The sequence below is a fragment of the Citrobacter braakii genome, from assembly GCF_009648935.1.
GTDB classification, from domain to species: domain Bacteria; phylum Pseudomonadota; class Gammaproteobacteria; order Enterobacterales; family Enterobacteriaceae; genus Citrobacter; species Citrobacter braakii.
Window position 1 is genome coordinate 3,570,079 of sequence record NZ_CP045771.1, and the last position, 230,686, is coordinate 3,800,764.

Consider the following 230,686-nt stretch of genomic DNA (forward strand, 5'->3'; position numbering starts at 1 on the left):
AAAACAATCGAAATGGCAGAGAAAAATAACGATGCTGTGACTGTGATGTTGTTTGATTTAGATCGATTCAAAGAGGTCAATGATACGTATGGTCATGATGCCGGTGATATGTTACTGCGCCAGATATCCGATCGTCTGATTTCGACAAGCCTTACGTCGGATACGCTGTATCGCTTAGGCGGGGATGAGTTTGCGTTTCTCTCAAGTGGCCTGACAGAAGGTCGGGCCGTGTCGCGAGCCCAGAAAATATGTGAGTTTATCAGCCAGCCCTACACCATTTACAACACAATTATCAACATAACTACCTGTGTTGGCATTGTTATCTCAGAAAATGAGCGTCGCTCCGACTATCTTTATAAATTTGCCGATCTGGCCCTTTATGAAGCCAAAAATGAAGGCTCTGGCAAAATAAAAGTCTTCCGGCAACGAATGTTAGAAAAATTGCAGGAAAGCAGAACGCTTGAGCATGATATGGCATTAGCAATAGTGAACAAAGAGTTCGTGGTGTATTACCAGCCTATTGTCGATTCTTTCAGTCAGAAAATATACAGCTATGAGGCGCTTATTCGTTGGGTCCATCCTCTCAAGGGCCTCCTGTCGCCGGATAGCTTTATTCCTGTTGCTGAAAAAACAGGGATGATTAATGAGATGGGGAAAGCGGTGCTGGAAATTGCCTGCAGGGAAGCCGCGGGTTGGGCGGTTCCGGCTAAAATTTCAGTCAATGTCTCCCCTGTCCAGCTAAGCAGCAAGGCCTTTGCAGGAATCGTGTTAACCATTCTGAAAGAAACTGGACTTCCACCTGACCGCCTCGAACTGGAAGTGACTGAATCCTCTCTCTTTACCGAGAGTGCTACACCGATAAATACGCTTAATAAGCTCCGGGCCCTGGGGGTAAAAATCTCCATCGATGATTTTGGTACCGGATACTCTTCTCTTTCGCGCCTCAGCAGACTGGCCTTCGATAAAATCAAAATAGACAAGTCCTTTGTGCATTCGATATCTACGCAGGAAGACGCCCTGACTATCATCAAACTGATCACGGGTATGGCGAAATCTCTCAATATGAAGGCTGTTGCAGAAGGTGTTGAAACGCAGGAGCAACTGGCAAGACTTCAGGCTCTGGGCTGCGATTTCGCGCAAGGATATCTGTTTGGCAAACCTCAGCCTTGTATCGATGAAGAAATCAGAAACGGTTAAATCGCGGCCGGCACATTTGCCCGTGGGTGCAGGGCCGCATTTTTATCATCGATTACACACCGTGAAAATTATCCCTGCTTAAACGCATCAGAAAACGGCAGGGATAACCTTCGCGAACAACGGATATTTCTGCCCCAGATTTACTCGCTATCAGGCTAATTAATCATTAACCGTAGGGCTAAATCCTTCGGATAAGGATCAAAATAGTTCTGGGTAAGCAAATAGCTGTCTGGGTATTCAGCAAGGTAGTGCTTGAGCAGAGTCAGTGGCGCCAATATTGGCAGCAGTCCGCCGCTATAGTTGAGGATAACGTCACGCAACTCTCCGCGCTGGCGGGTGTTCAACCGATCGCGGAAGTAGCCCTGAATATGCATCAGTACGTTGGTGTGATTTTTCCGTGAGGCGGGCTTTTTGAGGATCGCCATTAGCTTTTCGCGATATACCACGAAAAAAGCGTCCAAATCATCCCACTGATGGAGCGAGGCGACAAAAGGGCCAATATCCCGGTAACCCGCCTGGTGATGAGCCAAAAGCTGGAGCTTATAGCGGCTGTGGAAGTTGAGTAAACCGTGGCGAGTAAGACCAGAGGCTCGCAGCATATTAAGCTCATGTAACGCGAACACTCGCTCGACAAAGTTCTCCCTCAGCACCGGATCGTGCAAGCGGCCATCTTCTTCGACCGGCAACCACGGGTAGGTTTCCATTAAGGTGCCGGTAAACAGACCGGTTCCCTCTTTTCGCCCGCGATTTCCCTTTTCGTCATACAGCCTCACTCTATCCATTCCGCAGCTCGGTGATTTAGCACAGACGATAAAACCCGACAGACCGCCAAGCCCATTGATATATGAAGCGGTGAAATCGGACATTTTATCGGTTACATCCTCACCAGGCGCATGGCTAAAACACATGCGGATATTCCCCTGGGCGGTTTGAACCAAACGCAACGCGGGGCGTGGTACAGGCAAACCGATGGACATCTCCGGGCAGACAGGTTTAAAAGTCACCCACTGAGCCAGCTCGTCCATCACAAATCCCATCCGTTTATGCCCGCCGTCAAATCGCACGGCTGAGCCGGTTAAACATCCACTAATCCCGATGACAGGTTGAGTGTTCATAACGCCCCCTCTTTTTTGACGCCCATTTTCGGGAAGAAAAGTATGACTGTTTCACTAATAAATCATAGCGTACGTTATTTATCTGTCGCAGGCTCCCTACGAAAAACAGGTTAACCAATTTAAGTAAATATGCGCAGCGAAAGTTGGTAATTCCCCTGAACGGTTCTATAGTCGGGACTGCTTCTCATTACAGGGTTCACTAATGCGATTTAACGGACTGACTAAAGGTTTCTTCATTTTCATACTTGCCCTTGTGACCTGGGCGTTCTTCGATGTGTTGTCTCCCTATTTCTCTGCCATTTTGTGGGCCGCAATCTTAACCACCATCTTTAACCCGGTGAAAAACAGACTGCGCAGCGCGCTTGGCGAACGTAACGGGCTGGCGTCACTGCTCACCATCGGCATCATCTGTCTGATTGTTTTTATCCCACTGATGGTGATCTTCTCCTCGTTGGCTATTGAGCTGAACGTGGTGTATGCCAAATTACAACAAAACGACACTCAGTTCCCGGAAGTGGTCACCGCCATTATTTCGTATCTTCCTGACTGGGCCAGAGGATTCCTCGCAGAACATAATCTGGATAACGTCGCGCAGATCCAGAAAAAACTGTCCGACGTTGTACTGCAGGGTGGACAGTACCTCGCCGGCAGCGCGTTCCTGATTGGTAAGGGGACATTCGGCTTTGCTATTAGCTTTGGCATCATGTTGTATCTGCTGTTTTTCTTACTGAAGGACGGGCCGTACCTGGTGCGCCAGATTCTGGACTCATTACCGCTTTCTGATTTTGCCAAACAGCACCTGTTTGCCAAATTCGTCGGCGTGACGCGGGCAACGGTCAAGGGCACAGCGGTCGTGGCGTTGGTTCAGGGTATTCTTGGCGGCATCGCGTTTGCAATTGTCGACATCGACGGCAGCGTTCTGTGGGGCGCGCTGATGGCGTTTCTCTCCCTCGTGCCCGCGGTCGGCTCAGCGATCGTCTGGGTACCTGCGGCAATATTCCTCTTCGCCACGCACCAGCTTTGGCAAGGGCTGTTTATCGTTGGCTTCTTCGTGATTATCGTCGGGCTGGTGGACAATATCCTGCGCCCGCTGCTGGTGGGTAAAGACACCAAAATGCCGGATTATCTGATTCTGATTTCCACTCTCGGCGGAATGGAGATCTACGGCATTAACGGCTTTGTGATTGGCCCCCTGATTGCCGCACTGTTCATTACCTGCTGGAACCTGTTTTCCGGGCGCGATCATGAAGGTAACGTGGAAGGAATCGACGAAGCCTTTATGGAAGAAGGAAAAAATCCTCCAGATTTATGATGGCAGGACGATAACAGAAGGCGGTCCTGAGACCGCCTTTTTTATTTTCACGCAAAATCATACGTTTCCTATAATTTCAATCATGCTTATTCATTAATCGTCGCAGAAGGAACTAATCAGTGCGAATTGCCACAATCACCAACTGGGCCTACAGCGCGACGGTGTGTCTGACCATTGCCTCCGGCGTTGTCATGTTGATGGCCTCCAGCGCCGATAACATCGAACGCCAGGTGGTGGAGCAGCGTTATCAATTCGATCAACTGACCGAAGAAGTCGAGCTCGATGCCTGGTCGCTGTCCAGTCTGGCACGCGAATATGTTATTGCAAAAGACCCGGAAGCGCTTAACGCCTACCGCCAGAAAGAAGCGTCGCTGAAAGCCGTTGAACAGCGGCTGTCGAAACTAAAAGACATTGGGGCGACGGATGAAGAGCTGGCGCTATTGCATGAAGGGCTGCAGATTGTTGATACCCTGCAGGATGAGCAAGCTGCGGCGCTTGCCAGCGTCGCGCGCGGAGAAGAGTCGCAGGCCATCGCCCTGCTGTATGGCAAATCCTATGAACAGGAACTGGAGCGAGCCCAGGACCGGATAGATCATTTCCGTCAGTTACTCGACAGCCGCGTACGCAACACCATTGAAGATGCCACTCAGACATCGCGCACGCTACGTACGGCTTCGGAAGTGATGGTCGGGCTGACGGCGCTGCTATTTTTGTTCGTTCTCGGCTTTATTTTAAAACGCCGCGTACTGCGTCCCGTGGTGCGTTTGAGCGATGTAGTTAACCGTCTGGCGTCGCAGGATTACGCCGTTGAGACACCCAGCTTTAATCAGATCGATGAAATCGGCGATATGGCGCAGGCGATCCGCATTTTTCGCGAGAACGGCCTGGCACGTCAGCGACTGGAGAAAGAACGAGACGCCGACTGGGCAATCCGCGAGCTGCTCGCACGTATGACTCAACGTTTGCAAGGCTGCGAGAATTTTGCCGATGTCATTAATGTGGCAGAGCTGTTTGCGCCGAATGTTGCTCCCGGTATTGCCGGGCGGCTTTACATACTGGATCGAGAGCCCTGGCAAATGCGCTGCGTTGCGCAATGGCTTTCACCGCAGGGCAAAGCGGATGCTTTCCACCCGGACGAATGCTGGGCAGTGCGCCGTGGTCAGAGTCATCCACCGGTGCAAGGCGAACCCGATATCGCCTGCTACCATCTACCGGAATCATGCCAGCAGCATACCCTATGCGTGCCACTGATTGCCCAGGGTGAAGCCATCGGCCTGCTCTCATTCCAGAACCTCAGCAATGATTCCGCTCCCTCTCGCGCGTATCTGGAACTGATGGCGGAAGCACTCGGTCTGGCGTTAGCCAACCAGCGCCTGCGTGATGCGCTGCTGGAGAAAGCACTCTACGACCCGCTAACCGGCCTGCGCAACCGTCATCATCTGGAAGATACGCTGCGCACCCAGATGAGCCAGGCAGTGCGTAACAAAGAGCCAATCAGTTGCCTGATGATCGATATCGATCATTTCAAAAATATTAACGACCGCTTTGGCCATGAGGCGGGCGATAGCGTGATAAAAAGTATCGCCACCACTATTCAGCGCGTTGTCCATGACAGCGGCATGGCCTTCCGCTACGGCGGTGAAGAGTTTCTGGTGTTGCTGGCCAATACGGATGAGCAGGCCGCCAACCGCTTTGCGACAGATATTTATAATGGTGTACGCGAACTGTCGCTGCGCTTTGGACTCTCAGAGATTGGTCACGTTGATGTATCTATCGGCGTTGCCAGCTATCCGCAGCACGCCCAGAGCGACAATCTTCTGCGCGCCGCAGACGTGGCGCTGTATCGCGCGAAAGAGTTAGGCCGTTCGCGCATCGTGAGCTTTGGCATGCTGGAAGCGAGCTAAGATACGTCAGTACGCCGCGCATTGCTTTACCTCTGCGCCAGGCGGTGATATGTTGACTGGATGAACACAAAATACGATATCACCGCGTTTAATCACAACCTGTGGTGGCTGCCTTCTTAAAGGCGGTCAGAATGTGTTTTCCCCATTTTAAATAACCGCCGAAAGGCGGTTATTTGCATTTAAAGACCCCTTTCGGTTTTTTGATTAAGGAGTCTTACATGAACAACAAAACTATCATCCTCACTGGCGATCGTCCCACTGGCCCGCTGCATCTCGGCCACTATGTTGGCTCTCTGCGCCAGCGCGCCACGCTGCAACATGATTATCAGCAGTTTATATTGGTTGCTGACCTACAAGGGCTAACCGATAACGGCAGCACACCACAAAAGATCCGCAACAATATTCCCGAAGTGCTGGCTGATTACCTCGCCGCAGGAATCGACCCGTCACTCACCACCATTTGTCTGCAGTCGGCCCTGCCTGCCCTCGCTGAGCTGACCGCGCTTTATATGAACATCGTTACCGTGGCTCGCGTGGAGCGAAATCCTACGGTCAAAAACGAAATTGCGCAGAAAGGATTTGCCCGCTCGTTACCGGTTGGCTTTCTGGTTTATCCCATCAGCCAGGCTGCAGATATTACCGCCTTCAAAGCCGAGGTGGTTCCCGTCGGCGACGATCAGTTGCCCATGATCGAACAGACCAATGAGATCGTGCATAAGATGAATAGTCTGTTACCGACCTCTGTCTTGTCGCATTGTAACGCGCTACTGAGTGAGACCAGCCGTCTTCCAGGGATCGACGGTAATGCCAAAATGTCAAAATCGCTCGGCAATACACTACTCCTGTCCGCCAGCGAAGAGGCTATTCATCATGCGGTCAGCGCAATGTACACCGATCCCAATCATCTAAAAGTGTCCGATCCGGGGCAGATTGATGGCAATATGGTATTTACTTACCTCGATGCCTTTCATCCGGATAAAGCAAAAGTGGCGGAGATGAAAGCACATTATCAGCGCGGCGGGCTGGGTGACCGGACATGCAAAAACGAGCTGGAGATGTGCTTGCAGGAGCTTATCGCCCCGATGCGCGAGCGGCGGGCAACCTACATCCAGGATAAAGGTATGCTGATGGCGATGCTCAAAAAAGGAAGCGAAGAGGCGCACGAGGTCACGCAGCAGACATTAAAAGAAGTAAAGCAAGGACTGGGTTTGCCGGTGTTCTGAACTCGAAGCACTACAGGTTCGATAATTAAAGATAGCTCCCGACGAATGACAATCGCCGGGAGTGGCGCAGCCATGCGTTGACGCGTAAAGGTAACCACTGTCACAGAGGCTAATTAATTCGCTGTTTAATAATCTGCTCAATACGATATGTCGTTTTTTATGCAGTGTTATTTCTATCCTGCACCTTCAATTATTTCAACTAATCATTATGAATTACCCATTACATGTACGGGCTCGAAATCCTCACCTTGCCTGAGATATGATTATTTGTTAAATTAACCGCATTAGCGTTAAATATACTGAGCATTACACAGACGCTATTTATACAATAATGAATGATGGAGTTAAAATGAAGTATGCGTTTGCATTAATGTTGAGTATGGTATTATCAGGTTGTACCGCAAATGATTGGGTGGATGCTGCAAGTGGGATAATGCAGGCAAAAGACCAACAAGATAAAGACGCAAGAAACAATCGCATCAAAGAAGCCAACAGGGCTGCAGGCTACTGATATAAAAATGATTAGCACATCCCTCTTCTTGTCTTTATAAACAGAAGAGGAATGGTATTCTAAACAAATTTACTGACTAAATAGCACAATTAAAATTGGTGTATAGCGCATACATATCCTTGCAGAGAATATAATAACCTAACGCTCAGTCCGCTCCGCGCCAGATGCTGGCTTTGCAAGTCCCCTGTCCCTATTCCTCATGTAAAAATGGCACTAATTGAAAGATGCCAATCCACCTCCTCATGTATATCTATATCCACATAAAGTCATAAAGAAAAGGATGGATGAAGATGCTAAGAGGTAAAAGAGCTGTAATTACGGGTGGAGGTGGAGGATTTGGTCAGGCGCTGTGCGTGTGGCTGGCGCGAGAAGGCGTTGAGGTGGATTTTTGCGCGCGGCGTGCTGATGATATTCAAAAAACCTGCAGTATCATCGCGGCTGAAGGCGGGATTGCAAAAGGATATATCTGTGATTTAACCCAGCCTGAATCCCTTTCGCAGTTTTCTTCACAGTTGTTAACTTCAGACAAGCCCATCGATATTTTAATCCTCAATGCCGCCCAGTGGCTGTCAGGAACGTTAGACGATCAACCAGACGCAGAAATTATCAATACCATCAGTTCAGGCCTGACAGGTGCGATTCTACTGACTCATGCATTGTTGCCTGGATTAAGACGTTCAGAAAGCGCGGATGTCGTCTCAATAATATCTTCATGTGGGATTCCGAATTTTACGGATTCAATTGCGCATCCCGCTTTTTTTGCCAGCAAACACGGGCTTAGCGGATTCACAACTAAACTGTCACACCAGTTGTCCGAAGAAAATATACGTGTGACCGGGTTGTATCCACCGGATTTCGAACTTACAGGGTTAGATACGTTTGTTGATAGTCAATCCAGAATGGGGGAACGTTTATTAAATGGACGCTCAGTCTGGGAAACTATTCGTTTTGTACTCGCTCAACCGCGTAGTTGCCATATAGGTAGTATCTACTTTCAAGGTCCAACTCGCGAGAAACTGAGTGCCAGGGACGGCTCCTCGTAAAAACATTAACATCAGTAAGAAAAGGTTTGTCTCGCTCCATTTAGGTTAGAAAAGCGATCTCATCTTCTAAAATTTTCGCTCGATATGATGTGGTCAACTAAAACTGACCACCGCTTTAGAGTTTTTCCACTATCGGCTTTCCGATTCGTTTGGGGGTAACCCTCCGTTATAGTCATGCGCCCTTAGCGAGCTGTAATACCCGACGATATAGTCTGTGATCGCATGAGCAGCTTCGCTAAAGTTTACATAACTTGTCGCTGGCACCCACTCGTTTTTCAGACTCCGGAAGAAGCATTTCATCGGGCTGTTGTCCCAACCGTTTCCACATCGGCTGATACTCTGCCTGATCCGGCAACGCCACAGTAACTGCCGGAACTGCCTGCTTGTAGAGTGGCTACTCTGGTCACTGTAGAACATCGCTCCGACTGGTTTACCCATCGCGTCATGGTAGAAAAACCCACATCCATAGCACCGGCCAGCAGCATCCCGGCGACCCTGGCCGAAATGGTGGAGCAGATAACACCGTTGAACATGCCGGATGAGGTTTACCAATACACCGGTGTGCCAGATGCCGTCCTTTCCCCTGCTGCGAGAAGCCGGTTTTCAAGCTCAGCGTGGTGCTAGACTGGGGTTAATCAATACCCCGCGCCGTCGACGCGGGGATTACGCATTACGGGACGTTCACTGTAAAAGAGGAAAACAGACAGCTGCCCTCGCTTGCCTGGCCGTGCAGGTTTAGGGCCGCCAGCCCCAGTTTAGCACCCACCCATTTGCCTTTTCCGGCGGCAAAGGTGCGGGGACAACTCTGCCATTCTTCGCCGTCGCTCCGCCAGCTAAAACGGCAAATGCCGCCTGTACCCACTTCGACGCGCAACTGGCACTGTGAACCGGCAAGCAGGGTTATACACTCAGTCTCTTCCCGTACCTGACCGCTGTCGCTCATCCAGCCGCACACCCACAGCAAACGGCAGGCATTATCGCCGTGTTCAAGCAATAATGCCGCGTAGCGCTCGCCATACACGATCAGGCCGCCGGCATCTCCCGACCGTGCGGTATCAAGCTGCAATGCCGTTTGTGCGCTGAAGGTCCTGGCGGGGAATTTTTGCAGCAGCAGATTGGGCGACCAGTAAAGCGCCTCGCGCCGCACGGGCTGGAAGGTGAGATGAAGTCCACCACTACCCGCTTTACGCCACTGTGGCTGCGGGTTGGCCTGCCATTGCCACTGTAAACCGGGTACACCGTGGTGAAAGTCATCGCTGGTTTGTGGGCCACCGTGCTCAGCAGCGAGCAATCCCGAAGGAGACGGGCACTGAGATACTGGCTGTCCGACACCCGTCTCCCCGATCTGCTCGCCGATGCGCGGCCAGTCATCATCTCCCCAGAACATCGGTTGCAGATGAACGATGCGGCCATAGATATGGGCATCCTGGAAATGGACAAACCAGCATTCCCCCTGCTCGCCCTCTACCCAGCCCCCTTGATGCGGCCCGTTAACCGGCGTATCGCCCTGAAAAAGCACATTACGCGTCTGCCATGGGCCCTGCATGTTCCGGGCGCGCAACACGGTTTGCCAGCCTGACTCCACGCCTCCGGCTGGGGCGAAGATGTAATACCAGTCGTTGCGCTTATAGACCTTCGGGCCTTCCAGAGTCGGTAAATCGCAGGTTCCGTCATAGAGAATTTGCCCTTCGCCGGTGACCGATTTGCCGTCTGGCGTCATCGGCAGCAACTGTAACTTATGCTTGATGCCGCTGCGGCTGTGGGCGAAGGCATGCACCAGCCAGGCCTTGCCATCGTCGTCCCAGAATGGGCAGGGATCGATCCAGCCTTTGGCCGCTTTGACGCAATGCGGAGGCTGCCACTCCCCCCAGGGATCCTGCGTCCAGGACATAAAAATCCCTTCATCTGGGGTGCTGAAAAAGACCCACAGCTTCTCATCATGCCAGCGAATCGACGGCGCCCAGGCCCCCTTACCCGGCTGGACCTCCTCATAGCCAGGCAGCGGCAGCGTTTGCAGAACATGGTTGATGATTGTCCAGTTCACCAGATCCGTCGAGTGCAACAGCGGCAAGCCCGGCATGTGATTAAAGCTGGAGGCGACCATAAAAAAATCATTACCAACGCGAACGACGTCCGGGTCGGAATAATCGGCGCAGATAATCGGGTTGTGATACATCGTCATCCTCCTCAGGCTTTGTTCAGCGACACACACGTCACTTCTGGCGTGGCGTTATCAACAGGTGCTGCAGCCGTTTGTCGGGCCGACAGGTCGCGCTGGATAGTGGCCATGGTCTGGTCATCAAGTTTATAGAAGCGCGACAACCACCACAGAACCAGGTAGGACAGCGATGGCCCGAGTGTCAGCAGGCCAATAATGCCCATGGTCGCCATCGGCGTCTGTTCCGCCACGCCGGACTGATAACCGAAGATTCCCAGGGAGAAACCGACCAGCGCTCCGGCGACAGCCATTCCCATTTTGAGGGCAAACAGGTTGCCAGAATAGGACAGCCCGGTTATCCGGCGGCCAAATTTCCATTCACCGTAATCGGCGGCGTTGGCCATCATGTTCCACTTAAAGGGCTGGTACATCTGATGGAAGAAGCCGACCAGGAAATAGAGTGGGAACACCACCGCAAGCCAGGTTGGTGGAATAAAGAACATCACCACACCAACAGCAACCAGCAGCAGGTTGATATTTTTAAACAGCGACACGGCCCGGTAGCGTTTTGCCAGATACCCTGCTGCGATACTGCCAATAATGGTGCCGACGACGCTTGTGGAGACAAACGCGGATTTCATTGCCGTACCTGCAGCAGACGACACGCCATCCATCATCAGATAAGTGGCGTAGTAGAGCGTTGCGGCGCTGCGCATCACCCCAGCCATACTGGAAAAGAAGGTGATAATGGCGACAATCCGCCACTGATCGTTTGCCAGCAGCTGGCGAATATCTCCTTTCACATCTCCCTGATTTTCAACAATGGGGGCCACGCGCTCTTTGGTAGTGAAGAAACAGAACGCTAGCATTGCGATGGCGATAGCCCCCATGATGCCCATTGTCGCCTGGAAGCCAAATTGTTTATCGTCTTTGCCCAAATAATCGACCAGAAACAGCGTTGCGACCGAGACCATCAGCCCGGCCAGCGAGGAGATCGTAAAACGATAAGATTGCGCGGAGAGACGGTCTTTCTCGTCACGGGTAATCACCCCGCCGAGGGCGCAATACGGAATGTTGATAAAGGTATAACACAGCATCAGCAGAGTGTAGGTGATGTAGGCATACACAAGCTTGCCGGACGCACCAAATTCCGGAGTGGTGAAGGTCATCACCGCCAGCACCGCGTAAGGCACGGCGAACCAGATCAGCCACGGACGAAAATGTCCCCAGCGGGTTTTAACCCGGTCGGCCACAATCCCGGTCAGCGGGTCGGTAATGGCATCAAGCACACGCGTCACCAGAAACATTACGCCAACCGCAGCGGCAGAAAGTCCATAGATATCAGTGTAAAACCAGGTCAAAAACATGGTTACGGATGAATAAACAATCCCGCAGGCCGCATCCCCCATACCGTATCCTAACTTCTCGGCCACCGATAACTTATTGTCATGATTCACGATCAGTCCCCCCTGTATTAATGTGGATTTAACTGTATAAGCCCTTCCTTTTTGCGCGTATTGCTTTTTTTTGTTATGCGATTATGTAATTTGATAACTGAGAAAGTTGTCACACATCTTTCTAACTGGTATTACAGGTATAACTTTCATATGAAGCATTTAGCGGCCTCACAGCCACAAAACGCAGGCTAACCGCACCGGTTCAAGGTAGAGTCTTAGGACGTGGTGTAAATGGCCGAGCCTGATTTTTATTGGCATATGTGCCTGGTTACATCCGATTGGTGACCTCACGACCGCCACAACCGCGTATCAAACTCGCGCATTCGATACAGGGTTCGTCAACGGTTATCAGACCCTGGATGTACAGCCCGGTGCGGGGCGCAACGAACGGTATGCAGGTGATGAGCGCCTATGTCGAGACTGTTTTTGGCGTTTATGGCCGGGTGTTGTTGGCGGGGATCTATAGTGCTTAAACGCGGTTCAGAGCATGTCCCATCCCGTCAACAAAGTATCTGTCGATGCTCTGTTAGTGGAGAGACATGAAAGCCACGAAATCAACAAATGTTTAAAATAATAATTTTGTTTAATTTAAAATTAAGTCATGCTACCGTGCTACTACACTTTCTTTAGGGCAAATCTGACACATGTCTATCGTACGCTACCCCACGACCAAGCCTTTTCCCTTTTCAGACGCCGTGCAGGTGAACGGGTTTGTTTTTCTTTCAGGCCATGTCGCCATGAGCCCCGAAGGTGAACCGTTGTATGGATCTGTCACCCAGCAGACCCGGCATATCATGCACGCCATCCGGGAAACTCTGGCGCGGGCGCATACGACGCTGAACCACATTGTGAAAGTCCAGGTTTGGTTAAGCAGCATGGAGCACTTTAGCGAATTCAATGTTGCTTACAGCGCGTTCTTCCCGGAAGGTTTCCCCGCAAGGAGCGTCGTCACCAGCCACCTTGCATTTGATTTAGACGTCGAAATAGAAGTCCAGGCCGTTGTCTGATGGAGAGAGCAAAATGAAAGACGAACGTGAACGTTTAATCACTATTTTGACGGCTTCGCTTGAGGCATTGAGAACCACGCTTCCCTTAAACACAGAAGCAGTTCTGCATGACCTTACCCGCCCCGAATCGTCCGTGATAAGCATCATAAATGGACACGTCAGCGGCAGGAAAGCCGGTGATGCGCTGTTGTCCGGCCCGGAAAATGACACGGGATTTTTAGGTTTACTGGATGCTTCGCAGCGTGTTTCCAGTCAGGTATTCAGTGGATATACCACCACCACTCTCTCTGGCACCACGTTGAATAGCGCATCGACGATTTATTACAGCAAGGACGGCGTGCCGTTAGTAGCTTTTTGCATTAACGTCGATATGGATGTGGTATCAAAACTCAAACGCGACCTGGACTATTTACTCCATCCGGCCGCCGCGGCTGAAACGCCGGAAAATCCGCTAGCTGATATTCAGGATAAATCTCTGGATGACGTTATTTCGAAATTCAGACCCACGGGTTCAGAAAATAAAATTGATTTCAGAAAACGGGTTATTTCTGAAATACATGCTCAGGGCTTTTTCAAGATTAAAGGCAGCGTTAATCATGTCGCTAAAGCGCTGGGCGTCACCCGATACACCGTTTACAACTATCTGGATAAATTAAATGACAAAGTCTGACACCACAGTAATTCCTTTTTATCAGGTTGATGCTTTCACCTCTCAACCTTTTGGCGGCAACCCGGCGGGCGTTTGTCCGTTAACTGCGTGGCTGCCTGACGCTGTTCTGCAAGCCATCGCCACGGAGAATAATCTTTCTGAAACCGCGTTTTTTGTGCCGTTCGAGGAGGGTTATCAACTGCGCTGGTGTACGCCTGCGGTTGAAGTGGATTTGTGCGGTCATGCCACTCTCGCTGCATCCTGGGTGCTGTTCAACAAGCTTGGCTACCAACAAGAAACTATCAGCTTCCACACCCGCAGCGGCCTGTTGACGGTGAGTAAGAACGGGGACGAACTCTGCATGGACTTCCCGGCTAAATCGGCCATGAAGATTGATACTCCTGATGGACTGCCGGCAGCCCTCGGCATTACCGCCGGTGTTATCGGGGTGTGGAAATCGGACGATCTGATTGTACTGGTCGATGACAAAAATATCATCGACGGGCTTAATCCTGACTTCAACAAGCTGGCGGTATTCGACACCCGCGGCGTGATCGTGACCGCCGCTGATAACCAGTTTGATTTTGTGTCCCGTTGGTTCGGCCCGCAGGTCGGCGTGAACGAAGATCCAGTCACCGGGTCGGCACACACTTTCCTCGCCCCGTTCTGGGCGGCGCGTACGGGTAAAAATGTCCTGACCGCTCAACAAGGCGGGAAGCGTAAAGGGGCGTTGCGCTGCGTGGTTCGGGATGACGGGCGCGTGGAATTGCATGGCTTCGCTCGTATGACCATCGAAGGAATATTCCAGTTGTAATAACGATGTATGACCGGAACGGTGACTGAGCAGATAATGACCACGCCTTCCAAAGCATGATGTTTATATAAAATAAGAGTTAATAATGACAGCAAACACCAGACTTTCATTGCCAGAGACAATGGCTCTTGGCGGGATGACACTTGCGCTTTTTTTGGGCGCAGGCAATATTATATTCCCGCCGCTGGTCGGCATGCAGGCGGGCGCAAACGCCTTTAATGCAGGCTTTGGCTTTATCATCACAGCGGTTCTGTTCCCGGCACTGGCGATTATTTCCCTTGCCATTAATGGCGGTGATATCGCGGAATTAACGAAACCCTTAGGCAAATGGCCGAGCCTGATTTTTATTGGCATTTGCTTTTTAACGCTGGGGGTTTTATTTGGTACGCCACGCACCGCGACGATTAGCTACGAAGTCATCACCGATGGCGCAGCTAGTTCCCTGATGCATAAGATTATATTTTCCGCCGCGTTCTTTGGCCTTGCTGGCGCGACGCTGGCTAAGCCGGGGAAAATGCTGGAAATCGTCGGTTTCTTCCTTTCGCCCATTAAAATTAGTGCCCTGATTTTTATCGGCATATGTGCCTGGTTACATCCGATTGGTGACCTCACGACCGCCACAACCGCATATCAAACTCGCGCGTTCGATACAGGGTTCGTCAACGGTTATCAGACCCTGGATGTGATCAGTGCGCTGTGCTTTGGCGCCATTATCACCCACACGCTTAAACAGCGCGGGATCCACCATCCGCGGGGCATCTTTACCCATTCCATCGCCGCAGCCTTTATCGCCGCGGCAGGTCTGGCCGTGATTTATATCTGCTATCTGTCGATGGGGTCCCACAGCCCGGTGCGGGGCGCAACGAACGGTATGCAGGTGATGAGCGCCTATGTCGAGACTGTTTTTGGCGTTTATGGCCGGGTGTTGTTGGCGGCGATCATTACCCTCGCCTGTCTGGTCACGGCCATTGGTCTGACGACCGGAACAGCGCGCTATTTCAACCAGACGACCGGTGCGTCTTATGGGCTACTGGTGACGCTCTCCCTGATGGTGTCAGCAGCACTTGCCGTGCTGGGACTGAATTCCCTCACCGCAATGGCGGTTCCCGTGCTGTGCGCCATTTACCCGGCTGCGCTGGTCGTGGTCGCGCTGGGCATCGTTAGAAAATGGACAGACGTGCCGACGAATCTGTATCAGTTGCTTTTCTATAGCGCCCTGGCAGTGGGAATAATGAGCTTGTTTGTAAAATCCTGAATGAACAGCCGCAAGTTCGGAAGATGTCTTTTCATTTTCGCTCAAAGCAGACCAGGCAATCAGTTGGCCTGCCTGCTTCGAGCCAGAAGCTAACATCGATAAAAAATAACTTAATGGTCGAGCTCCACCAACTTCAGACCTTAGATTGCGTATTCAAAGTTTGAGGGTAAGACAGTCACAACGGACATATAGACTTAACAGGCCGTATATATTACAAATTTAAGATCATTTTTCTCTCATAAAGTAAGGGCCTCTCCCATGTCTTTAATCATACGACAAGCAACATTAGCCGATTCGGGATTACTAAATGAGCTTGGCTACCGCTTCTATACTGCGCACTTTAAGCATATGTGGAAGTCAGAATCAGAATTTGATAATTATTTGGAGGGTGAATATTCACTTCCTGTTATTGAGCAGAGTATTAATGATAAAAACATTAGCTGGTATATAGTTGAAATCGAGCAGCCGATTGGTTTTGTGAAGCTGACATGGCAAGCAACTATCCCGAATACAGACATCAGCGGTGTTTTACTTAATAAACTCTACCTTGCCCCAACCAAAACGAATCAGCATTACGGTCACCTAATGTTTAATAAAGTCATAGATCTTGCCCGAAGTCAGGGGAAAAAATATTTATGGCTGGAGGTTCTTGAACAAAATGAACGTGCTCAAAAATTCTATAAAAAGCAGGGAATGAAACACATCAGCGACATCATTTTCGAAACAAAGTCACAGAGGAGCATACTCAAGTTAATGGGGATGTGTATATAAGGCCCGCTCCTCGCTCAGACCCGTTACCCTGACACGTGTGCAGCCTGGCCTTCATTCATAAATTCTCAGTGTATCGATAACTGCTCGCAGAGCGGGAGACACATTGCGGTGCGGATAATAGAGAAATGAGCCTTCCAGGCGTTGACTGTAGCGTTGTAAAACTCTGATGAGCGAACCCTCTTCTAAATCATCGGACACCAGTTCTTCCGGAACATAAGCCAGCCCCAGCCCCAGTCTGGCGGCTTTGGCTTCCATATAACTGTCAGCAAAAGCCCATTGTCCCTGCGGCTGATGCGTTATTTTTTTACCATCCTGTTGAAGCTCCCATGTATAGAGGCTTCCATCGCCAAATTGATAAGCGATGCAGGGATGAACCGCCAAATCTGCCGGGACTTGTGGAAAGCCATAGCGGCGAAAGTGTTCTGGCGTACCAACAATGGCCATCTCCATGTCGGGGGAAATACGGACCGCTATCATGCCACCGCCAACTTCCGGTCCGAGACGTACACCGGCATCGAATCTTTCCGCAATAATATCGACAAACCGACTTTCGCTAATGAGTTCCAGCCGGATGTCAGGATAGCGTTGCTTAAACACCGCAAGCTTTGGCAGGAGCAGTTTATCAATAGCGTGCTGACTGGCATTAATCCGTACCGTACCTGACGGGGACTGGCGATAATGGGCCAGCGTGGCAAGCCCCATATCTAAAGCGTCGAATCCTGACTCAATGGTCCGGTAGAGCTGTTCGCCGGCATGGGTGAGCGATAGCCTACGCGTAGTGCGAGCCAGAAGCTGAACGCCCAGTCTTTCTTCAAGTTCGCGTACAGAACGGCTTATACCTGATTGTGCCAGGCCGAGTCGTTGCGCCGCAGCGGTAAAACTCCCTTCCCGCACCACCTGCATGAACAGGTATAAATCATTATAGTTTTCCCGTTTCGCCATCACGTTTCCCTCGCTATCGCATCACCATTTAGAACAATATGGTATTAATTCTAGCAATTTTACCCCTCTAATAAGCACTATTACTGCTCACTATAATGCTCGCATTGCAACAAAGCACAGCAGTGTTGTCCGTATGAAACCTGTATCTATCACGTTTTATGAGGGGATTTTGATGACTGCCTTCACCAAAAAACTGACAGCCGCGATACCAGCCATGCTGCTCTGCGCATCATTAAGTGGAGTTACAACGATGAGTTATGCCAATACAACCAATCCGAACGCGCCAGTTTCACTGGTCGAGACATGGGATAAAACCTTCGCTAAAAGTACGAAAATCAATCACCGTAAAGTGACCTTTCAGAACCGCTTCGGGATCACCCTGGTCGGTGATCTCTACATTCCAAAGGATCGCGGCGAGCGCAAACTGGCGGCCATTGCCATCAGCGGGCCTTTCGGCGCGGTGAAAGAGCAGTCCAGCGGTCTGTATGCGCAGACGTTGGCTGAGCAGGGATTTGTTACCCTGGCTTTTGACCCTTCATATACGGGGGAAAGCGGTGGCTATCCGCGTAACGTTGCCTCTCCGGATATCAACACCGAGGATTTCAGCGCGGCTGTTGATTTCCTTGGCCTGCAAAATGAGGTTGATCGAAATCGTATAGGATTACTGGGTATCTGCGGATGGGGCGGGATGGCCTTAAACGACGCCGCGATGGATACCCGCGTGAAAGCGGTGGCGACCAGTGTGATGTATGACATGAGCCGTGCGATGGGGCATGGCGTAGGTGATGGTAAAGACCGTTATACCACTGCGGATCGTCGCGCCGTATTACAGTATCTGAACGCACAGCGCTGGGAAGATGCGAAGAACGGAGCTTTCGCGCCCGGCGGGCATGACATTTATGTTGATGAAAAGGGGAACGTCAGTACGTCGAAACGTATTCTGCCAGAAACGTTACCCGCAAATCCCAATCCGGTTCTGAAAGAATTCTTTGATTATTATCGCATGCCGCGTGGTTTCCATGCGCGTTCGGTCAACTCAACTGGGGCCTGGAATGCGACGATGCCGCTGTCATTTATGAATATGCCGCTGCTGAGCTACGCCAATGAAGTCACTATCCCCACGCTTATCGTGACCGGCGAAAAAGCCCATTCACGCTATTTTGCTGAAGATGCCTTTAGGGCGATCGGCAGCAATGAGAAAGAGCTGGTGATTGTCCCGGGGGCAAATCATGTTGATCTGTACGACAACGTTGCGGGTAAGATTCCGTTTGCTAAATTTGAGCAGTTTTTCAATACCAACCTAAGATAACCGCTCCAAGCCGCCTGATATTTACAGGCGGCTGTAAAACGCCTGTAGATCATTTTCATCCATGTTTTGACGTGATTTCCTGAATGACGTCTGTCCGGACTGCGCCTGAACCAGGCCGATTCGATATTAAGAGATCTGATAATGTCCACAGTAAGACTAAAACCACATTACGAAAAAAAGCATGCGCATTGGGGGGGCGTGTTTGCCATGACGCTGTGCGTGTTTGTGCTGATCGCTTCCGAGTTTATGCCGGTCAGCCTGCTTACGCTTATTGCCAGTGATTTACACATTACCGAAGGGCTGGCTGGCCAGGGAATTGCAATCTCTGGCGCGCTGGCGGTCATTACCAGCCTGACTATCTCCCATATTGCCGGAGATCTGAACCGAAAACATCTCCTGCAGGGGCTGACGGTTTTAATGGCCATATCGGGGATAGTCGTCGCCCTGGCACCCAGCTATCCGGTTTATATGCTGGGGAGGGCCCTGCTTGGGGTGGTCATTGGTGGATTCTGGTCCATGTCTGCTGCAACCGCCATTCGGCTCGTTCCGCAGCATCAGGTTCCCCGCGCGCTGGCGATTTTTAACGGTGGGAATGCGCTGGCTACCGTTGTAGCGGCACCGCTTGGCAGCTATCTGGGGACGACCGTGGGCTGGCGAGGGGCTTTTTTATGCCTCGTTCCCCTGGCTATAGCCGCGTTCATCTGGCAGTGGGTCAGCCTGCCATCGATGAAAAACGATAAAAAACAAAAATCCCAGAGATCTATGCTTCGTCTGTTCCGCATCACCATTGTCCCTGCGGGACTTCTGGCCTGCGGATTCTTCTTCATGGGGCAATTTGCCTTATTTACCTACGTGCGCCCCTTTCTTGAGACCGTAACCCGCGTAGGCCCTTCTGGTCTCTCTCTGATTTTGCTCGCAATAGGCGTGGCGGGTTTTGTCGGCACACTGGCCGTATCAATATTCCTGAACACAAGTTTTTATCAGACTTTAATCATGATCCCCCTGCTTATGGCTGCGACTGCCGGGGCGTTACTGCTGGTTGGACACAGCATCTGGGCTGTTGCCGTATTGCTCAGCCTGTGGGGACTACTAGCAACGGCTGCGCCAACGGGATGGTGGACATGGATAGCGCGGGCACTACCCGAAGATGCAGAGGTGGGTGGTGGCTTAATGGTTGCGGTGATCCAGCTATCGATTGCACTGGGTTCAACGGCAGGTGGGTTGGTATTCGACACTCTGGGATGGCGCAGTACTTTTGGCTTGAGTGGTTTCTTACTTCTGGCGGCGGCAGCAATGACGATTGTCACATCCCGTCAAAACAGCAAAGCAAACTAGAACTATCCATTCATTTCTGGCGTGCTCTCTGTCATGGCATACGGCAGAGAGCCGAGTGTCCGCCCTCGCTGATCGCGGACCATTAGCCCAGTTATCTTCTATTTTTTCACCAAATATTTTCGCATCAGTGCATTTTGTAATGTCACTCCGCGACAGGCAGGAAACCCACGTTCCACAACATGAAAGCCGTGTCGTAGAAAGAACGCCTCCGCAGCCTTACTGACATTTGAAGTCAGTTCGCCAATTCCACGTTGTCTGGCTTCTTCATGAATGCGATTCATCAGTAGTGTCCCTACTCCCTGTCTCGGGTAGGTTCCCGAGACAAAGAAATGGTCAATGTACCCATTTGGCTGAAGATCTGCATATCCAGCTATTTCACCATCCACTTCAACAACAAAGGGGCGTAATTCCTTCATGTGATTGGCCCATTGTTCCGGGTCGATATCCGTTGGGGCCCACGCATCTATTTGTTCCTGTGTGTAATAGTGTGATGCGAGGGTATGTACAGAAGATAAAAAGACGCTGAACAACGAACTTTCATCTCCATTACTAAACCTTCTGATTTTCATAAGACCTCGTCAGGAGAGTGACTTGTAGAACAATACCATTTTTGGTGCAGCGGAGCGTCAGCCCCTCGTGGTGAGTTTAATGGGTCAATGCAACGCTATTCTTAATCAAGGGAGATGCTCAGGCAACGCCGTTGAGTCAACATCAAACCATCGGCCTGTGGCGGTAATGTCGCTGCGCCACGGGTAAGGCTTTTTCCAGTTGAGTATGTAATATTGACTTATTGTGTAAAAAGATTACTTTTCAGGACATGAAGAAGATACTCATTATTGTTCCCGATGGCGGTATGCTGTTTGAGTCCGCCGGTATTGCCGACATTCTGATGCAGGCCAACCGCCTGCATCCCAAAGGCGCTACGAAGACGTGTTACCAGGTTCAGTTAGCGACAACGCAACCGCATCAGGTGATCCATGGTCAGTCCGGCCTAAATCTACTGGCAGATCATCGCCTGCATGAGATAGACCCTCGCGAACCTCTCGATACCATCATCATCACTGGCAGAGGTCAAAACCCGCAGGAAGGAATTGCGGTGGTTGACTGGCTACGCCTTGCCGCTCCCCACGCCCGCCGCATTGCATCCATTTGCGGCGGCGCGATGCTGCTGGCAGAAACCGGGCTGCTGGACGGCAGACGAGCCACCACCCACTGGAAGCTACTGGAAACTATGCAGGCAGAATTCCCTAAGGTGCGCGTCGAAAGCGGTCCGCTCTATATTCAGGACGAACATATCTGGACATCAGGTGGCGTCAGTTCCGGCTTTGACCTGACGTTAGCGTTAGTTGAAGAGGATTACGGCTTCAGTCTGGCGCGCGACGTCGCTCAGGATTTCGTCATGTACTTGCGCCGTCCCGGGGGACAACTCCAGTTTAGCCGCTACAACCTTCAGCAGACCAGCACCCTGGGCCCGATTAACGATCTGCTCGCCTGGCTGCTTGAGAACCTCACCGCCGATCTCAGTGTGGATAAACTGGCGGAAAAAGTCGCCATGAGCCCACGTAATTTCACCCGCGTGTTTACCCGAGAAACGGGCGCATCACCGGCACGCTACGTGGCCGAAGCTCGTCTGGCCGCTGCACGACAGCGTCTGGAGCAGACCAACGAGACGCTGGAGCGTATCGCCGAACAAACAGGATTTGGTAGCAGCATTAACCTGCGACGGCTGTTTGAAAAACAGCTTCACCTGACGCCTGGTGAATATCGTCAGCGCTTTCACTGTCGTAAAATGGCGTAAAGTGATCCTTATTTGTCATTTACGCCAACTCGTGACCGGCCTAAATTGACTCCAGAGACAACAGATAAGGAGTTCATCATGGTAAAGGTCGGTATTAACGGTTTTGGCCGTATCGGACGTAACGTACTGCGTGCTGCACTGGGTAACCCGGAGATTCAGATCGTGGCAATCAACGATCTGACAGACAGTAAAACACTGGCGCATCTGCTGAAATACGACTCGCTGCTCGGTAAACTCGACGCCGACGTCACCGCCGGTGAGGGGCAGTTGGTGGTTAACGGTAAATCCATTACCGTGTTCAGCGAACGCGACCCAGCCAACATCCCATGGCGTCAGCGTGAAGTCGATATTGTCATTGAAGCAACCGGCTTCTTCACTGAACGTGACAAGGCGGCGGTGCATATCCACAGCGGTGGCGCAAAACGAGTGATTATCTCCGCCCCCGGTAAGAACGATGATTTAACCATCGTGATGGGCGTTAACGATCACCTCTACTCCGCGGATAAACACTTTGTCGTCAGCAACGGTAGCTGCACCACTAACGGTCTGGCACCTGCCGCACAGGTTTTGCACCAACATTTCGGCATTAAGCATGGTTTGATGAATACCACCCACGCCTATACCAACAGCCAGGCGCTGCACGACCAGCCGGAAAAAGATCTTCGTGGTGCCCGCGCCGCTGCATTGTCGATTGTCCCCTACTCCAGCGGTGCCGCGAAGGCGCTTGGCAAAGTCATCCCGGAGCTGGATGGTCGCTTAACCGGTTACTCGCTGCGCGTACCGGTTCCGGTGGTGTCCATTGTCGACCTGACCGTAACGCTTGAGCGGGATGTTACAGCAGAGGAGGTCAATAATGCGTTTCGTGACGCCGCCGCGACAGGGCCACTGAAAGGGATCCTCGGCTACAGCGATGAACCGCTAGTCTCAAGCGATTACCAGGGTGACCCGCGCTCATCCATCATCGACGGCCTGTCAACGCTGGTGATTGGCGGCAATATGGTCAAAATTCTGGCGTGGTACGACAACGAATGGGGATTCTCTAATCGCCTCGTCGACCTGGCACTGCTAATGGCAAGGCACGAACGTTAATCCCCTGCTCTCACACTCTCTCTAAATCCACGCCAGGCGTGGATTTTTTTATATCTGTTACGTGTTTGTCGCAGTGACAATCGCGCACAACGTCACGCCCCCCATTTTTAGTCGTCACCTAACGATGCTGCTGGGGTGACGCGTTTAAAAGCGTTAGCGATAACCCGACAAAATAATAAATCGCCAGCACTTCAACGGTCAGTTTATTAATCAGACAGTTGCGACCATAATAAAATGCGTAACGCGATCTTATTTGAGGATTCCGGCATGATCACCTTTTATCAACTTACAGCCACCCGTCTGCATGGTGAGCCCGTCTCTATGGCCGACTACGCTGGCAAACTGGTTCTGGTGGTCAATACTGCCAGCCATTGTGGCTTCACGCCGCAATATGCAGGCCTCGAAGCGCTTTACAAGAAGTACGCCGCGCAGGGTCTGGTGGTGCTTGGTTTCCCCTGCAACCAGTTCGGTAATCAGGAGCCCGGCGAGGCCGACGAAATCTCGCAAACCTGTCACATCAACTACGGTGTGAGCTTCCCGATATTTGAGAAAGTGGAAGTCAACGGTGCGGCTACGCATCCGGTGTTTCGTTACCTGAAAAACGAATTACCCGGCGTGCTGGGTGGGCGTATCAAGTGGAATTTCACTAAGTTCCTGATCGGGCGTGACGGCAAACCGCTCAAGCGTTTTGCGCCGTTCACTACCCCTGAGAAAATAGAAACCGCGATCCTTGCTGCGCTTAAAGTCTGAGCGCACCTGTCATTCAAACCGTCCCCATTATGCCCCAGCTCACTGTCTGAATAAAAAACACGCTGCAAAATCAACAAAATATAATCAACTTGCTTAATTACTCTGCAATCGCGTGAGTTCAGGAAGAAAAATGCTATTTCCCTCTTGCCTCATTCGGTCTGTGCCGCTAATATTCGTCCCCGTTGTCACCTACAACGTTGCGTTCATAGCTCAGTTGGTTAGAGCACCACCTTGACATGGTGGGGGTCGTTGGTTCGAGTCCAATTGAACGCACCATCTTGCGTCCGTAGCTCAGTTGGTTAGAGCACCACCTTGACATGGTGGGGGTCGGTGGTTCGAGTCCACTCGGACGCACCAAATTATTTCTATGATTTGGTGCTATTTCCCTTCGTTACACCTCATAATTTCTTTTTATTGCCTCCTGTTCGTAACCTTAAGCTTAATCATTACTCCGTATGATGCTGGCACAAAGCGATAGGCCAAAGCCTTCTAAACTCTATGCTCAGCGCGTATCATTTATCCTCTTCGCAAACCTTTTTCGCCAGAGATCGGATACCATGCCCTCTTCCATTATTCTGTTTGCCGCGGGCAGTTTACGCCTGGCATTTGCCCCTTTAATAAGCCAGTTCTCGCGCCATAGCGGAATAGACGTGAAGGTGGAATATGGTCCGGCAGGTTTATTACGCGAGCGTATTGAAGCCGGTGAACCGTGTGCGCTCTTTGCCTCAGCCAATCGGGAGCACCCGCAACGCCTGCTGGCTTTGCAAAAAGCTGTCCTCACGCAGACCTTTAGCTGGAATCAACTGAGTCTGGTCAGCAACCGAAACGGCGCCTGGCTGGATTTGCTCCGCGACCCAACGCTAAGAATAGGTACATCCACGCCCGGCTGCGACCCTTCCGGAGACTATACCTGGGCATTTTTCGACAATATGGATGTACTGGAGCCAGGACTCGGACAACAGCTTCGGGCGCGCGCCATCCCGCTGGTTGGTGGGCGTGATACGGTGAAAATCCCGTCTGGTGAACTGGCGAGCGCCTGGATCCTTCGCCAGGGACTGGCCGATCTGTTTATCGGCTACGCGCATTACGCGAATACGCTGCGCGCCCAACCCGACGTGCATTATGTAGCTATCCCTGATGAGCACAATATTCGCTGCGAATACCAACTGGCGGTGCTCGATGCATCCAACGAGGTGATGGCGCTGGTTAAATTCATGCTCTCCAACGGCGGTCAGGCGTTTCTTACCGCCGCCGGGTTCTTACCTCTTAACGACGAACAGAAAACAGCGGTGCGATAAACGGCGTCGGGTGGTTCTCTACACTGAGTTTTCGCAGCGGTAAGCCATAGGCCAGGAACAGATTCTCTTCCGTCACAATGCTGTCCGTTGGCCCTGCCCGCCATTTTCCTTCGGGGAGCAGCAGCAAAGTATGGGTGGCTATTTGTAACGCATGCAGCGGATCGTGGGTCGAAAAAAGAATGCTGCATCCCTGTAGATGGGCCAGATCGCTGATGAGCTGAAGCACCACCTGCTGATTGGCGAGATCCAGCGCGGAGCACGGCTCATCAAGCAGCAGCGTCTGACACTCCGTCACCAGCGCCCGGGCTATCATCACCAGTTGCTGTTGACCCCCGGAAAGTGAGCTAAACGAGTGGGAAGCAAGCTGGGCAATATTTAACTGCTCCAGCGCCTGGGTCGCTCTTTGTTGATCCTGCTGGCTGGGTTGCGCAAAAAGCTTCACGTGCTGTGCCCGCCCCATCAGCACCACGTCGCTCACCGTATAAGGAAATGGCAGGTGGCAATGCTGCGCCACAATCCCGATCCCGCCGTCAATTTCAATGCTGCCGTCCAAAGCTGGTAGCGTGCCGGTTAGCGTATCGAGCAGCGTACTTTTACCCAGGCCGTTACGTCCCAGCACAGCCCAGATCTCACCTTTCTGGCAACTGAATGTAAGCGGCTCAAATAGCGGCGCGCGATACCCATAGGTAAGCGTATTTACACGCAATGCGGCAGGTTTCATGATGTCCCCCGGCGGCTGGAGCGGATGAGTAAAAAAGCAAACAGCGGCGCGCCGAATAATGCGGTGATGATCCCAAGCGGTATCTCCGCGTGCATCAGGGTACGCGCAATATCATCCACCACAATCATAAAACCGCCTCCCATCCAGAAGGCGCACGGCAGTAGACGACGATGATCAACCCCCACCAGCAAACGCGCCAGATGCGGAATAACCAACCCAACCCAGGCGATACTGCCGCTGACCGCTACCTGAGCGGCAACTAAAAAAGCGCAGCACAGCAAAACGCTGCGTCGCAGAGGAACCACCGCGACGCCTAGCGATCGGGCATCTTTATCATTGAGTGATAACAGGTTTATCCGCCAGCGTAGCTGATACAAAACTGTCGCAGCGATACCGACTGGAATCGCCAACAGCAGAACTTTATGCCAGTTAGCCGTCGCAAAGCTGCCGAGCAGCCAGAACACGATATTGGGTAACGTTTCTTCGGTATCAGCCTGATACTGAATCAGGCTCACCAGCGCGGCAAAAAAACCACTCAAAATGATACCCGACAGGATCAGCACCAGCGTATTCTCCAGCCCCTGCAGCGCAGCAATGGCATACACCAGGACCAGCGCCGTCAGACCGAAGAAAAACGTTGAACCCATCATCAACCACGGCGACAGGCCGAGCAGAATAGCCAGCGTTCCGCCAAAAGCGGCCCCGGACGTCACGCCAATAATATGCGGGTCGACCAGCGGATTATGAAATACCCCTTGCAGCGTCGCGCCACATAACCCCAACGCCCCACCCGCTAGCAGCGCCATCAGAATTCGCGGTAGCCTGACCGTCCAGATAACCTGACCGGCAATCCCTTCAGCGTCGCTATAGTGCATCAGGTGATAAAAGACTTCTCTTAACGACAGCGGATATTGTCCGAGGCACAACGAACCAAGGCCCAGCAACAGGACCGTCGCGATTAAGAGTGGTTGCTGGAGTAAAATGCGCTTACTTAACTGCATCAGGCTGCCAGTTCACACGATAAAAACGCTGATAGTAGTCTTGCGCCTGCGCATCAACATCCACGTCTTTGTAGGCGTCCGGGTACAGTTTTTTGGCCATCCACAGCTCACCAATCGCCAACGCTTCAGGCATCGGATAACCCCAGGCTTTGGCGTACTCAGGCATCAACCAGACGCGATGATTTTTCACCGCATCAATCCCCTGCCAGTTAGGATCGTTTTGGATCTCCGTTACCACCTGCGGGTAGCGATCCTGAACAAAAATTACCTGCGGGTTCCACGCCAATACCTGTTCCATCGCAACCTGACGGGCGCCTTTTACACTGGCAGCCGCCACGTTTAGCCCACCCGCGTGCTGCATCATGAGTCCCGTGTACTTCCCGGAGCCGTAAGTCATCAGGTCGGGGTTAGCCATATAAATACGGACTTTTTGAGCATCCGGGATTTTTGCGACCGGCGCATTGAATTTTGCCCGCGCCGCAAAAACGTAGTCGATCAACGTCTCAGCTTGCGGTTTGCGCCCCACGACGTCCGCAATCAGGCGAATCCCCTGCTTTAACCCTTCGTTGTAGACCTGCTCTTCATCGGCCATGGTCGGGTTCATTTTATTCTGTTGCCCGGCTGCATCCTTGCGCAATGAGATTGCCACGACCGGAATACCGGCGTTCTGAATCTGCTGGATCATCTCCGCTGGCGCATAGTTGGCGACAAAAACCACCTGTGGATGAATCGCCAGTAGGCTTTCAATATTCACGCTGGTGAGATCGCCCGGCGTCGGCAATGTGGCAATTGTCGGCATAAAGCGCGCAAACTCAGGCCCGAGCTGTTTTTTCCAACTCGACATCACGCCAATAATGTCCTGCTGAGCATTAAGCTGGACCAGAATATTCAGCGTCTGGTGTTGCAGCACGACCACTTTGTCGACGTGGTCCGGAATCGTGACCTGACGACCAAGCTGGTCGGTGATCGTACGGTCGGCCTGGGCAGAAAACGCAAACAACATGCTGGCGCATACCAGCACAAAAGAGCGGAAAGTTAACATGGGATACCATCTGGATAGCGGAGTAAAAACGATGTGTATTAAATTATATAACGATATAACAGGCAACCCATTCGCGATAAATACCGCACGACACACGAGGAAGATCAATTTATGCCGACAAAAAAGCCGACGGTGATGACCACCGTCGGCTGTGGGTAACACCAGGACTAACGGATTATTTGGTTGCCGCTTTAATGATATCGAGCGCTTTGGCGAACTGATCCTGCGGGATCGTCAGCGGATAAAGGAAGCGAATAACGTTGCCATACTGACCGCAGGTCAGCAGCAGTAATCCTTGCTCAAGGGCTTTCTTCTGCACGCGTTGTGCGGCGGCTGCGTTGGGTTCTCCCGTCGCTGCATCACAGAATTCAGCGGCGATCATAGAGCCTAAGCCGCGCACTTCGGCCAGTTCAGGACACCCGGTTTTCGCATCAGTTAGAGTGGCGCGCAGTTGTTCGCCAAGAGCTGCCGCACGCTGGCACAGCTGTTCATCACGAATAATATCCAGCACCGCATGAGCTGCCGCAATTGACAGCGGGTTTCCGGCGTAGGTTCCGCCCAGACCACCCGGCGCAGGCGCATCCATAATTTCAGCTTTGCCCACGACGCCAGACAGCGGCATGCCGCCTGCAAGGCTTTTTGCCATAGTCATCAGGTCAGCTTTGTCAGCGTAGTGGTCCATCGCAAACAACTGGCCCGTACGGGCAAACCCGCTTTGCACCTCATCGGCGATCATCACGATGCCATGCTCGTCGCAAATACGGCGGATGGCAGCCACAAACTCCGGCGGCGCCACCACGAAGCCCCCTTCACCCTGGACGGGTTCGAAAATAATCGCCGCGACCTGGGTGGGATCGATATCGGCTTTAAACAGGCGCTCAATCGCTTTGATGGAGTCCGCCGTAGAAATCCCCTGCAACTCGCAAGGATACGGTGCGTGGTAAACGGAGCCAGGGAACGGGCCGAACCCTTTTTTATACGGTGCCACCTTGCCGGTTAACGCCATCGTCATGTAGGTACGCCCATGAAAACCGCCGCCAAAAGCAATAACGCCAGGACGGCCGGTATGTGCGCGCGCAATTTTCACCGCATTTTCGACCGCTTCAGCCCCGGTGGTGAAGAATGTGGTTTTGCGCTTGCCGTCGATTGGCGCAACGGCGTTGATTTTCTCCGCCAAAGACACATAGCTTTCGTACGGGACAATCTGATAAGCCGTATGGGTAAAAGCCTGCAGTTGCGCTTCGACTGCCTGCACCAGGCGAGGATGACGGTGTCCGGTGTTCAGCACGGCAATCCCGGCGGCAAAATCGATGTACTGATTGCCTTCGATATCGGTAATTGTGCTGTTTTCTGCTGACTGGGCATAAAAATCACACATTACACCCACGCCACGCGGGGTGGCATCCAGACGACGTTGTTGCAGGTTTTTATTGTTCATTCTCTACACCTTGTCCATTAATACATTTAGGTTGAATTACCCTTTAAATTTAGACGCCATCTGGTACTTTAATCGAGAGCCAAATCGTTTTATTTTAAGGATCCAAATGCGTTCACTTGCCGGAGATGTGATCAAGCAGGCATTTAGCCAGCAGACCGATGAAAAGCTGCATCGTCGCCTGTATGCCGCCATCTGCAGCTGCATCCTCGAAGGTAGCCTGAAACCGGCTACCCGAATGCCTCCGTCGCGTGACCTGGCAGGCGAACTGACGCTATCGCGCAATACCGTCCTGCGGGTTTACGAGCAATTGCAGGCCGAAGGTTATATTTCCGCGCGCACCAGCAGCGGCACATTTGTCACCGACAGCGTGCTGGACAATCTTGACCTGCGTCCCCACAAAGAGCCCGTTGCCGCCACACTGGAGGATCACACCCGCTTATCTGCCCGCTGCCTTGAGCTGCTGGGCCATGCCAGCGCCAGCCCTCGTCAATGGGGCGCATTTATTCCAGGCGTGCCTGATGTGGAGCATTTCCCTCACCGGGTGCTCAAAAAAATTCAGGATCGGCTGGCGAGGCGCTTGCGCCCGGAGTTTCTCACGTACGATGCCGCAGGCGGCGTGACTGAGCTGAAAGAAGCGCTGGCAGACTATCTGCGCACCGCACGCGGGGTGCGGTGTTCACCGGAGCAAATTCTGATTACTGAAGGTATTCACCAGGCGCTGGATCTGGTGACCCGGACGCTATGCAACCCGGGGGATAACGCATGGATTGAGGAGCCGGGCTACTGGGGAATCAAAAATATTCTGCGCATCAATGCGGTTAACTTTTCGGCGATCCCGGTTGATGAACAAGGTATGGTGCCGCCAGAGGCTGGCGAATCTGCGCCAAAGCTGATTTTTGTGACACCGTCACATCAATATCCGCTCGGTTCGGTAATGAGCCTCAACCGCCGTCGGGCACTTCTCTTTCGCGCACGTGAAACGCGAAGCTGGATAGTGGAAGATGACTACGACAGCGAATTTCGCTTTTCCGGCCAGCCAATTCCATCATTGCAGGGACTGGAAGAAGAGACGCCGGTCATCTATATCGGGACATTCAGTAAAACACTCTATCCCGCACTGCGGCTCGGTTATGTGGTACTGCCCAAACCGCTCGCCGCGCCGCTGAAGAAGGTTCATAACGACCTCTATCGTGGTGGACATTTGCTGATTCAGGCAGCGCTGGCGGAGTTTATCCGCGAGGGTTACTACGCGGCGCACATTCGTAAAATGCGCCAGTTATACAGTCGTCGCCGCCAAACCTTGGTGGAGCTTATCAGCCGCCAGTTGGGCGAGCAGTATCTTGGCTCCTTCAGCAGCAACGCCGGGTTGCATATGATTCTACAGTTGCCCGTCGGGAGCGATGACGTTCTCATTGCCCAACAGGCAAATGCGCAAGGGCTGCTGGTGCGCCCGCTGTCTCGCTATTACGTGAATGAAGAGAAACGCAGCGGCCTGCTGCTGGGATTTGCCAGTATCGAAGAGAATGAAATGGCGTCGGCGTTTACCCGACTGGTGGGTATTATCAGAGTAAACGCCGTTTAAGCACTGCCGGATGGCGCTGCAAGCACCTTGTCCATCCGACATGCTGTTTAATGTGACGCTTTTTTAATTCCTGCCAGGTCCTTCTGGCTTACTTCGCCGTTCCCTTCTCCCCAACTTTTACGCACGTAATTAATCACGTCGCGCATTTCGTTGTCGCTTAACATGCCACCGTAAGCCGGCATCTTAAAGGAGACGCTGCCACGCGTTGTCGGTGTTTCTGCGCCGTGGGCAATCACTCTGAATAGCGGCGTCGGGTCATCAACCATCACCAACGGATTGTTGATCAAAGAAGGTGCGTTATCATCCGTACCTTTCCCCTCCAGACCGTGACAGGTGGAGCAGTAGCGGTTATAGGTCACTTTGCCCGCCTCGGGTGAATTCGACCAGGACACCGTAGTTGCCGCTGCGCGCACCGTTTCAGGCTTCTCGCTTTTCAGGCTCAGCAGATATTGCGCGATCGCCGTGGCATCGTCATCGGTCAGATACTGTGTACTCTGCGTGACGACTTCTGCCATCGAACCTGAAACCGCGGCATGCTTGCTTTTACCGGTCAGCAACAGCGATTTTAATTCCTGCTCAGACATTCCCGTGCCGCGCAGCGAAGGCGCATACCAGCCGTCGATCATCGCGCCGCTCAGGTACTCGGCATCAGCATTGGTATACGCTTTTTCGTTCATCGCCATGCCTCTCGGGGTATGGCAAGAACCGCAGTGTCCGGGACCTTCCACCAGATAAGCGCCCCGTTTTACCAACGCAGTGTTGTCATCCGTTTTCGCACGTTCTACAGCCGTCGCTGGCGCGTCGGTAAACAGCCAGTTCCAGATATGCAGCGGCCAGCGGGCGGAGAGTAGCCACGGAATGGCATTCTCTTTATTGGGCTGCCCAGAGGGGGTGACATCATGCATAAAATAGCGATACAACGCCTGTACATCGTCATCAGAAAGTTTTGCGTAAGAGGGATAAGGCATGGCCGGATATAACGGATGACCATCTTTAGCAATTCCCTGACGTACGGCCTTGTCAAAATCCTCGTATGAGTAATTACCAATACCCTGGGTCTTGTCTGGGGTAATGTTGGTCGAATAAATATCCCCTACCGGAGTAGGAAACTTTTTGCCACCCGCCATCGCCGCCCCCCCTTCGGTGGTATGACAGGCCACACAGTCAGAGATACGGGCGATATATTCGCCATTAGATTCCGCTGCACTCACAGAGGCGGTAAACAAACAGGCGGCAAGAACGGTTACATTACGCATAGATCACCCCATATCCTTGAGTTCATTAACCGCACGCCATGCCTGGTCGATGGCCGTATGGGCATAAGCGCCCCAGTCAGAATCGGAATTAGCGATGGCAATGCGACCAACTGGCTGACGCGCCCGCTCGATAATTTCTGGCATTTTATCCATATCATCGAACAACGCGTTGGCGTAATACGCATAGCCATGCGCCCAGCGGTTAACCGTAATGGCGGAGATATCGCGTTGATTATCAAAGCCCGTTGAGCCAAACATTTCCTGTAACTGGGAGCGAATCATCTCCTCATGCGTCGCAAATGTGGTCCCCAGTAAATACGCTCGCCCCAGACGGAATTGCTCTCTGGCCGACAGATTACTGCCCGGATAAGTAGGCACATAGACCATGTGAATGACCATCGGATCGTCCGGTGAGGCCGGGTGTTGATACCCGCCGATGCTGACCGGATAGTCGAGCTTAATCCGGCTGTATGGTGCCGCCGGAGAGTAAAATTCATGCACGCCAAGCTGTTTGAACGCCTGCCAGTTTTTGACCACCACGTTGGTGTACACCAGCGGTGCCTTCACGTTCAGTTTGAGATCCGCCTGCTGCTGTTCCGGCATCTCAGGCACCAGATACGGGATCATCATGTTATAGCCCGCCATGATGGTGTTTTTACCGCGCACGCGATGCATTTTGCCGTCACGCAGATAGGTCACCACCACGCCATCCTTTGTGTTGGCCGCATTAATCACCGTGCTATTCAGACGCAAGCGCGTGGTGTTTTCCGGCAGATCCAGCTTTTCGTAATGCAGTCTGGCAAGGACAGAGTCTTCCATCGTGTTACCCGGTAGCGCATCCGGCAGCATATACCTGACTAACAGTCGGGCCAGCCCGGCGTTACCGTCAGGGAAATGGTAAACATACGGCTCTTCGAGGTCGGCCAGCGACTCGCCGTCCAACGGCGGTATTCCCAGCGCCTCCATGCCGGGTAATGCGCACGCCCTGGCATCGCTACAGGAAATGCCTTCAATGCCGATGGCGAAGAAGTCATTAGAACGCTGCTGAAAATAGAGCAGCGCCATTTTGCTCAAACCAACTTTTGTGGCCAAAAATTCACTGTAGCTGTGGGTATCCAGCCATTCCATTTTCTCATCGACCGTCATGCCCGGAAGATAATCGCCAGGATGGACGTGCAGGTCGATCAACGCCTTTCGGTCGTGCTCACTTAGCGGAAAATCATTGATAAAGTCTTCAATTTTACGGCCATTGAGCCTGTTCGGCGGGATATCATCAGATACCGCGCGCCCCGGATCGCCGCTGACGATTTTTGTCTCGCCAAAATTCTTTTTGTCGAAGAAAACACCGCGACTGAGCTGCCAGTCGGGGTAGAAGTTTACGTCAAAACTCTCTTTTAACCGCGTGACGCTGACGCCCACGGTTTCCATCAGTTTTTGCACCTCAGGGCTGAAATTGTGCGCGGGCGACTGGAATGCTTCGCTGCCGCCATAGCCGAGTAATTTCTTACCTGAGCTCGTAAATTCGTTACGTTTGGCGTGTCCGCCAAAATCGTCATGGTTATCGAGGATCAGGATCCGGCTATTTTGCCCGGCAAGCTGGCGCCAGAAACAACCGGCAGCCAGCCCGCTAATACCGCCGCCCACAATCACCAGATCATACTCTTCCTCAACGGGCAGAGCGTTTAAATCAAAATGTTTATGCTCGCGGCCTACTGCATGCGCCATTTCAAACGATCCAGGATGATTACCCCGCAGCCCCGTCAGCCCTGGCGGATAATAATTTCCATCTATAAATGCGTTTCCCTTTCCTGCCGCCCTGACCCATTCCAGCGGGGTAAGCCCCGCCGCAATAGTCACCGCGACGCCGTTGAGAAAATCACGTCTGGTAATTGCCATTAACTTTTTTCCTTATTGCTACACACTGCCCTAAATACGACACAAATAAGAGATGTCCCCCTTCATAGTAATAAAGGGGTACAGCCGACTATTTCCCTGGCTTTAACTCTTCATCCAGTTTTTTAGAATCATAATAATCACCCTGCCAGGTGATTTTACCTGCTTTAACATGAATATAGCTGACACCTTCAAATTTTATCGGATTATTTGTCGGCGGACTCCCTGCCCATTCGCCACTATTTTTGCCTGAAAATTCCCAACGAAACGCCACGGTATCTTCGTCGTACACGGGTTTGCCGACCATTTTCCAGCTCAGATCTGGCACCGCCTTAATAAAGGCACCGATAACGTCTTTTTCAGCTTTTTCTCTGCCATTTATCGGTTCGCCAGCGGCGGCATCATAATAGACTGCGTCATCAGCAAGATATTGCGCGGCTCGCGAAGCATCGTGTGCATTCCAGGCCGCCATATACTCTTTAACGGTATTCAGCGATGTGCTTTCTGCCAGGCTATAGCCCGAGAACATCACGAATGAAAGCACCGCTATGTTTAATGTTTTCATCGAAATCCTCTCTATTCAGAAATGTCACACATGATATGTTTCACCCGAGTATATTCTTCGAGCGAATAGGATGAGAGATCTTTGCCATAACCCGATTTTTTGAACCCGCCGTGCGGCATTTCGGCGCACAGAGGAATGTGATTGTTGATCCACACGGTGCCAAAATCGAGGTCAATGCTGAAGCGCTGTGCGCGACCATGGTTACTGGTCCAGACGCTGGCGGCCAGACCATATTCCACATCATTCGCTTTGTGTAGACCCTCTTCATCAGTCGAAAACGGCTGAATAGTCATTACCGGTCCAAATACTTCATGCTGAATAGCTTCGTCATGTTGATGCAATCCGGAGACGATCGTCGGCTCAAAATAGAAGCCCGGACCTGGCCCGGCACGCCCACCCGTTTCAATTTTTGCATGTGCCGGTAAACGCGCAATAAAGCCTTTCACCTGCTCCAGTTGGTTTTTACTGTTCAATGCGCCATATAGCGCAGCCTGATCCGCTGGCGGTCCAAATTTAATACTCTTCGTTTTCTGAACCAGCTTTTCCAGGAATTCAGCGTAGATGGATTGTTCGACCAGAATACGCGTAGCCGCCGTGCAATCCTGGCCAGCATTGAAGAAACCTGCCGTGGTGATCGTCGCGATCGCCTTGTCCATATCTGCATCAGCAAACACCACCGCAGGCGCTTTCCCGCCCAATTCCAGATGCGCCTTGGTCAGGTTCGCCGCTGCCGAAGCCGCAACCTGTAGGCCCGCGCGGACCGAACCGGTAATCGAAACCAGTGAGGCCTTCTGGTTTGAAACCACCAGCGAACCGGTGCTGGCTTTACCTAATACGACGTTAAACGCCCCTCTTGGGAACAACGGCGCGGCCAGTTCAGCCAACAGCAGCGTGCTGACCGGCGTGGTGTCGCTGGGTTTTAATACGACCGTATTGCCTGCTGCCAGCGCTGGCGCAATCTTCCATACCGCCATCATGAACGGGTAGTTCCATGGCGTGACTTGGCCAACGATACCCAGCGGTTCACGGCGGATAGTCGAGGTAAACCCAGCGGAATATTCCCCTGCCGCTTTCCCTTCAAGACAGCGCGCCGCACCGGCAAAAAAACGGATGGCATCGCAGGATGCCGCGATCTCTTCCTTCTCAATAAAATGGCGAAGCTGACCAGTCTCCTGACTCTGCGCGTTCACCAGCCGCTCAACGTTTCGTTCAATCTCATCTGCCAGCTGCAATAACGCCTTTTGCCGCTGTGCCGGTGTCGATTTTCGCCAGATGCTAAACGCCGCCTCCGCCGCCGAGTAGGCCTGCTCCACCTCTTCCGCATTGGCGTTGGGTGATAATGCGTACGTTTCGCCGTCGACCGGACTCACCAGTTCGAAGGTATCTTCGCTACGACCTGCTACATATTGCCCATTAATAAAATGCTTCAGGGTTTTCATGTCTGTCTCCTGTCTGTTAATACATAAAGAATCTTATGTAATATATATATTGTAAAATATTTTCAAATGCGCAACATTGACACTATGATAAGCCTCGCATTTTTAACTTAATTTTTACATTTTCGAGATAAGGCTTTTCATCGTGAGCCAACGCGTTTGCTCAGCTCATCATGAGGTTATCGGGACACACATCCGCTTGTGCAGTGACATTGCGCATAGGCATGTAAAATAACTCGGCCATTCTTACCTTCCTTGCCTGACGGGCATGTGTTAAAAATGGTCGTTGTTTCAGGGAATTGAGTGCAGAAAAGATTATGATTACTCACGCGGTCATATTTGCGCCTATCGGGCAGGTCAGTCGTTCAGACCAGATAGTGCAGCGCCTGTCAAACGCCATTATCACGGGGTTGCTGGAGCCAAAAGAACAGCTCCCCAACGAAACTGATTTGGCAAAGATGATGGGTGTCTCACATATCACTATCAGAGAAGCGCTAAACACGCTTCGGGCTAATAATCTTATCCATACGGTTCGTGGTCGTAATGGCGGGAGCTTCGTTTGCGAAAATATTGATGGCAAAAACAGCGCCCTGCATCCGTTCAAAGCGATCAGTACGGATTATCTTTCTGACCTGGGCGAAATGCATTGCGCCATTATCAGCCATAGCGCAAGGCTGGCTTCCAGACGGATGACCGGCGCGGATATCGCCAAATTTCGCGAGTTTGTTGAGGTGCTCAGCAAGGCAAACTCACCAGAGCTTATGACCCAGGCCGATATGCGCTGTCTACTGGCGATAGCTGCCAGTTCACATTCCGCGCGACTGGCCAATCAGGAGCTGCAGGTCCAGGCTGAATGGGCATCGCTGGTGGCGATACTTTATCGCGCAGACAACATTCATGCCGAAATTATTGCGCTTTACTCGGCACTGGCCGATGCGCTGGCGGCTCACAACGAGGCAGAATCCGTGCAGCTTGCCACACGGATCATCGACACGTTTACCTATTACCTTATTGAAAAAAAGCTGAAATATAACTCGAACTGACAATCAGTGAAGGCAGGACAGACAATGAGCTCTTCGACATCCTTAAGCGCATTAATTCGTAAGATTGATGATATTACCGCCTCTACCGTAGATTCTACCGTTGCGCTGGCGAGGAGCATCCATGAGGCGATTTCCGGGGTGCAAAAGGCCTCAGCAGAAGTTGTCCTCGATCCATCGGTGAGATCTACCGTTCAGCAACACATCAAGCGCACCCTCAGTAACAATCATTACTGTTCAGGGGCCGGGTTCGCCAGCCATATTGAGAGCACTGCCACCACAAAAGAGTATTGGCTGCTGGAATGGTGGTATAAGAAAGATAATGGTTTGAGTCAGGCGCACCTCGATTTAGATCAGGCCACCCAGCAACGTCTGGATTTCAGAACCTTCGAGTGGTTTAAGCACTCACCTCCGGCAGGAAAAGCCTATATCCACGGTCCCTACGTCGACTATATCTGCAATATTTCCTACACCCTGACCTCGGCAGTGCCGATCTACTACAACGATCAGTTTCTTGGCGTTGCCGCCGTCGATCTGCTGGTCAGTCAGATAGAGGCCGAACTGCTCTCCTGCGCTCATCCTGACTATGTCATTCTGACCAATCTGGAAAACAGAATTATCTTTTCCAGTTGGCCACGTTTTCGCGTGGGTGAATTACTCTCTCCCGCAAACAGTACCGTTGTTTATCAGAGCGACTACTTTATCCTTTATCACTATCAAAACTAAGGGCCCGAAGGCCCTTAGTTTTTAGTTATCCTGCCCCATATTCAGCTTGTTAGCGTAGGCAATGGCGTCGTTTTCCGGTGCCGCAGAGCGACCAAACGGTCGGGTCAGGAACATATAGATAAGCCCGGAGCCAACGACAATCGCCAGGCCGAACAGTACCGTCCAACGATCGATGAAATCGCTGCTGTCTGCCGGTTGCGCCAACAACCAGATCCCACACAATCCATAGGCTAGCGCCAGCACGTTCACAATCACGCCCCAACCGCCAATGGTCCACTCCCCGGCCGGTTTCCAGCCTTTCAGGCGCTGGCGCAGTGCGGCAAGCACAACCATCTGGAACGAGATATAAATACCGATGACGGCAAACGCGGTAATACGCGACAGATTGTCTGGCTGGAAATAGACCCAAACGCAGATGATGACTGGCAGCAGACAGCTAACAACCATGGCATTATCCGGAACACCATTTTTAGAGATCTTTGACATCCACTCACTTCCCGGCAGCATTCTGTCGCGGGAGAAAGAAAAGATAAGACGGCTTAACGCAGCCTGCAGAGACAAAATGCACGACAGCATCGCCACAATCGCGACGATGATAAAGATAGTTGCGCCAGTTTCACCAAGTGCTTCATTAAGGATGGCCGGAATGGGATCAGACGTTTTGCCATTCACGATACTGACCAGATTTGGTGAAGCCAGGAGATATCCCATGACGGAAATAATCGCCGAAATCGCACCAAATACGATGCTCAAAATCATCGCAACCGGGATCTTTTTACTTGGATTCTGTACCTCTTCCGCAACGTTACCGCAGGCCTCAAAGCCAAAGAACATAAACAGTCCCATCAGCGCGGCAGACATAAATGCGGTGGAATAGCTGCCGTCATGCGCCAGCACGCCCATCGAATCAAAAATTACGGAGAATGGCTGCGAACGGTGGAATATCAGCAGATAAATTCCCAGCGCAATCACGCTAACGATTTCACACCAGAAGCCAATTTTTGCGACCCGAGCCAGATTTTTAGTCCCGGACATATTAACAGCCATCATCAAAAGCAGCAGCAGGACGGAAGTCGCCAACATAGTGGCTGGCGTCTGACCATAGTGGAAGAGCGACTCAACAAATGTTGAAGTATATTCCGCGATTGACGTAATGGTGACCACCAGTGCCCACAGGTAAATCCAGGCAGCGATCCACGCATATTTCTTGCCCCATAACCTTCTGGCCCAGGGATAAAGCCCGCCGGTTATCGGATACTGGGAAGCCACCTCACCAAACACCAACGCCACTAAAAATTGTCCACATGCGACGATTAAAATCCACCAGACTGCGGGCGGCCCCGCCAGCGTTACGGCCAGTGCAAACAGCGAATAGACGGCGGTAAGCGGCGAAAGGTAGGTAAAACCCAACGCAAAGTTTGAAATAAGACCGATCGAGCGATTGAACTGTTCTTTGCCATCTTTTTGAAAATTATCGTTTTTCTTATCAGGTGTCTGTTCCATATAGCTTTCTCTTTTGTGGAATAGTCGCAGGGTTGAACAATTAATGTATAAAAGATATTAAGTTATATGTATAGTGATTTTGTCGCTAATTTGTTAAAAATGATCGCGCATCACGTTAATGAAAAAGTGGAAGTAGAACAGTCGAGGGCACAAGTATTTTTCGGTATTTCCGCTTCACGGTTCTTTAGCAATTGCGAACTGTTGGCCAATTGGCGGATAAACAGGCACCCCGAATTGAGTTCGACGCTAAGTAGCAAGAATCGCTGCTGTTAAGCAACATTTTTGCAATATAATAATGTGATGTTAAACGCTGAACCTGAGCAGGTGAATGATGGAAATTGATCTCGATAATCTGGTCTTTGATGGACTGGAAGAAGCGCAAGAGCGTAATGCTGAACGTCTGGAAGATGCTGACAAGAAAGCGCAGGACATTATTGCTGATAATGACTGCGGCGACGCCTGTAAAATCTGATTTCCAAACCGGCGCAATGCCGGTTTTTTTACCGCCAGACTATGCCCCTCCTCTTATCTACATTTCCCATTGCGTTTACCCATTGTTAACACCGCTTTCACTAATAACATTTTGTAAATAGATAAGAATTTTTTCTTATTTTGTCCTGAACGTAAGTTATGGGAGCGTAAAAAGCACAAACCAAAAACGACAGGGATTTACATCATGATGGCAACGAAAACTTATCGCGCTAAAAAAACACTGCTGGCACTCGGCGTGCTGCTGGCCACCGGCATTGCCGCCTCGCAGGCTCAGGCTGACCAACTGGCCGATATCAAAGCCGCAGGCATAGTAAAAGTTGCGACATTCGACGCGAATCCACCGTTTGGCTCCGTCGATGCCAAAACGCATAAGATTGTCGGCTATGACGTTGATTTTGCTGAAGCGCTGGCAAAATCCCTCGGCGTAAAACTGGAACTGGTAGCGACTAATCCGGCAAACCGCATTCCGTTATTACAATCCGGTAAAGCCGATTTAATCGTGGCGGATATCACGATTACGCCTGAGCGGGCGCAGGTCATTGACTTCTCCGTCCCCTATTTTGTTACCGGGCAGCAGTTCCTGGTACCGGCCAAATCCCCGGACCAGCTCGATGCATACAGCAAAGCGCGAATCGGTGCGGTGAAAGGCACTACCGGTGAGCAGGCGCTACATCAGCGCTTCCCGCAGTCACGTGTGCTGGCCTACGACGATATTCCACTGGCGTTAACCGCGCTACGCAATGGCAATGTTCAGGCCATCACCCAGGACAGTACGATTCTGGCCGGTCTATTAAGCGGTGCGCCGGATAAAGCAGATTTCAAAATTCTGCCTGACCTGTTGAGCAAAGAAGAGATTGGCGTGGGAGTGAAAAAAGGTGAGCCAGCGCTGTTAAAAGCCGTCAATGATGAGCTTTTGAGGCTGGAATCTACCGGGCAGGCGGCAAAAATTTATGATGTCTGGTTTGGCCCTGAAACCAAAAATCCGCAACCCCGCGCCTTTAAAATAGAAGCGAAGTAATATGCTCTCAGCCCTGTTTCATCGTTGTGCAGTTTCCGCGGCGGATTTTACCCATTTGCGCCAGGCAAGCGTCGAACTGCGCAATGTCATCAAACAGTTTGACACTCATACCGTACTTAACGGCGTCAGCCTGTCAGTTGAACCCGGTGAAGTGGTGACTATTCTGGGCCCTTCTGGCTCGGGAAAATCCACGCTTATACGCCTTATCAACCAGCTTGAGTCGCTCAGCGGTGGCGAGATTTTCATTGATGACAAACCAATTAGTCAGTTGCGCGGGGCAGCATTACGCCAGTTACGCAGCCGTATCGGTTTCGTTTTTCAGCAATTCAATCTCTATTCGCATCTGACAGCGCATCAGAACATCTCGCTGGCGCTGGAATATGTTCACGGCTGGAACAAGGCGGCAGCCGCGCGTCGGGCACTCGAATTGCTGGATCAGGTGGGACTGGCAGAAAAAGCGAGCGCTTATGCCGCACAGTTGTCCGGAGGGCAGCAACAGCGCGTGGCCATCGCCCGCGCGCTGGCCTCATCGCCACAAATCCTTCTGTTTGATGAACCCACCTCCGCGCTGGATCCAGAAATGATCGGCGAAGTATTACAGGTGATGAAAAACCTGGCCCACAGCGGTATCACCATGCTCGTTGTGACCCATGAAATGCATTTTGCCCGTGAGATTGCCGATCGCGTGGTATTCATCGATGGCGGAGAAATTCTTGAAGTGGCCGCGCCGGAGGATTTTTTCACCCGGCCACAGCACCCGAGAACCCGGCGTTTCCTGAAAAAAGTGCTCGACCCGTTACACCAGGAGTCATCGCTATAATGCTTGCAATGGACTGGCAGGGAGTGCTGAGCGGGCAACCTCTGCAATGGATAATTTCCGGTTTTCTCACCACGCTCTGGGTGACACTGGCAGGTGTCGTACTCGCCACGCTCATTGCCATCTTCCTACTCGGCCTGCGTCTGACGGGCCATCGCTTCAACAAAGCGGTGGTCAGTGTATGGGTTTCGGTGTTTCGCAACACGCCTTTACTGGTGCAACTGATGTTCTGGTATTTTGCCGCATGGAACTGGCTGCCCCGCAACGTCATTACCTTCATCAATGCAGAGCATCCCTGGTCTATTCTGCCAGGCGATGTCTGGTGGTTAACACCAGAGTTTATCTGTTCAGCATGGGGGCTGGGCGTATTTACCTCGGCATTTTTGGTCGAGGAGATCGCCTCTGGTTTACAGGCGGTTTCTGCCGGACAACGTGAGGCTGCCGTGGCGCAGGGTTTTTCATCCTGGGCGACGTTTCGTCACATTCTGCTTCCTCAGGGACTGGCGAACGCCTGGCAACCCATTGTTGGGCAATACCTTAACCTGATGAAACTTTCCTCGCTTGCCAGCGGTATTGGATTTGCTGAGCTCACCTACCAGGTGCGGCAAATTGAGAGCTACAACGCGCACGCGCTGGAAGCCTTTGCTGTTGGCACTGCGCTCTATCTGCTCACCGGCATCGTTCTGGGTATGCTGCTTACGCGTCTTGGCCCACGGCCTGCATCGGGTAAATCGTCAAAGGTTAAAACGCGTATCTTCAGCGTCAGGAGCATACTGCATGATCGCTAATATTTCGATCATTACCGACAATCTTGATTATCTCATGTGGGGACGGGTGGCCCAGGGACAACCCGGCGGCGTTCTGCTCACGTTGTTGATGGCTCTCGGCGCGGCGCTGCTGGCCTTGCCTGGTGGGATAGTTCTTGCCTGCTGCGCCTGGCGTTTTCCAGGCACGGTTCGCAACGGGTTGTTTATCTGGGCGGAGTTTATTCGCGGCATTCCGCTAATCTTTGTGATTTTCTGGATGTGGTATTTGCTACCCATGCTGACCGGAAGCGATCTCCCCGGAGCCGTTACCGTGACGCTGGCGCTGGCATGGTTCACCGCCGCCTCGGTCATGCACTCAGTGTATGCAGGAATTAGCGTGCTGCCTGGCGGGCAATATGATGCTGCCGTGGTTCAGGGTTTTCGCCCGTATCAGGCCCTGTGGCTTATCTTATTGCCGCAGGTGCTGCGTAACGTACTGCCATCGCTGACGGGGATTTTTATTGGATTACTGAAGGACACGTCGCTGGCGTTTATCGTTAACGTGCCGGAACTCACAACGGTTGCGGGTCAGGTTAACAGCCGGGTACAAATCTATCCGGCAGCCATTTTTATCTTTACCGGACTGGTCTATTACCTGCTGTGCCTGAGCCTGGAGAAAATCACCCAACGCCGCTTCGCGTTAAAATGAGATCACGGCTCAACATTCCACAAACTGGTGGTCTTCGTTGAGCCGATATTTCACGCCCGCCCGGATGTTATTTTCCCCCTCAACGGCAAGCGCAAAACGCATTCTCTCGCCATCGTGATAGGCCAGCGCCGCGCAGCCGCCGGGACCGAGTATTATCGAATCGACAACACCGGTACTGGCAACAACGGCGTTCTCTCCGCTGGCAATAATGTGGATGTTGTCGGCGCAGTTGGCGATTTTAGACTCTGCGCCAAAACAGGCCAACTGGGTTAAATCACCACCGCAGGCAATCCGATTTCTGTCGCCGAGCGAACTGATGCGTACGCGCATGCCGGTACTGGCGATACGCGTCCCGTCACCCACGCTACTGATACGTGCCGAATTTCCCGCAACCGCAATTCGCCCGCGATCGCCTGAACTGCCGATATGCGCGTTATAGCCTACGCTACCAATACGTGCGCTGTAACCTGCGCTGGCGATCTGTGCGGCATACCCGGCGCTGGTGATTTTAACGTTATCGCCTGCACAACTGAATCGGGCATTATCTTCCGCACTCGCCAGCGGAGGGCTGATTTCCCCCGCCGTTTGCACACGGGAAATATTCCCCATCGCGCGAATATCCTGCTGGGCAAAACTCGCCTCTTCCCGCCATTTTGACCAGCCGTATTCCACCAGACTATTTGCCCAGTCTGTATACCCTTCCCGCTGGAGCGCACGATGGACATCAGCATAGCTTCCGCCAGTTGGAAACGCGCGTAGAAACCAGCGATACATTACGGGCCCAACGCGCCAGGCCCGTAAGTCACTTCGCGTAATCATCATCGCTTAATGCCGGTGATAGCCATCCACCATACACTTGAAAGTTTCGCCCGGCGTACGACCTGTCGTGCAGAGATAAAGATGCCCAAAAATGAAAAACAGACTGATTATTGCCAGCGCGAAGTGCGCCTGGAGCAACCAGTAACGCACGCCGGGGAACAGGTCACCGACAACCGTCGGATAGAGCGATAACAACCCTGAAATCAGCAGCAGTGGCAGTAAGCCATACATCACGCCAACATAGGCCGCCTGCTGTAGCGGGTTGAATTTAGAACGCTTTGATGCCGGGAATGGGTGTGACTCGCCCTGCATAATGCCAAACAGGTAAAAACGCGTTTGTCTTTGCGCTCGTCCGATCCAGCCCTGACGTTGAATAATATAGTGATGCCCGTTGCCGCCAATCAGATTGATCAGGACAAAGCCAATCCAGCAGGCGAGCAGCAAAAAGCCGCAGACCTCATGCACGGTAAGCAGGCTTTTCATCACCGACGCACTGACGACGGAGAAGTGATTGACCAGGCCACTGACCAGAAGTAGCAGAAATAGCAGCGCATTCGACCAGTGCCACAAACGAACGGCCTTCGAGTATAAATAGACTTTCTCACCATGCCCTGCCGACGCTTTATGCGCGGCCCGAAAGCGCAGCATGGCGTGTAGCGCCAGCACCAGCCACATCCCCACCAGCATTAACCCGGCGATGACCAACCACACAGGCCAGTAGTCCGGTGAAAACAGGGGAACATACTGCGCAAGCTGGGCGTGAAACTGTTCGGCATTCTGCGACGCGTTCATACATTTTCCTTTTTAATCAAATGTTGACCGAACCGACGATACAGATGGGGTTTCCCGGCGCCTGCAAGTTGATGCTCGTAATACTTATTTTCTCTCAACCAGGTCTGAATTTCCGGGCTATCTTCGCGACCAAAAATCAGCGCATGTTCCGGGCAGGCGTTAACACAGATCGGCGGGAAACCTTTCGCCAGACGAGATTCAGCGCAGAAGTCGCATTTATCCGCCACTTTGGTCTGCGGGTTGAGATAACGCACCTGATAAGGACACGCGCCAATACAGTAACTGCAGCCGATACAGGAAGACGTGTCTACCCGCACAATGCCGTTGTCATCTCGCCATGAGGCGCCGGTCGGACACACCTCAATACAGGGGGCATCATCACAGTGCTGGCAGGACTGACGGAAGTAGTGATACAGCGTTTCGTTGTCGTTGTCCGAAACCGGAATATGAGCTATCGACAAACGGCTACCCTGCGCAGGAACATGATTGGTTTTCCTGCATGCGCGGGCGCAGATATTACATCCGTTACACAGTGATTCATCGTGAATCATGACGTAATGTACGTCTTTAGAACTCCTGGTACTCGCTAACAGATTTTGACCTGGGCCAGTGAAAAAAATCACCGTCCCCATGCCAATGACAAATTTTCGTCGGGTGAAGGACATCGGGTTATCCTCTAATACTGTGACAGTGGTCGTCCACACGTTCCATGACATCAACCTGAATAATTCAGGGGTTCTGATACTGCTCAACCTCAAGCCATTCGCACAGGCCGTACGCTTTGCCATAACTCATAAAACGTTCGCTGAACAAATAAGGCTCCGCATTTGACGATTCCACAGTCCGTATATCTGCATAATCGGGATGCGTTTCCATGGCCGTGAGCGCAGCGGCAATCTGTTGAGACTCAAAGCGATACGGCGGTTGCGTCAACATGGCGACCTTATAAGGGCGAGGATACGTTCGACAGTCGAAGCGTACCGCCTCGGCAATAGCACGGCAGATGTCGTTTTCCACCACCTGCACACACATGTCGGCGTAATTTGCCGTCATGGTTTGCGTCGAATAGAAATATGCTTCTTCCGCACCCTGCACACAGGTGATATCCGCACCATTCGCGTCCTGGCCCAGCACATCCAGCAGCGCGGAAAGATCGGTTTCAGGAACCGAATAAGGCGGCAGCAAAAAGACACTGCGCGCCACCAGTTGCCCCGATGCTGAATGCTGACGGATAAAATCTGCCACAATCAACTCCGGGCTGGCTGGTTCCTGAACCTGGGGCACATTCATCTGTTCTACAGGCGGGTGAAACGCCTGCAGCCACTGTCTCTTTCGGCTATCCACTTCGTCAGGAAACGCCTCAACGGGGGTCAGAACGTCGCTCACGTTAGTCATCTCGCATTCCTTACGCCGGCAACAGATCTTGTGCAGCCAAATCAGCGGCTACATCTTCAAGTCCGAGTCGGTTCAGGGTTTCACGCGTTGGGCAACCCAGCTCTGGATCCCAGCCCATTTCCTGATAGAACATCGTCAGCGACTGACGCATATCCTCCCGGTCCATCTTGTCGGTCCCTTCAGTGAAGACCGGGATCTTCGGATCTTTATCAAACACCCAGGAGCAGATGAGATCGTGCTCATTGCGCATATCTTTGGTTTGCATCAATTTGACCGTATAGGCACGGTGCAGAGTAAAGATGCGTTCAGCGGCCAGGTCCAGACTCGCCTGCGTGGTTTCATCGCCGGTGACCGCCTGGAAGAATTTTGCTTCCAGATCCAAATCGCCGCGATAGTTACGGCTCTTGAGTGGTGAAACCGTCATCGGCCACACCCAGTTGCACAGCGTAACCGCGTTATGCAGACAGACTTTCAGCAGCGTCCATTTGGCATATTTGATCTTGGCGGCATTGATCGGGGTGTAGTTTTTGGTTTCGTCGTATGCATCCTGCGAACCAAATAGCTCGCCCGCCACTTCGCGCTGTAATTTCAGCGGTAAACCGGAACCGATGAAGTTGATATGGGTGTGCGCCATACAGTCACGGTTAAACATACAGTTAGTGATAGCCCCCACCTGTGCAGAGGCCTCGTTTGCATGGTGGACAGGGAAACCAAACGGCGACCACAGTTTATTTTTGGCATAACCCCAGTACTCCTCGCCCAAATTCCAGCGTTCAGCAATGGCATACGATCCGTCCGCAAGATGGCTGAGTTCCCCCACGCGATGCGCCAACCGGTAGTAAAAATCCTTAATAAAATGAGGATCGCCCGCTTCCAGCTGATCCCAGCGGATCTCCGCATACTCTTCAGCTGGCAGTACGCGCTTAAAGACGCCTTTCGAATAGCAGTAAGTAAAATCACGGTGCAACTGCCCGTAGTTACACCAGATGCCATAATCGTCAAACAGGTTCAGACCAATCAGATTTCCCACCACGCGCCCATCGTCTTTATCGTCGAAATCTTTCGGGCCATTGGGGAAAATGGTGGTGTGGACAAAGTTCGCCACGCAGGTGTTACCGCCGGTACTTGGCACGCCAAAATCTTTCACCCGCGGGACATTGAGCTGCGACATACAGCGAATGGGGCATGAATGGCAGCCGCTCATTTTGACCGTGTATTTCTCAGCAGCTGGCCCCAGATCGAATACGGATTTATAGGTACGGAAACCCACGGTATTCTGGTTACCCGGCGGGATTTCCCCGGTTTCGATTGGTCCCCCTTCTGCCGCGCCCCAGAACAGTCCCTTACGGGCCGTCCAGCGCGAGTTTGGCGAAGAGTATTCTGCCCAAGCCTGCGGGGTGCTTGGCACAACGTGGTTGTTGTTGGCACCGATGAGCTCGGTCATCATGTAATCATTGAGCCGCTTCATCTCTTTGCGATCGGCAATATTGACCCCTTTGGTCCCTTCTACCGCAATAGCCTTCAGGTTTTTCGACCCCATTACCGCGCCAGTACCGGCGCCTCCGCTGTGGTTGCGACTGTTGATCATGCAGGAGAGCGGCACCAGATTTTCACCCGCCTGACCAATAGCGGCGACGCAGGTTTCCGGGCTGGTAATGCGGCAAATCTCTTCGGTTGTGGCGCGCGTTCCCTTACCCCACAGGAAATCGGCTTTTTCGATGCTGACCTTTTCATCTTTGATGTTGACCCAGACAGGCGTCGCGGACTTGCCTTCGATAATAATGGCGTCGTAACCGGCGAATTTCATTTGCGCAGCGAAGAAGCCGCCCATATGAGCATCCACCACTAAATTGCCTTTGGTAAAAGTCGATAAGGAGGTGATATTGACGCGGGAGCTACAAGGGGCACCAGAGCCCGTTAATGGCCCGGTGGCGAAAACCAGTTTATTCCCTTCATCAAAAGGCATGGTGCCTGGCGGGACTTCGTCGTACATAATTTTATAACCAAAGCCCATCCCGCCGACAAATTTTTTAAATTTACTGGAATCTTCAAGGGTGATATTCCCCGTGGTGAGATTGACCCGTAAAATATTACCTGTCCAACCATTAGCCATCATGTTTTCCTTTGCAAGAAGGTTTAATAGATATACCCGCCATCCTTCAGGCAGTTTTTTTTGCAAAACTGCGATATTTTTGGCAATTAATGACGCGTATCAGGTATGCCTGCTATCTATCAAACAGTAATATCTTTCCACTCGATAATTTTTAATGCCCCAGTCGGACAAGCATTGGCGCACTCCCCACATAACACACATTTTGAGGATTTTTTTGTTTCGGTATTCACGGTCGCCATCATCCACGGGCAGGCGGTGGTACAAGCGCTGCAGCCAATACAACGTTTATGATCCACCGCAATACAGCCGTCTTCCTGTTTCCAGGTAATAGCACCAATGGGGCAGACCTTCATGCATTGCGGATCTTTGCACTGACGACAGGTATCAGCGGTATAGTTTAAATCGCCATACAGTCCGCCACCGGACCCGACGCCATCATCGCCAAAGAAGTAGTTGCGATGGATTTTTATACGGGAAAAGAAAGTCCCCACGGCACCATCGTTATAGTTGGTACAGGAAATTTCACAGCGGTGGCAGCCAGTACAGCGCGCTCGCTGGGTCACCAGCACCCCTTTCGGCGTATTGATAAGCCCCACGGTACCGCTGTCGATATCTTCCTGCTTACAGCCAAAAAGTGATAACAGTGCAGGGGCGATGGTTAATCCCGCCAAACCTTTTCCTGATATCCGCAGAAATTCAAGCCGCGTTAAACCACAATCTAAAAATGGACGATCAACCTGATTCATTTATTTCGCATCCTCTTCGCAAACGCTGTGTTAGCAACACCTCCAGGCTAAATTAAACCCGTGCAGCTCAAGCCATTTCGGGCGGTTAATGTTGCCAACAACACGTAAATTTTTGCCCTAACCTGATCGCGTAAAATGACGGTGGTTAAACTGAATGAATCTAATCCTTTAGGGTTAGGCGTAAAGATAATGTGGTTATTCAGCGCTCATAGTTTTGATCGTCATCAATTAAAAAACGGAAGGGAAATAATTAATGTGGAGTGAGATTTATTATCATTAAGATAAGTTGAAATAATATTTCACATGCTTTGCAAATATTTGTGACTCTACTCGCATGTATATTTTAATATATCATTCGGAATATAATTCAATATACAGCGAAGGTTACTCTTCTAATTGCAGCACTAAATTATTTATATTGATAGATTAACGTGACGAGAATAAAAGGACGGCGAACGAGACCACCATCCTCTTTTTGTGGATTAACCGGCTAATGCTTTAATGACGGTCTCAATAGCCTGTTTTTCTAACTCGCTACGCTTCACGCGCTGGTTGGCAAGGGTGGTTCTCAGTACTCCCGCAATGACGATATGCTTAGGCTCTTGTCCCAGATCGCGCATTTCCAGCACTACTTTACCGACAACTCTGCACATTTCACGGTACAACTCATCGTCTTTGGTCTGATTTCCCATTTTTTCCCGCTCGTCATTAACTCAAACCAACAGCATATATCAGTCTGACGGATTAGACAAAATTCAATGAAAATCAAATAAATGTCATAAATTTACTGAATCCTCTGCAGTCGATTAACCAGTTCAGCAAGACTCCCCGCCTGCATTTTTTCCATCACCCGCGCCCGATGAACCTCAACCGTACGCACGGCAATATTCATGGCATCAGCAATTTCCCGATTCATTAACCCTTTTGCTACCAGTTGCGCCAGCTCTCGCTCCTTTGGCGTAAGCTGCTGATAGCAAACCACGATCTCTTGTCGCGAAAAGGCGGCGTGAGAAATCTGCACTGCATGCTCTAACGCCGCTTGCAGAGGCGCGGCGGAAACCGGCTTTTGCAAAAAATCGACCGCACCGCGTTTCATTTGCTCAACCGCCATCGGCACATCGCCATGCCCGGTGAGGAATACCACCGCCAGCGTACTCTCACGCTGGCGCATGGCTTCATGCACAGCATGCCCATCCAGTACAGGCATACGCATATCCAGCAAAAGTACGCCCACCTGGTGCAGATTTGCCTCAGCGAGGAATGTTTCGCCTTGCTCCCAGCAACACACCTCATATCCCAGACTTTCCAGTAAAAACGCGCAAGCCTGGGTGACGGCAATATCGTCATCCAGCAGATGAATGATTGCCACGACGGCCTCCCTCCGGGTTTTGCTTAAAATGTAATGTCACTACAACGCCCGCTTTTTCATCTGGAGCCTGATGATTTTTGATCTCAATGTCTCCGTTTGCGTAGCGCACCAGCCGCTGGCAAATGGCTAGCCCCAGCCCCATGCCCTCTTTACGGGTGGTCATAAACGGCTGAAAAGCCTGGTACAGCTGCACCTCATCAATACCTCCGGCGTTATCCTGCACCTGAATACTCACATCACCATCCTCACGCTGAGCGCTAAACCACACGGTGGTTGCCCCCGCCTGGGCGGCGTTGAGAACCACATTGGCCAGTACCTGTTCGAGGAGAACACTCGGCAACGTTAATGTTAACGCCTTACCGATCTGCGTTTGCAGCGCTACCGCCGGAAATTGCTGGGGCATGCGTAATAATTGCCAGACGTGATGGATAGCATCATGAACGTTGACGACCTGCCAGTCATCGGTCATCACCGGATTGCCCTGTGCCTGGCTGACCCACTGGCGAAGATTGTGCAGCGTATCAGCCCCCCGCTGCGCCTGGGTATCAATGTGCTCCAGCGCGGGCAGCAGCGGATGCTGTTGATCCTGATTACGCAGGCGGATCAGACAGCCCTGCGCATAATGACGGATAGCCGATAGCGGCTGATTGAGCTCGTGGGCAAAACCCGACGTCATCTCGCCAAGCACGCTCATTTGGCGAGCGGTTTCCAGCTCCTGTTCCTGTTTGCGCAACAATACGTTGTTTCGCTCCAATTGCCTGCCGCGTCGGCGGACCAGCAGCATCACCCAGATGTAATTGAGCGTCAGCAACAACAGTACGAGAGCCGCGGCCCCCATCGCCAGCCGATGTTGAATAAACCAGCTTTTGACATCCAGCCACAGCTGGCGCTGCTGCGGATGCTGGCGGACATCGCGCAGCAACGCTTCCACTTCGCGGGTCGAGGCGGGCGCCCCCCAGCGAAACGTCGCGTTTTGCGGCGCGTTGAACAGAGCCCGCGTGACGCGATCGGCCAGCTCGTCGCTTACCGCAGGCAGTGCCGCAAATGACCAGTCAGGATAGAGCGGCGTACTGGTTAAACAGGGAATCGACGTCGGATGGTTAAGCACGGCCGTAAAATCTGTTTTACGAATAAGCCCTTCTTCGTCCATTTTTTCCAGTAGGCACACCGGCACAATCACCGCCTGCACGGCTTTTTCGCGTAATAAATAGAGTAAGGCATCGGCGGGAAATCCGGTAAACGTCAGGCGCAAATCGCGCTCCGGGCGCAGGCCGGCATCGCTGAGCGCTTTATATCCCAGCAAATAGCCGCCAAATGCCTGAGCGTCAATGGCACCCACCGTTTTGCCGATCAGATCGTGTGCGGAGGTTATCCCGCTATCGCGCCTGACGAGGATCGCGCTGCCAATCACATTACTGGTGGCTTTCCCCCCGCGAGTAGAACGGAGTGACGCCAGCCAGCGTAGCGCAGCACGGTTGTTTAGTTGAACAAATTGCGCCGGATTAGTGACCACAAATTGTACCGTTCCACGATTCACCGCCTCCTGCATCTGCCGCAGGTCCAGCGGTTGAATATGAAACTGTTCGCCGGGAATTTGCTGATTCAACAGGGTTTCCAGCGGCTGCCAGTGATTACGCGTGGAGACCTCCCCACGCATCGCCAAAACGCCAATGTTCCATGTCTGAGCCCTGACCACACCGCTTAGCATCCATAGCGATACCAGCACCGTCAGACATTTTGCTACGTTGCGTCCCACTCAATTATCCCTGTCAATTATGTTGTTTTAGATCAACAACAAGCCGGGTATGTGGTTAACCACAATAGAGTACCCCCCGTCACGATTTTTACACTGTAAATCATCAAGATTCTTTATTCATCACACGCAAACCAACGGCGTGACCAATGTTTCGTTGTTGCATCGTGACGGGAGAAAATATGGACAGCAGTAAACGGCAGTTTCTCCAGCAACTGGGCGTCCTGACCGCTGGCGCATCACTGGTACCCTTGGCTCAGGCGCAATTTCCCTTCTCGCCTGAACGCCATGAAGGCTCACTTCAGCATCGCTACGCCATGCTGGTTGACCTGCGACGCTGTATCGGCTGCCAGGCCTGTACTGTCAGTTGCGCCATTGAAAACCAGACGCCGCAGGGTGAATTTCGCACCCTCGTTAACCAGTACCAGGTGCAGATTGAAGGTCAGCAGAGCGTCACCAACGTCCTGCTGCCGCGGCTGTGCAACCATTGTGATAATCCTCCCTGCGTGCCCGTTTGCCCGGTACAGGCTACTTTCCAACGCGAAGACGGCATTGTGGTGGTCGACAACACGCGCTGCGTGGGCTGCGCCTACTGCGTGCAGGCCTGCCCTTATGATGCGCGATTCATCAACCATGAAACACAAACCGCCGATAAATGTACCTTTTGCGTTCACCGCCTCGAAGCAGGCCTGCTCCCGGCCTGCGTGGAATCCTGCGTCGGCGGCGCGCGCATCATAGGCGATATCAAAGATCCGCACAGCCGGATTTCTCAAATGCTGCGTGAACACCATGACGCCATCAAAGTCCTGAAACCGGAAAACGGGACATCACCGCACGTGTTCTATCTGGGTCTGGACGAAGCGTTTGTAACCCCGTTGATGGGACGTGCTCAACCCGCTCTCTGGCAGGAGGTTTAAATGAACCATTCACTGGTTATTGAAGAGGTTCTGGCCCATCCCCAGGACGTAAGTTGGTTACCCTGGGCCGTACAATATTTCTTTTTCATCGGCATTGCCGCCTGCGCCGCGCTGTTCGCCTGCGTGCTTCACTGGCGTAAACAAGAGATGCCGGAACTGGAAAACCTGACGCTGTTAATCGCCCTGACCTGCGCGATTACCGCGCCGCTGGCGCTGACCGCTGACTTACACCAAACCGCCCGCGTCTGGCATTTCTACGCCTGGCCGACGCCGTGGTCCTGGATGCCCTGGGGCGCGCTGTTTTTACCGCTATTTACCGGCTTCTTAGGTCTGTGGTTTCTAGCGCAGCATGTTAAACGGTTAACGCTTAAAAGTTACAGCGTCACTAAGTGGCTGGCGATAGGTAGCGCCTTGTCAGCCATCGGGTTGCTGGTATACACCGGCCGCGAAGTGTCGGTAGTGCAGGCGCGTCCTGTCTGGTTCAGCTACGCCTTTCCGGTTGCGATGTTCCTCAGCGCGCTGCAAACGTTTCTCGCCCTGCTCATCGCCGCGACAAAAAGCGAGGGAACATTGGCCCGCAAACTGGCGTGGGGGCAGACAGTCACCCTGATGGTACTGGCTTTGGTCGTGGTGATATGGGTGAGCGGCAATACGCTTTCCGGTTCGGCTATTCGCCAATGGCTGAACGTTGCCCCGTTAGCACGACACTACGCTATCGGTTGGGTTGCGCTATGGCTTGTTTCGCTTGTCCTGTGCGGGCTGGTGCTCCGTAACCCCTTATCGCTGCCGCTGCGCATATTACTTGCATTTAGCGCGATGGCGCTGTGCTGGCTGATGCGCTGGACGTTACTTATCCAGGTGCAGACCGTACCGAAATTTAACGCGCTGTTTAATCCTTATACCCTGCCCGGTGGTACCGATGGCTGGCTGGCCATTGTGGGCACCTTCGGCCTGTGGATAGCACTGATCATTATTGTTCGTGAAGCCCTGAACGCGATCGCAAGGAGAATGCAACATGGCTAATTTAACCCGTCGTCAGTGGCTTAAAGTAGGCCTTGCCGTAGGTGGCATGGTGACTTTTGGCCTGAGTTATCGGGATGTGGCAAAGCGCGCGATAGACGGTTTGCTGGACGGCTCCTCGGGCAAAATTACCCGAGACCGCATCTTTGGTAACGCCCTCATCCCCGAAGCCAATGCCCAGCCGCGCTGGCAGCAGAACCCGCAGCAGGTTATCTCAATGACGCAGTGCTTCGGCTGCTGGACGCAGTGTGGCGTGCGGGTGCGCGTTGACAGCGAACAAGGCAAGGTGTTGCGCATTGCGGGCAACCCCTATCACCCATTGTCTCACGAGCACCATATTGACGCCTCCGTCCCCTTTGCCACCGCAATGGAACAACTGGCGGGCGAAACGGGTCTTGACGCGCGTTCCACGGCCTGTGCCCGTGGCGCAACCTTACTTGAAGGTTTATACAGCCCGTTACGCATTCTCCAGCCCATGAAACGTGTCGGCAAACGCGGTGAGGGAAAATGGCAGCGCATCAGCTTCGAACAGCTGATCAAAGAGGTGGTGGAAGGCGGCGACTTGTTTGGTGAAGGCCACGTTGACGGCTTGCGGGCAATCCATGACACCAACACGCCGCTTGATGCCAGGCATCCCGGCTATGGCCCTAAATCCAATCAACTGCTGGTCACCAATACCAGCGATGAAGGACGTGATTCATTTTTGCGCCGCTTTGCATTAAATAGTTTTGGCAGTAAAAACTTCGGCGCTCATGGCGCTTACTGTGGTCTGGCATACCGGGCCGGTTCCGGTGCGTTAATGGGCGATCTGGATAAAAATACCCACGTGAAGCCCGACTGGGACAATGTCAAATTCGCGCTATTTATGGGAACGTCTCCGGCGCAATCCGGTAACCCGTTTAAGCGCCAGGCTCGCCAACTGGCCAGCGCCCGTTTACGCGACGACTTCCGTTATGTGGTGGTGGCACCGGCCCTGCCATTGACCACGGTGCAGGCTGACAATCGCGGCCACTGGCAGCCTGTACGTCCGGGAAGTGACTCCGCGCTGGCGATGGGGATGATCCGTTGGATTATCGAAAAACAGCGTTATAACGCCGATTATCTCACCATTCCCGGCGTACAGGCCATGCAGCAGGCCGGAGAAAAAAGTTGGACTAACGCCACGCATCTGGTGATTACCGATGAGCTTCCAACCCTTGCCGGACAGCATTTAACCCTCGCGCACCTGAGCGCAAACGCCGCCCAGGAGCCGGTGGTCATTAACGAGGCCGGCGAAATTGTCGCCGCCAGCAGTTGCCCACGCGCGCAGCTGTTCGTCACCCGCCAGGTCACGCTGGCAGACGGTCAGACGGTGACGGTAAAAAGCAGCTTCCAGTGTCTGAAAGAGTCCGCCGGGAAACTAACGCTGACGCAGTACAGCCAACAATGCGGCGTGTCTGAAGCTGACATTGGCGCCCTGGCCGACGCGTTTACCCGCCATGGCCGCCAGGCAGCGGTGATTACGCACGGTGGAATGATGGCAGGCAATGGATTTTATAACGCCTGGGCGGTGATGATGCTCAATGCGCTGATTGGCAATCTCAGTCTTGAAGGCGGCGTGTTTGTCGGCGGCGGCAAGTTCAATGGCGCCACCGACGGTCCGCGCTACAACATGGACAGCTTCGCCGGGAAGGTAAAACCAAAAGGATTAAGCATCGCGCGCAGTAAAACTGCTTATGAGTCTTCCGAAGAGTATCGCAATAAGGTGGCCGCCGGACAATCGCCTTTCCCGGCCAAAGCCCCGTGGTATCCGTTTGTCGCAGGCCAGCTTACCGAACTCCTCGTCTCGGCGCTGGAAGGCTACCCTTATCCGCTGAAAGCCTGGATCTCCAACATGACCAACCCGTTCTACGGCATCGCAGGGTTGCGCGGCGTGGCGGAAGAAAAGCTCAAGGATCCTGCGCGTCTGCCGCTGTTTATCGCTATTGACGCCTTTATGAACGAAACCACGGCGCTGGCCGATTACATCGTGCCAGATACCCACAACTTCGAAAGTTGGGGATTCAGCGCCCCGTGGGCCGGCGTTGCCAGTAAAGCCACCACCGCGCGTTGGCCGGTAGTGACAGCGGCAACCAGCAGTACCGCTGATGGTCAACCCGCCTCGATGGAATCTTTCTGTATCGCAGTGGCAAAACGTATCGGGCTCCCCGGATTTGGTGACAATGCGATTACCGATCTGCAGGGCAATCACTATCCGTTGAATCGTGCGGAAGATTACTACCTGCGACTCGCCGCCAATATTGCGTTTATGGGCAAAGCGCCGGTCGCTGAAGCGCAACCGGAAGACATAGCGCTGACTGGGGTACAGCGGATCGTGCCGGTGATGACCCAAACGCTGAAAGCCGATGAAATCAGCCGGGTGGCGTTTATCTACTCCCGCGGTGGGCGTTTTGCGCCGGACAACAGCGGGCGGGTTGAGAATCGGATAGGCAATGCGTGGGAAAAACCGCTACAAATCTGGAATGCGGACGTCGCCGCGCACCGCCATGCAATTACCGGCGAGCGCTACAGCGGCTGCCCGGCCTGGTATCCTTCACGCCTGTCAGATGGGCGTGCGGTCGAGGAGTTGTTCCCGGAACAAGAGTGGCCGCTGAAACTGATTTCTTTTAAATCCAATACCATGTCCAGCGCCACGGCGGTGATCCCCCGTTTGCATCATCTGAAGCCGGTTAATCTGGTGGCGCTTAATCCGCAGGATGGTCAACGATATGGTTTAGCGCACGGCGATATGGTGCGTATCACCACGCCTGGCGGTCAGGCGCAGGCGCAGATAAGCCTGCTTAATGGCGTGATGCCGGGCGTGATCGCCATTGAACACGGTTATGGGCATAAAGAAATGGGCGCGGCGCAGCATACGCTCGACGGCAAGCCGATGGCGTTTGACGCACAAATAAGGTCGGGGATTAATCTCAACGATTTGGGCTTTGCGGATCCTACCCGGCAGGTAGCCAATACCTGGCTTGACTGGGTGTCAGGTGCAGCGGTGCGCCAGGGGTTGCCAGCGAGGATTGAGCAAGTGAAACTCTAGCGCCGGATGGCCACACCAACGCGTTTTATCCGGCCTACAGAACATCGTAGGCCGGATAAGGTAACGCCAGCGGATCAGTTATTTACCGGGATCACCGCACCTTTATATTTGGTGCGGATCCAGTCCTGGATCTCTTTTGAGTGCAGGACATCAACCAGCGCCACGATATCTTTTTTCTTCTCGTCGCCACGATGCACGGTAATGATGTTGGCATACGGGTTGTTTTCACCACTTTCGACAGCGATAGGATCTTTCACCGGATCCAGCCCGGCGTCGATGGCGTAGTTGGCGTTAATCACCACCGCATCGCCTTCGTCGTTGTTATACATCTGCGGTAACAGCGCGGCTTCCACGTTAGGCAGGAACTTCAGTTTTTTCGGGTTCTCGACGATATCGCTAATGCGCGCGGTGACTTTATCCACGCCCGGCTTCAGCTTGATTACGCCCTCTTTTTCGAAAATCGACAGAATACGGCCTTCCTCAGATACCGCATCGCGCATGATGACCTTGCCGCCTTCCGGCAGATCTTTAAGCGATTTCACTTTTTTCGAATAGATCCCAATTGGCTCGATGTGAATCGCTCCGGCACTGACGAAATCGTAGGTTTTATCGCCCGCATGATCTTTAATCACGCTGTTCAGGTACGGAATATGCTGGAAGTAGTTAGCGTCAATCTCACGGCCAGCCAGCGCGGTGTTGGGCAGAATGTAATCCTGGAACGGTTTAATCTCTAAATCGATCCCCTGCTTCGCCAGAATAGGCTTAGCCTGCTCAAGGATCTCCGCGTGCGGCACGTTTGAGGCGCCAACGGTCAGAGTATCAGCCCAGGAGGCAAAGCTCAGGGCGCTTAAGGTTGCTGCGGCGAGTAACGTCAGTGATTTTTTCATGATAATGGTTTCCGTATTTTATTAGCGTTTATCTAACAGAGAGGTGATCACATCGCCGCAAAGCTGGATGATGAAGACAATGAGCAAAATCGTCACCGTCGCCACCAGCGTGACGTCGCTGTGGTTGCGCTGGAATCCTTCCAGATAGGCCAAATTCCCTAAACCACCGGCACCAATCACCCCTGCCATCGCGCTGTAGCTGACCAGCGCAATCAGCGTCACGGTGATCCCGGACACCAGAGCAGGAGAGGATTCCGGCAGTAAAACCCGAAAAATAAGCGTGCTTAGCCGTGCGCCCATCGAACGCGTCGCTTCAATAACGCCTTTGTCGACTTCACGCAGGGCTATTTCGACCAGACGCGCATAAAACGGTGCGGCCCCTACGATCAGCGCAGGCAACGCGGCATTAGCGCCGAGAATGGTGCCAACCATCGCTTTGGTAAACGGGATCAGCAGCACGATCAAAATGATGAACGGGATGGAACGAAAGATATTCACCACCAGCGAAATAACGCTATACACCGCGCGATTGTGAAACAGTCCGCCGCGTGCGGTCAGGAACAGCGCCAGACCAAGTGCAACGCCCAGGACAAAGGTCGCCGCGCCAGAAAGGACCGTCATGTAGAGCGTTTCCTGGGTTGCTGCCAGCAGTTGCTCCCACTTCAGATGAGGAAACAGTTCTTCAGCCATGGTTGATCACCTCGCCTTCAATGTCGCTCTGGCGCAGATCGGCCAAAATATTGTTCAATTGTTCCTCAGAGGCCACAACGTGCACCCAAAGCTGACCAAACACACCGTGCGCGGTTTGCGTCATCTTGCCGTGTAAAATGTTAAACGGCAGGCCATAGCGCAGGGTCAATTCGCCAACCACAGGCCGATGCGTACGTTGCCCGGTAAACGTTAGCTTGATCACCACACCGCCCAGCTCGCGGGCCAACTGTGGGTTAAACTCGTCTTCTTCGGTGTACTGACTCACCTGACGAACGAACTGTCGGGTGATCGGCTGCTGCGGATGGGTAAAGACGTTGAGCACGTCGCCTTCCTCAACGACCCTGCCGTTTTCCATTACCGCGACGCGATCGCAAATTTTGCGTACCACGTGCATTTCATGCGTGATCAGCACAATGGTTAATTTGAAGCGGCGATTAATATCGAGCAGCAAATCGAGGATCTGATCGGTAGTTTGCGGATCCAGCGCCGAAGTGGCTTCGTCACACAGCAGAACGTCAGGATTGTTCGCCAGCGCACGGGCAATTCCTACCCGCTGTTTTTGCCCACCGCTAAGCTGGGACGGATACGCATTTTCACGACCGCTCAGCCCCACCAGCGAAATCAGTTCAGCAACTCGCGCTTTAATTGATGCTTTTGGTGCTCCAGCAATTTGCATAGAGAACGCAATATTTTCACTAACCGTTCGTGACCACAGCAAATTGAAGTGTTGAAACACCATGCTGATTTTCAGTCGCGCCTGACGTAAAGATTCCCCACGGGCGGCAGAGATATCGTGGCCGTTAATCGTTACGCTGCCTGAAGTCGGTTTTTCCAGACCATTAAGTAAGCGTATTAAGGTGCTTTTCCCCGCCCCGCTGTAACCAATAATTCCGTAAATCTGTCCCTGTTCAACCGTCAGGTTGACGTTATCGACAGCGGTAATGGCAAGCCTGCCTGGCGTAAACACTTTCGAAATATTTTTCAGGACAATCATGTCGTTTAGGTATCCGCTGCTGCTTATTGTTCTGCTGCTAGCGCTTTTGGCTGTTTAGCAGTATGGATGTCCAAACGAGTGTAATCAGTGAGATTAGCTTTTAAAATGAATTAAAACGCATTTGATATAACTTTTAGAAATATGTCGGTTTGGTCGGCGTTATACACAAAAAGTCAGGGATTGGGATGGCAATTACACCTTGTTGCGCAACAAATGCTGCTGCGAATAACCTCTTTATCCATACCTGGAAACAAATTAATGAATATTTTCTGTAAAACTGCACAGAAGTGTTTTGAAACGCTGTTTCCATTTTCCTTTTTGATAATTTTCAGCGTATAATGCGCGCCAATTGTCTCTTGAATGGTTTCAGCACATTGACCTGTAAAACTCAACGACTACAAAACTCACCATCCCGTTGGGCTGAAACACAAGCACACATTCCTCTGCACGCTCTTTCGATGTCACCTATCCTTAGAGCGAGGCATCACAACTTTCGTAACTCAGGTTTAGCTTCCCGTCCGTGCGCGGCGGGAGCCAGATTTCCATATCCTTCTCAACTTAAAGACTAAGACTGTCATGAAAAAGACGAAAATTGTTTGCACCATCGGTCCGAAAACCGAATCCGAAGAGATGTTAACCAAAATGCTGGACGCGGGCATGAACGTCATGCGTCTGAACTTCTCCCATGGGGACTATGAAGAACACGGTCAGCGCATCAAGAATTTGCGCAACGTCATGAGCAAAACTGGCAAGAAAGCCGCAATCCTGCTCGACACCAAAGGTCCGGAAATCCGTACCATCAAACTGGAAGGCGGTAACGACGTTTCCCTGAAAGCGGGCCAAACCTTCACCTTCACCACCGACAAATCTGTGGTCGGCAACAACGAAATCGTTGCTGTTACTTATGAAGGCTTCACTAAAGATCTGTCCGTCGGCAATACCGTTCTGGTTGACGATGGTCTGATCGGCATGGAAGTTACCGCTATCGAAGGTAACAAAGTTATCTGTAAAGTGCTGAACAACGGCGACCTGGGCGAAAACAAAGGCGTTAACCTGCCGGGCGTTTCCATCGCGCTGCCAGCACTGGCTGAAAAAGACAAACAGGACCTGATCTTCGGTTGCGAGCAAGGCGTTGACTTCGTTGCAGCATCCTTTATCCGTAAACGTTCTGACGTCGTTGAAATCCGTGAGCACCTGAAAGCGCACGGCGGCGAAAACATCCAGATCATCTCCAAAATCGAAAACCAGGAAGGCCTGAACAACTTCGACGAAATCCTCGAAGCATCTGACGGCATCATGGTTGCTCGTGGCGACATGGGCGTTGAGATCCCGGTTGAAGAAGTTATCTTCGCGCAGAAGATGATCATCGAAAAATGTATCCGTGCACGTAAAGTCGTTATCACTGCGACCCAGATGCTGGACTCCATGATCAAAAACCCGCGTCCGACCCGCGCTGAAGCCGGTGACGTAGCGAACGCCATCCTCGACGGTACCGATGCAGTAATGCTGTCTGGCGAGTCTGCAAAAGGTAAATACCCGCTGGAAGCCGTCACCATCATGGCAACCATCTGTGAGCGTACCGACCGCGTGATGACCAGCCGTCTGGACTTCAACAACGACAGCCGTAAACTGCGCATCACCGAAGCCGTTTGCCGTGGCGCGGTTGAAACTGCAGAAAAACTGGATGCTCCGCTGATCGTTGTAGCAACCCAGGGCGGTAAATCTGCTCGCGCAGTACGTAAATATTTCCCGGATGCCACTATCCTGGCGCTGACCACCAACGAAACTACCGCGCGTCAGCTGGTGCTGAGCAAAGGCGTAGTTGCACAGGTGGTTAAAGAAATCAGCTCTACCGATGATTTCTATCGTCTGGGTAAAGAAGTCGCTCTGGAAAGCGGTCTGGCTCAGAAAGGTGACGTTGTGGTGATGGTTTCCGGTGCACTGGTTCCGAGCGGCACGACCAACACGGCATCCGTTCACGTGCTGTAATAATTCCAACGCGAATTAATTTGCTTAAAAAAGCGCCCTGGTGGCGCTTTTTTTATTTTATCGATAGCTACAATTAATAAAAAATCAAATCGGATTTCACTATCTAATCCGTGATTATCTAAGATGAATCCGATGGAAGCTTTCTGTTTTCACTCGGGTTTTTAGCCGTTTTTGCACAATTCGATGCTTCTTTGAGCGAACGATCAAAAATAAGTGCATTCCCATCAAAAAAATATTCTCAACATAAAAAACTTTGTGTAATACTTGTAACGCTACATGGAGATTAACTCAATCTAGAGGGTATTAATAATGAATCGTACTAAACTGGTACTGGGCGCGGTAATCCTGGGTTCTACTCTGCTGGCAGGTTGCTCCAGCAACGCTAAAATCGATCAGCTGTCTTCTGACGTTCAGACTCTGAACGCTAAAGTTGACCAGCTGAGCAACGACGTGAACGCAATGCGTTCCGACGTTCAGGCTGCTAAAGATGACGCAGCTCGCGCTAACCAGCGTCTGGACAACGCAGCTACTAAATACCGCAAGTAATAGTATCTGTGTAATAAAAATGGCGCACATTGTGCGCCATTTTTTTTGCTCTGAATTTCCCTTCCCTGTTATTGCGTAGCGCGCACCTCTGCATCCTCTCCCGGCACGCCATTCTGTGCAGACTTCACTTCCGTGCCATTGCTTACGACCGACGCTTGCCCGGCCGTTACGGTGACCGGATAGCCCGCACGACGATACAAGGCTCTTTCCACCAAACTGTTATCCACGGCTTTATTGTCTTTAAACTGGGTAAAACCGGCTGGCAGCACATACGGCATGGTCTGGACGTTTTGCTCCTCTTCCGGCGACAGCGGTCGATGCACCTCGACATAGCGCATTCCGTTCGGCTCTATCGAATATTTTATCGGCTCATTAATCACCCGAACCGGCGTTCCTGTCCGGACCTGAGCAAACAGTGCTTTGATGTCCGGCGCGTTCATGCGAATACACCCAGAACTTACGCGCAGTCCCACGCTGTCAGGCGCACTGGTGCCATGGATCAGATATTCACCGTTTCCATGCGCCAGACGCAGTGCAAAGCGTCCTAACGGGTTATTTGGCCCGGCAGGTACTACCGGCGGTAATGTTATGCCGCGCTCCAAAGAGCGTTTACGGATGCCTGCTGTAGGGGTCCAGGTCGGATTCGGGATTTTCTGCCCAACCCGGGTTTCCATTACCGGCGTTTCCAGCCCCTGCAAACCGATACCAATTGGGAAAACCTGAACAATATTCTCTCCCGGCGGGAAGTAATACAGACGCAGTTCCGCCAGATTCACAATAATGCCTTCTCGTGGTGCATCCGGTAGCAGTAATTGCGAGGGAATAGTAATCAGCGTTCCGGGTTTAGGTACGGGGGCAATCGTATTATTGGCTTCAAGGATCAGCATTGCGGCGGTATCAAACTTACGGGCAATCGCCTGTAGGTTTTTATCGCCTTCCTGCACGGTGTAAGTTTGATTTTGCCCAACAAGACGGCTGTTCGCCTGAGGCAAAGGATAATCGACCGCCCATGCGGCCTGAATAGCGCTGTAAGCGCCGATTAGCATTAACGTAATAACAGACGCGCGTTTCATACTCACCCCCCTGGCGTTCCTGCCGGACGGCGTCGAGCGCCCGATCCGGCCTACGAGTCACTGCGTTGCACTACCTCACTCTTTCACGTCGAGCTGAAATTGACGTGTTTTATCAGTTTAGCTAAGAGTTGCGGCTTTGGTGCGAATAGCCCGAATCATCGCCTCCAGCCCTTGTGAACGAGACGGTGTGAGATGCTGTGCGAGCGCCATTTTTTCAAACCACGGACGCACATCAAAATTCACAATATCCTGGGCGGTCATGCGGTCATATAAAATGAATACGACAGCGATAAGCCCTTTCACAATTGCCGCATCGCTGTCGCCCTGTAATTCAATAATTCCTTCAGCATTCTGACGCATGACAATCCATACCTGACTTTGACAGCCCTGGATGCTATTTTCCGTATTACGATCGTCGTCGTTTAATTCCGGCAAACGCTGACCCAGTTCAATAATGTACAGGTATTTCTCTTCCCAATTAGCGCAACGCAGAAAATTACGCAACAACTTTTCTTTATCCGGTAGCGCAGCCATAACGCCTCCCTGTTATCCCAGTAAGTGATGAATACGCTTGAGGCCCGTTACCAGGCGATCCACTTCTTCGTGGGTGTTGTACATGGCAATCGACGCCCGGCACATCGCAGGAACGTTATAGTAGGCCATCAGCGGCATGGCGCAGTGATGCCCTGTCCGCACGGCAATGCCATAGTTATCAAGAAAACTCCCGACGTCATAGGCGTGATGTTTGCCGAGGTTAAACGCAATCACCCCCAGACGATTATCCGGCCCGTAGAGCGTTAAATCCGGCACATCCGACAACTGTTCCAGCGCATAGCGCATCAGGAATTGTTCATATTCGCTGATTTCAGTAAGCCCCAGCGCGGAAACATATTCAATAGCCGCGCCGAGTCCAATAATCCCCCCGGTGTTTGGCGTTCCGGCTTCAAACCGCCAGGGGGCTTTGGCCCACGTCGTCCCCTGGCTCAGGCTCACCGTCGCAATCATCGACCCACCGCCTTCCCACGGCGGCATCTCTTGCAGCAACGACTCTCTAGCATACAGAACGCCAATACCGGTTGGCCCGTAGAGCTTGTGCCCAGAGAAAACATAGAAGTCGCAATCCAGCGCCTGCACATCCACCTGATGATGCATAACTGCCTGTGCGCCATCCACCAGCACTTTCGCGCCGTATTGATGCGCCAGCTCAATCATCTCAACCAATGGGTTTTCCGTGCCCAGCACGTTAGACACATGGGTAATCGCCAGCAGTTTCGTGCGATCGTCAAACAGCGTCGGCAACGTTTCCAGTTGCAACGTCCCCTCTGTATTGAGCGGAATAACGCGCAGTTCTGCACCTACGCGGGCGCACAACATCTGCCAGGGCACAATATTGGCGTGGTGCTCCATTTCGCTGATGATAATGTTATCGCCCGCCCGCACATTGCTGCCGCCCCAGCTGTTAGCCACCAGGTTGATACCTTCCGTTGTGCCGCGAACAAACACCAGTTCTTCAGCTGAACGGGCATTGATAAACAGCGAGGCGAGCTTGCGCACATTCTCCATTTTTTCCGTGGCCTGCGCGCTCAGCGTATGGATCCCGCGGTGGACCGCGGCATAGCCGTGACGGTAAAACTCGGCTTCGGCATCAATCACCTGGTTAGGCTTTTGCGCGCTGGCGGCGCTATCCAGATACGCCAACGGTAAACCGTTCACTTCGCGCGTCAGGACCGGAAAATCAGCCCGCACTTTTTCAATGGGAAATGTCATGCTACGCCTCCCGGCAAGCGTTGGGCGATCCGTGCCAGGACCTGTTGTTTCAGCGTTTCCTCGCCCAGGGCTTCCGTCAGCTCAGCGGCAAACGCATAGAGAATCATTTGTTGGGCATCCTGCTGGCCGATCCCGCGCGAACGTAGATAGAACATCTGCTCGTCGTCGATCCGCCCTACCGTCGCCCCGTGGCTGCATTTCACGTCGTCGGCGTAAATTTCAAGCTGCGGCTTGGTATCCACTTCCGCCAGTTTTCCGAGCAGCAAATTATTGTTGGTCATCTGACCGTCGGTTTTAATGGCGTGCTGAGCGACGTTGATCAGGCCATTGAATACCGCGCGCCCCTTATCGCTGACAATCGTTTTATGCAGTTGTCGACTGTTGCAATATCCCTTGTTGTGCGCAAGCCAGGTGCGGGTATCGCAGACTTCATTTTTCACCGGCATCGCCAGGCTGTTAAGCCGAAGCGTGGTGTTTTCGCCGTTAAGCTGGGTGCTGGTGTTATGGCGCAACACCGCATCACCGAGTAAAAAGCTGTGGCTGGCGGCCGTGGCATCAGCGCCCAACTGAATATCATTATGCGCGAAGTGGTGGCTGAGCGGATTCTCAAACGCCAGTTTGATGTGGCGCAAGTGTGCGTTTGCCGCGACGTTCATCGTTAATCGTGCACCGGTAAAATGGCGATATTCGCTGAGGCTGACATAGTGTTCAATGACGGTGGCTTCTGCGCCTTCTGCCAGATCCAGATGGTGGCGATAGTGCGCCGTGTTCACCTCATCACCCGCCAGCCCCTGGGTAATGTGCAGCAGCAGCAATGGTTTTGCCGGTCGCTGGTTACGCTTCACCTGAATGTGCGTTACGCTGCGGGAGAGGCTTTCGGTCAGGTGCAGAAAGACTTCCGGTTGGATAGCCGCCGGTAGCGACTGGCGCACATCATCAACGGTAATGTTAAACCCGCTACCTTCTGCGCTGTCGCTGAGCGTTGGACAGAATTGCCCGTCAACAAACACCAGGCGGACAGCATCAATAGCCGGCGCTAACGCTTCACACTGGGCGGACGTTATCTCAGTGACATGACTGACAAACTGGCTGTTGGTTAATCCTTCCAACGGCGTGTATTTCCAGTCCTCATGCTTACGCGTTGGCAGTCCCAGACGCAGCATCTGCTGCAGGTGCTGCTGGGCATGGTGCGAGCGCGTCTCCCCTTGCGTTTCAAACAGATGATGCCACTGTTGCAGCACGTTACTGCTGTTCGCTAAGCCAGCCATAACCTTGCTCCTCCAGTTGTTTGACCAGCGTGAAATCGCCGGATTTCACAATTCGCCCCTGGTAGAGAACGTGCACATAATCGGGTTTGATGTAATCCAGGATGCGCTGATAGTGGGTGACGATAATGAATGAACGTTGCCCGTCGCGCAGCGAGTTCACGCCATCCGCAACGACTTTCAGCGCGTCGATATCCAGCCCGGAGTCCGACTCATCAAGAATGCACAGCTGAGGTTCCAGCACCGCCATTTGCAAAATGTCATTACGCTTTTTCTCGCCACCGGAGAAACCAACGTTGACCGAACGCGTTAGCAAATCTTCCGGCATCTTCAATAACGCGATTTTCTCTTCCATCAGATCCTGGAAGTCAAACCTGTCCAGCGACTCTTCACCACGGTAGCTGCGCACCGCATTCAGTGCCGTTTGCAGGAAAAACTGATTACTGACGCCGGGGATTTCTACCGGATACTGAAATGCCATAAAGATCCCTTCACCGGCCCGGTCTTCGGGTGACAGTTCCAGTAAATCCTTACCGTTGAATTCTACCGTCCCGCCGGTGACTTCGTAGTCATCTCGCCCGGCGAGCGTTGCGGAAAGCGTACTTTTCCCGGAGCCGTTCGGCCCCATAATGGCGTGTACCTCTCCGGGGCCAATATCCAGGCTCAGCCCACGCAGGATCGCCTTATCTTCCACACTGACCTGTAAATTTTTAATGCTTAACATGTGCTTTCCTTAAATTTTAACCGACGCTGTGTTCAAGACTTATGGCGAGAAGTTTTTGCGCTTCAACGGCAAATTCCAGCGGCAGTTCAGAGAACACGTCTTTACAGAAACCATTGACGATCATCGAAATGGCATCCTCTTCGCTGATGCCGCGCTGCAAACAGTAAAACAGCTGGTCTTCACCAATGCGCGAGGTCGTAGCTTCATGCTCAAGCTGGGCGCTGTTGTTACGACACTCCACATACGGGAAGGTGTGCGCTCCACAATCCGCGCCAATCAGCATCGAGTCGCATTGGGTATAGTTGCGGGCGTTGGTTGCGGTCGGCATGATCTTCACTAAGCCGCGATAGCTGTTTTGACTGTGTCCCGCAGAGATCCCTTTCGAGATAATGGTCGATTTGGTGTTCTTGCCGATGTGGATCATCTTGGTGCCGGTATCGGCCTGCTGGTAACCACTGGTCAACGCGACGGAGTAGAATTCGCCGATAGAGTTGTCGCCGCGCAGAATACAGCTTGGGTATTTCCAGGTAATGGCCGAGCCGGTTTCCGACTGCGTCCACGACATTTTGCTGTTTTCGCCTTCGCACAGAGCGCGCTTGGTGACGAAGTTCAAAATGCCGCCGGTGTTACCGTCACCAGGGAACCAGTTTTGTACCGTCGAGTATTTCACTTCGGCATCTTTGTGGATGATGACTTCCACCACCGCGGCATGCAGTTGGTAGCTATCGCGTACCGGGGCTGAACAGCCTTCGATATAGCTGACGTAACTGCCCTCATCCGCAACCAGAATGGTGCGTTCAAACTGACCGGTTTTTTCCGCATTTATACGGAAATAGGTCGACAGTTCCATTGGGCAACGCACACCTTTCGGGACATAAATAAACGTGCCGTCGGAGGCCACCGCCGCATTCAGCGCCGCAAAGAAATTGTCATTACCCGGGACAACCGTACCCAGATATTGTTTTACCAGCTCAGGGTGATCGTGAATCGCCTCACCAAACGAACAGAAAATAATGCCCTGTTCCGCCAGTTTATCGCGATAAGTTGTCGCCACCGACACCGAGTCAAAAATGGCATCAACCGCCACCTCTTTGCCTTCGCGGACCGGCACGCCAAGCTGCTCGAATGCGTCCTCAACTTCTTTACTTAAAAACGCATTCGCCCCCGTTTGCTGCACCGCGCCCGGCTCAGACGCGCAGGTTTCATCGCAATTACCGCAGGACGGCGCGGAGTAATAACTGTACTCCTGATAGTTCAGCTTATCGTAATGCGCTTTTAGCCAGTGCGGCTCTTCCATGTTTAGCCACGCTTTAAAGGCATTCAGGCGAAATTCCAGCATCCAGTCGGGTTCATTACGTTTTGCCGAAATCGCGCGCACGACATCTTCGTTAATCCCTTTCGCCAGCTCATCGGTTTGTAGATGGGTGAAGAAGCCCTCTTTGTAATTAAGGTGCCCGCCAGCCCAGGTGTTGACATCGTCAGTTGCTTCAGTATTACGAGACATAGTACCGCCTATACCCCAAAACTTTCGCCACAGCCGCATTCGTTCTGGGCTTTCGGGTTATGAAATTTAAATAGCTGATTTAATCCTTCGCGCACGAAATCGACTTCTGTGCCGTCGATGAACGGCATCGCCTGTAACGGTACATAAAGTCTGGCCCCCTCCGTTTCAAACAGCAGATCGTCTTTTTCCACCTGGCGAACGGTGTCCAGCACGTAGCCAAATCCCGCGCATCCCGTTTGCTTCACGCCTAAACGCACGCCTAACATATCGGGTTGCTTTGCCACCAGCTCGCGGATGTGCGCCGCAGCCGCTGGCGTTAACGTCAGACCACGCCAGGCAAAATCGTCCGGGTTAAATGTTCCTGAATGCAATTCCATAGGGTTACCTCGAGTCACTAGCTTTCAAGCTATAACAATATGTTAGTGATAATGATTATCACTTCAACCCCTCAACAGCAGGGGCATTCGGGTTAATCGCCCTTTTTGACCCCTTTTACTAAGCATAGACCCTGCTGCGTGGGTTAACAGGGATGGATTTTTTTGTTCAATGCATTGATTAATAATGGATTAAGTAATTTCAATCGGCGAGACAGGTCGATAATCAAAAGATGTATAGAAAATGACTATTTCTGTGATAGAAGGGGTAACTTCCTCTGTCAGGCTATACCTAACCAGGGAGTTATCAGAGATGAGATTCGCAGAGCGGTGAACGGACAAAAGTTAACGGCTGGCTAACCACCCATTGCCATTTTTCACTCGCCCGTAGGCAGGGGTTATATTATTTTCAAGCTGATACGGTGACCAGAACAGCACACACAGTAATGATTTACCAAAGCGTCTGTTCTGCATTCTCTGTGCGATATAAAGCGGTTATGATTCTTTAAACTTAAATGTCACCACGGGTATTTTTTGACAACACCGGTCTGCAGACTCACGGCAAGTAGGTACAATCCCGTTCGGGCACTACGTGAAGACAACAAAAAACCCTTAAGGCTGCTTGCTGGCAGGCTTAAGGGTTCCGGCCCCATCCGGCGCTTATCTCCGGCACTCACGATGGCTTAGCTCTTGAAGGGGCGATAAGAATAATCTCACTTCCGGATATGTTTTGTTTAACACAAATTGCGATTTGACTATTTTATAAGCGTATTCAATCAATTATTAGGCGCTGTTTTTCACTGAGCGCGTCCAGCAACAGGCGCAGTCCTGCAGGCTGATGCTCCCGCGAAAGATATAAACCATAAATTGGCAGGCTTTTAGGTTGAAGCTCGGGCAAGAGTCTAACCAGCTTTCCCTGTGCCAGCCCTTCCCGCGCCTCCAGTTCCGGCACCTGCGCAATGCCCGTTCCCGCCAACGCCGACTCACAGAGCAACGAAGAGATCCCGGCGCTCAAATTGCCTTTAATCGCAACAGCGGCAGCCCGCCCCTGGGCATCCAGAAAGTGCCAGGATTTTCCGGCAAACCCGCTGTAGTACAGACAATTATGCCGCGTAAGGTCGTCGATAGTCTCAGGAGTGCCATGTTGATGCAGGTACTCTACTGACGCGCACAGTACCGATTTACAGTCGCCAAGGCGACGGGCGATAGTTCCAGGTTCAGGGTTTTCCGTTATACGGATCGCCACATCAATGCGTTCTCCCACGAGGCTTACCGGTTGATTATTGATCTCCACCTCGATACGCAGTTGCGGATACTTCGTCAGAAACGCGGGCAGTACCGGCGCTAAAATATGCATAGCTGTAAAATGCGCACAGGCCACACGTAGCGTGCCAGAGGGAGTTTGCGCGGCGCTGGCGGCACCAATATCCAGCGAAAGCTGCGCCAGAGAACGCGTTTTCACTAATGCCTCTTCACCCGCTGGCGTGATCGTCAGACGGCGCGACGAGCGATGGATAAGCCTTGCACCCGCCCATTTCTCCATCTCGTCGAGGTAACGACTGACCATCGGACGGGAAAGCCCCAGCGCACGCGCGGCGGCGCTCAGACTGCCCAAATCACAGATATGGTTGAATACCGTTGCCGCCATCACTCTGTCCATTACATCCCATCCGATCGTTTTATGAAACTCAGCATGTCCTAATAAGGGAATTCTAACAGATCCGAATTTCCTTAAAATACAGGAACTATCAAAAGACAATTTCCTGCACAAGGATACCTGGCATGAAAGTTAAAACGCTGGCCCTGCTGTTACCTCTGTTCGCCTCTTCAGCCTTTGCCGCGACGCTACAGCTGGACGTCTACAATCCACAGGACAAGGCTATTTTCCCGGTCTCTTCAACGCTGGTTTCAGGACCGAAAGAAGCAATATTGTTTGACGCACAGTTCAGTACTAAAGATGGTGAACAGCTGGTGCAGATGATTCGCGCCAGCGGTAAAACGCTGAAGGCCATCGTGATCACCTCCGGCGATCCGGATTTCTATTTCGGACTGCAGCCTATCGTCAAAGCCTTCCCACAGGTAAAAGTCCTGGCAACACCGCACGTAGTAGACCATATCCGTGCCACCAAAGAGGCCAAACTGCAATTCTGGGGTCCGCAAATGAAGGATGGCGCACCAACATCGCTCACCGTTCCGCAAGCAACAACGCAAACGCATTTCACGGTTGATGGTGAAACGCTGGAGCTGCGCCACCCTAATGATTATGCAGCCTATGTCTGGATCCCGGCGAACCGTGCCATTATTGGCGGTACCGGCGTGGCGTCTGGTATACACGTCTGGACGGCGGATACGCAATCTGCAGAACAGCGTAGCGCGTGGCGTAGCGTACTGGGCGAAATGCAGAAGTTACAACCCACCCAGGTGGTCCCGGGGCATTACATCGGCGAACGCCCTGCGAGCGATAAAGCGATTCGCTTCACACAGGGCTATCTGCAATCGTTTGAGCAGGCGTTAGGGGCGAAGAAAGGTTCGGATTATGTGATTAAAACCATCACCGCGGCATGGCCAGGTCTTGCAGACGCAAGTTCTCTGGAGCTAAGTGCGAAGGTTAATACTGGTGAGATGAAGTGGTGATTGAGATTTAACGCAAAAAATAACCCCGAACGCGTGTCGGGGTTTCATTACGATAAGCATACCGGAATCAATGAACGCCCATGCGCCAGGCAAAATAGATCTCTTCTTTTAGTTCAGTCGAAGAAAGCGTCAATAAATCCGCGAACTCCAGCTCTAACTGTTTCAGTCTTTTCAGGTACTGAGCTGGTGAAAGATCGGTTTTATCACGACGTAAAAACTCTATTGCCAGTTGGGCCGGGTCTAATTGGGTAGACATATCATCCTCGCTTGTGTTCAAAACCTGCACAGTATAACACCATTCCCTGTGCAGATAATGACCAAAAGCAATATGCATCACAAAATTGCTGTTGTCAGACGCGACGTGCAGCACAATCGTCCCTGCTCATCGAAGATTTCGATTTGCCATACCTGATGACGAGAGCCGGTATGCACCGCGCGACATACCCCTCTGACGCGCCCTTCCCGCGCCGAGCGAATATGGTTGGCGTTGACCTCCAGGCCCACCACTTTCTGCTCACCCTGAGTACACAGATAACCAGCCACCGAACCAATGCTCTCAGCCAGCACTACGGACGCGCCGCCGTGCAGCAAACCAAAAGGTTGTTTAGTACGGTGGTCTACCGGCATTGTGGCTTCCAGCGTGTCATCGCCAATGTGCACAAAACGAATATCGAGCAGCCCAACCATATTTCCTTCACCCATGGCGTTGAGCGCTTCGAGTGTGACTTCACGTTTCCAGATCATCCTATAATCTCCAGCAGTGCCTGTAATGGATGGCGAACGCCCGTGCCTTCAACGCGTTTAACCTGACTGCGACAGGAGTATCCGGTAGCCAGACAACGGTTACGCGGCAATCGTTGCATTGCCTGGTGCCATGATAGCTCATAGATCCCCAGTGAGTTCTGATGATTCTTCACTTCGTGGCCATAGGTGCCCGCCATACCACAGCACCCTACGCTGATGTTCTCCAGCTTTGCGCCAAAGCGGGCAAAAATAGCCGCCCACTGAGCAGGCGCGCCCGGCAGGGCCGTCACTTCGGTACAGTGTCCAAAGAAGTACCACGGTTCACCGCCCACAGCGACTGGCGGCTGTGACTCCACAACTGTCGATAACCATTCGTTGGCGAGTAACACATGGAAATCGCCCCGCTGTTCCCCGAGCGCCAGTTTGTATTCATCGCGATAGCAAAGCACCAGCGCCGGATCGACACCCACCATCGGAATATTCAGCTTCGCCACCCGATTGAGAAACTCAGATGTTTTCTTTGCGGTTTTAGCAAAACGGTTTAAAAAGCCCTTAATATGCTGGGCCTTGCCGTTTGGCGAGAACGGCAGCAGTACCGGCTGCAAACCCAGCTTTTCAACCAGACGTATAAAATCAGCCACCACCTGTGCATCGTAATAGCTGGTGAACGGATCCTGCACCACCAGCACCGTACGGGCTTTTTGCTCAAGGCTGAGTAATTCGAGCTGTTCCAGCGTCATATTGGCGGAACGATGACCAACCAGCTGACGTTGAAGCGACGGCGCAGACAGCAGCGGTAAGTCGACCATGCCGATGTGCTTTTTAGCCAGATTACGCACCAGCGGCTGGTTGATGAAGAAGTTAAACGTGTTGGGCGCCCGCGCCATTAACGGCGCATAACTCTCAACGGTCGCCACCATGTGATCGCGCAACGGCCGCAGATAACGCGTGTGATACAACTGCAGGAAGCGTGAGCGGAACTCCGGCACATCGATTTTAATCGGACACTGTGTAGAGCAGGCTTTACACGCCAGACAACCCGACATTGCCTCTTTCACTTCATGCGAGAAATCGTATTCGCCTTTGCGCGCATGCCAGCTGTTGCGGGTACGGGCAATCAGCGTACGTAAACTGGCACGTTTTTCCGGTAGCTCTTTTTCCAGCTGTAGCGGGTCAATCCCGCGATCTGCCAACAGACGCAGCCATTCACGCACCAGCGTAGCTCGCCCTTTCGGTGAATGGATGCGGTTGAGGCTGATTTTCATCGACGGACACATCGGGCTTTTCGCATCAAAGTTAAAGCATAACCCGTTGCCGTTACACTCCATCGCCCCACGCCACTCCTGGCGTACGGCCAGCGGGATCTGACGGTCATACGTTCCGCGCTTCACCGCGTCCACTTTCATCATCGGCGCATCAACATCCTCCGGTGGACAGATTTTGCCCGGATTGAGCCGGTTTTGCGGATCAAACACCGATTTCACTTTACGCAGTTCGCGATACAATTCCTCACCGAAGAACGCCGGGCTATATTCTGCACGAAAACCTTTCCCGTGCTCGCCCCACAGCAGACCGCCATATTTTGCCGTCAGCGCGACAACATCGTCAGAAATGCGTTTCATCAGCACTTCCTGCTGCGGGTCACACATATCCAGCGCCGGTCTGACGTGCAGCACGCCTGCATCCACGTGACCAAACATGCCGTAACTCAGGCCGTGGCTATCGAGCAGCGCACGGAACTCGGCAATATAGTCAGCCAGATGTTCCGGCGGAACGCAGGTATCCTCAGCAAACGGAATCGGCTTCGCGGCCCCTTTCGCATTCCCCAGCAGACCGACGGCTTTTTTACGCATAGCGTAAATGCGCTCGACGCCTGCCAGCTCAGTACATAGCTGCCAGCCTATAACGCCCGCTTCCTGACGCGCGATTAAGCCATCCAGCCGTTCGCACAGTGCGCTGACCTGCGAATCAATCAATGCTTCATCGTCACCGGCAAACTCCACAATATTCAGACCCAGCATCTCTTTATCCGCCACATCGGTAATCAATTCACTTACCGAGTGCCAGACAATATCTTCCCGTGCCAGGTTAAGCACTTTGGAGTCGACGGTTTCTACCGACAGCGCGCGCGCTTCCACCATCACCGGGGCATTACGCAATGCCGAGTCGAAAGAGTCGTACTTAACGTTAACCAGTTGTCTGACTTTGGGTAGCGGCGTGATATCCAGACGGGCTTCGGTGATAAACGCCAGCGTACCTTCAGAGCCAGTAAGAATGCGGGTTAAATCAAATTCGGTCATCTCATCGTTAAAGACGTGCCGCAGATCGTAACCGGTCAGGAAGCGATTAAGTTTCGGGAATTTATCAATGATCAGCTGTCGGTTGTCGCGGCAACGCCCATAAACCGTCTTGTAGATGCGGCCAATAGTGGTGTTGCTATTACCCAGCGTTTGGGCAAGTTCGACCGGCATTGGCTGGGTATCAAGAATATCGCCGCCCATCAGCACCGCGCGGATACCCAGCACGTGATCGGAGGTTTTACCGTAAACCAACGAGCCTTGTCCGGATGCGTCGGTATTGATCATCCCACCCAGCGTTGCCCGGTTACTGGTGGATAACTCGGGGGCAAAGAAATAGCCGTAAGGCTTCAGAAACTGGTTGAGCTGGTCTTTTATCACCCCGGCTTCAACCCGCACCCAACCTTCCTGCACATTGATTTCAATGATGCGGCTCATATAGCGGGACATATCAACAATAATGCCCTGATTCAGCGCCTGACCGTTGGTCCCGGTGCCGCCGCCGCGTGGGGTAAAAATCAACGAAGAGAAAAGAGGTTCCGCCGCCAGACGAGCGATGAGCGCCACATCTGCGGTTGAACGAGGGAATACGACAGCATCAGGAAGCAGCTGATAAATACTGTTATCCGTCGACATTGTCAGACGATCGGCATAGCTCGTTGCCGTATCGCCCGTAAATCCTTGCTGCTCCAGTGCCTGCAAAAAATTGAGCACCAGTTGAACGACACCTGGCGCCTGAGAAATTTGTGGAATCATTATAGTGACCCTTTCCTGCGGTCTGTGTTGTGAATTTAATCGTTTGCGTGTTGCTTTGTTTGTTGTATCACATTTTTTTCTAATACGCTCAGCAGATTTACAGGCAGAATCCGCCTGTTAAAAACCGCTGAAATTGCTCATCATTACAGGGTGTCATTTAAGTGTTCACGTCGCGTCAACGTTCTGGCGCAAAGACAAAGGTGAAAAGTATTTATGGTAAATTTCCGCCAGCCCAAAGATATTGCACAAGTGCTGCTATCGGCGCTGTTTTTAGCCGTCATGATTGTGGCCTGTCTTTGGATTGTTCAGCCCTTTATCCTCGGTTTTGCATGGGCGGGGACGGTGGTCATTGCGACCTGGCCGATCCTGCTACGCTTACAAAAATTGCTCTGGGGCCGTCGCTCGCTGGCCGTGCTGGTGATGACCCTGCTGCTGGTGCTGTTGTTCATCATTCCTATCGCGCTACTGGTCAATAGCATTGTTGATGGCAGCGGGCCATTGATCCATGCCGTAACCGCAGGCGATATGACCCTGCCGGATCTGGCGTGGCTGAACAGTATTCCGTTGGTCGGCGCCAAATTGTATGCCGCGTGGCACAGTCTGCTGGATATGGGCGGCGCGGCCATCATGGCCAAGGTTCGTCCTTATATCGGCACGACGACGACCTGGTTTGTTGGCCAGGCTGCTCACCTTGGCCGCTTTATGATGCACTGTGGTCTGATGCTGCTGTTCAGCGCCCTGCTGTACTGGCGCGGTGAACAGGTGGCGTTAGGTATTCGCCACTTCGCTTGTCGCCTGGCATCCAAACGTGGCGATGCCGCCATTCTGCTGGCAGCACAAGCCATTCGCGCCGTCGCATTAGGCGTTGTGGTCACCGCGCTGGTGCAGGCAGTGCTCGGTGGCATTGGTCTGGCGGTAACCGGCGTGCCGTACGCCACGCTGCTGGCGGTATTGATGATCCTGTCTTGTCTGGTGCAACTGGGGCCATTGCCGGTGCTGGTCCCGGCCATTATCTGGCTGTACTGGACGGGCGATTCTACCTGGGGCACGGTGCTGCTGGTGTGGAGCGGCGTGGTCGGAACGCTGGATAACGTTATTCGCCCGATGCTGATTCGCATGGGGGCCGATTTGCCGCTGATCCTGATTCTCTCTGGGGTCATCGGCGGACTGATTGCCTTCGGCATGATTGGTCTGTTTATCGGCCCGGTGGTACTGGCCGTGTCCTGGCGTCTGTTCTCCGCCTGGGTAAACGAAGCCCCTGCGCCAGGTAGCGATCCCGACGAAATCCTCGAAGAAATTGCTGAAATCGAACGCAATAAGTAATCCCACGTCAGGCGGCACCGCCGCCTGATTGTTTAACATTACTAATCAATTCCACCCACTTACTGAATAAGACCCAACGTTATCCTTCTTTAAATACTCATTTGCTTCGCAAATTATTTACAGTTTTTAAACTATTGAGATGAATCTGATCGACGTAAAAAATCAGTATGCCTACTATTAGCCCATGGCTTTAGATCAACACATTGATTTATAAGCATGGAAATCCCCTGAGTGAAACAACGAATTGCTGTGTGTAGTCTTTGCCCATCTCCCACGATGGGCTTTTTTTTGTCCTTCGCGCGCCTCGCCACCAGCCTTACCGCACCACAGCTCCGCTCTTCCCCGTTGATAAACAAATAATATTGCACAAGATACTGTGACTCTCTTCAAGCCGAAATATCCACAGCAATGTTATTACTATTCCACCGTCTTTTATGAGGTGATCAAATAATGAACGCATTAGAACTCCAGGCTATCCGCCATATTTTTGCTATGACGGTAGAAGAAAGCGCTATGTATATCTCGCGGGATCACAATGTTGCCGCCTGGCAACAATGGGAGAATGGCGAAAGGGAAATCCCGGAAGACATCACGCGCATTTGTGCAGAAATGAAAGCCAGACGAAAGTTAAGAATTAACGCCATTATCGAAAAAATAAATAACCGTATCGGTAATAACACCATGCGTTTCTTTCCCGATCTGAACTCTTTTCAGGCGGTTTATCAGCACGATGATTTTCTCGACTGGAAAATCTATCAATCGGCCGCTGTTGAACTGTATGCCCACGATCTTGAGCGTTTGTGTTAAGAGACCGCAGCGCCACACTCATTTAGCCTCTTCGCTGAGTAACATATTATGAAAAACACCTATTTCTCCACTGCGATAGGGCTGTACTTTAATTACCTGGTACACGGCATGGGGGTCATTCTGATGAGCCTCAATATGTCTTCACTGGAACAACAGTGGCACACCGATGCCGCAGGCGTCTCAATTGTTATTTCCTCACTCGGCATTGGCCGTTTAAGCGTGTTATTGGTGGCGGGCATGCTTTCCGATCGCTATGGCCGCAGACCGTTTATTATTTTCGGCATGGTCTGCTACCTGCTGTTCTTTGTAGGCATCATCAATACTCACAGCATTTATATTGCCTATGCTTTTGGATTTTTAGCCGGAATGGCAAACAGTTTTCTTGACGCCGGAACCTACCCCAGCCTGATGGAGGCGTTTCCCCGCTCTCCCGGCACGGCTAATATCTTAATTAAAGCGTTTGTTTCCATCGGTCAGTTTCTGCTGCCGATGATTATCAGTCTGCTGGTGTGGGCAGAACTTTGGTTTGGCTGGTCCTTCCTTGTGGCGGCCGCGGTGATGCTAATCAATGGCGTATTTTTGTTTCGCTGTCGATTCCCGGCCCATCCTGGGCATCAAGCCCACCTCAAGGCATTACCCGTTGAACAGCAAAGCATACAATCTGAACATCGTTGTTCTCTTCTTGATCTCGCCAGTTACACTCTGTACGGCTACATCGCCATGGCGACATTTTATCTGATAAGCCAGTGGTTGGCACAGTACGGACAGTTTGTCGCCGGGATGTCCTACACCTTATCGATCAAGCTGTTAAGCATTTACACCTGCGGTTCTCTACTGTGTGTGTTGATCACCGCGCCACTGGCACGAAAGACGGGGCGCGCAACCTCTCTGTTAATGCTGTACACCTTTATCTCATTTATCGCATTGCTGATGGTCTGCCTGCATCCGTCGATCTACATGGTGATCGTCTTCGCATTTGTCATCGGTTTCTCTTCAGCCGGAGGCGTTGTACAAATCGGTTTAACGCTGATGGCCGCACGCTTTCCCGATGCGAAGGGCAAAGCCACCGGGATTTACTACAGTGCGGGCAGCATTGCGACCTTCACCATCCCACTGATAACGGCAAGACTCTCGCAGACCAGCATTGCTCACATCATGTGGTTTGATACCGGCATAGCCGCGGTAGGCTTCCTGTTAGCATTGTTTATTGGCTATCGCAGCCGTATCACGACAAAGCAGCAACTAAACATGGCGACGGTCGTAAAATAACGCGGATGCAATATTGTTCTCCCCCGTTGCAAAATAATTGGTCGCGGTTTTAAAACTTCAGCAAAATGTTGGTTGAAAGAATTAAGTTTCACAGTTGAGCATGCAACATACCTGGTAACTTAAACGCCATGCTATGTAGGCACAATATCAGCACCCCGGTATATTAATCACAAGGTCGCCGCAATTTAAACAAAATCGACGAGCACAGAACAATTTTAAAATCCGCAAGGAGTTGTGAACATGTCTCAAAATAAGACCTTTAATACGCCATTTCTTTTGGCGATAATCTGTATTTATTTAAGTTATTTTTTACACGGCATTAGCGTCATTACACTGGCGCAAAACATGAGTTCTCTTGCAGAAAAATTCTCCACCGACAATGCTGGGATAGCCTATTTAATTTCCGGCATTGGTCTTGGTCGCCTAGTGAGTATTTTATTCTTTGGTGTGCTCTCAGATAAATTTGGTAGACGGGCTATCATTCTGTTAGGGGCAATTCTGTACATGCTGTTTTTCTTCGGCATTCCCGCCAGCCCGAATCTGATGATTGCCTTTATTCTCGCTGTTTGTGTGGGCGTCGCTAACTCGGCCCTGGATACAGGTGGCTATCCGGCTTTGATGGAATGCTTCCCTAAGGCGTCTGGGTCAGCGGTTATCCTGGTTAAAGCGATGGTCTCATTCGGGCAGATGATCTACCCCATCGTCGTCAGCACCATGCTGCTCAACCATATCTGGTATGGCTATGCGGTCATTATCCCGGGGGTACTGTTCGTCGTCATAACGTTGATGCTGCTCAAAAGCCGCTTCCCCAGCCAGATGGTGGATGCGGGCATTGCAAAAGAGCTACCACAGATGAACAGTAAACCGCTGGTCTGGCTGGAAGGCGTAGCCTCCGTTATGTTTGGGGTGGCCGCATTTTCGACCTTTTACGTCATCGTAGTCTGGATGCCGAAATACGCGATGGCATTTGCCGGCATGGCAGAAGCCGACGCGCTGAAAACCATCTCTTACTACAGTATGGGCTCGCTGGTCTGCGTGTTTATTTTTGCTGCACTGCTCAAGAAAATGGTTCGACCCATTTGGGCGAATGTGTTTAACGCCGGGCTGGCAACCCTCACCGCAGCGGTTATCTATTTATATCCATCCCCATTGGTGTGTAACGCCGGTTCATTTCTTATCGGGTTTTCTGCCGCAGGCGGTATTTTACAGCTCGGCGTTTCGGTGATGTCAGAGTTTTTCCCCAGGAGCAAAGCCAAGGTCACCAGTATTTATATGATGATGGGGGGCGTAGCCAACTTTATTATCCCATTAATCACCGGATACCTTTCAAACATTGGCCTGCAGTACATCATTTTGCTGGACCTCGCATTTGCTTTGCTGGCCTTCATCACCGCCATCATCGTCTTTATTCGTTACTACCGCGTATTTGATATTCCCAAAAATGATGTGCGGTTGGGCGAACGTTATTTTCAATAAATTGCTTAGAAGGAGTATCAAATGGACGTAACTGCAAAATATGAACTGATTGGTCTGATGGCCTACCCTATCAGACACAGCTTGTCGCCTGAAATGCAAAATAAGGCATTAGAAAAAGCGGGATTACCTTTTACCTACATGGCATTTGAAGTCGATAACTCCACGTTTGCTAATGCGATTGCCGGGCTGAAGGCCTTAAAAATGCGCGGTACCGGAGTCTCAATGCCCAACAAGCAACTGGCATGTGAATATGTTGATGAATTAACGCCTGCAGCCAAACTGGTCGGCGCGATTAATACTATCGTCAATGATGATGGTTACCTGCGCGGCTACAATACTGATGGCACGGGGCATATTCGCGCCATCAAGGAAAGCGGTTTCGATATCAGGGGTAAAACCATGGTACTGTTGGGCGCAGGCGGCGCGTCAACGGCCATTGGCGCCCAGGCGGCGATTGAAGGCATCAAAGAAATCAAACTCTTTAACCGTCAAGATGAGTTCTTTGCCAAAGCGCAGGAATTCGCCAAACGTGTTAATGAAAATACCGACTGCGTGGTCACCGTTATCGATCTCGACGATCGACAGGCTTTTGCGGACGCACTGGCAAGCGCGGATATTCTGACCAACGGTACGAAAGTGGGAATGAAGCCGCTGGAGAACGAATCTCTGGTGACCGACGTTTCCCTGCTACGCCCGGATCTGCTGGTGACTGAATGCGTCTACAACCCGCATATGACCAAATTATTGCAACAGGCACAACTTGCCGGTTGCAAAACGATTGATGGTTACGGCATGTTGTTATGGCAAGGGGCTGAACAGTTCAAACTCTGGACCGGGAAAGATTTCCCTCTTGAGTATGTGAAACAGGTTATGGGTTTTGCAGCCTGATGAGCAAGCATTTGTAAAATATTTAAAGGGTAATCGATGAAAACCGTAACCGTAAAAAACCTCGTCATTGGCGAGGGTGCGCCGAAGATCATTGTCTCACTGATGGGTAAAGACATCGCAACGGTAAAAAGCGAAGCGCTGGCCTATCGCGAGGCGGATTTCGACATTCTGGAATGGCGCGTTGACCATTTCACTGAGGTGTCCTCCGTTGATGCCGTACTGGAAGCTGCACGCGCCATCCGCGATGTGATGGCTGACAAACCGCTGCTGTTCACCTTCCGTAGTGCCAAAGAAGGTGGTGAACAGGCGCTGGCTGTCGAAAACTATATTGCGCTAAACCGTGCGGCGGTTGATAGCGGTCTGGTCGATATGATTGACCTGGAGCTTTTCACCGGTGACGAACTGATTAAAGCCACCGTCGAATATGCACATGCAAAAAATGTCGCCGTCATTATGTCGAATCATGATTTCCATAAGACGCCAGCGGCACAAGAGATTGTCCTGCGCCTGCGTAAAATGCAGGAGCTTGGCGCTGATATCCCGAAAATCGCCCTGATGCCGCAAAACAAGACGGATGTATTGACCCTGCTTGGCGCCACGCTGGAAATGCAGGAACGCTATGCCGATCGCCCGATCATTACCATGTCGATGGCCAAAACAGGGGTGATTTCACGTCTGTCCGGTGAGGTTTTCGGTTCAGCGGCAACCTTTGGTGCGGTGAAAAAAGCCTCTGCCCCTGGGCAAATTTCGGTCACCGACCTACGTACCGTTTTGACCATATTGCATCAGGCATAATAGTACCGTTTATCCATATTAATATCAGTAATGCCCTGCCCCAGATATTCGCTTAATCACGAATATCGGGCAGATGGCCGGACATTATTAAATAACTCACATTATTATTGTCGAATATAGCGACAGGTAGTCGCACGCATATAATCTGGAGTTCATATGAAATTATCAAGACCAAAACGCATTGATGGTCGGGTCCCCGTATTATCCGCAGCGGATGCCATTAATTATATTCCTGATGAGGCAACGCTCTGTGTATTAGGCGCAGGTGGCGGTATTCTCGAAGCAACAACATTAATTAATGCGCTGGCTGAAAAATATAAAAACGCACATTCACCCCGAAACTTATCATTGATTAGCCCAACGGGATTAGGTGACCGTGCTGACCGTGGAATTAGCCCGTTAGCTCAGGAAGGTTTAGTCAAATGGGCATTATGCGGCCACTGGGGACAATCACCACGAATTTCCGACCTCGCTGAGCAGAATAAAATTGCCGCCTATAACTATCCTCAGGGCGTATTAACCCAGACTCTGCGTGCCTCGGCAGCCCACCAGCCGGGTATTCTGAGTGAGATCGGTATCGGAACATTTGTCGATCCCCGCCAACAGGGCGGAAAGCTGAATGAAGTGACCACCGAAGATCTGATCAAGCTGGTGGAAATTGATAACAAAGAGTACCTCTACTACAAAGCCATTGCGCCAAACATCGCCTTTATTCGCGCCACCACCTGCGACAGCGAAGGTTACGCCACGTTTGAAGATGAAGTTATGTATCTCGACGCGCTGGTGATTGCTCAGGCCGTTCACAACAACGGCGGTATCGTCATGATGCAGGTGCAAAAAATGGTGAAGAAAGCCACACTGCACCCAAAAGCCGTGCGTATTCCGGGCTATCTGGTCGATATTGTGGTCATCGATCCCGATCAAACTCAATTGTACGGCGGCGCGCCGGTTAACCGCTTTATCTCGGGCGATTTTGTCCTTGATGACAGCCAGCAGACTGCCCTGCCGCTCAATCAGCGTAAACTGGTGGCCCGACGCGCCCTGTTCGAAATGCGTAAAGGCGCGGTCGGCAACGTTGGCGTGGGTATCGCCGATGGTATTGGTCTCGTTGCACGCGAAGAAGGCTGCGCTGACGACTTTATTCTGACGGTCGAGACCGGCCCGATTGGCGGAATTACCTCCCAGGGCATCGCTTTTGGCGCCAACGTCAACACCCGCGCGATTCTGGATATGACCTCCCAGTTTGACTTCTACCACGGCGGTGGGCTGGATGTATGCTATTTAAGCTTCGCCGAAGTGGATCGCCACGGCAACGTCGGCGTACATAAATTCAATGGCAAAATTATGGGGACCGGCGGTTTTATCGATATTAGCGCCACCTCGAAGAAAATAATATTTTGCGGCACCTTAACTGCCGGAAGCCTGAAAACGGAAGTTGCCAATGGCAAATTAAATATCGTGCAGGAAGGCCGGGTGAAAAAATTCGTCAACGAATTACCTGAAGTCACTTTCAGCGGAAAAATTGCACTCGAGCGCGGACTGGATGTGCGTTACATCACCGAGCGTGCTGTATTTACGTTAAAAGAAGATGGTCTTCATTTAGTCGAAATTGCGCCAGGAGTCTCTTTACAGGAAGACATTCTGGACAAAATGGATTTCCCTCCGGTTATTTCTCCGGAACTGAAACTGATGGACGAAAGATTATTTATCGATGCTTCGATGGGTTTTATATTGCCCGATGCCGCCAATTAAAAGGAGTACCCTGATGGATTTTTCATTAACTGAAGAACAAGAGCTGCTGCTTGCCAGCATTCGCGAACTGATTACCAGCAATTTCCCGGAGGAATATTTCCGTACCTGCGATCAGACGGCGACCTATCCGAAAGAGTTTATGCGCGCCCTTGCGGACAACGGTATTTCAATGCTGGGCGTTCCGGAAGAATTTGGCGGCATCCCGGCAGATTACGTCACACAGATGCTGGCACTGATGGAAGTTTCCAAATGCGGCGCACCCGCTTTTTTAATCACGAACGGTCAGTGCATTCACAGTATGCGTCGTTTTGGCTCCGCCGAGCAGTTACGTAAAACAGCAGAAAGCACCATGGAAACGGGCGATCCGGCTTATGCGCTGGCATTAACCGAACCGGGAGCAGGTTCAGACAATAACAGCGCCACCACCAGCTACACCCGCAAAAACGGCAAGGTATATCTCAACGGGCAAAAAACCTTTATCACTGGCGCTAAAGAGTATCCTTATATGCTGGTACTGGCTCGCGACCCGGAGCCGAAAGATCCGAAGAAAGCCTTTACACTGTGGTGGGTGGATTCGAAGAAACCCGGCATTAAGGTGAACCCGTTGCATAAAATCGGCTGGCACATGCTCAGCACCTGCGAAGTTTATCTTGATGATGTTGAAGTAGACGAAAGCGATATGGTCGGCGAAGAAGGCATGGGCTTCCTCAACGTCATGTACAACTTTGAGATGGAACGGTTGATCAACGCCGCGCGTAGTACCGGTTTCGCCGAGTGCGCCTTCGAAGATGCCGCCCGTTACGCTAACCAGCGCATCGCATTTGGTAAACCGATTGGCCATAACCAGATGATCCAGGAAAAACTGGCGCTGATGGCGATTAAAATTGAAAACATGCGCAATATGGTGTTGAAAGTGGCCTGGCAGGCCGATCAGGAACAGTCGCTGCGGACCAGCGCGGCGTTGGCAAAACTGTATTGCGCCCGCACGGCAATGGAAGTGATTGATGACGCCATTCAGATCATGGGCGGGCTGGGTTACACCGATGAAGCGCGCGTTTCCCGATTCTGGCGCGATGTTCGCTGCGAGCGCATTGGCGGCGGCACCGACGAAATTATGATTTACGTCGCCGGACGCCAAATCCTGAAAGATTATCAGAATAAGTAAGCGGTAATTCGTGCCGGATAGCGCACAAGCGTTTTCCGGCACGAGCCAGGATAATCAGACCTCTGGCATTAAGCATTCCTGCTCAACCAGATTATTTTTAAACTGCTTGCGATAATCACTGGGGGTACAACCCACATGCCGCTGAAAGAGTTTGGCAAAGTGATCGACATTTTCATACCCTACCCGCCAGGATATTTCCGCTAACGAAGCTTCCGTATTCGTCAGGGCAAATTTCGCCTCGGTCATTCGTCGCTGAATCACATAATTGATCGGCGAAATTCGATACTCCTTAGTAAATTCATGGCAGATATAACTCACGCTGGCCCGGAATTTTTTGGATAACTGATCGAGAGTAATTTTTTCACGGAAGTTATTATTTAAATAAACCAGCACATCTTTAATTAAGACATCTTTTTTAATATAACCTTGCTCAGAACGATAGGCATTTTTAAAGTTTTCGTAAAATAAAACGGTTAGAGCATATGCAAAAGCGTCGTAGGCTGAAGATGTCAGGTTATTTTTGCTCTGGGGGAGCATAACCCCCAACTCATTAAAGATACTCTTAATAACCTCCTTCCCCTGAGTAACGCTAATCACGGGACACGAGTGCATCTGCAATAGCTGATTATCCTGCCAGCCGTTGAAACGAAAACCGTAGAGCGCGCAGGTGTAAGTCGTTGCAGGCGCGCTACTATCCGAAGCAACCGCATGGAGTCGCCCTTGCTCTATCACCACGATATCCCCGGCATGCGCGACATACAGCGACGAATCGATAATTAATCTTGCGACCCCTTTTTTGACATAAATAAGCTCTGTTTCATTATCGTGAACGTGATGACCCGACTCCCAGTTAGGGTCATCACTGATGACGAATCGCGAGAATCTCGGGGTTTTTCCCTGTTCAAAAAGGGTCTCCACGGCATTATCAAAGCAGCGTTGATACATGACAACCTCCACCTAAAGGCAGCAATTTTGGGATTATTAATATCAGAAAATAAAAATGATAATGACGTTATACAACGTTATTCCTTCCCGGCGAAACAAAATTATTTGCGCCGTCTGCAAGATGACACCTTTTGCTTTGGTACATTGCTGCAATTGATTATTTGCGTTTAATAATAATCAAAAAGAATAAATGTTATTAAGTCTGCATTAATAATTTACATATAAGAAACAAATTCAGCGCAGAGGCGATTAAAAACATGACGCATTTCGCAATTATTTTCACTGTCTTTGTGTTCCCGTTTTTTCCTCTGGTACGCACCGTCTGATTATTGCTGATAAACCAGGCATTCCCGGGACGTTTTTTTTGCAAGATTGTTGGCAATGAAAACAGATTTCCCCGTCGAAAACAGCCCTCCCTCTGTCGCACACTATTTTCAGTCAATTTTCCCTACTGTCGATAATGACGCACCACGTCATCATCCACACGAGAATCACTGGAGATGCCATGAAAATAATAACCTGCTTTAAGTTGGTGCCTGAAGAACAGGACATTGTTGTTACCCCACAGCGCTCGCTTAACTTTGACCGGGCCGATGCCAAAATCAGCCAGTTTGACTTAAATGCGATAGAGGCCGCAGCGCAACTTAGCGCGGAGGGTGATGAAATCGTCGCCTTAACGGTGGGCGGGTCGCTACTACAAAACTCCAAAGTGCGTAAAGACGTGCTGTCCCGCGGGCCGGACAGTTTGTATATGGTGCAGGATCCACAACTGGAGCATTCATTACCCCGGGATACCGCTCAGGCGCTGGCCTGTGCGGCCAACAATATGGATTTCGACCTGATGCTGTTCGGTGAAGGATCGGGGGATATCTACGCGCAGCAGGTCGGCTTACTGGTTGGCGAACTATTACAGCTCCCGGTGATTAATGCCGTCAGCAGCATCCAACGTAACGGCGATCGCCTTGTGGTTGAGCGCACGCTTGAAGATGAAGTCGAAGTAATTGATCTGCCGCTCCCCGCCGTACTGTGCGTGACGTCGGATATCAACACACCGCGTATTCCCTCGATGAAGGCGATTCTGGGCGCGGGTAAAAAACCGGTCACCCCGTGGCAAGCCAGCGATATTGGTTGGATACCTGCATCACCGTTAGCGGAACTGGTGAGCCTTACCGTGCCGCCGCAAACAGAACGTCAGCACATCATTCTGGAAAATGACTCAGCAGAAGCCATTGCCGAACTGGCTGAACACCTGAAAAAAGCCCTGAACTAAGCCCAACGGAGAGAAATCATCATGAGTAAATTAGCCAACGTCTGGGTGTTCAGCGATAACGTAGAACGCTATGCAGAATTAATGGCCGGCGCTCGCCTGTGGGGTGAGCAGGTACACCTTATCGTACAAGGCAGCGACCAGGCCAATCAGTTGCAAGCCCTGGGCGCCGATAAGATAGTCGTGCTCGACGCAACCTCCGGTTTACAGCGTGTTGAAAATTACGCTGAGACCATCGCCGCCCTGATGCAGGAACACGCCGGGCTGCTGCTGATGTCCGCGACTAAACGAGCCAAATCCCTTGGCGCACGCTTAAGCATTCAGCTCAACGCAGCGATGGTGAACGACGCCACATCGGTAACGCTGGATGCAGGCATTTTGTTCGCCGAACACCGCATGTATGGTGGTCTGGCATTTGGCAAAGAAAAAATCAAAAGTACGCTGGCGATTATCACGCTTGCTCCAGGCCAGCTTGAACCTGTCGCGGAAAACGCCTCACACAACTGCCCGGTTGTCTCAGCAACGTACATCGCACCGCACCATGAAGTGATGTGCCTGGAGCGTCGTGCCAAATCCGTGAGCAGCGTGGATCTCAGCAAAGCCAGGCGCGTGGTGGGTGTAGGTCGCGGCCTGGTGGCGCAAAACGATCTGGAAATGGTGCGCCAACTGGCATCGGTGCTGGGTGCTGAAGTGGGTTGTTCACGACCGATTGCCGAAGGCGAAAACTGGATGGAACGCGAACGCTACATTGGCGTTTCTGGCGTGTTATTGAAATCAGACCTGTATCTCACGCTGGGCATCTCAGGACAAATTCAGCATATGGTCGGCGGTAACGGCGCGAAAGTCATTGTCGCCATCAACAAAGATAAAAAAGCCCCTATTTTCAATTACGCCGATTACGGTCTGGTGGGCGACATCTACAAAGTGGTTCCGGCCCTTATCGACCATCTCAGCCGCTAATCACGTTAACGCACATCTCCCGCTGCCCTCGCGGCGGGAAAGGAGCATAAAGCATGTCAGATGAAAAATTTGATGCCATTGTGGTCGGGGCTGGTGTAGCGGGTACAATGGCAGGTTACGTTATGGCCCGGGCCGGACTGGACGTACTGGTCATCGAGCGCGGCAACAGTGCGGGCAGTAAAAATATGACCGGCGGGAGACTCTACGCGCACAGCCTTGAGCGCATCATGCCCGGATTCGCGCAGGAAGCGCCTCTCGAACGTAAAGTCACCCGCGAAAAAATCTCCTTCCTGACCGAAGAGAGCGCCGTTACCCTCGACTTCCATCGTGAAAAAGACAACGCGCCAGCGCAGGACTCTTATACCGTTTTGCGCAACCGGCTTGACCCATGGCTAATGGAAAAAGCGGAACAGGCTGGCGTGCAGTTCATCCCCGGCGTGCGCGTCGACGCGCTAATTCGCGAAGGCAATAAGGTCACCGGAGTGCAAGCCGGGGACGATATCCTTGAAGCCAATATTGTCATCCTAGCCGATGGCGTTAATTCTATGCTGGGACGGTCGCTGGGAATGGTTCCCCCCTCTTCTGCGCAGCACTATGCCGTTGGCGTAAAAGAGCTGATCGGCTTACCGTCGGCGGTGATTGCGGATCGGTTCAATCTGTCAGGCAACGAAGGTGCAGCCTGGCTGTTCGCAGGCTCACCGTCTGATGGACTGATGGGAGGCGGATTTCTGTATACCAACCAGGATTCCATCTCTCTGGGCCTGGTGTGTGGTCTGGGGGATATTGCCCATGCCACGAAAAGCATTCCGCAAATGCTGGAAGACTTTAAGCGACACCCGACTATTCGTCCGCTGATTGCCGGCGGGGAACTGCTGGAGTATTCCGCACATATGGTACCGGAAGGCGGTCTGGCAATGGTTCCGAAACTGGTTGATGACGGGGTAATGATCGTCGGCGATGCCGCTGGTTTCTGTCTGAATCTGGGTTATACCGTGCGCGGCATGGATTTGGCGATAGCTTCCGCAGAAGCCGCCGCCCAAACAGCCATTGCAGCAAAAGAGCGCCAGGATTACTCGGCCAGTAGCCTGATGGATTACAAACGCGCCCTCGAACAGGGCTGTGTGATGCGTGATTTACAGCATTTTCGCAAGATCCCGGCGCTGATGGAAAACCCGCGCCTGTTCACCCAGTATCCCCGCATGGTGGCCGATATCATGAACGATATGTTTACCGTCGACGGAAGCCCAAATCAGCCCGTTCGCAAGATGATCATGTCCCATGCCAGGCAGATTGGGCTGATGAACTTACTGAAAGACGGCATCAAGGGGGCCACCGCACTATGAATCAGAACACTAACGTTAACGTCGACGTCAAACTGGGCGTCAATAAATTTAATGTTGATGAAGGCCACCCGCACATCATTCTGGCTGAACATCCCGACCTTAATGAATTTCGCAAGTTGCTGAAAGCCTGCCCCGCCGGACTGTATAAACAGGATGAGAGTGGAAATATTCATTTTGATTCCGCAGGCTGCCTGGAGTGCGGCACCTGCCGGGTGCTGTGCGGTGACACGATCCTCACACAATGGGAATACCCGCTCGGAACATTTGGCGTTGATTTCCGCTACGGCTAACGGATTTTGCATGTTGTACGCCGGATTGGCCCCGCCTGGCCATCCGGTCAGATGTATGCCGAAATAATCCTGGGAATAACTTCATGAGTATCACACTTACGTTTAACGCCGAACGTCGCCAGGCCTGGCGACAACTGGGTTTATGGGGAGATGCTTCGCTTGGCGATTACTGGCACCAAACCGCCAGAGCCATGCCGGATAAAATCGCCGTGGTTGATAATCATGGCGCTTCATATACCTACTCTGCACTCGACGATGCTGCCAGCAGTCTGGCAACCTGGTTTGTAGCCTGCGGGATCCAACCCGGCGATCGCATTGCCTTTCAGTTGCCTGGCTGGTGCGAGTTCACCATTATCTATCTGGCCTGCCTGAAAACCGGGGCCGTTTCCGTACCACTGCTGCCTGCCTGGCGCGAAGCGGAACTGGTGTGGGTACTGAACAAATGCAAAGCGAAGATTTTTTTCGCACCGACGTTGTTTAAACAGACCCGACCGGTTGATCTGATCCTCCCCTTGCAAAACCAGTTGCCGCATCTGCAACAGATTGTTGCCGTAGATAAACTGGCACCGGCCACCGCCTCGCTGGCGTTCAGCCAACTGCTTCTGGCTCCGCCATTAACCCAGGTTATTAACGTTCACGCCGATGAACTGGCTGCCGTGCTGTTTACCTCCGGGACCGAGGGAATGCCGAAAGGCGTAATGTTAACCCACAACAATATCCTTGCCAGCGAACGCGCCTACTGTGCCCGACTCAATCTCACCTGGCAGGATGTGTTTTTGATGCCTGCCCCACTGGGACACGCTACCGGTTTTTTGCATGGCGTTACCGCGCCGTTTTTAATCGGCGCACGCAGCGTATTGTTGGATATATTCACCCCAACCGCCTGTCTTGAACTGCTCGAGCAACAACGCTGTACCTGCGTGCTCGGTGCAACCCCCTTCGTCTACGACATGTTGTGTAGTCTGGAAAAACGGCCCTGTGATCTCACATCACTACGTTTTTTCTTATGCGGTGGCACCACTATTCCGCAAAAGATTGCCCGTGACTGCCAACAGCGCGGCATTAAATTGTTAAGCATCTATGGTTCGACGGAGAGCTCGCCGCATGCGCTGGTCAATCTCGACGATTCACTTTCACGCATGATGAACACCGATGGATATGCCGCCGCAGGCGTTGAAATTAAAGTCGTCGATGAAGCGCGCAATACGTTGCCTGCAGGGATCGAAGGTGAAGAGGCCTCGCGTGGTCCCAATGTTTTTATGGGCTACCTCGATGAGCCTGAACTGACCGCCCGCGCGCTGGACAAAGATGGCTGGTATTACAGTGGCGACTTATGCCGCATGGACGAAGCGGGATACATCAAAATTACCGGGCGTAAAAAAGATATTATTGTGCGCGGTGGGGAAAACATCAGCAGCCGCGAAGTGGAGGATATTTTATTGCAGCATCCGCGCATTCATGATGCCTGCGTTGTCGCGATGCCAGACGATCGGTTAGGTGAACGATCGTGCGCTTATGTGGTGCTGAAACCGCCGCATCATTCGCTGTCGCTGGAATCAGTGGTGGCCTTTTTTAGTCGCAAACGGGTGGCAAAGTATAAATATCCGGAACACATCGTCATTGTCGAAACGTTACCGCGCACGGCGTCAGGCAAGGTACAAAAATACCTGCTGCGTCAGGATATCATTCAGCGTTTAAGCGTGGAGAGTGTGGAGAGTGTGGAAAGCGTTGAAGGGTAAAGTACCGGATGGCAATGCTAACACCTCTAATCCGGCCTACGTTGCATACTAACCGTAGGCCGGATAAGGCATTTACACCACCATCCGGCATGATGTTACTTCTTCAGTTCAGCCAGGCTCAGCCAGGTCTGCACGACCGTGTCCGGGTTCAGCGACAGACTGTCGATCCCCTCTTCCATCAGCCAGGCGGCGAAGTCTTCGTGATCGGATGGACCCTGACCGCAAATACCCACGTATTTGCCCTGCTTCTTGGCTGCACGAATCGCCATCGACAGCAGCGCTTTCACCGCGTCGTTACGCTCGTCAAACAGTTCAGAAACCACACCAGAGTCACGGTCCAGTCCCAGCGCCAGCTGCGTCATGTCGTTTGAACCGATGGAGAAGCCGTCAAAGTACTCAAGGAACTGTTCGGCCAGCAAAGCGTTGGACGGGATCTCACACATCATGATGATCTTCAGTCCGTTCTCACCGCGTTTCAGCCCCTGACGCGCCAGCTCTTCCACTACCGCTTTCGCCTGGGCAACGGTACGTACAAACGGTACCATCACTTCTACGTTAGTCAGGCCCATATCGTTACGGACACGTTTCACTGCGTCACATTCCAGCGCGAAACAGTCGCGGAAGCTATCAGCAATGTAACGGCCCGCCCCGCGGAAGCCCAGCATCGGGTTCTCTTCATGCGGCTCATAACGCTCACCGCCGACGAGGTTGGCATATTCGTTGGACTTAAAGTCTGACATACGCACGATAACGCGTTTTGGATAGAACGCCGCACCCAGCGTAGCGATCCCTTCCGTCAGACGACCAACGTAGAATTCACGCGGGGAATCAAAACCTTTCATCATGCCGCGGATTTCGTTTTGCAGCTCAGGCGTCTGGTCATCGAACTCCAGCAACGCACGCGGGTGTACGCCAATCATGCGGTTGATGATAAATTCCAGACGCGCCAGGCCGACACCTTCGTTTGGCAGACAGGCGAAGTCGAAAGCCCGGTCCGGGTTACCCACGTTCATCATCACCTTCAACGGCAGATCCGGCATGGTTTCCACGCTGGAACTCTTCACGCTGAAGTCGAGCATCTCAGCATAAACATAACCGGTATCGCCCTCGGCACAGGAGACAGTGACTTTCTCACCGTCCTTCATACGCTCGGTGGCATCACCACAGCCAACCACGGCCGGGATCCCCAGTTCACGGGCAATGATCGCCGCGTGGCAGGTACGACCGCCACGGTTGGTGACAATCGCCGCCGCTTTCTTCATGATCGGTTCCCAGTCCGGGTCGGTCATGTCGGTAACCAGGACGTCGCCAGGTTCGATACGGTTCATTTCGCTGATGTCCTGAATGACTTTGACCGGACCCGCGCCAATGCGGTGACCGATAGCACGACCTTCAGCAATAATTTTACCCTGAGCATGCAGCGTATAACGCTCCATCACCTGGCCGCGCGAGCGCACGGTTTCCGGACGCGCCTGCACAATGAACAGCTTGCCGGTATGACCGTCTTTCGCCCATTCGATGTCCATCGGACGACCGTAGTGCTTCTCGATCTGTACCGCCTGCTTCGCCAGCTCCTGCACTTCTTCGTTGGTCAGGGAGAAAATGTCGCGCTGCTCCTGCGGTACATCTTCAATCGTCACCTGCTTGCCATGTTCCTGGGTTGGCGCGTAGACCATACGGATTTTTTTCGAACCCATTGTGCGACGGACGATCGCCGGACGGTTTGCCGCCAGAGTCGGTTTGTGCACGTAGAACTCATCCGGGTTAACGGCACCCTGCACGACCATCTCGCCGAGACCCCATGCGGAAGTGATGAACACCACCTGATCGAAACCGGATTCGGTATCGATGGAGAACATTACGCCGGAAGACGCGAGGTCTGAGCGCACCATCCGCTGAACGCCAGCAGAGAGCGCCACGCCACGATGGTCATAACCCTGGTGAACGCGATAAGAGATTGCACGGTCGTTAAACAGCGAGGCAAAGACGTGTTTGATAGCAACCAGTACGGCATCAAATCCCTGGACGTTGAGGAAGGTTTCCTGCTGACCGGCAAATGACGCATCTGGCATATCTTCTGCGGTGGCGGAAGAGCGCACGGCAAAAGAGGCATGGGCATCGTCTGCTGACAGCTGCGCGTAGGCATCGCGGACGGCATTTTCCAGCTCCGGCTGGAAAGGAGTGTCGATAATCCACTGGCGGATCTGTGCGCCGGCTTTCGCAAGCTCGGTGACATCGTCAATATCCGTTTTATCCAGCAGCTCATAAATGCGCTGGTTTACACCGCTCTGGTCCAGAAACTGGTTAAACGCATCGGCGGTCGTTGCAAAACCATTCGGTACGGAAACACCCATACCGGAAAGGTTAGTAATCATTTCACCCAGGGAGGCATTTTTGCCCCCAACTCTGTCTACATCATTCATGCCGAGTTGGTTATACCAAAGCACCAGCGGTGACGAGCCATTGTTGGACATCGAACAATCCTTATATATGAACGAGGTTAGGAAACTCAATTTTGCGTAATTATCTTTGCATATTTACTTCAGCGAAAAAAACGGTGAATCGTTCAAGCAACTTTATTTTTTATTTTTTCAGATTGTTTCCGCATTTGCGCAAACCCGCGAGCCACAGGGGATCACCACAAAAACTACCGGTATAAACATTTGTTCCGAAAAATGAAATGCACTTTTCAGTAAATATAAAAATACCGTTTCATTTTACAAAATAGATGCAGCAATATTCGCTTCTGGCGAATTTTAATTTATGCTTTCAGAGAATTATGTCAGCCCCAGGATGAGCAAAATGGATAATGCTGTTGATCGTCACGTATTTTATATTTCTGATGGTACGGCCATCACCGCCGAGGTATTGGGCCACGCGGTAATGTCGCAATTTCCGGTTACGATCAGCAGCATTACGCTGCCGTTTGTGGAAAATGAGAGTCGTGCGCGAGCGGTTAAAGACCAGATTGACGCGATCTATCAACAAACTGGCGTGCGCCCTTTGGTGTTTTACTCTATCGTTTTGCCGGAAATTCGCTCGATCATTTTGCAAAGCGAAGGATTTTGTCAGGATATCGTGCAGGCGTTGGTTGCCCCACTGCAGCAAGAGATGAAGCTCGATCCTACGCCGATCGCCCATCGTACCCACGGCCTGAACCCCGGCAACCTTAACAAGTACGACGCGCGCATTGCCGCCATTGATTATACCCTCGCCCATGACGACGGCATTTCGTTGCGCAACCTCGATCAGGCGCAGGTGATCCTGCTTGGCGTTTCCCGTTGCGGTAAAACCCCGACCAGTTTGTATCTGGCCATGCAGTTTGGCATTCGCGCGGCCAACTACCCCTTTATTGCCGATGATATGGATAATCTGGTGCTGCCAGCGTCCCTGAAGCCGTTACAGCATAAATTGTTCGGCCTGACCATTGACCCTGAGCGCCTGGCGGCCATCCGCGAAGAGCGCCGGGAAAACAGCCGTTACGCCTCGATGCGCCAGTGCCGGATGGAGGTTGCTGAGGTGGAAGCGCTATACCGGAAAAACCAGATCCCATGGCTGAACAGTACCAATTATTCGGTAGAAGAGATTGCTACCAAGATCCTCGACATCATGGGGCTGAATCGCCGCATGTACTAGAGTGCTAGTGCATTGGTTCGATTTTTTGTTATTATGCTCGCCACCAGGCAGGATGAGTATGATATTGTGATATACATCACTTCCCGGTAGTCCTGCCGTTGAAGCAACAAATTTCTGAGACAAGTAATGAACAGAACCGATGAACTCCGTACTGCGCGTATTGACAACCTGGTCACTCCAGCAGAGCTTGCGCAACGGCATCCTGTTTCGTCCTCCGTCGCCCGTCATGTTACGGACTCCCGACGCCGGATAGAAAAAATATTAAATGGTGAAGACGCTCGTTTACTGGTGATCGTAGGTCCCTGCTCGATTCACGATCTTGATGCCGCCATGGAATACGCGACGCGTTTACAGGCGCTGCGCGAAAAACATCAGGCGCGTCTGGAAATCGTGATGCGCACTTATTTTGAAAAACCGCGCACCGTAGTGGGCTGGAAAGGCTTAATTTCCGACCCGGATTTAAACGGCAGCTACCGCGTGAATCACGGCATTGAACTGGCGCGCAAACTGCTGTTGCAGGTCAATGAACTGGGCGTACCCACGGCAACAGAATTCCTCGACATGGTGACCGGTCAGTTTATTGCCGATTTAATCAGTTGGGGAGCCATTGGCGCACGCACCACCGAAAGCCAGATCCACCGTGAAATGGCCTCTGCGCTTTCCTGCCCGGTCGGCTTTAAAAACGGTACGGATGGCAATACGCGTATTGCCGTCGATGCGATTCGCGCCTCCCGTGCCAGCCATATGTTCCTCTCTCCGGATAAAACCGGCCAGATGACCATTTATCAGACCAGCGGTAATCCTTACGGGCATATCATCATGCGCGGCGGTAAAAAGCCGAATTATTATGCTGAAGATATTGCCGCCGCCTGCGATACCCTGCACGAATTTTCCCTGCCTGAACATCTGGTGGTCGATTTTAGCCATGGCAATTGCCAGAAGCAGCATCGTCGTCAGTTGGACGTTTGTGATGATGTGTGCCAGCAAATTCGCAATGGTTCGACGGCGATTGCCGGGATTATGGCGGAGAGTTTCCTGCGTGAAGGTACGCAAAAAATCGTTAGCGGCCAGCCGCTGGTTTACGGCCAGTCCATTACCGACCCGTGCCTGAACTGGGAAGATACTGAACTGCTGGTTGAAAAACTCGCCTCTGCGGTTGATAGCCGTTTTTAATGCTGTTCGCCGGGTAACATCACGTTGCCCGGTGCTAATCCTTTGTTTCCCCCCTCCTTATTGTACAAAATCTATTCTCGTCACAATTATTTCACAAAAAGGCTTGCCGCAATTTTGCAGTTTGATGATAATGATTATCATTGTTAAATTGATTGTTATTTTTAAACACTATTCACGTATGGATAACACAACAACGCCCGCAAAAGAAAAAACACCGCCTGCCGTCGCGCCAAACGAGCGCCGAATTGACAGTAAAAGTCTGCTGGGCAAAGAGGGGCGCGTGATCATAGAACACGATGGTCAGCTCTATCTGCTGCGCCAGACACAAGCCGGAAAACTCATTCTGACCAAATAAACACCACTTTTCGCCAGCCACCCAGGTAGTACCCAGGCAGCCAGCGCTTTTCGATTTCCTAATGGAGAGTTGCTATGCCACACCTGCACACTGCATCCCTGCGCCCTTCGCTCTTGGCGCTGGCGATTATCAGTAACCTGCCCGCCGTCGCGTATGCGGCGGTAGAAGATATGACCGTCACCGCTACCGGCAATGCCCGTAGTGCTTTTGAAGCGCCGATGATGGTCAGCGTGATTGATGCCACCGCGCCGGAAAACCAGACCGCCAGCTCAGCAGCCGACCTGTTGCGTACGGTTCCGGGCCTGACCCTTGACGGCACCGGTCGCACTAACGGCCAGGACGTGAATCTGCGCGGCTACGATCGACGTGGCGTTCTGGTGCTGGTTGATGGCGTTCGTCAGGGAACCGACACCGGACACCTGAACAGTACCTTCCTCGATCCGGCGCTGATCAAACGCATCGAGGTCGTCCGTGGCCCTTCTGCACTGCTGTACGGTAGCGGCGCGTTAGGTGGAGTGATCGCCTATGACACTGCGGATGCCAAAGATCTGCTGGAAGCCGGACAAAACAGCGGTTATCGCGTGTTCGGTACCGCGGCAACTGGCGATCACAGCCTCGGTATGGGCGCCAGCGCGTTTGGTCGCAGCGATACGCTGGACGGACTGCTTGCCTGGTCCAGTCGCGATCGCGGTGATTTGCGCCAGAGCAACGGTACTACGGCACCAAACGACGAAGCGATTAACAATATGCTGGCGAAAGGCAGCTGGAAAATTGACAGCGCCCAGACGCTGGCCGGCTCGCTGCGTTACTACAACAATGACGCCCGTGAGCCTAAAAACCCGCAAACCAGCGCGGCGGATGCCACCAGCAACCCGATGACCGATCGCTCAACCATCCAGCGCGACGCGCAACTGACCTACTCGATTGCTCCAGCCGACAATGACTGGTTGAACGCGGATGCCCGCGTCTACTGGTCCGAAGCACGCATTAATGCGCAAAACACGGATAACACCGGCGAGTTTCGCAAACAAACCACCAAAGGCGGCAAAATCGACAACCGCAGCCGCCTGTTTACCGACTCTTTTGCATCTCATTTGCTGACCTACGGCGGGGAATACTATCGTCAGGAACAACAGCCAGGCGGCGCAACCACCGGTTTCCCGGAGGCAAAAATCGATTTCAGCTCCGGTTGGTTACAAGATGAAATCACCCTGCGCGACCTGCCGGTTACGCTGCTGGGCGGTACCCGTTATGACTCTTATCGCGGCAGCAGCGACGGCTATGAAGATGTCGATGCCGATAAATGGTCGTCCCGCGCCGGGCTCACCGTTGCGCCAACCGACTGGCTGATGCTGTTCGGTTCATACGCTCAGGCCTTCCGTGCGCCGACCATGGGCGAGATGTATAACGATGCGAAACACTTCTCGATTGGCCGTTTTTACACCAACTACTGGGTGCCGAACCCTAACCTACGCCCTGAAACCAACGAAACCCAGGAATACGGATTTGGCCTGCGCTTTGACGATCTGTTGATGGCGAGCGATGCGCTCGAATTTAAAGCCAGCTATTTCGACACCAAAGCGAAAGATTACATCTCCACCAGCGTCGACTTTGCCGCCGCGACAACCATGTCCTATAACGTCCCCAACGCCAAAATCTGGGGCTGGGACGTGATGGCGAAATATTCCGCCGATCTGTTCAGCCTCGACATGGCCTATAACCGTACGCGCGGCAAAGATACAGACACCGGCGAATACATTTCCAGCATTAACCCGGATACCGTCACCAGCAAACTGAACGTGCCGGTTGCGCACAGCGGTTTCTCCGTTGGCTGGATAGGTACCTTTGCTGACCGTTCAACGCATATCAGCAGCAGCTACACGAAACAGCCGGGTTATGCGGTAAACGATTTCTACGTGAGCTATCAGGGCCAACAAGCGCTGAAAGGCATGACCACCACGCTGGTACTGGGCAACGCCTTCGACAAAGAGTACTGGTCGCCGCAGGGCATTCCGCAGGATGGTCGTAATGGAAAAATTTTCGTGAGTTATCAGTGGTAATCACTTTTCCCCGGTTCGCCGGGGCAGCAATCTGGAAGGAAGAGACAATGAATCATTACACACGCTGGCTGGAACTGAAGAAAGAAAATCCTCGCAAATACGCACGTGATATTGCGGGATTGATGAATATTAGCGAAGCCGAACTGACCTTCGCGCGCGTCGGTCATGACGCCTGGCGCTTACGGGGCGAAGTGCGTGAAATCCTCGGCGCACTGGAAGCCGTCGGCGAAACCAAATGTATATGCCGCAACGAATATGCGGTGCATGAGCAGGTTGGTGCGTTTACCAATCAGCACCTGAACGGTCATGCCGGACTGGTACTCAATCCGCGCGCTCTCGACCTGCGCCTGTTCCTCAATCAGTGGGCAAGCGTGTTCCATATCAGCGAAACAACCGCCCACGGCGAGCGTCAGAGCATTCAGTTCTTTGACCATCAGGGGGATGCGCTACTGAAGGTCTATGCCACACAGAATACCCTCATTGAGGAATGGGCTGCGTTGCTGACCCGTTTCATCTTCGCTGAAAACCCGCCTCTGGCGCTGCAATCCGCCCCCCCTTCTGCTCCAGCCACCGTCACGGTCGATGCGCAGACCGTTGATCAAGAGTGGCGAGCCATGACCGATGTACACCAGTTCTTCGGTCTGCTGAAACGCCACGACCTCACCCGCCAACAGGCGTTTAACCTGGTGGGCGACGATCTGGCCTGTAAAGTCGCAAATAGCGCATTGGCGCAGTTACTCGACACCGCGCGCCAGGATGGCAATGAAATTATGGTCTTTGTGGGTAATCGTGGCTGCGTACAGATTTTCACCGGTGTGATAGAAAAACTGGTGCCGATGAAAGGCTGGCTGAATATATTCAACCCGACATTTACCTTACACCTGCTGGAAGAGAGCGTGGCAGAAACATGGGTGACGCGCAAACCGACCGCCGATGGCCACGTTACCAGCCTGGAACTGTTTGCTGCCGACGGCACGCAAATCGCCCAGTTGTATGGTCAACGAACGGAAGGCGAACCGGAGCAGACGCAATGGCGCGCGCAAATTGACGCACTGACGCCGAAAGGGCTGGCCGCATGAAAAAACTGCTGGTCCTGATTGCGCTACTGCCCATCGTCGCGATGGCTGCGTCCAGGGAACGGGTTGTTGCTCTCGGTGGCGATGTCACCGAGATTGTATACGCACTGGGAGCACAGTCTTCCCTTGTGGCGCGAGACAGCACCAGCCAGTGGCCTGAAGCAGCAAACGCCCTACCTGATGTCGGTTATTTGCGCCAACTCAACGCCGAAGGGATCCTTGCCACCCGCCCTACGCTGGTCCTTGCCAGCGCGCAGGCGCAGCCCTCTCTGGCGCTAAAACAGCTCGAACAGAGCAACGTCAGGGTTGTGACGATCCCGGCAAGCAACGCGCTTAATGTGATTGATGAAAAAATTCGCGTCATCGCCGAAGCCACCCATAGGGAGGCCGATGGCGAAACGCTGCGCACCCGCTTACGTCAGGAACTGGCGGCGTTGCCGTCATCTGAACTTAACAAACGAGTGTTGTTTATTCTCAATCATGGCGGGATGACCGCGATGGCAGCGGGCCAGCAAACCGCAGCCGATGCGGCTATTCGTGCCGCCGGTTTGCGCAACGCAATGCAGGGTGTTAACCGCTATCAGCCGCTGTCGCAGGAAGGTGTCATTGCCAGCCAGCCCGATCTGGTGGTGATTTCACAGGACGGCGTTAAGGCGATGGGTGGCGAAGATAACCTGTGGGCGCTGCCGGGCCTGGCGCAGACGCCTGCCGGACGAAATAAACAGGTATTGCAGGTTGACGATATGGCGCTGCTCGGCTTTAGCGTACGCACCCCGCAGGCCATTTTGCAGCTTCGCGCTAAAGCTGAGCAATTGCCCTGATGTCGCGACGTATCCGTTGTTCTTTGTGGACACTCGCACTCATGTTGGTCGTGATGACAATTATGGCTACCGGTTTTGGCGCGTTGCGCCTGCCGGTAAGTTTGCTGTGGCGTGATGGCGATGAGGCACTGCGTCAAATCTGGCTCACCATTCGCCTGCCCCGCGTCCTGCTGGCGCTGGTGATTGGCGGTTCTCTGGCGCTCGCGGGCTGCGTGATGCAGGGCCTGTTTCGCAATCCGCTTGCCGATCCGGGATTACTGGGGATAAGCAGCGGTGCCGCCTGCGCCGTCGCCCTGTGGGTAGTGCTGCCGGTCTCTTTGCCCGCGCTGTTGATGCTGTACGCCCCCATGCTGGCCGCTTTTCTCGGTGCGCTGGCGGCAACGGTGGTTATTTTTATCCTTAGCCAACAGCGCGACGCTTCACTCTCACGTCTGCTGTTGGTCGGTATTGCCATCAACGCGCTGTGCGGGGCGGCGGTTGGCGTTCTGTCGTGGGTCAGTAATGACGCGCAACTGCGCCAGCTGTCGCTATGGGGGATGGGCAGTCTGGGGGCCGCGCAATGGTCCACGCTGCTGGCTGTCACTTCATTGACTGTCCCGACGGTGCTGATCATCTGGCGTCTGGCACCGGCGCTGAACCTGCTGCAGTTAGGTGAGGAAGAGGCGCATTACCTCGGCGTAGATGTGCGTACCGTTCAGCGTGTTTTGCTACTTTGTAGCGCATTGCTGGTTGCCGCAGCCGTGGCGGTAAGCGGCGTAATAGGCTTCATCGGGCTGGTTATCCCGCATCTGATGCGCATGTGGCTCGGCTCAGACCATCGGGCCGTTATCCCAGGTTCCGTGCTGGCGGGCGCATTTTTATTGCTGATAGCCGACACGCTGGCCCGTACGGCGGTTGCGCCTGCGGAAATGCCGGTCGGTTTGCTAACCAGTCTTCTGGGCGCACCGTGGTTTTTATGGCTTATTTTTCGTCAACGAGGACCGCATGGCTGAACATTTCATCGCTGAAGGGCTTCACTATCGCGTCGCGGGCAGAGCGGTGATTGACGACGTCTCTCTTGCTCTCGAAAAAGGTGAACTGGTGGCGCTCATCGGCCCAAATGGTGCGGGGAAATCCACCCTGCTGCGCCTACTGACCGGTTTTCTGAAACCGGCTAAAGGGCGCTGCGTGCTGGCGGGTAAACCGCTGGATGAATGGCATACCCAAACACTGTCGCGGCATCGGGCGGTGATGCGCCAGCAAACACAACTGGGATTTGACTGGCCGGTAGAGGCCGTCATCGCGATGGGACGTGCGCCCTGGACCTCGCGGTCGGAACCTCGACTTATCGCTCAGGTGATGGAAATGACCGGATGTATACCGCTGGCGGGCCGGCAATACGCCGCGCTTTCCGGCGGCGAGCAACAGCGAGTACAGTTAGCCCGTGCATTGGCGCAACTTTGGTGCGACGGCGCGCCTCGCGGCTGGTTATTCCTTGATGAGCCGACCTCTGCGCTGGATCTTTACCACCAGCAGCATCTGTTGCGCTTGCTGAAGACGCTTACCGCTTCACAAGAGCTGCATGTGTGCATTGTGCTTCACGATCTGAATCTCGCCGCACTGTGGGCAGACAGAATAGTGTTGCTGCACAACGGCAGGCTGGTGTCGCAGGGAACGCCTGAAGCCGTGTTACAGGCCGATGACCTGAAGCGCTGGTATGGCGCGCAGGTACACGTTGGCCAGCATCCGGCCAACGGATCCCCGCAGGTGTTTCTGGCCCCTTAGCTTGAACAGCTCACTTCCAGCCGTTTGCCCCAGTCAGGTGGACGGCTGACATAGTCATCATCACGATCGACAAATGGGGTACGCAACGCTTCGTGTAACCGATGCAGCTCGGCGTAATCCCCCTGCTCTGCCTGATTAATCGCCCGTTGCGCCAACCAGTTACGTAATACCATCGCCGGATTAGCCGCCTTCATCTGCGTTTGTCTGACTGCGTCGGCAATGTTGTCTTGCTGCAGGCGTGAGCGATACCGTGTGAACCAGTCATCAAACGCTGCGCGGTCGATAAACTCATCGCGCAGCGGGGATTGCGCGCGGTGTTGTTCCGTCTGACTGAGCATGCGAAACGTTCGCGTATAGTCGCTTCTTTCCCGCACCATCAGGTTAAACAGTTCACTAAGCAGTTCGTTATCGTTTTTTTGCTCGCTAAAGAAGCCAAGCTTTTGTCGCATCCGCTGACCGTAGCGTGTTAACAGCGCCAGTTGATAACTGTCCAGCGCATCATTAAGCGCCTCGACCGGGATAAATGGCGACAGAGTTTGCGCCAGACGTTGCAGGTTCCAAAGCGCCGCGGCCGGTTGATTATCGAAACTGTATCGCCCCTGATTGTCTGAGTGGTTGCAGATAAAATCGGGCACGTAGTCATCAAGGAAACCGAATGGACCGTAATCCATCGTCAGTCCCAGAATCGACATGTTGTCGGTGTTCATGACACCATGCGCAAATCCCACCGCCTGCCAGTCCGCGATTAACGTCGCAGTACGCGTGACAACATCGTTAAACCACAGCTGATACTTATCGGCTTCTTCCTGCCATTGCGGCCAATAATAGCGAATCGCAAAGTCAGCCAACTGGCGCACTTTTTCCGGCTCGCGGCGATAGTAAAAATGCTCAAAATGGCCAAAGCGCATATGGCTTTGCGCCACGCGAATGAGCATCGCCCCTGATTCTACCGTTTCGCGATACACCGGCGTGTCGCTGGTAACAATCGACAATGCCCGCGTGGTCGGTATTCCCAGGTAATGCATCGCTTCGCTGGCCAGGCTTTCGCGAATTGTCGAGCGCAGTACGGCGCGACCATCCCCCATACGGGAATAAGGCGTAAGTCCGGCGCCTTTCAGGTGCCAGTCACACGTTGAGCCGTCAGCGAGCTGTTGTTCGCCCAACAGGATCCCGCGTCCATCGCCAAGCTGGCCCGCCCAGACGCCAAATTGATGTCCGCTATAAACTTGCGCTAAAGGCGACATCCCGGGAAGCAACGATTCACCGCCCCAAACACCGGCTCCGGTTGGAATATCAAATAGTGTCTCTGGAATAGCTAATTGCTCCGCCAGCGCATCGTTATGCCAGATCAGGCGCGCGTTTTTCAGGGGAGTGGGTGAAAGTGCTGTATAGGTTGCTGGTAATTCATCACGCCAGCGGGTGGTAAAAGACAGGGTCATAGGGCCTCCTGTCTCTAGTGTAGACTGTTAAAAGCCTGTTAAACACCAGCAAATATGAGGGTTATATCTTCGCGAGCGAAATTATCTGCGCGGGGGGCACAGCAGGCCACAGCGCGCCCTGCATGGCGCTGAATCCCAGAGGCAGTACGCGCGCTAACATCTCGGGTGTATCAATACCGCTAATGATAATTGACTCACTGCTGGGAAATAGCTGTGCCAGGATAGCCCGCATAAACGGCTCAAACGAAATATGTGTAATCCTTTGTTGAACAAAGTTTTTATCGAGCACGACGCGTTTGAACAGCCCATCAAAAATTGCCCGGTTTGATATGCCGCCAGCACCATAGTTTGTCAGTACTAATGGAAATCGCGCCGCCAGTGCAGCCAGCGTTGGATTCGCTTTTCCATTATTTAACTCTGGATAGTTTTCATTAATAGCCAGTTCCAGAAATGACAATCGTTCAACTTGTGAAGCAAATTTAGCATCTGATAATAAAGTATTAGCAATTGCCGGCGTTAAATTAATCCAGGCAGAAACCTTTCGTTGAATAAAAAAATGTTGGCACGTTTCGATTAATTCAAGCTTTTCGGTAAATAAGCGACATTGCTCTTCGTCCGACATCCGAGGTAGGACCAGCTCGGTGGGTATACGCACATCCCCCTGCGCACTGGCAAAACTGGTAATGATATCTACGTATTCAAGATCGCCTTTTTCGTTTCTCGCAGGGAGAAAAGAGAACTCTGAATGGTAAAGAGTATCCATTGAAACAATCATCGTGCCAGCCCCTCTGCATAGGTGTTATCCGGCATCCTGTAGCAAAGGATGGAGAAATACGTTATTGCTGATGCAAGTAGAGGCCCTTTCATTTTTCCCTTTATAGCCAGTAAATCGAATCCCTTTTTTTTAGCTTATCCTGATTATAAGCGAATATCCAGCTTTGCACTTTTTAATATCTCGGAATAAATCATATTTTTAGCAAGATACGCTCTTAATGTTCAGGGGTATTGTCCGGCTGGCGGCAGAAATAAGAAGTTACTATCAAATGGAAATGTCGAGGCTGCTCAGCCGTAGGCAGCCTCGTGACTGATGAGGATTAAATACGTCGCGCCTGCCAAAAGTTTTTGCGCCAGTAAACGTTGTCCAGTGATGAGCGCATCACACCACGGCTGGTTGAGGCATGAATAAATTGATTATTGGTATCGTAAATTCCGACATGCAGACCGCTTTCCCCAGACCCGGTTTTAAAGAACACCAGATCGCCGGGCAGCAAATCATCTTTATCAATTTCGGTACCAATCTTTGATTGCGTGCGCGTATCACGCGGGAGTTGCAGATCGAATTTATCGCGCATTGTCATCAATACAAATCCAGAACAATCCACTCCGCTACGGCTCATGCCGCCATAACGATAGGGTGTGCCATGCCAGGTTTGTAGCTGGTCATTAAGCCCGGCGATAACGGCGATAGAATCCGACAAGCGGGCATTTGGCGCAGGAGCACGATGGCTGCTGCAGCCCGCCAAAAACAATGCTGTGATGAAAAGAAGCCAAAAGCGCATTCAGGACGAATCCTCTGAATTATATTTTTATGCCAATTTAGCGTGGAAATTATATGATTTTCAAGAACCCATTTAACTTAAGTGGTTGATATGAGCATTCTGTGGCCTTCAATATCCAAACGACGGAAGTTCACGCCATAAGCCGCAGCCAGATTGGCTGGCGTTAGTACCGTATCACGAGCACCACTGGCTAGCAGCTTCCCGCGTTTGAGGAGCCAGGCCTTGTGCGCATGACGTAAGGTATGATTAAGGTCATGGCTGCTCATTACAATCGCGATGCCCTGTAAACACAGCTGACCCAGCATCCGGTCCAGCGCATTTTGTTGCGCCACGTCCAGGCTGTTCATCGGCTCATCCAGCAGCAAAAGCTGGCCGAATGGATTCGCTTGTGGGCAAATCTGCAGGATAACCGCAGCCAGGCGCACGCGCTGCCACTCACCGCCGGAGAGCTGATTCACGCTGCGTCCCAGCTTATCTCCAAGCCCAAGCGCATCGGCGACTTCTTGTAACAGATCGGTGCGTGTTTTATCGGGTTGATGCAGCGTCAGAAAATGCCAGACCGGCATCGCAAACGGCGGGTTTTGCTGCTGCGCAAGATAAGCGCGATATTGCGCCAGCTTTGCTGCCGGCCATTCATCCAATGACACATCACCAAAGGTGATGCTGCCCTTGCCGGTCGTCAGCCCCGCCATTCGCGCCAACAGCGTGCTCTTTCCTGCGCCGTTAGGTCCCACTAAATGCAAGATCTCCCCTGCTTTTATCTCACCAGAAAGCGGGCCAAGTCGGGTCGATTCTGCTACGTCCTGTAGCTGCATCAATCGAGACATTAGTTTGCCAGCGCCATCTTGATGGATTGCACCAGAACAGGATCCTCAGGCGTCATATCGGGTGAAAATCGTTGCAGTACCTGACCATCCCGACCCACTAAAAACTTCTCGAAATTCCACAGAATATCGTCCGGGTAGAGCGGCGCCCGACCTTTACTCGCCATACGCTCATAGAATCCACTATCCGCAGGCGCGACGGCGGTTGGCGCGGCATCAATCAGTTTCTGATACAGCGGATGGCGTCCCTCGCCGTTGACCTCAATTTTGCTGAACATCGGGAAGGTAACGCCCCAGGTGGTACTGCAGTACGTTTTTATTTCCTCTTCACTGCCCGGCTCCTGGCCCAGAAACTGGTTGCAGGGGAACCCAAGAACGGTAAAGCCCTGCTGATGCCAGGCTTTCTGCAGATTCTCCAGTTGCTCATATTGCGGCGTTAGCCCACATTTTGAAGCAACGTTGACGATTAACAGCACATTTCCGGCATACGGCTGCAGTGAGGTCACCTCGCCGTCGATGGTCGTCACGTCTGTATCGAGGATAGTGTTTTGCATAGCATCTCCAGAACAACAGGTGGATTTTCAGTTTTTAATCATAGACCGAATCAACGCGGTCTAGCGCGCGGCTTTTAACAATAGCCAGATAAATACCGGTGCGCCCATGGTGGCCGTCACCACGCCAATTGGCAGCTCAGCCGAGGCCAGCACCAGACGCGCGACAACATCAGCCAACAGTAATACGATAGCGCCAGCCAATGCGCAGCCCGGCAGTAACACGCGATGATCGGTTAAGCCGCACAGCCGCAGAATATGTGGGATCACAAGCCCAATAAAGCCAATCGCTCCCGCCAGAGCCACGCTTACGCCAACCATCCAGCCTGTGGCGACCACCAGCAGGTTGCGCCAGAACCATAATGGCAATCCCAACTGACGTGCAGAAGTCTCCCCCAGCGCCAGCATATTCATCGGCTGCGACTGACAGCATATCCACACCAGCACCGGAATCAACGCCACCATGAGCCAGGCCTGATGCCAGTCAACGCCGCCAAAGCCCCCCATCATCCAGTACATTAGCTGTCGCAAATCAAAAGAAGTGGAGAAGTAGATGGCCCATGTCATCAGCGCGCTACAGATAATGCCCAGCGCCACCCCCGCCAACAGCAGACGGCTGGTAGACAAATGACGGCGGGCAAAACGGAGCAGAATAAGCGTGATAATCAGCGCCCCAGCGATGGCGCATAAACCCAACGCCCAGCCGGGGAGCTGACCCTGCCCCAGCAACACCGCCGCAATGAGCCCGACTCCCGCGCCATTAGACACGCCCAGTAATCCAGGCTCTGCGAGCGGGTTTTCAAAGAGAGCTTGCATCACTGCGCCAGATAAGGCCAACGCAGCACCTACCAGCAAAACGGCGAGGGTACGGGGAAATCGGATTTGCCAGACGAACAGATCGCCGCGGGCGCTGAACCAGTCGCCGGGGGCGATCCACTGTTCTCCTGCGCATAAGCTAATCACGAGCATGACCAATAGCAACAGCGATAAAGTGCCTAACCAGTATCGGTCTCGCCGACGTTGTAATTGTGCAAAAGGTTGCATGTTTATACTTTTTTTATGGGTTATCTCATTAATTTTACGATGAAAGCAAAAAACATGGAAGGAAGCTCTACCGCAAATGAGGCAATGGCCCAAAACAGCATGAACCTTAGTCTTTTGCATAATGCAATGCTGGCAGCAATACCAGGTAGTAGCAGTCATTATTAATATCGTTCCTGAGATTAAATAAATAACCACAACCGGACAGAATGTCCGGTTGCAGAAGTTTTGTGTGATTATCTTCTCATCAATACGTAAATATATTGTGTAGTCTTTGCATCATCATAACACCCTCAGGAATTATCTTATGGATATAATTCTTTCGCTTATTGCCGGTGCAATTATTGGTTTCATATTTACATTAATAAAACTACCCATTCCAGCCCCTACTGCCTGGCCTGGTGTATTTGGTATCATCGGTGTACTTAGTGGTAATCAGATCTTTAACTATTTATTCAACAAATAAACTCATTCACCAAAAAAAATTAACGTATAGACAAAATAAACTTATTACATGGACCTCTCATCACATTCATGAAAAGTGAGGATTAGATGCCCTGTCGTTACAAAAAACAGCGTCTTCGCTATATTTTAACACTACTCAAAAAACAAGGAAGTGTAAAAATATCATCTCTTGTTAAGGTACTTGATGTTACGGAAAGAACACTCCGCCGCGACATCAATGACCTTGTAAAAACAGGACATGTCCGCTCATGCTATGGAGGTGCTGTATATAATCACGACAATGCATTCCCATTATATGAGAACAACTCTCTTTATTTGCACCAAAACATCATCATTAACCAATCAAAGATCGAACGAGAAATATCAATGAACGAAAACAATGGTAAAGTTTACATTCTGGGTTCATTTAACACCGACTTAGTCTATCGGCTTCACCGTTTTCCTATTTCAGGGGAAACCACGCGCGCGCTTTTTTCCTGTTGTTTACCCGGAGGGAAAGGCAGCAACCAGGCGATAGCATCAGCACAAGCCAATGCTCGCACTTATTTTACAGTCAAATTAGGTGAAGATGAGTTTTCAACTAAAGCCCAGCATTTTTTAAATGGCGTAGGATTAGAAAAGCTAACCATCTTTACCAAAAATGATGCACCAACCGGCAGTGCCGTAGTGATGATATCCGAAGAGGCTGGCGATAATGTAATCGTTATTAATCCAGGGGCTAATCAGGAAATAACGAGTGAAGAAATTATATCCTGTTATGACGAGATAGGCACCGCCAATGTTTTTTTGACGCAGATGGAAAACAATCCTGATGCTACAGCTCAAGCTATTAAGTTCGCACATGCCGCCGGGGTGATGACAATCCTGAATCCAGCACCATGGCGCAAGGAAGTGACAGACCTTCTCCGCTGGACACACATCCTGACCCCAAACCTCACAGAAGCAGAGGCGATAATTGGCAAGGCTATTCGTACGCCAGACGATATTCGTCTGGCCGCCGAAACCATGCACCAAATGGGACCACAATATATTCTAATTACGTTAGGCAAAGATGGGTGCTGGTTATTTGATGGATCTACACACCAACAGTTCCCGGCATATCCCGCCGTTAATATTGATACATCCGGCGCCGGTGATGCATTTAATGGTGCACTCGCGGCACGACTTGCCTGTGGAGAAAATATTGCCAGCGCAATTCATTACGCCTGTGTATTTGCAGCACTGGCCGTAGAGCGTGAAGGTGCAGCCAATATGCCATCCCATGAACTCGTATTAAAACGATTAGCTTGTACTAAATACTGATATTTATCTACCACCAAAATAGGGATATAAAATGAAAACAATCGCCTTCGGGGCTTTATTATCGTGCGTAGCTTTTTCCTCATTAGCTGAACAACAATACGGCTGGGGAAATATACATTTTGACTATCAATCTTGGGATGCCGGTGTTAAAGACCTCGAATATGAACAAGCCTTAATTGGTATTGAGGGAGGTATTGGTTTTGATTGGGGTGAAATGTACGGTTTTTATGATTTTGAAAATATTCTAGACGACGAGGGAAATCAGGGGCAGACTGCGAATGGTGAAATCCATACCTACCTCTGGAAAACGGGTGCCAGCCTATTTACAAAAGTCTATAATTCGCAAAGTCCCAATTTTAAAGAGACGAATCAATTTATTGGGCTTGGCTATACCGACCTGAAAGGCGATGGATGGTGGTTTAAACCCTGGATTGCTCGTCAGTACATTACCGCACACAGTAATTTTGGCCCAGCTTATGATATTAATGGACTCAATGGTTTCTCAATTGGATGGAACGCTGGTTATGCTTTCAATCTTCTCAACCAGGACTTCTTACTGTCCAATTGGAATGAAATAGAACTTGACCGTAATGATGACTATACCGCTAACAATCATGGTAGCAATGGTTTAAACGGCGGTCTGAATATTACCTGGAAAATCATGCCTCATATATCCACCACATTAATGTATCGATACTTTTATAACAAACTTGGTGCGGATGGATATGGCGATATTCTCATTTATCGACTGGCCTACGACTTCTAACTTAAGGAACATTAACGATGTTAAGTATCCACTGGCCTGAATTAACTTCAGCGCAGCGTATTACCTTAATTACGCCACCTAAGTATGGCAAAGTACCTATCGTTATTGACAGCGATACCTACAATGAAATTGACGATCAGATGGCCATTGCCTGGGCATTCTTACACCCGGAGCGCCTCGATTTGCAAGCTGTTTACGCCGCTCCGTTTACCAACCACTATTTTGGTAAAGAGGGCTCGCACACATATGTTGACGATCCCGCAGTAGGCATGCAACTGAGCGTCGATGAGATCTATCGCGTATTTAACAAACTCCCCCGCCGCGAAAACATACCGCAAATATTCCAGGGTTCAACACGCTATCTGAAAGATAGCAACCAGCCGGAGATGTCAGCAGCAGTACAGGATTTGATTAACCGGGCAAGAACGGCTGAGCAAACATTACATGTACTCGCAATCGCCGCGCCGACCAATATCGCTAACGCACTGCTCCTCGCGCCGGACATCGTCACAAAGATTCATGTCATCTGGCTTGGGGGTAACAGTTATGCCTGGAAAGATAATCATGAATTCAACCTGATGCAGGACATTGCGGCGAGTCGGGTACTTTTTGATAGCGGCGTAGCGCTCACCCAAATCCCCTGCTTTGGCGTGGCTAACACTATGGCCTCATCGGTCCCAGAGATGCAGCACTATTTTGCAGAGACCAGCCGCATTGGTAGCTACTTTGCTGAAATTGCCCCGCGATGCCCCTGGATTGGTTTTGCATCCCGCAAAGTCATTTGGGATATCACTACGGTTGGCTATGTCCTGAATCCTGACTGGTTCACCTGTGAATACCGTACATCCCCTTTGATCAATGACAATCTGAGCTGGAGTTTTGATAACCGCCGTCACGTCATTCAGGTCGCAAAATTTATTGAGCGGGATGCTCTCTTTAAAGATCTTTTCCGTAGCATCATTGATGCCGATGAGGGATAAACCATGCAGATACTCATCGTCATACTTGGCATTGTTGTCCTGTTACTCGTTGCCTGGCTATGTTCAGAAAATCGCAAAGCTATCCGGTTTCGCACCGTTGGCGGCGCCTTTGCAATCCAGGCTCTTTTTGCTGCATTTATCCTGTATGTCCCCTTAGGGGAAAAAATCTTACTCGCCATATCAAACAGTCTGTCAGGCATGCTGAACTATTCGTCGGAAGGGATTAACTTTCTCTTCGGTAATCTCGGACAGTTCAAAATGGGGTTTGTATTTGCCGTGCATGTTCTGCCGATTATCATTTTTATGTCAGCATTGTTCTCCGTGCTGTACTACCTGGGCATCATGCAGTGGATTATCCGTCTCATCGGTACGGGTATCCATAAACTGCTGCGCACCAGCCCGGCAGAATCCATGGCTGCAACGGCCAATATTTTTGCGGGCAATACTGACGTCTTCGTCCTGATGAAGCCTTATGCGCCACGCATGACGCGCTCAGAACTGTTTGCCCTCATGACAGGTGGTGTGGCCTCTATCGCAGGCTCAGTGCTGGTTGGCTATGCCAGTATGGGGATCGAAATTCGCTATCTGGTAGCCGCCTCTTTTATGTCAGCACCAGGCGGTCTGTTAATGGCGAAAATGCTGTTTCCAGAAACGGAACCCGAAAACACTGCCGACGTGTCAGGCGATATGCTTGGTCAAGATGAAAAGCCTATCAACATCGTTGAAGCGGCGACAAATGGCGCGACTATCGGGCTGAAGCTCGCCGCTAACGTGGGGGCAATGCTTCTGGCACTGATTGCATTAATTGCTATGGTGAACGGCTTGTTGGGCTGGTTTTGTAGCTTTTTCGGCTATGGTAACGTCACGCTACAATTTATCTTTAGTTACCTCTTTGCTCCGGTTGCCTGGCTGTTGGGCATTCCCGCTAACGAAGTCTTGCAAATTGGCAGCCTGTTAGGTCAAAAATTGGTGTTGAATGAGTTCGTCGCGTATACCAGCTTTATTCCAATGAAAGACCAACTGTCGGAATATTCGCAGATAATAACGATCATGGCGCTGGCTGGGTTTGCCAATTTGTCCTCTCCTGCTGCATTGATTGGCGTACTGGGGGGGATTGTGCCGGGGAAAAAAAGTTTCATTGCTAAAATGGGGCTTAAAGTGATCCTGGCGGGCACGTTGTCTAACCTGCTGAGCGCAGCACTGACCGGGCTGTTTTTCCTTCTGGCCCACTAAGAAAAAAGGCCGCATTCGCGGCCTTTTTAGTTAGTTCAGATTACTCTTCTTTCGGCGTTGCGTTTTCAACCCGGCTTTTTAACTTCTGTCCGGGTCTGAAGGTCACCACGCGCCGTGCTGTAATGGGAATATCTTCGCCCGTTTTCGGATTACGGCCCGGACGTTGATTCTTATCACGCAGATCGAAGTTACCAAAACCAGAGAGTTTTACCTGCTCACCATTTTCCAGAGCACGACGGATCTCTTCGAAAAACAGCTCGACCAGTTCTTTGGCATCCCGCTTGCTAAGCCCAAGCTTATCAAACAGATATTCTGACATTTCAGCTTTTGTAAGCGCCATAGGTTCAATCCCTCAATGATGCCTGGAATCGCTCTTTTAATGCCTCTACACATTTGGCGACGGTAGCGGCAATCTCCTCTTCTTCAAGTGTACGGCTGGTATCCTGAAGGATCAGGCTGATAGCGAGGCTCTTATAACCCTCCGCAACACCCTTACCGCGGTACACGTCAAACAAGTTTACGCCAACTACCTGATTTACGCCAACTTTCTTACATTCGGATAAAATATCCGCAGCGGGAACGTTTTCTGCCACAACGACTGCGATGTCGCGACGGTTCGCCGGGAAGCGAGAAACTTCACGCGCCTGAGGCACCACGCGGTCTGCGAGCTTGTTCCACTCCAGTTCAAACACCAGAGTGCGACCGTTCAGATCCAGTTTACGTTCAAGTTCAGGATGAACAACCCCAATGAAACCAATGCGTTCACCTTTCAGATAAATCGCCGCAGACTGCCCCGGATGCAGTGCTGGATTCGCTTCAGCTTTGAATTGAATATCCGCCAGCTTGCCGGTCAGGTCGAGAACCGCTTCCAGATCGCCTTTCAGATCATAGAAATCAACGGTCTCTTTTGCCAGATTCCAGTGTTCATCATGACGGTTACCGCAGATCGCACCCGCCAGCATCAGATCCTGACGGATCCCGAGATTGGCCTGCGTGTCCGGTACGAAACGTAAACCCGTTTCGAAAATACGCACGCGGTTTTGCTGACGATTCTGGTTGTACACTACCGTAGACAGCAAGCCGGTCCACAGGGATAAACGCATTGCCGACATATCAATCGAGATTGGGCTTGGCAGCAACAGCGCTTCTTCACCCGGGTGCAGCAGCGCCTGGACTTTCGGGTCGACAAAGCTGTAGGTAATAACTTCCTGGTAGCCTTTGTCATTCAGCATGGTTTTTACGCGTTTCAGCGACAAATCCGCTTCACGATGCGTACCCATGATAAGACCCGCCTGAATTGGCGTATTCGGGATATTGTCATAACCGTATACGCGGGCGACTTCTTCGACCAGGTCTTCTTCGATCTCCATATCGAAACGCCAGCTCGGCGCTACCGCTTTCCACTCATCTTGCCCTTCCGTGACATCACAACCCAGACGGCGCAGAATATCGCTCACCTGCTCATCTGCAATATGGTGTCCGATCAGACGATCCAGTTTGCTACGGCGAAGCGTAATGGTTGCGCGTTTTGGCAGCGAGGCTTCGTTCGTCACGTCAATGATTGGACCCGCTTCGCCGCCGCAGATATCAATCAGCAGGCGCGTAGCACGTTCCATGGCTTTATGTTGCAGCGCCGGATCGACACCACGCTCATAGCGGTGAGAGGCATCGGTGTGCAGACCGTGACGACGTGCGCGACCGGTAATAGACAGCGGGCTGAAGAACGCGCATTCCAGCAGGACGTTTTGCGTTTCATCATTCACACCGGAGTGCTCGCCACCAAAGATGCCGCCCATTGCCAGCGCTTTGTTATGGTCCGCAATCACCAGCGTATCCGCATTCAGCTTCGCTTCACTGCCGTCCAGCAATACCAGGGTTTCACCTTCTTTTGCCATGCGGACAACAATCCCGCCTTCAATGCGGTCTTTGTCGAATGCGTGCATCGGCTGGCCCAATTCGAGCAGCACATAGTTAGTCACGTCAACCACGGCATCGATCGAGCGGATGCCGCAACGACGCAGTTTTTCTTTCATCCACAGCGGGGTCGGCGCTTTAACGTTAATGCCTTTCACCACGCGGCCCAGATAGCGTGGGCAGGCTTCCACCGCGTCGACCTGAATCGGCAGGACGTCGCTAATGGTTGCGGCTACTGGCGCTATTTCCGGCTCAACCAGAGGGGCTTTGTTCAGTACAGCAACGTCACGTGCCACACCGATAATGCCTAAGCAGTCGGCGCGGTTCGGAGTGACGCTGATTTCGATAGTATTATCGTCAAGCTTCAGGTATTCACGGATATCGGTACCAATTGGTGCATCGACAGGCAGTTCGATAATACCGTTGTGATCGTCGGAAATGCCCAGCTCGGAGAACGAGCACAGCATGCCTTCAGACGGCTCACCGCGCAGTTTTGCGGCTTTGATTTTGAAATCGCCCGGCAGAACGGCACCAACGGTTGCTACAGCCACTTTCAGCCCTTGACGGCAGTTTGGCGCACCGCAGACGATATCCAGCAGGCGGTCGCCGCCGACATTCACCTTGGTGACGCGCAGTTTGTCAGCGTTCGGATGCTGAGCGCACTCAACCACTTCGCCCACCACAACGCCGTTGAACGCGCCAGAAACAGGATCCACACCGTCAACTTCCAGACCCGCCATCGTGATTTGGTTTGACAACGCATCGCTATCAATCGCCGGGTTTACCCATTCGCGTAACCACAGTTCACTGAATTTCATTGTTTTATCCTGCCTTTATTTAAACTGTTTGAGGAAACGCAGATCGTTTTCGAAGAAAGAACGCAGATCGGTTACGCCGTAACGCAGCATGGTCAGACGCTCCATACCCATACCGAATGCAAAGCCAGAGTAGATTTCCGGATCGATACCGACGTTACGCAGCACGTTCGGGTGAACCATTCCGCAACCCAATACTTCCAGCCATTTGCCATTTTTACCCATCACATCGACTTCCGCAGAAGGTTCGGTGAACGGGAAGTAGGAAGGACGGAAACGAACCTGCAGGTCTTCTTCAAAGAAGTTGCGCAGGAAATCATGCAGCGTGCCTTTCAGGTTGGTGAAGTTGATGTTGGTATCAACAATCAGCCCTTCCATCTGATGGAACATTGGGGTGTGCGTCTGATCGTAGTCGTTACGATATACGCGGCCCGGAGCGATAATACGGATCGGCGGCTGTTTTTCTTTCATGGTACGGATCTGCACGCCGGAAGTCTGCGTGCGCAGCAGACGCGTCGCATCAAACCAGAAAGTGTCGTGGTCAGCGCGCGCCGGGTGATGGCCAGGAATGTTCAGCGCATCGAAGTTATGATAGTCATCTTCGATTTCCGGACCGGTCGCCACGGTAAAGCCCAGCTCACCAAAGAAACTTTCAATGCGATCGATAGTCCGCGTTACCGGATGCAAACCGCCGTTTTCGATACGACGCCCAGGCAAGGAGATATCGATCGTTTCTTCAGCCAGACGAGCATTCAGCGCGGCATTTTCTAATTCGGCTTTACGCGCGTTCAGCGCTTGCTGAACCTGCTCTTTGGCTTCGTTTATCACCGCACCTGCTGCCGGGCGCTCTTCTGCCGGCAGTTCACGCAGGGTAGTCATCTGAAGGGTCAGGTGCCCTTTCTTGCCCAAATATTCGACGCGGACATTGTCTAACGCGGCAACATCTGAAGCCTGGTTAATGGCGGCCGTTGCACTGGCAACCAGCTCTGCGAGATGTGACATGGTTTTCCTCGTTATGTTGCGATATTCACTAGTCGCTCGTATATACACAAAATCATTCTGGCTGAGTCAAGGCAGCAGTAGAGCGCTAATCCTCAGGAGCGTACACAAGTACGAGACTGGGGGAAGCGACTGCAGCCAATGCAGAGGCAGCCTGAAGGATAACGTGTATAAAAAAAGCCTCCACCAGGGAGGCTTTTAGGCGCTGTTTTCCGTTTCTTCTTTCACGCGCAAGCCTCCTGAGTTCAGGTGCTAAAGTAAAAGAAGAAGCGGAAAATAGCAGCATTCATGCTTGCGTTACCTTGTGTGGTAAAAACCGGACAACCTTTATTGAAAAGGCTTACGGATAAATTGTCAACCAATTGATTGCACTACAAATAAAAGAGAGGGAGCCAGGCTCCCTCTTTTCACCGGCTTATGCCAGAGCTGCTTTCGCTTTTTCGACCAGAGCGGTGAACGCTACTTTGTCGAATACTGCGATGTCAGCCAGGATCTTACGGTCGATTTCAACAGAGGCTTTTTTCAGGCCGTTGATGAATTTGCTGTAAGAAATACCGTTCTGACGTGCTGCTGCGTTGATACGCGCAATCCACAGTTGACGGAACTGACGCTTTTTCTGACGACGGTCACGATAAGCGTACTGACCAGCTTTGATAACAGCCTGGAAGGCAACGCGGTATACGCGAGAACGCGCACCGTAGTAGCCTTTAGCTTGTTTCAAAATTTTCTTGTGACGTGCACGGGCAACTACACCACGTTTTACGCGAGCCATATGTGCTCTCCTGTATCTATATTCTTAGTAAAAAAATTAATTAAACGTTAACGGCTTATGCGTACGGCAGGCACGCGATAACCAGACCCAGATCGCCTTTAGAAACGAGGCCTTTTGGACGCAGGTGACGTTTACGCTTAGTAGATTTTTTGGTCAGAATATGACGCAGGTTTGCGTGCTTACGCTTAAATCCACCACCACCGGTTTTTTTGAAGCGCTTAGCAGCACCGCGTACGGTCTTAATTTTTGGCATTTTAATAACTTCCACTTCGCATTGTTAATAAACGAAACGTAGGCGAACAACGGCTGTGGAACCCGCAGGCTCCACAGACATTGCTACTTGAAGGCCTTACTGTTTCTTCTTAGGAGCGAGCACCATGATCATCTGGCGGCCTTCGATCTTCGTAGGGAAGGATTCGACTACTGCCAGTTCACTCAGATCGTCACGGACGCGGTTGAGCACTTCCATACCGATCTGTTGGTGGGCCATCTCACGACCGCGAAAACGCAGCGTGATCTTAGCCTTATCGCCATCTTCCAGAAAGCGTACCAGGCTGCGGAGTTTTACCTGGTAATCGCCATCGTCGGTGCCAGGACGGAATTTAATTTCCTTAACCTGGATAACTTTTTGCTTTTTCTTCTGTTCCTTAGAAGACTTACTCTTTTCATAAAGGAACTTGCCGTAGTCCATAATACGACAAACTGGCGGTTCGGCGTTAGGGCTGATTTCAACTAAATCTACTCCAGCTTCTTCAGCTTTTTCGATCGCTTCTCTCAGACTCACAATACCCAAAGCTTCGCCTTCCAGACCTGTTAAGCGAACTTCCAGGGCGCGAATCTCGCCATTGATACGATTCGGACGTGCCGTTTGAACTCGTTTTCCGCCTTTAATACCTTATTCCTCCAGTTGTTGAAGACTGCGGCTGCGAATCTCTTGTTGCAGCTTCTCAATCACTTCATTTACGTCCAGGCTGCCCAAGTCTTTGCCACGACGGGTGCGCACGGCAACTTTGCCTGCTTCTACCTCTTTGTCGCCACAGACCAACATATAAGGGACACGACGTAAAGTGTGCTCGCGGATTTTAAAGCCAATCTTCTCATTTCTCAAGTCTGCTTTTACACGAATACCCGCATTTTGTAGTTTCTGCGTTAATTCGTTGACGTATTCAGACTGTGAATCGGTGATGTTCATGACGACAACCTGAACTGGCGCAAGCCAGGTCGGGAAGAAGCCAGCGAACTCTTCGGTCAGGATACCGATGAAACGTTCCATCGACCCAAGAATTGCGCGGTGAATCATAACCGGCACCTGACGCTCGTTGTTTTCGCCAACATAAGAGGCGCTTAAACGGGACGGCAGAGAGAAGTCCAGCTGTACAGTACCGCACTGCCATGCACGATCGAGGCAGTCATACAGGGTAAATTCAATTTTCGGACCGTAGAATGCGCCCTCACCCAGTTGGTACTCAAACGGGATGTTGTTTTCTTCCAGCGCAACGGCCAGGTCAGCTTCAGCACGGTCCCACATTTCATCGCTACCGATACGTTTTTCGGGGCGAGTGGACAGTTTGACGACGATTTTTTCGAAGCCAAAGGTGCTATACATATCGTAGACCATACGAATGCAAGCGTTAACTTCATCACGGATCTGCTCTTCTGTACAGAAGATATGTGCATCATCCTGAGTGAAGCCACGAACACGCATCAGGCCATGCAGCGCGCCTGACGGCTCATTACGGTGGCAGCTACCAAACTCGGCCATACGCAACGGCAGATCACGATAGGATTTCAGACCCTGATTGAAGATCTGCACGTGGCCCGGGCAGTTCATGGGCTTAATGCAGTATTCACGGTTCTCAGAAGAGGTCGTGAACATCGCATCTTTGTAGTTATCCCAGTGACCTGTTTTTTCCCACAGCACGCGGTCCATCATGAACGGACCTTTAACTTCCTGATACTGGTATTCTTTCAGTTTTGAGCGAACAAAGACTTCCAGTTCACGGAAGATTGTCCAGCCATCATTGTGCCAGAACACCATACCCGGCGCTTCTTCCTGCATATGATACAGGTCAAGCTGCTTACCGATTTTACGGTGGTCGCGTTTGGCCGCTTCTTCCAGACGTTGCAGGTAGGCATTCAGGGCTTTTTTATCGGCCCATGCAGTACCATAAATACGCTGCAGCATCTTATTATTGCTGTCGCCACGCCAGTATGCCCCAGCGGTCTTCATCAGTTTGAAGTGATGACAGAAACGCATGTTCGGCACGTGCGGGCCACGGCACATATCGACATATTCTTCATGATGGTACAAGCCAGGCTTGTCATCATGGGCAATGTTTTCATCAAGAATGGAGACTTTATAGGTCTCGCCACGCTTCACGAAGGTTTCACGCGCTTCGTACCAGCTGACTTTCTTCTTGATGACATCGTAGTTTTTCTCAGCGAGCTCGTGCATCCGCTTCTCGAGCGCGTCGACATCTTCCTGGGTTAGCGTACGGTCAAGATCGATATCGTAGTAAAAACCGTTATCAACAACCGGTCCGATCGCCATTTTGGTGTGCGGCCAGAGTTGTTTGATCGCGTGCCCTAACAGGTGCGCACAGGAGTGACGAATGATCTCCAGACCTTCTTCATCCTTCGCGGTGATGATGGAGAGCTTCGCATCATGCTCAATCAGATCGGAAGCATCTACCAGCTCACCGTCAACACGGCCAGCAATAGTGGCTTTCGCCAGACCTGGACCGATGTCCAGCGCAACATCCATGGGGCTTACAGCGTGGTCGTAATGGCGTTGGCTGCCATCAGGAAGAGTAATAACAGGCATGTTATATCCTTATTTGCAGTGGTGACCCACACGTAAGATCACATACAAAGATTCAATATTTAAAATCATCAAAAAGGTGTGGGCTGATTCCCGCTTCACTCTGCGAAATATGTCACTGGTCGCCTTAATGGCTACACTGGACCTACACCCGCTTTTTGATAACACCGTTTGACAGTGTACACGGCATTACGAGCCGATCAAAGCAACAATCAACGCGCACTCTATGATGTAAATCAATTCACTGACACCCTGACGTTTTTGTTACACTTGTATAAAGTTATCTAACCTGAGCAGGAAAAGGACAATGCCAACAAATCGCTTTGCGAAGAAACACTGGAAGATGGTTGTGATACTGCTCGTTATTTGTGCGGCAATGCTGATGCTACGTTGGGCTGCGATGATCTGGGGTTAAAATACTGGCACACGCAGTTCCGGTTCCGTTGTATTTATCAATTAAATCGAATTCGTCTGAAAATAGCGCGTTATTGATAAGTATTAAAAATAAAACACAGATTTAATATTAAATAAATTTAACGTTAATTGAGAAAAGCCGGGCCAATTATTTGACCCGGCTTGTCATTACATACGATAGCCGAGTGACACAGTAGTACGACGATCGGTATGCTCCGGCGCTGTTGCCGGTGGTTCAGAGTTCCAGGTAACGTTGTAAGCCACCTTTAACCCAAAGTGTTCGTTGATAGCAACGTTCAAGGCCGTTTCAGAATTGAGCGTTGTATCGTCAGCACCAAATACCGACACACCTTGCGTAAACTTAGTATTGTCCGTCATCTGCCACGCATAGGCCCCGGACGCATAGCCCAGAGGCTGTGTTTCGGTGGTGCCATCCGTGTGCTCGTCATAGCGCACACCAGGACCGAATTCAAAACGGAAGCTGTGCACCGGTCCGTTGAGGAACTGACGACCATAACCTGCGGTTAGCACGTCACGCTCGCGATAGCCGTTGTAACGGTCGGTCAGCCAGCTTGCCTGACCAAAGAGATAATCATAGTCGGTCATGTTATAACGACTACGGCCACCTACGGCATATTTCTCCGATGAACGCTCATCATTTGAGGAGGTATTGCTGGCATTTCCCCACAAAGACCACGCCGTAGTTTGACCGTACCAGGTCATGGTGGTGTCTGCAGTTAAAGAAGAACTTTTTGTGTTGCCTGACTGGGCGAGATATCCCGCGTTCAGGTTACCCTCAAAGGGTTTTTTCGCGCTGGAAGGGTCATCCATGACAGTAAAAACGGAATCATCGGCGGCAGCCTGCATTGACGCAAGCAGGCCACCCGTCAGCAGTAACGCTGCGGGCACTGTCTTCAAAAGCTTCATTTATTAAGAGTCCGTACAACAAAAAAAGAGACCATAACGGTCTCGGAAACTTTCATATGGATCAATGACAAAAGACCCTTGAAAGGTAACAAATTATAAAAAGACTCGAATAACATAGCAATAAATTCTTATTTCATTTTTTGAATAAGAGCGTTCCTAAACCGTTTTTTTATTTATATATCTTTAACGCGATTATTTTAAATAAAGATATGAAAAATCATGTTGTTAATTACTTCACTTTCGGGGGGTTAAGTGCCAGACTGAGGACAGCCTAACAGGAGGTAAAGATGGTACGTATCTATACGTTAACACTTGCGCCCTCTCTCGATAGCGCAACAATCACGCCGCAAATCTACCCGGAAGGTAAGCTTCGCTGTACCTCGCCGGTTTTTGAACCCGGCGGCGGCGGTATCAACGTCGCTCGCGCGATTGCCCATCTTGGCGGCACCGCTACGGCCATCTTCCCTGCGGGTGGCGCCACCGGAGAGCATCTTGTTGCTTTGCTCGCCGACGAAAATGTTCCCGTGTCCACCGTCGAAGCTAAAGACTGGACCCGACAAAATCTCCATGTCCACGTTGAGTCCAGCGGCGAACAGTATCGCTTCGTCATGCCAGGCGCTGCGCTCACCGATGATGAGTTTTACCAACTTCAGGATCAGGTGCTGGAAATTGAGTCTGGCGCACTGCTGGTTATTAGCGGCAGTTTGCCGCCTGGCGTACAGCTTGAGAAGCTGACCCGGCTCATTACCACAGCACAAAAACAAGGGATTCGCTGTATCGTCGATAGTTCTGGCGAAGCGCTGGCGGCAGCATTAACCATCGGCAATATCGAACTGGTCAAACCCAACCTCAAAGAACTGAGCGCGCTGGTGAATCGCGAACTCACGCAGCCCGATGATGTGCGCAACGCCGCGCAGGAAATCGTACAAAGCGGAAAAGCGCATCGCGTAGTGGTCTCGCTTGGACCACAAGGAGCGCTGGGCGTTGATCGTGAAACCTGTGTCCAGGTGGTTCCGCCACCGGTGAAGAGTCAAAGTACCGTAGGCGCGGGCGACAGTATGGTCGGGGCCATGACGCTTAAACTGGCTGAGAGCGCACCTTTTGCAGATATTGTTCGTTACGGTGTCGCCGCAGGTAGCGCCGCCACCCTGAATCAGGGTACGCGTCTGTGCGCTTTAGACGATACGCAAAAAATATACGCGTATCTGGCTCAGTAATAACGGTTTCCCCTTGTTTAGCTACAAGGGGATTTCCCCGTAAAACTGTCGGCATAGGTGTTATACGTCTATGATAAAAAATCACGTGATTACAAAGCAGTGAATCATGTGCGACCAGGCGTCTTCACAACTATGCGAGGTGAAGAAGAACGACACACATTAAGTGCCTTTCCAGCGATGACGCGTCCGTGGTGTGCGTCAGTTCGTGTTTTTTAACCGCATTCTTGCGCTAACCTTATGATCTGGCAGACAACATGGGGAGAGACATCATGTGGCAGGCTATCAGTCGTCTTTTAAGCGAGCAATTAGGTGAAGGCGAAATCGAACTGCGTAACGAACTGCCCGGCGGAGAGATCCACGCCGCATGGCATTTACGCTATGCGGGGCGCGATTTTTTCGTTAAATGCGATGAAAGAGAGCTGTTAACCGGCTTTACGGCGGAAGCCGATCAGCTGGAGCTACTTTCTCGCAGTCAAACCGTGTCTGTACCGAAAGTCTGGGCGGTAGGCGCAGACAGAGATTACAGCTTTCTGGTGATGGATTTCCTCCCTCCCCGTCCGCTTGATGCGCACAACGCGTTTATCCTCGGCCAACAGTTGGCGCATTTGCATGAATGGAGCGATCAGCCGCAGTTTGGGCTCGACTTCGATAATGCGCTCTCTACCACGCCGCAGCCCAACACCTGGCAACGTCGCTGGTCAACCTTTTTTGCCGAGCAGCGTATTGGCTGGCAGCTGGAACTCGCCGCTGAAAAAGGCATTGCGTTTGGCAATATCGACGCCATCGTCGAGCATGTTCAGCAGCGTCTCTCTTCTCATCAGCCGCAGCCGTCTCTTCTGCATGGTGATTTGTGGTCCGGGAACTGCGCTCTCGGCCCGAACGGCCCGTACATCTTTGACCCTGCCTGCTACTGGGGGGACAGAGAGTGTGACCTGGCAATGCTGCCGTTACATACCGATCAGCCGCCGCAACTCTATGACGGTTATCAGTCTGTTTCTCCGCTACCATTGGATTTTCTCGACAGACAGCCTGTCTACCAGCTCTATACGCTGCTGAACAGGGCTATTCTGTTCGGGGGACAGCATCTGGTCGTGGCGCAGAAAGCGCTGGACAGGTTACTGGCGGCTTAGCAAAGTCGCACGTTGCTTATCTGGCCTGGCGTTTCGCAACGCGTCAGGCCTGATAGTGCAGCAGTTACAAAAAGCCCAGTAATGAAAAGAAGAAATAGCCAATCACGATAACGATCACCGGCAAAATATAGAGCGGGAAAATTTGTAAAAAGATCGTATGGTGCGGTACCACAATACGCGACTCAAGTTGCTCGCGTGATAACCCTTCACTGCCCTTTGCCTGTTCCAGAATCAACTGATCCTCAACGCCCTCGCGTAAATAACGCGCCTGACGGCTCATTCTGGCGCCTGAATCCTGCAATGCCAGACCGATAAAAATCAGAATGAAAATCAGCCAAAAAACGAGATTCAGTCCACTTTGAAAATCGGGCGTCGGCGAGTTATACCAAAACACGTTAAGAAAAGGTGTGTTCACACGCATCATGTCGATCATCACGTGTGCAAAATCGAGCATGACCGCGTTAATCCCTTCCTGCTTTTCGCTGTGCGCATACATAAACTTCAGTACTGAAACCAGGGTTGAAATCAGCGCGGGAATGAAAATCACCCATCCCACCAGCCTTTTCAAGATGGCAATGCGTCCAGCTTGTTGATACGTCATGAGTTCCCCTTGATTAAGACGTGTCATTTTGGCCTAAGTTTACCCGTTGATTATCGTTTTCGCCTGATCTTTAAAGGCGGTATACTGCTGAATTAGCCATAATGAACGCTCAGAGCCCGTCCAGGCTGGCTCTTAATCCCTTTTATCACCCGTAAAGGAGAGGTTGTGATGTCAACCCCGCGTCAAATTCTTGCTGCAATTTTCGATATGGATGGATTACTGGTCGATTCTGAACCGCTTTGGGATCAGGCCGAACTGGATGTGATAGCAAGTTTAGGCGTTGATATCTCCCGCCGCCATGAACTTCCCGATACACTTGGCTTACGCATCGACATGGTGGTTGATTTGTGGTTTGCACAGCAACCGTGGAACGGTCCCTCACGTCAGGAAGTAACCGAGCGCATCATTACCCGCGCAATTGCGTTAGTTGAAGAAACAAAACCACTGCTGCCGGGCGTGCGTGAGGCCGTGGCATTGTGTAAATCTCAGGGGTTGAAAGTAGGACTGGCATCCGCCTCGCCGCTGCATATGCTGGAAAAAGTGCTAACCATGTTTGATCTGCGCAGCAGCTTCGATGCACTGGCTTCTGCGGAAAAACTGCCCTACAGCAAACCGCACCCGCAGGTTTATCTCGATTGCGCGGCGAAACTGGGCATTGACCCTATAAACTGCGTAGCACTGGAAGACTCGGTGAACGGCATGATTGCTTCGAAAGCCGCCCGTATGCGTTCCATCGTAGTACCTGCGCATGAAAATCAGGACGATCCTCGCTTCGTTCTGGCCGACGTCAAACTGGCCTCGCTCACCGAACTCACTGCCGCTCACCTGCGCGGCTAATCCTGCGACGGGCAATGATCGCATTGCCCGCCTGCCGGACGCTGGGGCACGCCTGATGACCTGAAAGGCCCGGTCGTGTTCCTCGCAAGTCCTGCCTCGGACTATATACATGGCTATACGCTGGTCGTGGATGGCGGTTGGCTGGCGCGGTAAAGGCGCACTTGTGACAAAGGGTTACAACGTCACCTCTTCCGCCTACTGTATAAAACCCCTATACTGTATGAATCGACAGTTTATTGGGTTTTATCATGACGGCGGAAGGCCACCTTCTTTTTTCTATTGCCTGTGCGGTATTTGCCAAGAATGCCGAGCTAACGCCCGTTCTTGCGCAGGGTGACTGGTGGCATATTGTTCCTTCAGCCATTTTGACGTGCTTACTGCCGGATATCGATCATCCCAAATCCCTGCTGGGGCAGCGTCTGAAGTGGGTATCAAAGCCCATTGCCCGGGCATTTGGTCATCGCGGGTTTACGCATAGCCTGCTGGCGGTTTTTGCCCTGCTGGCCACGTTTTACCTGAAAGTCCCTGATACCTGGATAATTCCAGCGGATGCCTTACAAGGTATGGTTCTCGGTTATCTCAGCCACATTCTGGCCGACATGTTGACCCCGGCGGGCGTCCCCCTGCTTTGGCCCTGCCGCTGGCGTTTTCGTCTGCCTATCCTCGTGCCGCAAAAAGGCAACCAACTGGAGCGGTTTCTGTGCATGGCGCTGTTCGCGTGGGCAATCTGGATGCCGCAGACCGTACAAGAGAACAGTGCGGTGCGCTGGTCATCACAGATGATAAATACGCTGCAAATGCAGTTTAATCGTTTTATAACGCACCAGGTTGACTAATAAATCAGCCAAAAAGTTATTTTTGGTATAAACAATTCCATTTGAATATAAGAGGCAAGTCACAGTTCTGCTAATCTTGCGCCAACAGAATCACCGTCACACGGTGATACGCATAATAAGATCAGGAGAACGGGGATGAACTATCCATTAATCGCGAACATTATCGTGTTCGTAGTGCTGCTGTTCGTGCTGGCGCAAGCCCGTCACAAGCAGTGGAGTCTGGCAAAAAAAGTACTGGTCGGTCTGGTCATGGGTGTGGTGTTTGGCCTCGCCCTGCACACCATTTATGGTTCCGACAGCCAGGTTCTTAAAGATTCCGTACAGTGGTTCAACATTGTCGGCAACGGTTACGTCCAACTGCTGCAGATGATTGTCATGCCGCTGGTGTTTGCGTCTATTCTCAGTGCCGTTGCGCGTCTGCACAACGCCTCTCAGTTAGGTAAAATCAGCTTCCTGACCATCGGTACACTGCTGTTTACTACGCTGATTGCCGCGCTGGTAGGGGTTCTGGTGACCAACCTGTTCGGCCTGACCGCAGAAGGTCTGGTGCAAGGTGGGGCCGAAACCGCTCGTCTGAACGCGATTGAAACCAACTATGTTGGCAAAGTAGCTGACCTCAGCGTTCCACAACTGGTGTTGTCGTTTATCCCGAAAAACCCGTTTGCCGATCTGACCGGAGCTAACCCGACGTCAATTATCAGCGTGGTTATCTTCGCTGCATTCCTCGGTGTTGCCGCACTGAAGCTGCTGAAAGATGATGCGCCGAAAGGCGAGCGTGTGCTGGTTGCTATCGATACCCTGCAAAGCTGGGTGATGAAGCTGGTTCGTTTGGTGATGCAGTTGACACCATACGGTGTTCTGGCGCTGATGACCAAAGTGGTTGCAGGCTCCAACCTGCAGGACATCATCAAGCTGGGTAGCTTCGTCGTGGCCTCTTATCTCGGTCTGGGCATTATGTTCGTGGTACACGGGATCCTGTTGGGTGTTAACGGCGTTAGCCCGCTGAAATACTTCCGCAAGGTGTGGCCGGTGCTGACTTTCGCCTTCACCAGCCGTTCCAGCGCAGCCTCAATTCCGCTGAACGTTGAAGCGCAAACCCGTCGTCTGGGCGTGCCTGAATCCATCGCCTCTTTTGCCGCCTCCTTTGGCGCCACCATTGGCCAGAACGGTTGTGCAGGGCTGTACCCGGCAATGCTGGCAGTAATGGTCGCCCCGACCGTCGGGATCAACCCGCTGGACCCGATGTGGATTGCCACGCTGGTCGGTATCGTCACCGTCAGTTCCGCAGGGGTTGCGGGTGTGGGTGGCGGTGCAACGTTTGCCGCGCTGATCGTCCTGCCAGCTATGGGTCTGCCGGTCACGCTGGTTGCGCTGCTGATTTCCGTTGAGCCGCTGATCGATATGGGCCGTACCGCGCTGAACGTGAGCGGTTCTATGACAGCCGGTACGCTGACCAGCCAATGGCTGAAACAGACCGATAAAACAATTCTGGACAGCGACGATAACGCCGAACTGGCGCATCGCTAAGTCTGTTCGACTGAAAAACAAAAAAACCGCCGGAGTGTCATGCTCCGGCGGTTTTTTTATATCCATTAATCGCTCAGTTCATTTTCCTGGCGAACCTGATTAGCCCAGCGTTGCGCTGATTCCGGGACCGTAAATGCAGGTGAACGCTGAAACGCCTCCCCTATTAAGACAAAAGCGACATATTTTCCGCGCAGTATCCATACGTCACGAAACGCATCCATTTTAACTGCATGCTCTGGTGGGGCTGGCTCCACGCGAGGAACATAGCTAATTACCGGACGATTTTGTTGGCGAAGAGGTTTCATAATCAGTTGCTTCACTAAAGACTAATTCTAAAAATCAGAAAACGGCTATCTTAGCCGATTTTGCCTCCTGACGTCCTGCCTTGCGTGCGCTGTTTGCCTGGTTCATCGCGCTTTACGCCCTCGGTCAGTTCCTGCACCACTGAGCAAGTGGTCTATAGTTAAAGCTTTTGACGGCAACAACGACCTTTAAGCGATGAAAACAGGAGACGAGTTTAATGTCACAGAATGATAAGCACCCACTCCATCACTCAGCGCCGGTTCATGATGCCAGCGAATCCCAGCCAGGACTTGACTCACTGGCGCCAGCAGACGGTTCACATCGGCCAACACCTGAACCCACGCCACCAGGCATGCAGCCCACTACGTCCGGCAGCTTAAAAGCGCCTGACACCAAAAGTGACAAACTCAACGCGCTGGATAGTTTTCGTAAAGGCAGCGAAGATTTTGCTCTGACAACCAATCAGGGAGTGCGCATCGCAGACGATCAGAACTCTCTGCGCGCAGGAAACCGTGGGCCAACTCTACTGGAAGACTTTATCCTGCGGGAAAAAATCACCCATTTTGATCACGAACGCATCCCGGAGCGGATCGTACATGCCCGAGGTTCGGCCGCTCATGGTTACTTTCAGCCCTATGCCAGCCTCAGCGCGACAACGAAAGCGGACTTTCTGAGTGATGAAAATAAAATCACCCCAGTTTTTGTCCGTTTCTCTACGGTTCAGGGCGGCGCAGGCTCAGCGGATACGGTCAGAGATATTCGAGGATTTGCGACCAAATTTTATACTGAGGAGGGCATTTTCGATCTGGTGGGAAACAACACACCAGTCTTCTTCATTCAGGATGCCCATAAATTCCCGGATTTCGTTCATGCGGTAAAACCGGAACCGCATTGGGCTATCCCACAGGGTCAAAGCGCCCACGATACCTTTTGGGATTATGTTTCATTACAGCCAGAAACGTTGCACAACGTTATATGGGCGATGTCCGACCGGGGTATTCCACGCAGCTATCGCACGATGGAAGGCTTTGGCATTCACACGTTCCGGTTGATAAATGCGCAAGGGAAAGCCACCTTTGTCCGTTTTCACTGGAAACCGCTGGCGGGCAAAGCTTCGCTGGTATGGGATGAAGCGCAAAAACTTACCGGTCGTGATCCCGATTTTCATCGCCGCGATCTGTGGGAAGCTATCGAAGCAGGCGATTATCCGGAATACGAACTGGGGCTGCAGCTCATTCCTGAAGAAGACGAATTCAAGTTCGATTTTGACCTGCTCGACCCGACCAAGCTGATCCCGGAAGAGCTGGTTCCGGTGCAACGCGTTGGTAAAATGGTGCTGAACCGTAATCCGGATAATTTCTTCGCCGAAAATGAACAAGTCGCTTTTCATCCCGGACACATCGTCCCTGGTATTGATTTTACCAACGATCCCTTGCTGCAAGGCCGCTTGTTTTCTTATACCGATACCCAAATCAGCCGCCTGGGCGGGCCCAACTTCCATGAAATACCGATTAATCGCCCGACCTGCCCGTACCATAATTTCCAGCGTGACGGCATGCATCGTATGGACATCGATACCAACCCTGCCAACTATGAACCTAATTCCATCAATGATAACTGGCCGCGTGAAACGCCGCCGGGGCCAAAACGCGGTGGATTTGAGTCATATCAGGAACGGATTGAAGGAAACAAAATCCGCGAACGTAGTCCCTCTTTTGGCGAATACTATGCGCACCCTCGCCTGTTCTGGCTAAGTCAGACGCCAATTGAACAGCAGCATATTATCGGCGGATTCAGCTTCGAACTCAGCAAAGTTACGCGCCCCTATATTCGGGAAAGAGTGGTCGAACAGTTAGCCCATATTGATACAGCCCTCGCCGAGGCGGTTGCCGATAATCTCGGTTTTGAGCTAACCGAGGAACAGGCCAAAATCGCCCCACCGGCTAACGTCAATGGTTTGAAAAGTGCGCCGTCACTCAGTTTATATGCGGGTGCGCAAGGTGAGATTAAGGGCCGCGTGGTCGCCATTCTACTTAATGACCAGGTGAAATCGGGCGACCTGCTTGCCATCATGCAAGCCTTACAGGCCAAAGGCGTTCACGCCAAACTGCTCTATTCCCGAATGGGTAATGTGGTTGCCGATGATGGTTCCGTCCTGACAATCGCCGGTACCTTTGCGGGTTCACCATCGCTGACCGTCGATGCGGTTATCGTTCCGTGTGGCAATATCGCAGATATCGCTATGAACGGTGATGCCCGATATTACTTACTCGAAGCGTATAAGCACTTAAAACCTATCGCACTGGCTGGCGATGCGCGTCAGTTTAAAGCAACGTTGGATATCAAAACTGAAGGAGAAGAAGGCGTGGTGGAGGCAGACAGTGCAGACGCACAGTTTATGGATACCCTGCTGACGCTAATGACTGCGCACCGCGTCTGGTCACGCGCCGGAAAAATCGACACGATCCCTGCCTAAAAAAATGCGGCGCATTATGCGCCGCAAACTCAGGAGTTAGACGTTCAGAAAACTGCCAAGACGATAACCGCGTTCCGCAATAGCATATTTCAGTGACGGAGACGTCAGCACGTCGAGCTCAGTTAAGCGGGGGTAACAGTAGGCACTTTGACGAATAATGTCATCGATAAAGGCCGGATGACACATCACTTCCAGCGAGGACTCTCCCCGGTCTGCTGACGCGTCAAGCGTTTGCAAAAACAGGGCTTCAGAAATCTTTTCGCCATAAAACTCGCTGCTGAATCCCTGGGAAGTCCGTAACGTCTGCGGAAAGTCAGACGCCTGGAATACCGCCTGACGATCGATCCGTAACGCAATCCCCCGTTGGGCAGCAAACCCGGCCACGATAGGGAAAATCTGCGGGAACATATGCACATGGTGATGGCTATCCAGATGCGTTGGCTCCCGCCCGAACAGGTCAATAAAACGCTGATACTGCGCGGCCAGTTCCTGAGAAATTTCATCCAACGGCAAGGTGTCTTCTTCAGCCATCTGCCAGATCCATTTTCCCAGTAACCCGTCACGAGTAAGGCCTGGCATTGCCGTCAACGGCCTGCCCAGCGTCAGAACAAAATGCATCCCAACGGCAAGTTCAGGAATATCGCGACTCAGCTGTACCGCATGGTCAATGGCTGCGCCATTAACCAGTGCGGTTGTCGAGGTGACCACGCCATTGCGACAGGCTTCAACAATGCCGTAGTTTTGTCCTTTACTCAGGCCAAAATCATCCGCATTTACAATCAGTACGCGTTCCATAGCCGACCTCAGTTAGTGTTGTTCGCTTTTGAGTTTCTCGATACACCCGGCGAAGTTTGGCAGCCATTTTTCATGCGCCAGAATCAGCTCACGCGCCAGAATCTCGGCATCGCTGTCAGAATGCAGCAGCGGACTCAGGTTCAACGCCAGCAGCACATCATTCAGCTCACCGCTCAGTGCCGCATTGCTCGCCGCGACTTCAAAGCCTTTAATGGTATAGATAAGGCCGAGCACTTTCTCATCAAAATGGGTAATACGTGGGTGCGGCGTGGCGCCGTTGCGTCCCAGTGTACAGGTCATCTCAACCGCCCAGTCAGCCGGGATATTGTCAACATGCCCATGGTGCGGAACGTTGACATAGTGCTCGGTCTGTTTGTCGTTGTAGATGGCGTTGATCACTTCACAGGCCGCATCGGAGTAATAGGCTCCACCGCGCTGTTCCAGCTCTTTCGGTTTCACGTTCAAATCCGGGTTTTTGTAGAGATCAAACAGTTGTTTCTCCACTTTCTGTACCACCTGAGCGCGAGCGCCGCCCTTATAGTATTCACCCATTTCAATCGCCAGCATCTCTTTTGGCTTGAAGTAATAGAGCAAATATGAGCACGGCAGCAGTTTCAGCGAGCGAATCAACCCTTCACTGAACGGCAGATCGAAGATGTTCTTCACGGTGGAGGCTTTCAGTTGACCTGAAGCCACGCCATCCAACAGTTCATCAAAGCGTGATTTACCATTCACCAGTACGTCTTTAATAAAGACCATATGGTTCAGACCGAACAGATCGATGGATAAGTCATCGCTCTCTTTCAGCGCCAGCACATCGCTAATGAACATTTTCATGCCGACAGGAATATTACATACACCGATGAATTTCTTAAAATTCGTATGGCGATAGACCGCTTCCGTCACCATCCCGGCCGGGTTAGTAAAGTTAATCACCCACGCATTCGGGCACAGTTCTTCCACATCTTTGACAATATCAAAGATAACCGGAATAGTACGCAGACCTTTGAACAGCCCACCAGCGCCGTTGGTTTCCTGCCCCAGATACCCGTGACTCAGCGGAATGCGTTCATCCTTTTCGCGGGCTTTCAGTTGCCCTACGCGCAGCTGGGTAGTAACGAAATCAGCATCTTTCAGCGCTTCACGGCGGTCCAGCGTTTTAAACAACTTCATCGGCACGCCAGCTTTATCGATCATGCGCTGGCAAAGGTCAAAAATAATGTCCAGCTTCTCTTTTCCATCGTCGACATCAACCAGCCACAATTCAGAAACCGGTAATTCATGATAGCGCTTAATAAAGCCTTCAAGTAACTCAGGGGTGTAGCTGCTCCCGCCACCGATAGTGACGACTTTTAATTTCTGGCTCATACTTTCTCCCTTCAGTGTCAAAACACTGACGTGTATTATGCTCAACCCGTTTGTCAGATATAGCGTGGCTGTCCCGACGCTATTTTGGGCAAGCTATAAAAAATGGGTTATTGGCAAATAATATCTACTGATTAAATTCAGTTAATTTCTTACGATAGCTATTAGGTGTAAATGACGTCAGCTTTTTAAACGTTTTAATAAACAGACTTGGACTACTGTAGCCAGATTCGTAAGCAATATCCGTTACAGAATAGTTAGTCATTTCCAGCTGTTTTTTAGCAAAGTTAATGCGGATTTCATTAATGATCTGCATCGGCGTCTTGCTGTAATAACGCTGGGTTGCACGGGTCAGATACTCCTGGGATTTCGCGGACAGGTGTACCATGTTTTCCAGCGCATTCTCGCTAAACTGCCGTTTGTCATGCATGGTCTCCACGGTGGTTTTAAGCCACTGCGGAATATCATCCAGCACCTGCTCTTCGCGATGATGGCGCAACCGGTTAATAATATAGAAGGTGACCACTTCTACAAATTCATCCAGTCCACTCTCGCGAAAGTTCAATGATGCAATAACCGTTTCAATGTAAGTGAGAAACGAATTATTCGCCCGATAGACCTGTGATGCAACGAAACAAAATGGCAGCAGCGGGTGGTAGTGCTGTTCAAAAAAGCGTTTACTGATACCGACGTTCAGGATCCTTGTCGCCCCAAAATCATAAAAACTCTGGTGGTGCGATCCCAATGGAATAAAAACAAAGTCCCCGCGTTCGAGCAATACGCGTTTACCGTTGATTTCCTGATAATAGCGCCCGGTTAAAACCAGGGTAAATTCGTAGTAGTCATGCTGATGCAGCCCGCTGATGCTCTCAGTTTTGTTGTAGATGAACACATGGAAATTTTTGCCATTAAACAGCTGCTGCTCATAGACGGTTTTAATTTCCGGTGCGTTAATCTGTAGCTGCATTATGCACTCCTCGCTATTTCAGCTTTTCGTGAAGCTCAATCAGTTCAGTCACCAGCTCACGCGCCAGCATTGATGTCATCAGGTGGTCTTGAGCATGAACCAGCACCAGGCTAACTTTCATTTTACCTTCGCCCTGATCGCCTTCAATCAGTTTCGTTTGCACGAGATGCGCTTCATTCAGCGCCAGACGGGACTGGTCCATCATAGCCTTAGCTGACTCGAAATCGCCTTGCTTGGCCATTTTGAGCGCGCCGTACGCCAGGCTACGCGCCTGACCGGAGTTGATGATGAGGCCCATCACCACTTCTTCAAGTTCTTCTGCTTCTGACTGCGTGTCGACGATGTTCTCGATATCCAACATACTTTTTCCCTCTGGTTCAGTCCGGCATGACCGTGAAGCCATGCCGGATTAAATTTAGAATTTCAATGCGTTAGCGATATCTTCTTCGCTTTCTTCTTGATCAATAACGTTCTGCGCTTTGTTGGCTACCACCACGAACGGCAGGTAAACCAGCGTGGCGATACCGAGGTTGAACAGCGCAACCAGCAGAGCAGCAACGCTACCGTTGGTGTTAAAGAACGCGCCCAAACCGGTTGGCATGGTCCACGGTGCGATGTTGGTAATCGGTGGAATAATGCCGGAGTAATAAGCTGCCAGCGTAATCGCCGCCAGAATCGGCTGCACCAGAATGAACGGGATAAACATCACCGGGTTCATGATGATCGGCAGACCGAACAGGATAGGTTCGTTAATCTGGAACAGGCCTGATGGCAGTGCCAGTTTAGCAACCTGACGATAATCCGGACGACGCGATGCCAGGAAGATAGCGATGATCAGACCCAGCGTAGCCCCGCTACCCCCGAGGAAAATATAGGAGTCGAGCATCGGTTTCGCCCAGACGTGGAAGGTCTTTCCGGCTTCCAGCGCGGCGTCTACGGAACCAAACTGTTGGTAGATGGAAATGTTTTCCAGCGCCCATGGCGTCATGATACCGCTGTCCAGCGCGGTCAGCGCCAGTGAACCGTGAATACCGAAGAACCACAGCAGCGGAACAAAAATCACGTAGGCCCAGCCCACCACGCTGCCCAGCGATGCCAGCGGAGTTGAAATGGAATCCATGATGATCTGGTGGAAGTTCGTACCCCAGGTGTTCAATGCCCAGGCGATGATCCCCATAATGGAGAGGATAAGGAAGCCAGGAATCAGCGCAGAGAAAGAGCGCGACACGGATGTCGGTACGCTATCAGGTAATTTAATTACCCAATTGCGACGGACCACAAAGGTGAACATTTCCGCGACCGCGAGGCCGATAATAATACCGGAAATAATATTGGCACCGCCGAGCCAGTTCGCGCCAACGGCATAGGCTTCACCCACGCTATATGGCGTTACGGTCATAAACGCGGCGACGGATAACAGCCCGGCAGCCAGAGAGTCGACTTTGCGTTCTTCTGCCAGCGCCATACCGATAAAGAACGGCGCCATCAATGACATGATACCCAGCGTACCGTTATAGACGTTTCCACCAATGCCTTTCAAACTATTCAGCGTTTCAATAGTTGAAGCATCAAGTCGAATGCCCATTGAATAAAAAAACGACCCCTCCCCAAAGCTCAGGAAAACGTTATTGATTAATACAAACATGGCCCCTGCGAGGGTTAACGGCATTAAACGAATAAAACCGTTTTTGATTGCATTAACGTGTGGCTGCTTTCCAATTTTTACAGCAAAAGGAAGGAGTACCTTTTCAAGTGAAGCAATAGCGTTACTCATAGAAAAATACCCTTAAATACCGCAATTAATAATTGCGGTGAATGTTAATGAAATAACTCTTTGACGGGAAAAATTAAAATAAAATAATTAATTTGCTGCGGCTTTTTTAATTGCTGCAACCGCAGCCTTAAGCACGCCTAAACCATCGACTTTGCCATACAGCAGCGAGTCAATCACTTCCACAGGCTTGTTGGGTAACAAACGCTGAATTTCGGGCAACATATAAGCAATTTGTGGACCTAATAATACAACATCGGCCACTGGACCTTTTTCTCCGGCCAGCGTTTCAGGAAACGCTTCAATAATAACCGGTACTTCGTATTTTTCGGCCTGAGCACGCATCTTCGAAACCAACAATGAAGTCGACATGCCCGCAGAACAAAACAGATAAATGTGTTTCTTTTCCATTAAAACGATCCTCATGTGCGATTATCTGTCACCAGACACTCCGCAAGCCCTAACCTGCATCCATGCTCTGGGTAACTTGCGTCAGCTAAATTACTTTTTTAGGTGGCTGAAATGAGTATACGGGATTGCACCGGCGGATGGTATTTCCTTGACCAACTAAATTGTCTCTCCTTGACCTGGCGTTATGACCACCCTCACACTTCAGGCAAATAATTCGCGTCAATAATTAAGATCGTGTGACATAAAAAAACCGGCGCAGTGGCCGGTTTTCCCGAGTGCTCAGGCAATAAACAGTTGTTACTTCTTCGCTGCCTGCGGGTCGGTGTCGTACTCTGCGCAGGTCTGGTAGCCAGAGTTAATCACGTGTCCGGTGTCATCTAAAGCAACAAAATAGGTCTCAGCTTTACCATCTCGTTGACCCAGGATGTAGGTCTGACACGTCCCACGCGCATGGATCATACTGACTTCGGAAGACGGTTTACCGGCAATCTGCGCTACCTGCGCCCGGCTCATCCCTTTCTTCACATCTTTCACCACGGGCTGAACAAATTGGTCTTTCGTACGATCGTAAGCCGTACACCCTGCCAGCATAGTCAAAACAGCCGCTGCGCTCAGAATTCCTGTTAGATTCTTGTTCATATTCCGTCCTCTTGTATTTCAGCGTGTTATATAAGCCTGGAGCACAACAACGCATTTTTCAAGCAATCAGAGGATACTTAGGTGGTTTCGGAAAATTCTATTAAAACAAAATGATGCTATATCAGGCTCGCATCCCTTGTCGTTTGGGCCTCAACGCGTTAGCTTTAACACATCATTTTTTTGATCATTTTATTTTTCGGAGGGGGTTAAATGACTCTGCAGCAAGAGATTATCCAGGCGCTTGGCGCAAAACCGCACATCGATGCAGAAGAAGAAATTCGCCGCAGCGTGGATTTCCTGAAATCGTATCTGCAGACCTACCCCTTTCTGAAATCGTTGGTGTTGGGAATTAGCGGCGGACAAGACTCAACGCTCGCGGGAAAACTGTGCCAGATGGCGATCACCGAGCTGCGAAAAGAAACGGGTAATGACGCACTGCAGTTTATTGCCGTACGCCTACCGTATGGCGTTCAGGCCGATGAGCAAGACTGCCAGGATGCCATCGCCTTTATTCAACCGGACCGCGTACTGACCGTCAATATTAAGGGCGCGGTGCTGGCCAGCGAGCAGGCCCTGCGTGAAGCGGGTATCGAACTGAGCGATTTTGTGCGTGGCAATGAAAAAGCCCGTGAACGTATGAAGGCACAATACAGTATCGCCGGCATGACCAGCGGCGTTGTCGTGGGTACCGATCATGCTGCAGAAGCCATCACCGGATTTTTCACTAAGTACGGCGATGGCGGTACCGACATTAACCCACTATTTCGTCTGAACAAGCGCCAGGGCAAACAACTGCTTGCCGCGCTGGGGTGCCCGGAGCACTTATATAAGAAAGCACCAACTGCCGACCTCGAGGACGATCGCCCTTCTCTGCCGGATGAAGCCGCACTCGGCGTCACTTACGACAACATCGACGACTATCTGGAAGGAAAAACGCTGGATGCCGACGTCGCAAAAAAAATTGAAGGCTGGTACGTGAAAACTGAGCATAAACGTCGCACACCGATCACCGTGTTTGATGATTTCTGGAAAAAAGCGTAATCCTTTTCCCTTCAAAATGCCGGGTAGCGCCAGGATTGGCACTATCTGGCATTAGCCTGCTGAATCTCATGCCGCTTTTTTAATCGCCCTCAAACTGCTACACTGGATGAATAACCAGCATCTGGAGTCAACAGTGGTACAGCGTCAATCAGCCCCTCGTCTGACATTTGAGGCAGCGGCAATCTATGAATATCCCGAGCACCTGCGCCCGTTTTTGAGTGCGCTTCCCACCGCGCCAGGCGTCTATCTGTTTCACAGTGATAGCGACACCATGCCGCTTTATATTGGTAAAAGTGTCAATATTCGCAGCCGTGTGCTGGCGCATCTGCGTACCGCAGACGAAGCGAGTATGCTGCGTCAGGCCAGGCGCATTAGCTGGATTTGTACGGCAGGAGAAATTGGCGCCCTGCTGCTGGAAGCGCGGCTTATCAAAGAACAGCAGCCCCTGTTTAACAAACGGCTGCGACGCAATCGCCAACTGTGTGCCTTGCAGCTTACCGATCGAACGGTTCAGGTGGTTTACGCACGAGATATTGATTTCTCCCACGCCCCCAATCTGTTTGGCCTGTTTGCCAACCGCCGCGCAGCGCTACAGACGCTGCAAAGCCTCGCCGATGAACAACAGCTGTGCTACGGCCTGTTGGGGCTGGAACCCCTGAGCCACGGGCGCGCCTGTTTTCGCTCCGCGCTTAAACGCTGCGCCGGAGCCTGCTGCGGGAAAGAAAGCCCTGAAGCACATCATTTGCGTCTGGTAGAAGCCCTGGAAAGAGTGCGCGTAATCTGCTGGCCGTGGAGCAATGCCATTGCGCTGCAGGAAACCCGCGCTGAAATGACGCAGTACCATATCATCAATAACTGGCTGTGGCTGGGAGCCGTTTCAACGCTGGATGAGGCAGCTACACTCGCGCGAATGCCGGCCGGCTTTGATCAAGATGGCTACAAAATTCTCTGCCGGCCTATTCTGTCTGGTCAATATGACATTATTGAACTGAGTCCGGAGAATGCCCCGGCATCCAGTTAATCTCGCTGAACAGCAGTTTCCCCTCGCGTTCCAGCAGTCGTAACGTGTGTTTACCGTCGTGCCAGCTTGCACCCTGATCGACGGTCAACAACTTATCACCCAGTTGCCAGGCTCCGCTGATAACAAACACTACGCCGCCGCGCGAACCAAAGGTCGTAAAGGTGCGATCGGCAACTCTGACTTTTGCCTGGCAGACATCCCGTCGGGTCATGATATTAAAATCCATCGACATCTGCCCTTCCGTCAGCTTCGCTTTTACCACCTTGTCACCGGCAAAGGTAAAAGGCTGATGCTGTTTCAGGGTATGCGTGAAGGTGTTCGGCTCTTCCAGCGTCACTTCTCCACCTTCCAGCAGGGTAATCACGCGTTCTACGCCGGGAAAAAGAGAAAACTCCCCATTCGCTGCGATGGAGGCGATACTCGCCCGCCAGTGAAAATCTCGTGTTGCTGGCGGAAAACAGCAAATCTCACGCGTTTCTCCCGCACCATTTCGCCACAGATTGACCGGCATTTTGCGGATATCAAAGTATTCCATCATCCCTCCAGAAAGGCGCAGCACGGCAGCCCACCGTAAACAGGCAGCCATAAATCATCATTGTTATGTTCACCCTGCAGATTATTGTTATCGGCAGCAGAGTTGATTTGCCTTAGCGATGAACCCGGTGTTTTGCAAAAAAGAACAACGCGCTATCCAGGTGGAGTTTTCGCGGGCTTCAGGAGAATAACGTGTCACAAGCGCGGTGCAAGAGGCAGCAAAGAAAAAACCGCCGATCCTGCCCACCTCGTTAAACGTGTTGTGGACAAGAGCGGCGGTCTTGAGTTTGGTTTCACACTGTGCGGCAATCAGCACACACAGCGTGAATGATATAGTGTAGACGCTGAACGATTACTCAGCAGCTTGCGGCATTTTACCCTTCTGCGCGGCACGTTCTGTCAGACGCTTCTCAAAATTGGCATTAAACTGCTTTTTCTGTTCCGGGGTCAGAATGTTGTAAATCTTGTTCTGAGTTTCCATGTGCGCCAGCATGTTGGCTTTGCGCTGTTCTTCCATCTTCGCAATCTGCGCTTCCGCTTTCGCTTTATCAAAGCTATCGCTGGCGATGATGTCGTGCATTGCGCGGCGCTCTTCCAGCGGCGGACGTTTCATCTGATCGCGCTGACCTTTCATGATCTCGCGAATCTGCTGTTTCTGCGCATCGGTCAGGTTCAGGTCTTTAAACATCATGTCATGATGCGGGGCAAACTTACCGTTGTGGTGCATCATTGGTTTGGCATCAGCTGGCGCAGCTGTTGTCGTGTCAGCGGCGTGGGCTAGGTTAGCAGCGCCCAGCGCCAGGGTAGAGGCAACAAACAGAGCAGTCAGTTTACGCATAATAATTATCCTTTCTTTCAGTTATTTTTACGACACTCATGCGACTCTTATGCAATGTGATGTCGTGTTGACGAGATTAACTTTACCGGCTTAAGCGTCAATTAATCAGAGCAACGGTAAAACAATGAAAGTGTAAAAAACAAACTTTCATCAATTATGGAGAAAAAAAGAATAAATTGCGCAGAGTTGCAATAAAAAATTACAACAGGATGATTTTGAAGGGATTATGAAGAACTATACCTCATCCCTGATTATTAAGAAAGCAATTCACCAGGAATAATCCGTAATAAATAAAAACAGCACGCAAAAATAAGCCCTTAGGGATAAACCAAAAGGGCATATATATTTGTCACAATTTTTCGAGCATCAATCCGGCACGTAAACCACAGGCCACGTTTGGATTTGGAAAAAGAACGTATTCAACATCATGGGTGACGGTAAAACGTTCATCACCGTCCTGCGCCAGCAAGGTGCCCTCTGTAAAAGGGGTAAAGTTGAGCGTCTGGTTATCCATGTGAAGAATGAAATCGTCGCTACGCCGCGTGATTTGCGACACCACGCGGTAACGCAGCGGAGATGTTTCTCCCGGTGACATTCGCTCGCCCTGCAGCAGCTTCGCCAGTGCATCTGCCGTCTGCGCAAACTGAGCCAGATCGTTTTGTCCAAAGGGCAGCGCTTTACCCAGTTCCAGCGTGCAGGCCAGCGCGCCAAAATGTTCAGCGCTAAAATGGGTGAACGTGCCGCCAGGTGTCTGATGGAAAACCAGCGCCTCCAGCCCTGCCTCTCCCAGCCATCCCAAAAAATCTTCGTCCCAGGCAACGTTGCGTTGTGGCAACACGCCAAAGCGCAGATGCTGCGAGCCGCGAATCGCGGTGTGCAGATCCAGATGCCAGCGTACTGGCTCTTTCGCCCGCGAATAAAAATCCTCCAGACACAGCTCAAGCTGATGGGCTCGGTGCGTTTCTTCACTCGCGGCAAAAATCTGCCAACGGCCGCCAAACATACGGTTCAGGTCGCTATGACAATAACGTTGTCCCGCCGCCAGCGCCTGCGGGTTCCCCAGAATCACCAGCAGCCGCCATGTCAGCGTTAGTTCACCGCTAAACAGCCTGGAGAGAATTGAATCAAGTATCTCTACCGGGGCCGTTTCATTACCGTGGATCCCCGCAGACAGCACCAGCGAATATTCCGCCGGAGTGTCCGGCGTCAGCTCCAGAATTCCGTGACCAATCCACTGCCAGGAAAAGCCGCGAGCTGTGCCCTCGGTTGTCTCGGGGGTTATCCCTGCCAGCGTCTGGGCCAGAAAATTATCCATGGCTGGTCCTCTCCTGCTGGAAGGGATACACAGAGCCGAGGTTGAGCAATTGCGTCAACGTATCCAGCGCTTCACGCCCCTCACGTAACAACTGCGGGTCGGCAAGGTCGGCGGCGGTAAGACGATCGCGATAGTAACGGTCGATCCAATTATTCAGCGTGTTAAACAGATTATCGTTCATGATAACCGCCGGATTTACGGCCTGCAGCTCCTGTGGCGTAAGCACCACTCTCAGGCGCAGACATGCCGGACCGCCGCCGTTGGACATACTTTCACGCAGATCGAATACCTGCAGGTCATCGATCGGATTGTCTTCCTCGAGCAGACGGTTCAAATACCGCCACACGCCCGCATGCTCCCGACACTCCTGCGGCAGGACCAGCATCATCGAACCGTCATCACGGCTCAATAGCTGGCTGTTAAACAGATAGGTGGTCACCGCATCCTGCACCGACACTTCCGCAGCCGGGACTTCCAGCGGGGTAAAACCTGCCACCTGACTGCGTAACTGCTCGAACAACGCCTGCTGTCTGGCAAACGCCAACTGATGACAAAACAGTACCTGGCGATTCGACACCGCAATCACATCGTTATGAAACACGCCAAGATCGATAACGTCCGGGTTTTGCTGGGCAAAAATGCGCTGATGCGGGTTAACCTGATTCAGTCGGGCGACCGCCTCGCTGGCCTCACGGGATTGCCTCGCCGGATAGCGCTTCGGATGGGATGCATTCCCTTCTTCACGACCGTAAACAAACAGCTGTACGCCAGGGTCGCCGTAATCCCCGCCGAGGCGGTTATGGTTTGCCGCACCTTCATCACCGAATAGCGCAACCGGGGGTAACGCACCGTGGACCGTAAAACTATTCTCATCACGGAAAATCGCCCGTAGCAACGCTTCGGTGGTCGGCGCTTCCAGCGAACGGTGAAACTTATTATTCAGATTCGCCACCGTCAGATGCACTTTCCCGTCCAGCGCATCGGCTGAAGGGCAGACCGTTGCCGCATTCGCCACCCACATAGACGATGCGGAGCTGGCGCTGGAGAGCCAGTGAGGCGCCTGACGCGCCACGTTCTCCAGTATCTGTTCGTCGCGGCCGGTAAAGCCCAACTGACGCAGCACCGGAATATACGGCCGCTCATGAGGCGGGATCACCGCCTGGGGAAATCCCGCATCCGCCAGCGCTTTCATCTTTAGCAGACCCTGCTTCGCCGCCAGACGCGGGTTCGATACCTGAAAACGATGTTTGGTTGAGGCCTCATTACCAAATGACAGCCCCGCATAGTGGTGGGTCAGCCCCACCAGACCATCAAAATTTACCTCACGGGCTTTCATAGCTTATCCTCGCGAGAAAAATCCAGGCCGGGGCTAAGCGTCGTTGGCAGCGTTAAGGCCGGTGATTCCAGACTTGCCATCGGCCAGGCGCAATAATCTGCGGCATACCACGCGCTGGCGCGATGGTTCCCGGAAGCGCCAACGCCGCCAAACGGCGCTGTACTCGCCGCGCCGGTTAACGGCTTATTCCAGTTGACGATCCCGGCCCGCGCCTCGAGCAGCAGTTGATCAAACTGGCTGCGATCGGGGGAAACCAACCCACACGACAATCCAAAGCGGGTGTTGTTCGCCATACGAATTGCGTCATCAAAGCTGTCATAACGCCAGACGCCAAGCAGCGGTCCAAAGACCTCTTCATCGGGTACGTTCGCCGCCCCGGTCAGTTCGATGATCCCAGGGGTGAGCAGTGACGTTCCGGCTTGCACCAGACGTGGCGCTAATAGCGTTCGGCCCCCTAACGATTCCAGACGCTGCCAGGCATCATAGACATGCCGCGCGGCCTGTTCGGAAATCAGCCCGCCAATAAATGGCTGCGGTTCTGCATCCCAGTTGCCGGGCATTAAACGCTGGCTGACGTCCACCAGGCGCGTCAGGAACGCATCCCCCTGCGCGCCTTTTTTAACTAACAGGCGACGGGCGCAGGTACAACGCTGTCCGGCGGTGACAAACGCGGACTGAATAGTCAGATGCACTGCGGCATCAATATCTTCCGGGTTCTCAATAATCAGCGGGTTGTTGCCCCCCATCTCCAGAGCGAGGATTTTTTCCGGCTGGCCGGATAGCTGTCGATGCAGTTGATAACCAGTATTGGCACTGCCGGTAAACAGCAGGCCATCGAGGTCGTCCTGCCCGCTCAGCGCCTGCCCCGTATCGCGACCGCCCTGCACCAGGTTCAGCACGCCCGGCGGCAATCCCGCCTGCTCCCACAGCTTTGTCACGGCTTCACCGGTCCACGGCGTCAGCTCGCTGGGTTTGAAAATCAATGTGTTGCCTGCCAGCAGTGCCGGAACAATATGACCATTGGGTAAATGGCCAGGGAAGTTATACGGGCCAAAAACCGCCAGCACGCCGTGCGGGCGATGGCGCAACGTCGCTGCGCCATCCGGTAATTCGCTGTGATGCTCTCCGGTACGTGCATGCCAGGCTTTCACGGAGATGGCAATTTTATTGATCATCGCCGTCAGTTCCGTGGCGGCTTCCCAACGGGGCTTGCCGGTTTCCCGGGCGATAATCTGTGTGAGTACAGCTTTATTGCTTTCCAGCAATGAGGCAAATTTTTCAACAATGGCCTGGCGTGCGCCAAAGGGCTGTTTAGCCCAACTGGCAAAGGCTGCGCGCGCGGCCCGGCACGCCTGCGCTACCTGGGCTGCATCGGCATCATTGCCCTGCCACAGCACATCACCGCTTACGGGATTGGTTTTCACCCGACGCTCGCCCAGCCCCGTCACCCAGTCGCCGTTTATCCATAATGTCATGCTGTTTTCTCCTCTGCACAAAGACGCACAAAACGTACATGGTCGCCCGCGTGACATTTCAGGGCGTCCAGTTGCGCCGCCGTCAGCACCAGACGCTGAGTATCCGGGTCAGCACGAACCAACATGACGCGGAAATTTTGATAATTTTCATTGGCAACCAGACAAGCAGGATAGTCGCCCGGCGCAGGCTGCCCTTCAGCCACCTCCACCAGCCTGCTCTTACGGATAGCCCGTACCCGGTCAATATCGCATTCCAGGGTCGGTCCGCCGTCGAAAATATCGACGTAGTTGCGGTAGCGAAATCCTTCTTTCTCCAGCACCGCCCGCGCAGGAGCCGTTTGCGGATGCACCTGACCAATCACGCTTTGCGCTTCGTCAGACAGGAAATGGGTATAAATCGGATGCTTAGGCATCAGTTCAGCAATAAAGGCTTTTTGCCCGGTTCCGCAGAGAAAATCCGCCCGGCTAAACTCCATTGAGAAAAAACGTTTGCCGAGGCTTTGCCAAAACGGAGAGTAGCCGTGTTCATCGATCACGCCGCGCATCTCGGCCACGACCTTCTCATTGAATCGGTCACGAAAGGCCGCCATAAACATAAAGCGCGACTTCGACAACAAATAGCCGTTGCCTTCTTTACGCCAGTCCGGATCGAGAAACAGAGAACAAAGTTCGCTACTGCCCGTGTGATCGTTACTCAGAAACAGCGTCGGCAGCGCGTTATACACGTTCAGCTCTTTCGAGGCGTGCACCAGAGTACCGACCCGGTAGTTGTACCAGGGATCGTTAAGCCCCACCGCCACCTCAATGGCGCAAATCCCTGCCACGGTTCCGCTGGCGCTGTCTTCAAGCACAAACACATATCCCTGCTCACTTTTGGGCAACTCACCGCGCCAGGTTTGTAGCGAACGTTCGATACGCGCCATCAGCGTAGCTTCATTCGCCGGTAGCGAGGTCAACCCGCCGCCGGTCTTACTGGCAAGCTGCATCAGCGCGGTGATATCAGCGCGTTCAATGGGACGAATCACCATCATGATGAACCTCCTGCTTTAATGCGTTCGCAGGCCAGCGCAAAGCGATCCAGTCCGGTGGCGATTTCTTCTTCGCTGACGTTTAACGCTGGCGCAAACCGCACCACATTAGCGCCAGCAATCAGCACCATCACTCCGGCAACGGCCGCTTCTTGCGAGATGAGTTTTGCTTTCCCGGCAAATTCCGCGTTCAGCACACAGCCAATCAGCAGTCCGAGTCCACGAATTTCACTAAACAGTCCAAAACGTTCGTTAATGGCGTTAATACGCTCCACAAACCAGTCGTGGCGCTGTTTCACTCCGTTAAGCACTTCCGACGTGTTAACAATTTCCAGCAGTTTTCCCGCCACCGCAGTGGCCAGCGGGTTTCCGCCGTAGGTTGTACCGTGCGTACCGACCGTCATCACACTGGCGCAACGCTCTGTCGCCAGCAGTGCGCCGATGGGGAAACCGCCGCCCAGCGCTTTCGCTGTCGTCAGCAGGTCCGGCGTAACGCCGTAGTGCATGTAGGCATACAGTTCGCCGGTACGACCAACTCCGGTCTGAACTTCATCAAAAATCAACAGCGCATTATGGCGATCGCATAATTCACGCAACCCCTGCAAAAAGGCGTTTGTTGCCGGCACTACGCCACCTTCCCCCTGCACCGGCTCCACAATAACCGCACAGGTGTTGTCATCAATCAGTTGACCGGCAGAGTCGAGATCGTTATACACCGCATGGCGGATATCCGGCGGCAGCGGCGCGAAGTCCTGTGAATAGGCGGGCTGTCCTCCGGCGCTGACGGTAAACAGCGTGCGACCATGGAAAGCATTTTTAAACGCCACAATGCCGCTCTTCTGGCTACCAAAACGATCGTGGGCATATTTACGTGCCAATTTTAATGCCGCTTCGTTAGCTTCTGCGCCAGAGTTACAGAAGAAAATACGCTCGGCAAAAGTGGCATCAATCAGCTTTTTCGCCAGGCGCAGCACCGGCTCGTTGGTGTAGCCATTTCCCGTATGCCAGAATTTGCTCGCCTGGTCGTTTAATACCTCGCGCAATGCCGGATGTGCATGACCCAGCGCGTTAACCGCAATGCCTCCCGCGAAATCGATATACTCTTTACCCTGCTGATCCCACAGACGTGAACCTTCGCCACGCACCGGAATAAAAGGGGCCGGAGCGTATACGGGCATCATCCATTCATCAAAATTTTCACGCGTAATTGACAGAGACATAGCGACCTCAACGGTAAATAAAAAGTTATTCATATGTTAATAAATATAGTGTTTGCGGTGTAAATGTAGATTGCAGGCTTCGTGCCAGCCAGCGAAAAAAGTGCATAAACGGAGGACGGTGACGGAATATCAACGAGTTACAACCTGACGATATTCACTGTATGTGCATATAAAGTGAATATGTTTGCGTACCAGATGACTAAACAGAGGAAAAAACGCAATTTTATTCAGTTGCCAAATATAATTCTGGAATTGTGATCGTATACGAAATTTATCGGAAATTATTGCTCTATTCCGACGAGCTACGCGCCAAAACGGTGCAGTTTTTGCTCCATCGTTAACACCATTAGCAATCATTGTTGGAATCAGGTGACAAGAAGCAGTCAGCCTGCAGAAATTCTGCTACCATCCTTGCACTATTCATCTTGCAAAGTGGCAGCGACTATGAAATTTGTCTCTTTTAATATCAACGGCCTGCGTGCCCGTCCCCATCAACTGGCAGCCATTGTCGAAAAACACCAACCGGATGTTATTGGCTTACAGGAGACAAAAGTCCACGACGATATGTTCCCTCTCGAAGAGGTAGCAAAGCTGGGTTATAACGTCTTTTATCACGGTCAGAAAGGCCACTACGGCGTAGCACTATTAACGAAAGAAACGCCGATTGCGGTGCGTCGTGGCTTCCCGGGTGATGGCGAAGAAGCGCAGCGTCGTATCATCATGGCGGAAATTCCGTCCCCTCTGGGCAGCATCACGGTGATCAACGGCTATTTCCCGCAGGGCGAAAGCCGTGACCATGAAACCAAGTTCCCGGCCAAAGCCGCGTTTTATCAGAACCTACAAAACTATCTGGAGACTGAACTGAAGCGCGACAATCCGGTATTGATCATGGGCGATATGAATATCAGCCCAACCGACCTCGATATCGGTATTGGCGAAGAGAACCGTAAACGCTGGCTGCGTACCGGCAAATGTTCCTTCCTGCCAGAAGAGCGCGAGTGGATGGAGCGTCTGCTGGGCTGGGGCCTGGTAGATACCTACCGTCACGCCTGGCCTGAAAAGAACGACCAGTTCTCGTGGTTTGATTACCGCTCAAAAGGCTTTGATGATAACCGTGGCCTGCGTATCGATCTGCTGCTGGCGAGCAAACCGCTGGCGGAGCGCTGCGAAGAAACCGGCATCGACTATGAAATCCGCAGCATGGAAAAGCCGTCCGACCATGCGCCTGTATGGGCTAAATTCCGCGTCTGATCGTCTGCGTATTTTCACTCTCCGGGCCAGGCCTGGAGAGTCTGTTTATTCTGTGCAAAATCAATAAAGCCACGGTAATACATTGTTGCAGCCGGAAATTTATTATATCTTCGCGCGCACTTTTCGCTGACGAAAACGCTACATTGCATTCGGTTTTACAGGAGAACCCCCATGAAAAAGAAGTTCGCATAACGCAGAATATCGGCTGCTAATTGTTGCGGTATTGTTCTGCGTTCTGGCGGGAGTTTTCCATCATTACGGTCTGACCGATCTGATCACCAATTTCCATCATTTACAAGATATCATCCGCCAAAGCGGCCTGTTCGGCTATACCCTTTATATCCTGCTGTTTATAGTTGCCGCGCTGTGTCTGATCCCTGGCAGCATTCTGGTGATCGTCGGCGGTGTGCTGTTTGGCCCGGTGACAGGGACGCTTATCTCGTTAGTGGCGGCAACCATGGCTTCGGCGCTGTCGTTTATGCTGGCTCGCTGGCTTGGCCGGGAATTACTGCTGAAATACGTTGGCCATACGGCAACGTTTCAGGCTATCGAAAAAGGCATTGCCCATAGTGGAGTAGACTTTCTGATCCTGACCCGGCTCGTGCCACTGTTCCCCTATAACATTCAAAACTATGCCTATGGGCTAACGGCCATTCCGTTCTGGTCATTTACCGTGATATCTGCGCTAACCACCTTGCCCGGCATCTTTATCTATACGCTGATGTCGCACGAACTGGCCAGCGAAGGGATTAGCTGGGCATTTATCGGTAAGCTCAGCGTTGCGGGGCTGGCGCTATTCGTCCTCGTTCAGGCAGCCAAAGCCTGGGCGCGGCATAAACATGTCGATCCGGCGCCCGGTCACGAGTACGCGGGTAAATGATCAAGATGAATAAAGCCCGGCGGACACGCTATTACCGTATAAGCTTGCTTGCCCTGCTGCTGCTCGCCCTGATGGTGTGGGCGTGGATACCTGGCGTGAGTGATTTTCTTCACGGCAGTCTGGCGGCATTTACCACGCTCGATCAGCATGCTCTTGAGAACTTCATTCGTTCTTACGGAACCCTGGCGGCGGTCGTGTCGTTCTTCCTGATGATCTTACAAGCCATCGTCGCGCCGCTTCCCGCCTTTGTGATCACCTTTGCCAATGCCTCGCTGTTTGGCGCATTTTGGGGCGGCGTACTGTCCTGGAGCAGCGCGATGGCTGGCGCGGCGCTGTGCTTTTTTATTGCCCGCGTTTTAGGTCGCAGCGCGGTGGAAAAACTGACCGGAAAAACGGTGCTGAACAACATGGACACTTTTTTCGAGCGCTATGGCAAGCACACAATTCTTGTCTGTCGCCTGTTACCTTTTGTGCCGTTCGACCCGGTAAGCTACGCATCAGGCCTGACCTCGATTCGTTTTCGCCATTTCTTCATCGCCACCGGCATCGGTCAGTTACCGGCCACTATCGTCTATTCATGGGCTGGAAGCCTGTTAACCGGCGGCACATTTTGGTTTGTTACCGGCTTGTTCATCCTGTTCGCTCTGAGCGTGGTGATTGCCGTGGCCAGAAGCCTTTATCTTGAGCATCAACGGAAAAAGACCTGAGTCTTTCCCCCATTTTCAGCAATGGAGATATTATGCGTTACTGCTTATTGTGCCTGAGTTTGCTGCTCTCTCCGCTGGCGGCTTTCGCCGAGGACGCCAGTTGGCAGCAAATCAAAAATGACGCCCGCGGTCAGACGGTGTGGTTCAACGCCTGGGGTGGCGACAACGCAGTTAACCAGTATCTCGACTGGGTTAGCGGCGAGATGAAAACACACTATGCCATTAACCTGAAAATCGTACGCCTGGCGGATGCCGCCGACGCCGTAAAACGTATCCAGACGGAAGCGGCATCCGGGCGAAAAACCGGTGGTTCGGTCGATTTACTGTGGGTGAACGGCGAAAATTTCCGCACGCTGAAAGAAGCCGGGCTGCTACAGACCCAGTGGGCGCAAATGCTGCCTAACTGGCGCTATGTTGATACCCAGAAACCGGTGAATGAAGACTTTTCCATTCCAACGGAGGGGGCTGAATCACCGTGGGGCGGCGCACAGCTCACCTTTATTGCCAGGCACGATCTCACCGCGCAGCCGCCGCAATCCCCGCAGGCACTGCTTGAGTTTGCCCAGACGCACCCTGGCACGGTGACCTATCCGCGGCCGCCAGACTTTACCGGAACGGCTTTTCTGGAGCAGTTGTTAATTTCGCTCACCAACAAGCCGCAAGCGCTGAAAATAGCGCCAGATTCGTCCACATTCGCCGATGTTACCGCTCCATTGTGGCATTACCTTGATGCTTTGCATCCTGCCCTGTGGCGCGAAGGTAAAGATTTTCCGCCCACGCCCGCGCGAATGGATGCGCTGCTCAACGGTGGCACCCTGCGTTTATCAATGACCTTTAATCCTGCCCACGCGCAGCAAAAAGTGGCCAGCGGTGAATTACCCAAAAGCAGCTATAGTTTTGGTTTCTCACAGGGCATGCTCGGCAACGTGCATTTTGTCACCATTCCAGCGAATGCGCGTGCCAGCGCCGGAGCGAAAGTCGTGGCAAATTTCCTGCTTTCACCCGAAGCGCAGCTGCGTAAAGCCGACCCGTCAGTCTGGGGAGATCCTTCGGTGCTTGATCCACAAAAATTGCCTGTCGACCAGCGTAATGCGCTGCTGGCGCGGATCCCACAAGGGCTCCCTGCCGTACTGCCAGAACCGCATGCTGCATGGGTAAACGCTCTGGAACAAGAATGGCTACGCCGCTACGGTACACATTAATTCTGCTACTCTGGGCCATCATGGCGGGCGTTTATCTGCCGCTGGCGCCAGCGGCTTTTTCTCTGATAACGCCGGCGCTGAGCACCAGACACTGGCTGGCGCTATTTAGCGATCCTCAACTCCCGCAGGCGTTACTGGCAACGCTGGTTTCCGTAAGCCTCGCGGCTGGCGGCGCGCTGATCATCGCCCTGCTGGCGATCCTCGCCTTATGGCCCGGCGCGGGCTGGGCGCGTCTGTGCACGCGTCTTCCGTGGCTGCTGGCGATTCCGCACGTTGCCTTCGCCACCAGCGTGCTGTTGGTTTTTGCCGAAGGCGGCATGCTCTGGCAATGGCTCCCGTTCCTCAGCCCCCAGCCTGACCGCTACGGCATTGGGCTTGGCGTGACGCTGGCGGTAAAAGAGAGTGCCTTTTTGTTATGGATCCTCTCAGCTCTGCTGAGTGAAAAACAGCTTTCGCAGCAGGTTATCGTCCTGGATTCGCTGGGTTACAGCCGACTGCAATGCCTGAACTGGCTGGTTCTGCCCTCTCTCGCCCCCGCGTTAGGCAAAGCCATGCTGGCAATCGTCGCCTGGTCGCTCTCGGTAGTGGATGTAGCAATCGTCCTTGGTCCCGGAAACCCACCAACGCTTGCCGTGTTGAGCTGGCAATGGCTCAGTCAGGGCGATGCCGAGCAACAGGCTAAAGGAGCACTCGCCAGCCTGCTGCTGGTACTGCTGCTACTCATCATCGCGCTGGCGGGGTATCTGCTCTGGCGCGCCTGGCAACGCACTATTCCCGCAGTAAACGGGGAACGCCTGCGTTTTTCATCCTGTACAATCGGCCGTTCGCTGGTACAACTTTTGCCCTTTGGCGGTGTGGTGTGCGCGCTGGCTCTGGCGCTGATCGCCAGCTATTCGTCGCTAAATAGCGAGGCGCTCAGCACTAGCCTGCAACTGGGGCTTCTCTCCAGCGTGCTGGCGTTGCTGATACTTTTTGCCTGGCTGGAATGGGGTCCACAAACCGGACACCGTTGGGTCTGGCTACCGCTCATTTTGCCTGCGCTGCCGCTGGTAACTGGACAGTATCTGTTGGCGTTATATGCCGGACAGGATGGGCTGATGATAACCATTGTCTGGGGACACCTGCTGTGGGTGATGCCATGGATGCTGTTTGTGCTCAAACCGGCGTGGCAACGCATTGACCCACGATTGATTTTGATTGCGCAAACGCTGGGTTGGACCCGGGGGCGCATATTCTGGCAAGTAAAATGTCCGCAACTGGCGCGCCCGGCACTGGTTGCCTTCGCGGTAGGGTTCTCAGTCAGTATCGCCCAGTATATGCCGACGCTGTGGTTAGGCGCCGGGCGCTATCCCACGCTGACCACCGAAGCGGTGGCATTAAGCAGCGGCGGTAGCACCGCCATTCTGGCAACCCAGGCGCTATGGCAGCTTCTGTTACCGCTTATAATTTTCGCACTGGCGGCGTTTCTCGCTGCGTGGATTGGCCGCTTTCGACAAGGACTCCGCTAATGCTCATTGTACAAGGCGTTTCGTTGTACCAGGGTACGACGGCGCTACTGAAGGACGTTAATTTCCAGGTTAATAAAAGTGACATTGTCACCATTATGGGGCCTTCCGGCAGCGGTAAGTCTTCGTTATTTTCGTGGATGATCGGGGCGTTGTCTCCTCAGTTTCAGGCGTCAGGCGAACTGTGGCTCAACGAACAGCGCGTAGACACACTGCCTACTGCGCAGCGCCAGATTGGCATTCTGTTTCAGGATGCGCTGCTGTTTGACCATTTCAGCGTTGGGCAGAATTTACTGCTGGCCTTACCCGCCAGCGTGCAAGGTCCCGCCAGACGCCATGAGGTGGAAAGCGCCCTCGCACGCGCGGGCCTGGCAGGATTTTATTCACGCGATCCGGCTTCGCTCTCCGGCGGGCAACGCTCACGTGTCGCCCTGCTTCGCGCGCTACTGGCGCAACCCCAGGCGCTGTTACTCGATGAACCCTTTAGCAGGCTGGATGCGTCGCTGCGCGATACCTTTCGCCAGTGGGTCTTCACCGAAGTACGTAAACTGGGTATTCCGGTGGTCCAGGTTACCCACGATGCGCAGGACGTTCCGCCAGCAGGTCGCGTATTACAGATGGAAAACTGGGCGTGAATGTGGCGATATGCTGCGTTAACGCAAGGTTTTTACTTAACTGGCGGCACAGAATGTCGTCCTCTTTTTCAACGTCGGGCTATTCGATGAAACGTGTTTCTCAAATGACCGCGCTGGCACTGGCTTTAGGGCTCGCTTGCGCTTCTTCCTGGGCTGCTGAAACAGCACAGACGCTCACCCTCAACCAGTTACAGCAAAAGCAAGGCGCGGCGATCGATACCCGTCAGAGCGCTTTTTACAACGGCTGGCCGCAATCGCTTAATGGTCCTTCAGGACACGAGCCTTCCGCACTGAACCTGTCTGCCGCCTGGCTCGACAAGATGAATGATGAACAACTCAGCGCCTGGGTTAAGGCACATCACCTGAAAACTGACGCGCCGGTGGCATTGTATGGCAGCGATACTGACATGCAGGCCGTCAAATCCCGCCTGCAGAAAGTCGGCTTTAACGCTATCTCAACCCTCAGCGATGCGCTTACGGACCCTGCCCGCCTGCAACGTCTGCCGCACTTCGAACAGTTGGTTTACCCGCAGTGGCTGCACGACCTTCAGCAGGGTAAAGAGGTGACCGCCAAACCGGCCGGTGACTGGAAAGTGATTGAAGCCGCCTGGGGCGCGCCGAAGTTGTATCTGCTCAGCCATATCCCTGGCGCGGGCTACATTGATACCAACGAAGTCGAAAGCGAACCGCTGTGGAATAAAGTGTCCGACGCGCAGCTCAAAGCGATGCTGGCGAAACACGGCATCCGCCACGACACCACGGTGATTTTATACGGCCGCGATGTCTACGCCGCCGCGCGCGTGGCGCAAATTATGCTGTATGCAGGTGTGAAAGATGTTCGTCTGCTCGACGGCGGCTGGCAGACCTGGTCTGACTCAGGTTTACCGGTCGAACGCGGTACTGCACCAACGGTGAAGCCTGAACCTGATTTCGGCGTGACGATCCCTGCCCAACCGCAGCTGATGCTGGATATGGAACAGGCTCGCGGTCTGCTGCATCGCCAGGATGCGTCTTTGGTGAGCATTCGTTCATGGCCGGAATTTATCGGTACGACCAGCGGCTATAGCTACATTAAGCCAAAAGGTGAGATCGCAGGGGCGCGTTGGGGCCATGCAGGCAGCGACTCCACCCACATGGAAGATTTCCATAACCCGGATGGCACCATGCGCAGCGCCGATGACATCGCCGCCATGTGGAAGCAATGGAATATCCTGCCACAGCAGCAGGTCTCATTCTATTGTGGTACCGGCTGGCGTGCTTCGGAAACGTTTATGTATGCCCGCGCAATGGGCTGGAAAAACGTCTCCGTCTACGACGGCGGCTGGTATGAGTGGAGCAGCTCTCCGAAAAACCCGATCGCCAGCGGTGAACGGGGTCCGGACGCCAGCAAGTAAGATTGCCATTGCTGCCGGATGCAGCGAGAACGCTTTACCCAGCCTACATAAACCATCGTTGTAGGCCGAATAAGCGAAGCGCATTCGGCAACGCACTACGTTACGCCTGACGCTGGACCGCTTTCAGCGTCAGATATCCGCTCCAGATCCGGGTGAACGTCGTCATCCAGCACAGCGCGCCAAAGACCCACGCCATTACGGCAAAATATTCCGGGAACAGACATCCCAACACAAACAGCAAAATCGTCTCGGTTCCTTCAGTCAGTCCGCCCAGATAATAAAACGATTTATGCGCATAACCGGGGTTATCAATCTGATGCTTTGCCGCCAGCGCGGCGAAGGCCAGAAAGCTGCTGCCGGTGCCAATAAACGCGAACAACAGCCAACCGCCTGCCAGCGCATTTTGCGCCGGCGCAGCAAGAATAAAACCAAACGGCACTAAGGCGTAAAACAGAAAATCGAGCGAGATATCCAGAAACCCTCCCGCGTCCGTTAGCCCTCTGCGCCGTGCCAGCGCCCCATCCAGCCCGTCAAACAGCCGATTGAGCACAATAGCCACCAGCGCCGCCATATACCAGCCTAACGCCAGAAATGGCAACGCCAGCACGCCAATAGCAAAACCGACCAGCGTAAGTCCGTCCGGGGTAATCGCCGGTTGATCAATGATGCCCACGCAGCGATGCAAAAGCGGTTTTAATCGCGGATGAAGATGGCGGTCAAGCATGCGGGCGTCCTTTAAAACTGTCGCACAGTCCCTGGGAGGGAATATCGAGAGCGGCATTAAAACGCGCCGAGAGATTTTGAAACGCAATCAGCGCGGTCATTTCCGTAATGGCGTCATCGGTAAAATACTGCTTCATCTGCGCTTTCAGCGCATCGCCAACCTGTGGTGGCGTTGCGGTGACCGCATCAGCATAGGCCAGCCCTACACGTTCTTCTGCGCTAAATAGCGTTGATTCTTGCCAGTTGGCAACCTGTAAGACTTTATCCAGCGCGCCGCAGCGTTCAGCCAGCCGTAAACTGTTGGCGTCAACGCAGAAAGCGCAATGGCACACCTGAGAAACGCGGGTCATCAACAGCGCGCGCATCACCGGCGACAGGCGCGCCTTTTTACGCTCCAGAAACCCGACAAACAGCGCCACCAGCCAGAACAGGAACGGCATCCGCCCCCACCAGCGCGTGGGATGCAGCACATCGCCATAATGTTTTTTCTGTGTAGCAACGAGCGGTTGCAAACTGGAAGGGATACGCGTTAACGGTTTTACCCACGACTGAGGATCGTTCAACGGTGGCTCCTGAATACTTTAGATAAAACAAAGATAACGATAGTATGTCATTTTCTGCCGTTAGATATTGATGAATATAATGAAAACCCTCGACGTGGTCGCCGCTATCATTGAACGTGATGGCAAAATTTTACTGGCTCAACGCCCGCAGCATGCGGATCAGTCAGGTATGTGGGAGTTTGCTGGCGGTAAGGTTGAGCCGGGGGAAAGTCAGCCAGAGGCGCTGGTCCGTGAACTGCGTGAAGAGTTGGGCATCGAGGCGGTCATTGGGCGCTACATTGCCAGCCATCAACGCGAGGTTTCAGGCCGACTCATTCACTTACATGCCTGGCATGTACCGTCATATCAGGGGGAGCTGAGAGCGTATGAGCATCAGGATATCGTCTGGTGTTCACCCGAAGAGGCGCTGCGTTATCCGCTGGCGCCTGCCGATATCCCGCTATTAGAAGCGTTTATCCTTTTACGCGACGCCAGACCAGCGGATTCGTGCTGATCGTTTTATCATCACGCTGGCACTGAAGCAAAACGCCATCCGCTTTAATCACCGCCCCTTCTGAGTAGTTTTGATCCTGATAAATACAGCACTGACTACAGGGTTGCGCCCGCTGACCGCTGGAACTGAACACTTCCGGCGGGACATTCACCTGCACGTCCGGGCGATAGAGCTGATTTGCCAGCGTCGCGCTGGACACCAGTGCCAACGCTCCTGCCATGATTATACGGCGCATATTCTTTCCTTTTTGACTGACAGTTATGCTCAGTATAACGGTATAAACCGGCAGAAACTTTAGCCCTTGCCATCATCGCTTTTGGTTATGACCCACGCCGCAATATTAATTTACTTAGCGCGGTTAATTTTTTCTTGCGTCCCGTCACACTGCTGATGTTATAGTCAAAAACTGCAAAACACTTAACACAAAAATCAAAAATATAACCATATCAATACATAAGAGGTACTTATATCTATGGATCAGACATGTTCTCTGGAGTCATTCCTTAACCATGTGCAAAAGCGCGACCCGAATCAGACCGAGTTCGCGCAAGCCGTTCGTGAGGTAATGACGACACTGTGGCCCTTCCTCGAGCAAAACCCGCGTTATCGTCAGATGTCGTTGCTGGAACGTCTGGTTGAACCGGAGCGCGTGATCCAGTTCCGCGTCGTCTGGCTGGACGATCGCAATCAGGTGCAGGTCAACCGCGCGTGGCGCGTGCAGTTTAGCTCCGCCATTGGCCCATACAAAGGCGGGATGCGTTTCCACCCTTCCGTGAACCTGTCGATCCTGAAATTCCTTGGCTTCGAGCAAACATTTAAAAACGCCCTCACCACGCTGCCAATGGGCGGGGGTAAAGGCGGGAGCGATTTCGATCCGAAAGGTAAAAGCGAAGGCGAAATCATGCGTTTCTGCCAGGCGCTGATGACCGAACTGTTCCGCCATTTAGGGCCCGATACCGATGTTCCGGCGGGCGATATCGGCGTAGGCGGTCGTGAAGTCGGCTTTATGGCCGGGATGATGAAAAAACTGTCCAACAACAGCGCCTGCGTCTTTACCGGTAAAGGTCTCTCTTTCGGCGGCAGCCTGATTCGCCCGGAAGCTACCGGCTACGGTCTGGTGTACTTCACCGAAGCGATGCTCAAACGCCATGGCCTGGGCTTTGAAGGCATGCGCGTGGCCGTCTCTGGTTCCGGTAACGTGGCGCAATTCGCCATTGAGAAAGCCATGGAGTTTGGCGCGCGAGTAGTCACCGCCTCCGATTCCAGCGGAACCGTGGTCGACGAAAGCGGATTTACCAAAGAAAAACTGGCGCGTCTGTGCGCGATCAAAGACAGCCGCGACGGCCGCGTGGCGGATTACGCCCGCGAATTTGACCTGACCTATCTGGAAGGCCAACAGCCGTGGTCGGTTCCGGTTGATATCGCCCTGCCGTGCGCCACCCAGAACGAACTTGATGTCGATGCGGCACGCGTGCTGATCGCCAACGGCGTGAAGGCTGTCGCCGAAGGGGCAAACATGCCTACCACCATCGAGGCCACCGATCTGTTCCTGGAAGCGGGTGTATTGTTCGCGCCGGGTAAAGCGGCCAACGCGGGAGGCGTAGCGACATCCGGTCTGGAAATGGCGCAGAACGCCGCGCGTCTGGGCTGGAAAGCGGAGAAAGTGGATGCGCGCCTGCACCACATCATGCTGGATATTCACCATGCCTGCGTCGAGTACGGCGGCGAAAGCAAGCAAACCAACTACGTACGTGGCGCCAACATCGCGGGATTCGTGAAAGTTGCCGACGCGATGTTGGGCCAGGGTGTGATTTAATTCAGATCTGTTGTTCCCGTAGGCTTGATGCGGCACACGTGCCTTATCCAGCCTAAGAGCGCATTACAGGCCCGCCTCTTCAGATGGCGGGCTTTTTTTCGCCGTGCGTTTCCGCGGCGCGCTCTTTTTCTTGTCACCACCACTACTACCCGGTGCGGCAATACCACGGAAGCGTCGTACCGGCGTGCTGCGCGCCTGATCGATAAGTTGATACAGCGTCCCCACCAACGGCTGCATGAAATCCTGATATCGACACTGTTTTTCGCTGATTTGGGTCAGGATAGATTCCCAGTGCGCAGTCATATCCGGACGCGTCGCCATTTCAGGCAGCGAATGAAACAGCGCTTTTCCGGCATCGGTAGAATGGATATAGCGCCCCTTCTTCACCAGGAAACCACGCTTAAACAGCAGCTCGATAATCCCGGCGCGCGTCGCTTCCGTTCCCAGTCCGTCCGTTGCGCGCAGGATCTTTTTCAGATCTTTATCCTGCACAAAGCGCGCGATTCCGGTCATCGCTGACAGCAGCGTGGCATCGGTAAAGTGCCGCGGAGGTTGGGTCTGTCGTTCAACCACTTCGCCTTTTTCGCACAGCAGTTCGTCGTCTTTTGCCACCACCGGCAGCGGCGTCCCGTCGTTATCTTCGTCGCGCTCTTTGTTGCCAAGCAGCGTACGCCATCCAGCCTCCGCCAGAAAACGGGCTTTGGCGACAAACTTACCTTTCGCGATGTCCAGCTCAATAACGCACTTCCTGAATACCGCATCCGCGCAAAATTGCATCAGATATTGACGGGCAATCAGGTTGTATATCTTCGCTTCATTATCGTTCAGGTTGATGGACGAACTGCGCGCGGTTGGAATGATGGCGTGGTGCGCATCCACTTTTTTATCATCCCAACAGCGGTTTCGCGTATCGGGATTGACCGCCGGTTGCGGAAGCAGATCCGGCGCATGGACGCTAATCGCGTTCAGCACCGCGTGACGTCCGGCAAAGTGTTCTTCCGGCAGATAACGGCTATCCGAACGCGGATAGGTGATCAGTTTATGGGTTTCATACAGCTTCTGGCAGATATCCAGAACGTTTTGCGCACTTAAGCCAAAGCGTTTCGCCGCTTCAATCTGCAACGCCGACAGCGAAAACGGCAGCGGCGCGGATTCTGATTCCCGTTTATCGTTATAGCTGGTGACGATCGCCGGCTGACCGTTAATGCGGTTTACCACGTGTTCAGCCAGCGTGCGGTTTAGCAAGCGCCCTTCTTCATCCTGATACGGCTCACACGCTTCGCTCGGCTGCCAGATAGCGGTAAACCGCTCATCGGCGGGCGTCACGATATGCGCCTTTACCTCGAAGAAGTCTTTGGCAACGAAGTTTTCAATCTCTTCATCGCGACGCACAACCAGTCCGAGCACCGGCGTTTGCACGCGCCCGACCGAAAGTACGCCCTGATAGCCCGCGTTACGCCCCAGAATGGTGTAAGCGCGCGTCATGTTGATACCGTACAGCCAGTCCGCCCGCGCTCGCGCCAGTGCCGACACGCACAGGGGGATGAACTCACTGTTGGCACGCAGACGCTCAATCGCCCGCTCGACGGCCTGCGGGTTGAGGTCGTTAATCAGGCAGCGTTGCACCTGCTGGCGCTTTTCAGGGGCCAGTTGCAGATAATCCAGCACTTCATCCACCAGCAGCTGTCCTTCACGATCGGGGTCACCTGCGTGAATGACTTCACTGGCCTCATGCAAAAATCGCTTAATAACGTTGAGCTGTTTGGTCACCGAGGGACGCGGCTGCAGTTGCCACTTTTCCGGGACAATCGGCAGATCAACCAGACTCCAGCGAGCATAACGACTGTCATAGGCATCTGGCTGCGCCTGCTCAAGCAGGTGACCAATACACCAGGTCACCACTTGCCCGTTTCCGCATTCGATAAAACCGTCACCTTTGCGATGCGGCTTCGGCAGCACATCGGCGATAGCGCGCGCCAGACTCGGTTTTTCGGCAATAAACAACCGCATCGAGTTAACGGATCTCAACCATGGCGCGACCGCCACGAGCTTCCACTAACTCACCAATCGCGGTGAGGTCGATGCCAAACTGCGCCGCTGACGCTTTAACTTCGGCTTCAGCTTCCGGCGTTACCGCTAACAGCAGACCACCGGAAGTTTGCGGATCGCAGAGCAGATCGCGAACCGACTGCGGCATTTCACCCATCAGGTGTCCGTAGCTGGCAAAGTTACGCTGGGTACCGCCCGGCACCGCGCCCTGCGCGATGTATTCTTCAACACCTGGCAGCTTAGGAATAGCCTGGTAGACGATCTGCGCCTGAACGCCGGCCCCCTGACACATCTCGCTCAGATGCCCCAGCAGCCCAAAACCGGTAACGTCGGTCATGGCTTTCACGCCGTCGATATCGGCAAATGCCGCCCCGGCAATGTTCATCCGGCACATCACTTCCGTCGCCAGCCCTTTGTGCTCGTCCTTCAGCAGCGATTTTTTTTCTGCGGTGGTCAGGACACCAATACCCAGAGGCTTGGTCAAAAACAGCTTGCATCCCGCCTCGGCGGTGCTGTTTTTCTTCACGCGTTCAGTTGGAACAACGCCGGTTACCGCAAGACCAAAGATAGGCTCAGGGGCATCGATAGAGTGCCCCCCCGCCAGCGCGATACCCGCCTGACGGCAGGCAAAGCGTCCGCCTTCGGTTACTTCGCGGGCGATTTCCGGCGCCAGCTTATCAAGCGGCCAGCCCAGGATAGCAATTGCCATAATCGGTTTGCCGCCCATGGCGAAAATATCGCTGATGGCGTTGGTGGCGGCGATGCGGCCAAAATCAAACGGATTATCGACAATCGGCATAAAGAAATCGGTGGTGCTGATTACGCTGGTGCCGTTCCCCAGATCGTATACAGCCGCGTCGTCGCGGGTTTCATTACCCACCAGTAAGTTTGGATCAACAAACTTCGCCTGCTCGCTGTGCAGGATGGTTTCCAGCACTTTCGGGGAAATTTTACAACCGCAACCGGCTCCGTGGCTGTATTGCGTTAAACGAATAGCTTGCTCGCTCATGGACATCTCCTGTCATTGCAATCCGGATATGGTAGCGCTCATTCCATGATGTGGTAAGAGTGACTGTCTGAATTCGGGTGCCTTTGCTCATAATCCAGACAGTTTTGCCGTTGATATCAGAAATAACGGACGAATGCGCTCGGATCGGCAAGGGTAATCGTCGTGGAAGCTTTCAACTGTGGTGTGCCCAGATAGAGAAAACCGACGATTTTATCCTGTGGGCGACAGTCAAACGCTTCGCGGACGACCTCACTTTCGGTTAATGCGCCACTGCGCCAGATACCGCCAAAGCCCTGGGCAATGGCAGCCATCTGCATGGCCATCACCGCACAACCGGCAGACATTTCCTGTTCCCATAGCGGAACCTTGTCGTTTGCTTCACATTTCGCTACCACGGTAATAATCAGCGGTGCGCGAAACGGCGCGCTGCGCGCTTTTTCCTGGGCCTTCTCATCGCTGCCAGATGCAATAGCGCCTTTTTCAAGCACGGCGGCAAAGCGTTCACGCCCTTCGCCCTCAATGACAAAGAATTGCCACGGTTGCAGCGTTTTGTGGTCCGGCGCGCGCATTCCCGCACGCAGAATATTTTGCAGTTGCTCTCCTGCCGGGGCCGGTTCGACGAGACGAGAGGCGCTACGACGGGTCATAAGTAATTCAAGTGCATCCATTTGCTTAACTCCAACAATGAAATTTGTTCACAAAATTAACACGTGAGCGGATTTTGTTACAGCACAGGCGGTGATTCCTGCTGACAAGTGCCTGTCGGGTCATTACGATAGCCTCATCTTATCGCCTTTCTCCGGGATTTCGGGGTGGCGTGTTGTTAATTGGTAGGGAGAATACATGCGAACCCTGTGGCGATTTATTGCCGGATTTTTTAAATGGACATGGCGATTACTCAATTTCGTCCGTGAATTTGTGCTTAACCTGTTCTTCATCTTTTTGGTGCTGGTTGGCGTGGGCATCTGGATGCAGGTCAGCAGCAGCAACACCAGCGAACACGCTGAGCGAGGCGCGTTGCTGCTCGATATCTCTGGGGTGATTGTCGATAAGCCTTCGAGCACCAGTCGTTTAAGCGTTATTGGCCGTCAGCTGTTTGGCGCCAGTTCCGATCGTCTGCAGGAAAACTCTCTGTTTGATATCGTGAATACGATTCGCCAGGCAAAAGATGATCGCAACATCACCGGCATCGTGATGGATCTGAAAAATTTTGCCGGGGCAGACCAGCCTTCCATGCAGTATATCGGCAAAGCACTGCGGGAATTCCGCGACAGCGGTAAACCGGTCTTTGCCGTGGGCGATAACTTCAGCCAGGGGCAGTATTACCTCGCCAGTTTTGCTAACAAAATTTACCTCTCTCCGCAGGGTTCCGTTGATCTGCACGGCTTTGCCACCAACGGTCTGTACTACAAGTCCCTGCTCGATAAGCTGAAAGTTTCCACGCACGTGTTCCGCGTCGGGACCTATAAGTCTGCCGTAGAACCGTTTATCCGCGATGATATGTCTCCTGCCGCGCGTGAAGCCGACAGTCGCTGGATCGGCGAGCTGTGGCAGAACTATCTCGACACGGTCGCCGCCAACCGCCAGATCCCAGCTCAGCAGGTGTTCCCTGGCGCACAGGCGATGCTGGACGGTTTGACGAAGGTCGATGGAGATACGGCGAAATATGCGCTCGACAACAAACTGGTGGATGCACTCGCCTCCAGCGCCGAAGTCGAAAAAATGCTGACCAAACAGTTTGGCTGGAGCAAAGCGGATAAAAACTATCGCGCCGTCAGCTATTACGATTATTCGCTGAAAACACCGGCGGATACCGGAGACAGCATTGGCGTTATCTTCGCGAACGGAGCGATTATGGACGGTGAAGAAACCCCAGGAAATGTGGGGGGCGACACCACTGCCGCACAAATCCGCGAAGCGCGTCTCGATCCGAAAGTGAAAGCTATTGTACTGCGCGTGAACAGTCCTGGCGGCAGCGTCAGCGCCTCGGAAGTCATTCGTGCTGAGCTGGCTGCGGCAAAAGCGGCGGGTAAACCGGTTGTCGTGTCCATGGGCGGCATGGCGGCCTCCGGTGGCTACTGGATCTCCACCCCAGCCAGTTACATTGTGGCAAACCCCAGCACGTTAACCGGTTCAATCGGGATCTTTGGTGTGATCAACACCGTAGAAAACAGCCTGGATTCCATTGGTGTACATACCGATGGCGTGGCCACTTCCCCGCTGGCGGATATCTCCATCACCAAAGCGTTACCGCCTGAAGTGCAGCAAATGATGCAATTGAGCATTGAAAATGGCTATAAGCGCTTTATCACGCTGGTCGCGGATGCACGTAAGACAACCCCTGAGCAGATTGACAAAATCGCGCAGGGTCACGTCTGGACCGGTCAGGATGCGAAAGCCAACGGACTGGTAGACAGCCTCGGTGATTTTGACGACGCCATCGCGAAAGCGGCTGAGCTTGCCAAGCTGAAACAGTGGCACATTGCGTATTATCAGGATGAACCGACATTCGTCGATATGGTAATGGACAGCATGTCAGGCTCCGTTCGCGCCATGCTGCCCGAAGCTATTCAGGCCATGCTTCCGGCACCGCTTGCTTCTGCGGCCAGTGCAGTTAAAGCGGAAAGCGATAAGCTGGCCGCGTTTAACGATCCGCAAAACCGATATGCGTTTTGCCTGACCTGCGCCAACGTTCGCTAACAATTGCCCCCTCTTCGGGATGAAGAGGGGTTTTCATTGAGACAGAAGAAAAGTCATGCAAAAGAAATCGATTTACGTTGCCTATACCGGCGGTACCATTGGTATGCAGCGCTCAGAACAGGGTTATATTCCTGTTTCTGGTCATCTCCAGCGTCAACTGGCATTGATGCCTGAATTCCACCGCCCGGAGATGCCAGACTTCACCATCCACGAATACGTCCCGTTGATGGATTCCTCCGACATGACGCCGGAAGACTGGCAGCATATTGCGGAAGACATTAAAGCGCACTACGACGATTACGATGGTTTTGTCATTCTGCACGGCACCGACACCATGGCGTTTACGGCTTCGGCGCTCTCTTTTATGTTGGAGAATCTGGGTAAACCGGTCATTGTGACAGGGTCACAAATTCCGCTGGCAGAGCTACGTTCAGACGGGCAAATCAATCTGCTCAATGCGCTGTACGTTGCGGCAAATTACCCGATCAATGAAGTAACCCTGTTTTTCAACAATCGACTGTTTCGCGGCAACCGTACCACTAAAGCGCACGCCGATGGCTTTGACGCCTTTGCCTCACCCAACCTTGCGCCGCTACTGGAAGCCGGGATCCACATCCGTCGACTGGGAACACCGCCAGCACCGCACGGCGCAGGTGAACTGATTGTTCATCCTATTACTCCACAACCGATTGGCGTAGTCACCATTTACCCAGGTATCTCCGCTGATGTGGTGCGTAACTTCCTGCGCCAGCCGGTAAAAGCGTTAATTTTGCGCTCCTACGGCGTGGGCAATGCACCGCAAAATAAAGAGTTTCTGCAAGAACTTGAAGATGCGAGCTCACGTGGCATTGTTGTGGTGAACCTGACCCAGTGTATGTCCGGCAAGGTAAACATGGGTGGCTATGCGACGGGTAATGCCCTCGCCCACGCTGGCGTGATTGGCGGCGCGGATATGACCGTCGAAGCCACGCTCACCAAATTGCACTATTTACTCAGTCAGGGACTGGATGTGCAGAGCATTCGTGAAGCTATGACGCAAAATCTGCGCGGCGAGCTCACCCCGGACGAATAAAGGAGTCTATGCCCATGGCCCGAGCCTTACTGTTGGTCGATTTACAAAATGACTTTTGTGCCGGCGGCGCTCTCGCTGTTCCGCAAGGCGACAGCACAATCGAGATTGCCAACCGTCTGATTGACTGGTGCGCCCTACGCGGCGACACGGTTGTTGCCAGTCTGGACTGGCATCCGGCTAATCACGGTAGTTTTGCCAGCCAGCATCAGGTCGCCCCCTACAGTCAGGGACAACTGGATGGTCTGGCGCAAACGTTCTGGCCCGATCATTGCGTGCAAAACAGCGAAGGAGCGGCCCTGCATCCGCTGCTGAACCAGCGTGCGATAGCGAAAACCTTCACCAAGGGCGAGAACCTGCTGGTCGACAGTTACAGTGCGTTTTTTGATAACGGTCGTCGTCAGGCAACCGCGCTGAACGCCTGGCTGCTCGAACACCGTATTGCTGAGCTTATTATCATGGGTCTGGCTAGCGACTATTGCGTTAAATTCACCGTTCTGGATGCGCTCGATCTTGGTTATACCGTCAGCGTTATTACCGACGGCTGCCGTGGCGTCAATATTCAACCCCAGGACAGTGCAGAGGCGTTTATGGAAATGGCCGCAGCGGGCGCAACGCTGTATACGCTTGATGACTGGCTGGAAACCCATCGCTAATTGATGTCGACAGGATCCCCCCTGTCGGCACGTTATCTCAAGCCAGTGTCGAAATCTCTTCCAGCGAAACTTTGCGTGTTTCGATGCCAAAGCAAAAAAGAATCAGCGCGCACAGCACCAGCATTATGCCTAGCACGATAAAGACCGTAATCGAGCCGTAGCGGGTCAACAAGATAGCGACGCCATAGGGCGTAAATACTGCGACAATTCTTCCCACGGCATTCACAAAGCCCGATCCCCGCAATCTAAGGTGTGTGGGCCACAGTTCGGGGACATATACCGCAGAGGCAAAGCACACGTACATATACAAAAAAAAGATCATCACCAGCCCGTAGCTCAAAATAGCCCACTCTTCGGTTTGAATCGAATAGAAATATCCGAGCAGCGCGATAATAACCAACAAGAATGAACCAAACAATCGACGTGGAAAACGATCAATAATCAGTGTGGCAATAAATATCCCAACGGGTGCGCCAATCATAATTATCGCGGTCATAAAAATAGATTTCGTCACATCGATTCCCGAATTAACAAAAATCGTCGGGATCCATACCGTAATGGTATAGAGCGAAATATTCATCGCGATAAGCACGGTGATTGCCACCAGCGTACAACGCAACATCGGCCCTTTGAACAAGAGCCAAAATGAATCACTTTCCGTGCTTATATCCGCAGTCAGGCAATCGCTATGGCAGGGAGGTAAAGTGATGTTTTTTTCTTTCTGAATTTGCAGTTCCACCTGTAGAAGATGTTTTTCAGCTTCGTTTCTCTTTCCTTTGCCAGCCAGCCAACGAGGAGATTCAATATAATACTTTCCCGACAGATACCATGCTAAGAGCATCGCCATGCCACCGAGTAAAAACATCATCCGCCAGCTTAGAAAGGCGATAATCACAACGCCAATCGCCGCTGAAAGCATCGGCGACCAGTTGCCGACAAACGACAGGCGAGCAGACCACTTCCCACGCACCCCGGGCGGAATAAATTCAGTAAATGAGGCATAGCCCACCATAATCAGCGCTCCCATTCCGCTCCCCATTAGGAAGCGGAAAAAGATAAGCCAATACATGTTAGGCACAAACGTTGCCGCACAGGCAGAGACCCCGACGATCAGCAAATTGAAGCGGAACGCTTTGCGTCGACCAAGATAATCACCAATAAAGCCACCGGTTAGTGAGCCAATAAAATAGCCAAACATCAGAGCCGAGGTAAACGCGGCGTTGAGGTAATTATTTGACCAACCGGTACTGACTAATTTTGCCAACACCACATTCCCGGAATAGCTGAGAAAACCGGTGACTAATAAACTAAAACTGATAATGCCGAAAATACGAAAATGAAATCGAGATAAAGGTAAGCGATCTAATCTTGCACCGATAGGGTCACATTGTTCCATCTGGATGCCTCAAATTAAGCTAAATAGAAAGTATGGCGATCGCGGCAGAAAAAATCTCACCGCGCCATCCATCATCATTAGATTCTTCTGGCATTTTCCAGGTGCAAACTAAAATAATATCGATACGACCCACGTTAAAATTAATATACGAGTTGAATATTATTTTCTTTGCAAAATGCAATCCACTCTGCACCCGGTGCCTTATTGGTTATTAGGTAATTAATATGGCTAAAGTCCACGAGCTGGACGAACGCTTTACGATCGAACTTCGAATGATCAACCAACAGAGCCACCTCGGTCGCCTGGCGGATCATCGTCTTTTTGATTTCCGCTTCCGCTTCGTTAGAGTCAAGCGCTCCGCTCTGCATATCCAGACCTTTGCAGCTCATTACCAGGATATCAACATGATAGCGGCTGATAATCTCCTTGGTGATCCTTCCCTGAAGCGACAGCGTATTCTTATTTAATTCACCGCCAGTAGAAACAACGTTAATTTCTGACTGTGCAAGTTCATGAAAAGCTTCAGCCGAGTTGGTCAGTAGCGTCAGATCGTTTCTTTCCTTCAACAGTTTCAATAATTCCATCGCGGTACTGCTGGCGTCGGCAGCCATGGTGGTCTTATTTTTAATGAACGGTAATGCATTACGGGCAATGATCTGCTTTTCTTCAAAAAAAGATTTTGCACGCTTATAAAAATGGATATTGTCGGACAACGCGGTTGTATTGAGTACAGCACCGCCATATGTTCGGGTCAAAAACCCTTCATCTTCCAGTTTTTCCAGATCGCGGCGAATCGTTTCTTCAGTCACCTGAAAGATCGAACTTAAATTAGATACCGCTACTTTCTTATCATTCACCACCATTTGCTTAATGGCCTGAATCCTGTCTTTTGCCGCCACGATGACACCTCTGTTTGCTGCAAAGTAATAATAAGACCCAAGTATCTCACAGGCCATGTTTATTTTCAAAATAACATGTCTGAATCACAGATTTTAGTGCTATTTTACGCAGAAACAGAGGTGAACCCCATTTGGCTTATTTTGTATCCAACGCCTCAGCCATTCGCCTCATCAATAAAGAATCATCATCGGTCAGGGGAATCGTTAACGCCTGAACATTATCACGGACCTGTTCAGGTGCGGTTGCGCCGCTCAGCAAGGTGATTAAATCGCTTTGCTTTAAAATCCACGCCAGTGCCAGCGCGGGGATTGTGCAGCGGTATTTTTCGCACAACGGCCGCCATTGCTCAAGCATGTCAATCACCCGTAGCATATTGTCTCGTTGGAACCAGACTTTGTTGGCCCGCGCCCCGCCAGGGACATAATCGCGATCAATAGTTCCGGTCAGTAGACCCTGCTCAAGCGGTGAATATACCTGCACCACGATGCCATGCTGCTGACATAACGGCAGCAGTTCAGCTTCCAGTGCCCGGTCAAGGATGCTGTACTTGGCCTGGATGATATCCAGCTCACCGTGTTTGAGATACTCCCTGATATGTTCCGCATCGACGTTAGCCGCACCGATAGAACGAATTTTCCCCTCTTTCTTGAGTGCGTTTAGTGTATCGACGGTTTCCGCAATCGGCGTAAAACAGGGTTCGACCGACTGCCAGTGGGTCATGTAGATATCAATGCTCTCAATACCCAGTCTTTGCAGACTGGCATCCACCTCTTCGCGAATCGACTCGGGTGTGAGATTTTTATACAACTGCCGGTCGCCCACTTTGTTAAACAAACTTCCTGTTCGCTCCCAGACGATGCCGCATTTGGTTTCAACAACGATATCGTTACGCGGCAGTTTTTTCAGCGCCTGCCCGACAATCACTTCACTATTGCCGAAGTTGTAACCTGGCGCGGTATCAATCAAATTAATACCGCAGCGATGCGCCTCAACAATGGTATCAATACAGACCTGCAGATCGAGATCGCCGTTCCACGCCGGACCGCCGCCAATCGCCCATGTGCCTAATCCCATGCGGGAAAGCGTAATATCCGTACTGCCTAAAGGAATCATTTTCATCTGCCGCTATTATCCTTCATATTCATCGAGAAGTTGTTCAACCAGCTTTCTGTTCTTCACACCCGTCGTGGCCCCTACGCTCAAAACCGATATGGCCGCCGTTGCATTAGCAAACAGCGCGCACTCACGCAGTGTTTTGCCTTCAAGCAGCGCGGAAATAAATCCCGAGGCAAAATTGTCTCCCGCGCCGATAGTGTCGATGGCGGTAATTCCCGAAACGGCTGGAACCTCGATTTTCATATCGACACGTTTGATAAAGCAGCCTCTCTTGCCGGTCTTAATCACGACTGTTTTCACGCCGCAGTTCAGGAAACTGTCGGCAATGTCATCCAGCGTCTCTTTCCCGGTGAGCAGTTTGGCCTCCTCAAAATTAGGAAACAGATAATCCACGTAGCTCAATGCCTGTCGAATATCTTTCAGTGTTTCATTAAGCCGCGGTTTGATCATATCCGCACAGATAATTAACCGATGCGCTTTCGCCTGAGCGAAAATTGCCGTCAGTGCATCGCTATCCAGTAACGGACTATTAAAAATACTCGCCAGCGACAGCAGCTTTGCTTGAGAGAAGCGGTCAAAATCAACATCGCTGATATTCAGCTTCCACAGGCTGCCGTTACGGTTAGTCACGAAAGTACGCTCGCCATCGGCGGTGACTAATCCCACGTTAATAGAGGTATCAATTGCGGCATCCTGCTTCAGGCTCTGAATATCTATATTCTCCCGACGACAGTGGTCGAGAATAAAATGACCTGCTGCATCAGCACCTACCCGGCTCATTAACGCTGTACGATGGCCGAGACGAGAAATAATAGTCGCTTCATTAATTGCGTCGCCGCCGGTTGTCATCGCTATTCTTTCTAACGGATAAGAATCAACATCAAAAATATTTTTACTCACCGGCTGTAAGGGAATATCAACAATAGCTGCCCCTATACAAATAACCTCGATATTATCCATGTTGTCATTCCGCTTTACCGTCAGAACCAAACAATTTAATTTTCTCCAGCGCGCGCTCTTTTACCGCTTTGCGAACTTCACGTTCAACGTGCAGGAAGGGCTGATTCTGGTTCTCCTGCACTGCCACCATTGCAGCCTGGCACAGTTCGGTATGAATGTTGATTTTAGAGATACCTAATGAAATGGCTTTTTTGATATCCGCATCGCTGATACCCGACGCACCATGCAACACCAGTGGCACGGATACGGCTTCCCGCACGCGTTTAACCACGTCGAAATTCAGTTTCGGCTCTGAGGTATAGACGCCGTGCTGGTTACCAATCGCCACCGCCAGAGAATCGCAGCCGGTACGCTCGACAAATTCCGCCGCCTGGTTCGGATCGGTATAGTGATAACCCGCCAGCGCTTCTTCGTACACCGTTTCATTGCCCACATGGCCCAGCTCAGCTTCGACCGGCACACCCAGCGGATGGAAAAAATCCACGGCCTCTTTTGTCAGACGAATATTCTCTTCGAAATCAAAGGCAGAGGCATCACGCATCAGCGAATTCATACCATGAGTCCAGGCGTTATGGATAATCTCCATGCTACGTCCGTGATCCCAGTGGGTAATAACTGGAACCGAGGCCTTTTTAGCCATTGAAACCATCATGTGCGAAAAATCTTCGAACGAGGTATTACCCACAAAACCAGTACCGAAAGAGATAATCACCGGCGATTTCGATTCTTCCGCCGCATCAATCACCCCCATTAGCATTTCCGCATTCCACACGTTAAAGTGAGCAATCGCATAATGTTTATTTTGGGCATCATTTTCCCAATATTTAATATCTGCCAGCATAGTTATTTCTCCCTTTTCGATAAATTAATGATTTACTTTAATTACGCCTTTAATAATTTCGCTTTTGTTATTAACGGATTCATCAAACGCGCGCTGAACATCTGCATAATCGTAAATATGCGTCACCATCGATTTCACATCGAACCGACCGGAGGATATGGCTTCAATAGTAACCGGATAGCGGTTGGCGTAACGGAAAACGGTCTGAATAGACACTTCACGGTTAATTTTGAGAAAATTAATTGCGGAATCACCAGGTACTGTACCAACGATCATGATTTTCCCGCCGCGCATCACCAGATACGGCGCCTGCTTAACGGTTATGGCTGAACCGGCAGTTTCGAAAACAATGTCCGCGCCCATATCGCCAGAGAACTGCTGGCAGCGGACAATGGTGTCCTCTTTTGCACCGTTTATAACGGTTGTCGCCCCGAGTTGTTCAGCCATCGCCAGACGTTTTTCCAGCACATCAACCACCGCGATCTCGGTTGCGCCCAAACATTTACACGCCTGCAAAGTCATTAAACCAATACACCCCGCCCCAAGAATGACGATTTTCTTACCCGGTTTAACGTCTGCCAGCATTGCAGCATGCATACCCACCGCCGCTGGCTCCACCAGCGCACCTTCCAGGGTGTCCATGTTATCGGGCAATTTGTAAGTGAAACTCTCCGGATGACACAGATAGTGGGTTAGCGCGCCGCGGTAGTTGGGCTGCGTAGCCATAAAATCGACGTCCGGGCAGATATTATATTTCCCTTCCAGGCAGTAGCGGCAGTGACCGCACGGTACACCGGGTTCAATATTCACCCGATCACCCGGTTTAAATTTGGTTACACGGTTCCCTACCGCCACCACCGTACCGGCGCATTCATGCCCCAAACCAATTTCCTGATTAGGATCTTTCGGCGGAATAAAAGGACCTGATTCAAAACCGTGAACATCTGAACCGCAAATACCAACGTATTCAACTTTGATCAGCACTTCATGCTCATTGGGCACCGGAATATCGGCGGCGATGATTTTCATCGTGCCCGGCGTTTTTAATATCGCTTTCGAGTTTTTCATTTTATTTCCCGTCAATATTATTTGCTGGTAACTGCATCAATCCCGAGACTTTCGACAGAGACGCCTTTGGTTTCAATTCCGATGGTAGCAATGGCAATGGCGACAATAATGGAGACCGCACCTAGCAGTACAAACACCCCTGTCACGCCGTAACCATTAAGTAATACTGCGACTGCATAAGGTGCGGCGATACCACTGACACGCCCGACAGCGTTGGCCAGTCCCGAACCGCGAAGTTTCGCTTCGGTCGGCCATATTTCCGGAACGTATACAGCGGAGGCATAACAAACATACATATAAACAAAAGTAATCAGGAAAAAACCGATTAATGTAATTAGCAGCATACTGGTTTGCAGCGAATAGATATAACCCAGAACAGCAATTAACACTAATAACCCCACCCCCATTGTTTTTCTCGGAATTTTATCCATTACCAGCATGGCGATAAAAATCCCAAATGGCGCACCGAACATGCTCATGGTATTTAAGACAATGGAGTCTTTCAGATTAATACCCTGGGTCATAAATATTGTCGGTAGCCAGTTAATTAAGGTGTACTGAACGACGTTCATGGCAATCAAAACAAAAGAACCCAAAATAACCCGCTTCAGCAATACACCTGTTAATAAAGCGGAGTACGGTACAGAACGAGGTTGTTTGCCATCATCCTTTATCACGACTGGCGGAAGAGGCTTACCGGTCTGTCGAATGACACCTTCTTCAATTGCCCGCATCACCTTTTCGGCTTCCTGGTAGCGCCCGCGAGACTCCAGCCAGCGAGGCGACTCAGGGAAACTGCGCCAGGCAATAACAGTTGCTATGAGCGACAGCACCGCAGGAATCAACAGCTGTACGCGCCAGTTCCATTCCGCGCTGATAAGTGGCGTCAGCCCCATCGCGATCAGTGAACAGAGCGGATAAGACCAGTTGCCGATAAACGAGACCCGACTCGACCAGGTGCCACGATTTCTGCCAGGCATATATTCGGTAAACCCGGCAAATAAGGTGACCAGCAGCGCGCCTAATCCAACTCCCATCACAAAACGACAGGCGATCAGGAAGGTCATATTGGGTGAAAACGCACCAACGATCATAGAAATAATATGAATCGCTTCATACAGAATAAATGCATTTTTACGCCCGATCTTATCGCCAATAATTCCCCCACCAAGCGCACCGAGAAACATTCCAGCCGTCGTAATGGCAGAGAATGTGGCGGTGGTGGAATTATCAGTCCAGCCAAGTTCTTTTAATTGCGCGAGAATTAATCCGCCGACGGCATTACTCCAGCAAACCAGTAATCCGAAGGCAACCATGGCAAACATAGACGTATGCCAGCGACAGTCAGGCAGCCTGTCCAACCTCGCGCCGCAGTGTGGTTTTGCTATCTGTTCCATCCGGGAACCTTCCTTTAATAAATGGGGTTATTCATCAAAGTCGTAGGTCATGATGACCTTAATCGCGGTCTTATCGACCATCGCGTCAAAACCTTCTCGCCATTGCGATAAGCCGATACGGTGAGTGATCATCGGTTTGACTTTTATCGCACCGCTAGCGAGCAGGCGAATAGCATTGCGCCAGGAAGTGGAATCGTAGGCCATATGACCAATGATGCTTTTATTCCACGCAGTGATGTCGTTAATAGAAAAATCGAGAGGTTTGAAGCCCATCCCCACGCGGACGACTTCACCGTTAGGACGCAGCATTTCGATAGATTGTTTCAGGGCAATATTGGCACCAGAACATTCGATGACCAGTCCCAGATTGTCTTTCCCGCAGATCTCCTGACAACGTGCGACCACATCTTCGGTTGAACCGTTGACGACAGCCGTGGCCCCCATTTCTTTGGCTATCGGGAAACGTACCGCGACATCGTCTTCCAGCCCGACCATCACGATATTAACGGCCCCCATAATGCGCGCCATTTGTACCGAAAAAAGTCCCAGCGGGCCGGTACCAAAAACCACCACATCCTGACCCGGAAGAAATTTGGATTGCTGGGCGATAGATTTGTAGGCATTGCAGATGGGATCGAGTACAGCCGCCTCTTCATAATCAACGCCTGTTGGGATTTCCCACAGCGCATGACGGTGAATTTTGAGGATCTCCCCAGGGACCAGACAGTATTTCGAAAACCCCCCTCCCCAGGTATTGTTATCCAGACCTAAATTCACCTTTTCTGTACAACAAAGAAAATCACCTTGTTCGCAAGACGGACAAACGCCGCAGACGTGCCCGCTGTTGTCAGAAACCACTCGCTGACCGACTTTCCAGTCCTTAACCTTATCGCCAACCTGCACAATTTGGCCGGCAAATTCGTGACCACGAATCGAATTGAACTGGTCGGACCCACTGTCGACATTGTAGTGTTTCATGTCCGCGCCGCAGATAGCTGCCGCCTTGATTTCAATCACTACGTCATCCGGGCCGCATATCGGTTCCGGGACATCAATCATCTTGTAGCCGCCAAAGCTCTTGCCAAATCTTGCCAGTGCTTTCATTGAATTTTCCTTTGTGTTTAGTTTTGCATCACCTGGCATCATACTTATCCATATAATTTTTGAGGTCAACACAAAATCTTTAAAACACAGATTATGATCTGCATTTCACAACTTAGATCACAAATAAGTGCCAAAATGAATTGAAAGCCAAAGACACAGCAGCCGCTTGGTTAAAATGACGTGAACACCTTCGCATTTTTCCTGTTATGAAACTGTTAACCTGCAGGTGCTGTTTTTTTCGCCACGCCATTTCCGTGGCGTGTTTGCTTGTTTAAATGTCAAAGAGGAACACCGATGAAACTATTGCCTTTGTTGGCAGCATTACCCCTGCTTTGCGCCAGCGTTGTTTCCGCCAGTTCACTGATGTCAGTTGGCTACTTCAATGGTGGCGGCGACGTCACTGCCGGTCCTGGTGGCGACATCAATAAACTGGATGTTCGTCAGATAACCCATCTCAACTATTCGTTTGGCCTTGTCTACAACAACGAAAAAGACGAGACCAATGACGCCTTAAAAGACGCCAGTAAGCTGCATCAGATTTGGCTTTCACCGAAAGTGCAGGATGATTTACTGAAAATTCCACAGCTGCGTAAACAGAATCCGAACCTGAAAGTATTGCTTTCCGTCGGTGGTTGGGGGGCACGTGGATTCTCAGGCGCGGCGGCAACGAAAGAATCGCGCGCGGTGTTTATTCAGTCTGCTCAGGAGATAATTGCGAAATATGGCCTTGATGGCATCGACCTCGACTGGGAATATCCGGTCAACGGCGCCTGGGGACTGGTCGAAAGTCAACCGGCCGACCGAGCTAACTTTACCGCACTGTTAAAAGAGCTCCGCGCCGCATTGGGGCATAAAAAACTACTGACTATCGCCGTGGGCGCAAATGCGGAAAGCCCGAAAAGCTGGGTGGATGTGAAAGCCATTGCGCCATCGCTCGACTACATAACCCTGATGACCTATGACATGGCTTACGGTACGCAGTATTTCAACTCGAACCTGTACGATTCGACACAATGGCCGACAGTCGCCGCGGCGGATAAGTACAGCGCTGATTTTGTGGTCAACAACTATCTTGCTGCCGGTCTAAAAGCGAGTCAGATGAACCTGGGCATTGGCTTTTATGGTCGCGTACCGAAACGCGCTGTTGAGCCAGGCATTGACTGGAGCAAACCTGACGCACAGAAAAACCCTGTTACCCAGCCCTATTTCGGGCCCGCGCAAATTGAATTGTTCAAATCACTGGGCGTCGATCTGAGCAAAGATACCTATGTGAAGTACAACGACATTGTGGCGAAATTGATCAACGATCCGCAAAAGCGCTTTAGCCAGCATTGGGATGATGAAGCAAAAGTGCCGTGGCTGTCAGTGCAGTCTGTGGAGGGAAAAGCGCTCTTTGCCCTCTCTTATGAAAACCCGCGCTCGGTAGCGATCAAGGCTGACTACATCAAGAGCAAGGGGCTGGGAGGCGCCATGTTCTGGGAATACGGTGCGGATGACCAAAACCAGTTGGCGAAGCAGTTAGCCGATTCGTTAGGCATCAAACACTGATCCCAACGCCTGACACAATAGGTTATGATTATCGCATTCTGCTGCGCCAGCTTTTGGCGCAGCTTTTCATTTTCTACTGGAGGCATGAGCTTTATGGCTTTTATCCCTAAAAATTACGCCCGTCTAGAAGTCGGTTACCGGGAAAAGGCGCTTAAACTCTTCCCCTGGGTCTGCGGACGTTGTTCCCGTGAGTTCGTGTATTCAAATTTGCGTGAATTGACGGTACACCATATCGATCACGATCACTCCAATAACCCGGAAGATGGTAGCAACTGGGAAATGTTGTGCCTGTACTGCCACGATCACGAACATTCCAAATATACGGAAGCGGACCAGTATGGTTCAACGGTGGTTGCAGGCGAAGATGCGCAGAAAGCGGTGGGCGAAGCGAAATATAATCCGTTCGCCGATCTGAAGGCGATGATGAACAAGAAATAACTTCAACTGCGGGCCCGACATAGATGTTTGCCGGGCCTGAGTAATCAGGATTTAAACGTCGCAATGGGTTCGGGCGTAATACCAAACTCCACTTTCAACTGCTGCTTACTCTTCATCACCATCTCACCATTGGTATCAATCGTCATATGCTGCGCGTCAATATTGTTTCGCGCCTGCCACAGCATCACCAGTTGTAAGCAGTTCTCTTTTTGTTCTACCGTTAGCGCCACGCCATCCGGCCATTTTCCGAGTTCAACGGCAGTTGATAAGCGCTGATAAACTTCCGGCGTCATGCTGTTGATCATCTCATCAAGATTCATGTTAAATCCACTCTCCGTAGAATAATTTGCTGAATCGTTTCTTCAGCCTTTGGTCTGCTCACCGTTTTCACCATCGGTGAAGTTCAAAGAGGCTGAGTTAACGCAGTAACGTTCACCGGTAGGTTGCGGACCATCCGGGAAAACGTGCCCCAGATGCGCATCACAGTTACCACAGCGGATTTCAATGCGCTGCATACCGTGTGAAGTATCTTTAATGTAACGGATAGACTCTGCGCTGACAGGCTCGTAAAAGCTAGGCCAGCCGCAGCCAGAGTCATATTTTGTCTCGGAACGAAATAGCGGTTTGTCGCAGACCAAACAGTGGTAGATGCCGTCACGCTTGTTGTGCAGCAAACGCCCGGTAAATGGTGGTTCTGTCCCGTGATTCTGCGTCACGTAGAACTGCATTTCGGTTAAATTTTTTTTTAGTTCTTCTGGAGAAGGTTGATTAGCCATTTGCTCACATCTCGCTTTATCTAAACTCACATCGCGAGACAGATTCTAACAAAACATTAACACCAGAGTGCGAACTTTTGTTCTAAACTTGATCCGTGCGAAATGGCAGCCTGCAATTCGTGATCACAATCACATTTTTATCTTGATTGCCCTTTAAAATTCGGGCCGCCGACCCCATGTGGTTTCAAGCCCAAAGGAAGAGTGAGGCGAGTCAGTTGCGCAAAGCTTAAGCAGCAGATTGATTTGTCGCAATGATTGACACGATTCCGCTTGACGCTGCGTAAGGTTTTTGTAATTTTACAGGCAACCTTTTATTCACTAACAAATAGCTGGTGGAATATATGACTATCAAAGTAGGTATCAACGGTTTTGGCCGTATCGGTCGCATTGTTTTCCGTGCTGCTCAAGAACGCTCTGACATCGAGATCGTTGCAATCAACGACCTGTTAGACGCTGACTACATGGCTTACATGCTGAAATATGACTCCACTCACGGCCGTTTCAACGGTACCGTTGAAGTGAAAGACGGTCATCTGATCGTGAACGGTAAAAAAATCCGTGTTACCGCTGAACGTGATCCGGCTAACCTGAAATGGGACGAAGTTGGTGTTGACGTAGTAGCTGAAGCTACTGGCCTGTTCCTGACAGATGAAACCGCTCGTAAGCACATCACTGCTGGCGCGAAAAAAGTGGTTCTGACTGGTCCGTCCAAAGATAACACTCCGATGTTTGTTAAAGGCGCTAACTTTGACAAATACGAAGGTCAGGACATCGTTTCTAACGCTTCCTGCACCACTAACTGCCTGGCTCCGCTGGCTAAAGTTATCAACGACAACTTCGGCATCATCGAAGGTCTGATGACTACTGTTCACGCGACCACCGCTACTCAGAAAACCGTTGATGGCCCGTCTCACAAAGACTGGCGCGGCGGCCGCGGCGCATCCCAGAACATCATCCCGTCCTCTACCGGTGCTGCTAAAGCTGTAGGTAAAGTACTGCCAGAACTGAACGGCAAACTGACTGGTATGGCGTTCCGCGTTCCTACCCCGAACGTATCTGTTGTTGACCTGACCGTTCGTCTGGAAAAAGCTGCTTCTTACGAAGAAATTAAGAAAGCAATCAAAGCTGCTTCCGAAGGCCCGATGAAAGGCGTTCTGGGTTACACCGAAGACGACGTAGTATCTACCGATTTCAACGGTGAAGTTTGCACTTCCGTGTTCGATGCTAAAGCTGGTATCGCACTGAACGACAACTTCGTGAAACTGGTATCCTGGTACGACAACGAAACCGGCTACTCCAACAAAGTTCTGGACCTGATTGCTCACATCTCCAAATAAGTTGAGATGAAACAGTAATCTGTAAGAGCGACTCAGGTCGCTCTTTTTTTTGCCTGAAGATACCCGTCATACTTCAAGTTACCGGTGTGTTGGCAATGCTCTCTCACCCGAATCACTTACTTCTGTAAGCTCATCGGGATCGTTCACTTGCCGCCGTCCTGCAACTCGAATTATTTAGGGTAAAAAAAAGGATTGCATAATGATTAATAAAATTTTTGCACTTCCGGTAATCGAACAAATTACCCCGGTCCTCTCCCGCCGCCAGCTTGATGAACTTGAGATTCTTGTGGTCGATCATCCACAGGTTAAAGCATCTTTCGCACTGCAGGGCGCACATCTTCTTTCCTGGAAACCCAACGGCGAAGAGGAAGTCCTGTGGCTAAGTAACAATACCCCGTTTAAAACCGGCGTAGCGCTGCGTGGCGGCGTACCAATTTGCTGGCCGTGGTTTGGTCCGGCTGCTCAGCAGGGCCTGCCTTCTCATGGTTTTGCCCGCAACCTGCCATGGACGCTGAAAGCGCACAACGAAGACGACAATGGCGTGGCGCTAACGTTTGAATTGCAAAGCAACGCTGAAACGCGTCAGCTATGGCCGCACGAGTTCTGCCTGCTGGCCCGTTTCAAAGTAGGTGCCACCTGTGAAATGGAACTGGAAGCCCACGGTGAATTTGAAACCACCTCTGCGCTGCATACCTATTTCAACGTCGGTGACATTGCGGCAGTAAAAGTCAGTGGACTTGGCGATCGCCTGATCGACAAAGTGAATGATGCTAAAGAAGATGTGCTGGCTGATGGTATCCAGACCTTCCCGGACCGCACCGATCGTGTCTATCTGAATCCGCAAGCGTGCAGCGTTATCCATGATGATGCGCTCAACCGCAATATCGACGTCGTCCATCATCACCATCTGAATGTCGTGGGCTGGAACCCGGGTCCGGCGCTGTCCGTTAGCATGGGCGACATGCCGGATGACGGCTATAAAACGTTTGTTTGCGTAGAGACGGCTTACGCGACCGCGCCGCAGAAAACCCGCGAAGAAAAACCATCACGCCTGGCACAAACTATCCGCGTTGCTAAACGCTAAAATTGTGTCTGTAGCCTGACGGAGCTTGCGCCTTATCCGGCCTACCAAACATTGCGTTGGCCGGATAAGAAGCGTGAGCATCGCCATTCGGCAAATCAGGCCATATCCAGCGCCGTTTTACCCTTTGGCGCTGGATATGCCTTATCTAACTGCTTCAGCTCATCAACTGAGAGCGTTATCTCCAGCGCGGCGGCATTTTGTTCGACATGCGCTACGCTTGCCGCTTTTGGAATCGCCATCACGCCCGGCAGACGAATCACCCATGCCAGCAAAATCTGCGCAGCACTAACATTGTGCGCGTGCGCGATGTCGTTCACCACAGAGTGAGAAAGCAAGTCACCGCGCAATCGCCCCGCCTGAGCCAACGGACTGTAAGCCATGACCGGCATCTGCTGCTGCTGGCACCACGGCAGTAAATCATATTCAATACCGCGCGATGCTAAATGATAAAGCACTTGGTTAGTGGCACATTCCCGCCCACCCGTGACTTGCCATAACGCCTGCATGTCATCGTAATCGAGATTAGAGACGCCCCAGCGGCGGATTTTCCCCTGCGCAATGAGTGCTTCCATGGCATCAACGGTCTCAGCAAATGAAAAACTGCCCGTCCAGTGGAGCAAATAGAGATCCAGATAATCGGTTTTTAGTCGACGCAGGCTCGCTTCACAGGCGGCAATGGCTTTCTGACCACCGGCATTCCAGGGGTATACTTTCGAGACTAAAAAAGCGCTATCACGACGCCCGGTTAATGCTTCACCCACTACCTCTTCCGCTGCACCATCTGCATACATTTCGGCGGTATCGATCAGCCGCAGACCGAGATCGAGACCAGCCCGCAGCGCTGAAACCTCTTCCCGGCGTCGGCCAGGATCCTCGCCCATGTACCATGTTCCCTGCCCAATAGCAGGCAGCGATACCTGCTTTGTAAACATCACCTGTTTCGCTGTCATCGCACCCTCCTGTGTTAATGCACCACAGTAAAGCAAAACAACTGGCATGTGTCCTGTTAGGGTGCACAAATTGCACCTTCTAAGATTGGAAGTTGACCGCTATGGCAACGGCAATAAAAAACCCGGGAACAAACAATGCGCCCGGGCCAAATGACAGAAAATCTAAACTGCACTGCGGTTATTTTAAGCGACCTAAATATTTCCCCTCTTTCATCGCGTTAATTTTCCCGTTTTTATAGACGATGACGGAAATCAAGCCCGCGCTATAAGACTGAGCGTCTGCATTGTTCTCATCATTTGCCGCAGCTTTGCCATTAATATAAGCAATACCATCAGCGCCACGTTTAAAGTCTACGCCCAGTTTATTCACATGTACGGGTGTGATTTTACTGGCGTGCACCGGAGCATTAGCATCGCTGACCATCGTTTTATGTTCATGCTGTAACTGCTGACGGTAAGCCTCGCTGATGGCATAGGCTGGTGCAGCAGCAGATGTTGCGACCAGTGCAGCGATAATTATTAATTTCTTCATAAGTTACACCTTAATAATTATTGTGTTTGTGGTGATGACTGGAATTAGTATCATTTGAGTTATATACGTTTTGCGCGTTCTCCATAGCTTGTTTTTCAGCTACGGCATTGATTGTCGCCTGACGGTTTTGCTCAGCGATATAGCAGGCATCGCGGCTCACGCCCTTGCTTTCGCAAGCACTCATGCGTGAAGCCTCGGTGGAACATCCCGTCAGAATCCCACCCATCACTGCTATCATGATTAACTTTTTCATTATCTCTACCAGGTTTATTCGCAAGAAAACCACATGACATTTAATATCTGAGCCATGCAGCGTTACTGTCTTTACTTATTAAGTTGGAGTAATATCTGCAATCGTTTATTTAATGTCAATTTTAATTTTTTCAGATAAATACCTAAAAGATGTAAAATAAAAATTAACTTAATGAGTTTCTTTTTTTCAAATGAAAGTTAACTTTCATCGTTACATAAAAAATAATAAAATAGTTATCTTGCTATTTTTAGTGGCGAGAGTTTCACGATGAAGTTATACCGTGATTATAAAATAGAATATTATCAATATATTGCATAACCAGAAATCACTCTCCCAGAACAATGATTCGTGAAACTGTACAGATACTCTTCCATTCACAAACGAATAGATTTCAGTCTCATCAAACAACAGGTTTAATTTTGGTAATTGCGGCAGGAAAAATACGTTAACTATTTGTTGCGGCCGATGTAATGCCAAAACAGCACAAAAAATCAAATCACATGTTTTGGATCAATATTCATCTCTGATATGCACAAAAAAGCCCGCATCTCTGCGGGCTAGTGTTTGACACGCAGTGGCATCAGAACTTGTAGGTAACACCCGTTGAAATCAGACCCGTCCAGGATTTGTCCACCATCGGGCTGTCTGTCACTTCATCAGACAGGCGGGTATAACGCGCAGTACCGTATACGCTCCAGTTGCCCAGGAAGTTATAGTTTGCGCTGAGCTCCAGATACGGGTTCCAGGAGCTTTCAGGATCGTAGCTACGCAAGCCGCTACGGGCAGATTCATGGCGTGAAACACCATAATAGTATTCATTCTGGTTTTCACTGTTCCACTCGACACCAATCCCCGGAGTCAACGTCAAACCGCCATTGGTATAGCGGTATAACCACGCCAGATCCCATACAATACCATTGCTGTTATCCAGCGTGTCCCCTGCAAGGCTGGTACGCAGGAAACCGTATTGCGTGTTGTGAATGTAAGAAAGGCCAGCCATCATGGTGCTCTTACGTTTATCCAGACTACGCAGACGGTTGTCGTCGCTGTCACCCGGTTTGAAGTACATTGGCGACCAATAGGCCATCACCGACAGCTTATCGATATCGTCATTCCACAGGTAGTAACCACCGCCCAGACCACGGAACCAGAAGTTATCGCTTTCATAACTCACAACCGGGACCGGGTAAACGTCACTGTCGTAATCTTTGTAAGGGTGCTCAACCACACCAACGCCTGCGCCCAGCGTCAGGTTGCTCTCTGCCTGTGCGACGTTAGCGGAAGTGGCAATAAGCACGCTAAGTGCCAGAAGTTTGAGTTTGGTCACAGTCAATAATTCCTTATTTAAATGTGTAGCGGTCAAAGTTTAACCGTTAATACGCTTCAGCCCAACTATTTTACGGATTCACCCCAGAATGTAACCCCCTAATTTCTCAGCGAGTGATGACATTTTGCTTGCAGGACAGTGAACACTGCATGAATCCTGCCCCATTTATTTACAAAAGATGTGCTTTTTTTGCTGATGAGTTATTGATATGCCATTGAAATTCATTTGCGCACACAGGCAAGTTTTGCAAATGCCATCTACGCTTAATTTTAGAAGGTGTATCACCGAATACGTTGATCTCCTGACCACCACAATGGCATGAGAGTTGCTTATTTCTTCAGCAGCGACGTCGTTCAGTTTACCTCTTCAGGGGCCTCTACTATTCATATGAACGGCTCTTAACATGTGCTAAAAAAACGAAAGGACGGCATACCATGAATATATTCGATCACTATCGCCAGCGTTATGAAGCTGCCAAGGACGAAGAGTTCACGCTGCAGGAGTTTCTTACCACTTGTCGGCAAGATCGCAGCGCTTATGCCAATGCGGCAGAGCGGCTATTAATGGCTATTGGTGAGCCTGTCATGGTCGACACTGCCCACGAACCTCGTCTTTCTCGACTCTTTTCGAATCGGGTGATCGCACGATACCCCGCTTTTGAAGAGTTTTATGGCATGGAAGAGGCCATTGAGCAGATTGTTTCTTATTTGAAGCATGCGGCTCAGGGTCTGGAAGAGAAGAAGCAGATTCTGTATCTGCTGGGGCCTGTGGGAGGGGGGAAATCATCTCTTGCTGAGCGGCTGAAGTCGCTGATGCAGCGAGTACCGATTTATGTCCTGAGCGCCAACGGCGAGCGTAGCCCGGTAAACGATCATCCGTTATGCCTGTTTAACCCACAGGAAGACGCGCAGATCCTGGAAAAAGAGTATGGGATCCCGCGTCGTTATCTCGGTACGATCATGTCGCCCTGGGCTGCAAAACGTCTGCATGATTTTGGCGGGGACATTACAAAATTCCGCGTTGTCAAAGTCTGGCCGTCTATTCTGGAGCAGATCGCTATCGCCAAAACGGAACCTGGTGATGAAAACAACCAGGATATCTCTGCGCTGGTCGGGAAAGTGGATATTCGTAAACTCGAACACCACGCCCAGAACGATCCTGATGCCTACGGTTATTCGGGCGCACTGTGCCGCTCAAACCAGGGGATTATGGAGTTCGTTGAGATGTTTAAAGCACCGATTAAAGTGCTGCATCCTCTGCTGACCGCAACCCAGGAAGGAAACTACAACGGGACAGAAGGTATCTCTGCCCTGCCGTTTAACGGAATTATTCTTGCCCACTCGAACGAGTCCGAATGGGTGACGTTCCGTAATAATAAAAACAATGAGGCGTTCCTTGACCGTGTTTACATCGTCAAAGTGCCTTATTGCCTGCGGATCTCCGAAGAGATCAAAATTTACGAAAAACTGCTTAACCACAGTGAGCTGACCCATGCGCCTTGCGCACCGGGCACGCTGGAAACGCTCTCTCGCTTTACCATTCTTTCTCGCCTGAAAGAACCTGAGAACTCGAGCATTTACTCGAAGATGCGCGTTTACGATGGGGAAAGCCTGAAAGATACCGATCCAAAAGCGAAGTCCTATCAAGAGTATCGGGATTACGCCGGGGTCGATGAGGGAATGAACGGTCTTTCGACGCGTTTCGCGTTTAAGATCCTCTCACGCGTGTTTAACTTTGACCACGCCGAAGTGGCAGCTAACCCGGTGCATCTGTTCTACGTACTGGAGCAGCAAATCGAGCGCGAACAGTTCCCGCAGGATCTGGCAGAACGTTATCTTGAGTTCCTGAAAGGCTATCTGATCCCGAAATATGCTGAGTTCATTGGCAAAGAGATCCAGACGGCTTATCTCGAATCCTATTCCGAATATGGACAAAACATTTTCGACCGTTATGTCACTTATGCGGATTTCTGGATTCAGGATCAGGAATATCGCGACCCGGATACCGGTCAGCTGTTTGACCGCGAGTCGTTGAACTCAGAACTGGAGAAAATTGAGAAACCGGCGGGTATCAGTAACCCCAAAGATTTCCGTAACGAGATCGTCAACTTTGTTCTGCGTGCCAGAGCGAATAACAGCGGTCGCAATCCAAACTGGACCAGTTACGAAAAACTGCGCACGGTCATTGAGAAGAAAATGTTCTCCAATACCGAGGAGCTGCTGCCGGTCATTTCGTTCAACGCAAAAACCTCAACTGACGAGCAGAAAAAACACGACGATTTTGTCGACCGGATGATGGAAAAAGGCTACACGCGTAAACAGGTGCGTTTACTGTGCGAATGGTATTTGCGCGTACGTAAATCGTCTTAAAATAAGTGCCCGGAGGCGCATACGCTTGCCGGGCCGACAATACACATCCGTAGGCCGGATATGCTCAGCGCATCCGGCGTTACTGATGTAGCATAAAGTTGGCAAATGCAGTACGGGGGGCTTATGACCTGGTTTATTGACCGGCGTCTTAACGGCAAAAACAAGAGCACGGTAAACCGCCAGCGCTTCTTACGCCGTTATAAATCGCAAATTAAACAGTCGATCTCCGAGGCCATTAACAAGCGTTCGGTGACTGATGTGGATAGCGGCGAATCTGTCTCTATTCCGACTGATGATATTAGCGAACCGATGTTCCATCAGGGGCGTGGCGGCTTGCGCCATCGCGTGCATCCGGGTAACGACCATTTTGTGCAGAACGACCGCATTGAACGCCCGCAGGGCGGCGGCGGTGGTTCAGGAAGCGGACAAGGCCAGGCCAGCCAGGATGGCGAGGGTCAGGATGAGTTCGTCTTCCAGATCTCTAAAGATGAATATCTCGATCTGTTGTTCGAAGATTTAGCACTTCCTAACCTGAAGCAGAATCAGCAGCGTCAGTTAACGGAGTACAAAACGCACCGGGCAGGTTTCACCTCTAACGGCGTGCCGGCCAACATCAGCGTGGTGCGCTCCCTGCAAAACTCACTGGCGCGCCGCACAGCGATGACGGCAGGTAAGCGTCGCGAATTGCATGCGCTCGAAGCGGATCTGGAAACCATCGCGAAAAGTGAACCAGCGCAGTTGCTGGAAGAGGAACGGTTACGCAAAGAGATTGCCGAACTACGGGCAAAAATCGAACGCGTGCCGTTTATCGACACCTTTGATTTACGCTACAAGAATTATGAAAAACGGCCCGATCCTTCCAGCCAGGCAGTGATGTTCTGTCTGATGGACGTCTCCGGTTCAATGGATCAGTCGACCAAAGATATGGCCAAGCGTTTTTATATCTTGCTGTATCTGTTCTTGAGTCGGACCTACAAAAACGTGGAAGTGGTTTATATTCGCCACCATACCCAGGCGAAAGAGGTGGATGAGCACGAGTTCTTCTACTCTCAGGAAACCGGGGGAACCATTGTCTCCAGCGCGCTGAAGTTAATGGATGAAGTGGTAAAAGACCGTTACGACCCAGCCCAGTGGAACATCTATGCCGCACAGGCTTCGGACGGTGATAACTGGGCGGATGATTCCCCGTTGTGTCATGAGATTCTGGCGAAAAAACTGCTGCCGATGGTGCGATATTATAGCTATATCGAAATCACCCGCCGCGCGCACCAGACCTTGTGGCGTGAATACGAACATCTGCAATCAACGTTTGAAAACTTTGCGATGCAGCATATCCGCGACCAGGATGATATTTATCCGGTATTCCGTGAGCTTTTTCACAAACAGGGCGCGTCAGTGAAAGATTAACTGAATCAGCACCATCCTGATAAACGACAATCCCAGCAGACGCTGGGATTGTCAGAATTCACTCAGGGAACTTCAAAGGTTACGGTAGCCGTCGCGTTAAAATCGCCACCACCAGATGGCTTGGTATCTGTCGTCATCGTCGGGTAGGCATAAAACGTCGCCATTGCCTTATTGCCAATGACCTCTGCTCCTTGCAAATTATCACCACCTAGCTTAACAGGCGTATTTCCTGAAGAATCGCTGGTGATTTTCACCCCCACCCCATCAATGGTGTTCCCATTGCTGGGTTTCGCGACCAGCACGCCATCCAGCCCTGAACCACTGCTGGCTGAGGTCGGTGAAATTGACCATTTCATCGCACCGTAGGTATCGCCAATGTCTCGTTTACAGGAAAATGTCAGGACTGTGGGTTTTGGCGTATACCCCGATGGTTTTCCCCCTTTCGTCGTAAACGTCGAACTGACGATGTTACCCAGAGGCACTTCCAGAACGACGGGACCATTACTAATTTGGCAGGACTGATCCATCCTCAAAGTACCCGATAAAAAAAAGTGAAAATAGTCATAGCCTTGGCTACCAACAACACTTTTCGAATAATCGCGGGCAGCGGACCAGCTATCAGTTGAATACGCTGAATGGATCTTGCCCCTGGCAATCTCTATACCGGTGAACGTTATATCATTGGTCGGTATTTTAGGCATATAAAAATAGATCGTACCATTACGCCCGGAAACTGTACCATTTTGATTGATATCAATAGTAAGACTACAAGTATAAGGATCTTCTGTATTGGTCCACGTGTTTACACAATCGGAGTAACTACTCATGGTCTGTATCTCCGTCACTGAGTTATTATGTTCCAGATAGGGTACAAAATAGTAACTCATGGCGTCTGCTGTATTGTCGTAGATACCTTGTCTAATAGCGACATAGAGAGGAATGTTACTCCCTACGTCTGTACTTACCTTATAATATTTAATACCGCCAAACGTTGTGGTACTGGACGTGTCTACTGCACTTGTGAAATCAACTTTAAAAACCTGAGGGCCGAAAATATTCAACGTATTAGTTTTGTTCGGAAATCTCCAATTCATAGCACCTGAAGGGGAACTAAATTCTGTCTGCTCGGCCAGCGAGCCGACAGTGCCGGTAAAAAGCTTATCCACCTGCATGGTGTAGTTAACATTTGGCACTCCCCCATTTAGGGTTGCAGAGGCTGTTACCGCAGAGGCATTTTCTGAAACAATATATAAACAGACTGCGGGTATCAGTAAAGAATAGTGACAACTACGTAGTTTTGATCTAATCAACTTAATCATAAAATGCACTCACTAGCAATGTGGCTGTCACCTGCCCGGCGGTGATTGCGGTTCCCGCTTGCATATATCTGACATAATAATCACGCGGTGTCGCCAACGGAGCCTGAGGGGTAATCGGATACGTCAGAAGACGACTCTGACCCGTATTATCTAACACGTTCTGATTATCCCGCTGGTCAAATACCGCAAATCCCACGCCGTTATCAATACGTTGACCAGAACCGTCGACGGCCTGATTGGTAAATATGCCGGGCGCGGCTTTACCATTACTCGCCAACGCATCGAAGCTAATGCGAATGTTCGACGCGGTTATCGGAGACAATATACAGTTTTCAACTATCAACGAAAAATTTTTACTCAGGGAAGAGAGCCGTTGTTCTGAAAATTCCCCTACACCGATGGGTGATAAAAACAATACATCACTATTGAAACGGACATCGCAGGTTGTTTGAATTAGTTCACCGCCAAAATTTAAGCCATACCCACTACCGTCAGCAATAATACCGTCCGCCGCGACAGCATTCCCAGGCATAAAGTAAGGTGTCATCAGAAAGGCTAATGAAATAATTCCCTTTCTTTTCATTATCAACTCACTCACGGTAAACGCTCCAGAATATTCATATCAGATTAAAAAGCGCACGGCATACACGCTACCGCGCGCTTTTATCGGTATTACTCGTAAGCAATATTTACATAAGCAGATGCGCTAAGATCTTTACCCGCACTGTTGGTATTGACAGCGGCAGAAGTGTTAAGCAGTGCGTTTTTAGTCACTACCATTTTGGCATACAGCGGTAATTTATAGGTTTCACCTGTCTTGGTCAGGTTGGCAAGCTCGAAATATTCTAATTCGCCAGCTTTCATGCTAATGGCTTCAAGATTCGATGTTGTTGTTTGATCTTTGAAAATGGCAAAACCAAGGCCAGATAATGCATTAGCATTAAGCGGATCCACGAAAGACGCCGCGGTACCGTTAAAACCATACCCTGAAAGTGCTGTACCGACAAAATCTAGTGAAACACGGGTAATACCGCCACCACAACCCGTCAATTGTATGGACACATCTTTTACCGGAGCTGCTGTAATAACAGTATTGTCTGCTTTGCCCACAATATCGGATGCGTTGATGTTACCAAAAGCAATATCTGTCCCCCCCGCCATACCGGTAAATGCAGCACTACAGGTTGGCTGGGTCAGCGTTCCTTTGAACGTTAAATCAACAGTTGCATCTGCTGCCAGAGCAGAAAGCGGTGCGCAAAACAGAACCGCAGAGATAATTTTTTTCATTGTAAGCGTCCCTTTCTTACTGATAAGTAATATTTACAACAGCGGTGGAGTTCAGAGAACCTGAAACCATGTTGCTATACGCTGCAACGGTCGGCACGATAGTGGACTTAATATAAACACTCCGTTGTGGCGCAAATTTATCTGTGCCAGTATTCACCGTTTGGTTATCTGCCTGCATCGGATAATAGGTCCCCGTTGAATCGTCTTTCACCTCGGTCTTGAACGCCACACCTGTCGCACCACCGGTGGCAGGGATAACCCATTTACCTTTATAGGCACCAGCGGCAATATCAGTAGTACTGGTGGAACTCAAAGAAAGGGTCATGTTGTTTACAGCGACACAGTTATTCAGTTTGAATGACTGCTCAATATTCCTTGTCCCGGCAAATGCCACAACAGGCGTCACCTCGCCAAAATCATATACCAGCCCTTCAGTCCCCGTACTCAGGGTACAGGTACCACGATTAATATGGGTGCTTGCCGTAAAGTCGACTCGTTCAGCCAGTGCGGAACCACTCAGCATCACTGCGCACAGCAAACCTGAAATAAGTGCGGCTTTCCTACCCGCCAAATGCTTATTCATAATCATTCCTTTTTAATTTTAGAGAGTTTTTTACTCTCAAATAATTTGGCAGAAAATATCCTGCCCCTCATACGACAAGAGTGTTATAAGGCGAACACCCGCGCCGCATTTGAAAGAGTGTGTTGCACAACCCCGCTAGCGGGTATTAGTCATAAACAATATTTGCGTAAACATCTGCTTTAAGATCTTTTCCCGCACTGTTGGTATTAACAGCGGCAGAAGTGTTAAGCAGTGAGTTTTTAGTCACTACCATTTTGGCATACAGCGGCCAGGTATAAACTTCGCCCGTTTTGGCCAGGGTCGCCAGTGACAAAACGGTCGGTTCACCTGCTTTATCCGCACTAACGTAAACCGCATCATCAGTCGAGGTAGAGTCGGCATTTTTGAGTAATGCGACCCCCAGACCTGACTCTCTATCACTGGTATCACGGAAATTTACCGCTTTACGGACAAAGCCATAACCTGAAGTGGATGCACCAACAAAATTGACTTTAATATTAGTGATACTATTACAGCCAGAGAACTTCAGAGAGACGTTTTTGACTGGCGCAGCTGGAACAATCGTCCCTTCCGCTTTCCCCACGATATCAGATGCATTGAGGCTGCCAAACGCAATATCCACACCACTAGAACCAGTAAAAGAAGCCGTACAGGTTGGTGCGGTCAGTGTTCCTTTAAAGGTTAAATCAACCGTTGCATCAGCCGCCAGAGCGGAAAGCGGTGCGCAAAGTAACATTGCAGAAATAAGTTTTTTCATTGGTCGCCGCTCCCCTTACAGATAAGTAATATTTAAAACAGCGGCAGAGCTCAGAGAGCCTGAAACCATAGCCGAATACGCGCTAACTGTCGGAACGATAGTTGTTTTGATATAAACGCTCCACTGTGGTGAAAATTTTTGCTCGCCAGTATCCAGCGTGTTGTTATCAGCCTGCAGCGAATAATATGTCCCCGTTGCACCATTTTTTACTTCGGTCTTAAACGCCACACCTGTCGCGCCACCGGTAGCCGGTGCAACCCATTTCCCCTGATAAGTCCCGGAGGCGATATTGACCGTACTGGAAGAACTCAGAGAAACGGATATGTTGTTGACAGCAACACAGTTTTGCAGATTAAATGACTGCTCAATGTTCCTTGTCCCGGCAAATGCCACAACAGGTGTCACCTCGCCAAAATCATATACCAGCCCTTCAGTCCCTGAACTCAGGGTACAGGTACCACGATTAATGTGGGTACTTGCAGTAAAGTCGACTCGTTCAGCCAGTGCAGAACCACTCAGCATCACCGCACACAGGGAACCCGTAATGAATACTGATTTCCCTTTTAATTTGAATTTATTCACTAAAAACTCCTTTTTTAATTAAAGACATCAATGCTGATGTGGCTTAACTTAACGATGATGTTATTAATCACAGATTACGTTATCGACAGACAACGTCTTACTGTTGATATCTTCCTGAGTCGTTTCAGGTAACTGATAATTAAACCGACACTGTTCTTCGGTGTTATCGCCCCAGATAACAGATAACGTCCCGGACTGCTCTATTCCTCGAGTAAAGGCACGACCACCTTGTCCAACCGTGCCCACGACCTCATTATTTTCATTAAATATCTCAGACCCCAGAGGAATATTTTTACCATTTTTCAAACTAAGACGGAAAAATACCGAGCGACGATCGTCCGTAGCGAAAGGAACATAAATAATAGCCCCTGCACGCGGAACAACTTTCGTCGATGTCTCTTTTAATTCGGTATCCTGTTCCATTTTCGATGGATCGATACTCACATCATTAAAGCGGTAAGGTGACAGGCTAGAAACATAGGCATACCCGGCACTGTTAATTCGCGCAGTCCTATCACCCATCGCCAGTGCGCCCTTCGCACCTTTCGCCTCAATCAATGCAACAGGCGTGTCACCGTTAATGGTTCGTCCGAAAGTTACGCCGCCCTTGTGAATTAAAACCCCACCGCTGCCGTTCACAGACATCTGACGGCTGTTCTCTGTATCGGCAGATATGTTCCCCCCCCAGCTACCGTAACGGGTATCCCAGGAGGCATTCGCCCCAATATTCTCAATCTTATTATCGTCGTAGCCGTTGCGGCGATAACTTGCGTTGACGCCATAGTTCATGCCTGCATCCTGGTTATAACCCGAGGTCGAGGTCGATAAATTACTGTCTCCCTTGCTGCTTCGGGTATAACTGGTGTTCAGGTAATCAAACAGCGGCGCTTTATCACCGGAACGATCGCCAAGCGGTATAGAAAACGACAAATAAACCTGATCGTCTTTCTCATTACCGTCAGTGTAGTAACGGTTAACGGAAACGCTATAGCTGACTTGTCCCAGAGAGTTGCTGTAACCCAACTGATAACTTTTCTCTTTGCGTCCTGAACGCCAATACTCTGATAGCATCGCTGAAGAATAAAATGAGCCCCATCCATTTTCCAGCGACTGGTTGACGTTGAGTTGTACCTGTGACTTAAGGCGATCCTCCAGGTCCATCCAGTCGGTTTCCGATAGTCGATCCACTGCCTCACTCAGCGTATAGAAATCTTTTGTCGAATAACGGTAAGCCGCAATATTGAAACTGGTATTTGTCGAGGAGATAAAACTGTTGTATTTAATCCCCACACTCTGCCCTTCCCGGCTGCCTTCTTCCGCTGACAAATGCGACTGTGTCAAGTCTATTGAGACTGCACCAATCGGCGTATTCAGCGCCACCCCGCCGAGAGCAGAGTAGTAGCCCGACATATATTCAGCACCGGTATATAAAGACAGATAATTATTCAGACCATATTGCCAGGTTCCCTGGGTGACAACAGGTTTCTCTGCGCTGCTCGATCCGTTATATTCCCCCACCGCCAGCGAATAAAGGCTGACCCCTGGGTAAAGCAATTGCCCACTGCCATTGAAAGGGATAATCAACTGACGCGTCCGACCGTCCGCCTCCTGAATCGTAACGTCAAGCTGTTCGCTGGAGCTGATCGGATTATAATCGTCAATCGAAAATGCTCCCGGCGGCACGGTTGTTTCTAATATTTTAGTGCCAGCCTGGCTGATAATAATTTTCGCATTCGACTCCGCAACCCCACGAATAACCGGACGGAAGCTGTTCAGGGAGTCTGGCAGCATTCGCGTGTCGCTGCTCAGCGTCACGCCGCGTAATGGAAACCCATCAAAAAAGGTGCTGCTGCTATAGATCTCACCGACCCGTAGCCGTGACTTCAGCGGCGCGACATCGTGTTCCACGTACAGGTTCGAACTGTCGAACGTTGTTCCACTGTCTTTTGTGTAGTTCGCGTCGCCACGGACACGGACGCGCCAGCCCAGTAAATTCAGTCCACCATCAAGGCCGACCCAAGCGCTATCAGAGCTAACCCCACTGTAACTTGAACGATAATAACTGGTGTTATAACCGACAAACGCCGCGTTAACGCCGTCATCCCAGAGCGTATCCGGCACTTCATCAGGACGTGTTGCCAGTACCATGGCCTGTGGAATATTCAGCATAAAACGCTGATCGTTGATATCCATTTTCCATTTAGCCTGGGGGATCAGGGTTTTCAGCGAAATGCAGCTTTCCGCCTCTGCGCCAGAAACATTAATGGCACCAGGATCAACACCAAAATTCGCCAATTCTTTCAGGCTCAGGCAAGGAATTGCACGTAACGGATCTTTTGGGTTTTCATCAAACTGAATTTCAAACTTACCCATTTCGCGCTCGTTAAGTACAACGGTTGCGTAATGCTTCCCGGCGGTAACAGGGTTTCCTTTGGAAAAACGGCTAACGTCTATTGGCTGATTAGATAAAAAGATATTACTAAATTCTACCTCTTCATCTTCAGTACCGATTTCCTCACTTTCTTTATTTTCTTCTTTTTCCTGCACATTAGAATTTTCTACTGATGATGCAGGCGAAACACTATTTTGTGCAGGGGTTTCAGTAGCATTCGCTGTCCCGACAACATTCAATAAAATAAATGTGCTAGCAATACTCGACAAACGAAAACGATCGCTAATTAACATATCCATAGAAAAACCCGAACGTTCCATCGTGAAAAAATACTATTTGATAACAGCAGTACCCTCTACATCGTTACCATAATCCGAAATATAGCTATACGTCAGATTGGTTCCTACAGCTGCTTTAAACGTTTTGTTATCAAATGTGAACTTTTCCGTTGCAAAAGGTGCAACCATTCCTGGCTTCGCCGAATTATTACCGACTTTCATCATGTTGAAGGTCAGATAATAAGGGGAGTTATTTTTTGCAACTAATGTGCCATTTTCCGCACGCCATTCAACCTTACTTGCCGCATCTTGTGGTTTTACGGGTAAAGCATCTGGGCGATAAAACATCTTAATCCGAGTACGAAACGCCAGTTGTAATTTATTATTGCCAGCAGCCTCACCTTTTGCTTTTGGCGGAACCTCTAACACGTTCAGATAATAAATACTTTCACGATCTTTCGGCAAACTGGCGTCCATTTTAGAAATACGCAGCGTCTGGCCTTTCTTCGCATCAATACGTGACACCGGAGGTGTTAACATAAATGGCAGATCGATATTTTCCGGCGATTCCGTTGCACGACCATCATCCAACCATGACTGCACCAGCAGTGGACGCGGCCCCTCATTGGTCAGGCGAACGTTAACTTCTTTGGCTGCTTCTTTATAAATCACACGCGTGGTATTAATGACGACATCGGCCCATACAGACGAACTGAAGGCCAAAGTCGCGGCCATAATTGCAGATAAATATTTGATGGACATTTAATTTATTACTCTCTGAAAAATAAGGCGGCAATAAAAACTGCCGCCTCAGTCTTAATCAATAATTACTGGTAAACTACGCTGAAGGTAGCTACCGTTTCGATATCACCAGCGACAACATCTGTACCCGTCTGGACATAACGAGTGTTAAAACTGTAGGTCTGGGCATTCGTCGTTGTACTTTTATAATCCGCTGGATCGATAGTATTCAGATCCATCGCCAGTTTGTTGGAGAGGTCAGCGTCTTTAGTGAAGCCAATCTGCACGCCTTTAGCAGCAGTATCCATGGTATTGACGGAGTCCAGCAGGACGTTACGATAGGTGCTGGTGCCTGAATCCGCATAACCAGTAGAATCAAAGCTAACCGCAACACCGGTTTTACCGGCTGGCATCACGCAGCCTTCCAGAGTGATATTTACAGTACGCATATCTCGAGAAGCTTTCAAAGTGGTACCATTCGCGGCCGCCACAGAATCCGTCAGATCCACAGCAGCAATCGGATCAATCTGCAGCAAAGTAGAAGTCGGTGCACCGTTGATCGCCACAGCACACGTTTTGTTAATGACTTCGCCATTAATACGAATCTGGCCATCAGCCGCCATCGCATTCACCGCACTTAAACCACCTGCAACCAATGCAGCAACTTGAGCAATTTTAATAATTGAACGACACATAATTCATAACTCCATTTATTTACAAAAAATATAACTAATACTTACCGTGCATTATGCTGGCGTATACAAAAGCACCACATTTTAGTTCCACTGCAGCCCGCAATAGCGGTGTAGATCAAAAACAGTAGCAAAGATTATTAAGGGTAACGCCGTGAGCACATTATTATATTAATGGATGTAAATTGCAACCAATTGACACGCTACAAAATATATATGAAAGCATTCACAGGCCGCATTTAAAATTCACTTAAAACATAGAAAAAAAGTCACACAGAAAATAAAATGATAAGTTAAAACAATTAGTTAAAGAAAACATAATATAATTTATAAATAGAAAAACCTATGACATCAATAGATGAAATACACTCTATTTTTAGGAATAAATCCAAGATCAATCGATCTCATGAATAAATTCACGAGATGAATTTAAAAAAAATATTGATACAATTACAATATAAGATATTTGAAAACAATTTTATTGTCGCAACTTATTTACCTTATCATTAATAAAACATATACATTAGGAACAATAACCACCGCCGTTATATTCCTCCCAACCCAGAACAATAAACGAGTCACTGGATGTCTGACTCTCCATTGCAAGCAATCTGCCTCTCGGCTTTTATAGATAACGTTGTTATCAGCGACCTTAGTGATAACTTCTGCCCATCTTTATGCCCGTATCAGCATGGTAAACACTCTGTTGCTTCAACGCCCCCGGACGCTGACGGGTTTTGCCCTGGCTGACTAAGAACACACGCGAATGATTTTTATTACAAAATGCCCTTCCCAGTAGCGTTAGAGCGGATGTATGGCGTGTGATAGACTGAAGTATCAGACTTACAGGGCTGTACATCATTATGCAATTGCATCATAAAGCGCTCAGGCTCTTTATCTCCGTCAGCGTCGTTGTTTTGACGTTTTCTTTTTTAGTTTATGAGCTCATTGCCAGCGATAAAGCAATGAATGCGTACATGCGCTATATCAATGAGAAAGCCGACTCATCGTTTCTCTATGATAAGTATACTAATCAAAGTATTGCAGCCCATCTGATGCGCACATTTTCATCCCCCCAGGTACCCGCTTCTATCGAGCAACAAAAAGCACTTTGCAACGCTTTCGACAGCGTTAACGGCACTCATGGGCTCAACCTCACCCAGCATAACTACCTACCATTACACGGTACGTTGCAAACCCCCACCACAAAATGTAGCGAGAAACTTGCAGACATATTTCTACTGCCCTCTTTTGACCGGGCGGTAAACGTTAATCGTGAGCAGAAAGATTACGGTCATGGTTTAGGTATGCAGGAGTATAAATTTCGATATTACGTCGATCTCAAAAATAACTACGTCTATTTCTTTGATCTGGTCGACTCGCGGAAATTTGCGATACACAACTGGTCGTTTTTGCAAAAAGGAAACCTGGGTATCAACCAGAATGATATTGACGGTATTTTCACTGGCCGCACGGTAATCTCCCGTATTTATGAAGATAACCTGACCGAGAAAAAAGTGATGAGCTTTTTAACACCGGTCTACTATGCCGGTAAGTTAAAAGGCGTGGTGATGGTGGATATCAACAAAGAGAATTTAAAGAATATTTTCTATACCAGCGACCGCCCTCTCGTCTGGCGCTATCTTAACGTGACGCTTTCGGACATCAACTCAGGTAAAGAGATACTCGTTCACCAAAGTGAGAACAACCTGTTTAGCTATGTTCACTACCAGGAGGACATGCCCGGCGGTATACGCATCACCTTATCGCTTGATTTTATGTACTTTATTGTCTCCTCCTGGAAAGTATTCGCCTTCTATCTGCTGGCGACAATACTGTTGCTGAATATGGTCAGAACGCATTTTCGGCTATATCACAACGTCACGCGTGAAAATATCAGTGACGCGATGACCGGGCTCTACAACCGCAAAATTTTAACGCCGACGCTCGAACAGCGTTTACAGCAGTTGGTAAACGCGGGCACCCTCGTGACCTTTATCGCCATTGATTGCGATAAACTAAAAGTCATTAATGATACGCTGGGGCATAAGGAAGGCGATCGCATTATCACCATTCTGGCTAGAGCCATTCAAACCTCGATTCGCAAAAACGACTATGCCATCCGCCTCGGTGGGGATGAATTTTGCATTATCCTCATCGATTACCCCGCTGAATTAACGCCTCGTCTGCTGGAGAGGATTCGCTATAACTTACAAATTATTGCGCAAGATAGAGCAATCAGCTTCTCCGCAGGGATTTATAATATGCAGCCAAACGACACCATTGATGATGCCTACAAAGCATCCGATGCACAGCTCTACCTGAACAAACAGAAAAAACGCGCGGATGCGTAATCATTTTTCTGACAGGATTTTCATTGTTGTACCAGGAGTAAGTCATGACGGAAGTGAACAAAGGTAACGCAACGCATCAGCGTTTAATTTCGCTGTTGTCAGAACAAGGCGCGACGTATCGCGTGGTAAGCCATGAAGCGGTCGGCAAATGTGAAGCGGTTTCTGAAATTCGCGGTACCGCACTGGGCCAGGGAGCAAAAGCGCTGGTTTGTAAGGTCAAAGGCAACGGCGTTAATCAGCATGTCCTGGCGATTCTTTCTGCCGACCAGCAGGCCGACCTGAGCCTGTTAGCCAGTCATATCGGCGGGTTAAGAGCATCACTTGCCAGCCCGGCGGAAGTCGATGCATTGACAGGTTGCGTATTCGGCGCTATCCCACCGTTTAGCTTCCATCCAAAACTTAAGCTGGTCGCCGATCCGCTATTGTTTGAGCGTTTTAATGAAATTGCGTTCAATGCCGGAGTGCTGGAAAAATCCGTGATTATGGATACCGCAGATTACCTGCGTATCGCGCAACCGGAATTACTCCCGTTCCGCCGCGTACAATAGCCGCCCGAGTCAGGTGTAAAAACGTAGCATCGTGCATTAGCCCAAAAAAAATCATAATCATTAAAAAAAGCCTGTTCCGTCACGCGTTTACGCGTACAGTAAGCAGGCTTATTTTTTCTTTTGGCAAGGAAACTACGATGTTTGATGTCACTCTGCTGATCCTGCTCGGACTGGCAGCTCTGGGCTTTGTCAGCCACAACACCACTGTCGCTGTTTCAATTCTGGTGCTGATCATTGTCCGTGTTACCCCTCTGAATACTTTCTTTCCATGGATAGAAAAACAGGGCCTGACTGTCGGGATTATAATTCTAACCATTGGGGTCATGGCGCCGATCGCCAGCGGAACGCTCCCCCCCTCCACGCTCATCCACTCTTTTGTGAACTGGAAATCACTGGTCGCTATTGCCATCGGGGTATTCGTCTCCTGGCTTGGCGGGCGCGGTGTCACGCTCATGGGTAGCCAGCCTCAGCTTGTGGCCGGTTTACTGGTGGGTACAGTTCTGGGCGTGGCGCTATTTCGCGGTGTGCCGGTGGGACCGCTCATTGCGGCAGGTCTGGTGTCATTGATTGTTGGGAAGCAGTAGCCAGTCCAGCCAGATAACGGCCTGGCGTCTGTCCCAGGCCTTTTTTGAACATGGTGATAAATGCCGTGGTCGAATCGTAACCGAGCATTTGCGCAACCTGTTGCACGTTATGACCATCTATCAGCGCCTGCAGCGCCAGAATCAATTGAAGCTGGTGACGCCAGCGGCGAAAACTCAACCCCGTTTCTTTAACGACCAGACGGGCGAGGTTCCGCTCACTCATCGCAAATACGCTGGCCCACTGTCCCAGCGTCTGCCACTGCGCGGGCTCCCGCGCCATCGTCGCGACCATTCTGCGGATTTTCGGGTGATCGGAAACCGGCAACTGCATTTGCTCCTGCGGTTGCTGCGGGAGTTCATCAAATAGCACTTGCGTCAGCCGCTGGGTAGACGGCTCCAGCCGTTGATCATCCGTTTTGGACGCCAGCGCCAGAATGAGCTCCCGACATAATGGGGCGATTTTCAGGGTGCAGCAGCGTTCAGGCATCACGACTGCCTGCGGCTCAATAAACAAAAAGCACAGTTGCGCCCCAACGGTAACGTGGTTGCTGTGTGGAATTTCACCGGGGATCCATACCGCATATTGTGGAGGCACCATCCACATGGCATTTTCAACCTCACAGGTGATCGCGCCATGCAAGGCCAGAATCAACTGCCCCTTACGGTGCTGATGCAGCGGACTGAAGAGTTCATCTTCCCGGGCCTGAATACAAAACGCCACCGCCGCATCGTGGTAAAGGTCGGGCTCATACCCATCCAGCCTCAGTCCTAACATAAAAATGTCCGTTTTTAGCGATAAACTGTCATTTTAGCTTGATTCATCCATTGAGTAAAAACGCTAAAGTATCGCCTCGCCTGACGATATGAGAAAAAAATGACAAATATGCCTTCCTCCCGCGGCAAAAACGCAGCCTGGCTGATCGCGGGGATCCTGATGATTGCCACCACGCTGCGCGTCACCTTTACCGGAGCCGCCCCGTTGCTGGATGCAATTCGCACCGACTACGGCCTGAGTACCGCCCAGACGGGACTTCTGACCACCCTGCCGCTGCTGGCCTTCGCACTGGTATCGCCTCTGGCCGCCGCCGTTGCACGCCGTTGGGGTATCGAACGCAGCCTGTTTGCCGCAATGCTACTGATTTGCGCAGGTATTGCGATACGTTCTCTGCCCACGCCAGGTTTCCTGTTTAGCGGCACAGCTATCATTGGTTGCGGAATCGCGCTGGGAAATGTGCTGTTACCTGGGCTGATTAAGCGTGATTTTGCTCAGCATGTGGCAAAACTCACTGGCGCATACTCGCTGACTATGGGCGCAGCGGCGGCACTGGGTTCAGCTATTGTGGTTCCGCTGGCGCTGAACGGGTTTGGCTGGCGCGGTGCGCTGATGGTACTGATGGTCTTTCCGCTGCTGGCGCTGATTATCTGGTTACCCCAATGTCGCCAGACGGCCAATGCCAGTTTGAGCAACTCGCGCGCTTTGCATTCCCGCGCGATCTGGCGCTCGAGCCTCGCCTGGCAGGTGACGCTGTTTCTCGGGATCAATTCACTTATCTACTACGTGATCATTGGCTGGCTACCCGCCATTTTAATCAGCCACGGCTACAGCGAAGCGCAGGCCGGTTCGTTACATGGTTTACTGCAACTGGCAACCGCCGCGCCGGGGTTATTGATCCCTCTCGTCCTGAACAGATTTAAGGATCAGCGCGCCATCGCCGCACTGGTTTCGTTAATGTGCGCCGTCGGCGCAGCCGGATTCGCGGTAATGCCCGGGCAGGCTTTGCTGTGGACCATACTGTTTGGCTTTGGCTCAGGCGCCACAATGATCCTTGGTTTGACCTTTATTGGCCTGCGCGCAAGCTCAGCGCATCAGGCCGCGGCCCTGTCCGGCATGGCACAATCCGTCGGGTATTTACTTGCTGCCTGTGGGCCACCGCTGATGGGTAAGATTCACGACCTCAATGGTAGCTGGCTGATTCCATTAGCTGGGGTCGCCGTGTTAGCGATACTGATGGCAGTGTTTGGTCTGTGCGCAGGGCGTAATCGGGAGATCGCAAGCGCATAATGCAGCGGGCAGGTTTGGGAACAACCTGCCCGTTTTTTTATCCTCGCGCAGCGCGCAGCATTGCCTGAACTAACGGCACGGGTTTTCCCGCCAGCGCTCCACGTTCATGCTGAAAGAGTGTGCCGACAAAAAAAGGATGCGTCACCAGCTCAATGGCACGGATATCACCAGCCTCATCCCAGCCAGTCACACGAAGATCACCGCTCTCAAGCTCGGCGGCAAAATCTTCCGATACGCCATAGTTGCAGTGATACCCCTCGGAGATAACACCCCGTCCGTAGGCTTTGGCAATCAGCGTATTGGCCCTCAGTTCAATATCATCCGTTTTTTCTACCAGCGAGCAGGTCAACGGTGCGATGACCATCCGCCCCGTGGTATCCGTTTCCGCATGGGCAGCATCACTCCAGCCCAGCACGTTGCGGGCATACTCCAGAATCGCATGTTGAAAACCGCCACAGGTCCCGAGGAATGGGATGCTGTTTTCACGCGCGTAGCGTATCGCGATCAGTGCGCCTTCCAGGTGCCGATATGGACTGCCAGGAACGACCCAAATAGCATCATAGCCAATCAGATCTTCACTGCTGCTAATATCAGAGGTGGTTAGCCAGTCATAATCAGCCACTAATTCCAGGACGGCAGCGGCATCATCGATAGCAAGAGGAATGGCCTGATGCGCCACAATATCAGGGCTGTAATCACCCACCAGCGCAATGCGAAGCGTATCTTTAAACGGGGAAATTTCCATTAAGCTTTCCTTATGTCCAGACAATGAGGGACAATATAAGGAGCCTCAGCCTACCGATTTTTTGTTGGTATCACAATCCCTTAAATTGGGAGTCAGGACGGGCAGAATGTTACAATTGTCACGTTTTACGATCTTATTTAACCGTAATAAAGGTGTCGAAATATATCAAAGCAGTGGATTAATGGAGCAGATGAAAAGATGAAAATTCAATGTAAACGCGTGTATGACCCAGCAGAAAAAAATGATGGTTATCGCGTTCTGGTCGACAGGTTGTGGCCTCGCGGGGTAAAAAAGACCGACCTTATTTTTAACGAATGGAATAAAGCGCTTACGCCGTCATCTGATTTACGCAAGGCGTTCCACGCAGAATTGATTGATTTCAAACACTTTTCCGAGCAATATCGCGCTGAACTCGCCCTACAGCAGCAGGAAGGAAAGCGTCTCGCAGAGATTGCCCGACAGCAAACCTTAACGCTACTGTATGCGGCGAAAAACACCCAGCAAAACCACGCGCTGGTGCTGGCTGAATGGATACGTCAATGCTAACCGGATTTCATTTGCCCGTTGTCGGATGATCTCTGCGCCAGAGCGCCCATTCATCAATCACTTCCCCGCCCGGTAATTTGCAGTCCGACCTTACGCCTTGCGGGGTCTGCACCGCAATTAGCGAACCGCCCTTTTGTTCGCAATACACCGATGCCGGATTCGCCAGACCAATCTTCGGCGGTTTGGGGGCTTCGGGCTGAGTGGTACATCCCGCTAGCACCAACAAGCCGGGCAAAATAATAGACGCCAGTTTCATATCGACTCCTGTTAAAAACCTTATCCCGGCAGGTTACCCCGACTTTCCATCTATCTCCATGTTTTACTGTCAGCTTTCAATTTAATGTTTAAGTTTTGAGCGGGATGGCGTGTTTCATCTTTCATCTTGATGTTCTATCATGCGGGCCACGTTAGCCCAGTCATTACTCAGGAGCATTTACACCTCATGTCGGACATGATCCTTGCCAGAGTCTCACAATCCTTAGCCACGGAGCAGTCAGTTGAGAGCCTGGTTCGGCAACTTCTGGAGATGCTGGAAGTGGTGACTGAGATGGAATCCACCTATTTAACCAAGGTCGATTTAGATGCCCGCCTGCAGCATATTTTGTATGCACGCAATAGCAAGCAGATGCAGATCCCTGAAGGGCTGTCCGTACCCTGGGATGAGACGCTATGCAAACGCGCCATAGACGAAAACTGTCTGTACAGCGACAACGTCCCCGCTCGCTGGCCGGAGTGTACCGCCGCCCGCGCGCTGGAGATAACCACTTTCCTGAGCACGCCGGTTCATCTTCCCGACGGAACGTTTTACGGTACGCTCTGCGCCACCAGTCGCCACCAGCACGCATTAAGCCAACGTGGCGAACAGGTGTTACATCTGTTTGCAGGCCTCATCGCCCAGTCAATTCAAAAAGAGTCGCTGGTTGCTCAGTTACGCGAAGCGAATGCCGCGCTGATTGCGCACTCTTACACCGATGCCCTGACCGGATTACCGAATCGGCGCGCCATTTTTGAAAATGTTGAGACTCTTTTTTCCCTTGCCCGACATCTCAGGCAGAAGATTATTTTTGCCTATATTGATTTGGATGATTTCAAATTGATCAATGACCGCTTTGGCCACGAGGTTGGCGACCAGTTTCTGATCCAGATTGGTCAACGTCTGCTTAGCGAATGCGGTGACAATGATATCCTTGGCCGACTGGGTGGTGACGAATTTTTAGTCGCGAGCCTGTCACCGGAAGATGACAGGGATCCGCGGGACCGCCTGCAGCAGGTGAAAAATCAGCTACAACAGCAAATTTGCGGTGACTACCATCTGGGTGACATTCATCTATTTTATCCTGGCGCCAGTCTGGGCGTGGTGGAAATTAATCCGTTGGAGACTGATGTAAACTGCGCGCTTCACCTCGCAGACAGCGCAATGTACAAGGATAAAAAGCGTCAGGATAAAACCACTTTTGTCGTACATTAAGCCCTGCTATGCTAACCCGTCTTTAAATAACTCTGGCAGATAATCGTATGCGACTCGGTATTATTTTCCCCGTCATCATTTTCATTTCCGCTGTCGTTTTCTTATCCTGGTTTTTTATTGGCGGCTACGCTGCGCCGGGAGCATAACGATGAAAAAAACAACGCTTATTATGATTGGTGTGGCTATCATCGTCGTTCTGGGAACAGAATTCGGCTGGTGGTGACCTAAGAAAAAGGCCACATATTAGTGGCCTCTATTGTCTGTATGTTTACTTAGCTTTTGATTTTTCTGTAGATAAACAACACCACAATCGCACCGATCACCGCCACGGCGAAACTGCCGAAGTTGAAACCATCGACTTTACCAAAACCAAATAAGGTGCTGATCCAGCCACCCACTACCGCACCGACAACCCCTAAGATAATGGTCATAAAGAATCCGCCGCCATCTTTACCCGGCATAATCCATTTTGCCAAAATCCCAGCAATAAGACCGAAAACCACCCATGAAATAATGCCCATAATTTCCCTCACTTATGTTTTTAAATTAACGATTCACTCGTCGTATAAAAGCATAGCATAGCGCTGAAAAATTAAAATTTGTGATCGCTATCACTTCTGTTTTTCATCTTTTTCCGATGTTTCATAAGGTTACACCGCTGACCGGCAGACTAATTTTGTCGCGCCTCGTCATTAATGTCGAATCGTCAGTCATTCTGCTTAACGCTTTGGCCGTCAGCCCCTGCTATTGCTGGGTTTTCACTTCTGGCACACTTTATGCTTAAACAGCCCGTCACTACGACACATCGTAGTCCGCGATGCGTATCGCGTGACTGCGTCTACAATTCGCGCTATTTCAGCATTTAACAGGTCTGTTATTGATGAAAAAAATCACCAGTGTATGCCCATACTGTGGGGCCGGGTGCAAGCTCAAGCTTGTTGTTGAGAATAACAAAATCATCCGCGCTGAGGCCGCAGAGGGTGTAACGAACCAAAATCAGTTATGCCTGAAAGGTTATTATGGTTGGGACTTTCTTAACGACACTCGCCTTCTGACTCCCCGTCTGACTCGCCCGATGATCCGTTATGAAAAAGGTGGAAAATTCACTCCCGTTAGCTGGGATGAAGCCATTCGTTACACCGCAAAACGCTTAACTGAAATCAAAAATACCTATGGCCCTCGTGCCATCATGACCACCGGATCTTCCCGTGGAACAGGGAATGAGACCAACTACGTGATGCAAAAATTCGCACGTGGCGTGCTCCATACCAACAATGTCGATTGCTGTGCCCGCGTCTGTCACGGCCCTTCCGTGGCCGGGTTACAGGAGACGTTAGGCAATGGCGCCATGAGCAATTCCATCAGCGACATTGAAAACTCAAAATGCCTGCTGATCTTTGGTTATAACTGTGCCGATTCACACCCAATTGTGGCCCGCCGGGTAATTAAAGCTCGCCAGAACGGCGCAAAAATCATTGTCTGCGACCCACGCCGTATTGAAACTGCCCGTATCGCTGACCAACATTTGCAGTTGAAAAACGGTTGCAATATGGCGCTCGTCAACGCGTTTGGCCATGTTCTCATCGAGGAGCAACTCTACGATCGCGAGTATGTACAAAAGCATGCGGAAGGACTGGAAACATACTGGGAAACCGTTAAGGAGTATGCGCCTGAAGACGTTGAACATTTAACCGGTGTTCCCGCACAGCAGGTTCGTCAGGCGATGCGTACATTTGCTGCGGCGCCATCGGCCACCGTGATGTGGGGGATGGGCGTCACCCAGTTTGGTCAGGCCGTTGACGTGGTTCGTGGTTTGTCGAGCCTGGCCTTGCTGACCGGAAATCTGGGACGCCCTAACGTCGGTGTTGGCCCGGTGCGCGGGCAAAATAACGTGCAGGGCGCGTGCGATATGGGGGTGCTGCCTAACCAGTTTCCAGGGTATCAGGACGTAACCGATTTCGCCGTCAGGGAGAAATTTGCCGCCGCATGGGGTATTGACGTTAATCAGATGGATGACAAGGTTGGAACCCGCATCACCGAAGTTCCGCATCTGGCTATCGAAGGCAAAATCAAAGCCTACTACATCATGGGAGAAGATCCGCTGCAAACCGAGGCCGATTTGGGTCTGGTCCGCGAAGGATTTAACGCGCTCGATTTTATCGTCGTGCAGGATATCTTCATGACCAAGACGGCGGAAATGGCCGATGTCCTCCTGCCTGCCACCTCATGGGGTGAACACGGTGGCGTCTTTACCTGCGCCGATCGCGGTTTCCAGCGTTTTGAGAAAGCGATTGAACCCACTGGTGATGTAAAGCGTGACTGGGAGATTATCAGTCTGCTGGCCAGCGAAATGGGCTATCCAATGCAGTATCAAAATAACCAGCAAATCTGGGATGAGATGCGCGAGCTGTGTCCACTGTTCTACGGCGTGACCTATGAGAAAATGGGTGAGATGGGTCATGTTCAGTGGCCATGTCCCGATCTCGATAGTCCTGGTACGCCCTACCTTTACGCGCACAGCCAGTTCGATACCGCCAATGGCAAAGGCAAACTGTTTGCCGCACCGTGGCGAGCGCCAGCAGAAGTTCCTGATGAGCAATATCCGCTGGTGCTGTGTACCGTGCGTGAGGTTGGGCACTACTCCTGCCGTTCGATGACCGGCAACTGCGCAGCGTTGCAAGCACTGGCAGACGAGCCAGGGTATGTGCAAATCAATACCCATGATGCTGAAAAAATGGGTATTCGTCATCGCGATCTGGTATGGGTCAGCTCGCGCCGCGGTAAGGTCATCAGCCGCGCGGATGTCTCCGAGCGCATCAATGCCGGAACGGTCTATATGACCTATCAATGGTGGATTGGCGCGTGTAACGAGTTAACCCAGGACAATCTCGATCCTATTTCGAAAACGCCGGAAACCAAATATTGCGCCGTAAATATTGAGCACATTATCGATCAGGGGTGGGCAGAAAAATATGCCGCACAAACGTATAGCGATATGAAGTCACGTCTGTGTGAGGCTATTGCGTAAATCACCGCCATCATCGCCTGAGTCTGGCTTTCCAGACTCAGGCCTTATCTCATTACTTCGCCAGCTGTGGTTCACTGAAGCGGATGGATGCAGCTTCCTCCTGCTTATCCCGCCGCATAAAGCCGAGGTTCATCAGAAACAATCCCGCCATAAACGGTAGTTCGTACAGTTCTTCAATCAGATCGCCATACTGAGCATTGTGCAGAAAGATGGGAGCCAGCAGACGATGATGCTCTACCGTATCGGAGATCAAAAATGCACAGGTGGTGATCGCTAACAGCCACAGAGGTAGCGGTTCATTGCGCAAGCGACGGGCAATATCCTGGCGTAAGCGCTTCGAAATCAGCACTGGCAGAATAATCATGGCAATCAATACCACTGAGATAGCCCGGAACAGGAGTTTGGGATGCTCAGGAAAATAATCGCGGCCCCAACTTGTGCTTCGGCCCAGTAATACCAGCCACCACGCTGCCGCCCAAAGCCAAAATTGCTTCTCGCCTTCGGGACGTGATAAGGGCCTGATGTAGCTGAGTGTAAATATGGCACCAAACAGCAGCCATAGCGCCTGCCCATTTTCAATCCAGCTGACGACAGTACCGTTGAGTAGCGGGAGATGCCAGTTCGCGGCGAACGGGATCGCCACGATGGCTAATCCGAGAATGATTGTGGGTAATGTAAGTCGGGTATTGAGTTTCATAAGCGCGATGTTCTGTTTTATATCTGTTTCGCGATCATAACCCCTGTGAATGATCAACTATTAGCAATCAATGCGACTCTCTTAAGGTATTCTTAAGGAATCCTTTCAGGATATTTCCCTGTTTCGCCCAGAAAAAAACGCACTGCGCCGTCAAAGCGCAGTGCATTTTTTAGATTAAAAACTAATATATTCAATCAGTAGCAGTGACTAATGCCTACCACCCGCAGACTTCGTGCTCATTTTCGGTATCGTACGAACGCACGGTATTGACCAGATCTTTGACCACTTCAGCTGCCACATCCGGCACCAGTAATGTCATTGGTGCCTCTGTTTCATAATCAACAGAAACACCGTTGCTGTTATTGGTCACGGTTACGGTATAGGTTGCTTTACCCATGATTTACTCCTTGCCGGTGCGCACGACTTTTCGTTGATTTGCACTCTCCATCAGAACTTCCGGGGCGACGAAAAAATCGATATTAAAGTAAGTGTCGTCGGTCATCACTTCGATGTTATGCCATTTTTCCGGTGGAAAAACGCCAAACTGACCGGCTTCAATAATCATCACCTCTACTGGCTCCGGACTGTGTTCGTCTGCGTATCCGAGATATTTGACCGCCCCCTGCATAACCGAAAGTCGAGGATAAACCCCGGCTCGGGTCCCTTTATCAAGGTGGCGTTCGAAAATTCCGGCAGGCGCCGTTTCTTTGTTCCAGAATGGCGTAGAGCGTGTATGGATATGATTCTGTGGAATTTGAAGCATTTTTCTTCCCTTTTCCAGTCGACAACCAGCGAGTCATATTGAACCGCTGCTGTACACAGGGTACGCCTCAAAATATACATTTAAAATACCATTTATTGGTTATAACCGTACGATTATAAATGAAAAGCAGAGCGCAATATTAAAGGCCCGCCACTATCAGCGGGCCGACGGCATCACGATTGAAGCGTGGCCAGACGGGCGGCAAAACCAACGAAAATCAGGCCGATAAGGGAATTCCCCACTTTCGCCAGTTTCTTCTTCGTACGGATATATTGCGTCACAAACGCGCCGGAGAAAATAAGGAAGCTCAGATAGAAAAAGCTCACTATCTCAAGCGTAATAGCCAGAATAAAGAATGACAGCCCTGAATGCGGCGCATTGACATCAATAAACTGCACGAAGAATGACACATAAAACAGAATAGCTTTGGGATTGGTCAGGCTCAGGATTAATGCGCGCTTAAAAATAGCGCCAAACGGGACTTCCTCGGGCGCGGCGTCGCTTGCTTTCGATTTCAGTGTTGCATACAGGATCTTCGCGCCAAGATAGAGTAAATAAAAAGCGCCAAGATAACGAACGATATTGAACAAAACGGGCGTTGTTTTAATCAATGCAGCAACACCGGCATAGGCCAAAAACATCAACACGGCATCACCAATAAACACACCGCTGGCGGCGAGATAACCCCCCTTTACTCCCCTACCGACGCTGTTCTTCAGCACAAATATCGTATTTGGCCCCGGTACCAGCACGATAAAAATAGCCCCCACCAGATACGTCCAGTAATTCAGAACTCCATACTCTGCGAACACGTTAACCTCTTCCTGAAAAAACACATGCACTTGCTGCGATACAATATGCTAACGAATGCGACAGGTGATGGAAAGAGCAGGTTATTAATTAAAAAAACCCGCCACTGGTGGCGGGTGTGTACAGATAAGGTTAGCCCAGATTAATGGTGCAGCATCTCATCCACTACTTCTTCGCCCTTCAGCTGATAAGGGTAGTAGGTAGGCCAGTTTTCCATCTCCTCAAGCAAGGCAGCCTGCGAGGTATTTCCCATAAAGATATGGAAGTGGCTCGATTTACGCGGCGCGATAATATGATCGCTGAATTGCACGTATTTAGGCGCTTTGCTGTCAGCGGCTTTACACTCAAACAGATACCGTACACCTTTCTTGCCTGATTTATAGTGCAAGATTTTATACCCGGCATAATCGTATTTGCACGATGCGACCTGATTACCGGTGTGAAATTCCATCACGCCATCTTCGATGCCGATGGTGTCTACATTGGTTGCATAGCCTGTACGGTAATAAGCTTTAATTTGTTCTGCCGTTTTGCTTTTATCTTTCTCCGCTTTCTTTTTGAAAACCGGATCAAGTTCGCCACTGACCAGATACGGATAGACAGATTGCCACATGCCATCCCAGTCGGACAGCGCCCGGTTCTGCACCTGGTTATCATCAAATACCCCTTCCGACGCCTTTTGTTCTGCTTCACTCATCGGCGCACCATGGGAATGATGACCATGGGCCAAAACCTGCCCACTGACCAAAAGCATCCCCAGAGCGATTGTCAGTTTGTTAAAACGAATAGCCAAAATTTCACCCTCAAATCGTTTGCGAGTGAATTGTTATAATATAACGTAACAGTTTAATCAATAGACATTACTGCACGTTATTGCCTCACGCTTCAATGATTTTTCTGGAGCAGATCTGCTCAAGCAGAGCCTGCTGATGGCTGATAATGAGCATACCTAATGGCCGACGCTGGCACTCTTCAAGCAGCAATACCCAGATATCTTTTTGAATGGAAGGATCGAGCTGGGCGGTAATTTCATCGGCAATAAGAAAACGTGTCCGCGGATCCAGCGCGCGAAGTAAAGCAATTCGCGCCAGTTCACCGCCAGAAAGCTGTCCGGGACGGCGGGTTAACCACTCAGGGTTGATGTGAAGACGGGTAAGCAGTTCAGCATCAGGTCGCCAGGCATCATGAACCGCATCGCCGGTGCTGCGCCGCGGATTAAAGGTTAATTCCGGATGCTGTGGCACCAGTTGCACCGGGCAATACTGGTGCATTGGCAGCGGTTGGTCATCAACCAGAATGTCACCCGAGGTCGGTTTTTGCCAGCCCGCCAGTACGCGCCCCAACGTTGTTTTGCCGGTTCCGCTGGGTGCACAAACCCCAATGCGTTCTCCGGGGCGCAGAGAGAAGTTCAGATTTTGCCAAAGCACCTTTCCTCCCTGACAAATCGTCACTTCACGACAGCACAGCATCGCGCTCTCCAAAAAGTTGATTTCTTTCAGGCAGGGCCCGCCATTGGCGTTGCAGATGCTCGCTGATCTCTCCGCGTAACAGCTGTTCCCGGCTGACGTTATCCGACACCCTTCCCTGGTGCAGCGCGACAATGCGGTCCGCGTGGCGAGCGGCAAGCGTGAGGTCGTGCGTTACCCATAAAACGCCAGCCCCTTGCTCACATTGCTCACGTAGCTGTTCAAGCAGTTGATTAGCCAGCGGTGCATCAAGCCAGGCGGTAATTTCATCCGCCAGAATATAGCGAGCCTGACTCAGCGACGCGTGACAGGCCAGAACACGTTTCGCCATCCCCCCTGAAAGCTGGCGTGGGAAGGCATCTAATACGCGACTTTCCAGTTGGCTACGCTGGAGCAATCGTTCAATTTTTCCGGCATTCCAGGCCTGGCCGGAGAGCTGACTTGCCCTGCGCAGATGTTTTTCAATCGAGAGCAGCGGGTTAAGCGCCTGAACACCTTGCGGGACATAGCTGAAAGTATTGCCACGACATTTGCGAATATCATCACTGTCCAGCGTTTTCCCCTCCAGGGTGATGGAGCCGTTGAAACGCAAATTGTCCGGTAAGAAATCAAGCAGACATTGCAGCAACAGGCTTTTACCTTCCCCACTTCCCCCAACTAACGCCACCATCTGACCAGGCGCTACGTCGAAAGAGATATCCTGCAACAGCGAAGACCAGTTTCTCGCGCCGTACCAGCGATAACGCGCCACGTCCAGCGAGACCTGTCTTAAACTCAACATGCGTCACCTCGTAACCATAAACGATGCACTGCCCTTGCGAACTGATCGAATAACATAACCAGACTGAATAGCATCAGCCCAGGAAACAGCACTAACCACCAGTCGCCATGACTGATAAACCTCAGCGCATCAGCCAGCAACAGGCCCAGCGATGGTTCATGCGGCGCCAGCCCAAAACCGAGGAAGCTCAACGCCGCGCTGTGCAACACCGCGTGGGGAAACATCAGCAAGGTTCCCGTTAACCACTGGGGTAACAATGCCGGGAGATAGTGATGCCGCCAGCAGTAAAAATGTCCGTGTCCCAGACGCCAGGTTAACGTCAGATAGTCACTGTGGGCCACGCGCTGCGCTTCGGCACGCAGGATTAACGCCAGACGCGGCCAGTGGGTCAACGCAACTGCCATAATCACCCCATTTTTTCCGCCGCCCAGCGTGAAACAGATCAATATGAGCAACAGCAGATGCGGCATTGACAGCATGGCATCGGTAATCAGACGCATTAGTACATCCAGACGCGGATGTATACGTGAAACCGCTGCCATCAGTAATGCGATGAAGCCGCTGCACAACGCCGCGCCAATACCAATTTGCAGACTGGTTAACGCGCCCTGAAAGCAACGAATCCACAGATCGCGACCGAGGTTATCGGTGCCAAACCAATACAGCGCATCAGGCGGTAAATGACGGGCAAGCAGATTAACGCTCAATGGGTTATCCAGCGTCGCTGCGCCATACACCGCAATGCATAGCAGGCAGCTAAAAGAGAGCAGAAGACGAATCAGCGTCGGCGTCGGATTATAGAGCATCAGGTCGCTCCAGAGCACGGTTCAACACATGGACAAGCCAGGTAGACAACGAGTTGCCAATGAACACCAGTACGGTACTGAACAACACAATCCCCATCAGTAACGGCAGATCGCCGCGTAATCCGGCATCAATAGTGGCCTGTCCCAGTCCCGGATAAGCAAAAACTTTTTCCGCCAGCAATGCGCCGCCCAGCAGTTCTCCCAACGAGGCGAACTGCAGGCACAGCGCGGGCGTGATAGCGTGGCGCAGAACCTGATGACGCAACAGCGACCAGCCTTTATCTCCCTGAGAACGCGCAAAACGGACAAAATCGCTTTTCATCACGCTGGCGATACTTTCCCGTGTATGAAGTGTAATTTGGCCAAGTCCCAATAAACTTAGCGCGCAAACGGGCAGCACTAAATGGCGCAGACGCTCAGCCAGCGTGGCCATATCGCCACTGTTGCCCGGCTCCCACGCGCAGCAGACCGGAAATACCGGCCAGCGCACGGCAAATAACGCCAGCAGCAGCATGCCAATCCAGAATGTCGGCAACGACGAAAGCAGATAGCTGAGTCGACAGATTGCTTTATCCGGCCAGAGATTCAGATAACGACCCGCGACAAATCCCATTGCCGTTCCCAGTATGCCGGAGAGCAGCCACGCGCCGCCAAGCAAGGCAAACGAAGTTGCAAAGCGCTCCTTGATTACACTGGCAACCGGTGCATTAAACAACATTGAGTAGCCGAGATCGCCCTGCAATACACGTATAAACCAGTGACCAAAACGCTCCCATAACGGCTGGTCTAATCCCCAGCGAGCAGCGATACGCGCATATTGTTCCGGCGGCACGTGCAGGAGATCGTTGCCGATATAGGCGCGAATCGGATCGACAGGAGAAAAGCTGAGCAGCATAAAAGTGCCAGCCGCAACCAGCACTAATAACACAATCAGCCGTAGAAAATGGCCTACAACAGACTTCATCAACGGCAGGTCCAGGTCCATTCATCCAGATTATTGAGCAGTGACCAGCTACCGTGGATCTCCGGCGCGCCTTTGCCTAAGTCAATACACGGATTTGCCAGATAAGTGTGCTGAATGTTCAGCAGCCATGCCCAGGCGGCATCGCCCTGCACCCCAGCCCCTTGCTTGCCATCCCACTCCACCTGTTGCCAGAAAGGCAACGCTTTTTGCCAGTCCGGAGCATCAATGGCCTGTTTAAGATGTTGTTCAACGACGGGATTGCTGTAATAGCCTGGATTGTAGTATTCCACGCCCGCGGCCTGATTGCTGTAGTGATGGAAAAGCTCCATCGGATCCAGGCTTCCCCAGCCAAACAGCGTCGGATTCGAATGCATATGCCGCTCAACGGTTTCCCAGCTTCCGGATTGCAGCGAGACCTGAATACCCACGGGCTCCAGCATCGCACGTACGGCCTCGGCTAAATCCCGGCGCGTACTGTCACCGCTGGCGTACCACAGAGTCAGGCGAGCCTCTTTACCGTCTTTCACACGTACGCCGTCTTTCCCCACCTTCCAGCCGGCTTCTTCCAGAATCATCCGTGCTTTTTCGCTGTCGCCATCTTTGAACGCAACTGACTGTCCCTGCCATGGCAGGCCCTGAACCGCGCTATACGCCGGAATCGCATGACCTTCCATGACCTGATCGGCAAGTTGTTTACGATCGATGGCGTAGTTGATGGCGCGTCTGATGGCGATATCAGCCGTGATATCGTTGCCGACCGGATAACCATTGGCGTCTTTTTTACCCGCTGGAACCATCGGGAACACAATGCCACGGTTTTCCACGCTGTCGCGTACCCAAAGCTTCAAATTCTGCTGTTGAGGGGCGACCGCCATCGAAGGCGCAATACGCACGAGTCCCAGTTGACCACTACGCGCTGCGGCATAAGCGTTATCTTCATCAAGGAAGACAAACACCAGCTTACTGAAATCATTTTTCTTACCGGCATACCAAGGGTTCGCCTCCACGATCAGCTGCTGCCCCGGCTGAAAACTCACCAACCGATAAGGGCCCGCGCCAATCGGATTTTTGGCGAATGTTTTTTCGTCATACCGTTTTTCGGGAACAATACCCAAAGAGCCCAGCACGTTCACAAAGGTGCTCTGTGGGCTGCGCAGCGTGATTTCTACCGTGCGGTTATCTTTCAGGCTGGCATGAGTAAAGTTACCCATGTCGATTTTGCCGCCGCTCTTTGCGGCTTTATTATAGGTGAACACCACATCTTCAGCGGTTAGCGGGGAACCATCGGAGAATTTAAGGTCGGGTTTTAACGTCAACGTCCAGGTTTTGCCGTCAGCGCTGGTTTCAACTTTTTCCGTTAGCAGGTTACCCCAGCTCATATCTGCATTTTGTTTTAATAATGGTGCATGCAAAAGCAAATAGCTGCCATGACTCCAGCCCAGCATCGGGTCAAACCCTTCCGTTGGCTCAGGTCCAATTGCCAGCTTCAACGTCTGACCCTCGCTCACATTTTGCGCGGCGAGAAGTGGTGAGGTTATTGCGAGAGTCAATGCGCACGTAAGCAGTGCCAGCTTGCCTTTAATCATTATGTTATCCAGATTTGCGTTATTTTTATGCCGCTCAACGATTCATTGCCGTTAAACGGTCTCCTGGGGAAGGGATTATGGCGGACTGAAATGACGAAAAAAATGATGCGGCGCAGAAAAGTATGACGATTTTCTAAAATTATCATACTTTTTTCTGATACTCCTAATTGAGTACCTTCTGAATCGCAGAAAATAGATTAAATGTTAGCCATTCAATTAATGGCAAATTAATTACAACCTAATGATTACAAATACTAATTATTGGTCATTTCCGCTATTTACTTAGCTAAAACTAATGACAATTTATGTATATTTATTCAAGAAAAACACCAGAAGTGATAAGTTATGTAAACATATAATGATAATTATTTTTATTATCATTCCCATCAATTATCTTACTTCCTTTGAATTTTTAACAAAGGAAGTTTGACTATGCGCTTAAAACCTGTTGCTTCTGTTGTTCTGTCCTGTTTAGGATTTTCCAGTCCCCTGGCCTTCGCTGAAGATGTTATGGTGGTAACCGCTTCCGGTTACGAAAAGAAAATCACCAACGCTGCCGCCAGCGTCTCCGTTATTTCACAGCAAGAGTTACAAACCAATAAATATAATGATTTAGGCGAAGCCCTGCGTTCTGTTGAAGGGGTGGATGTTGAAAGCAGCACCGGTAAAACCGGTGGCCTGGAGATCAGCATTCGTGGCATGCCCGCCAGTTATACCCTGCTCCTGATTGACGGTATTCGTCAAAACGGCAGCAGCGATGTGACGCCAAACGGCTTCTCAGCTATGAATACCAGCTTTATGCCTCCACTGGCGGCAATCGATCATATTGAGGTGATCCGCGGCCCGATGTCGACGCTTTACGGCTCCGACGCAATCGGTGGCGTGGTGAATATCATTACCAAAAAAAGCACCGATAAATGGAGCACCTCCATCAATACCGGCGTTAACCTGCAAGAGAGTAATAAATGGGGTAACAGCACGGTCGCCAACTTCTGGTCAAGCGGCCCGTTAATCGCTGGCGTACTGGATATGCAGGTTCGGGGTAGCACCACCCAACGTCAGGGTTCCAGCGTTACCTCCCTGAGCGATACCTCCTCCACCCGCGTACCTTATCCTACCGAGTCAGAAAACTATAACATCGGCACGCGACTCGACTGGAAAACGAATGAAAGCAATACGCTGTGGTTAGATCTCGACTCCGCCAGACAGCGCTATGATAACGATGACGGTCAGTTGGGTAACCTGACGGGGGGTTACGATAAAACGCTGCGCTATGAGCGTAACAAAGTCACCCTCGGCCACGATACCGCCTTAACGTTCGGCACCTGGAAATCCTCCCTCGGCTGGAATGAAACTGAGAACAAAGGACGACAACTGGTCTCCTCCGCACTCACGCCAGAGAACGCAGGCCGGGCCGGTGACGCACGTGAACTGAAGAACACCAACGTCATTCTGGACTCAGTACTGCTGACGCCATTAGGTGATTCGCACCTCTTAACCCTCGGCGGGGAATATTGGGATGCGCGCATGAAAGACGGTGTGGTGCTGGCCAATACCGGCGAAACGTTCCATCAAAAAACGTGGGCAGCCTATGTAGAAGATGAATGGCATATTCTCGACTCGTTGGCCTTAACCGCAGGGACACGCTACGAGCATAACGATGTCTTTGGCGGTCATCTCAGCCCACGCGCGTATATGGTTTGGGACGTATCCGACGAATGGACGCTTAAAGGCGGCGTGACGACAGGTTATAAAGCGCCATCACTGAGCCAGTTACATAACGGGATCAGCGGCGTAACCGCGCAAGGAACCGTGAATACGGTCGGTAATCCGGACCTAAAACCTGAGGAAAGTATCAGCTACGAAACCGGGCTGTATTACGAGAACGACACCGGGCTGAACGCCAACATTACCGGCTTCTATACCGAATACAAAAATAAAATTGTCTCGTATTCTATCGATGATAATACCAACAGCTATACCAACAGCGGCAAGGCAAGGACCGATGGCGTTGAATTTGCCAGCACCTTCCCTCTGTGGTCGGATGTGCTGACTTTATCCCTCAACTACACCTACACCCAGAGCAAGCAAAAAGATGGTGACAATAAAGGCGCGCCGTTAAGCTACACGCCAAAACATATGGCTAACGCTCGCCTGAACTGGCAGGCAACGGAAGATATGAATGCCTGGCTGAGCGCACGTTATCGCGGTAAAGCCCCACGCTTTACCGAAAATTACAACAACCTCAGCGCAGTACAAAAGGCCGTCTATGACGATAAAGGCGCTGATTTAAAAGCCTGGACCGTTCTCGACATGGGGATGTCTTATAAGCTGACCAAAGATCTGACGCTGAATACGGCGGTCAATAACGTGCTGGATAAAGACTTTAGCGAGGTTAAGCTTTACCAGGTGGGCCGTAATAGCACCTACGCAGGAGATTACTACCAGACTGCACAATCCACTACCGGATACGTAAACCCGGGCCGTAACTATTGGGTATCATTAAACTACCAGTTCTGATTTAGTTTTTTCCTACCAGACGGGCTGTCAATGATAGCCCGTCTACCACTGGGTTTCATCAAATGCCCGGCACTGTTCTTTTTGCCAGCCAGCGGGGCTCCAATGTTTTTACCAGAGATAAAGCGGCAAGGAATATTTTCGTCCCCGGCAGAGAAAAATGGCGAAATGAGAGATAAAGCAGAACTGGGACAGAATATGCTGGGTGAGGCTTTAATCGATAGCTTTAAATAGCCATTATGTTTTATGAGTCACGGAGCAACGGGTGCCCCGTGACAGTCATTAACTTACTTCAAATACTCTCCGCTGCGCAGCGCTTCAATACGTTTATCCAACGGCGGGTGAGTCATAAACAGCTCACTCAACGACTTGGATTTACCGTTGATGCAGAACGCCATCATGCTGGTCGCTTCCTGCGGCTCATAGCTGGTTTTCAGACGCTGCAGCGCGGCGATCATTTTCTCACGCCCCACCAGTTTTGCTGAACCGGCATCCGCATGGAATTCACGATGACGTGAGAACCACATGGTAATAATGCTCGCCAGAATACCAAACACCAGTTCCAGCACCGTCGCCACTGCGAAGTAGATCAATGGGTTGCCGTTACTGCCCTCACCCTCATCGCGGTTTCCGCCCATAAAGCCAGCGGCAATTTGCGCCAGAATACGTGAGATAAAGATAACGAAGGTGTTCACCACACCCTGAATGAGCGTCATGGTAACCATATCGCCATTAGCAATGTGGCTGATTTCATGCGCGATAACGGCTTCGGCTTCGTCCGGGCTCATGTTTTGCAACAGGCCTGTACTCACAGCCACCAGCGAAGCATCCCGGCGCGCACCGGTAGCAAACGCGTTAATATCTGGCGCATGGTAGATTGCAACCTGCGGCATAGCGATCCCAGCCTGGCGAGCCTGATTCGCTACCGTATTCATCAGCCAGCGTTCTCTTTCATTGCGAGGCTGTTCGATCACTTCCCCACCAACGGATTTTAACGCCATCCATTTGGACATCAGCAGCGAAATGAAGGAACCACCAAAACCAAACAGCAGTGCCATGATCAACAAGCCTTGAACGCTGCTTGACTGAATCCCTGTCAGGCTCAATACCAGCCCGAAAACGACCATCACAGCCAGGTTCGTCAGCAGGAAGAGCGCGATTCGCATCATAATTTTCTTTTAACCTCAATTTAACAAAACGCACTATGCGATTACCCATATCGTATGGGTCTTATGGCTATTTTCAAGCATCCATAGGTGCTAAGTCACCAGAAAGACACAACTTTACATTTTATCGTATCACACTGACGTCTTCATGCGTTTGTTAAAAAAACAGGCACAATTTCTTGCGCCTGTTGGAGGTTATTTACTGGTTGCGGGCTGTTCCGCTGGCTTTTCTTTTTCAAGATGCGCCAGGTCAAGCGCAATTTTTACCGTTTCATCCAGGTAGGGATCTGGCTCCTGGTAATCCTTCGGTAAATCGTCCAGTTTTTTCAGCGGCGGCTTACCTTCTCGCTTAAACCGATCGTTGATACGCGCCAGACGCATTGCGTCATCTTCGTTATTCTCTTTCTCACGCTGAGCGTAATTGAGAGAAGCGATGTTGCGTTTATCCTTCATCGCATTGAAACGCGCAATATCCTTCATGATGTACTGGAACTCAGGATCGTTGGCAATACGTGCATTGTGCTCTTTTAACAATTCAGGTCCAAACGGCGTCAGATTCTCTGATTTGGTGTAAGTCGCAGCATCAATGCTATCCCATGGCAGCGCGTTATCTTCAAACTTCTCACCGGTTTCCGTTTCTTCATTACCTGTCGGCATGATGATGTCCGGCGTAACGCCCTTACGCTGTGTACTGCCACCGTTTACACGGTAGAATTTCTGGATCGTATACTGAACAGAACCCAGCGCCGGCCATTCCGGACGCAGCATCTGATCATAAATACGGTTCAGAGAGCGATACTGCTGTACAGTGCCTTTCCCGAAAGTCGGTTCACCAACGATCAGCGCACGACCATAATCCTGCATTGCCGCAGCAAAAATCTCTGATGCCGAAGCACTGAAGCGATCGACTAACACTACCAGCGGGCCTTTGTAGTACACAACGCCGTCGGTATCGCTGTCTTCACGCACTTTACCGTTATTGTCACGAACCTGAACCACCGGGCCGGAAGGAATGAACAGACCGGAGAGCGAAACGGCTTCGGTCAGCGCGCCGCCGCCGTTAGTGCGCAGATCGATAATGATGCTGCTGACGTTCTGTTTTTCCAGCTTCTGCAACTGAACTTTGACATCATCCGTCAGGCCAACATAGAAGCCAGGGATATCCAGTACGCCGACTTTTTCTTTGCCAACGGTTTTCACGGACATTTTCACGGCGCGGTCTTCGAGACGAATACGTTCACGCGTTAACGTGACGGTGCGCGTCTTGGTTCCTTTACCGGCAGGCAGGATTTCAAGGCGAACTTTGCTGCCTTTGGGTCCTTTGATCAGCGCAACAACGTCATCCAGACGCCAGCCAATCACGTCGACCATTCCCTTACCGGTCTGACCCACGCCGACAATACGGTCACCAACGCTTATTGCTTTGCTCTTGGCTGCCGGGCCGCCCGCCACCATGGAGTTAATGACGGTGTAGTCATCATCCATTTGCAAAACCGCGCCAATACCTTCCAGAGACAGGCTCATTTCAGTATTGAACTGTTCGGTATTGCGTGGAGAGAGATAGTTAGTATGCGGGTCGATCTCACGGGCGAAAGCCGTCATCGCCAGAGAGAACACATCTTCGCTGTTGGTCTGCGCCAGACGGCGAATCGCAAACTTGTAGCGACGCGTCAGCGTTTCACGAATTTCCGCATCGGTTTTGCCGGTCAGCTTCAGGCTGAGTTCGTCAAATTTAACCTTGCCGTCCCACAGCGCGTTAAGCTCTGCTTCGCTCTTCGGCCATGGCGCTTTGCTCCGGTCGAGGTTAAAGGTGTCGGTACCGGTGAAATCCATTGGACGTGCCAGTACGCTTAACGCGTACTGATAACGTTCAAATCGGCGTTTTTGCGCCAGATTATAGAGATCGTAAAAGACATCCAGCTTGCCGGTACGCAGTTCATCGCCAAGGACCGTTTTCTTTTTTGCATACTGTTCGATATCGCTCGCCAACAGCACGTTGTGGCTGTAGTCGAGCAGATTCAAATAGCGGTCAAAAATTTTTGCCGAAAACGCCTGATCCAGATCGAACTGGCGATAGTGCGAACGCGTAAAACGCGATGTCACACGTTCACTTACCGTCGCATGCTGGGTTTCTTCCTTTAAAACGGGGATTTGATCGGCACGCGTGATATCTTCCACAGCAAGTGCCTGGCCTGCTAATGCAAGCAGACCAGCTAACGCAGTAAGCCTAAAAAAAGTGTTCATGCCAGGCCTGGCCTCCGTTTCAGAACACCAGGTGTTCTGCGCGTACAATCAAAGACATACCCGAATTCAGCTGTACACGGACGCCATCTTTGGTGATTTCTAATACGGTGGCATCCATCGCATTATTACCTGCTTTCACCTTCAGAGACTGCCCTACCGTCAGTACTGAAATATCAGATACCGGGGTATGCTGTTCTTCACGAGGAGCACGCGGTGCTTTTGCTGCTGGTTTCTCAGCGCGAGGTTTACGCTCAGCGCCTTCTTTACGACGCGGTGCAGGACGCGGCTTACGCTCGCGACGCGGTGCGTCTTCTTTTTCACCGGCAGCAGCGGCTGCTTCGCGTTTTTTCGCCTGTTGCTCTGCACGTTGCGCCTGAACGCGGGCTTTAGCTTCTTCCAGCTGTTTGCGAGCATGTTCAACGTGCTGCTCATCCAGCTCACCACAAGGGTTGCCGTCGAGATCAACACGCGTTGCGCCCAATTTAACGCCATACAGATAGCGCCAGCTTGAAGTATAGAGACGTAAGGCAGAGCGGAGCTGCGTCTTGCTGAGGTTCATTTCGCCCTCAACACGCTCTACCAGATCCTGAAAAATGCCAATTTTCAGTGGGCGCGCTTCGCCTTCCGCACTAAAACACTGCGGGAAGCGTTCGGCCAGAAACGCGATGACTTCTTTACTGCTATTCAACTTAGGTTGATTTTCCATGAAATTTCCTGATTACAACGGACGTAGCCAACAAGCGCAGGCATGAACAGGCGACATTATAATGACGTCATCAGTAATTGCTACGTTATCCGTTGATTATCCTGCGACGCGCGCAAAGAATTTTTTGTAATCCGTCGTTGCAAGCACGGTTTCAAGCTGTGCCACCAGCGTTCGCAGCCCCTGTTCATCCTCGTCAGTAAAGCGGCCAAACGCCGTGCTATCGATATCCAGCACGCCGATTATCTGATTTTCGACGGTGATTGGCAGGACGATTTCAGCGTTGCTGGCGGCATCACATGCGATGTGTCCGTCAAAAGCATGAACGTCCTCAATGCGCTGAACCTGGTTCTGCGCTACTGCGGTCCCACACACCCCGCGTCCTACCGGGATCCGCACGCAGGCGATTTTTCCCTGGAAAGGTCCCAGCACCAGCGTATCGTTTTCGAGCAGATAAAAACCGGCCCAGTTTACTTCTGCAAGACGTTCGTACAACAACGCGCTGGTATTTGCCAGCGTTGCCAGAAAACTGGTTTCACCTGCCATTAATGCCTGAAAGTCACGGTTCAGATCCGTGTATAGCTCTGTTTTGTTCATTATGTAATCACTTAGTTGTCTTGCTTAAAGCTGCAGCCTACTAAAATAAACATTAAATGCGTTAATGCTCAAGATCATTCCCGTCATGAGTTAAGATAACATTACTTCAACAATTTGATTCGCGATACATGGCCTTAACGACACCACGCATCACGCCGACTAAAAAAATAGCCATCAGGTCCATTGGTGATGCACTCCCTCGTGCGCATTACCATCGTTGCCCTGAATGTGACCTGATCTTTAGCTTGCCTAAAATGCGTTCGCATCAAAGTGCATTTTGCCCACGCTGTCAGGCAAAAATTCGTGACGGACGCGACTGGTCATTAACACGACTGGCGGCTATGGCTTTCACCATGCTGCTGCTGATGCCCTTTGCCTGGGGAGAACCGCTCCTGCACATCTATTTATTAGGTGTGCGCATTGACGCCAATGTGCTGCAAGGCATCTGGCAAATGACCCGACAAGGCGACCCACTCACCGCATCCTTCGTACTCTTTTGCGTTGCCGGTGCGCCCATCATTCTCGTGACCTCAATCGCTTATCTGTGGTTTGGCAATATTCTTGGGATGAACCTGCGCCCAGTGCTGCTGATGCTGGAAAGGCTCAAAGAGTGGGTGATGCTTGATATCTACCTGGTGGGCATTGGCGTCGCATCAATCAAAGTTCAGGACTATGCTTTTTTGCAACCCGGTGTAGGTCTGTTTGCTTTTATTGCGCTGGTGATCCTCAGTGTTTTGACGCTGTCGCACCTTAACGTTGAGCAGCTTTGGGACCGTTTCTATCCGCAAAGACCAGCCCGTCGGCCCGATGAAAAACTTCGCGTCTGCCTCGGTTGCCACTTTACAGGTTATCCGGACGCCCGAGGTCGCTGCCCTCGCTGTCATATCCCGTTACGCTGGCGCAGGAATCAAAGTATCCAAAAATGTTGGGCTGCTCTGCTGGCCTCGATCGTCCTGCTTTTGCCTGCTAATCTGCTGCCTATCTCGGTAATTTATGTCAATGGTGGCCGCCAGGAAGACACGATCCTGTCAGGCATAATGTCCCTGGCGAACAGCAACGTCGGCGTGGCGGCGATTGTTTTTATCGCCAGTATTCTGGTGCCATTCACCAAAGTGATTGTGATGTTTACGTTGCTCATCAGCATCCATTTTAGATGTGAGCAAGGATTGCGTACCCGCATCAAACTGCTGCGTATGGTGACCTGGATTGGTCGCTGGTCGATGCTGGATCTCTTTGTTATCGCTTTAACCATGTCGCTGATTAATCGCGATCAGATACTTGCTTTTACTATGGGGCCAGCTGCGTTTTATTTCGGCGCAGCGGTAATATTGACTATTCTTGCTGTGGAATGGCTGGACAGCCGCTTACTTTGGGATGCACATGAGTCAGGAAACGCCCGCTTCGCAGACTGAAGCGCAGATTAAAACTAAACGCCGTATCTCTCCGTTCTGGCTGCTGCCTTTCATCGCGCTGATGATTGCAGGATGGCTTATCTGGGGAAGCTATGAAGATCGCGGCAATACCGTAACCATTGACTTTATGTCTGCTGACGGCATTGTGCCGGGCCGTACTCCCGTTCGTTATCAGGGCGTTGAAGTGGGCACCGTGCAGGATATCAACCTCAGCGAAGATCTACGCAAAATTGAAGTGCGCGTCAGCATCAAATCGACCATGAAAGATGCTCTGCGCAAAGATACCCAGTTCTGGTTGGTCACGCCGAAAGCGTCGCTGGCGGGGGTTTCTGGTCTGGATGCGTTGGTTGGCGGCAACTATATCGGCATGATGCCCGGAACCGGCGAGCCGGAAGATCATTTCGTCGCCCTCGATACGCAGCCCAAGTATCGTCTGGATAATGGCGATTTGATGCTGCATCTGCGCGCCCCCGACCTCGGGTCGCTCAATAGCGGTTCGCTGGTTTATTTCCGCAAGATTCCGGTGGGCCGGGTGTATGACTACACCATCAACCCAAATCATCAGGGCGTAACCATCGACGTGCTGATCGAACGTCGCTTTACCAACCTGGTGAAAAAAGGCAGCCGTTTCTGGAACGTGTCCGGTGTGAATGCGGATGTCAGCCTCAGCGGAGCGAAAATCAAGCTGGAGAGTCTGGCGGCGCTGGTCAATGGCGCCATTGCTTTTGATTCGCCCGAAGACTCTAAACCCGCGGTGGCCGATGACACGTTTGGTTTGTATCAGGATCTCGCGCACAGCCAGCGGGGAGTGATCGTCAAGCTTGATTTACCCAGCGGCGATGGACTCAAGGCCGGCTCAACGTCGCTGATGTATCAAGGATTAGAAGTCGGGCAACTGACCAAACTGGATTTAAATCCGGGCGGTAAAGTGACCGGCGAAATGACGGTCGATCCCAGCGTAGTAACGCTGCTGCGCGACAATACGCGGATTGAATTACACAGCCCTAAATTATCGTTAAACGATGCCAATATCAGTTCGCTACTGACGGGCAAAACTTTCGAGCTGGTACCTGGCGAAGGCGAGCCGCGTAACCAGTTTGCGGTTATTCCTGCTGAGAAGTCGTTGTTACACGATCCGGGCGTCATGACGCTTACGCTGACCGCGCCGGAGAGTTACGGTATTGATGCCGGTCAGCCACTGATTCTTCACGGCGTACAGGTCGGTCAGGTGATTGATCGCACGCTCTCTGGCAAAGGTGTTTCATTTACCGTTGCCATCGAACCACAGCATCGCGCCCTGGTGCAAGGTGACAGTAAGTTTGTGGTCAACAGCCGCGTTGACGTCAAGGTCGGGCTTGATGGCGTGGAATTCCTTGGCGCCAGCGCCAGCGAATGGCTCAGCGGCGGCATTCGTATTTTGCCCGGTACCAAGGGTGAAATGAAAAAAAGCTACCCGTTGTATGCCAACCTGGAAAAAGCGATTGAAAACAGCCTGAGCGATCTACCAACTACCACGCTCAGCCTGAGCGCCGAAACGCTGCCTGATGTGCAGGCCGGTTCGGTGGTGTTATACCGCAAATTCGAGGTCGGTGAAGTGATTAGCGTTCGCCCACGCGCCGATGCGTTTGATATCGATCTGCATATCAAACCGGAATATCGCAACCTGCTGACCAGCAACAGCGTATTCTGGGCCGAAGGCGGGGCAAAGGTTCAGCTTAACGGTAGCGGATTGACCGTACAGGCATCTCCCCTGTCGCGAGCGCTCAAAGGGGCGATTAGCTTCGATAACCTAAGCGGCGCCAGCGCCAGCCAACGCAAAGGCGACAAGCGTATTCTGTATGCTTCCGAAACCGCTGCACGTGCGGTGGGTGGCCAGATAACCCTGCACGCGTTCGATGCCGGTAAACTCGCGGCCGGCATGCCAATTCGCTACCTGGGGATCGATATCGGCCAGATCCAGACGCTTGAGCTGATCACCGCCCGTAACGAAGTTCAGGCAAAAGCGGTTCTGTATCCGGAATACGTGCAGACTTTTGCCCGTAGCGGTACCCGCTTCTCCGTGATCACACCGCAAATCTCAGCGGCAGGCGTCGAGCATCTGGATACGATCTTACAGCCGTATATTAACGTTGAACCAGGACGCGGTAACCCGCGCCGTGATTTTGAACTGCAGGAAGCCACCATTACCGACTCTCGTTACCTCGATGGTCTAAGTATTGTGGTAGAAGCGCCGGAAGCAGGTTCGCTGAATATCGGTACGCCGGTCCTGTTCAGAGGCATTGAAGTGGGGACCGTCACCGGGCTGACGCTGGGCTCGCTTTCTGACCGCGTGATGGTGGCGATGCGCATTAGCCAGCGCTATCAGCATCTGGTGCGGAACAACTCCGTGTTCTGGCTGGCATCCGGATACAATCTCGACTTTGGTTTGACCGGCGGCGTCGTGAAGACCGGTACCTTCAATCAGTTCATTCGCGGCGGAATCGCCTTCGCTACGCCACCGGGTACGCCGCTGGCCCCGAAAGCGCAGGCAGGTAAACACTTCCTGCTGCTCGAAAGCGAACCAAAAGAGTGGCGTGAATGGGGAACCGCCCTGCCACGTTAATCTCTCCCCTTGCTCCGGCGTACATACTCGCGCCGGAGCACTTATGCTACACTGCGCACCTGTTTTTTTGCCGGTGGTACCAAGTGGCTTATTTTCCCGACGCCTTTCTAAACCAAATGCGTGAAGCAATGCCTTCCACGCTCTCATTTGATGATTTTCTCGCTGCCTGCCAGCGTCCGCTGCGTCGCAGCATCCGCGTCAATACGCTGAAAATCTCCGTTGCCGACTTCCTCACTCTGACAGCACCTTACAACTGGTCGCTCACTCCGATACCCTGGTGCGCTGAAGGTTTCTGGATCGAACGCGATGTTGAAAAGTCAGTACCGCTCGGCAGTACCGCGGAACATTTAAGCGGCCTGTTTTATATTCAGGAAGCCAGCTCAATGCTGCCGGTAGCCGCGCTGTTTGCCGATGGCAATACCCCGGATCGCGTGATGGATGTCGCGGCAGCCCCCGGCTCCAAAACCACGCAAATTGCCGCAAAAATGAAAAATCAGGGTGCGATTCTGGCGAATGAGTTTTCCGCCAGTCGCGTCAAAGTCCTGCATGCCAATATCAGCCGATGCGGGATAGCCAATGTCGCGCTAACCCATTTTGACGGGCGGGTATTTGGCGCAGCGTTGCCAGAAGCCTTCGATGCCATTTTGCTGGACGCCCCGTGTTCCGGTGAAGGCGTGGTGCGTAAAGATCCCGATGCGCTAAAAAACTGGTCGCCAGAAAGTAATCTGGAAATTGCCGCAACCCAGCGCGAACTTCTCGACAGCGCCTTTCATGCCTTGCGTCCCGGCGGCACGTTGGTTTACTCGACCTGCACGCTGAACCGTGACGAAAATGAAGACATTATGCAGTGGCTGATTGAGACCTACCCGGACGCCGTCGAGTTTTTACCACTGGGCGATTTATTCCCGCAGGCTGAACGCGCCCTGACCCCGGAAGGATTCCTGCATGTGTTCCCGCAGATCTACGATTGTGAAGGTTTTTTCGTCGCGCGTCTGCGCAAAACTGCCGCGATCCCTGCACTACCGACGCCAAAATACAAAGTCGGTAACTTCCCGTTCAGCCCGCTTAAAGGACGTGAATCCGCGCTTGTCACTCAGGCCGCTAACGCCTGTGGATTGCAGTGGGAAGACACTCTGCGCCTGTGGCAGCGTGATAAAGAGATTTGGCTGTTCCCAACCGAGATTGAACCCCTGATCGGCAAAGTCCGCTTTTCCCGACTCGGCATCAAACTCGCTGAAACGCACAATAAAGGGTACCGCTGGCAGCATGAAGCCGTCATTGCTCTCGCCAGCACAAATCACAGCCATGCGTTTGAACTGACCCTTGCCGAAGCCGAAGAGTGGTACCGCGGACGGGATGTCTACCCGCAGACCGCACCGACCACAGACGATGTGCTGGTTATGTTCCAGCATCAGCCGATTGGCCTGGCGAAACGTATTGGATCGCGATTAAAGAATAGCTACCCGCGCGATCTTGTCCGGGATGGCAAACTCTTTACAGGATAACGCACGTTTTTACTGGCGCTTTTGCTAACGTTGACTACGCTGAAAAATGGACGACCTAACTGGTCGTACCACAACCAGCAAATAAACGGAGAGCACGATGATGAAAACCAGTGTGCGCATTGGCGCTTTTGAAATCGACGACGCCGAGTTACATGGCGAATCGCCAGGGGACCGAACGTTAACCATTCCGTGTAAATCCGATCCGGATTTATGCATGCAACTTGATGCCTGGGATGCCGACACCAGCGTCCCGGCTCTTCTTAACGGAGAACATTCAGTTCTATTTCGCGAGCACTACGATCGTAAGTCAGATGCCTGGATCATGCGCCTTGCCTGATTCAAAAAGAACCCGTCGCCAGACGGGTTATTTCTTGGTTAATTTCCCTCATCTATCAACATCTTCTACACTACAGCTATGGCTTTACCATTTGAGGATGGAATGTTCACGCTGGTTCTTTTTGTGTGCTACCTGGGTGGCGGTTGTGAAGATATCGTTGTTGATGTCTACAAAACTGAGCAGCAGTGCCTGATATCGATGGACGATCAGCGTATTCGTAACGGCGGATGTTTACCCGCGGATGACTACATCGACAGCTTCTGGCGTCCGGCCCAGGAATACAGCGATTTTTGATTATTGCAGTTGCACCAGCGTTAACTCGCCGCCAAACACCGCACCGGTATCAATATAGTGCAGATTCTCGTGATCCACCCGCTGACGCAGAGGCGTATGACCAAACCAAAAGTGATCCGCGCCGCGAATGCCGTTGCCTTTATTCATCAGCCTTGTGCGATCCCACAGTACCCGCTGTAAATCGACCTCTTTTTGCCACTGATAATTATCATCAGGGTAATCTGCGTGAGCAACAACGTGTATGCCGTTCTGGCAACGCAGCTCCAGAATCCAGGGTAATTGCCGACACGTTTCAAGAGCGGCTGTCGCCGCTGGCTGCTCCGCCTGCGCAAACCACGAACCGCCATTCATAAACCACAGGAATTGCTCCCCGGTTGCCAGCGCGTCCAGCCCCATCTGTTCATGATTCCCTCTAACCGCGATAATCCAGCGTTTACGCAGTAGCTTCAGGCAACGCAGACTGTCTGGTCCGCGGTCGATAACATCCCCCACTGAAACCAGCAGGTCCTGCCACGGATCAAAATGACACAGGCGCAATTTCGCCATCAATAATGAGAAGCAACCGTGGATATCCCCGACCACCCAAACATGTCGCCAGCGCGTCGCTTCCACTCTTTGATAAGCATTGTCAGGCAGTCCCATTTGACCTCCTGTACACAGTTCTCATGCAACTTTAATTTTAGCAAATACATCAGAAAGGCGGGGATGTTTCTATTTATATCCGAGACATAATTATTTATGGATATGTAATCGGGCATCCATTTTAATCCCATTCGCTGTAATAACGACAAGTGGTGTTGGCTTTAAATCGTAACAGTCAAGTATTCGTGAAAGTAAGTCATGAGGAACCTCCGATGAAGCCATAGCTTTCATGACAAACGATTTATCATTAATGGTCCGTAGAAGCAGGCTATTAAAAACCTCTTGTTTATATGCATTGAATTCATAATAACGCTTGGCTTTACAAAAAGCCTTAACTAACGATTCCCAAATTTTTATTTCTTTTTCCGGATCATGGTCTTTCATAAATCCATCATACCAACCCACAAGTTCGTTAGGGAACACATCAGCTAATACAAGTATCAATATGTCGATTCTATCTTTTTGCTCGCTATTTAATTTAGAATTATGTTTTTCTTGCATAAGAATATCTTTCATAGATATCAAAAAGTTAGACTCATGATACTTTTCAATTTCAATAGCGATCTCTTTCTTTTCCACCAATATTATAGGATTAATAAAATTGAAATTAAGTCGTTCATTTTTCTTATTACATTCATCTAGAACCACCTTACTGCAAATTTCTATTGGCAGTTCAAAAAACTCTCTTCTATGGTTTACTCTATAAGGTTTTAAGGGAAGATGAATATTCTTTTCTGCTTCCCGATAATTTCCTACTTTACATGCCATAACCACATCGAATGGTAGTGGAACACCGGTCACTCCATTAAACAATTGCTTAGCCCGATGCTCAGGCATGTTCTTTGCAAACCCTATTTTAAAAAAATATCCTGATAGGCATCATTCTTTAAAATATAAACATAACCATCTGAGTCATTCATATATCCATTCCATCTTTAATAATTTTATCGCTATAACCCGTTCATAATAAATCATAATCCTTAGATTATTACCAATTAACTTTATCCGATATCCCCATGGCTATGAAAAAATTAATATACTGTCATTTTCAATAGTACAACATTTAAATCATATCCATCTGCCACGTTACGAGAACATTTGCATAAAGGGATGCAGATAGCACCGAGTCCAAGACCAAAGTGAAAAATGACAGAAAAGTACTTGGATATGGGGACAAAAATGTTTAGATTGTTGTAGCAGGCATAAAATGCCGCACAAAGAATTTCGTGTGTTTTGGCACCGTGCTTTCTAACCTTTTGGTTTTTAAAGTACATAAAAAGAGACCGATTACGATTCCTGTTTACAACTCAAAACGCAATAACCTATAAACTTCAATAGGTTAGCATAAAAAGCCCACTAAAAAACACCTCCTGATACTTACTATTGCACCCGTTCAAGATCAATCAGTTGCTATTGGTTTCGTGGCGTCGTCGGGAAAAATTCGGGATCGCTTTCAACGAGCGCCCATCCATTTTTAAGAATTCATCAATTCACAAAACCATCATTTCGATTTACCTTACAAATTCCTTTTAAATCATTACCGGGCGCACCACTTTTTCTTCCTGCCCTATACTTTCAGTCTGACATATGGCTGGAGGTTTCTATGTGTGGCCGTTTTTCACAGTCAATGACACGAGAGGACTATCTTGCCCTGCTCGCTGAAGAAGCCGAACTAGACATTCCATATGACCCGGAACCCATCGGAAGATTCAACGTAGCGCCTGGCACCAAAGTCCTGCTTCTGAGCGAACGTGATGAGCAACTGCACCTTGACCCTGTCATTTGGGGATATGCCCCTGGGTGGTGGGATAAGCCACCGCTAATTAATGCTCGATCTGAAACTGCGGCCACCAGCAGAATGTTTAAACCGCTCTGGCAGCACGGTCGTGCAATTTGCTTTGCTGATGGCTGGTACGAATGGAAAAAGGAAGGTGACACGAAGCAGCCTTACTTCATTCATCGGGCCGACGGACAGCCGATATTTATGGCGGCGATTGGCAGCACGCCATTCGATCGAGGAGATGAAGCAGAAGGTTTCCTGATAGTTACAGCTGCAGCTGACAAAGGACTGGTAGATATTCACGACAGGCGGCCGCTGGTACTGTCACCAGAAGCCGCTCGCGAATGGATGAGGCAGGACATTGGAGGAAAAGAAGCTGCGGAAATTGCGGCTGACGGTTCCGTTCCGGCTGATAAATTTATATGGCATGCCGTAACGAGTGCCGTTGGAAATGTGAAAAATCAAGGTGCCCAGTTAATCCTGCCAATGTAACGCAGCATTACATCGCCACAACTCTCATAACACTATAATAAATATTAAATTATAATGTTTACATTTTGCAAAATGTACCATATCTACCTTTTTCAACTCATTGATTATCCGAGCTATGTTTTTTGTTTTGGGGAGAGTTTTCACCAAGAATCCAAGTTTTTCACGCCGGCACATTCAACACGCTACCATTACTGGCAAACCTCGATGGTACAGATTTTACAGTCGCTGCAATCCACTATGAGCAATTAGCGGAAATTAAAGATTTTGAACATTACATAAATTGTTATTCTGCCCGCTTCTTTTAATCAAATATGATCAATTAACAGTCAGTCGCAATGCTAAATCTTGCGGGTAGGGATCAAAGTAATTCTGCGTCAGCAGATAACCGTCCGGGTATTCCGCCAGATAATGTTTCAGCAGCGTCATAGGAGCCAGTATGGGCAGTAGTCCTGCGCGGTAATTAAGGATCACCTCGCGCAACTCGCCGCGCTGACGCATTGTTAACTGATTACGGAAATATCCCTGAATGTGCATCAGCACGTTAGTGTGGTTTTTACGTGAGGCGGGTTTCTTCAGAAGCGTCATTAATTTATCCCGGTAGACCGCAAAGAAAGCTTCCAGATCCTCCCATTCATGCAGTGATGCGACGAATGGGCCAATTTCCCGGTATCCGGCCTGATGGTGAGCCAGCAATTGCAATTTATAACGGCTATGAAAATCCAGTAGAGCCCGACGCGTCAGGCCATTTTTGCGCAGCATATTTAGCTCATGTAGCGCGAAAACCCTTTCGACGAAGTTTTCGCGCAGGACCGGATCGTGCAGCCGCCCGTCCTCTTCTACCGGTAGCCACGGATATTTCTCCATAAGCGTGGCGGTAAACAGTCCCACCCCGTCTTTGCGCCCGCGATTGCCTTTCTCGTCATATAAGCGCACGCGTTCCATACCACAACTGGGTGATTTGGCGCAGACGATAAACCCGGACAGAGTGTCCAACCCGGCCAGATACCGCTGGCAAAAGTCAGCCATTTTGTCGGTCACGTCTTCGTGAGGTGCGTGGCTAAATCGCATGCGAATATCGCCGACAGCCGTTTGTACCAGGCGCAACGCCGGTCTTGGGACAGGCAAGCCAATCGCCATCTCCGGGCAAATGGGCCGGAATGTCACCCACTGTGCCAGCCTGTCCATCACAAACTGCGCCCGCTTATGCCCGCCGTCAAAGCGGACGGCAGACCCCGTTAAACAGCCGCTGATCCCAACGATGGGTTGCATTTTCATTGCGTCTTCCTCGCTAGTGCGTTTTACGGGAGAAGAAGAGTGTCACCGTGCCGACGGTGACGCCAAATTTCTTCATCTCAGTTTTATTAAACAGATGATTGGCATCCTGCAGGTACATCCAGTCATCAAAATTTAGCAACCAGGTTCTGCCGCTGGCTTTCACATTCATGCTGTAATGCCAGTTGAACGCGTTGCCCGCCGCCTGTCCCTTCGCAACACCTTCAATGTCGCCGGCGGTG

The 230,686-nt window shown here is 51.4% G+C and carries 222 protein-coding genes, 2 tRNA genes, 1 other RNA gene, 3 pseudogenes and 1 other annotated feature (2 of these 229 running past the window's edge); of the genes and pseudogenes, 106 read left to right on the top strand and 122 right to left on the bottom strand.

Annotated elements, in window-relative coordinates:
• Window positions 1-1,197 carry the 3' portion of a putative bifunctional diguanylate cyclase/phosphodiesterase gene (locus GFC06_RS16695; protein ID WP_153690394.1) on the top strand. 732 nt of this gene lie to the left of the window's left edge, so 1,197 of the gene's 1,929 nt are visible here — the last part of the coding sequence; the start codon falls outside the window, past its left edge; its stop codon occupies window positions 1,195-1,197.
• A 155-nt stretch (window positions 1,198-1,352) separates the two neighbouring features.
• Here GFC06_RS16695 and GFC06_RS16700 read toward each other — a convergent pair whose 3' ends face one another.
• Complete coding sequence (locus GFC06_RS16700; RefSeq protein ID WP_153690395.1) at window positions 1,353-2,312, bottom strand: YbgA family protein; 960 nt, start codon at window positions 2,310-2,312, stop codon at window positions 1,353-1,355.
• 202 nt (window positions 2,313-2,514) lie between these two features.
• On the opposite strand from GFC06_RS16700, the gene GFC06_RS16705 reads away from it, so the two are divergent.
• The 5 genes from GFC06_RS16705 (at window position 2,515) to GFC06_RS16720 (ending at window position 8,305) form a co-directional block, all read left to right on the top strand.
• Entirely contained in the window at window positions 2,515-3,624 is a 1,110-nt protein-coding gene (locus GFC06_RS16705; RefSeq protein ID WP_016156415.1) for an AI-2E family transporter, read from the top strand.
• A gap of 119 nt (window positions 3,625-3,743) precedes the next feature.
• On the top strand, window positions 3,744-5,528 hold the full coding sequence (locus tag GFC06_RS16710) for a diguanylate cyclase (RefSeq protein ID WP_153690396.1): 1,785 nt from the start codon (window positions 3,744-3,746) through the stop codon (window positions 5,526-5,528).
• 218 nt (window positions 5,529-5,746) lie between these two features.
• Window positions 5,747-6,751 carry a tryptophan--tRNA ligase gene (gene trpS, locus GFC06_RS16715; protein WP_153690397.1) on the top strand — a complete coding sequence of 335 codons (1,005 nt, stop codon included), beginning with the start codon at window positions 5,747-5,749 and terminating at the stop codon, window positions 6,749-6,751.
• A 349-nt stretch (window positions 6,752-7,100) separates the two neighbouring features.
• Window positions 7,101-7,262 (top strand): hypothetical protein, encoded by a 162-nt coding sequence (locus tag GFC06_RS23260; protein WP_181012492.1) that lies wholly within the window; start codon window positions 7,101-7,103, stop codon window positions 7,260-7,262.
• A 290-nt stretch (window positions 7,263-7,552) separates the two neighbouring features.
• The gene (locus GFC06_RS16720) at window positions 7,553-8,305 is read left to right on the top strand and encodes an SDR family oxidoreductase (RefSeq protein ID WP_153690398.1); all 753 of its coding nucleotides are present in this window, start codon (window positions 7,553-7,555) and stop codon (window positions 8,303-8,305) included.
• A 129-nt stretch (window positions 8,306-8,434) separates the two neighbouring features.
• Here GFC06_RS16720 and GFC06_RS16725 read toward each other — a convergent pair.
• The 3 genes and pseudogenes from GFC06_RS16725 to GFC06_RS16735 all read right to left on the bottom strand — a co-directional run.
• Window positions 8,435-8,749, bottom strand: a pseudogene (locus GFC06_RS16725) (IS3 family transposase); the annotation flags it as partial.
• A gap of 226 nt (window positions 8,750-8,975) precedes the next feature.
• Complete coding sequence (locus tag GFC06_RS16730) at window positions 8,976-10,487, bottom strand: glycoside hydrolase family 43 protein (protein ID WP_153690399.1); 1,512 nt, start codon at window positions 10,485-10,487, stop codon at window positions 8,976-8,978.
• Window positions 10,488-10,492: 5 nt separating this feature from the next.
• Window positions 10,493-11,920: a glycoside-pentoside-hexuronide (GPH):cation symporter gene (locus GFC06_RS16735; RefSeq protein ID WP_047500561.1), complete on the bottom strand. Its 1,428-nt coding sequence runs from the start codon at window positions 11,918-11,920 to the stop codon at window positions 10,493-10,495.
• Between the two features lie 277 nt (window positions 11,921-12,197).
• Here GFC06_RS16735 and GFC06_RS16740 point away from each other — a divergent pair, with 277 nt between their 5' ends.
• The 6 genes from GFC06_RS16740 (at window position 12,198) to GFC06_RS16765 (ending at window position 16,416) form a co-directional block, all read left to right on the top strand.
• The gene (locus tag GFC06_RS16740; protein ID WP_235426916.1) at window positions 12,198-12,386 is read left to right on the top strand and encodes a hypothetical protein; all 189 of its coding nucleotides are present in this window, start codon (window positions 12,198-12,200) and stop codon (window positions 12,384-12,386) included.
• Between the two features lie 178 nt (window positions 12,387-12,564).
• Window positions 12,565-12,927, top strand: coding sequence for a RidA family protein (locus GFC06_RS16745; RefSeq protein ID WP_032947028.1), 363 nt, complete (start codon window positions 12,565-12,567; stop codon window positions 12,925-12,927).
• Between the two features lie 13 nt (window positions 12,928-12,940).
• The gene (locus GFC06_RS16750; protein ID WP_103766259.1) at window positions 12,941-13,597 is read left to right on the top strand and encodes a helix-turn-helix transcriptional regulator; all 657 of its coding nucleotides are present in this window, start codon (window positions 12,941-12,943) and stop codon (window positions 13,595-13,597) included.
• Window positions 13,584-14,390 carry a PhzF family phenazine biosynthesis protein gene (locus tag GFC06_RS16755; protein WP_153690400.1) on the top strand — a complete coding sequence of 269 codons (807 nt, stop codon included), beginning with the start codon at window positions 13,584-13,586 and terminating at the stop codon, window positions 14,388-14,390. The genes GFC06_RS16750 and GFC06_RS16755 overlap by 14 nt, the downstream gene beginning before the upstream one ends.
• A gap of 85 nt (window positions 14,391-14,475) precedes the next feature.
• Window positions 14,476-15,645, top strand: coding sequence for a branched-chain amino acid transport system II carrier protein (brnQ, locus tag GFC06_RS16760; RefSeq protein WP_141875147.1), 1,170 nt, complete (start codon window positions 14,476-14,478; stop codon window positions 15,643-15,645).
• A gap of 258 nt (window positions 15,646-15,903) precedes the next feature.
• Window positions 15,904-16,416, top strand: coding sequence for a GNAT family N-acetyltransferase (locus tag GFC06_RS16765; protein WP_153690401.1), 513 nt, complete (start codon window positions 15,904-15,906; stop codon window positions 16,414-16,416).
• Between the two features lie 51 nt (window positions 16,417-16,467).
• Here GFC06_RS16765 and GFC06_RS16770 read toward each other — a convergent pair whose 3' ends face one another.
• A complete protein-coding gene (locus GFC06_RS16770) occupies window positions 16,468-17,358 on the bottom strand; it encodes a LysR family transcriptional regulator (protein ID WP_016152950.1) in 891 nt (296 codons plus the stop codon).
• A gap of 172 nt (window positions 17,359-17,530) precedes the next feature.
• Here GFC06_RS16770 and GFC06_RS16775 point away from each other — a divergent pair, with 172 nt between their 5' ends.
• Together GFC06_RS16775 and GFC06_RS16780 are read left to right on the top strand one after the other, a co-directional pair.
• Complete coding sequence (locus tag GFC06_RS16775; protein ID WP_153690402.1) at window positions 17,531-18,667, top strand: alpha/beta hydrolase; 1,137 nt, start codon at window positions 17,531-17,533, stop codon at window positions 18,665-18,667.
• Window positions 18,668-18,808: 141 nt separating this feature from the next.
• Window positions 18,809-20,002 carry an MFS transporter gene (locus GFC06_RS16780; RefSeq protein WP_153690403.1) on the top strand — a complete coding sequence of 398 codons (1,194 nt, stop codon included), beginning with the start codon at window positions 18,809-18,811 and terminating at the stop codon, window positions 20,000-20,002.
• Between the two features lie 98 nt (window positions 20,003-20,100).
• On the opposite strand, the gene GFC06_RS16785 is transcribed toward GFC06_RS16780, so the two are convergent.
• Window positions 20,101-20,571, bottom strand: a complete 471-nt coding sequence (locus tag GFC06_RS16785; RefSeq protein ID WP_153690404.1) for a GNAT family N-acetyltransferase — start codon at window positions 20,569-20,571, stop codon at window positions 20,101-20,103.
• A gap of 248 nt (window positions 20,572-20,819) precedes the next feature.
• On the opposite strand from GFC06_RS16785, the gene GFC06_RS16790 reads away from it, so the two are divergent.
• The 6 genes from GFC06_RS16790 to GFC06_RS16815 all read left to right on the top strand — a co-directional run bounded on the left by GFC06_RS16790 (window position 20,820) and on the right by GFC06_RS16815 (window position 24,937).
• Window positions 20,820-21,800, top strand: coding sequence for a GlxA family transcriptional regulator (locus GFC06_RS16790; protein ID WP_153690405.1), 981 nt, complete (start codon window positions 20,820-20,822; stop codon window positions 21,798-21,800).
• Window positions 21,801-21,878: 78 nt separating this feature from the next.
• The gene (gap, locus tag GFC06_RS16795) at window positions 21,879-22,889 is read left to right on the top strand and encodes a type I glyceraldehyde-3-phosphate dehydrogenase (protein ID WP_047417734.1); all 1,011 of its coding nucleotides are present in this window, start codon (window positions 21,879-21,881) and stop codon (window positions 22,887-22,889) included.
• A 267-nt stretch (window positions 22,890-23,156) separates the two neighbouring features.
• Entirely contained in the window at window positions 23,157-23,639 is a 483-nt protein-coding gene (locus tag GFC06_RS16800; RefSeq protein WP_153690406.1) for a glutathione peroxidase, read from the top strand.
• Between the two features lie 199 nt (window positions 23,640-23,838).
• A tRNA-Val gene (locus tag GFC06_RS16805) sits at window positions 23,839-23,915 on the top strand.
• A 4-nt stretch (window positions 23,916-23,919) separates the two neighbouring features.
• Window positions 23,920-23,996 (top strand) — tRNA-Val (locus tag GFC06_RS16810).
• Window positions 23,997-24,196: 200 nt separating this feature from the next.
• Window positions 24,197-24,937: a substrate-binding domain-containing protein gene (locus GFC06_RS16815; RefSeq protein ID WP_101700851.1), complete on the top strand. Its 741-nt coding sequence runs from the start codon at window positions 24,197-24,199 to the stop codon at window positions 24,935-24,937.
• On the opposite strand, the gene GFC06_RS16820 is transcribed toward GFC06_RS16815, so the two are convergent.
• The 4 genes from GFC06_RS16820 to puuE all read right to left on the bottom strand — a co-directional run bounded on the left by GFC06_RS16820 (window position 24,906) and on the right by puuE (window position 29,139).
• Complete coding sequence (locus GFC06_RS16820; protein WP_153690407.1) at window positions 24,906-25,658, bottom strand: ABC transporter ATP-binding protein; 753 nt, start codon at window positions 25,656-25,658, stop codon at window positions 24,906-24,908. The genes GFC06_RS16815 and GFC06_RS16820 overlap by 32 nt on opposite strands.
• Window positions 25,655-26,659 (bottom strand): FecCD family ABC transporter permease, encoded by a 1,005-nt coding sequence (locus GFC06_RS16825; protein WP_047499609.1) that lies wholly within the window; start codon window positions 26,657-26,659, stop codon window positions 25,655-25,657. Before GFC06_RS16825 ends, GFC06_RS16820 begins: the two co-directional genes overlap by 4 nt.
• Entirely contained in the window at window positions 26,646-27,701 is a 1,056-nt protein-coding gene (locus GFC06_RS16830) for an ABC transporter substrate-binding protein (protein ID WP_141875139.1), read from the bottom strand. The genes GFC06_RS16825 and GFC06_RS16830 overlap by 14 nt, the downstream gene beginning before the upstream one ends.
• Before the next feature lie 175 nt (window positions 27,702-27,876).
• Window positions 27,877-29,139, bottom strand: coding sequence for a 4-aminobutyrate transaminase (gene puuE, locus GFC06_RS16835; RefSeq protein WP_153690408.1), 1,263 nt, complete (start codon window positions 29,137-29,139; stop codon window positions 27,877-27,879).
• 106 nt (window positions 29,140-29,245) lie between these two features.
• On the opposite strand from puuE, the gene pdxR reads away from it, so the two are divergent.
• Window positions 29,246-30,721 carry a MocR-like pyridoxine biosynthesis transcription factor PdxR gene (gene pdxR / locus GFC06_RS16840; RefSeq protein ID WP_153690409.1) on the top strand — a complete coding sequence of 492 codons (1,476 nt, stop codon included), beginning with the start codon at window positions 29,246-29,248 and terminating at the stop codon, window positions 30,719-30,721.
• A 47-nt stretch (window positions 30,722-30,768) separates the two neighbouring features.
• Here pdxR and GFC06_RS16845 read toward each other — a convergent pair whose 3' ends face one another.
• The 4 genes from GFC06_RS16845 to GFC06_RS16860 form a co-directional block, all read right to left on the bottom strand.
• Window positions 30,769-31,977: a c-type cytochrome gene (locus tag GFC06_RS16845; RefSeq protein ID WP_153690410.1), complete on the bottom strand. Its 1,209-nt coding sequence runs from the start codon at window positions 31,975-31,977 to the stop codon at window positions 30,769-30,771.
• Window positions 31,978-31,980: 3 nt separating this feature from the next.
• Window positions 31,981-33,873: a flavin monoamine oxidase family protein gene (locus tag GFC06_RS16850; RefSeq protein ID WP_016156387.1), complete on the bottom strand. Its 1,893-nt coding sequence runs from the start codon at window positions 33,871-33,873 to the stop codon at window positions 31,981-31,983.
• Between the two features lie 88 nt (window positions 33,874-33,961).
• Window positions 33,962-34,435 (bottom strand): ester cyclase, encoded by a 474-nt coding sequence (locus GFC06_RS16855; RefSeq protein ID WP_052733163.1) that lies wholly within the window; start codon window positions 34,433-34,435, stop codon window positions 33,962-33,964.
• Window positions 34,436-34,446: 11 nt separating this feature from the next.
• Window positions 34,447-35,874: a gamma-aminobutyraldehyde dehydrogenase gene (locus tag GFC06_RS16860; RefSeq protein ID WP_153690411.1), complete on the bottom strand. Its 1,428-nt coding sequence runs from the start codon at window positions 35,872-35,874 to the stop codon at window positions 34,447-34,449.
• Window positions 35,875-36,188: 314 nt separating this feature from the next.
• Here GFC06_RS16860 and GFC06_RS16865 point away from each other — a divergent pair, with 314 nt between their 5' ends.
• Together GFC06_RS16865 and GFC06_RS16870 are read left to right on the top strand one after the other, a co-directional pair.
• Complete coding sequence (locus GFC06_RS16865) at window positions 36,189-36,914, top strand: FadR/GntR family transcriptional regulator (RefSeq protein WP_016156385.1); 726 nt, start codon at window positions 36,189-36,191, stop codon at window positions 36,912-36,914.
• Window positions 36,915-36,938: 24 nt separating this feature from the next.
• Window positions 36,939-37,637, top strand: a complete 699-nt coding sequence (locus GFC06_RS16870; RefSeq protein WP_016152932.1) for a cache domain-containing protein — start codon at window positions 36,939-36,941, stop codon at window positions 37,635-37,637.
• 21 nt (window positions 37,638-37,658) lie between these two features.
• Here GFC06_RS16870 and GFC06_RS16875 read toward each other — a convergent pair whose 3' ends face one another.
• Window positions 37,659-39,140 carry an APC family permease gene (locus GFC06_RS16875; protein WP_153690412.1) on the bottom strand — a complete coding sequence of 494 codons (1,482 nt, stop codon included), beginning with the start codon at window positions 39,138-39,140 and terminating at the stop codon, window positions 37,659-37,661.
• 331 nt (window positions 39,141-39,471) lie between these two features.
• Here GFC06_RS16875 and GFC06_RS16880 point away from each other — a divergent pair, with 331 nt between their 5' ends.
• The 5 genes from GFC06_RS16880 to GFC06_RS16900 all read left to right on the top strand — a co-directional run bounded on the left by GFC06_RS16880 (window position 39,472) and on the right by GFC06_RS16900 (window position 42,922).
• Window positions 39,472-39,612: a hypothetical protein gene (locus GFC06_RS16880; protein WP_016152930.1), complete on the top strand. Its 141-nt coding sequence runs from the start codon at window positions 39,472-39,474 to the stop codon at window positions 39,610-39,612.
• A gap of 204 nt (window positions 39,613-39,816) precedes the next feature.
• On the top strand, window positions 39,817-40,650 hold the full coding sequence (locus tag GFC06_RS16885) for an ABC transporter substrate-binding protein (RefSeq protein ID WP_049281875.1): 834 nt from the start codon (window positions 39,817-39,819) through the stop codon (window positions 40,648-40,650).
• A 1-nt stretch (window position 40,651) separates the two neighbouring features.
• Window positions 40,652-41,470 (top strand): amino acid ABC transporter ATP-binding protein, encoded by an 819-nt coding sequence (locus tag GFC06_RS16890; RefSeq protein ID WP_153690413.1) that lies wholly within the window; start codon window positions 40,652-40,654, stop codon window positions 41,468-41,470.
• Window positions 41,470-42,255, top strand: coding sequence for an amino acid ABC transporter permease (locus GFC06_RS16895; RefSeq protein WP_103766245.1), 786 nt, complete (start codon window positions 41,470-41,472; stop codon window positions 42,253-42,255). Before GFC06_RS16890 ends, GFC06_RS16895 begins: the two co-directional genes overlap by 1 nt.
• Window positions 42,245-42,922 (top strand): amino acid ABC transporter permease, encoded by a 678-nt coding sequence (locus tag GFC06_RS16900; protein WP_103766244.1) that lies wholly within the window; start codon window positions 42,245-42,247, stop codon window positions 42,920-42,922. The genes GFC06_RS16895 and GFC06_RS16900 overlap by 11 nt, the downstream gene beginning before the upstream one ends.
• A gap of 9 nt (window positions 42,923-42,931) precedes the next feature.
• Here GFC06_RS16900 and ydhT read toward each other — a convergent pair whose 3' ends face one another.
• The 9 genes from ydhT to ttrS form a co-directional block, all read right to left on the bottom strand.
• The gene (ydhT, locus tag GFC06_RS16905) at window positions 42,932-43,744 is read right to left on the bottom strand and encodes a protein YdhT (protein WP_016156379.1); all 813 of its coding nucleotides are present in this window, start codon (window positions 43,742-43,744) and stop codon (window positions 42,932-42,934) included.
• Window positions 43,745-43,747: 3 nt separating this feature from the next.
• Complete coding sequence (phsC, locus tag GFC06_RS16910; protein WP_016152924.1) at window positions 43,748-44,533, bottom strand: thiosulfate reductase cytochrome B subunit; 786 nt, start codon at window positions 44,531-44,533, stop codon at window positions 43,748-43,750.
• Window positions 44,530-45,198 carry a 4Fe-4S dicluster domain-containing protein gene (locus GFC06_RS16915; RefSeq protein WP_016152923.1) on the bottom strand — a complete coding sequence of 223 codons (669 nt, stop codon included), beginning with the start codon at window positions 45,196-45,198 and terminating at the stop codon, window positions 44,530-44,532. The genes phsC and GFC06_RS16915 overlap by 4 nt, the downstream gene beginning before the upstream one ends.
• A gap of 64 nt (window positions 45,199-45,262) precedes the next feature.
• Complete coding sequence (locus GFC06_RS16920) at window positions 45,263-45,928, bottom strand: YdhW family putative oxidoreductase system protein (protein WP_153690414.1); 666 nt, start codon at window positions 45,926-45,928, stop codon at window positions 45,263-45,265.
• Between the two features lie 10 nt (window positions 45,929-45,938).
• Complete coding sequence (locus GFC06_RS16925; protein ID WP_153690748.1) at window positions 45,939-48,041, bottom strand: aldehyde ferredoxin oxidoreductase; 2,103 nt, start codon at window positions 48,039-48,041, stop codon at window positions 45,939-45,941.
• A gap of 119 nt (window positions 48,042-48,160) precedes the next feature.
• Complete coding sequence (locus GFC06_RS16930; RefSeq protein ID WP_038640293.1) at window positions 48,161-48,787, bottom strand: ferredoxin-like protein; 627 nt, start codon at window positions 48,785-48,787, stop codon at window positions 48,161-48,163.
• Window positions 48,788-49,269: 482 nt separating this feature from the next.
• Window positions 49,270-49,479, bottom strand: a complete 210-nt coding sequence (fumD, locus tag GFC06_RS16935; RefSeq protein WP_003029345.1) for a fumarate hydratase FumD — start codon at window positions 49,477-49,479, stop codon at window positions 49,270-49,272.
• Window positions 49,480-49,571: 92 nt separating this feature from the next.
• Window positions 49,572-50,156, bottom strand: a complete 585-nt coding sequence (gene ttrR, locus GFC06_RS16940) for a tetrathionate respiration response regulator TtrR (RefSeq protein ID WP_103766242.1) — start codon at window positions 50,154-50,156, stop codon at window positions 49,572-49,574.
• Window positions 50,131-51,864 carry a tetrathionate respiration histidine kinase TtrS gene (gene ttrS / locus GFC06_RS16945; RefSeq protein WP_228522562.1) on the bottom strand — a complete coding sequence of 578 codons (1,734 nt, stop codon included), beginning with the start codon at window positions 51,862-51,864 and terminating at the stop codon, window positions 50,131-50,133. The genes ttrR and ttrS overlap by 26 nt, the downstream gene beginning before the upstream one ends.
• A gap of 227 nt (window positions 51,865-52,091) precedes the next feature.
• Here ttrS and ttrB point away from each other — a divergent pair, with 227 nt between their 5' ends.
• From ttrB to ttrA, 3 genes are read left to right on the top strand one after another with little or no spacing between them, the layout of a single operon-like run.
• Window positions 52,092-52,826: a tetrathionate reductase subunit TtrB gene (ttrB, locus tag GFC06_RS16950; RefSeq protein WP_019076686.1), complete on the top strand. Its 735-nt coding sequence runs from the start codon at window positions 52,092-52,094 to the stop codon at window positions 52,824-52,826.
• Window positions 52,827-53,849 (top strand): tetrathionate reductase subunit TtrC, encoded by a 1,023-nt coding sequence (gene ttrC, locus GFC06_RS16955; RefSeq protein WP_153690415.1) that lies wholly within the window; start codon window positions 52,827-52,829, stop codon window positions 53,847-53,849.
• On the top strand, window positions 53,842-56,913 hold the full coding sequence (gene ttrA / locus GFC06_RS16960) for a tetrathionate reductase subunit TtrA (RefSeq protein WP_153690416.1): 3,072 nt from the start codon (window positions 53,842-53,844) through the stop codon (window positions 56,911-56,913). Before ttrC ends, ttrA begins: the two co-directional genes overlap by 8 nt.
• Window positions 56,914-56,987: 74 nt before the next feature.
• Here ttrA and GFC06_RS16965 read toward each other — a convergent pair whose 3' ends face one another.
• Genes GFC06_RS16965 through GFC06_RS16975 form a run of 3 tightly spaced genes read right to left on the bottom strand, consistent with a single transcriptional unit; the run spans window position 56,988 to window position 59,505 of the window.
• The gene (locus GFC06_RS16965; protein ID WP_003029358.1) at window positions 56,988-57,800 is read right to left on the bottom strand and encodes a MetQ/NlpA family ABC transporter substrate-binding protein; all 813 of its coding nucleotides are present in this window, start codon (window positions 57,798-57,800) and stop codon (window positions 56,988-56,990) included.
• 21 nt (window positions 57,801-57,821) lie between these two features.
• Window positions 57,822-58,490 carry a methionine ABC transporter permease gene (locus tag GFC06_RS16970; protein ID WP_016152914.1) on the bottom strand — a complete coding sequence of 223 codons (669 nt, stop codon included), beginning with the start codon at window positions 58,488-58,490 and terminating at the stop codon, window positions 57,822-57,824.
• The gene (locus GFC06_RS16975) at window positions 58,483-59,505 is read right to left on the bottom strand and encodes a methionine ABC transporter ATP-binding protein (RefSeq protein ID WP_016156371.1); all 1,023 of its coding nucleotides are present in this window, start codon (window positions 59,503-59,505) and stop codon (window positions 58,483-58,485) included. The genes GFC06_RS16970 and GFC06_RS16975 overlap by 8 nt, the downstream gene beginning before the upstream one ends.
• A gap of 374 nt (window positions 59,506-59,879) precedes the next feature.
• Here GFC06_RS16975 and ynhH point away from each other — a divergent pair, with 374 nt between their 5' ends.
• The 3 genes from ynhH (at window position 59,880) to lpp (ending at window position 62,040) form a co-directional block, all read left to right on the top strand.
• Entirely contained in the window at window positions 59,880-60,074 is a 195-nt protein-coding gene (ynhH, locus tag GFC06_RS23475) for a protein YnhH (RefSeq protein ID WP_242637968.1), read from the top strand.
• Between the two features lie 7 nt (window positions 60,075-60,081).
• Entirely contained in the window at window positions 60,082-61,494 is a 1,413-nt protein-coding gene (gene pykF, locus GFC06_RS16980; protein WP_016152912.1) for a pyruvate kinase PykF, read from the top strand.
• Between the two features lie 309 nt (window positions 61,495-61,803).
• A complete protein-coding gene (lpp, locus tag GFC06_RS16985) occupies window positions 61,804-62,040 on the top strand; it encodes a murein lipoprotein Lpp (protein ID WP_003029373.1) in 237 nt (78 codons plus the stop codon).
• A 68-nt stretch (window positions 62,041-62,108) separates the two neighbouring features.
• On the opposite strand, the gene ldtE is transcribed toward lpp, so the two are convergent.
• From ldtE to GFC06_RS17025, 8 genes are all read right to left on the bottom strand, one after another.
• Window positions 62,109-63,113 (bottom strand): L,D-transpeptidase LdtE, encoded by a 1,005-nt coding sequence (gene ldtE / locus GFC06_RS16990; RefSeq protein WP_046274681.1) that lies wholly within the window; start codon window positions 63,111-63,113, stop codon window positions 62,109-62,111.
• Window positions 63,114-63,230: 117 nt separating this feature from the next.
• Window positions 63,231-63,647: a cysteine desulfuration protein SufE gene (gene sufE, locus GFC06_RS16995; protein ID WP_016152910.1), complete on the bottom strand. Its 417-nt coding sequence runs from the start codon at window positions 63,645-63,647 to the stop codon at window positions 63,231-63,233.
• Between the two features lie 12 nt (window positions 63,648-63,659).
• Window positions 63,660-64,880 (bottom strand): cysteine desulfurase SufS, encoded by a 1,221-nt coding sequence (sufS, locus tag GFC06_RS17000; RefSeq protein WP_049281885.1) that lies wholly within the window; start codon window positions 64,878-64,880, stop codon window positions 63,660-63,662.
• Window positions 64,877-66,148, bottom strand: coding sequence for a Fe-S cluster assembly protein SufD (gene sufD / locus GFC06_RS17005; protein WP_047417792.1), 1,272 nt, complete (start codon window positions 66,146-66,148; stop codon window positions 64,877-64,879). The genes sufS and sufD overlap by 4 nt, the downstream gene beginning before the upstream one ends.
• A complete protein-coding gene (sufC, locus tag GFC06_RS17010) occupies window positions 66,123-66,869 on the bottom strand; it encodes a Fe-S cluster assembly ATPase SufC (RefSeq protein ID WP_016152907.1) in 747 nt (248 codons plus the stop codon). Before sufC ends, sufD begins: the two co-directional genes overlap by 26 nt.
• Before the next feature lie 16 nt (window positions 66,870-66,885).
• Window positions 66,886-68,373, bottom strand: a complete 1,488-nt coding sequence (gene sufB / locus GFC06_RS17015) for a Fe-S cluster assembly protein SufB (protein WP_153690417.1) — start codon at window positions 68,371-68,373, stop codon at window positions 66,886-66,888.
• Window positions 68,374-68,381: 8 nt separating this feature from the next.
• Window positions 68,382-68,750 (bottom strand): Fe-S cluster assembly scaffold SufA, encoded by a 369-nt coding sequence (gene sufA / locus GFC06_RS17020; protein ID WP_153690418.1) that lies wholly within the window; start codon window positions 68,748-68,750, stop codon window positions 68,382-68,384.
• 769 nt (window positions 68,751-69,519) lie between these two features.
• Window positions 69,520-70,407, bottom strand: a complete 888-nt coding sequence (locus tag GFC06_RS17025) for a LysR family transcriptional regulator (RefSeq protein ID WP_153690419.1) — start codon at window positions 70,405-70,407, stop codon at window positions 69,520-69,522.
• A gap of 122 nt (window positions 70,408-70,529) precedes the next feature.
• On the opposite strand from GFC06_RS17025, the gene GFC06_RS17030 reads away from it, so the two are divergent.
• The gene (locus GFC06_RS17030) at window positions 70,530-71,381 is read left to right on the top strand and encodes a Vmh family MBL fold metallo-hydrolase (protein ID WP_153690420.1); all 852 of its coding nucleotides are present in this window, start codon (window positions 70,530-70,532) and stop codon (window positions 71,379-71,381) included.
• 67 nt (window positions 71,382-71,448) lie between these two features.
• Here GFC06_RS17030 and GFC06_RS17035 read toward each other — a convergent pair whose 3' ends face one another.
• The 3 genes from GFC06_RS17035 to ydiJ form a co-directional block, all read right to left on the bottom strand.
• Window positions 71,449-71,637 carry a YdiH family protein gene (locus tag GFC06_RS17035; protein WP_029139522.1) on the bottom strand — a complete coding sequence of 63 codons (189 nt, stop codon included), beginning with the start codon at window positions 71,635-71,637 and terminating at the stop codon, window positions 71,449-71,451.
• Between the two features lie 77 nt (window positions 71,638-71,714).
• Window positions 71,715-72,125, bottom strand: a complete 411-nt coding sequence (gene menI / locus GFC06_RS17040) for a 1,4-dihydroxy-2-naphthoyl-CoA hydrolase (RefSeq protein WP_016152900.1) — start codon at window positions 72,123-72,125, stop codon at window positions 71,715-71,717.
• A complete protein-coding gene (gene ydiJ, locus GFC06_RS17045) occupies window positions 72,122-75,178 on the bottom strand; it encodes a D-2-hydroxyglutarate dehydrogenase YdiJ (RefSeq protein ID WP_153690421.1) in 3,057 nt (1,018 codons plus the stop codon). Before ydiJ ends, menI begins: the two co-directional genes overlap by 4 nt.
• Window positions 75,179-75,391: 213 nt before the next feature.
• Between ydiJ and ydiK the strand changes: the two genes are divergently transcribed.
• From ydiK to GFC06_RS17090, 9 genes are all read left to right on the top strand, one after another.
• Window positions 75,392-76,501, top strand: coding sequence for an AI-2E family transporter YdiK (gene ydiK / locus GFC06_RS17050; protein WP_016156362.1), 1,110 nt, complete (start codon window positions 75,392-75,394; stop codon window positions 76,499-76,501).
• 184 nt (window positions 76,502-76,685) lie between these two features.
• Window positions 76,686-76,793, top strand: an RNA gene (gene rprA, locus GFC06_RS17055) — antisense sRNA RprA.
• Between the two features lie 158 nt (window positions 76,794-76,951).
• Window positions 76,952-77,308, top strand: a complete 357-nt coding sequence (locus GFC06_RS17060; RefSeq protein WP_019076677.1) for a YdiL family protein — start codon at window positions 76,952-76,954, stop codon at window positions 77,306-77,308.
• 48 nt (window positions 77,309-77,356) lie between these two features.
• Entirely contained in the window at window positions 77,357-78,577 is a 1,221-nt protein-coding gene (locus GFC06_RS17065; RefSeq protein WP_153690422.1) for an MFS transporter, read from the top strand.
• Window positions 78,578-78,817: 240 nt separating this feature from the next.
• Window positions 78,818-80,053: an MFS transporter gene (locus tag GFC06_RS17070; RefSeq protein ID WP_047417810.1), complete on the top strand. Its 1,236-nt coding sequence runs from the start codon at window positions 78,818-78,820 to the stop codon at window positions 80,051-80,053.
• A gap of 21 nt (window positions 80,054-80,074) precedes the next feature.
• On the top strand, window positions 80,075-80,941 hold the full coding sequence (gene ydiB / locus GFC06_RS17075; protein WP_016156358.1) for a quinate/shikimate dehydrogenase: 867 nt from the start codon (window positions 80,075-80,077) through the stop codon (window positions 80,939-80,941).
• Between the two features lie 36 nt (window positions 80,942-80,977).
• The gene (aroD, locus tag GFC06_RS17080) at window positions 80,978-81,736 is read left to right on the top strand and encodes a type I 3-dehydroquinate dehydratase (protein WP_047500321.1); all 759 of its coding nucleotides are present in this window, start codon (window positions 80,978-80,980) and stop codon (window positions 81,734-81,736) included.
• Window positions 81,737-81,892: 156 nt separating this feature from the next.
• Window positions 81,893-83,488, top strand: a complete 1,596-nt coding sequence (locus GFC06_RS17085) for an acyl CoA:acetate/3-ketoacid CoA transferase (protein ID WP_046274671.1) — start codon at window positions 81,893-81,895, stop codon at window positions 83,486-83,488.
• 13 nt (window positions 83,489-83,501) lie between these two features.
• Window positions 83,502-84,653, top strand: a complete 1,152-nt coding sequence (locus GFC06_RS17090; protein WP_003836610.1) for an acyl-CoA dehydrogenase — start codon at window positions 83,502-83,504, stop codon at window positions 84,651-84,653.
• 54 nt (window positions 84,654-84,707) lie between these two features.
• Here the strand turns inward: GFC06_RS17090 and GFC06_RS17095 are convergent, their stop codons facing one another.
• Window positions 84,708-85,598 (bottom strand): AraC family transcriptional regulator, encoded by an 891-nt coding sequence (locus GFC06_RS17095; protein ID WP_016152891.1) that lies wholly within the window; start codon window positions 85,596-85,598, stop codon window positions 84,708-84,710.
• 505 nt (window positions 85,599-86,103) lie between these two features.
• Here GFC06_RS17095 and GFC06_RS17100 point away from each other — a divergent pair.
• From GFC06_RS17100 to fadK, 5 genes are all read left to right on the top strand, one after another.
• Window positions 86,104-86,868 (top strand): electron transfer flavoprotein, encoded by a 765-nt coding sequence (locus tag GFC06_RS17100; protein ID WP_047500317.1) that lies wholly within the window; start codon window positions 86,104-86,106, stop codon window positions 86,866-86,868.
• A 21-nt stretch (window positions 86,869-86,889) separates the two neighbouring features.
• A complete protein-coding gene (locus tag GFC06_RS17105) occupies window positions 86,890-87,825 on the top strand; it encodes an electron transfer flavoprotein subunit alpha (protein WP_019076670.1) in 936 nt (311 codons plus the stop codon).
• A 53-nt stretch (window positions 87,826-87,878) separates the two neighbouring features.
• Window positions 87,879-89,168, top strand: a complete 1,290-nt coding sequence (locus GFC06_RS17110) for an FAD-dependent oxidoreductase (RefSeq protein WP_049040471.1) — start codon at window positions 87,879-87,881, stop codon at window positions 89,166-89,168.
• Window positions 89,165-89,458 carry a ferredoxin family protein gene (locus GFC06_RS17115; RefSeq protein WP_153690423.1) on the top strand — a complete coding sequence of 98 codons (294 nt, stop codon included), beginning with the start codon at window positions 89,165-89,167 and terminating at the stop codon, window positions 89,456-89,458. Before GFC06_RS17110 ends, GFC06_RS17115 begins: the two co-directional genes overlap by 4 nt.
• A gap of 83 nt (window positions 89,459-89,541) precedes the next feature.
• A complete protein-coding gene (fadK, locus tag GFC06_RS17120) occupies window positions 89,542-91,197 on the top strand; it encodes a medium-chain fatty-acid--CoA ligase (protein WP_153690424.1) in 1,656 nt (551 codons plus the stop codon).
• 95 nt (window positions 91,198-91,292) lie between these two features.
• Here fadK and ppsA read toward each other — a convergent pair whose 3' ends face one another.
• A complete protein-coding gene (gene ppsA, locus GFC06_RS17125) occupies window positions 91,293-93,671 on the bottom strand; it encodes a phosphoenolpyruvate synthase (RefSeq protein WP_019076667.1) in 2,379 nt (792 codons plus the stop codon).
• 328 nt (window positions 93,672-93,999) lie between these two features.
• Between ppsA and ppsR the strand changes: the two genes are divergently transcribed.
• The 8 genes from ppsR to GFC06_RS17165 all read left to right on the top strand — a co-directional run bounded on the left by ppsR (window position 94,000) and on the right by GFC06_RS17165 (window position 102,082).
• Window positions 94,000-94,833, top strand: coding sequence for a posphoenolpyruvate synthetase regulatory kinase/phosphorylase PpsR (ppsR, locus tag GFC06_RS17130; RefSeq protein WP_016152884.1), 834 nt, complete (start codon window positions 94,000-94,002; stop codon window positions 94,831-94,833).
• Between the two features lie 126 nt (window positions 94,834-94,959).
• Window positions 94,960-96,006, top strand: a complete 1,047-nt coding sequence (aroH, locus tag GFC06_RS17135) for a 3-deoxy-7-phosphoheptulonate synthase AroH (protein ID WP_016152883.1) — start codon at window positions 94,960-94,962, stop codon at window positions 96,004-96,006.
• Between the two features lie 124 nt (window positions 96,007-96,130).
• The gene (gene hemP / locus GFC06_RS17140) at window positions 96,131-96,361 is read left to right on the top strand and encodes a hemin uptake protein HemP (protein ID WP_072034386.1); all 231 of its coding nucleotides are present in this window, start codon (window positions 96,131-96,133) and stop codon (window positions 96,359-96,361) included.
• A 74-nt stretch (window positions 96,362-96,435) separates the two neighbouring features.
• Window positions 96,436-98,421: a TonB-dependent hemoglobin/transferrin/lactoferrin family receptor gene (locus GFC06_RS17145; protein ID WP_047500312.1), complete on the top strand. Its 1,986-nt coding sequence runs from the start codon at window positions 96,436-96,438 to the stop codon at window positions 98,419-98,421.
• A gap of 47 nt (window positions 98,422-98,468) precedes the next feature.
• On the top strand, window positions 98,469-99,500 hold the full coding sequence (gene chuS / locus GFC06_RS17150; protein WP_153690425.1) for a hematinate-forming heme oxygenase ChuS: 1,032 nt from the start codon (window positions 98,469-98,471) through the stop codon (window positions 99,498-99,500).
• The gene (locus tag GFC06_RS17155) at window positions 99,497-100,318 is read left to right on the top strand and encodes a heme/hemin ABC transporter substrate-binding protein (RefSeq protein ID WP_101700822.1); all 822 of its coding nucleotides are present in this window, start codon (window positions 99,497-99,499) and stop codon (window positions 100,316-100,318) included. The genes chuS and GFC06_RS17155 overlap by 4 nt, the downstream gene beginning before the upstream one ends.
• Entirely contained in the window at window positions 100,318-101,310 is a 993-nt protein-coding gene (locus tag GFC06_RS17160; RefSeq protein ID WP_032947022.1) for a FecCD family ABC transporter permease, read from the top strand. Before GFC06_RS17155 ends, GFC06_RS17160 begins: the two co-directional genes overlap by 1 nt.
• Window positions 101,303-102,082 carry a heme ABC transporter ATP-binding protein gene (locus GFC06_RS17165; protein ID WP_153690426.1) on the top strand — a complete coding sequence of 260 codons (780 nt, stop codon included), beginning with the start codon at window positions 101,303-101,305 and terminating at the stop codon, window positions 102,080-102,082. Before GFC06_RS17160 ends, GFC06_RS17165 begins: the two co-directional genes overlap by 8 nt.
• Here the strand turns inward: GFC06_RS17165 and selO are convergent.
• The 6 genes from selO to btuC form a co-directional block, all read right to left on the bottom strand.
• Complete coding sequence (gene selO, locus GFC06_RS17170; RefSeq protein WP_153690427.1) at window positions 102,079-103,521, bottom strand: protein adenylyltransferase SelO; 1,443 nt, start codon at window positions 103,519-103,521, stop codon at window positions 102,079-102,081. The genes GFC06_RS17165 and selO overlap by 4 nt on opposite strands.
• A gap of 61 nt (window positions 103,522-103,582) precedes the next feature.
• The gene (locus GFC06_RS17175) at window positions 103,583-104,296 is read right to left on the bottom strand and encodes an EAL domain-containing protein (RefSeq protein ID WP_019076659.1); all 714 of its coding nucleotides are present in this window, start codon (window positions 104,294-104,296) and stop codon (window positions 103,583-103,585) included.
• A 319-nt stretch (window positions 104,297-104,615) separates the two neighbouring features.
• A complete protein-coding gene (locus GFC06_RS17180; RefSeq protein WP_003832591.1) occupies window positions 104,616-105,080 on the bottom strand; it encodes an NlpC/P60 family protein in 465 nt (154 codons plus the stop codon).
• A 77-nt stretch (window positions 105,081-105,157) separates the two neighbouring features.
• Window positions 105,158-105,907 (bottom strand): vitamin B12 ABC transporter ATP-binding protein BtuD, encoded by a 750-nt coding sequence (btuD, locus tag GFC06_RS17185; RefSeq protein WP_049281902.1) that lies wholly within the window; start codon window positions 105,905-105,907, stop codon window positions 105,158-105,160.
• Entirely contained in the window at window positions 105,907-106,458 is a 552-nt protein-coding gene (locus GFC06_RS17190; protein ID WP_047500296.1) for a glutathione peroxidase, read from the bottom strand. Before GFC06_RS17190 ends, btuD begins: the two co-directional genes overlap by 1 nt.
• Before the next feature lie 60 nt (window positions 106,459-106,518).
• The gene (gene btuC / locus GFC06_RS17195) at window positions 106,519-107,499 is read right to left on the bottom strand and encodes a vitamin B12 ABC transporter permease BtuC (RefSeq protein WP_032931198.1); all 981 of its coding nucleotides are present in this window, start codon (window positions 107,497-107,499) and stop codon (window positions 106,519-106,521) included.
• Between the two features lie 304 nt (window positions 107,500-107,803).
• Here btuC and GFC06_RS17200 point away from each other — a divergent pair, with 304 nt between their 5' ends.
• The 5 genes from GFC06_RS17200 to GFC06_RS17220 all read left to right on the top strand — a co-directional run bounded on the left by GFC06_RS17200 (window position 107,804) and on the right by GFC06_RS17220 (window position 112,242).
• Window positions 107,804-107,962 (top strand): DUF1427 family protein, encoded by a 159-nt coding sequence (locus tag GFC06_RS17200; protein ID WP_047500294.1) that lies wholly within the window; start codon window positions 107,804-107,806, stop codon window positions 107,960-107,962.
• 86 nt (window positions 107,963-108,048) lie between these two features.
• The gene (locus GFC06_RS17205) at window positions 108,049-109,263 is read left to right on the top strand and encodes a PfkB family carbohydrate kinase (RefSeq protein ID WP_049281904.1); all 1,215 of its coding nucleotides are present in this window, start codon (window positions 108,049-108,051) and stop codon (window positions 109,261-109,263) included.
• 31 nt (window positions 109,264-109,294) lie between these two features.
• Window positions 109,295-110,029, top strand: coding sequence for an outer membrane protein OmpK (locus tag GFC06_RS17210; RefSeq protein WP_047500289.1), 735 nt, complete (start codon window positions 109,295-109,297; stop codon window positions 110,027-110,029).
• A 17-nt stretch (window positions 110,030-110,046) separates the two neighbouring features.
• Window positions 110,047-111,009 carry a nucleoside hydrolase gene (locus GFC06_RS17215; protein WP_016156339.1) on the top strand — a complete coding sequence of 321 codons (963 nt, stop codon included), beginning with the start codon at window positions 110,047-110,049 and terminating at the stop codon, window positions 111,007-111,009.
• Between the two features lie 3 nt (window positions 111,010-111,012).
• Window positions 111,013-112,242, top strand: a complete 1,230-nt coding sequence (locus GFC06_RS17220) for a NupC/NupG family nucleoside CNT transporter (RefSeq protein WP_016152867.1) — start codon at window positions 111,013-111,015, stop codon at window positions 112,240-112,242.
• A gap of 40 nt (window positions 112,243-112,282) precedes the next feature.
• Here the strand turns inward: GFC06_RS17220 and ihfA are convergent, their stop codons facing one another.
• The 8 genes from ihfA to thrS all read right to left on the bottom strand — a co-directional run bounded on the left by ihfA (window position 112,283) and on the right by thrS (window position 119,566).
• Window positions 112,283-112,582, bottom strand: a complete 300-nt coding sequence (ihfA, locus tag GFC06_RS17225) for an integration host factor subunit alpha (RefSeq protein WP_003030571.1) — start codon at window positions 112,580-112,582, stop codon at window positions 112,283-112,285.
• Between the two features lie 4 nt (window positions 112,583-112,586).
• Window positions 112,587-114,974, bottom strand: coding sequence for a phenylalanine--tRNA ligase subunit beta (gene pheT, locus GFC06_RS17230; RefSeq protein WP_016152866.1), 2,388 nt, complete (start codon window positions 114,972-114,974; stop codon window positions 112,587-112,589).
• A gap of 15 nt (window positions 114,975-114,989) precedes the next feature.
• Entirely contained in the window at window positions 114,990-115,973 is a 984-nt protein-coding gene (pheS, locus tag GFC06_RS17235; RefSeq protein ID WP_016152865.1) for a phenylalanine--tRNA ligase subunit alpha, read from the bottom strand.
• 167 nt (window positions 115,974-116,140) lie between these two features.
• Window positions 116,141-116,265, bottom strand: a sequence feature (Phe leader region).
• Complete coding sequence (gene pheM / locus GFC06_RS23265; RefSeq protein ID WP_001386830.1) at window positions 116,216-116,260, bottom strand: pheST operon leader peptide PheM; 45 nt, start codon at window positions 116,258-116,260, stop codon at window positions 116,216-116,218. Its footprint overlaps the feature before it by 45 nt.
• A gap of 120 nt (window positions 116,266-116,385) precedes the next feature.
• Window positions 116,386-116,742 (bottom strand): 50S ribosomal protein L20, encoded by a 357-nt coding sequence (gene rplT, locus GFC06_RS17245; protein ID WP_003030578.1) that lies wholly within the window; start codon window positions 116,740-116,742, stop codon window positions 116,386-116,388.
• 55 nt (window positions 116,743-116,797) lie between these two features.
• The gene (rpmI, locus tag GFC06_RS17250; RefSeq protein WP_003030583.1) at window positions 116,798-116,995 is read right to left on the bottom strand and encodes a 50S ribosomal protein L35; all 198 of its coding nucleotides are present in this window, start codon (window positions 116,993-116,995) and stop codon (window positions 116,798-116,800) included.
• A gap of 96 nt (window positions 116,996-117,091) precedes the next feature.
• A complete protein-coding gene (gene infC / locus GFC06_RS17255; protein WP_048997935.1) occupies window positions 117,092-117,634 on the bottom strand; it encodes a translation initiation factor IF-3 in 543 nt (180 codons plus the stop codon).
• Between the two features lie 3 nt (window positions 117,635-117,637).
• A complete protein-coding gene (gene thrS / locus GFC06_RS17260) occupies window positions 117,638-119,566 on the bottom strand; it encodes a threonine--tRNA ligase (protein ID WP_047500283.1) in 1,929 nt (642 codons plus the stop codon).
• A gap of 304 nt (window positions 119,567-119,870) precedes the next feature.
• Here thrS and yniD point away from each other — a divergent pair, with 304 nt between their 5' ends.
• On the top strand, window positions 119,871-119,978 hold the full coding sequence (gene yniD / locus GFC06_RS17265; RefSeq protein ID WP_003030590.1) for a small membrane protein YniD: 108 nt from the start codon (window positions 119,871-119,873) through the stop codon (window positions 119,976-119,978).
• A 167-nt stretch (window positions 119,979-120,145) separates the two neighbouring features.
• Here the strand turns inward: yniD and GFC06_RS17270 are convergent, their stop codons facing one another.
• Window positions 120,146-120,904, bottom strand: a complete 759-nt coding sequence (locus tag GFC06_RS17270; protein ID WP_016152863.1) for a DUF481 domain-containing protein — start codon at window positions 120,902-120,904, stop codon at window positions 120,146-120,148.
• Window positions 120,905-121,191: 287 nt separating this feature from the next.
• Between GFC06_RS17270 and pfkB the strand changes: the two genes are divergently transcribed.
• On the top strand, window positions 121,192-122,121 hold the full coding sequence (gene pfkB / locus GFC06_RS17275; protein WP_016156336.1) for a 6-phosphofructokinase II: 930 nt from the start codon (window positions 121,192-121,194) through the stop codon (window positions 122,119-122,121).
• A gap of 269 nt (window positions 122,122-122,390) precedes the next feature.
• Window positions 122,391-123,251: a fructosamine kinase family protein gene (locus GFC06_RS17280; RefSeq protein ID WP_016152861.1), complete on the top strand. Its 861-nt coding sequence runs from the start codon at window positions 122,391-122,393 to the stop codon at window positions 123,249-123,251.
• A 64-nt stretch (window positions 123,252-123,315) separates the two neighbouring features.
• On the opposite strand, the gene GFC06_RS17285 is transcribed toward GFC06_RS17280, so the two are convergent.
• A complete protein-coding gene (locus GFC06_RS17285; protein ID WP_019076635.1) occupies window positions 123,316-123,852 on the bottom strand; it encodes a YniB family protein in 537 nt (178 codons plus the stop codon).
• A 168-nt stretch (window positions 123,853-124,020) separates the two neighbouring features.
• Here GFC06_RS17285 and hxpB point away from each other — a divergent pair, with 168 nt between their 5' ends.
• From hxpB to tcyP, 4 genes and pseudogenes are all read left to right on the top strand, one after another.
• Window positions 124,021-124,689: a hexitol phosphatase HxpB gene (hxpB, locus tag GFC06_RS17290; RefSeq protein WP_016156335.1), complete on the top strand. Its 669-nt coding sequence runs from the start codon at window positions 124,021-124,023 to the stop codon at window positions 124,687-124,689.
• A 30-nt stretch (window positions 124,690-124,719) separates the two neighbouring features.
• Window positions 124,720-124,842: pseudogene (locus GFC06_RS17295) on the top strand (SDR family oxidoreductase); the annotation flags it as partial.
• A gap of 83 nt (window positions 124,843-124,925) precedes the next feature.
• Window positions 124,926-125,525, top strand: coding sequence for a metal-dependent hydrolase (locus tag GFC06_RS17300; protein WP_087121839.1), 600 nt, complete (start codon window positions 124,926-124,928; stop codon window positions 125,523-125,525).
• Between the two features lie 135 nt (window positions 125,526-125,660).
• Window positions 125,661-127,052: a cystine/sulfocysteine:cation symporter gene (tcyP, locus tag GFC06_RS17305; protein ID WP_019078417.1), complete on the top strand. Its 1,392-nt coding sequence runs from the start codon at window positions 125,661-125,663 to the stop codon at window positions 127,050-127,052.
• A 65-nt stretch (window positions 127,053-127,117) separates the two neighbouring features.
• Here the strand turns inward: tcyP and cedA are convergent, their stop codons facing one another.
• Complete coding sequence (gene cedA / locus GFC06_RS17310) at window positions 127,118-127,363, bottom strand: cell division activator CedA (protein ID WP_369707928.1); 246 nt, start codon at window positions 127,361-127,363, stop codon at window positions 127,118-127,120.
• 209 nt (window positions 127,364-127,572) lie between these two features.
• On the opposite strand from cedA, the gene katE reads away from it, so the two are divergent.
• Window positions 127,573-129,831: a catalase HPII gene (gene katE, locus GFC06_RS17315; RefSeq protein ID WP_141875107.1), complete on the top strand. Its 2,259-nt coding sequence runs from the start codon at window positions 127,573-127,575 to the stop codon at window positions 129,829-129,831.
• 36 nt (window positions 129,832-129,867) lie between these two features.
• Here katE and chbG read toward each other — a convergent pair whose 3' ends face one another.
• The 7 genes from chbG to osmE all read right to left on the bottom strand — a co-directional run bounded on the left by chbG (window position 129,868) and on the right by osmE (window position 135,779).
• Window positions 129,868-130,626 (bottom strand): chitin disaccharide deacetylase, encoded by a 759-nt coding sequence (chbG, locus tag GFC06_RS17320; RefSeq protein WP_047500828.1) that lies wholly within the window; start codon window positions 130,624-130,626, stop codon window positions 129,868-129,870.
• Between the two features lie 12 nt (window positions 130,627-130,638).
• Complete coding sequence (locus GFC06_RS17325; RefSeq protein WP_153690428.1) at window positions 130,639-131,994, bottom strand: 6-phospho-beta-glucosidase; 1,356 nt, start codon at window positions 131,992-131,994, stop codon at window positions 130,639-130,641.
• Window positions 131,995-132,118: 124 nt separating this feature from the next.
• A complete protein-coding gene (gene chbR, locus GFC06_RS17330; RefSeq protein WP_085951046.1) occupies window positions 132,119-132,961 on the bottom strand; it encodes a transcriptional regulator ChbR in 843 nt (280 codons plus the stop codon).
• Window positions 132,962-132,971: 10 nt separating this feature from the next.
• A complete protein-coding gene (gene chbA, locus GFC06_RS17335) occupies window positions 132,972-133,319 on the bottom strand; it encodes a PTS N,N'-diacetylchitobiose transporter subunit IIA (protein ID WP_003030618.1) in 348 nt (115 codons plus the stop codon).
• A 54-nt stretch (window positions 133,320-133,373) separates the two neighbouring features.
• A complete protein-coding gene (gene chbC, locus GFC06_RS17340; protein ID WP_003030619.1) occupies window positions 133,374-134,732 on the bottom strand; it encodes a PTS N,N'-diacetylchitobiose transporter subunit IIC in 1,359 nt (452 codons plus the stop codon).
• A gap of 87 nt (window positions 134,733-134,819) precedes the next feature.
• Window positions 134,820-135,140, bottom strand: coding sequence for a PTS N,N'-diacetylchitobiose transporter subunit IIB (gene chbB / locus GFC06_RS17345; protein WP_003832547.1), 321 nt, complete (start codon window positions 135,138-135,140; stop codon window positions 134,820-134,822).
• Window positions 135,141-135,437: 297 nt separating this feature from the next.
• Window positions 135,438-135,779 carry an osmotically-inducible lipoprotein OsmE gene (gene osmE, locus GFC06_RS17350; protein WP_003030621.1) on the bottom strand — a complete coding sequence of 114 codons (342 nt, stop codon included), beginning with the start codon at window positions 135,777-135,779 and terminating at the stop codon, window positions 135,438-135,440.
• Window positions 135,780-135,989: 210 nt separating this feature from the next.
• Here osmE and nadE point away from each other — a divergent pair, with 210 nt between their 5' ends.
• Window positions 135,990-136,820, top strand: coding sequence for an ammonia-dependent NAD(+) synthetase (nadE, locus tag GFC06_RS17355; protein ID WP_047498859.1), 831 nt, complete (start codon window positions 135,990-135,992; stop codon window positions 136,818-136,820).
• A 106-nt stretch (window positions 136,821-136,926) separates the two neighbouring features.
• Window positions 136,927-137,841 carry an excinuclease Cho gene (cho, locus tag GFC06_RS17360; protein ID WP_131348439.1) on the top strand — a complete coding sequence of 305 codons (915 nt, stop codon included), beginning with the start codon at window positions 136,927-136,929 and terminating at the stop codon, window positions 137,839-137,841.
• On the opposite strand, the gene ves is transcribed toward cho, so the two are convergent.
• The 7 genes from ves to astC all read right to left on the bottom strand — a co-directional run bounded on the left by ves (window position 137,801) and on the right by astC (window position 145,587).
• Window positions 137,801-138,376 (bottom strand): environmental stress-induced protein Ves, encoded by a 576-nt coding sequence (gene ves / locus GFC06_RS17365; protein WP_016152850.1) that lies wholly within the window; start codon window positions 138,374-138,376, stop codon window positions 137,801-137,803. The two genes, cho and ves, sit on opposite strands and share 41 nt — an antisense overlap.
• A gap of 351 nt (window positions 138,377-138,727) precedes the next feature.
• Entirely contained in the window at window positions 138,728-139,213 is a 486-nt protein-coding gene (spy, locus tag GFC06_RS17370; protein ID WP_003030629.1) for an ATP-independent periplasmic protein-refolding chaperone Spy, read from the bottom strand.
• 349 nt (window positions 139,214-139,562) lie between these two features.
• Window positions 139,563-140,528 (bottom strand): succinylglutamate desuccinylase, encoded by a 966-nt coding sequence (gene astE, locus GFC06_RS17375; protein WP_153690429.1) that lies wholly within the window; start codon window positions 140,526-140,528, stop codon window positions 139,563-139,565.
• Window positions 140,521-141,864, bottom strand: a complete 1,344-nt coding sequence (gene astB, locus GFC06_RS17380; protein WP_153690430.1) for an N-succinylarginine dihydrolase — start codon at window positions 141,862-141,864, stop codon at window positions 140,521-140,523. Before astB ends, astE begins: the two co-directional genes overlap by 8 nt.
• Window positions 141,861-143,339 (bottom strand): succinylglutamate-semialdehyde dehydrogenase, encoded by a 1,479-nt coding sequence (astD, locus tag GFC06_RS17385; protein WP_153690431.1) that lies wholly within the window; start codon window positions 143,337-143,339, stop codon window positions 141,861-141,863. The genes astB and astD overlap by 4 nt, the downstream gene beginning before the upstream one ends.
• Window positions 143,336-144,370, bottom strand: coding sequence for an arginine N-succinyltransferase (gene astA / locus GFC06_RS17390; RefSeq protein WP_016152846.1), 1,035 nt, complete (start codon window positions 144,368-144,370; stop codon window positions 143,336-143,338). Before astA ends, astD begins: the two co-directional genes overlap by 4 nt.
• Complete coding sequence (gene astC / locus GFC06_RS17395; protein WP_153690432.1) at window positions 144,367-145,587, bottom strand: succinylornithine/acetylornithine transaminase; 1,221 nt, start codon at window positions 145,585-145,587, stop codon at window positions 144,367-144,369. Before astC ends, astA begins: the two co-directional genes overlap by 4 nt.
• 444 nt (window positions 145,588-146,031) lie before the next feature.
• Here astC and xthA point away from each other — a divergent pair, with 444 nt between their 5' ends.
• The 7 genes from xthA (at window position 146,032) to GFC06_RS17430 (ending at window position 153,161) form a co-directional block, all read left to right on the top strand.
• On the top strand, window positions 146,032-146,838 hold the full coding sequence (xthA, locus tag GFC06_RS17400) for an exodeoxyribonuclease III (protein ID WP_016156323.1): 807 nt from the start codon (window positions 146,032-146,034) through the stop codon (window positions 146,836-146,838).
• Window positions 146,839-147,061: 223 nt separating this feature from the next.
• Entirely contained in the window at window positions 147,062-147,718 is a 657-nt protein-coding gene (locus tag GFC06_RS17405; protein ID WP_194831202.1) for a TVP38/TMEM64 family protein, read from the top strand.
• The gene (locus GFC06_RS17410) at window positions 147,715-148,425 is read left to right on the top strand and encodes a TVP38/TMEM64 family protein (RefSeq protein WP_153690433.1); all 711 of its coding nucleotides are present in this window, start codon (window positions 147,715-147,717) and stop codon (window positions 148,423-148,425) included. The genes GFC06_RS17405 and GFC06_RS17410 overlap by 4 nt, the downstream gene beginning before the upstream one ends.
• Before the next feature lie 32 nt (window positions 148,426-148,457).
• The gene (locus GFC06_RS17415; protein ID WP_153690434.1) at window positions 148,458-149,627 is read left to right on the top strand and encodes an ABC transporter substrate-binding protein; all 1,170 of its coding nucleotides are present in this window, start codon (window positions 148,458-148,460) and stop codon (window positions 149,625-149,627) included.
• A complete protein-coding gene (locus tag GFC06_RS17420) occupies window positions 149,600-151,135 on the top strand; it encodes an ABC transporter permease family protein (protein ID WP_047498879.1) in 1,536 nt (511 codons plus the stop codon). The genes GFC06_RS17415 and GFC06_RS17420 overlap by 28 nt, the downstream gene beginning before the upstream one ends.
• Window positions 151,135-151,767: an ATP-binding cassette domain-containing protein gene (locus tag GFC06_RS17425; RefSeq protein ID WP_047417900.1), complete on the top strand. Its 633-nt coding sequence runs from the start codon at window positions 151,135-151,137 to the stop codon at window positions 151,765-151,767. The genes GFC06_RS17420 and GFC06_RS17425 overlap by 1 nt, the downstream gene beginning before the upstream one ends.
• A gap of 86 nt (window positions 151,768-151,853) precedes the next feature.
• A complete protein-coding gene (locus GFC06_RS17430) occupies window positions 151,854-153,161 on the top strand; it encodes a sulfurtransferase (RefSeq protein ID WP_049040435.1) in 1,308 nt (435 codons plus the stop codon).
• Window positions 153,162-153,261: 100 nt separating this feature from the next.
• On the opposite strand, the gene GFC06_RS17435 is transcribed toward GFC06_RS17430, so the two are convergent.
• Together GFC06_RS17435 and GFC06_RS17440 are read right to left on the bottom strand one after the other, a co-directional pair.
• On the bottom strand, window positions 153,262-153,885 hold the full coding sequence (locus GFC06_RS17435; RefSeq protein ID WP_047358607.1) for a CDP-alcohol phosphatidyltransferase family protein: 624 nt from the start codon (window positions 153,883-153,885) through the stop codon (window positions 153,262-153,264).
• Window positions 153,878-154,447 carry a carboxymuconolactone decarboxylase family protein gene (locus GFC06_RS17440; protein WP_153690435.1) on the bottom strand — a complete coding sequence of 190 codons (570 nt, stop codon included), beginning with the start codon at window positions 154,445-154,447 and terminating at the stop codon, window positions 153,878-153,880. Before GFC06_RS17440 ends, GFC06_RS17435 begins: the two co-directional genes overlap by 8 nt.
• 79 nt (window positions 154,448-154,526) lie before the next feature.
• Here GFC06_RS17440 and GFC06_RS17445 point away from each other — a divergent pair, with 79 nt between their 5' ends.
• Window positions 154,527-154,940: a pyrimidine (deoxy)nucleoside triphosphate diphosphatase gene (locus tag GFC06_RS17445; RefSeq protein ID WP_153690436.1), complete on the top strand. Its 414-nt coding sequence runs from the start codon at window positions 154,527-154,529 to the stop codon at window positions 154,938-154,940.
• On the opposite strand, the gene GFC06_RS17450 is transcribed toward GFC06_RS17445, so the two are convergent.
• Complete coding sequence (locus GFC06_RS17450) at window positions 154,900-155,175, bottom strand: YnjH family protein (protein ID WP_016152834.1); 276 nt, start codon at window positions 155,173-155,175, stop codon at window positions 154,900-154,902. The genes GFC06_RS17445 and GFC06_RS17450 overlap by 41 nt on opposite strands.
• A 237-nt stretch (window positions 155,176-155,412) precedes the next feature.
• Here GFC06_RS17450 and gdhA point away from each other — a divergent pair, with 237 nt between their 5' ends.
• Window positions 155,413-156,756: an NADP-specific glutamate dehydrogenase gene (gdhA, locus tag GFC06_RS17455; protein ID WP_153690437.1), complete on the top strand. Its 1,344-nt coding sequence runs from the start codon at window positions 155,413-155,415 to the stop codon at window positions 156,754-156,756.
• Between the two features lie 63 nt (window positions 156,757-156,819).
• On the opposite strand, the gene topB is transcribed toward gdhA, so the two are convergent.
• The 3 genes from topB to GFC06_RS17470 all read right to left on the bottom strand — a co-directional run bounded on the left by topB (window position 156,820) and on the right by GFC06_RS17470 (window position 160,482).
• Entirely contained in the window at window positions 156,820-158,766 is a 1,947-nt protein-coding gene (gene topB / locus GFC06_RS17460; RefSeq protein ID WP_019076618.1) for a DNA topoisomerase III, read from the bottom strand.
• 4 nt (window positions 158,767-158,770) lie between these two features.
• On the bottom strand, window positions 158,771-159,814 hold the full coding sequence (gene selD, locus GFC06_RS17465) for a selenide, water dikinase SelD (protein WP_103766207.1): 1,044 nt from the start codon (window positions 159,812-159,814) through the stop codon (window positions 158,771-158,773).
• A 116-nt stretch (window positions 159,815-159,930) separates the two neighbouring features.
• Window positions 159,931-160,482 (bottom strand): NAD(P)H nitroreductase, encoded by a 552-nt coding sequence (locus GFC06_RS17470; RefSeq protein ID WP_016152830.1) that lies wholly within the window; start codon window positions 160,480-160,482, stop codon window positions 159,931-159,933.
• 175 nt (window positions 160,483-160,657) lie between these two features.
• Between GFC06_RS17470 and sppA the strand changes: the two genes are divergently transcribed.
• Genes sppA through pncA form a run of 3 tightly spaced genes read left to right on the top strand, consistent with a single transcriptional unit; the run spans window position 160,658 to window position 164,239 of the window.
• Window positions 160,658-162,514 carry a signal peptide peptidase SppA gene (sppA, locus tag GFC06_RS17475; RefSeq protein ID WP_016156312.1) on the top strand — a complete coding sequence of 619 codons (1,857 nt, stop codon included), beginning with the start codon at window positions 160,658-160,660 and terminating at the stop codon, window positions 162,512-162,514.
• A 55-nt stretch (window positions 162,515-162,569) separates the two neighbouring features.
• Window positions 162,570-163,586 carry an asparaginase gene (ansA, locus tag GFC06_RS17480; protein ID WP_016156311.1) on the top strand — a complete coding sequence of 339 codons (1,017 nt, stop codon included), beginning with the start codon at window positions 162,570-162,572 and terminating at the stop codon, window positions 163,584-163,586.
• 14 nt (window positions 163,587-163,600) lie between these two features.
• The gene (gene pncA, locus GFC06_RS17485) at window positions 163,601-164,239 is read left to right on the top strand and encodes a bifunctional nicotinamidase/pyrazinamidase (protein WP_047498901.1); all 639 of its coding nucleotides are present in this window, start codon (window positions 163,601-163,603) and stop codon (window positions 164,237-164,239) included.
• A 37-nt stretch (window positions 164,240-164,276) separates the two neighbouring features.
• Here pncA and GFC06_RS17490 read toward each other — a convergent pair whose 3' ends face one another.
• The 8 genes from GFC06_RS17490 to GFC06_RS17525 form a co-directional block, all read right to left on the bottom strand.
• Window positions 164,277-165,635, bottom strand: coding sequence for an MFS transporter (locus GFC06_RS17490; RefSeq protein WP_047498903.1), 1,359 nt, complete (start codon window positions 165,633-165,635; stop codon window positions 164,277-164,279).
• Window positions 165,636-165,775: 140 nt separating this feature from the next.
• On the bottom strand, window positions 165,776-166,534 hold the full coding sequence (locus GFC06_RS17495) for a DeoR/GlpR family DNA-binding transcription regulator (RefSeq protein WP_016152825.1): 759 nt from the start codon (window positions 166,532-166,534) through the stop codon (window positions 165,776-165,778).
• 136 nt (window positions 166,535-166,670) lie between these two features.
• On the bottom strand, window positions 166,671-167,654 hold the full coding sequence (gene ydjG, locus GFC06_RS17500; RefSeq protein WP_016152824.1) for an NADH-dependent methylglyoxal reductase: 984 nt from the start codon (window positions 167,652-167,654) through the stop codon (window positions 166,671-166,673).
• Window positions 167,655-167,663: 9 nt separating this feature from the next.
• Window positions 167,664-168,611 carry a carbohydrate kinase family protein gene (locus GFC06_RS17505; RefSeq protein WP_047358601.1) on the bottom strand — a complete coding sequence of 316 codons (948 nt, stop codon included), beginning with the start codon at window positions 168,609-168,611 and terminating at the stop codon, window positions 167,664-167,666.
• 4 nt (window positions 168,612-168,615) lie between these two features.
• On the bottom strand, window positions 168,616-169,452 hold the full coding sequence (locus tag GFC06_RS17510; protein WP_016152822.1) for a ketose-bisphosphate aldolase: 837 nt from the start codon (window positions 169,450-169,452) through the stop codon (window positions 168,616-168,618).
• A gap of 24 nt (window positions 169,453-169,476) precedes the next feature.
• Complete coding sequence (locus tag GFC06_RS17515; RefSeq protein ID WP_047498905.1) at window positions 169,477-170,520, bottom strand: NAD(P)-dependent alcohol dehydrogenase; 1,044 nt, start codon at window positions 170,518-170,520, stop codon at window positions 169,477-169,479.
• 17 nt (window positions 170,521-170,537) lie between these two features.
• On the bottom strand, window positions 170,538-171,917 hold the full coding sequence (locus GFC06_RS17520) for an MFS transporter (protein WP_047498907.1): 1,380 nt from the start codon (window positions 171,915-171,917) through the stop codon (window positions 170,538-170,540).
• A 27-nt stretch (window positions 171,918-171,944) separates the two neighbouring features.
• Complete coding sequence (locus GFC06_RS17525; RefSeq protein ID WP_016152819.1) at window positions 171,945-173,021, bottom strand: zinc-binding dehydrogenase; 1,077 nt, start codon at window positions 173,019-173,021, stop codon at window positions 171,945-171,947.
• 294 nt (window positions 173,022-173,315) lie between these two features.
• Between GFC06_RS17525 and GFC06_RS17530 the strand changes: the two genes are divergently transcribed.
• Together GFC06_RS17530 and yajD are read left to right on the top strand one after the other, a co-directional pair.
• A complete protein-coding gene (locus GFC06_RS17530; RefSeq protein ID WP_153690438.1) occupies window positions 173,316-174,569 on the top strand; it encodes a glycoside hydrolase family 18 protein in 1,254 nt (417 codons plus the stop codon).
• A gap of 93 nt (window positions 174,570-174,662) precedes the next feature.
• Complete coding sequence (yajD, locus tag GFC06_RS17535; RefSeq protein ID WP_003832478.1) at window positions 174,663-175,007, top strand: HNH nuclease YajD; 345 nt, start codon at window positions 174,663-174,665, stop codon at window positions 175,005-175,007.
• Window positions 175,008-175,051: 44 nt separating this feature from the next.
• On the opposite strand, the gene GFC06_RS17540 is transcribed toward yajD, so the two are convergent.
• Window positions 175,052-175,327, bottom strand: coding sequence for a YeaC family protein (locus GFC06_RS17540; protein ID WP_047498910.1), 276 nt, complete (start codon window positions 175,325-175,327; stop codon window positions 175,052-175,054).
• A 42-nt stretch (window positions 175,328-175,369) separates the two neighbouring features.
• The gene (msrB, locus tag GFC06_RS17545; RefSeq protein WP_049282061.1) at window positions 175,370-175,783 is read right to left on the bottom strand and encodes a peptide-methionine (R)-S-oxide reductase MsrB; all 414 of its coding nucleotides are present in this window, start codon (window positions 175,781-175,783) and stop codon (window positions 175,370-175,372) included.
• A 341-nt stretch (window positions 175,784-176,124) separates the two neighbouring features.
• On the opposite strand from msrB, the gene gapA reads away from it, so the two are divergent.
• Window positions 176,125-177,120, top strand: a complete 996-nt coding sequence (gene gapA, locus GFC06_RS17550; protein WP_003030697.1) for a glyceraldehyde-3-phosphate dehydrogenase — start codon at window positions 176,125-176,127, stop codon at window positions 177,118-177,120.
• Window positions 177,121-177,319: 199 nt separating this feature from the next.
• Entirely contained in the window at window positions 177,320-178,204 is an 885-nt protein-coding gene (locus GFC06_RS17555; RefSeq protein WP_131348412.1) for a D-hexose-6-phosphate mutarotase, read from the top strand.
• Between the two features lie 95 nt (window positions 178,205-178,299).
• On the opposite strand, the gene GFC06_RS17560 is transcribed toward GFC06_RS17555, so the two are convergent.
• From GFC06_RS17560 to GFC06_RS17575, 4 genes are all read right to left on the bottom strand, one after another.
• On the bottom strand, window positions 178,300-179,154 hold the full coding sequence (locus GFC06_RS17560) for an aldo/keto reductase (protein WP_047498916.1): 855 nt from the start codon (window positions 179,152-179,154) through the stop codon (window positions 178,300-178,302).
• Between the two features lie 178 nt (window positions 179,155-179,332).
• Window positions 179,333-179,686: a hypothetical protein gene (locus GFC06_RS17565; RefSeq protein ID WP_016156306.1), complete on the bottom strand. Its 354-nt coding sequence runs from the start codon at window positions 179,684-179,686 to the stop codon at window positions 179,333-179,335.
• 10 nt (window positions 179,687-179,696) lie between these two features.
• Complete coding sequence (locus GFC06_RS17570; protein WP_019076610.1) at window positions 179,697-179,939, bottom strand: hypothetical protein; 243 nt, start codon at window positions 179,937-179,939, stop codon at window positions 179,697-179,699.
• A 580-nt stretch (window positions 179,940-180,519) separates the two neighbouring features.
• Window positions 180,520-181,266, bottom strand: a complete 747-nt coding sequence (locus GFC06_RS17575; protein ID WP_047498918.1) for a MipA/OmpV family protein — start codon at window positions 181,264-181,266, stop codon at window positions 180,520-180,522.
• A 434-nt stretch (window positions 181,267-181,700) separates the two neighbouring features.
• On the opposite strand from GFC06_RS17575, the gene yeaG reads away from it, so the two are divergent.
• Together yeaG and GFC06_RS17585 are read left to right on the top strand one after the other, a co-directional pair.
• Entirely contained in the window at window positions 181,701-183,635 is a 1,935-nt protein-coding gene (gene yeaG, locus GFC06_RS17580) for a protein kinase YeaG (protein ID WP_047498919.1), read from the top strand.
• 123 nt (window positions 183,636-183,758) lie between these two features.
• Window positions 183,759-185,042 (top strand): YeaH/YhbH family protein, encoded by a 1,284-nt coding sequence (locus tag GFC06_RS17585; protein ID WP_047498921.1) that lies wholly within the window; start codon window positions 183,759-183,761, stop codon window positions 185,040-185,042.
• A 62-nt stretch (window positions 185,043-185,104) separates the two neighbouring features.
• Here the strand turns inward: GFC06_RS17585 and GFC06_RS17590 are convergent, their stop codons facing one another.
• The 9 genes from GFC06_RS17590 to GFC06_RS17630 all read right to left on the bottom strand — a co-directional run bounded on the left by GFC06_RS17590 (window position 185,105) and on the right by GFC06_RS17630 (window position 193,676).
• Window positions 185,105-186,361, bottom strand: a complete 1,257-nt coding sequence (locus GFC06_RS17590; protein ID WP_080756015.1) for a fimbrial protein — start codon at window positions 186,359-186,361, stop codon at window positions 185,105-185,107.
• Window positions 186,354-186,959 carry a fimbrial protein gene (locus GFC06_RS17595; RefSeq protein ID WP_047498925.1) on the bottom strand — a complete coding sequence of 202 codons (606 nt, stop codon included), beginning with the start codon at window positions 186,957-186,959 and terminating at the stop codon, window positions 186,354-186,356. The genes GFC06_RS17590 and GFC06_RS17595 overlap by 8 nt, the downstream gene beginning before the upstream one ends.
• 74 nt (window positions 186,960-187,033) lie before the next feature.
• The gene (locus GFC06_RS17600; protein ID WP_153690439.1) at window positions 187,034-187,648 is read right to left on the bottom strand and encodes a fimbrial protein; all 615 of its coding nucleotides are present in this window, start codon (window positions 187,646-187,648) and stop codon (window positions 187,034-187,036) included.
• 16 nt (window positions 187,649-187,664) lie between these two features.
• Window positions 187,665-188,231: a hypothetical protein gene (locus GFC06_RS17605; RefSeq protein WP_153690440.1), complete on the bottom strand. Its 567-nt coding sequence runs from the start codon at window positions 188,229-188,231 to the stop codon at window positions 187,665-187,667.
• A gap of 145 nt (window positions 188,232-188,376) precedes the next feature.
• Complete coding sequence (locus tag GFC06_RS17610; RefSeq protein ID WP_153690441.1) at window positions 188,377-188,988, bottom strand: fimbrial protein; 612 nt, start codon at window positions 188,986-188,988, stop codon at window positions 188,377-188,379.
• A 15-nt stretch (window positions 188,989-189,003) separates the two neighbouring features.
• Complete coding sequence (locus GFC06_RS17615) at window positions 189,004-189,570, bottom strand: hypothetical protein (protein WP_153690442.1); 567 nt, start codon at window positions 189,568-189,570, stop codon at window positions 189,004-189,006.
• A gap of 63 nt (window positions 189,571-189,633) precedes the next feature.
• Complete coding sequence (locus GFC06_RS17620) at window positions 189,634-192,261, bottom strand: fimbria/pilus outer membrane usher protein (protein ID WP_194831203.1); 2,628 nt, start codon at window positions 192,259-192,261, stop codon at window positions 189,634-189,636.
• A 33-nt stretch (window positions 192,262-192,294) separates the two neighbouring features.
• On the bottom strand, window positions 192,295-193,002 hold the full coding sequence (locus tag GFC06_RS17625; protein ID WP_227021107.1) for a fimbria/pilus periplasmic chaperone: 708 nt from the start codon (window positions 193,000-193,002) through the stop codon (window positions 192,295-192,297).
• Window positions 193,003-193,067: 65 nt separating this feature from the next.
• Window positions 193,068-193,676: a fimbrial protein gene (locus tag GFC06_RS17630; RefSeq protein ID WP_047498935.1), complete on the bottom strand. Its 609-nt coding sequence runs from the start codon at window positions 193,674-193,676 to the stop codon at window positions 193,068-193,070.
• Window positions 193,677-194,536: 860 nt separating this feature from the next.
• Between GFC06_RS17630 and dgcJ the strand changes: the two genes are divergently transcribed.
• The 3 genes from dgcJ (at window position 194,537) to GFC06_RS17645 (ending at window position 197,159) form a co-directional block, all read left to right on the top strand.
• A complete protein-coding gene (gene dgcJ / locus GFC06_RS17635) occupies window positions 194,537-196,027 on the top strand; it encodes a diguanylate cyclase DgcJ (protein ID WP_103766197.1) in 1,491 nt (496 codons plus the stop codon).
• Window positions 196,028-196,071: 44 nt separating this feature from the next.
• On the top strand, window positions 196,072-196,575 hold the full coding sequence (locus GFC06_RS17640; RefSeq protein WP_046275927.1) for a YbaK/prolyl-tRNA synthetase associated domain-containing protein: 504 nt from the start codon (window positions 196,072-196,074) through the stop codon (window positions 196,573-196,575).
• Window positions 196,576-196,712: 137 nt separating this feature from the next.
• A complete protein-coding gene (locus GFC06_RS17645; RefSeq protein WP_016152803.1) occupies window positions 196,713-197,159 on the top strand; it encodes a DUF441 domain-containing protein in 447 nt (148 codons plus the stop codon).
• Here the strand turns inward: GFC06_RS17645 and GFC06_RS17650 are convergent.
• A pseudogene (locus GFC06_RS17650) lies at window positions 197,136-197,934 on the bottom strand (AraC family transcriptional regulator). The gene GFC06_RS17645 and the pseudogene GFC06_RS17650 overlap by 24 nt on opposite strands.
• Window positions 197,935-198,033: 99 nt before the next feature.
• On the opposite strand from GFC06_RS17650, the gene GFC06_RS17655 reads away from it, so the two are divergent.
• Complete coding sequence (locus GFC06_RS17655) at window positions 198,034-199,221, top strand: CynX/NimT family MFS transporter (protein WP_047358591.1); 1,188 nt, start codon at window positions 198,034-198,036, stop codon at window positions 199,219-199,221.
• A 37-nt stretch (window positions 199,222-199,258) separates the two neighbouring features.
• Here the strand turns inward: GFC06_RS17655 and GFC06_RS17660 are convergent, their stop codons facing one another.
• A complete protein-coding gene (locus GFC06_RS17660) occupies window positions 199,259-199,966 on the bottom strand; it encodes a CTP synthase C-terminal region-related (seleno)protein (protein ID WP_016156299.1) in 708 nt (235 codons plus the stop codon).
• Between the two features lie 198 nt (window positions 199,967-200,164).
• On the opposite strand from GFC06_RS17660, the gene GFC06_RS17665 reads away from it, so the two are divergent.
• Window positions 200,165-200,512 (top strand): DUF488 domain-containing protein, encoded by a 348-nt coding sequence (locus tag GFC06_RS17665; protein WP_153690444.1) that lies wholly within the window; start codon window positions 200,165-200,167, stop codon window positions 200,510-200,512.
• Between the two features lie 7 nt (window positions 200,513-200,519).
• On the opposite strand, the gene GFC06_RS17670 is transcribed toward GFC06_RS17665, so the two are convergent.
• Window positions 200,520-200,768 (bottom strand): putative hemolysin, encoded by a 249-nt coding sequence (locus GFC06_RS17670; RefSeq protein ID WP_016152798.1) that lies wholly within the window; start codon window positions 200,766-200,768, stop codon window positions 200,520-200,522.
• Between the two features lie 186 nt (window positions 200,769-200,954).
• Here GFC06_RS17670 and GFC06_RS17675 point away from each other — a divergent pair, with 186 nt between their 5' ends.
• The 3 genes from GFC06_RS17675 to yoaJ are packed head-to-tail and all read left to right on the top strand — an operon-like array spanning window position 200,955 to window position 202,203.
• Window positions 200,955-201,980 carry a sensor domain-containing diguanylate cyclase gene (locus tag GFC06_RS17675; protein ID WP_153690445.1) on the top strand — a complete coding sequence of 342 codons (1,026 nt, stop codon included), beginning with the start codon at window positions 200,955-200,957 and terminating at the stop codon, window positions 201,978-201,980.
• A 47-nt stretch (window positions 201,981-202,027) separates the two neighbouring features.
• Window positions 202,028-202,126 (top strand): YoaK family small membrane protein, encoded by a 99-nt coding sequence (locus GFC06_RS17680; protein ID WP_032941789.1) that lies wholly within the window; start codon window positions 202,028-202,030, stop codon window positions 202,124-202,126.
• A gap of 2 nt (window positions 202,127-202,128) precedes the next feature.
• Entirely contained in the window at window positions 202,129-202,203 is a 75-nt protein-coding gene (gene yoaJ, locus GFC06_RS17685; protein ID WP_101700011.1) for a protein YoaJ, read from the top strand.
• Window positions 202,204-202,252: 49 nt separating this feature from the next.
• On the opposite strand, the gene GFC06_RS17690 is transcribed toward yoaJ, so the two are convergent.
• Window positions 202,253-202,501: a GlsB/YeaQ/YmgE family stress response membrane protein gene (locus tag GFC06_RS17690; RefSeq protein ID WP_047498947.1), complete on the bottom strand. Its 249-nt coding sequence runs from the start codon at window positions 202,499-202,501 to the stop codon at window positions 202,253-202,255.
• A 359-nt stretch (window positions 202,502-202,860) separates the two neighbouring features.
• Between GFC06_RS17690 and fdhF the strand changes: the two genes are divergently transcribed.
• On the top strand, window positions 202,861-205,008 hold the full coding sequence (gene fdhF, locus GFC06_RS17695; RefSeq protein ID WP_153690446.1) for a formate dehydrogenase subunit alpha: 2,148 nt from the start codon (window positions 202,861-202,863) through the stop codon (window positions 205,006-205,008).
• Window positions 205,009-205,060: 52 nt separating this feature from the next.
• Here the strand turns inward: fdhF and GFC06_RS17700 are convergent, their stop codons facing one another.
• The 10 genes from GFC06_RS17700 to GFC06_RS17745 all read right to left on the bottom strand — a co-directional run bounded on the left by GFC06_RS17700 (window position 205,061) and on the right by GFC06_RS17745 (window position 212,881).
• Window positions 205,061-205,705 carry a hypothetical protein gene (locus GFC06_RS17700; protein WP_153690447.1) on the bottom strand — a complete coding sequence of 215 codons (645 nt, stop codon included), beginning with the start codon at window positions 205,703-205,705 and terminating at the stop codon, window positions 205,061-205,063.
• Between the two features lie 214 nt (window positions 205,706-205,919).
• Window positions 205,920-206,102: a DUF1869 domain-containing protein gene (locus GFC06_RS17705; RefSeq protein WP_003832433.1), complete on the bottom strand. Its 183-nt coding sequence runs from the start codon at window positions 206,100-206,102 to the stop codon at window positions 205,920-205,922.
• A gap of 3 nt (window positions 206,103-206,105) precedes the next feature.
• Entirely contained in the window at window positions 206,106-206,468 is a 363-nt protein-coding gene (gene yeaR, locus GFC06_RS17710) for a DUF1971 domain-containing protein YeaR (protein ID WP_005120376.1), read from the bottom strand.
• Between the two features lie 173 nt (window positions 206,469-206,641).
• The gene (gene leuE / locus GFC06_RS17715) at window positions 206,642-207,280 is read right to left on the bottom strand and encodes a leucine efflux protein LeuE (protein WP_016152793.1); all 639 of its coding nucleotides are present in this window, start codon (window positions 207,278-207,280) and stop codon (window positions 206,642-206,644) included.
• A 140-nt stretch (window positions 207,281-207,420) separates the two neighbouring features.
• Entirely contained in the window at window positions 207,421-208,071 is a 651-nt protein-coding gene (gene zinT, locus GFC06_RS17720; protein ID WP_016152792.1) for a metal-binding protein ZinT, read from the bottom strand.
• Between the two features lie 85 nt (window positions 208,072-208,156).
• A complete protein-coding gene (locus GFC06_RS17725; protein ID WP_047498953.1) occupies window positions 208,157-208,747 on the bottom strand; it encodes an ATP-binding cassette domain-containing protein in 591 nt (196 codons plus the stop codon).
• Window positions 208,731-209,525 carry an ATP-binding cassette domain-containing protein gene (locus GFC06_RS17730; protein ID WP_153690448.1) on the bottom strand — a complete coding sequence of 265 codons (795 nt, stop codon included), beginning with the start codon at window positions 209,523-209,525 and terminating at the stop codon, window positions 208,731-208,733. The genes GFC06_RS17725 and GFC06_RS17730 overlap by 17 nt, the downstream gene beginning before the upstream one ends.
• Entirely contained in the window at window positions 209,519-210,331 is an 813-nt protein-coding gene (locus GFC06_RS17735) for an ABC transporter permease (protein ID WP_103283907.1), read from the bottom strand. The genes GFC06_RS17730 and GFC06_RS17735 overlap by 7 nt, the downstream gene beginning before the upstream one ends.
• Window positions 210,321-211,295 carry an ABC transporter permease gene (locus tag GFC06_RS17740; RefSeq protein ID WP_153690449.1) on the bottom strand — a complete coding sequence of 325 codons (975 nt, stop codon included), beginning with the start codon at window positions 211,293-211,295 and terminating at the stop codon, window positions 210,321-210,323. Before GFC06_RS17740 ends, GFC06_RS17735 begins: the two co-directional genes overlap by 11 nt.
• A complete protein-coding gene (locus tag GFC06_RS17745) occupies window positions 211,295-212,881 on the bottom strand; it encodes an ABC transporter substrate-binding protein (RefSeq protein WP_153690450.1) in 1,587 nt (528 codons plus the stop codon). Before GFC06_RS17745 ends, GFC06_RS17740 begins: the two co-directional genes overlap by 1 nt.
• A 432-nt stretch (window positions 212,882-213,313) precedes the next feature.
• Here GFC06_RS17745 and GFC06_RS17750 point away from each other — a divergent pair, with 432 nt between their 5' ends.
• Entirely contained in the window at window positions 213,314-215,401 is a 2,088-nt protein-coding gene (locus GFC06_RS17750) for a TonB-dependent receptor (protein WP_153690451.1), read from the top strand.
• Between the two features lie 284 nt (window positions 215,402-215,685).
• Here GFC06_RS17750 and htpX read toward each other — a convergent pair whose 3' ends face one another.
• The 4 genes from htpX to GFC06_RS17770 form a co-directional block, all read right to left on the bottom strand.
• Window positions 215,686-216,567, bottom strand: coding sequence for a protease HtpX (gene htpX, locus GFC06_RS17755; RefSeq protein ID WP_003034964.1), 882 nt, complete (start codon window positions 216,565-216,567; stop codon window positions 215,686-215,688).
• Between the two features lie 192 nt (window positions 216,568-216,759).
• Entirely contained in the window at window positions 216,760-218,808 is a 2,049-nt protein-coding gene (gene prc / locus GFC06_RS17760; RefSeq protein WP_029139508.1) for a carboxy terminal-processing peptidase, read from the bottom strand.
• 19 nt (window positions 218,809-218,827) lie between these two features.
• Window positions 218,828-219,514 carry an RNA chaperone ProQ gene (proQ, locus tag GFC06_RS17765; RefSeq protein WP_003833781.1) on the bottom strand — a complete coding sequence of 229 codons (687 nt, stop codon included), beginning with the start codon at window positions 219,512-219,514 and terminating at the stop codon, window positions 218,828-218,830.
• Between the two features lie 96 nt (window positions 219,515-219,610).
• Window positions 219,611-220,108: a GAF domain-containing protein gene (locus GFC06_RS17770; protein ID WP_016152783.1), complete on the bottom strand. Its 498-nt coding sequence runs from the start codon at window positions 220,106-220,108 to the stop codon at window positions 219,611-219,613.
• A gap of 128 nt (window positions 220,109-220,236) precedes the next feature.
• On the opposite strand from GFC06_RS17770, the gene yebS reads away from it, so the two are divergent.
• The 5 genes from yebS (at window position 220,237) to GFC06_RS17795 (ending at window position 226,258) form a co-directional block, all read left to right on the top strand.
• Window positions 220,237-221,520 (top strand): membrane integrity lipid transport subunit YebS, encoded by a 1,284-nt coding sequence (yebS, locus tag GFC06_RS17775; protein WP_016152782.1) that lies wholly within the window; start codon window positions 220,237-220,239, stop codon window positions 221,518-221,520.
• A complete protein-coding gene (locus GFC06_RS17780) occupies window positions 221,489-224,122 on the top strand; it encodes a PqiB family protein (RefSeq protein WP_019076590.1) in 2,634 nt (877 codons plus the stop codon). Before yebS ends, GFC06_RS17780 begins: the two co-directional genes overlap by 32 nt.
• Window positions 224,123-224,205: 83 nt before the next feature.
• On the top strand, window positions 224,206-225,627 hold the full coding sequence (rsmF, locus tag GFC06_RS17785; protein WP_228522528.1) for a 16S rRNA (cytosine(1407)-C(5))-methyltransferase RsmF: 1,422 nt from the start codon (window positions 224,206-224,208) through the stop codon (window positions 225,625-225,627).
• 100 nt (window positions 225,628-225,727) lie between these two features.
• Window positions 225,728-225,964, top strand: a complete 237-nt coding sequence (locus tag GFC06_RS17790) for a YebV family protein (RefSeq protein WP_029139506.1) — start codon at window positions 225,728-225,730, stop codon at window positions 225,962-225,964.
• Window positions 225,965-226,066: 102 nt separating this feature from the next.
• Window positions 226,067-226,258 carry a YdfD/YebW family protein gene (locus GFC06_RS17795; RefSeq protein ID WP_016152779.1) on the top strand — a complete coding sequence of 64 codons (192 nt, stop codon included), beginning with the start codon at window positions 226,067-226,069 and terminating at the stop codon, window positions 226,256-226,258.
• On the opposite strand, the gene pphA is transcribed toward GFC06_RS17795, so the two are convergent.
• Complete coding sequence (gene pphA, locus GFC06_RS17800; protein ID WP_103766188.1) at window positions 226,259-226,900, bottom strand: protein-serine/threonine phosphatase; 642 nt, start codon at window positions 226,898-226,900, stop codon at window positions 226,259-226,261.
• A 90-nt stretch (window positions 226,901-226,990) separates the two neighbouring features.
• Entirely contained in the window at window positions 226,991-227,755 is a 765-nt protein-coding gene (locus GFC06_RS17805) for a GIY-YIG nuclease family protein (RefSeq protein WP_228522563.1), read from the bottom strand.
• 748 nt (window positions 227,756-228,503) lie between these two features.
• On the opposite strand from GFC06_RS17805, the gene GFC06_RS17810 reads away from it, so the two are divergent.
• A complete protein-coding gene (locus tag GFC06_RS17810) occupies window positions 228,504-229,172 on the top strand; it encodes an SOS response-associated peptidase (RefSeq protein ID WP_101699978.1) in 669 nt (222 codons plus the stop codon).
• A gap of 315 nt (window positions 229,173-229,487) precedes the next feature.
• On the opposite strand, the gene GFC06_RS17815 is transcribed toward GFC06_RS17810, so the two are convergent.
• On the bottom strand, window positions 229,488-230,447 hold the full coding sequence (locus GFC06_RS17815; RefSeq protein WP_101699977.1) for a YbgA family protein: 960 nt from the start codon (window positions 230,445-230,447) through the stop codon (window positions 229,488-229,490).
• A 13-nt stretch (window positions 230,448-230,460) separates the two neighbouring features.
• On the bottom strand, window positions 230,461-230,686 hold the end of the coding sequence (locus GFC06_RS17820; protein ID WP_101699976.1) for a DUF3833 domain-containing protein. Its footprint extends 305 nt past the window's final position; 226 of the gene's 531 nt are visible here — the last part of the coding sequence; the start codon falls outside the window, past its right edge; the stop codon is at window positions 230,461-230,463.

Coding starts and splice junctions, on each gene's coding strand:
- GFC06_RS16700 (WP_153690395.1), bottom strand. CDS start 2,312: ATGAACACTCAACCTGTCATCGGGATTAGTGGATGTTTAACCGGCTCA.
- GFC06_RS16705 (WP_016156415.1), top strand. CDS start 2,515: ATGCGATTTAACGGACTGACTAAAGGTTTCTTCATTTTCATACTTGCC.
- trpS (WP_153690397.1), top strand. CDS start 5,747: ATGAACAACAAAACTATCATCCTCACTGGCGATCGTCCCACTGGCCCG.
- GFC06_RS23260 (WP_181012492.1), top strand. CDS start 7,101: ATGAAGTATGCGTTTGCATTAATGTTGAGTATGGTATTATCAGGTTGT.
- GFC06_RS16720 (WP_153690398.1), top strand. CDS start 7,553: ATGCTAAGAGGTAAAAGAGCTGTAATTACGGGTGGAGGTGGAGGATTT.
- GFC06_RS16730 (WP_153690399.1), bottom strand. CDS start 10,487: ATGACGATGTATCACAACCCGATTATCTGCGCCGATTATTCCGACCCG.
- GFC06_RS16745 (WP_032947028.1), top strand. CDS start 12,565: ATGTCTATCGTACGCTACCCCACGACCAAGCCTTTTCCCTTTTCAGAC.
- GFC06_RS16750 (WP_103766259.1), top strand. CDS start 12,941: ATGAAAGACGAACGTGAACGTTTAATCACTATTTTGACGGCTTCGCTT.
- GFC06_RS16755 (WP_153690400.1), top strand. CDS start 13,584: ATGACAAAGTCTGACACCACAGTAATTCCTTTTTATCAGGTTGATGCT.
- brnQ (WP_141875147.1), top strand. CDS start 14,476: ATGACAGCAAACACCAGACTTTCATTGCCAGAGACAATGGCTCTTGGC.
- GFC06_RS16765 (WP_153690401.1), top strand. CDS start 15,904: ATGTCTTTAATCATACGACAAGCAACATTAGCCGATTCGGGATTACTA.
- GFC06_RS16770 (WP_016152950.1), bottom strand. CDS start 17,358: ATGGCGAAACGGGAAAACTATAATGATTTATACCTGTTCATGCAGGTG.
- GFC06_RS16775 (WP_153690402.1), top strand. CDS start 17,531: ATGACTGCCTTCACCAAAAAACTGACAGCCGCGATACCAGCCATGCTG.
- GFC06_RS16780 (WP_153690403.1), top strand. CDS start 18,809: ATGTCCACAGTAAGACTAAAACCACATTACGAAAAAAAGCATGCGCAT.
- GFC06_RS16785 (WP_153690404.1), bottom strand. CDS start 20,571: ATGAAAATCAGAAGGTTTAGTAATGGAGATGAAAGTTCGTTGTTCAGC.
- GFC06_RS16790 (WP_153690405.1), top strand. CDS start 20,820: ATGAAGAAGATACTCATTATTGTTCCCGATGGCGGTATGCTGTTTGAG.
- gap (WP_047417734.1), top strand. CDS start 21,879: ATGGTAAAGGTCGGTATTAACGGTTTTGGCCGTATCGGACGTAACGTA.
- GFC06_RS16800 (WP_153690406.1), top strand. CDS start 23,157: ATGATCACCTTTTATCAACTTACAGCCACCCGTCTGCATGGTGAGCCC.
- GFC06_RS16815 (WP_101700851.1), top strand. CDS start 24,197: ATGCCCTCTTCCATTATTCTGTTTGCCGCGGGCAGTTTACGCCTGGCA.
- GFC06_RS16820 (WP_153690407.1), bottom strand. CDS start 25,658: ATGAAACCTGCCGCATTGCGTGTAAATACGCTTACCTATGGGTATCGC.
- GFC06_RS16825 (WP_047499609.1), bottom strand. CDS start 26,659: ATGCAGTTAAGTAAGCGCATTTTACTCCAGCAACCACTCTTAATCGCG.
- GFC06_RS16830 (WP_141875139.1), bottom strand. CDS start 27,701: ATGTTAACTTTCCGCTCTTTTGTGCTGGTATGCGCCAGCATGTTGTTT.
- puuE (WP_153690408.1), bottom strand. CDS start 29,139: ATGAACAATAAAAACCTGCAACAACGTCGTCTGGATGCCACCCCGCGT.
- pdxR (WP_153690409.1), top strand. CDS start 29,246: ATGCGTTCACTTGCCGGAGATGTGATCAAGCAGGCATTTAGCCAGCAG.
- GFC06_RS16845 (WP_153690410.1), bottom strand. CDS start 31,977: ATGCGTAATGTAACCGTTCTTGCCGCCTGTTTGTTTACCGCCTCTGTG.
- GFC06_RS16850 (WP_016156387.1), bottom strand. CDS start 33,873: ATGGCAATTACCAGACGTGATTTTCTCAACGGCGTCGCGGTGACTATT.
- GFC06_RS16855 (WP_052733163.1), bottom strand. CDS start 34,435: ATGAAAACATTAAACATAGCGGTGCTTTCATTCGTGATGTTCTCGGGC.
- GFC06_RS16860 (WP_153690411.1), bottom strand. CDS start 35,874: ATGAAAACCCTGAAGCATTTTATTAATGGGCAATATGTAGCAGGTCGT.
- GFC06_RS16865 (WP_016156385.1), top strand. CDS start 36,189: ATGATTACTCACGCGGTCATATTTGCGCCTATCGGGCAGGTCAGTCGT.
- GFC06_RS16870 (WP_016152932.1), top strand. CDS start 36,939: ATGAGCTCTTCGACATCCTTAAGCGCATTAATTCGTAAGATTGATGAT.
- GFC06_RS16875 (WP_153690412.1), bottom strand. CDS start 39,140: ATGGAACAGACACCTGATAAGAAAAACGATAATTTTCAAAAAGATGGC.
- GFC06_RS16880 (WP_016152930.1), top strand. CDS start 39,472: ATGGAAATTGATCTCGATAATCTGGTCTTTGATGGACTGGAAGAAGCG.
- GFC06_RS16885 (WP_049281875.1), top strand. CDS start 39,817: ATGATGGCAACGAAAACTTATCGCGCTAAAAAAACACTGCTGGCACTC.
- GFC06_RS16890 (WP_153690413.1), top strand. CDS start 40,652: ATGCTCTCAGCCCTGTTTCATCGTTGTGCAGTTTCCGCGGCGGATTTT.
- GFC06_RS16895 (WP_103766245.1), top strand. CDS start 41,470: ATGCTTGCAATGGACTGGCAGGGAGTGCTGAGCGGGCAACCTCTGCAA.
- GFC06_RS16900 (WP_103766244.1), top strand. CDS start 42,245: ATGATCGCTAATATTTCGATCATTACCGACAATCTTGATTATCTCATG.
- ydhT (WP_016156379.1), bottom strand. CDS start 43,744: ATGATGATTACGCGAAGTGACTTACGGGCCTGGCGCGTTGGGCCCGTA.
- phsC (WP_016152924.1), bottom strand. CDS start 44,533: ATGAACGCGTCGCAGAATGCCGAACAGTTTCACGCCCAGCTTGCGCAG.
- GFC06_RS16915 (WP_016152923.1), bottom strand. CDS start 45,198: ATGTCCTTCACCCGACGAAAATTTGTCATTGGCATGGGGACGGTGATT.
- GFC06_RS16920 (WP_153690414.1), bottom strand. CDS start 45,928: ATGACTAACGTGAGCGACGTTCTGACCCCCGTTGAGGCGTTTCCTGAC.
- GFC06_RS16925 (WP_153690748.1), bottom strand. CDS start 48,041: ATGGCTAATGGTTGGACAGGTAATATTTTACGGGTCAATCTCACCACG.
- GFC06_RS16930 (WP_038640293.1), bottom strand. CDS start 48,787: ATGAATCAGGTTGATCGTCCATTTTTAGATTGTGGTTTAACGCGGCTT.
- fumD (WP_003029345.1), bottom strand. CDS start 49,479: ATGGGAAATCAGACCAAAGACGATGAGTTGTACCGTGAAATGTGCAGA.
- ttrS (WP_228522562.1), bottom strand. CDS start 51,864: ATGCTAAGCGGTGTGGTCAGGGCTCAGACATGGAACATTGGCGTTTTG.
- ttrB (WP_019076686.1), top strand. CDS start 52,092: ATGGACAGCAGTAAACGGCAGTTTCTCCAGCAACTGGGCGTCCTGACC.
- ttrC (WP_153690415.1), top strand. CDS start 52,827: ATGAACCATTCACTGGTTATTGAAGAGGTTCTGGCCCATCCCCAGGAC.
- ttrA (WP_153690416.1), top strand. CDS start 53,842: ATGGCTAATTTAACCCGTCGTCAGTGGCTTAAAGTAGGCCTTGCCGTA.
- GFC06_RS16965 (WP_003029358.1), bottom strand. CDS start 57,800: ATGAAAAAATCACTGACGTTACTCGCCGCAGCAACCTTAAGCGCCCTG.
- GFC06_RS16970 (WP_016152914.1), bottom strand. CDS start 58,490: ATGGCTGAAGAACTGTTTCCTCATCTGAAGTGGGAGCAACTGCTGGCA.
- GFC06_RS16975 (WP_016156371.1), bottom strand. CDS start 59,505: ATGATTGTCCTGAAAAATATTTCGAAAGTGTTTACGCCAGGCAGGCTT.
- pykF (WP_016152912.1), top strand. CDS start 60,082: ATGAAAAAGACGAAAATTGTTTGCACCATCGGTCCGAAAACCGAATCC.
- lpp (WP_003029373.1), top strand. CDS start 61,804: ATGAATCGTACTAAACTGGTACTGGGCGCGGTAATCCTGGGTTCTACT.
- ldtE (WP_046274681.1), bottom strand. CDS start 63,113: ATGAAACGCGCGTCTGTTATTACGTTAATGCTAATCGGCGCTTACAGC.
- sufE (WP_016152910.1), bottom strand. CDS start 63,647: ATGGCTGCGCTACCGGATAAAGAAAAGTTGTTGCGTAATTTTCTGCGT.
- sufS (WP_049281885.1), bottom strand. CDS start 64,880: ATGACATTTCCCATTGAAAAAGTGCGGGCTGATTTTCCGGTCCTGACG.
- sufD (WP_047417792.1), bottom strand. CDS start 66,148: ATGGCTGGCTTAGCGAACAGCAGTAACGTGCTGCAACAGTGGCATCAT.
- sufC (WP_016152907.1), bottom strand. CDS start 66,869: ATGTTAAGCATTAAAAATTTACAGGTCAGTGTGGAAGATAAGGCGATC.
- sufB (WP_153690417.1), bottom strand. CDS start 68,373: ATGTCTCGTAATACTGAAGCAACTGACGATGTCAACACCTGGGCTGGC.
- sufA (WP_153690418.1), bottom strand. CDS start 68,750: ATGGAATTGCATTCAGGAACATTTAACCCGGACGATTTTGCCTGGCGT.
- GFC06_RS17025 (WP_153690419.1), bottom strand. CDS start 70,407: ATGGACAGAGTGATGGCGGCAACGGTATTCAACCATATCTGTGATTTG.
- GFC06_RS17030 (WP_153690420.1), top strand. CDS start 70,530: ATGAAAGTTAAAACGCTGGCCCTGCTGTTACCTCTGTTCGCCTCTTCA.
- GFC06_RS17035 (WP_029139522.1), bottom strand. CDS start 71,637: ATGTCTACCCAATTAGACCCGGCCCAACTGGCAATAGAGTTTTTACGT.
- menI (WP_016152900.1), bottom strand. CDS start 72,125: ATGATCTGGAAACGTGAAGTCACACTCGAAGCGCTCAACGCCATGGGT.
- ydiJ (WP_153690421.1), bottom strand. CDS start 75,178: ATGATTCCACAAATTTCTCAGGCGCCAGGTGTCGTTCAACTGGTGCTC.
- ydiK (WP_016156362.1), top strand. CDS start 75,392: ATGGTAAATTTCCGCCAGCCCAAAGATATTGCACAAGTGCTGCTATCG.
- GFC06_RS17060 (WP_019076677.1), top strand. CDS start 76,952: ATGAACGCATTAGAACTCCAGGCTATCCGCCATATTTTTGCTATGACG.
- GFC06_RS17065 (WP_153690422.1), top strand. CDS start 77,357: ATGAAAAACACCTATTTCTCCACTGCGATAGGGCTGTACTTTAATTAC.
- GFC06_RS17070 (WP_047417810.1), top strand. CDS start 78,818: ATGTCTCAAAATAAGACCTTTAATACGCCATTTCTTTTGGCGATAATC.
- ydiB (WP_016156358.1), top strand. CDS start 80,075: ATGGACGTAACTGCAAAATATGAACTGATTGGTCTGATGGCCTACCCT.
- aroD (WP_047500321.1), top strand. CDS start 80,978: ATGAAAACCGTAACCGTAAAAAACCTCGTCATTGGCGAGGGTGCGCCG.
- GFC06_RS17085 (WP_046274671.1), top strand. CDS start 81,893: ATGAAATTATCAAGACCAAAACGCATTGATGGTCGGGTCCCCGTATTA.
- GFC06_RS17090 (WP_003836610.1), top strand. CDS start 83,502: ATGGATTTTTCATTAACTGAAGAACAAGAGCTGCTGCTTGCCAGCATT.
- GFC06_RS17095 (WP_016152891.1), bottom strand. CDS start 85,598: ATGTATCAACGCTGCTTTGATAATGCCGTGGAGACCCTTTTTGAACAG.
- GFC06_RS17100 (WP_047500317.1), top strand. CDS start 86,104: ATGAAAATAATAACCTGCTTTAAGTTGGTGCCTGAAGAACAGGACATT.
- GFC06_RS17105 (WP_019076670.1), top strand. CDS start 86,890: ATGAGTAAATTAGCCAACGTCTGGGTGTTCAGCGATAACGTAGAACGC.
- GFC06_RS17110 (WP_049040471.1), top strand. CDS start 87,879: ATGTCAGATGAAAAATTTGATGCCATTGTGGTCGGGGCTGGTGTAGCG.
- GFC06_RS17115 (WP_153690423.1), top strand. CDS start 89,165: ATGAATCAGAACACTAACGTTAACGTCGACGTCAAACTGGGCGTCAAT.
- fadK (WP_153690424.1), top strand. CDS start 89,542: ATGAGTATCACACTTACGTTTAACGCCGAACGTCGCCAGGCCTGGCGA.
- ppsA (WP_019076667.1), bottom strand. CDS start 93,671: ATGTCCAACAATGGCTCGTCACCGCTGGTGCTTTGGTATAACCAACTC.
- ppsR (WP_016152884.1), top strand. CDS start 94,000: ATGGATAATGCTGTTGATCGTCACGTATTTTATATTTCTGATGGTACG.
- aroH (WP_016152883.1), top strand. CDS start 94,960: ATGAACAGAACCGATGAACTCCGTACTGCGCGTATTGACAACCTGGTC.
- hemP (WP_072034386.1), top strand. CDS start 96,131: ATGATAATGATTATCATTGTTAAATTGATTGTTATTTTTAAACACTAT.
- GFC06_RS17145 (WP_047500312.1), top strand. CDS start 96,436: ATGCCACACCTGCACACTGCATCCCTGCGCCCTTCGCTCTTGGCGCTG.
- chuS (WP_153690425.1), top strand. CDS start 98,469: ATGAATCATTACACACGCTGGCTGGAACTGAAGAAAGAAAATCCTCGC.
- GFC06_RS17155 (WP_101700822.1), top strand. CDS start 99,497: ATGAAAAAACTGCTGGTCCTGATTGCGCTACTGCCCATCGTCGCGATG.
- GFC06_RS17160 (WP_032947022.1), top strand. CDS start 100,318: ATGTCGCGACGTATCCGTTGTTCTTTGTGGACACTCGCACTCATGTTG.
- GFC06_RS17165 (WP_153690426.1), top strand. CDS start 101,303: ATGGCTGAACATTTCATCGCTGAAGGGCTTCACTATCGCGTCGCGGGC.
- selO (WP_153690427.1), bottom strand. CDS start 103,521: ATGACCCTGTCTTTTACCACCCGCTGGCGTGATGAATTACCAGCAACC.
- GFC06_RS17175 (WP_019076659.1), bottom strand. CDS start 104,296: ATGATTGTTTCAATGGATACTCTTTACCATTCAGAGTTCTCTTTTCTC.
- GFC06_RS17180 (WP_003832591.1), bottom strand. CDS start 105,080: ATGCGCTTTTGGCTTCTTTTCATCACAGCATTGTTTTTGGCGGGCTGC.
- btuD (WP_049281902.1), bottom strand. CDS start 105,907: ATGTCTCGATTGATGCAGCTACAGGACGTAGCAGAATCGACCCGACTT.
- GFC06_RS17190 (WP_047500296.1), bottom strand. CDS start 106,458: ATGCAAAACACTATCCTCGATACAGACGTGACGACCATCGACGGCGAG.
- btuC (WP_032931198.1), bottom strand. CDS start 107,499: ATGCAACCTTTTGCACAATTACAACGTCGGCGAGACCGATACTGGTTA.
- GFC06_RS17200 (WP_047500294.1), top strand. CDS start 107,804: ATGGATATAATTCTTTCGCTTATTGCCGGTGCAATTATTGGTTTCATA.
- GFC06_RS17205 (WP_049281904.1), top strand. CDS start 108,049: ATGCCCTGTCGTTACAAAAAACAGCGTCTTCGCTATATTTTAACACTA.
- GFC06_RS17210 (WP_047500289.1), top strand. CDS start 109,295: ATGAAAACAATCGCCTTCGGGGCTTTATTATCGTGCGTAGCTTTTTCC.
- GFC06_RS17215 (WP_016156339.1), top strand. CDS start 110,047: ATGTTAAGTATCCACTGGCCTGAATTAACTTCAGCGCAGCGTATTACC.
- GFC06_RS17220 (WP_016152867.1), top strand. CDS start 111,013: ATGCAGATACTCATCGTCATACTTGGCATTGTTGTCCTGTTACTCGTT.
- ihfA (WP_003030571.1), bottom strand. CDS start 112,582: ATGGCGCTTACAAAAGCTGAAATGTCAGAATATCTGTTTGATAAGCTT.
- pheT (WP_016152866.1), bottom strand. CDS start 114,974: ATGAAATTCAGTGAACTGTGGTTACGCGAATGGGTAAACCCGGCGATT.
- pheS (WP_016152865.1), bottom strand. CDS start 115,973: ATGTCACATCTCGCAGAGCTGGTTGCCAGTGCAACGGCCGCCATTAAC.
- rplT (WP_003030578.1), bottom strand. CDS start 116,742: ATGGCTCGCGTAAAACGTGGTGTAGTTGCCCGTGCACGTCACAAGAAA.
- rpmI (WP_003030583.1), bottom strand. CDS start 116,995: ATGCCAAAAATTAAGACCGTACGCGGTGCTGCTAAGCGCTTCAAAAAA.
- thrS (WP_047500283.1), bottom strand. CDS start 119,566: ATGCCTGTTATTACTCTTCCTGATGGCAGCCAACGCCATTACGACCAC.
- yniD (WP_003030590.1), top strand. CDS start 119,871: ATGCCAACAAATCGCTTTGCGAAGAAACACTGGAAGATGGTTGTGATA.
- GFC06_RS17270 (WP_016152863.1), bottom strand. CDS start 120,904: ATGAAGCTTTTGAAGACAGTGCCCGCAGCGTTACTGCTGACGGGTGGC.
- pfkB (WP_016156336.1), top strand. CDS start 121,192: ATGGTACGTATCTATACGTTAACACTTGCGCCCTCTCTCGATAGCGCA.
- GFC06_RS17280 (WP_016152861.1), top strand. CDS start 122,391: ATGTGGCAGGCTATCAGTCGTCTTTTAAGCGAGCAATTAGGTGAAGGC.
- GFC06_RS17285 (WP_019076635.1), bottom strand. CDS start 123,852: ATGACGTATCAACAAGCTGGACGCATTGCCATCTTGAAAAGGCTGGTG.
- hxpB (WP_016156335.1), top strand. CDS start 124,021: ATGTCAACCCCGCGTCAAATTCTTGCTGCAATTTTCGATATGGATGGA.
- tcyP (WP_019078417.1), top strand. CDS start 125,661: ATGAACTATCCATTAATCGCGAACATTATCGTGTTCGTAGTGCTGCTG.
- katE (WP_141875107.1), top strand. CDS start 127,573: ATGTCACAGAATGATAAGCACCCACTCCATCACTCAGCGCCGGTTCAT.
- chbG (WP_047500828.1), bottom strand. CDS start 130,626: ATGGAACGCGTACTGATTGTAAATGCGGATGATTTTGGCCTGAGTAAA.
- GFC06_RS17325 (WP_153690428.1), bottom strand. CDS start 131,994: ATGAGCCAGAAATTAAAAGTCGTCACTATCGGTGGCGGGAGCAGCTAC.
- chbA (WP_003030618.1), bottom strand. CDS start 133,319: ATGTTGGATATCGAGAACATCGTCGACACGCAGTCAGAAGCAGAAGAA.
- chbC (WP_003030619.1), bottom strand. CDS start 134,732: ATGAGTAACGCTATTGCTTCACTTGAAAAGGTACTCCTTCCTTTTGCT.
- chbB (WP_003832547.1), bottom strand. CDS start 135,140: ATGGAAAAGAAACACATTTATCTGTTTTGTTCTGCGGGCATGTCGACT.
- osmE (WP_003030621.1), bottom strand. CDS start 135,779: ATGAACAAGAATCTAACAGGAATTCTGAGCGCAGCGGCTGTTTTGACT.
- nadE (WP_047498859.1), top strand. CDS start 135,990: ATGACTCTGCAGCAAGAGATTATCCAGGCGCTTGGCGCAAAACCGCAC.
- cho (WP_131348439.1), top strand. CDS start 136,927: ATGAATAACCAGCATCTGGAGTCAACAGTGGTACAGCGTCAATCAGCC.
- ves (WP_016152850.1), bottom strand. CDS start 138,376: ATGGAATACTTTGATATCCGCAAAATGCCGGTCAATCTGTGGCGAAAT.
- spy (WP_003030629.1), bottom strand. CDS start 139,213: ATGCGTAAACTGACTGCTCTGTTTGTTGCCTCTACCCTGGCGCTGGGC.
- astE (WP_153690429.1), bottom strand. CDS start 140,528: ATGGATAATTTTCTGGCCCAGACGCTGGCAGGGATAACCCCCGAGACA.
- astB (WP_153690430.1), bottom strand. CDS start 141,864: ATGAAAGCCCGTGAGGTAAATTTTGATGGTCTGGTGGGGCTGACCCAC.
- astD (WP_153690431.1), bottom strand. CDS start 143,339: ATGACATTATGGATAAACGGCGACTGGGTGACGGGGCTGGGCGAGCGT.
- astA (WP_016152846.1), bottom strand. CDS start 144,370: ATGATGGTGATTCGTCCCATTGAACGCGCTGATATCACCGCGCTGATG.
- astC (WP_153690432.1), bottom strand. CDS start 145,587: ATGTCTCTGTCAATTACGCGTGAAAATTTTGATGAATGGATGATGCCC.
- xthA (WP_016156323.1), top strand. CDS start 146,032: ATGAAATTTGTCTCTTTTAATATCAACGGCCTGCGTGCCCGTCCCCAT.
- GFC06_RS17410 (WP_153690433.1), top strand. CDS start 147,715: ATGATCAAGATGAATAAAGCCCGGCGGACACGCTATTACCGTATAAGC.
- GFC06_RS17415 (WP_153690434.1), top strand. CDS start 148,458: ATGCGTTACTGCTTATTGTGCCTGAGTTTGCTGCTCTCTCCGCTGGCG.
- GFC06_RS17420 (WP_047498879.1), top strand. CDS start 149,600: ATGGCTACGCCGCTACGGTACACATTAATTCTGCTACTCTGGGCCATC.
- GFC06_RS17425 (WP_047417900.1), top strand. CDS start 151,135: ATGCTCATTGTACAAGGCGTTTCGTTGTACCAGGGTACGACGGCGCTA.
- GFC06_RS17430 (WP_049040435.1), top strand. CDS start 151,854: ATGAAACGTGTTTCTCAAATGACCGCGCTGGCACTGGCTTTAGGGCTC.
- GFC06_RS17435 (WP_047358607.1), bottom strand. CDS start 153,885: ATGCTTGACCGCCATCTTCATCCGCGATTAAAACCGCTTTTGCATCGC.
- GFC06_RS17445 (WP_153690436.1), top strand. CDS start 154,527: ATGAAAACCCTCGACGTGGTCGCCGCTATCATTGAACGTGATGGCAAA.
- GFC06_RS17450 (WP_016152834.1), bottom strand. CDS start 155,175: ATGCGCCGTATAATCATGGCAGGAGCGTTGGCACTGGTGTCCAGCGCG.
- gdhA (WP_153690437.1), top strand. CDS start 155,413: ATGGATCAGACATGTTCTCTGGAGTCATTCCTTAACCATGTGCAAAAG.
- topB (WP_019076618.1), bottom strand. CDS start 158,766: ATGCGGTTGTTTATTGCCGAAAAACCGAGTCTGGCGCGCGCTATCGCC.
- selD (WP_103766207.1), bottom strand. CDS start 159,814: ATGAGCGAGCAAGCTATTCGTTTAACGCAATACAGCCACGGAGCCGGT.
- GFC06_RS17470 (WP_016152830.1), bottom strand. CDS start 160,482: ATGGATGCACTTGAATTACTTATGACCCGTCGTAGCGCCTCTCGTCTC.
- sppA (WP_016156312.1), top strand. CDS start 160,658: ATGCGAACCCTGTGGCGATTTATTGCCGGATTTTTTAAATGGACATGG.
- ansA (WP_016156311.1), top strand. CDS start 162,570: ATGCAAAAGAAATCGATTTACGTTGCCTATACCGGCGGTACCATTGGT.
- pncA (WP_047498901.1), top strand. CDS start 163,601: ATGGCCCGAGCCTTACTGTTGGTCGATTTACAAAATGACTTTTGTGCC.
- GFC06_RS17490 (WP_047498903.1), bottom strand. CDS start 165,635: ATGGAACAATGTGACCCTATCGGTGCAAGATTAGATCGCTTACCTTTA.
- ydjG (WP_016152824.1), bottom strand. CDS start 167,654: ATGAAAATGATTCCTTTAGGCAGTACGGATATTACGCTTTCCCGCATG.
- GFC06_RS17505 (WP_047358601.1), bottom strand. CDS start 168,611: ATGGATAATATCGAGGTTATTTGTATAGGGGCAGCTATTGTTGATATT.
- GFC06_RS17510 (WP_016152822.1), bottom strand. CDS start 169,452: ATGCTGGCAGATATTAAATATTGGGAAAATGATGCCCAAAATAAACAT.
- GFC06_RS17515 (WP_047498905.1), bottom strand. CDS start 170,520: ATGAAAAACTCGAAAGCGATATTAAAAACGCCGGGCACGATGAAAATC.
- GFC06_RS17520 (WP_047498907.1), bottom strand. CDS start 171,917: ATGGAACAGATAGCAAAACCACACTGCGGCGCGAGGTTGGACAGGCTG.
- GFC06_RS17525 (WP_016152819.1), bottom strand. CDS start 173,021: ATGAAAGCACTGGCAAGATTTGGCAAGAGCTTTGGCGGCTACAAGATG.
- GFC06_RS17530 (WP_153690438.1), top strand. CDS start 173,316: ATGAAACTATTGCCTTTGTTGGCAGCATTACCCCTGCTTTGCGCCAGC.
- yajD (WP_003832478.1), top strand. CDS start 174,663: ATGGCTTTTATCCCTAAAAATTACGCCCGTCTAGAAGTCGGTTACCGG.
- GFC06_RS17540 (WP_047498910.1), bottom strand. CDS start 175,327: ATGAATCTTGATGAGATGATCAACAGCATGACGCCGGAAGTTTATCAG.
- msrB (WP_049282061.1), bottom strand. CDS start 175,783: ATGGCTAATCAACCTTCTCCAGAAGAACTAAAAAAAAATTTAACCGAA.
- gapA (WP_003030697.1), top strand. CDS start 176,125: ATGACTATCAAAGTAGGTATCAACGGTTTTGGCCGTATCGGTCGCATT.
- GFC06_RS17555 (WP_131348412.1), top strand. CDS start 177,320: ATGATTAATAAAATTTTTGCACTTCCGGTAATCGAACAAATTACCCCG.
- GFC06_RS17560 (WP_047498916.1), bottom strand. CDS start 179,154: ATGACAGCGAAACAGGTGATGTTTACAAAGCAGGTATCGCTGCCTGCT.
- GFC06_RS17565 (WP_016156306.1), bottom strand. CDS start 179,686: ATGAAGAAATTAATAATTATCGCTGCACTGGTCGCAACATCTGCTGCT.
- GFC06_RS17570 (WP_019076610.1), bottom strand. CDS start 179,939: ATGAAAAAGTTAATCATGATAGCAGTGATGGGTGGGATTCTGACGGGA.
- yeaG (WP_047498919.1), top strand. CDS start 181,701: ATGAATATATTCGATCACTATCGCCAGCGTTATGAAGCTGCCAAGGAC.
- GFC06_RS17585 (WP_047498921.1), top strand. CDS start 183,759: ATGACCTGGTTTATTGACCGGCGTCTTAACGGCAAAAACAAGAGCACG.
- GFC06_RS17590 (WP_080756015.1), bottom strand. CDS start 186,361: ATGATTAAGTTGATTAGATCAAAACTACGTAGTTGTCACTATTCTTTA.
- GFC06_RS17600 (WP_153690439.1), bottom strand. CDS start 187,648: ATGAAAAAAATTATCTCTGCGGTTCTGTTTTGCGCACCGCTTTCTGCT.
- GFC06_RS17605 (WP_153690440.1), bottom strand. CDS start 188,231: ATGAATAAGCATTTGGCGGGTAGGAAAGCCGCACTTATTTCAGGTTTG.
- GFC06_RS17610 (WP_153690441.1), bottom strand. CDS start 188,988: ATGAAAAAACTTATTTCTGCAATGTTACTTTGCGCACCGCTTTCCGCT.
- GFC06_RS17620 (WP_194831203.1), bottom strand. CDS start 192,261: ATGGATATGTTAATTAGCGATCGTTTTCGTTTGTCGAGTATTGCTAGC.
- GFC06_RS17625 (WP_227021107.1), bottom strand. CDS start 193,002: ATGTCCATCAAATATTTATCTGCAATTATGGCCGCGACTTTGGCCTTC.
- GFC06_RS17630 (WP_047498935.1), bottom strand. CDS start 193,676: ATGTGTCGTTCAATTATTAAAATTGCTCAAGTTGCTGCATTGGTTGCA.
- dgcJ (WP_103766197.1), top strand. CDS start 194,537: ATGCAATTGCATCATAAAGCGCTCAGGCTCTTTATCTCCGTCAGCGTC.
- GFC06_RS17640 (WP_046275927.1), top strand. CDS start 196,072: ATGACGGAAGTGAACAAAGGTAACGCAACGCATCAGCGTTTAATTTCG.
- GFC06_RS17645 (WP_016152803.1), top strand. CDS start 196,713: ATGTTTGATGTCACTCTGCTGATCCTGCTCGGACTGGCAGCTCTGGGC.
- GFC06_RS17655 (WP_047358591.1), top strand. CDS start 198,034: ATGACAAATATGCCTTCCTCCCGCGGCAAAAACGCAGCCTGGCTGATC.
- GFC06_RS17660 (WP_016156299.1), bottom strand. CDS start 199,966: ATGGAAATTTCCCCGTTTAAAGATACGCTTCGCATTGCGCTGGTGGGT.
- GFC06_RS17665 (WP_153690444.1), top strand. CDS start 200,165: ATGAAAATTCAATGTAAACGCGTGTATGACCCAGCAGAAAAAAATGAT.
- GFC06_RS17670 (WP_016152798.1), bottom strand. CDS start 200,768: ATGAAACTGGCGTCTATTATTTTGCCCGGCTTGTTGGTGCTAGCGGGA.
- GFC06_RS17675 (WP_153690445.1), top strand. CDS start 200,955: ATGTCGGACATGATCCTTGCCAGAGTCTCACAATCCTTAGCCACGGAG.
- GFC06_RS17680 (WP_032941789.1), top strand. CDS start 202,028: ATGCGACTCGGTATTATTTTCCCCGTCATCATTTTCATTTCCGCTGTC.
- GFC06_RS17690 (WP_047498947.1), bottom strand. CDS start 202,501: ATGGGCATTATTTCATGGGTGGTTTTCGGTCTTATTGCTGGGATTTTG.
- fdhF (WP_153690446.1), top strand. CDS start 202,861: ATGAAAAAAATCACCAGTGTATGCCCATACTGTGGGGCCGGGTGCAAG.
- GFC06_RS17700 (WP_153690447.1), bottom strand. CDS start 205,705: ATGAAACTCAATACCCGACTTACATTACCCACAATCATTCTCGGATTA.
- GFC06_RS17705 (WP_003832433.1), bottom strand. CDS start 206,102: ATGGGTAAAGCAACCTATACCGTAACCGTGACCAATAACAGCAACGGT.
- yeaR (WP_005120376.1), bottom strand. CDS start 206,468: ATGCTTCAAATTCCACAGAATCATATCCATACACGCTCTACGCCATTC.
- GFC06_RS17725 (WP_047498953.1), bottom strand. CDS start 208,747: ATGCTGTGCTGTCGTGAAGTGACGATTTGTCAGGGAGGAAAGGTGCTT.
- GFC06_RS17730 (WP_153690448.1), bottom strand. CDS start 209,525: ATGTTGAGTTTAAGACAGGTCTCGCTGGACGTGGCGCGTTATCGCTGG.
- GFC06_RS17735 (WP_103283907.1), bottom strand. CDS start 210,331: ATGCTCTATAATCCGACGCCGACGCTGATTCGTCTTCTGCTCTCTTTT.
- GFC06_RS17740 (WP_153690449.1), bottom strand. CDS start 211,295: ATGAAGTCTGTTGTAGGCCATTTTCTACGGCTGATTGTGTTATTAGTG.
- GFC06_RS17745 (WP_153690450.1), bottom strand. CDS start 212,881: ATGATTAAAGGCAAGCTGGCACTGCTTACGTGCGCATTGACTCTCGCA.
- GFC06_RS17750 (WP_153690451.1), top strand. CDS start 213,314: ATGCGCTTAAAACCTGTTGCTTCTGTTGTTCTGTCCTGTTTAGGATTT.
- htpX (WP_003034964.1), bottom strand. CDS start 216,567: ATGATGCGAATCGCGCTCTTCCTGCTGACGAACCTGGCTGTGATGGTC.
- prc (WP_029139508.1), bottom strand. CDS start 218,808: ATGAACACTTTTTTTAGGCTTACTGCGTTAGCTGGTCTGCTTGCATTA.
- proQ (WP_003833781.1), bottom strand. CDS start 219,514: ATGGAAAATCAACCTAAGTTGAATAGCAGTAAAGAAGTCATCGCGTTT.
- GFC06_RS17770 (WP_016152783.1), bottom strand. CDS start 220,108: ATGAACAAAACAGAGCTATACACGGATCTGAACCGTGACTTTCAGGCA.
- yebS (WP_016152782.1), top strand. CDS start 220,237: ATGGCCTTAACGACACCACGCATCACGCCGACTAAAAAAATAGCCATC.
- GFC06_RS17780 (WP_019076590.1), top strand. CDS start 221,489: ATGAGTCAGGAAACGCCCGCTTCGCAGACTGAAGCGCAGATTAAAACT.
- GFC06_RS17790 (WP_029139506.1), top strand. CDS start 225,728: ATGAAAACCAGTGTGCGCATTGGCGCTTTTGAAATCGACGACGCCGAG.
- GFC06_RS17795 (WP_016152779.1), top strand. CDS start 226,067: ATGTTCACGCTGGTTCTTTTTGTGTGCTACCTGGGTGGCGGTTGTGAA.
- pphA (WP_103766188.1), bottom strand. CDS start 226,900: ATGGGACTGCCTGACAATGCTTATCAAAGAGTGGAAGCGACGCGCTGG.
- GFC06_RS17810 (WP_101699978.1), top strand. CDS start 228,504: ATGTGTGGCCGTTTTTCACAGTCAATGACACGAGAGGACTATCTTGCC.
- GFC06_RS17815 (WP_101699977.1), bottom strand. CDS start 230,447: ATGAAAATGCAACCCATCGTTGGGATCAGCGGCTGTTTAACGGGGTCT.